260 protein-coding genes, 2 tRNA genes and 1 pseudogene (2 of these 263 only partly in view) are annotated in these 216,449 nt (G+C 62.7%); 123 read left to right on the top strand and 140 right to left on the bottom strand.

Annotated elements, in window-relative coordinates:
• A protein-coding gene (locus P0648_RS14805) for a hypothetical protein (protein ID WP_277504504.1) crosses the window boundary here: on the top strand, positions 1–159 show its final stretch. It extends 276 nt beyond the left edge of the window; only the last 159 of its 435 coding nucleotides appear in the window; its start codon lies off the left edge, out of view; the stop codon is at positions 157–159.
• A gap of 126 nt (positions 160–285) precedes the next feature.
• Positions 286–750 (top strand): ester cyclase, encoded by a 465-nt coding sequence (locus P0648_RS14800; RefSeq protein WP_276246491.1) that lies wholly within the window; start codon positions 286–288, stop codon positions 748–750.
• A 9-nt stretch (positions 751–759) separates the two neighbouring features.
• On the opposite strand, the gene P0648_RS14795 is transcribed toward P0648_RS14800, so the two are convergent.
• Both P0648_RS14795 and P0648_RS14790 read right to left on the bottom strand, forming a co-directional pair.
• Positions 760–1,188 (bottom strand): universal stress protein, encoded by a 429-nt coding sequence (locus tag P0648_RS14795; RefSeq protein WP_276246492.1) that lies wholly within the window; start codon positions 1,186–1,188, stop codon positions 760–762.
• Positions 1,189–1,231: 43 nt separating this feature from the next.
• Positions 1,232–3,022 carry an ATP-binding protein gene (locus P0648_RS14790; RefSeq protein ID WP_276246493.1) on the bottom strand — a complete coding sequence of 597 codons (1,791 nt, stop codon included), beginning with the start codon at positions 3,020–3,022 and terminating at the stop codon, positions 1,232–1,234.
• 79 nt (positions 3,023–3,101) lie between these two features.
• Between P0648_RS14790 and P0648_RS14785 the strand changes: the two genes are divergently transcribed.
• On the top strand, positions 3,102–3,443 hold the full coding sequence (locus P0648_RS14785; RefSeq protein ID WP_277504502.1) for a hypothetical protein: 342 nt from the start codon (positions 3,102–3,104) through the stop codon (positions 3,441–3,443).
• Here the strand turns inward: P0648_RS14785 and P0648_RS14780 are convergent.
• Together P0648_RS14780 and P0648_RS14775 are read right to left on the bottom strand one after the other, a co-directional pair.
• Entirely contained in the window at positions 3,437–4,675 is a 1,239-nt protein-coding gene (locus tag P0648_RS14780) for a DNA double-strand break repair nuclease NurA (RefSeq protein WP_276246495.1), read from the bottom strand. The genes P0648_RS14785 and P0648_RS14780 overlap by 7 nt on opposite strands.
• Before the next feature lie 43 nt (positions 4,676–4,718).
• Positions 4,719–5,633, bottom strand: a complete 915-nt coding sequence (locus tag P0648_RS14775; RefSeq protein ID WP_277504501.1) for a sodium:calcium antiporter — start codon at positions 5,631–5,633, stop codon at positions 4,719–4,721.
• A gap of 95 nt (positions 5,634–5,728) precedes the next feature.
• On the opposite strand from P0648_RS14775, the gene gpmI reads away from it, so the two are divergent.
• Positions 5,729–7,243, top strand: coding sequence for a 2,3-bisphosphoglycerate-independent phosphoglycerate mutase (gene gpmI, locus P0648_RS14770; RefSeq protein WP_276246497.1), 1,515 nt, complete (start codon positions 5,729–5,731; stop codon positions 7,241–7,243).
• On the opposite strand, the gene P0648_RS14765 is transcribed toward gpmI, so the two are convergent.
• The 3 genes from P0648_RS14765 to P0648_RS14755 form a co-directional block, all read right to left on the bottom strand.
• Positions 7,244–8,452, bottom strand: coding sequence for a hypothetical protein (locus P0648_RS14765; RefSeq protein WP_276246498.1), 1,209 nt, complete (start codon positions 8,450–8,452; stop codon positions 7,244–7,246).
• 79 nt (positions 8,453–8,531) lie between these two features.
• The gene (locus tag P0648_RS14760) at positions 8,532–10,061 is read right to left on the bottom strand and encodes an amidohydrolase (protein WP_277504499.1); all 1,530 of its coding nucleotides are present in this window, start codon (positions 10,059–10,061) and stop codon (positions 8,532–8,534) included.
• 37 nt (positions 10,062–10,098) lie between these two features.
• Entirely contained in the window at positions 10,099–10,605 is a 507-nt protein-coding gene (locus P0648_RS14755) for a GNAT family N-acetyltransferase (RefSeq protein ID WP_276246500.1), read from the bottom strand.
• Positions 10,606–10,685: 80 nt separating this feature from the next.
• Between P0648_RS14755 and hmgA the strand changes: the two genes are divergently transcribed.
• Both hmgA and P0648_RS14745 read left to right on the top strand, forming a co-directional pair.
• Entirely contained in the window at positions 10,686–11,897 is a 1,212-nt protein-coding gene (gene hmgA, locus P0648_RS14750) for a hydroxymethylglutaryl-CoA reductase (NADPH) (protein WP_276246501.1), read from the top strand.
• A gap of 112 nt (positions 11,898–12,009) precedes the next feature.
• Complete coding sequence (locus tag P0648_RS14745) at positions 12,010–12,138, top strand: hypothetical protein (protein WP_276246502.1); 129 nt, start codon at positions 12,010–12,012, stop codon at positions 12,136–12,138.
• Here the strand turns inward: P0648_RS14745 and P0648_RS14740 are convergent.
• A complete protein-coding gene (locus tag P0648_RS14740) occupies positions 12,133–12,654 on the bottom strand; it encodes a DUF5817 domain-containing protein (protein WP_276246503.1) in 522 nt (173 codons plus the stop codon). The two genes, P0648_RS14745 and P0648_RS14740, sit on opposite strands and share 6 nt — an antisense overlap.
• 78 nt (positions 12,655–12,732) lie before the next feature.
• Between P0648_RS14740 and P0648_RS14735 the strand changes: the two genes are divergently transcribed.
• Complete coding sequence (locus P0648_RS14735) at positions 12,733–13,074, top strand: cupin domain-containing protein (protein WP_276246504.1); 342 nt, start codon at positions 12,733–12,735, stop codon at positions 13,072–13,074.
• 158 nt (positions 13,075–13,232) lie between these two features.
• On the opposite strand, the gene icd is transcribed toward P0648_RS14735, so the two are convergent.
• The gene (gene icd, locus P0648_RS14730; RefSeq protein ID WP_276246505.1) at positions 13,233–14,486 is read right to left on the bottom strand and encodes an isocitrate dehydrogenase (NADP(+)); all 1,254 of its coding nucleotides are present in this window, start codon (positions 14,484–14,486) and stop codon (positions 13,233–13,235) included.
• 180 nt (positions 14,487–14,666) lie between these two features.
• Here icd and P0648_RS14725 point away from each other — a divergent pair, with 180 nt between their 5' ends.
• Together P0648_RS14725 and map are read left to right on the top strand one after the other, a co-directional pair.
• Positions 14,667–15,560, top strand: a complete 894-nt coding sequence (locus P0648_RS14725) for an isoaspartyl peptidase/L-asparaginase (RefSeq protein WP_277504496.1) — start codon at positions 14,667–14,669, stop codon at positions 15,558–15,560.
• 284 nt (positions 15,561–15,844) lie between these two features.
• Positions 15,845–16,735: a type II methionyl aminopeptidase gene (map, locus tag P0648_RS14720; RefSeq protein WP_276246507.1), complete on the top strand. Its 891-nt coding sequence runs from the start codon at positions 15,845–15,847 to the stop codon at positions 16,733–16,735.
• Positions 16,736–16,792: 57 nt separating this feature from the next.
• On the opposite strand, the gene P0648_RS14715 is transcribed toward map, so the two are convergent.
• On the bottom strand, positions 16,793–16,993 hold the full coding sequence (locus P0648_RS14715) for a hypothetical protein (RefSeq protein ID WP_276246508.1): 201 nt from the start codon (positions 16,991–16,993) through the stop codon (positions 16,793–16,795).
• A 280-nt stretch (positions 16,994–17,273) separates the two neighbouring features.
• Between P0648_RS14715 and P0648_RS14710 the strand changes: the two genes are divergently transcribed.
• On the top strand, positions 17,274–17,816 hold the full coding sequence (locus P0648_RS14710) for an HIT domain-containing protein (RefSeq protein ID WP_277504493.1): 543 nt from the start codon (positions 17,274–17,276) through the stop codon (positions 17,814–17,816).
• A 54-nt stretch (positions 17,817–17,870) separates the two neighbouring features.
• Positions 17,871–18,800 carry a cation diffusion facilitator family transporter gene (locus tag P0648_RS14705; protein ID WP_276246510.1) on the top strand — a complete coding sequence of 310 codons (930 nt, stop codon included), beginning with the start codon at positions 17,871–17,873 and terminating at the stop codon, positions 18,798–18,800.
• 12 nt (positions 18,801–18,812) lie between these two features.
• Here the strand turns inward: P0648_RS14705 and P0648_RS14700 are convergent, their stop codons facing one another.
• Genes P0648_RS14700 through deoC form a run of 3 tightly spaced genes read right to left on the bottom strand, consistent with a single transcriptional unit; the run spans position 18,813 to position 21,971 of the window.
• Positions 18,813–20,066 (bottom strand): tRNA (N(6)-L-threonylcarbamoyladenosine(37)-C(2))-methylthiotransferase, encoded by a 1,254-nt coding sequence (locus tag P0648_RS14700; RefSeq protein ID WP_277504492.1) that lies wholly within the window; start codon positions 20,064–20,066, stop codon positions 18,813–18,815.
• Positions 20,067–20,123: 57 nt separating this feature from the next.
• Positions 20,124–21,272 (bottom strand): thiolase family protein, encoded by a 1,149-nt coding sequence (locus tag P0648_RS14695; RefSeq protein WP_276246512.1) that lies wholly within the window; start codon positions 21,270–21,272, stop codon positions 20,124–20,126.
• Positions 21,273–21,326: 54 nt separating this feature from the next.
• A complete protein-coding gene (gene deoC / locus P0648_RS14690; RefSeq protein WP_277504489.1) occupies positions 21,327–21,971 on the bottom strand; it encodes a deoxyribose-phosphate aldolase in 645 nt (214 codons plus the stop codon).
• A 72-nt stretch (positions 21,972–22,043) separates the two neighbouring features.
• On the opposite strand from deoC, the gene P0648_RS14685 reads away from it, so the two are divergent.
• From P0648_RS14685 to P0648_RS14665, 5 genes are read left to right on the top strand one after another with little or no spacing between them, the layout of a single operon-like run.
• Entirely contained in the window at positions 22,044–23,003 is a 960-nt protein-coding gene (locus P0648_RS14685) for a ribose 1,5-bisphosphate isomerase (protein WP_277504488.1), read from the top strand.
• A gap of 42 nt (positions 23,004–23,045) precedes the next feature.
• Positions 23,046–23,870, top strand: a complete 825-nt coding sequence (locus tag P0648_RS14680; protein ID WP_277504486.1) for a DUF63 family protein — start codon at positions 23,046–23,048, stop codon at positions 23,868–23,870.
• Positions 23,871–23,909: 39 nt separating this feature from the next.
• A complete protein-coding gene (locus P0648_RS14675) occupies positions 23,910–24,785 on the top strand; it encodes a carbohydrate kinase family protein (protein WP_277504485.1) in 876 nt (291 codons plus the stop codon).
• A 39-nt stretch (positions 24,786–24,824) separates the two neighbouring features.
• Entirely contained in the window at positions 24,825–25,550 is a 726-nt protein-coding gene (locus tag P0648_RS14670; RefSeq protein WP_276246518.1) for a nucleoside phosphorylase, read from the top strand.
• Positions 25,551–25,587: 37 nt separating this feature from the next.
• Positions 25,588–27,072: an HPP family protein gene (locus P0648_RS14665; RefSeq protein ID WP_276246519.1), complete on the top strand. Its 1,485-nt coding sequence runs from the start codon at positions 25,588–25,590 to the stop codon at positions 27,070–27,072.
• Here P0648_RS14665 and P0648_RS14660 read toward each other — a convergent pair.
• Complete coding sequence (locus P0648_RS14660) at positions 27,069–28,238, bottom strand: NAD-binding protein (protein ID WP_277504484.1); 1,170 nt, start codon at positions 28,236–28,238, stop codon at positions 27,069–27,071. The two genes, P0648_RS14665 and P0648_RS14660, sit on opposite strands and share 4 nt — an antisense overlap.
• Positions 28,239–28,361: 123 nt before the next feature.
• On the opposite strand from P0648_RS14660, the pseudogene P0648_RS14655 reads away from it, so the two are divergent.
• From P0648_RS14655 to P0648_RS14645, 3 genes and pseudogenes are all read left to right on the top strand, one after another.
• A pseudogene (locus tag P0648_RS14655) lies at positions 28,362–29,608 on the top strand (potassium channel family protein).
• Positions 29,605–30,765 carry a TrkA C-terminal domain-containing protein gene (locus P0648_RS14650; protein WP_276246522.1) on the top strand — a complete coding sequence of 387 codons (1,161 nt, stop codon included), beginning with the start codon at positions 29,605–29,607 and terminating at the stop codon, positions 30,763–30,765. The pseudogene P0648_RS14655 and the gene P0648_RS14650 overlap by 4 nt, the downstream one beginning before the upstream one ends.
• 43 nt (positions 30,766–30,808) lie before the next feature.
• A complete protein-coding gene (locus tag P0648_RS14645; RefSeq protein WP_276246523.1) occupies positions 30,809–31,087 on the top strand; it encodes a ubiquitin-like small modifier protein 1 in 279 nt (92 codons plus the stop codon).
• Here P0648_RS14645 and P0648_RS14640 read toward each other — a convergent pair.
• Together P0648_RS14640 and gatD are read right to left on the bottom strand one after the other, a co-directional pair.
• Positions 31,074–31,979, bottom strand: coding sequence for a GNAT family N-acetyltransferase (locus P0648_RS14640; protein ID WP_277504481.1), 906 nt, complete (start codon positions 31,977–31,979; stop codon positions 31,074–31,076). The two genes, P0648_RS14645 and P0648_RS14640, sit on opposite strands and share 14 nt — an antisense overlap.
• Complete coding sequence (gene gatD / locus P0648_RS14635) at positions 31,970–33,211, bottom strand: Glu-tRNA(Gln) amidotransferase subunit GatD (protein ID WP_276246525.1); 1,242 nt, start codon at positions 33,209–33,211, stop codon at positions 31,970–31,972. Before gatD ends, P0648_RS14640 begins: the two co-directional genes overlap by 10 nt.
• A gap of 86 nt (positions 33,212–33,297) precedes the next feature.
• On the opposite strand from gatD, the gene P0648_RS14630 reads away from it, so the two are divergent.
• Positions 33,298–33,774, top strand: coding sequence for a hypothetical protein (locus P0648_RS14630; protein ID WP_276246526.1), 477 nt, complete (start codon positions 33,298–33,300; stop codon positions 33,772–33,774).
• Here the strand turns inward: P0648_RS14630 and P0648_RS14625 are convergent.
• Positions 33,771–34,433, bottom strand: a complete 663-nt coding sequence (locus P0648_RS14625) for a metalloregulator ArsR/SmtB family transcription factor (RefSeq protein ID WP_276246527.1) — start codon at positions 34,431–34,433, stop codon at positions 33,771–33,773. The genes P0648_RS14630 and P0648_RS14625 overlap by 4 nt on opposite strands.
• Before the next feature lie 615 nt (positions 34,434–35,048).
• Between P0648_RS14625 and P0648_RS14620 the strand changes: the two genes are divergently transcribed.
• Positions 35,049–35,858 (top strand): TrmB family transcriptional regulator, encoded by an 810-nt coding sequence (locus P0648_RS14620; protein WP_277504479.1) that lies wholly within the window; start codon positions 35,049–35,051, stop codon positions 35,856–35,858.
• Between the two features lie 53 nt (positions 35,859–35,911).
• Here the strand turns inward: P0648_RS14620 and P0648_RS14615 are convergent, their stop codons facing one another.
• Positions 35,912–36,532, bottom strand: coding sequence for a DUF1405 domain-containing protein (locus P0648_RS14615; protein WP_276246529.1), 621 nt, complete (start codon positions 36,530–36,532; stop codon positions 35,912–35,914).
• A gap of 116 nt (positions 36,533–36,648) precedes the next feature.
• Here P0648_RS14615 and P0648_RS14610 point away from each other — a divergent pair, with 116 nt between their 5' ends.
• The 5 genes from P0648_RS14610 (at position 36,649) to P0648_RS14590 (ending at position 41,219) form a co-directional block, all read left to right on the top strand.
• A complete protein-coding gene (locus P0648_RS14610; protein ID WP_276248455.1) occupies positions 36,649–36,990 on the top strand; it encodes a DUF5802 family protein in 342 nt (113 codons plus the stop codon).
• Between the two features lie 31 nt (positions 36,991–37,021).
• Complete coding sequence (locus tag P0648_RS14605; RefSeq protein ID WP_276246530.1) at positions 37,022–37,906, top strand: Vms1/Ankzf1 family peptidyl-tRNA hydrolase; 885 nt, start codon at positions 37,022–37,024, stop codon at positions 37,904–37,906.
• A 48-nt stretch (positions 37,907–37,954) separates the two neighbouring features.
• Positions 37,955–38,971, top strand: a complete 1,017-nt coding sequence (locus P0648_RS14600; protein ID WP_276246531.1) for a DUF1611 domain-containing protein — start codon at positions 37,955–37,957, stop codon at positions 38,969–38,971.
• Positions 38,968–40,005: a dipeptide epimerase gene (locus P0648_RS14595; protein ID WP_276246532.1), complete on the top strand. Its 1,038-nt coding sequence runs from the start codon at positions 38,968–38,970 to the stop codon at positions 40,003–40,005. The genes P0648_RS14600 and P0648_RS14595 overlap by 4 nt, the downstream gene beginning before the upstream one ends.
• A gap of 197 nt (positions 40,006–40,202) precedes the next feature.
• A complete protein-coding gene (locus P0648_RS14590; protein WP_276246533.1) occupies positions 40,203–41,219 on the top strand; it encodes an NAD(P)-dependent oxidoreductase in 1,017 nt (338 codons plus the stop codon).
• Between the two features lie 9 nt (positions 41,220–41,228).
• On the opposite strand, the gene P0648_RS14585 is transcribed toward P0648_RS14590, so the two are convergent.
• Complete coding sequence (locus P0648_RS14585) at positions 41,229–43,064, bottom strand: threonine--tRNA ligase (RefSeq protein ID WP_276246534.1); 1,836 nt, start codon at positions 43,062–43,064, stop codon at positions 41,229–41,231.
• A gap of 228 nt (positions 43,065–43,292) precedes the next feature.
• On the opposite strand from P0648_RS14585, the gene thrS reads away from it, so the two are divergent.
• Positions 43,293–45,215 carry a threonine--tRNA ligase gene (thrS, locus tag P0648_RS14580; RefSeq protein WP_276246535.1) on the top strand — a complete coding sequence of 641 codons (1,923 nt, stop codon included), beginning with the start codon at positions 43,293–43,295 and terminating at the stop codon, positions 45,213–45,215.
• Positions 45,216–45,297: 82 nt separating this feature from the next.
• Entirely contained in the window at positions 45,298–45,759 is a 462-nt protein-coding gene (locus P0648_RS14575) for a hypothetical protein (protein WP_276246536.1), read from the top strand.
• Between the two features lie 43 nt (positions 45,760–45,802).
• Here P0648_RS14575 and P0648_RS14570 read toward each other — a convergent pair whose 3' ends face one another.
• Together P0648_RS14570 and P0648_RS14565 are read right to left on the bottom strand one after the other, a co-directional pair.
• Positions 45,803–46,840, bottom strand: a complete 1,038-nt coding sequence (locus tag P0648_RS14570) for a hypothetical protein (RefSeq protein WP_276246537.1) — start codon at positions 46,838–46,840, stop codon at positions 45,803–45,805.
• Positions 46,841–46,885: 45 nt separating this feature from the next.
• The gene (locus P0648_RS14565) at positions 46,886–47,704 is read right to left on the bottom strand and encodes a PspA/IM30 family protein (RefSeq protein ID WP_276246538.1); all 819 of its coding nucleotides are present in this window, start codon (positions 47,702–47,704) and stop codon (positions 46,886–46,888) included.
• A gap of 55 nt (positions 47,705–47,759) precedes the next feature.
• Between P0648_RS14565 and P0648_RS14560 the strand changes: the two genes are divergently transcribed.
• The 4 genes from P0648_RS14560 (at position 47,760) to P0648_RS14545 (ending at position 51,299) form a co-directional block, all read left to right on the top strand.
• The gene (locus P0648_RS14560; protein WP_276246539.1) at positions 47,760–48,356 is read left to right on the top strand and encodes an alpha/beta hydrolase; all 597 of its coding nucleotides are present in this window, start codon (positions 47,760–47,762) and stop codon (positions 48,354–48,356) included.
• 68 nt (positions 48,357–48,424) lie between these two features.
• Complete coding sequence (locus P0648_RS14555; protein WP_276246540.1) at positions 48,425–50,065, top strand: CTP synthase; 1,641 nt, start codon at positions 48,425–48,427, stop codon at positions 50,063–50,065.
• On the top strand, positions 50,065–50,982 hold the full coding sequence (gene guaA / locus P0648_RS14550) for a glutamine-hydrolyzing GMP synthase (RefSeq protein WP_276246541.1): 918 nt from the start codon (positions 50,065–50,067) through the stop codon (positions 50,980–50,982). Before P0648_RS14555 ends, guaA begins: the two co-directional genes overlap by 1 nt.
• Positions 50,982–51,299: a CTP synthetase gene (locus P0648_RS14545; protein ID WP_276246542.1), complete on the top strand. Its 318-nt coding sequence runs from the start codon at positions 50,982–50,984 to the stop codon at positions 51,297–51,299. Before guaA ends, P0648_RS14545 begins: the two co-directional genes overlap by 1 nt.
• A gap of 12 nt (positions 51,300–51,311) precedes the next feature.
• On the opposite strand, the gene P0648_RS14540 is transcribed toward P0648_RS14545, so the two are convergent.
• On the bottom strand, positions 51,312–51,983 hold the full coding sequence (locus tag P0648_RS14540; protein WP_276246543.1) for an MBL fold metallo-hydrolase: 672 nt from the start codon (positions 51,981–51,983) through the stop codon (positions 51,312–51,314).
• 90 nt (positions 51,984–52,073) lie between these two features.
• Between P0648_RS14540 and P0648_RS14535 the strand changes: the two genes are divergently transcribed.
• Positions 52,074–52,523: a pyridoxamine 5'-phosphate oxidase family protein gene (locus tag P0648_RS14535; RefSeq protein ID WP_276246544.1), complete on the top strand. Its 450-nt coding sequence runs from the start codon at positions 52,074–52,076 to the stop codon at positions 52,521–52,523.
• Here P0648_RS14535 and P0648_RS14530 read toward each other — a convergent pair.
• Positions 52,520–53,338, bottom strand: a complete 819-nt coding sequence (locus tag P0648_RS14530; RefSeq protein ID WP_276246545.1) for an aldo/keto reductase — start codon at positions 53,336–53,338, stop codon at positions 52,520–52,522. The two genes, P0648_RS14535 and P0648_RS14530, sit on opposite strands and share 4 nt — an antisense overlap.
• Before the next feature lie 101 nt (positions 53,339–53,439).
• On the opposite strand from P0648_RS14530, the gene P0648_RS14525 reads away from it, so the two are divergent.
• Complete coding sequence (locus P0648_RS14525; protein WP_276246546.1) at positions 53,440–53,757, top strand: cupin domain-containing protein; 318 nt, start codon at positions 53,440–53,442, stop codon at positions 53,755–53,757.
• Here P0648_RS14525 and P0648_RS14520 read toward each other — a convergent pair.
• Together P0648_RS14520 and P0648_RS14515 are read right to left on the bottom strand one after the other, a co-directional pair.
• Positions 53,754–54,452: a 5-formyltetrahydrofolate cyclo-ligase gene (locus tag P0648_RS14520; protein ID WP_276246547.1), complete on the bottom strand. Its 699-nt coding sequence runs from the start codon at positions 54,450–54,452 to the stop codon at positions 53,754–53,756. The genes P0648_RS14525 and P0648_RS14520 overlap by 4 nt on opposite strands.
• Before the next feature lie 45 nt (positions 54,453–54,497).
• On the bottom strand, positions 54,498–54,980 hold the full coding sequence (locus P0648_RS14515; protein ID WP_276246548.1) for an SRPBCC family protein: 483 nt from the start codon (positions 54,978–54,980) through the stop codon (positions 54,498–54,500).
• A gap of 144 nt (positions 54,981–55,124) precedes the next feature.
• Between P0648_RS14515 and P0648_RS14510 the strand changes: the two genes are divergently transcribed.
• Positions 55,125–55,574 (top strand): DUF6884 domain-containing protein, encoded by a 450-nt coding sequence (locus P0648_RS14510; RefSeq protein WP_276246549.1) that lies wholly within the window; start codon positions 55,125–55,127, stop codon positions 55,572–55,574.
• 5 nt (positions 55,575–55,579) lie between these two features.
• Here the strand turns inward: P0648_RS14510 and P0648_RS14505 are convergent, their stop codons facing one another.
• The 3 genes from P0648_RS14505 to P0648_RS14495 all read right to left on the bottom strand — a co-directional run bounded on the left by P0648_RS14505 (position 55,580) and on the right by P0648_RS14495 (position 57,257).
• Positions 55,580–56,224: a molybdenum cofactor biosynthesis protein B gene (locus P0648_RS14505; RefSeq protein ID WP_276246550.1), complete on the bottom strand. Its 645-nt coding sequence runs from the start codon at positions 56,222–56,224 to the stop codon at positions 55,580–55,582.
• A gap of 51 nt (positions 56,225–56,275) precedes the next feature.
• Entirely contained in the window at positions 56,276–56,722 is a 447-nt protein-coding gene (locus P0648_RS14500; RefSeq protein WP_276246551.1) for an ester cyclase, read from the bottom strand.
• Between the two features lie 88 nt (positions 56,723–56,810).
• The gene (locus tag P0648_RS14495; protein ID WP_276246552.1) at positions 56,811–57,257 is read right to left on the bottom strand and encodes an ester cyclase; all 447 of its coding nucleotides are present in this window, start codon (positions 57,255–57,257) and stop codon (positions 56,811–56,813) included.
• Between the two features lie 137 nt (positions 57,258–57,394).
• On the opposite strand from P0648_RS14495, the gene P0648_RS14490 reads away from it, so the two are divergent.
• A complete protein-coding gene (locus P0648_RS14490; RefSeq protein ID WP_276246553.1) occupies positions 57,395–58,438 on the top strand; it encodes a zinc-binding dehydrogenase in 1,044 nt (347 codons plus the stop codon).
• Positions 58,438–58,722, top strand: coding sequence for a hypothetical protein (locus P0648_RS14485; protein WP_276246554.1), 285 nt, complete (start codon positions 58,438–58,440; stop codon positions 58,720–58,722). The genes P0648_RS14490 and P0648_RS14485 overlap by 1 nt, the downstream gene beginning before the upstream one ends.
• On the opposite strand, the gene P0648_RS14480 is transcribed toward P0648_RS14485, so the two are convergent.
• Positions 58,723–60,306 carry an acetolactate synthase large subunit gene (locus tag P0648_RS14480; protein WP_276246555.1) on the bottom strand — a complete coding sequence of 528 codons (1,584 nt, stop codon included), beginning with the start codon at positions 60,304–60,306 and terminating at the stop codon, positions 58,723–58,725.
• A gap of 99 nt (positions 60,307–60,405) precedes the next feature.
• Between P0648_RS14480 and P0648_RS14475 the strand changes: the two genes are divergently transcribed.
• On the top strand, positions 60,406–60,519 hold the full coding sequence (locus tag P0648_RS14475; protein ID WP_276246556.1) for a rubrerythrin-like domain-containing protein: 114 nt from the start codon (positions 60,406–60,408) through the stop codon (positions 60,517–60,519).
• A 31-nt stretch (positions 60,520–60,550) separates the two neighbouring features.
• Here the strand turns inward: P0648_RS14475 and P0648_RS14470 are convergent, their stop codons facing one another.
• The 5 genes from P0648_RS14470 to P0648_RS14450 all read right to left on the bottom strand — a co-directional run bounded on the left by P0648_RS14470 (position 60,551) and on the right by P0648_RS14450 (position 65,508).
• Positions 60,551–61,948: an NAD-dependent succinate-semialdehyde dehydrogenase gene (locus P0648_RS14470; RefSeq protein ID WP_277504463.1), complete on the bottom strand. Its 1,398-nt coding sequence runs from the start codon at positions 61,946–61,948 to the stop codon at positions 60,551–60,553.
• Positions 61,949–62,004: 56 nt separating this feature from the next.
• Positions 62,005–62,706, bottom strand: a complete 702-nt coding sequence (locus tag P0648_RS14465) for an SDR family NAD(P)-dependent oxidoreductase (protein ID WP_276246558.1) — start codon at positions 62,704–62,706, stop codon at positions 62,005–62,007.
• A 172-nt stretch (positions 62,707–62,878) separates the two neighbouring features.
• Entirely contained in the window at positions 62,879–63,472 is a 594-nt protein-coding gene (locus P0648_RS14460) for an NUDIX domain-containing protein (protein ID WP_276246559.1), read from the bottom strand.
• A gap of 23 nt (positions 63,473–63,495) precedes the next feature.
• A complete protein-coding gene (locus tag P0648_RS14455) occupies positions 63,496–64,428 on the bottom strand; it encodes a diacylglycerol kinase family protein (protein ID WP_276246560.1) in 933 nt (310 codons plus the stop codon).
• 183 nt (positions 64,429–64,611) lie between these two features.
• Complete coding sequence (locus P0648_RS14450; protein ID WP_276246561.1) at positions 64,612–65,508, bottom strand: diacylglycerol kinase family protein; 897 nt, start codon at positions 65,506–65,508, stop codon at positions 64,612–64,614.
• Between the two features lie 54 nt (positions 65,509–65,562).
• Here P0648_RS14450 and P0648_RS14445 point away from each other — a divergent pair, with 54 nt between their 5' ends.
• The gene (locus P0648_RS14445; protein WP_276246562.1) at positions 65,563–66,270 is read left to right on the top strand and encodes a CehA/McbA family metallohydrolase; all 708 of its coding nucleotides are present in this window, start codon (positions 65,563–65,565) and stop codon (positions 66,268–66,270) included.
• On the opposite strand, the gene P0648_RS14440 is transcribed toward P0648_RS14445, so the two are convergent.
• The gene (locus tag P0648_RS14440) at positions 66,267–66,680 is read right to left on the bottom strand and encodes an Lrp/AsnC family transcriptional regulator (RefSeq protein WP_276246563.1); all 414 of its coding nucleotides are present in this window, start codon (positions 66,678–66,680) and stop codon (positions 66,267–66,269) included. The two genes, P0648_RS14445 and P0648_RS14440, sit on opposite strands and share 4 nt — an antisense overlap.
• Before the next feature lie 104 nt (positions 66,681–66,784).
• On the opposite strand from P0648_RS14440, the gene carA reads away from it, so the two are divergent.
• Together carA and P0648_RS14430 are read left to right on the top strand one after the other, a co-directional pair.
• Positions 66,785–67,855, top strand: a complete 1,071-nt coding sequence (carA, locus tag P0648_RS14435) for a glutamine-hydrolyzing carbamoyl-phosphate synthase small subunit (RefSeq protein WP_277504460.1) — start codon at positions 66,785–66,787, stop codon at positions 67,853–67,855.
• 105 nt (positions 67,856–67,960) lie between these two features.
• Positions 67,961–68,872, top strand: a complete 912-nt coding sequence (locus P0648_RS14430; RefSeq protein WP_276246565.1) for a prenyltransferase — start codon at positions 67,961–67,963, stop codon at positions 68,870–68,872.
• Here P0648_RS14430 and P0648_RS14425 read toward each other — a convergent pair.
• The 4 genes from P0648_RS14425 to P0648_RS14410 all read right to left on the bottom strand — a co-directional run bounded on the left by P0648_RS14425 (position 68,866) and on the right by P0648_RS14410 (position 73,692).
• Positions 68,866–69,576: a DUF547 domain-containing protein gene (locus tag P0648_RS14425; protein WP_276246566.1), complete on the bottom strand. Its 711-nt coding sequence runs from the start codon at positions 69,574–69,576 to the stop codon at positions 68,866–68,868. The two genes, P0648_RS14430 and P0648_RS14425, sit on opposite strands and share 7 nt — an antisense overlap.
• Positions 69,577–69,616: 40 nt before the next feature.
• A complete protein-coding gene (carB, locus tag P0648_RS14420; RefSeq protein ID WP_276274808.1) occupies positions 69,617–72,703 on the bottom strand; it encodes a carbamoyl-phosphate synthase large subunit in 3,087 nt (1,028 codons plus the stop codon).
• 134 nt (positions 72,704–72,837) lie between these two features.
• The gene (locus tag P0648_RS14415) at positions 72,838–73,065 is read right to left on the bottom strand and encodes a hypothetical protein (protein WP_276246568.1); all 228 of its coding nucleotides are present in this window, start codon (positions 73,063–73,065) and stop codon (positions 72,838–72,840) included.
• Positions 73,066–73,161: 96 nt separating this feature from the next.
• Positions 73,162–73,692, bottom strand: coding sequence for a DUF5815 family protein (locus P0648_RS14410; protein ID WP_276246569.1), 531 nt, complete (start codon positions 73,690–73,692; stop codon positions 73,162–73,164).
• Positions 73,693–73,783: 91 nt separating this feature from the next.
• Here P0648_RS14410 and P0648_RS14405 point away from each other — a divergent pair, with 91 nt between their 5' ends.
• Positions 73,784–74,050, top strand: coding sequence for a hypothetical protein (locus P0648_RS14405; RefSeq protein WP_276246570.1), 267 nt, complete (start codon positions 73,784–73,786; stop codon positions 74,048–74,050).
• Between the two features lie 4 nt (positions 74,051–74,054).
• Here P0648_RS14405 and P0648_RS14400 read toward each other — a convergent pair whose 3' ends face one another.
• The 3 genes from P0648_RS14400 to P0648_RS14390 are packed head-to-tail and all read right to left on the bottom strand — an operon-like array spanning position 74,055 to position 76,000.
• Positions 74,055–74,246, bottom strand: a complete 192-nt coding sequence (locus P0648_RS14400) for a hypothetical protein (RefSeq protein WP_276246571.1) — start codon at positions 74,244–74,246, stop codon at positions 74,055–74,057.
• Positions 74,247–74,284: 38 nt separating this feature from the next.
• Positions 74,285–74,692, bottom strand: a complete 408-nt coding sequence (locus P0648_RS14395; RefSeq protein ID WP_369685662.1) for a hypothetical protein — start codon at positions 74,690–74,692, stop codon at positions 74,285–74,287.
• A gap of 45 nt (positions 74,693–74,737) precedes the next feature.
• Positions 74,738–76,000 carry an NAD(P)/FAD-dependent oxidoreductase gene (locus P0648_RS14390; RefSeq protein WP_276246573.1) on the bottom strand — a complete coding sequence of 421 codons (1,263 nt, stop codon included), beginning with the start codon at positions 75,998–76,000 and terminating at the stop codon, positions 74,738–74,740.
• 121 nt (positions 76,001–76,121) lie between these two features.
• On the opposite strand from P0648_RS14390, the gene P0648_RS14385 reads away from it, so the two are divergent.
• On the top strand, positions 76,122–76,712 hold the full coding sequence (locus P0648_RS14385; RefSeq protein ID WP_276246574.1) for a DUF6149 family protein: 591 nt from the start codon (positions 76,122–76,124) through the stop codon (positions 76,710–76,712).
• Positions 76,713–76,717: 5 nt separating this feature from the next.
• Here the strand turns inward: P0648_RS14385 and P0648_RS14380 are convergent, their stop codons facing one another.
• On the bottom strand, positions 76,718–76,879 hold the full coding sequence (locus tag P0648_RS14380) for a hypothetical protein (RefSeq protein ID WP_277504455.1): 162 nt from the start codon (positions 76,877–76,879) through the stop codon (positions 76,718–76,720).
• Between the two features lie 80 nt (positions 76,880–76,959).
• On the bottom strand, positions 76,960–77,352 hold the full coding sequence (locus tag P0648_RS14375) for a helix-turn-helix transcriptional regulator (protein ID WP_276246576.1): 393 nt from the start codon (positions 77,350–77,352) through the stop codon (positions 76,960–76,962).
• 130 nt (positions 77,353–77,482) lie between these two features.
• Here P0648_RS14375 and P0648_RS14370 point away from each other — a divergent pair, with 130 nt between their 5' ends.
• Positions 77,483–78,250 (top strand): hypothetical protein, encoded by a 768-nt coding sequence (locus P0648_RS14370; protein WP_276246577.1) that lies wholly within the window; start codon positions 77,483–77,485, stop codon positions 78,248–78,250.
• Here P0648_RS14370 and P0648_RS14365 read toward each other — a convergent pair whose 3' ends face one another.
• Positions 78,251–79,561: an NAD(P)/FAD-dependent oxidoreductase gene (locus P0648_RS14365; protein ID WP_276246578.1), complete on the bottom strand. Its 1,311-nt coding sequence runs from the start codon at positions 79,559–79,561 to the stop codon at positions 78,251–78,253.
• Positions 79,562–79,661: 100 nt separating this feature from the next.
• Between P0648_RS14365 and P0648_RS14360 the strand changes: the two genes are divergently transcribed.
• The 3 genes from P0648_RS14360 (at position 79,662) to P0648_RS14350 (ending at position 82,165) form a co-directional block, all read left to right on the top strand.
• On the top strand, positions 79,662–80,540 hold the full coding sequence (locus P0648_RS14360) for a homoserine kinase (protein WP_276246579.1): 879 nt from the start codon (positions 79,662–79,664) through the stop codon (positions 80,538–80,540).
• Positions 80,541–80,640: 100 nt separating this feature from the next.
• Complete coding sequence (locus P0648_RS14355) at positions 80,641–81,063, top strand: SCP2 sterol-binding domain-containing protein (RefSeq protein ID WP_276246580.1); 423 nt, start codon at positions 80,641–80,643, stop codon at positions 81,061–81,063.
• Position 81,064: 1 nt separating this feature from the next.
• Positions 81,065–82,165, top strand: coding sequence for a zinc-binding dehydrogenase (locus P0648_RS14350; protein ID WP_276246581.1), 1,101 nt, complete (start codon positions 81,065–81,067; stop codon positions 82,163–82,165).
• Between the two features lie 42 nt (positions 82,166–82,207).
• On the opposite strand, the gene pdxS is transcribed toward P0648_RS14350, so the two are convergent.
• Entirely contained in the window at positions 82,208–83,116 is a 909-nt protein-coding gene (gene pdxS, locus P0648_RS14345; protein ID WP_276246582.1) for a pyridoxal 5'-phosphate synthase lyase subunit PdxS, read from the bottom strand.
• Between the two features lie 104 nt (positions 83,117–83,220).
• Between pdxS and P0648_RS14340 the strand changes: the two genes are divergently transcribed.
• Both P0648_RS14340 and P0648_RS14335 read left to right on the top strand, forming a co-directional pair.
• Entirely contained in the window at positions 83,221–83,409 is a 189-nt protein-coding gene (locus tag P0648_RS14340) for a hypothetical protein (RefSeq protein ID WP_277504451.1), read from the top strand.
• Between the two features lie 43 nt (positions 83,410–83,452).
• The gene (locus P0648_RS14335; RefSeq protein ID WP_277504450.1) at positions 83,453–84,172 is read left to right on the top strand and encodes a DUF1405 domain-containing protein; all 720 of its coding nucleotides are present in this window, start codon (positions 83,453–83,455) and stop codon (positions 84,170–84,172) included.
• 1 nt (position 84,173) lies between these two features.
• Here P0648_RS14335 and P0648_RS14330 read toward each other — a convergent pair whose 3' ends face one another.
• From P0648_RS14330 to P0648_RS14315, 4 genes are all read right to left on the bottom strand, one after another.
• Positions 84,174–85,085 carry a DUF6293 family protein gene (locus P0648_RS14330; protein WP_276246585.1) on the bottom strand — a complete coding sequence of 304 codons (912 nt, stop codon included), beginning with the start codon at positions 85,083–85,085 and terminating at the stop codon, positions 84,174–84,176.
• Complete coding sequence (locus tag P0648_RS14325; RefSeq protein WP_276246586.1) at positions 85,085–86,548, bottom strand: sodium:solute symporter; 1,464 nt, start codon at positions 86,546–86,548, stop codon at positions 85,085–85,087. Before P0648_RS14325 ends, P0648_RS14330 begins: the two co-directional genes overlap by 1 nt.
• On the bottom strand, positions 86,541–86,759 hold the full coding sequence (locus P0648_RS14320) for a DUF3311 domain-containing protein (protein WP_276246587.1): 219 nt from the start codon (positions 86,757–86,759) through the stop codon (positions 86,541–86,543). Before P0648_RS14320 ends, P0648_RS14325 begins: the two co-directional genes overlap by 8 nt.
• A 79-nt stretch (positions 86,760–86,838) precedes the next feature.
• Positions 86,839–87,186: a tRNA-binding protein gene (locus P0648_RS14315; protein WP_277504447.1), complete on the bottom strand. Its 348-nt coding sequence runs from the start codon at positions 87,184–87,186 to the stop codon at positions 86,839–86,841.
• Between the two features lie 206 nt (positions 87,187–87,392).
• Between P0648_RS14315 and dnaG the strand changes: the two genes are divergently transcribed.
• Complete coding sequence (gene dnaG / locus P0648_RS14310; RefSeq protein WP_277504445.1) at positions 87,393–88,709, top strand: DNA primase DnaG; 1,317 nt, start codon at positions 87,393–87,395, stop codon at positions 88,707–88,709.
• Here dnaG and P0648_RS14305 read toward each other — a convergent pair.
• Positions 88,698–89,108, bottom strand: a complete 411-nt coding sequence (locus P0648_RS14305; protein WP_277504444.1) for an N-acetyltransferase — start codon at positions 89,106–89,108, stop codon at positions 88,698–88,700. The two genes, dnaG and P0648_RS14305, sit on opposite strands and share 12 nt — an antisense overlap.
• Positions 89,105–90,424: a DUF92 domain-containing protein gene (locus P0648_RS14300; RefSeq protein ID WP_277504443.1), complete on the bottom strand. Its 1,320-nt coding sequence runs from the start codon at positions 90,422–90,424 to the stop codon at positions 89,105–89,107. The genes P0648_RS14305 and P0648_RS14300 overlap by 4 nt, the downstream gene beginning before the upstream one ends.
• Positions 90,425–90,590: 166 nt before the next feature.
• On the opposite strand from P0648_RS14300, the gene P0648_RS14295 reads away from it, so the two are divergent.
• The 3 genes from P0648_RS14295 (at position 90,591) to P0648_RS14285 (ending at position 92,163) form a co-directional block, all read left to right on the top strand.
• The gene (locus P0648_RS14295; protein WP_277504442.1) at positions 90,591–91,127 is read left to right on the top strand and encodes a hypothetical protein; all 537 of its coding nucleotides are present in this window, start codon (positions 90,591–90,593) and stop codon (positions 91,125–91,127) included.
• 123 nt (positions 91,128–91,250) lie between these two features.
• Positions 91,251–91,502, top strand: a complete 252-nt coding sequence (locus tag P0648_RS14290; protein ID WP_277504441.1) for a hypothetical protein — start codon at positions 91,251–91,253, stop codon at positions 91,500–91,502.
• A 52-nt stretch (positions 91,503–91,554) separates the two neighbouring features.
• Positions 91,555–92,163, top strand: coding sequence for an undecaprenyl diphosphate synthase family protein (locus P0648_RS14285; protein WP_276246593.1), 609 nt, complete (start codon positions 91,555–91,557; stop codon positions 92,161–92,163).
• Between the two features lie 50 nt (positions 92,164–92,213).
• Here P0648_RS14285 and P0648_RS14280 read toward each other — a convergent pair whose 3' ends face one another.
• Positions 92,214–93,134, bottom strand: a complete 921-nt coding sequence (locus tag P0648_RS14280) for a DMT family transporter (RefSeq protein ID WP_277504438.1) — start codon at positions 93,132–93,134, stop codon at positions 92,214–92,216.
• Between the two features lie 52 nt (positions 93,135–93,186).
• Positions 93,187–94,110 carry a polyprenyl diphosphate synthase gene (uppS, locus tag P0648_RS14275; protein ID WP_277504436.1) on the bottom strand — a complete coding sequence of 308 codons (924 nt, stop codon included), beginning with the start codon at positions 94,108–94,110 and terminating at the stop codon, positions 93,187–93,189.
• 129 nt (positions 94,111–94,239) lie between these two features.
• Between uppS and P0648_RS14270 the strand changes: the two genes are divergently transcribed.
• The 14 genes from P0648_RS14270 to P0648_RS14205 all read left to right on the top strand — a co-directional run bounded on the left by P0648_RS14270 (position 94,240) and on the right by P0648_RS14205 (position 103,539).
• The gene (locus P0648_RS14270) at positions 94,240–94,434 is read left to right on the top strand and encodes a cold-shock protein (protein WP_276246596.1); all 195 of its coding nucleotides are present in this window, start codon (positions 94,240–94,242) and stop codon (positions 94,432–94,434) included.
• 2 nt (positions 94,435–94,436) lie between these two features.
• Complete coding sequence (locus P0648_RS14265) at positions 94,437–94,631, top strand: cold-shock protein (protein ID WP_276246597.1); 195 nt, start codon at positions 94,437–94,439, stop codon at positions 94,629–94,631.
• Between the two features lie 2 nt (positions 94,632–94,633).
• The gene (locus tag P0648_RS14260) at positions 94,634–94,828 is read left to right on the top strand and encodes a cold-shock protein (protein WP_276246598.1); all 195 of its coding nucleotides are present in this window, start codon (positions 94,634–94,636) and stop codon (positions 94,826–94,828) included.
• Between the two features lie 93 nt (positions 94,829–94,921).
• A complete protein-coding gene (locus P0648_RS14255) occupies positions 94,922–95,320 on the top strand; it encodes a DUF5778 family protein (protein WP_276246599.1) in 399 nt (132 codons plus the stop codon).
• Between the two features lie 238 nt (positions 95,321–95,558).
• Positions 95,559–96,050 carry a hypothetical protein gene (locus P0648_RS14250; RefSeq protein ID WP_277504433.1) on the top strand — a complete coding sequence of 164 codons (492 nt, stop codon included), beginning with the start codon at positions 95,559–95,561 and terminating at the stop codon, positions 96,048–96,050.
• 96 nt (positions 96,051–96,146) lie between these two features.
• Positions 96,147–96,851, top strand: a complete 705-nt coding sequence (locus P0648_RS14245) for a hypothetical protein (RefSeq protein WP_277504431.1) — start codon at positions 96,147–96,149, stop codon at positions 96,849–96,851.
• Between the two features lie 207 nt (positions 96,852–97,058).
• Positions 97,059–98,501: a hypothetical protein gene (locus P0648_RS14240; protein WP_277504429.1), complete on the top strand. Its 1,443-nt coding sequence runs from the start codon at positions 97,059–97,061 to the stop codon at positions 98,499–98,501.
• A gap of 47 nt (positions 98,502–98,548) precedes the next feature.
• Positions 98,549–99,604: an Lrp/AsnC family transcriptional regulator gene (locus P0648_RS14235; RefSeq protein ID WP_276246603.1), complete on the top strand. Its 1,056-nt coding sequence runs from the start codon at positions 98,549–98,551 to the stop codon at positions 99,602–99,604.
• Positions 99,601–100,257: a bifunctional precorrin-2 dehydrogenase/sirohydrochlorin ferrochelatase gene (locus P0648_RS14230; protein WP_276246604.1), complete on the top strand. Its 657-nt coding sequence runs from the start codon at positions 99,601–99,603 to the stop codon at positions 100,255–100,257. Before P0648_RS14235 ends, P0648_RS14230 begins: the two co-directional genes overlap by 4 nt.
• Positions 100,250–101,569 (top strand): glutamyl-tRNA reductase, encoded by a 1,320-nt coding sequence (hemA, locus tag P0648_RS14225; RefSeq protein WP_277504428.1) that lies wholly within the window; start codon positions 100,250–100,252, stop codon positions 101,567–101,569. The genes P0648_RS14230 and hemA overlap by 8 nt, the downstream gene beginning before the upstream one ends.
• Before the next feature lie 96 nt (positions 101,570–101,665).
• Entirely contained in the window at positions 101,666–102,100 is a 435-nt protein-coding gene (locus P0648_RS14220; RefSeq protein ID WP_276246606.1) for a CBS domain-containing protein, read from the top strand.
• A 49-nt stretch (positions 102,101–102,149) separates the two neighbouring features.
• The gene (locus P0648_RS14215; RefSeq protein ID WP_276246607.1) at positions 102,150–102,425 is read left to right on the top strand and encodes a 4a-hydroxytetrahydrobiopterin dehydratase; all 276 of its coding nucleotides are present in this window, start codon (positions 102,150–102,152) and stop codon (positions 102,423–102,425) included.
• Positions 102,422–102,793 (top strand): LWR-salt protein, encoded by a 372-nt coding sequence (lwrS, locus tag P0648_RS14210; RefSeq protein WP_277504426.1) that lies wholly within the window; start codon positions 102,422–102,424, stop codon positions 102,791–102,793. Before P0648_RS14215 ends, lwrS begins: the two co-directional genes overlap by 4 nt.
• A 68-nt stretch (positions 102,794–102,861) precedes the next feature.
• A complete protein-coding gene (locus P0648_RS14205) occupies positions 102,862–103,539 on the top strand; it encodes an HAD family hydrolase (protein WP_276246609.1) in 678 nt (225 codons plus the stop codon).
• Here the strand turns inward: P0648_RS14205 and P0648_RS14200 are convergent.
• The 3 genes from P0648_RS14200 to glp all read right to left on the bottom strand — a co-directional run bounded on the left by P0648_RS14200 (position 103,536) and on the right by glp (position 106,931).
• Positions 103,536–103,754 carry a hypothetical protein gene (locus P0648_RS14200; protein WP_276246610.1) on the bottom strand — a complete coding sequence of 73 codons (219 nt, stop codon included), beginning with the start codon at positions 103,752–103,754 and terminating at the stop codon, positions 103,536–103,538. The two genes, P0648_RS14205 and P0648_RS14200, sit on opposite strands and share 4 nt — an antisense overlap.
• Before the next feature lie 79 nt (positions 103,755–103,833).
• Complete coding sequence (locus tag P0648_RS14195) at positions 103,834–105,726, bottom strand: molybdopterin biosynthesis protein (protein ID WP_277504425.1); 1,893 nt, start codon at positions 105,724–105,726, stop codon at positions 103,834–103,836.
• On the bottom strand, positions 105,714–106,931 hold the full coding sequence (gene glp, locus P0648_RS14190; RefSeq protein WP_276246612.1) for a gephyrin-like molybdotransferase Glp: 1,218 nt from the start codon (positions 106,929–106,931) through the stop codon (positions 105,714–105,716). Before glp ends, P0648_RS14195 begins: the two co-directional genes overlap by 13 nt.
• Positions 106,932–107,020: 89 nt before the next feature.
• On the opposite strand from glp, the gene P0648_RS14185 reads away from it, so the two are divergent.
• On the top strand, positions 107,021–107,377 hold the full coding sequence (locus P0648_RS14185) for an Hsp20/alpha crystallin family protein (RefSeq protein ID WP_276246613.1): 357 nt from the start codon (positions 107,021–107,023) through the stop codon (positions 107,375–107,377).
• Between the two features lie 15 nt (positions 107,378–107,392).
• Positions 107,393–109,051 (top strand): AarF/ABC1/UbiB kinase family protein, encoded by a 1,659-nt coding sequence (locus tag P0648_RS14180; protein WP_277504422.1) that lies wholly within the window; start codon positions 107,393–107,395, stop codon positions 109,049–109,051.
• A gap of 130 nt (positions 109,052–109,181) precedes the next feature.
• Here P0648_RS14180 and P0648_RS14175 read toward each other — a convergent pair whose 3' ends face one another.
• On the bottom strand, positions 109,182–109,361 hold the full coding sequence (locus P0648_RS14175) for a PLDc N-terminal domain-containing protein (RefSeq protein WP_276246615.1): 180 nt from the start codon (positions 109,359–109,361) through the stop codon (positions 109,182–109,184).
• A gap of 100 nt (positions 109,362–109,461) precedes the next feature.
• On the opposite strand from P0648_RS14175, the gene P0648_RS14170 reads away from it, so the two are divergent.
• The 6 genes from P0648_RS14170 (at position 109,462) to P0648_RS14145 (ending at position 114,169) form a co-directional block, all read left to right on the top strand.
• Positions 109,462–110,529, top strand: a complete 1,068-nt coding sequence (locus P0648_RS14170; RefSeq protein WP_277504420.1) for an aminotransferase class I/II-fold pyridoxal phosphate-dependent enzyme — start codon at positions 109,462–109,464, stop codon at positions 110,527–110,529.
• A 42-nt stretch (positions 110,530–110,571) separates the two neighbouring features.
• Positions 110,572–110,949 carry a translation initiation factor IF-5A gene (locus P0648_RS14165; protein WP_276246617.1) on the top strand — a complete coding sequence of 126 codons (378 nt, stop codon included), beginning with the start codon at positions 110,572–110,574 and terminating at the stop codon, positions 110,947–110,949.
• Positions 110,949–111,749, top strand: a complete 801-nt coding sequence (gene speB / locus P0648_RS14160) for an agmatinase (protein WP_277504419.1) — start codon at positions 110,949–110,951, stop codon at positions 111,747–111,749. Before P0648_RS14165 ends, speB begins: the two co-directional genes overlap by 1 nt.
• 222 nt (positions 111,750–111,971) lie before the next feature.
• Positions 111,972–112,736: a Nif3-like dinuclear metal center hexameric protein gene (locus tag P0648_RS14155; RefSeq protein WP_277504418.1), complete on the top strand. Its 765-nt coding sequence runs from the start codon at positions 111,972–111,974 to the stop codon at positions 112,734–112,736.
• 63 nt (positions 112,737–112,799) lie between these two features.
• Positions 112,800–113,816 carry a deoxyhypusine synthase gene (locus P0648_RS14150; protein ID WP_277504417.1) on the top strand — a complete coding sequence of 339 codons (1,017 nt, stop codon included), beginning with the start codon at positions 112,800–112,802 and terminating at the stop codon, positions 113,814–113,816.
• Positions 113,817–113,872: 56 nt separating this feature from the next.
• Positions 113,873–114,169, top strand: a complete 297-nt coding sequence (locus P0648_RS14145; RefSeq protein ID WP_277504416.1) for a hypothetical protein — start codon at positions 113,873–113,875, stop codon at positions 114,167–114,169.
• Here P0648_RS14145 and P0648_RS14140 read toward each other — a convergent pair.
• The 4 genes from P0648_RS14140 to P0648_RS14125 form a co-directional block, all read right to left on the bottom strand.
• Positions 114,166–114,621 carry an NUDIX hydrolase gene (locus P0648_RS14140; RefSeq protein ID WP_277504415.1) on the bottom strand — a complete coding sequence of 152 codons (456 nt, stop codon included), beginning with the start codon at positions 114,619–114,621 and terminating at the stop codon, positions 114,166–114,168. The two genes, P0648_RS14145 and P0648_RS14140, sit on opposite strands and share 4 nt — an antisense overlap.
• A gap of 178 nt (positions 114,622–114,799) precedes the next feature.
• Positions 114,800–115,651 carry an alpha/beta fold hydrolase gene (locus P0648_RS14135; RefSeq protein ID WP_277504414.1) on the bottom strand — a complete coding sequence of 284 codons (852 nt, stop codon included), beginning with the start codon at positions 115,649–115,651 and terminating at the stop codon, positions 114,800–114,802.
• A 66-nt stretch (positions 115,652–115,717) separates the two neighbouring features.
• Positions 115,718–115,939, bottom strand: a complete 222-nt coding sequence (locus P0648_RS14130) for a hypothetical protein (protein WP_277504413.1) — start codon at positions 115,937–115,939, stop codon at positions 115,718–115,720.
• A complete protein-coding gene (locus P0648_RS14125) occupies positions 115,936–116,130 on the bottom strand; it encodes a hypothetical protein (protein ID WP_277504412.1) in 195 nt (64 codons plus the stop codon). Before P0648_RS14125 ends, P0648_RS14130 begins: the two co-directional genes overlap by 4 nt.
• A 354-nt stretch (positions 116,131–116,484) precedes the next feature.
• Here P0648_RS14125 and P0648_RS14120 point away from each other — a divergent pair, with 354 nt between their 5' ends.
• From P0648_RS14120 to P0648_RS14105, 4 genes are all read left to right on the top strand, one after another.
• Entirely contained in the window at positions 116,485–117,315 is an 831-nt protein-coding gene (locus tag P0648_RS14120) for a formate/nitrite transporter family protein (protein WP_277504411.1), read from the top strand.
• 247 nt (positions 117,316–117,562) lie between these two features.
• Complete coding sequence (locus tag P0648_RS14115) at positions 117,563–117,760, top strand: cold-shock protein (RefSeq protein WP_276246626.1); 198 nt, start codon at positions 117,563–117,565, stop codon at positions 117,758–117,760.
• Positions 117,761–118,006: 246 nt separating this feature from the next.
• On the top strand, positions 118,007–119,089 hold the full coding sequence (locus P0648_RS14110; RefSeq protein WP_277504410.1) for a sulfite exporter TauE/SafE family protein: 1,083 nt from the start codon (positions 118,007–118,009) through the stop codon (positions 119,087–119,089).
• A gap of 39 nt (positions 119,090–119,128) precedes the next feature.
• Entirely contained in the window at positions 119,129–119,377 is a 249-nt protein-coding gene (locus P0648_RS14105) for a hypothetical protein (protein WP_277504407.1), read from the top strand.
• Positions 119,378–119,442: 65 nt separating this feature from the next.
• Here the strand turns inward: P0648_RS14105 and P0648_RS14100 are convergent, their stop codons facing one another.
• Both P0648_RS14100 and P0648_RS14095 read right to left on the bottom strand, forming a co-directional pair.
• On the bottom strand, positions 119,443–120,291 hold the full coding sequence (locus P0648_RS14100; RefSeq protein ID WP_277504405.1) for a DUF4397 domain-containing protein: 849 nt from the start codon (positions 120,289–120,291) through the stop codon (positions 119,443–119,445).
• A gap of 297 nt (positions 120,292–120,588) precedes the next feature.
• Positions 120,589–122,163: a spermidine synthase gene (locus tag P0648_RS14095; protein ID WP_277504404.1), complete on the bottom strand. Its 1,575-nt coding sequence runs from the start codon at positions 122,161–122,163 to the stop codon at positions 120,589–120,591.
• 143 nt (positions 122,164–122,306) lie between these two features.
• Here P0648_RS14095 and P0648_RS14090 point away from each other — a divergent pair, with 143 nt between their 5' ends.
• The gene (locus tag P0648_RS14090; RefSeq protein WP_276246631.1) at positions 122,307–122,972 is read left to right on the top strand and encodes a helix-turn-helix domain-containing protein; all 666 of its coding nucleotides are present in this window, start codon (positions 122,307–122,309) and stop codon (positions 122,970–122,972) included.
• A gap of 8 nt (positions 122,973–122,980) precedes the next feature.
• Here P0648_RS14090 and P0648_RS14085 read toward each other — a convergent pair whose 3' ends face one another.
• Complete coding sequence (locus P0648_RS14085; RefSeq protein WP_277504401.1) at positions 122,981–124,126, bottom strand: glutamate-cysteine ligase family protein; 1,146 nt, start codon at positions 124,124–124,126, stop codon at positions 122,981–122,983.
• Positions 124,127–124,268: 142 nt separating this feature from the next.
• On the bottom strand, positions 124,269–125,408 hold the full coding sequence (locus P0648_RS14080) for an FAD-binding oxidoreductase (protein ID WP_277504399.1): 1,140 nt from the start codon (positions 125,406–125,408) through the stop codon (positions 124,269–124,271).
• A gap of 470 nt (positions 125,409–125,878) precedes the next feature.
• Between P0648_RS14080 and P0648_RS14075 the strand changes: the two genes are divergently transcribed.
• The 3 genes from P0648_RS14075 (at position 125,879) to P0648_RS14065 (ending at position 129,846) form a co-directional block, all read left to right on the top strand.
• Positions 125,879–127,393, top strand: a complete 1,515-nt coding sequence (locus P0648_RS14075) for a phosphoenolpyruvate carboxykinase (ATP) (protein WP_277504397.1) — start codon at positions 125,879–125,881, stop codon at positions 127,391–127,393.
• Positions 127,394–127,544: 151 nt separating this feature from the next.
• On the top strand, positions 127,545–128,861 hold the full coding sequence (locus tag P0648_RS14070; RefSeq protein WP_276246635.1) for a ferritin-like domain-containing protein: 1,317 nt from the start codon (positions 127,545–127,547) through the stop codon (positions 128,859–128,861).
• Between the two features lie 142 nt (positions 128,862–129,003).
• Positions 129,004–129,846 carry an ion transporter gene (locus tag P0648_RS14065; RefSeq protein ID WP_277504396.1) on the top strand — a complete coding sequence of 281 codons (843 nt, stop codon included), beginning with the start codon at positions 129,004–129,006 and terminating at the stop codon, positions 129,844–129,846.
• A gap of 1 nt (position 129,847) precedes the next feature.
• Here the strand turns inward: P0648_RS14065 and P0648_RS14060 are convergent, their stop codons facing one another.
• The 3 genes from P0648_RS14060 to P0648_RS14050 all read right to left on the bottom strand — a co-directional run bounded on the left by P0648_RS14060 (position 129,848) and on the right by P0648_RS14050 (position 132,814).
• Complete coding sequence (locus P0648_RS14060) at positions 129,848–130,909, bottom strand: hypothetical protein (protein WP_277504395.1); 1,062 nt, start codon at positions 130,907–130,909, stop codon at positions 129,848–129,850.
• Positions 130,910–130,982: 73 nt separating this feature from the next.
• Positions 130,983–131,354, bottom strand: coding sequence for a rhodanese-like domain-containing protein (locus tag P0648_RS14055; protein ID WP_276246638.1), 372 nt, complete (start codon positions 131,352–131,354; stop codon positions 130,983–130,985).
• 62 nt (positions 131,355–131,416) lie between these two features.
• Positions 131,417–132,814, bottom strand: a complete 1,398-nt coding sequence (locus P0648_RS14050) for an FAD-binding oxidoreductase (RefSeq protein ID WP_277504394.1) — start codon at positions 132,812–132,814, stop codon at positions 131,417–131,419.
• 190 nt (positions 132,815–133,004) lie between these two features.
• Between P0648_RS14050 and P0648_RS14045 the strand changes: the two genes are divergently transcribed.
• Complete coding sequence (locus P0648_RS14045; protein ID WP_277504393.1) at positions 133,005–134,468, top strand: Na+/H+ antiporter NhaC family protein; 1,464 nt, start codon at positions 133,005–133,007, stop codon at positions 134,466–134,468.
• Here P0648_RS14045 and P0648_RS14040 read toward each other — a convergent pair.
• Both P0648_RS14040 and P0648_RS14035 read right to left on the bottom strand, forming a co-directional pair.
• Positions 134,465–135,310 (bottom strand): alpha/beta fold hydrolase, encoded by an 846-nt coding sequence (locus P0648_RS14040; protein WP_276246641.1) that lies wholly within the window; start codon positions 135,308–135,310, stop codon positions 134,465–134,467. The two genes, P0648_RS14045 and P0648_RS14040, sit on opposite strands and share 4 nt — an antisense overlap.
• A gap of 50 nt (positions 135,311–135,360) precedes the next feature.
• The gene (locus P0648_RS14035; protein ID WP_276246642.1) at positions 135,361–135,960 is read right to left on the bottom strand and encodes a hypothetical protein; all 600 of its coding nucleotides are present in this window, start codon (positions 135,958–135,960) and stop codon (positions 135,361–135,363) included.
• Positions 135,961–136,089: 129 nt separating this feature from the next.
• Between P0648_RS14035 and P0648_RS14030 the strand changes: the two genes are divergently transcribed.
• From P0648_RS14030 to P0648_RS14020, 3 genes are all read left to right on the top strand, one after another.
• Positions 136,090–136,374 (top strand): hypothetical protein, encoded by a 285-nt coding sequence (locus tag P0648_RS14030; RefSeq protein ID WP_276246643.1) that lies wholly within the window; start codon positions 136,090–136,092, stop codon positions 136,372–136,374.
• A gap of 283 nt (positions 136,375–136,657) precedes the next feature.
• Positions 136,658–136,942 carry a hypothetical protein gene (locus P0648_RS14025; RefSeq protein WP_276246644.1) on the top strand — a complete coding sequence of 95 codons (285 nt, stop codon included), beginning with the start codon at positions 136,658–136,660 and terminating at the stop codon, positions 136,940–136,942.
• 32 nt (positions 136,943–136,974) lie between these two features.
• Entirely contained in the window at positions 136,975–137,457 is a 483-nt protein-coding gene (locus tag P0648_RS14020) for an isoprenylcysteine carboxylmethyltransferase family protein (protein ID WP_276246645.1), read from the top strand.
• Between the two features lies 1 nt (position 137,458).
• Here the strand turns inward: P0648_RS14020 and P0648_RS14015 are convergent, their stop codons facing one another.
• From P0648_RS14015 to P0648_RS14000, 4 genes are all read right to left on the bottom strand, one after another.
• On the bottom strand, positions 137,459–137,893 hold the full coding sequence (locus P0648_RS14015; protein WP_276246646.1) for an ester cyclase: 435 nt from the start codon (positions 137,891–137,893) through the stop codon (positions 137,459–137,461).
• An 86-nt stretch (positions 137,894–137,979) separates the two neighbouring features.
• A complete protein-coding gene (locus P0648_RS14010; RefSeq protein ID WP_276246647.1) occupies positions 137,980–138,531 on the bottom strand; it encodes a carboxymuconolactone decarboxylase family protein in 552 nt (183 codons plus the stop codon).
• A 39-nt stretch (positions 138,532–138,570) separates the two neighbouring features.
• Complete coding sequence (locus tag P0648_RS14005; protein WP_277504389.1) at positions 138,571–139,989, bottom strand: carotenoid oxygenase family protein; 1,419 nt, start codon at positions 139,987–139,989, stop codon at positions 138,571–138,573.
• Between the two features lie 43 nt (positions 139,990–140,032).
• Positions 140,033–141,223, bottom strand: coding sequence for a redox-regulated ATPase YchF (locus tag P0648_RS14000; protein ID WP_277504387.1), 1,191 nt, complete (start codon positions 141,221–141,223; stop codon positions 140,033–140,035).
• Positions 141,224–141,348: 125 nt separating this feature from the next.
• Between P0648_RS14000 and P0648_RS13995 the strand changes: the two genes are divergently transcribed.
• Entirely contained in the window at positions 141,349–141,783 is a 435-nt protein-coding gene (locus P0648_RS13995) for a PaaI family thioesterase (RefSeq protein WP_276246650.1), read from the top strand.
• On the opposite strand, the gene P0648_RS13990 is transcribed toward P0648_RS13995, so the two are convergent.
• Positions 141,784–142,233 (bottom strand): signal peptidase I, encoded by a 450-nt coding sequence (locus P0648_RS13990; RefSeq protein ID WP_277504385.1) that lies wholly within the window; start codon positions 142,231–142,233, stop codon positions 141,784–141,786.
• Between the two features lie 105 nt (positions 142,234–142,338).
• Between P0648_RS13990 and P0648_RS13985 the strand changes: the two genes are divergently transcribed.
• Positions 142,339–142,680, top strand: a complete 342-nt coding sequence (locus P0648_RS13985) for a winged helix-turn-helix domain-containing protein (RefSeq protein ID WP_277504384.1) — start codon at positions 142,339–142,341, stop codon at positions 142,678–142,680.
• Here P0648_RS13985 and P0648_RS13980 read toward each other — a convergent pair whose 3' ends face one another.
• Together P0648_RS13980 and P0648_RS13975 are read right to left on the bottom strand one after the other, a co-directional pair.
• Complete coding sequence (locus P0648_RS13980; RefSeq protein WP_276246653.1) at positions 142,681–143,115, bottom strand: universal stress protein; 435 nt, start codon at positions 143,113–143,115, stop codon at positions 142,681–142,683.
• 41 nt (positions 143,116–143,156) lie between these two features.
• Positions 143,157–143,873, bottom strand: a complete 717-nt coding sequence (locus P0648_RS13975) for a fumarylacetoacetate hydrolase family protein (protein ID WP_276246654.1) — start codon at positions 143,871–143,873, stop codon at positions 143,157–143,159.
• Between the two features lie 99 nt (positions 143,874–143,972).
• On the opposite strand from P0648_RS13975, the gene P0648_RS13970 reads away from it, so the two are divergent.
• Positions 143,973–144,491: a gamma carbonic anhydrase family protein gene (locus P0648_RS13970; RefSeq protein WP_276246655.1), complete on the top strand. Its 519-nt coding sequence runs from the start codon at positions 143,973–143,975 to the stop codon at positions 144,489–144,491.
• A gap of 40 nt (positions 144,492–144,531) precedes the next feature.
• Here P0648_RS13970 and P0648_RS13965 read toward each other — a convergent pair whose 3' ends face one another.
• Both P0648_RS13965 and P0648_RS13960 read right to left on the bottom strand, forming a co-directional pair.
• A complete protein-coding gene (locus P0648_RS13965) occupies positions 144,532–144,978 on the bottom strand; it encodes a pyridoxamine 5'-phosphate oxidase family protein (RefSeq protein ID WP_276246656.1) in 447 nt (148 codons plus the stop codon).
• Positions 144,975–145,691 (bottom strand): SOS response-associated peptidase, encoded by a 717-nt coding sequence (locus tag P0648_RS13960; RefSeq protein WP_276246657.1) that lies wholly within the window; start codon positions 145,689–145,691, stop codon positions 144,975–144,977. The genes P0648_RS13965 and P0648_RS13960 overlap by 4 nt, the downstream gene beginning before the upstream one ends.
• 106 nt (positions 145,692–145,797) lie before the next feature.
• Here P0648_RS13960 and P0648_RS13955 point away from each other — a divergent pair, with 106 nt between their 5' ends.
• From P0648_RS13955 to P0648_RS13940, 4 genes are read left to right on the top strand one after another with little or no spacing between them, the layout of a single operon-like run.
• Positions 145,798–146,499, top strand: coding sequence for a thioredoxin domain-containing protein (locus P0648_RS13955; RefSeq protein WP_277504380.1), 702 nt, complete (start codon positions 145,798–145,800; stop codon positions 146,497–146,499).
• The gene (locus P0648_RS13950; RefSeq protein ID WP_369685079.1) at positions 146,496–147,086 is read left to right on the top strand and encodes a hypothetical protein; all 591 of its coding nucleotides are present in this window, start codon (positions 146,496–146,498) and stop codon (positions 147,084–147,086) included. The genes P0648_RS13955 and P0648_RS13950 overlap by 4 nt, the downstream gene beginning before the upstream one ends.
• 50 nt (positions 147,087–147,136) lie before the next feature.
• Complete coding sequence (locus P0648_RS13945) at positions 147,137–147,520, top strand: hypothetical protein (protein ID WP_276246660.1); 384 nt, start codon at positions 147,137–147,139, stop codon at positions 147,518–147,520.
• Positions 147,521–147,567: 47 nt separating this feature from the next.
• Positions 147,568–148,788: a TIGR00300 family protein gene (locus P0648_RS13940; protein WP_276246661.1), complete on the top strand. Its 1,221-nt coding sequence runs from the start codon at positions 147,568–147,570 to the stop codon at positions 148,786–148,788.
• On the opposite strand, the gene P0648_RS13935 is transcribed toward P0648_RS13940, so the two are convergent.
• Positions 148,785–149,057 (bottom strand): hypothetical protein, encoded by a 273-nt coding sequence (locus P0648_RS13935; RefSeq protein WP_276246662.1) that lies wholly within the window; start codon positions 149,055–149,057, stop codon positions 148,785–148,787. The genes P0648_RS13940 and P0648_RS13935 overlap by 4 nt on opposite strands.
• 38 nt (positions 149,058–149,095) lie before the next feature.
• Complete coding sequence (locus tag P0648_RS13930; RefSeq protein WP_276246663.1) at positions 149,096–149,494, bottom strand: universal stress protein; 399 nt, start codon at positions 149,492–149,494, stop codon at positions 149,096–149,098.
• Between the two features lie 157 nt (positions 149,495–149,651).
• Between P0648_RS13930 and P0648_RS13925 the strand changes: the two genes are divergently transcribed.
• The gene (locus P0648_RS13925) at positions 149,652–150,962 is read left to right on the top strand and encodes a phosphoribosylamine--glycine ligase (protein ID WP_276246664.1); all 1,311 of its coding nucleotides are present in this window, start codon (positions 149,652–149,654) and stop codon (positions 150,960–150,962) included.
• Between the two features lie 362 nt (positions 150,963–151,324).
• Complete coding sequence (locus P0648_RS13920) at positions 151,325–152,275, top strand: phytoene/squalene synthase family protein (protein ID WP_276246665.1); 951 nt, start codon at positions 151,325–151,327, stop codon at positions 152,273–152,275.
• On the opposite strand, the gene cruF is transcribed toward P0648_RS13920, so the two are convergent.
• From cruF to P0648_RS13905, 3 genes are read right to left on the bottom strand one after another with little or no spacing between them, the layout of a single operon-like run.
• Positions 152,276–153,130 carry a bisanhydrobacterioruberin hydratase gene (cruF, locus tag P0648_RS13915; protein WP_276246666.1) on the bottom strand — a complete coding sequence of 285 codons (855 nt, stop codon included), beginning with the start codon at positions 153,128–153,130 and terminating at the stop codon, positions 152,276–152,278. It abuts the gene before it with no gap.
• Positions 153,120–154,016, bottom strand: a complete 897-nt coding sequence (locus tag P0648_RS13910) for a prenyltransferase (protein WP_276246667.1) — start codon at positions 154,014–154,016, stop codon at positions 153,120–153,122. Before P0648_RS13910 ends, cruF begins: the two co-directional genes overlap by 11 nt.
• Complete coding sequence (locus tag P0648_RS13905; protein ID WP_276246668.1) at positions 154,013–155,500, bottom strand: NAD(P)/FAD-dependent oxidoreductase; 1,488 nt, start codon at positions 155,498–155,500, stop codon at positions 154,013–154,015. Before P0648_RS13905 ends, P0648_RS13910 begins: the two co-directional genes overlap by 4 nt.
• Positions 155,501–155,587: 87 nt before the next feature.
• On the opposite strand from P0648_RS13905, the gene P0648_RS13900 reads away from it, so the two are divergent.
• The 3 genes from P0648_RS13900 to P0648_RS13890 all read left to right on the top strand — a co-directional run bounded on the left by P0648_RS13900 (position 155,588) and on the right by P0648_RS13890 (position 158,154).
• A complete protein-coding gene (locus P0648_RS13900; RefSeq protein WP_277504378.1) occupies positions 155,588–156,277 on the top strand; it encodes an SDR family oxidoreductase in 690 nt (229 codons plus the stop codon).
• Positions 156,278–156,316: 39 nt separating this feature from the next.
• Positions 156,317–157,150 (top strand): ZIP family metal transporter, encoded by an 834-nt coding sequence (locus P0648_RS13895; RefSeq protein ID WP_277504377.1) that lies wholly within the window; start codon positions 156,317–156,319, stop codon positions 157,148–157,150.
• Between the two features lie 92 nt (positions 157,151–157,242).
• A complete protein-coding gene (locus P0648_RS13890; protein ID WP_277504376.1) occupies positions 157,243–158,154 on the top strand; it encodes a hypothetical protein in 912 nt (303 codons plus the stop codon).
• Position 158,155: 1 nt separating this feature from the next.
• On the opposite strand, the gene P0648_RS13885 is transcribed toward P0648_RS13890, so the two are convergent.
• The 8 genes from P0648_RS13885 to P0648_RS13850 form a co-directional block, all read right to left on the bottom strand.
• Positions 158,156–158,665, bottom strand: coding sequence for a YkgJ family cysteine cluster protein (locus P0648_RS13885; protein WP_276246672.1), 510 nt, complete (start codon positions 158,663–158,665; stop codon positions 158,156–158,158).
• An 81-nt stretch (positions 158,666–158,746) separates the two neighbouring features.
• Positions 158,747–159,085, bottom strand: a complete 339-nt coding sequence (locus P0648_RS13880) for a CBS domain-containing protein (RefSeq protein ID WP_276246673.1) — start codon at positions 159,083–159,085, stop codon at positions 158,747–158,749.
• 89 nt (positions 159,086–159,174) lie between these two features.
• Positions 159,175–159,495: a transcription factor S gene (locus P0648_RS13875; RefSeq protein ID WP_276246674.1), complete on the bottom strand. Its 321-nt coding sequence runs from the start codon at positions 159,493–159,495 to the stop codon at positions 159,175–159,177.
• A gap of 32 nt (positions 159,496–159,527) precedes the next feature.
• Positions 159,528–159,902, bottom strand: a complete 375-nt coding sequence (locus P0648_RS13870) for a hypothetical protein (protein ID WP_276246675.1) — start codon at positions 159,900–159,902, stop codon at positions 159,528–159,530.
• Complete coding sequence (locus P0648_RS13865) at positions 159,899–160,747, bottom strand: hypothetical protein (protein WP_276246676.1); 849 nt, start codon at positions 160,745–160,747, stop codon at positions 159,899–159,901. Before P0648_RS13865 ends, P0648_RS13870 begins: the two co-directional genes overlap by 4 nt.
• A gap of 44 nt (positions 160,748–160,791) precedes the next feature.
• Positions 160,792–161,628 carry an HTR-like protein gene (locus P0648_RS13860; RefSeq protein WP_276246677.1) on the bottom strand — a complete coding sequence of 279 codons (837 nt, stop codon included), beginning with the start codon at positions 161,626–161,628 and terminating at the stop codon, positions 160,792–160,794.
• A gap of 31 nt (positions 161,629–161,659) precedes the next feature.
• Positions 161,660–162,628 (bottom strand): beta-ribofuranosylaminobenzene 5'-phosphate synthase family protein, encoded by a 969-nt coding sequence (locus P0648_RS13855; RefSeq protein ID WP_276246678.1) that lies wholly within the window; start codon positions 162,626–162,628, stop codon positions 161,660–161,662.
• 51 nt (positions 162,629–162,679) lie between these two features.
• Positions 162,680–163,390 (bottom strand): glycosyltransferase family 2 protein, encoded by a 711-nt coding sequence (locus P0648_RS13850; RefSeq protein WP_276246679.1) that lies wholly within the window; start codon positions 163,388–163,390, stop codon positions 162,680–162,682.
• A gap of 127 nt (positions 163,391–163,517) precedes the next feature.
• Between P0648_RS13850 and ilvD the strand changes: the two genes are divergently transcribed.
• The 3 genes from ilvD to P0648_RS13835 are packed head-to-tail and all read left to right on the top strand — an operon-like array spanning position 163,518 to position 166,744.
• A complete protein-coding gene (gene ilvD / locus P0648_RS13845; RefSeq protein WP_277504373.1) occupies positions 163,518–165,245 on the top strand; it encodes a dihydroxy-acid dehydratase in 1,728 nt (575 codons plus the stop codon).
• 35 nt (positions 165,246–165,280) lie between these two features.
• The gene (locus tag P0648_RS13840; RefSeq protein WP_277504371.1) at positions 165,281–166,252 is read left to right on the top strand and encodes an NAD(P)-dependent oxidoreductase; all 972 of its coding nucleotides are present in this window, start codon (positions 165,281–165,283) and stop codon (positions 166,250–166,252) included.
• Between the two features lie 51 nt (positions 166,253–166,303).
• Entirely contained in the window at positions 166,304–166,744 is a 441-nt protein-coding gene (locus P0648_RS13835; protein ID WP_276246682.1) for a hypothetical protein, read from the top strand.
• 50 nt (positions 166,745–166,794) lie between these two features.
• On the opposite strand, the gene P0648_RS13830 is transcribed toward P0648_RS13835, so the two are convergent.
• The 7 genes from P0648_RS13830 to P0648_RS13800 all read right to left on the bottom strand — a co-directional run bounded on the left by P0648_RS13830 (position 166,795) and on the right by P0648_RS13800 (position 171,064).
• A complete protein-coding gene (locus P0648_RS13830; protein ID WP_276246683.1) occupies positions 166,795–166,977 on the bottom strand; it encodes a hypothetical protein in 183 nt (60 codons plus the stop codon).
• Positions 166,978–166,989: 12 nt separating this feature from the next.
• Positions 166,990–167,193 carry a hypothetical protein gene (locus P0648_RS13825; protein ID WP_277504368.1) on the bottom strand — a complete coding sequence of 68 codons (204 nt, stop codon included), beginning with the start codon at positions 167,191–167,193 and terminating at the stop codon, positions 166,990–166,992.
• Between the two features lie 616 nt (positions 167,194–167,809).
• Positions 167,810–167,882 (bottom strand) — tRNA-Pro (locus P0648_RS13820).
• Between the two features lie 55 nt (positions 167,883–167,937).
• Positions 167,938–168,822, bottom strand: coding sequence for an RNA-guided pseudouridylation complex pseudouridine synthase subunit Cbf5 (locus tag P0648_RS13815; RefSeq protein WP_276246685.1), 885 nt, complete (start codon positions 168,820–168,822; stop codon positions 167,938–167,940).
• On the bottom strand, positions 168,822–169,397 hold the full coding sequence (gene cmk / locus P0648_RS13810; RefSeq protein ID WP_276246686.1) for a (d)CMP kinase: 576 nt from the start codon (positions 169,395–169,397) through the stop codon (positions 168,822–168,824). Before cmk ends, P0648_RS13815 begins: the two co-directional genes overlap by 1 nt.
• Before the next feature lie 36 nt (positions 169,398–169,433).
• Complete coding sequence (locus P0648_RS13805; protein WP_276246687.1) at positions 169,434–170,348, bottom strand: DUF106 domain-containing protein; 915 nt, start codon at positions 170,346–170,348, stop codon at positions 169,434–169,436.
• An 83-nt stretch (positions 170,349–170,431) separates the two neighbouring features.
• Positions 170,432–171,064 carry an adenylate kinase gene (locus P0648_RS13800; protein ID WP_276246688.1) on the bottom strand — a complete coding sequence of 211 codons (633 nt, stop codon included), beginning with the start codon at positions 171,062–171,064 and terminating at the stop codon, positions 170,432–170,434.
• Positions 171,065–171,163: 99 nt separating this feature from the next.
• On the opposite strand from P0648_RS13800, the gene P0648_RS13795 reads away from it, so the two are divergent.
• The 3 genes from P0648_RS13795 to P0648_RS13785 are packed head-to-tail and all read left to right on the top strand — an operon-like array spanning position 171,164 to position 173,860.
• Positions 171,164–171,547 carry a hypothetical protein gene (locus P0648_RS13795; protein WP_277504353.1) on the top strand — a complete coding sequence of 128 codons (384 nt, stop codon included), beginning with the start codon at positions 171,164–171,166 and terminating at the stop codon, positions 171,545–171,547.
• Between the two features lie 42 nt (positions 171,548–171,589).
• Positions 171,590–172,270, top strand: a complete 681-nt coding sequence (locus P0648_RS13790; RefSeq protein ID WP_276246690.1) for a TrkA family potassium uptake protein — start codon at positions 171,590–171,592, stop codon at positions 172,268–172,270.
• Positions 172,271–172,273: 3 nt separating this feature from the next.
• On the top strand, positions 172,274–173,860 hold the full coding sequence (locus P0648_RS13785) for a TrkH family potassium uptake protein (protein ID WP_276246691.1): 1,587 nt from the start codon (positions 172,274–172,276) through the stop codon (positions 173,858–173,860).
• Positions 173,861–173,977: 117 nt separating this feature from the next.
• Here P0648_RS13785 and P0648_RS13780 read toward each other — a convergent pair whose 3' ends face one another.
• Both P0648_RS13780 and trkA read right to left on the bottom strand, forming a co-directional pair.
• Entirely contained in the window at positions 173,978–175,513 is a 1,536-nt protein-coding gene (locus P0648_RS13780) for a TrkH family potassium uptake protein (protein WP_276246692.1), read from the bottom strand.
• The gene (gene trkA, locus P0648_RS13775; RefSeq protein ID WP_276246693.1) at positions 175,510–176,844 is read right to left on the bottom strand and encodes a Trk system potassium transporter TrkA; all 1,335 of its coding nucleotides are present in this window, start codon (positions 176,842–176,844) and stop codon (positions 175,510–175,512) included. The genes P0648_RS13780 and trkA overlap by 4 nt, the downstream gene beginning before the upstream one ends.
• A 232-nt stretch (positions 176,845–177,076) precedes the next feature.
• Between trkA and P0648_RS13770 the strand changes: the two genes are divergently transcribed.
• The 3 genes from P0648_RS13770 to P0648_RS13760 all read left to right on the top strand — a co-directional run bounded on the left by P0648_RS13770 (position 177,077) and on the right by P0648_RS13760 (position 180,284).
• Positions 177,077–177,505 (top strand): universal stress protein, encoded by a 429-nt coding sequence (locus tag P0648_RS13770; RefSeq protein WP_276246694.1) that lies wholly within the window; start codon positions 177,077–177,079, stop codon positions 177,503–177,505.
• Positions 177,502–179,739 (top strand): amino acid permease, encoded by a 2,238-nt coding sequence (locus P0648_RS13765; RefSeq protein WP_277504350.1) that lies wholly within the window; start codon positions 177,502–177,504, stop codon positions 179,737–179,739. Before P0648_RS13770 ends, P0648_RS13765 begins: the two co-directional genes overlap by 4 nt.
• A 62-nt stretch (positions 179,740–179,801) precedes the next feature.
• Entirely contained in the window at positions 179,802–180,284 is a 483-nt protein-coding gene (locus P0648_RS13760; protein ID WP_276246696.1) for a hypothetical protein, read from the top strand.
• Between the two features lie 8 nt (positions 180,285–180,292).
• Here P0648_RS13760 and P0648_RS13755 read toward each other — a convergent pair whose 3' ends face one another.
• Both P0648_RS13755 and P0648_RS13750 read right to left on the bottom strand, forming a co-directional pair.
• Positions 180,293–181,264: a PrsW family intramembrane metalloprotease gene (locus P0648_RS13755; protein ID WP_277504348.1), complete on the bottom strand. Its 972-nt coding sequence runs from the start codon at positions 181,262–181,264 to the stop codon at positions 180,293–180,295.
• A gap of 140 nt (positions 181,265–181,404) precedes the next feature.
• Positions 181,405–181,578 (bottom strand): hypothetical protein, encoded by a 174-nt coding sequence (locus P0648_RS13750; RefSeq protein WP_276246698.1) that lies wholly within the window; start codon positions 181,576–181,578, stop codon positions 181,405–181,407.
• Positions 181,579–181,929: 351 nt separating this feature from the next.
• Here P0648_RS13750 and P0648_RS13745 point away from each other — a divergent pair, with 351 nt between their 5' ends.
• Complete coding sequence (locus P0648_RS13745) at positions 181,930–182,421, top strand: SRPBCC domain-containing protein (RefSeq protein ID WP_276246699.1); 492 nt, start codon at positions 181,930–181,932, stop codon at positions 182,419–182,421.
• 19 nt (positions 182,422–182,440) lie between these two features.
• Here P0648_RS13745 and P0648_RS13740 read toward each other — a convergent pair whose 3' ends face one another.
• The 26 genes from P0648_RS13740 to P0648_RS13615 all read right to left on the bottom strand — a co-directional run bounded on the left by P0648_RS13740 (position 182,441) and on the right by P0648_RS13615 (position 197,045).
• Positions 182,441–182,782: a hypothetical protein gene (locus P0648_RS13740; protein ID WP_276246700.1), complete on the bottom strand. Its 342-nt coding sequence runs from the start codon at positions 182,780–182,782 to the stop codon at positions 182,441–182,443.
• A 130-nt stretch (positions 182,783–182,912) separates the two neighbouring features.
• The gene (gene secY, locus P0648_RS13735; RefSeq protein ID WP_276246701.1) at positions 182,913–184,385 is read right to left on the bottom strand and encodes a preprotein translocase subunit SecY; all 1,473 of its coding nucleotides are present in this window, start codon (positions 184,383–184,385) and stop codon (positions 182,913–182,915) included.
• A 4-nt stretch (positions 184,386–184,389) separates the two neighbouring features.
• The gene (locus P0648_RS13730; RefSeq protein WP_276246702.1) at positions 184,390–184,890 is read right to left on the bottom strand and encodes an uL15m family ribosomal protein; all 501 of its coding nucleotides are present in this window, start codon (positions 184,888–184,890) and stop codon (positions 184,390–184,392) included.
• Positions 184,891–184,892: 2 nt separating this feature from the next.
• Positions 184,893–185,357 (bottom strand): 50S ribosomal protein L30, encoded by a 465-nt coding sequence (rpmD, locus tag P0648_RS13725; RefSeq protein ID WP_276246703.1) that lies wholly within the window; start codon positions 185,355–185,357, stop codon positions 184,893–184,895.
• Positions 185,357–185,995, bottom strand: a complete 639-nt coding sequence (locus P0648_RS13720; RefSeq protein WP_276246704.1) for a 30S ribosomal protein S5 — start codon at positions 185,993–185,995, stop codon at positions 185,357–185,359. Before P0648_RS13720 ends, rpmD begins: the two co-directional genes overlap by 1 nt.
• Positions 185,992–186,546 carry a 50S ribosomal protein L18 gene (locus P0648_RS13715; protein WP_276246705.1) on the bottom strand — a complete coding sequence of 185 codons (555 nt, stop codon included), beginning with the start codon at positions 186,544–186,546 and terminating at the stop codon, positions 185,992–185,994. Before P0648_RS13715 ends, P0648_RS13720 begins: the two co-directional genes overlap by 4 nt.
• Positions 186,546–186,995, bottom strand: a complete 450-nt coding sequence (locus tag P0648_RS13710) for a 50S ribosomal protein L19e (RefSeq protein WP_276246706.1) — start codon at positions 186,993–186,995, stop codon at positions 186,546–186,548. Before P0648_RS13710 ends, P0648_RS13715 begins: the two co-directional genes overlap by 1 nt.
• Positions 186,992–187,705, bottom strand: coding sequence for a 50S ribosomal protein L32e (locus tag P0648_RS13705; protein ID WP_277504345.1), 714 nt, complete (start codon positions 187,703–187,705; stop codon positions 186,992–186,994). Before P0648_RS13705 ends, P0648_RS13710 begins: the two co-directional genes overlap by 4 nt.
• Positions 187,705–188,241, bottom strand: coding sequence for a 50S ribosomal protein L6 (locus P0648_RS13700; protein ID WP_276246708.1), 537 nt, complete (start codon positions 188,239–188,241; stop codon positions 187,705–187,707). The genes P0648_RS13705 and P0648_RS13700 overlap by 1 nt, the downstream gene beginning before the upstream one ends.
• 3 nt (positions 188,242–188,244) lie before the next feature.
• Positions 188,245–188,637 (bottom strand): 30S ribosomal protein S8, encoded by a 393-nt coding sequence (locus P0648_RS13695; protein WP_276246709.1) that lies wholly within the window; start codon positions 188,635–188,637, stop codon positions 188,245–188,247.
• Between the two features lies 1 nt (position 188,638).
• Positions 188,639–188,803 carry a 30S ribosomal protein S14 gene (locus P0648_RS13690; protein ID WP_276246710.1) on the bottom strand — a complete coding sequence of 55 codons (165 nt, stop codon included), beginning with the start codon at positions 188,801–188,803 and terminating at the stop codon, positions 188,639–188,641.
• Positions 188,800–189,318, bottom strand: coding sequence for a 50S ribosomal protein L5 (locus P0648_RS13685; RefSeq protein WP_276246711.1), 519 nt, complete (start codon positions 189,316–189,318; stop codon positions 188,800–188,802). The genes P0648_RS13690 and P0648_RS13685 overlap by 4 nt, the downstream gene beginning before the upstream one ends.
• The gene (locus P0648_RS13680) at positions 189,315–190,013 is read right to left on the bottom strand and encodes a 30S ribosomal protein S4e (RefSeq protein WP_276246712.1); all 699 of its coding nucleotides are present in this window, start codon (positions 190,011–190,013) and stop codon (positions 189,315–189,317) included. Before P0648_RS13680 ends, P0648_RS13685 begins: the two co-directional genes overlap by 4 nt.
• A complete protein-coding gene (gene rplX, locus P0648_RS13675) occupies positions 190,006–190,362 on the bottom strand; it encodes a 50S ribosomal protein L24 (RefSeq protein WP_277504340.1) in 357 nt (118 codons plus the stop codon). The genes P0648_RS13680 and rplX overlap by 8 nt, the downstream gene beginning before the upstream one ends.
• On the bottom strand, positions 190,359–190,757 hold the full coding sequence (locus tag P0648_RS13670) for a 50S ribosomal protein L14 (RefSeq protein ID WP_276246714.1): 399 nt from the start codon (positions 190,755–190,757) through the stop codon (positions 190,359–190,361). Before P0648_RS13670 ends, rplX begins: the two co-directional genes overlap by 4 nt.
• Complete coding sequence (locus tag P0648_RS13665) at positions 190,757–191,083, bottom strand: 30S ribosomal protein S17 (protein WP_276246715.1); 327 nt, start codon at positions 191,081–191,083, stop codon at positions 190,757–190,759. The genes P0648_RS13670 and P0648_RS13665 overlap by 1 nt, the downstream gene beginning before the upstream one ends.
• The gene (locus P0648_RS13660) at positions 191,074–191,415 is read right to left on the bottom strand and encodes a ribonuclease P protein component 1 (RefSeq protein ID WP_276246716.1); all 342 of its coding nucleotides are present in this window, start codon (positions 191,413–191,415) and stop codon (positions 191,074–191,076) included. The genes P0648_RS13665 and P0648_RS13660 overlap by 10 nt, the downstream gene beginning before the upstream one ends.
• Before the next feature lie 4 nt (positions 191,416–191,419).
• Positions 191,420–191,632: a 50S ribosomal protein L29 gene (gene rpmC / locus P0648_RS13655; RefSeq protein ID WP_276246717.1), complete on the bottom strand. Its 213-nt coding sequence runs from the start codon at positions 191,630–191,632 to the stop codon at positions 191,420–191,422.
• Entirely contained in the window at positions 191,632–192,540 is a 909-nt protein-coding gene (locus P0648_RS13650; protein WP_276246718.1) for a 30S ribosomal protein S3, read from the bottom strand. Before P0648_RS13650 ends, rpmC begins: the two co-directional genes overlap by 1 nt.
• Positions 192,540–193,001, bottom strand: coding sequence for a 50S ribosomal protein L22 (locus tag P0648_RS13645; protein ID WP_277504335.1), 462 nt, complete (start codon positions 192,999–193,001; stop codon positions 192,540–192,542). The genes P0648_RS13650 and P0648_RS13645 overlap by 1 nt, the downstream gene beginning before the upstream one ends.
• 3 nt (positions 193,002–193,004) lie before the next feature.
• On the bottom strand, positions 193,005–193,427 hold the full coding sequence (locus P0648_RS13640) for a 30S ribosomal protein S19 (protein ID WP_276246720.1): 423 nt from the start codon (positions 193,425–193,427) through the stop codon (positions 193,005–193,007).
• A complete protein-coding gene (locus P0648_RS13635; RefSeq protein ID WP_276246721.1) occupies positions 193,424–194,149 on the bottom strand; it encodes a 50S ribosomal protein L2 in 726 nt (241 codons plus the stop codon). The genes P0648_RS13640 and P0648_RS13635 overlap by 4 nt, the downstream gene beginning before the upstream one ends.
• A gap of 2 nt (positions 194,150–194,151) precedes the next feature.
• Positions 194,152–194,403, bottom strand: a complete 252-nt coding sequence (locus tag P0648_RS13630; protein ID WP_276246722.1) for a 50S ribosomal protein L23 — start codon at positions 194,401–194,403, stop codon at positions 194,152–194,154.
• Positions 194,400–195,143 carry a 50S ribosomal protein L4 gene (gene rpl4p, locus P0648_RS13625; RefSeq protein WP_277504333.1) on the bottom strand — a complete coding sequence of 248 codons (744 nt, stop codon included), beginning with the start codon at positions 195,141–195,143 and terminating at the stop codon, positions 194,400–194,402. The genes P0648_RS13630 and rpl4p overlap by 4 nt, the downstream gene beginning before the upstream one ends.
• On the bottom strand, positions 195,143–196,156 hold the full coding sequence (locus P0648_RS13620) for a 50S ribosomal protein L3 (RefSeq protein ID WP_277504330.1): 1,014 nt from the start codon (positions 196,154–196,156) through the stop codon (positions 195,143–195,145). The genes rpl4p and P0648_RS13620 overlap by 1 nt, the downstream gene beginning before the upstream one ends.
• Before the next feature lie 4 nt (positions 196,157–196,160).
• Positions 196,161–197,045 carry an RNA methyltransferase gene (locus P0648_RS13615; protein WP_276246725.1) on the bottom strand — a complete coding sequence of 295 codons (885 nt, stop codon included), beginning with the start codon at positions 197,043–197,045 and terminating at the stop codon, positions 196,161–196,163.
• A 228-nt stretch (positions 197,046–197,273) separates the two neighbouring features.
• On the opposite strand from P0648_RS13615, the gene P0648_RS13610 reads away from it, so the two are divergent.
• Positions 197,274–197,344 (top strand) — tRNA-Gly (locus P0648_RS13610).
• Between the two features lie 431 nt (positions 197,345–197,775).
• On the opposite strand, the gene P0648_RS13605 is transcribed toward P0648_RS13610, so the two are convergent.
• Both P0648_RS13605 and P0648_RS13600 read right to left on the bottom strand, forming a co-directional pair.
• On the bottom strand, positions 197,776–198,717 hold the full coding sequence (locus P0648_RS13605) for a mechanosensitive ion channel family protein (protein WP_276246726.1): 942 nt from the start codon (positions 198,715–198,717) through the stop codon (positions 197,776–197,778).
• A gap of 5 nt (positions 198,718–198,722) precedes the next feature.
• Positions 198,723–199,772: a YihY/virulence factor BrkB family protein gene (locus P0648_RS13600; protein ID WP_276246727.1), complete on the bottom strand. Its 1,050-nt coding sequence runs from the start codon at positions 199,770–199,772 to the stop codon at positions 198,723–198,725.
• 78 nt (positions 199,773–199,850) lie between these two features.
• Here P0648_RS13600 and P0648_RS13595 point away from each other — a divergent pair, with 78 nt between their 5' ends.
• The 6 genes from P0648_RS13595 (at position 199,851) to P0648_RS13570 (ending at position 203,237) form a co-directional block, all read left to right on the top strand.
• Positions 199,851–200,162 (top strand): MTH1187 family thiamine-binding protein, encoded by a 312-nt coding sequence (locus tag P0648_RS13595; RefSeq protein WP_276246728.1) that lies wholly within the window; start codon positions 199,851–199,853, stop codon positions 200,160–200,162.
• A 66-nt stretch (positions 200,163–200,228) separates the two neighbouring features.
• A complete protein-coding gene (gene mch / locus P0648_RS13590; protein WP_277504325.1) occupies positions 200,229–201,161 on the top strand; it encodes a methenyltetrahydromethanopterin cyclohydrolase in 933 nt (310 codons plus the stop codon).
• Entirely contained in the window at positions 201,158–201,643 is a 486-nt protein-coding gene (locus P0648_RS13585) for a hypothetical protein (RefSeq protein ID WP_277504323.1), read from the top strand. The genes mch and P0648_RS13585 overlap by 4 nt, the downstream gene beginning before the upstream one ends.
• 33 nt (positions 201,644–201,676) lie before the next feature.
• A complete protein-coding gene (locus P0648_RS13580; protein ID WP_276246731.1) occupies positions 201,677–202,351 on the top strand; it encodes an HAD family hydrolase in 675 nt (224 codons plus the stop codon).
• A gap of 1 nt (position 202,352) precedes the next feature.
• A complete protein-coding gene (locus P0648_RS13575) occupies positions 202,353–202,766 on the top strand; it encodes a GNAT family N-acetyltransferase (RefSeq protein ID WP_277504322.1) in 414 nt (137 codons plus the stop codon).
• 39 nt (positions 202,767–202,805) lie between these two features.
• Positions 202,806–203,237 (top strand): DUF488 family protein, encoded by a 432-nt coding sequence (locus P0648_RS13570; RefSeq protein ID WP_277504320.1) that lies wholly within the window; start codon positions 202,806–202,808, stop codon positions 203,235–203,237.
• Here the strand turns inward: P0648_RS13570 and P0648_RS13565 are convergent, their stop codons facing one another.
• The 4 genes from P0648_RS13565 to P0648_RS13550 form a co-directional block, all read right to left on the bottom strand.
• The gene (locus P0648_RS13565; RefSeq protein WP_276246734.1) at positions 203,238–204,833 is read right to left on the bottom strand and encodes a GTPBP1 family GTP-binding protein; all 1,596 of its coding nucleotides are present in this window, start codon (positions 204,831–204,833) and stop codon (positions 203,238–203,240) included.
• A 93-nt stretch (positions 204,834–204,926) separates the two neighbouring features.
• Positions 204,927–205,595 (bottom strand): phosphoglycolate phosphatase, encoded by a 669-nt coding sequence (locus tag P0648_RS13560; protein ID WP_277504319.1) that lies wholly within the window; start codon positions 205,593–205,595, stop codon positions 204,927–204,929.
• 61 nt (positions 205,596–205,656) lie between these two features.
• The gene (locus P0648_RS13555; RefSeq protein WP_277504318.1) at positions 205,657–207,030 is read right to left on the bottom strand and encodes a twin-arginine translocation signal domain-containing protein; all 1,374 of its coding nucleotides are present in this window, start codon (positions 207,028–207,030) and stop codon (positions 205,657–205,659) included.
• Between the two features lie 86 nt (positions 207,031–207,116).
• Positions 207,117–207,617 (bottom strand): J domain-containing protein, encoded by a 501-nt coding sequence (locus tag P0648_RS13550; RefSeq protein ID WP_276246737.1) that lies wholly within the window; start codon positions 207,615–207,617, stop codon positions 207,117–207,119.
• 76 nt (positions 207,618–207,693) lie between these two features.
• On the opposite strand from P0648_RS13550, the gene P0648_RS13545 reads away from it, so the two are divergent.
• Complete coding sequence (locus P0648_RS13545) at positions 207,694–207,915, top strand: hypothetical protein (RefSeq protein ID WP_277504317.1); 222 nt, start codon at positions 207,694–207,696, stop codon at positions 207,913–207,915.
• Here P0648_RS13545 and pyrF read toward each other — a convergent pair.
• Entirely contained in the window at positions 207,912–208,712 is an 801-nt protein-coding gene (pyrF, locus tag P0648_RS13540) for an orotidine-5'-phosphate decarboxylase (protein ID WP_277504316.1), read from the bottom strand. The genes P0648_RS13545 and pyrF overlap by 4 nt on opposite strands.
• Before the next feature lie 79 nt (positions 208,713–208,791).
• Here pyrF and P0648_RS13535 point away from each other — a divergent pair, with 79 nt between their 5' ends.
• On the top strand, positions 208,792–209,445 hold the full coding sequence (locus P0648_RS13535) for an HAD family hydrolase (RefSeq protein WP_277504315.1): 654 nt from the start codon (positions 208,792–208,794) through the stop codon (positions 209,443–209,445).
• On the opposite strand, the gene P0648_RS13530 is transcribed toward P0648_RS13535, so the two are convergent.
• Together P0648_RS13530 and P0648_RS13525 are read right to left on the bottom strand one after the other, a co-directional pair.
• On the bottom strand, positions 209,446–209,826 hold the full coding sequence (locus P0648_RS13530; protein ID WP_277504314.1) for a hypothetical protein: 381 nt from the start codon (positions 209,824–209,826) through the stop codon (positions 209,446–209,448).
• Between the two features lie 32 nt (positions 209,827–209,858).
• Positions 209,859–210,299: a DUF2240 family protein gene (locus tag P0648_RS13525; protein ID WP_277504313.1), complete on the bottom strand. Its 441-nt coding sequence runs from the start codon at positions 210,297–210,299 to the stop codon at positions 209,859–209,861.
• Positions 210,300–210,430: 131 nt separating this feature from the next.
• Between P0648_RS13525 and P0648_RS13520 the strand changes: the two genes are divergently transcribed.
• Positions 210,431–210,805: a 30S ribosomal protein S8e gene (locus tag P0648_RS13520; RefSeq protein WP_276246743.1), complete on the top strand. Its 375-nt coding sequence runs from the start codon at positions 210,431–210,433 to the stop codon at positions 210,803–210,805.
• 46 nt (positions 210,806–210,851) lie between these two features.
• On the opposite strand, the gene P0648_RS13515 is transcribed toward P0648_RS13520, so the two are convergent.
• Positions 210,852–211,847: a phosphate uptake regulator PhoU gene (locus tag P0648_RS13515; protein WP_276246744.1), complete on the bottom strand. Its 996-nt coding sequence runs from the start codon at positions 211,845–211,847 to the stop codon at positions 210,852–210,854.
• 318 nt (positions 211,848–212,165) lie between these two features.
• Between P0648_RS13515 and P0648_RS13510 the strand changes: the two genes are divergently transcribed.
• The 4 genes from P0648_RS13510 to pstB all read left to right on the top strand — a co-directional run.
• Positions 212,166–213,188, top strand: a complete 1,023-nt coding sequence (locus tag P0648_RS13510) for a PstS family phosphate ABC transporter substrate-binding protein (protein WP_277504312.1) — start codon at positions 212,166–212,168, stop codon at positions 213,186–213,188.
• 85 nt (positions 213,189–213,273) lie between these two features.
• Positions 213,274–214,221 (top strand): phosphate ABC transporter permease subunit PstC, encoded by a 948-nt coding sequence (pstC, locus tag P0648_RS13505; protein ID WP_369685080.1) that lies wholly within the window; start codon positions 213,274–213,276, stop codon positions 214,219–214,221.
• Positions 214,221–215,852: a phosphate ABC transporter permease PstA gene (gene pstA, locus P0648_RS13500; protein ID WP_276246747.1), complete on the top strand. Its 1,632-nt coding sequence runs from the start codon at positions 214,221–214,223 to the stop codon at positions 215,850–215,852. The genes pstC and pstA overlap by 1 nt, the downstream gene beginning before the upstream one ends.
• Positions 215,853–215,854: 2 nt before the next feature.
• Positions 215,855–216,449, top strand: the 5' portion of a protein-coding gene (gene pstB / locus P0648_RS13495; RefSeq protein WP_369685081.1) for a phosphate ABC transporter ATP-binding protein PstB. It continues 281 nt past the right edge of the window; only the first 595 of its 876 coding nucleotides appear in the window; it begins with the start codon at positions 215,855–215,857; its stop codon lies beyond the right edge, outside the window.

Here is a 216,449-nt window from a genome sequence, read left to right as displayed (position 1 = left end):
CGTGGGTTAGACGGCGCAGTCTGGGCAACTGCTCCGCAACCACTCTACTTCTACATCACACTCTGGCCACTCCCACTGCTCGTGTGTTTCCTCCTTGCGAGACTGGAACGAATAGGCCGAGACCGATTGCGTATGCGCCGCGACTCAACTGTGGACTGACTACCCAATCGAGACAGCCCCCGAGACGCTCTTTCCGACCTGAATTACGAATATCGTCTTGGCCGTCGAATCTAGTGGTACGTCTCCGGCAGGGGATTCGTCGCCGAGAGACGAACGAGGGAAAACATGGCAGTTTCAACAGCGGCACAGAACAAGGAACTCGTAGAGCGCACGCTCGACGAATGCTGGAACAAGGGCGACTTCGACGCACTTTCGGACCTCTGCCACGACGATATCCGCGTCCTCGACGACGACGGAAACACGGTGGCGCACGGCCCACAGGAGTTCCAGAAACACGTCGAAGCGTGGCGGACGGCCTTCCCGGACTTCAAGGTCGAAACGAAAGAACTCGTCGCCGAAGACGACACGGTCGTCGTGCGCTTCATGGAAGAAGGCACGTTCAAAGACAAACTCACGCGCGGCGAACTGATGGGGATGGAACCGACCGGCAAGCACTATCGCTCGTCGGGCGTCGCGTTCCACCGTATCAAGGACGGCAAACTCGCCGAGTTCTGGGTCATCGACGACAGCCTCAACTACGCACAACAACTGGGCGTCCTGCCCGACGACCTCTCTTCGGTCGGAAGCTGACCACCTTTTTTAGCGAACGATGGTTACCGGAAGTGGCGACCGCCTGACGACAGATTCAGCAACGCTCCCGAGCAGAATCCGCGACACGCCGGTACGACCGTGACTTCCCATCACGATTTGGTCGAACTCGTTGTCCACAGCGAAATCGACGATTTCGTGTGCGGGCCGTCCCACGACCGTCTCCGTATCTACGCCGCGGTCGTACTCTGCGGCCACGTCGTCGGCTTCGAGGAAGATGTCTTCTGCGATGCCTTCGGCGCGTTTGTACCACTCCTCTGCGTAGCCCGGCAGCGACGCCTGTGGACTGAACCCGGTGTCGATTGGGTTGATGACGTAGAGGACCGTGATGTCCGAACTCGGAAACTCCTTCAACCCAAAGCGGAGCGCGTGGGCGGCTTGTTCAGAGCCATCCATCGGAACCAGCAGACGCTTTCCCATAGTGGCTGATACGGTACCACACCTCAAAAACACTCCTCAGAAATCAGGCCCCGCGACCGTGACGCGTGAGACAGGTCGAGAGGCCGATGAGTTCGACTGGTTCAGAGTTGTCCGGCGAGTAGACGACCATCTGCCCTTTCTCCATGTACGGCACCTTCTTCTCCAGATTCGCGGGGATGTTCACGCTCTTGATGGCGTCCTCGTCACCCAGGTTCAGCACGATCTTCGTGTTCACTTGCTTGAACACGGGTTCGGCGATGTCCTGTGGGTCCTGCGTGATGAGGAAGAGGCCGAGGCGCTCTTTGCGCCCCTGTTTTGCCGCCTCGGTGAACTTGCCGATGACCTTCCGGGCCTGGGCGCTCTCCGCGTCGGCGAGGAAGTTGTGGGCCTCGTCCATCCCGACGACGAGCGGCGTCTCCTTGATGCGGTCGTACTGAGCGTCGTTCGAGAGCTTCTGGTCGATGAGTAGACTGGCCACCGCGAGGACGACGACCTCCGTCGCCCGACTGTTGTTGACGTGATAGGTCGGGACCACCGTCAGGCCGCCGGGGCGGACGAGGCGGTGAATCTGCTCCGTAATCGGTTCTGCGTCCTGGTCGAACACGCTGTCGAAGGCGGGAGAACGCACCCGTCGGTGGACCGCGTCGAACGTGGCCTCGTGGACCCGCCCGCTCTCGTCTAACTGCTCGCGGAGCGCCGTGTCGTCGAGAAAGTCGAGAAAGCCACGATACGTGTGCTCGCCCGCCGTGCGGAAGTAGCGGTCGAGCAGGAAGTCGAGTGCGTTGTACTGGTTGTCGTTGAGGCTGCCGCCGGCCACCAGCCAGCGGTTGCGCCGGACGAGCGAGAACGGGATGGTGAATTCGACTTGCTCTGCGCGGTGGTGGTCTGCGGCGTAGGTGGACCCCTCGACTTTCGGGACGAATGCGATGGTGTCGTCGTGGCCGCCGTGGGCGACGTTCTCGCGCTCACATCGCCGGGCGAACTCCTGCGTCAGTTTTGGGTTGTCGTCGTGCATCTGGGCGTACTCGTCCTGTGGGTCGAACTGGACGACGGCCATGCGACGCTCCTGTGAACTCCCCGCCTCGACGGGGTAGGTACGCTCCTCGCTCAGATACTGGCGCAACACGTTCTTCGCGCTGTGGGTCTTCCCGGACCCGGTCCCTCCGGCGATGAGCGTGTGGCGGAACACGAGCGGGTCGCCCGCCTCGTAGTCGTCTTTGACCCGGTAGTCGATGGTCGGGGGCTGGGCGCTGGTACGTACCTTCTCGCCGCCGACCGAGAGGTGGCCGAGGAAGACGCCTTCTTCGGGGATTTTGAGGCCGGTCTTGATTTCCGTCTGGTCGGTTGCCTCGCCGACGACAGTCTCGGGTTTCGGCACGCGGTCTGCCATCCGGCGTTTCAATTCGCCGTCGTCCTCGTAGAGGATGGCGATGGGTTCGAGCGTCGCCATGAACTTGTAGTCGTGTTCGTCGATGCCAGAAGAGCGCATCGCGCGGCGGGCGTGAATCTCCGTCGCGTCGTCTGTGTGGTACTCCTGGGCGTATTCGAGCGTCGTAATTCGACAGAAGAGGCGTTCGCCGTCCGGATACGAGACGAGGAGGTACTTCCCGATGCGCACGTCAGAGCGATTTGCCGCCGTCACGTAGGCCCTCAGACACGTCTCGTCGCGTTCTTCGCCAATGGAGAGGCCAGCGGACACCGCGAGCGTCCCGATTCCCCGGTCGGGACCCACGCCGTCTACGGAAACGGCTTCGAAGTCGCGCTCTGTGGCCGATGTGGCGTCGACGTCCCCGTCGTCGGGGTCGAAGTCGTTGAAATCGCCGAGGTCAGTCATGGTCCGTACATCGAACCGGTCCCACAAACCCGTTTCCCACCGCGCCTCCCTTTTACGTCTAGAGAACCTAGCATGTTCTATGCTTCTCATTCGCGGGCACGCTGGCGGCACGACGCTGACCGGGACGCTGTACGAGCGCGGTGAGCGTCCGCCAAAATATCGTGGGGCGCCGGACGACGGCGCGCCCTACGTCTGGGTCTGTGACTCCTTCTACGAAGTCGAAAGCGGCGGACAAGTGCAGAAAATCAACGACGAGGAGCGCCGCGTCGCCTTCGAAGCCCCGACGCCCCACGGGTTCGAGACCCGCGAGGAGGCGATTCGCGCCGCCCGCGAACACCTCCGCACCCAGTTCGCCCGCGTTGGGCTCTCCTCTGGAGATGTCGAAATCGAGATTTCGAAAGTCAGACCCGAAGATCAGTAGTCGAGACCCCAGCGCACGTCGTCGTAGGTACGCTCGCGGTCCGCGTCGAAGGTTCGTTCGAGTTTCTGTTTCAGCGACTCCTTTTCCTGACGGTTGATGCGGGCGAGTTCGTCTGCCTTGTCGATGACCTTCGGCGGGCCGCGATTTCGCGCGACCTCGCAGAGCACGTGCATCGTGAGGCGCTCGCGCAAGTCTTCGTCGCGAGTGAACGCGTACGGTGCTTCGACCTTGTAGACGAGGTCCTGTCTCGGGTCGTAGACGATGAAGAACGTCACCTCGTACTGCTCGGGGTCGAGGTTTCGCTCGATGTTGAGTGCGTCGCCCGACGCCGAAAACATCCCGTCGGACCCACCCCGCGAGACGAACCAGTTGGTGAACGTGAGGCAGTCGGTGAGCCGCTCGCCGTCCTCGCGGCGTTCGAGCACTTTCGAGAAGAACGCGGCGTCGTTGACCCACGGAGCCTCTGCCTTCCCCCGGACGGCGTTGGTGATGGCCTTCGTCGAGGAGTTTTTCACGAACCCGATGAGGGGAACCTCGCGATTTGCGAACCGTTCGACGAGTTCGACGTAGTTCGCGACCACGTCGCGGGGTCGTTTGTCCTCGATGAGGAGGTCTCTGAGTTCGGGGTCGCGGTTCTCCCAGTTCAGCAGGCCTTTCGGGTAGATGGGGCCGTCTAAGACGAGCAAGTCAGAGACGACGTCAGATTGCGTCAGGGCGTGTTTGCTCTCTGCGAGGTAGAGGGCGAGTGCGTGAACGACCGCTCCCTCGTAGCGATTGACCCGAGGAACTTGGAACAGGCGGGCGCGACTGTACCCCTCGTCGAACATCGACCACTCCTCGTCGAACCGTCCCGCGGCGTCGTTCGTGTGGACCGTGGCGACCATCGTCCGGGCGCGGTGGAGGTCTAAGTCCGAGGGAACCGCACTCATCGCCGCCTGGGCGACGTCGATGACGAGGCCGTTTTTGAACGTCGTCGGGTTGATGGTTCCCGAGTCGATGCCGTGGCAGGACTCGAACTCGTCGTCACAGAGGGCGACCTGGGCGACGTCGATGCGCTTTCTGGCCACCTCGTCGAGCGGTTCCAAGACTTTCGTGGTGCCGTCCCAGAGGGGGTCTAAGAACTCGTTCCAGACGGTTTCTGCGAACGCCCGGTGGTCGCTCGCGTCCACGTCCTGCTCGATCCGGCGGGCCAGGTCGGCGATGCCGTCGAAGTGAACCGGGTCGAGGGTCATATCCGCTTCATCTGCACCCCGGACGAAAAACACCGGGTATTCGTCACGAGAGCAGGAGGCTCGCCGGGTAGAGGAGCAGGCAGACGATGGCCTCTCGCCGCCCGAGGCCGCGCCGCCAGTACATGAGCGCGAGGACGAGTATCGAGACGACGAGCATGTAGGTGAGCGACGTCGAAATCCCCACCGAGTCCACGCGGACGGTGGCCACGAGCGCGCCGACACCGAGGGAGAACACTGGGTCGGTGATGTTACTTCCCAGCAGAGCCCCGACCGAAATCCCTCCGTCACCGCGGTAGGCGGCGATTCCGGCGACCGTAATCTCCGGGACCGTCGTTCCGAGCCCTGTGAGCAGGCCAATGAGGTACTCGGAGATGCCGACCAGTCGCGCCAGTTCGACGGCGTTCGTGACCATGACCTGTCCGCCGACAACCACGAGGACGAGACCGGCGAGAATCCAGGGCACGGTCTGGCGCGGGGTCTGCCGTTCGACCGTCTCCTCTGCAATCTCCGCCCCGCCGACGTTCGAGTAGAGGATGTAGATGAACTCGACGTACGCGAGCATCATCAACACGCCCTCAGAGAAGGTGAGTTGTCCGTCGTCGACGGCGAGTATCATGATGACCATCGCGAGAACCATTCCGCCGCCGTAGACGAGCACCTCTCGGCGGGTGGCCACGATGGGCGCAATCAGCGCGACGATGCCGATGGCGAGGGTTATCTGGGCGATCTCCGATCCGACGATGTTGCCGACGACGATGTCGCCCGCCCCGAGTCGCGCCCCCACGATGGAGGTGACCATCTCGGGGACGGACGTGCCAATGGAGATGACCGTCACGCCGATGAAAAACGGCGAAACACCATAGTAGAGCGCGAGATTGCTGGCTTCGGCCACCGCCCGCGACGCCCCGTAGACGAGCATCGCGAGGCCGGCGAGAAAGAGGAGAATCTCGATTAGCATCGCTGGCGCCCCACCATGGAGACGTGTACGTCAGGAGACGCGTTATCCCTTCGCCGACCAGAGGGCTATTTAGGTTGGCCCGAAATTCCACGCACATGAACGGGGCGCTCATCATCTTAGACGGCTGGGGAATCGGCGACCACGACCGCCTCGACGCCGTGCGAGGCGCGGACACGCCGAACTTCGACCGACTCAAAGCGACTGGAGCCTACGGCGAACTGACGGTCTCGGGCCGCCGCGTTGGCCTCCCAGACGGTCAGATGGGGAACAGCGAGGTCGGCCACTTGAACATCGGGGCCGGGCGGGTCGTCATGCAGGAGTTTACGAGAATCGAGGACGCCATCGTGGACGGGTCGTTCGCGACGAATGACGCCATCCAGGCCGCGTTCGACCGTGCTGAGGAATCCGGGGGGCGCGTCCACCTCATGGGCCTCGTCTCCGACGGCGGGGTCCACTCCGCGCAGTCGCACCTCCACGCGCTCATCGACATCGCCGCAGCCCGCGGCGTCGAAGCGGTCACCCACGCCTTCACCGACGGCCGGGACACCGCACCGAAGGGTGGCCGCCAGTTCCTTGCCGACCTCGAAACCCACGTCGAACAGGCCGGAACCGGGCACGTCGCCACCGTCACGGGCCGGTACTACGCGATGGACCGCGACCAGAACTGGGAGCGCACCCGCCGGGCCTACGATGCCATCGTCAACCGGGACGCCCCGCACACCGCTGCCTCCGCCGTCCAGGCCGTCGAAGCCTCCTACGAGCGGGGGGACACAGACGAATTTGTCGAACCAACGCTCGTAGAGGGCGGAGCCGCCCTCGAAGCGGGCGATTCGGTCATCTTCTTCAACTTCCGCTCTGACCGGGGCCGGCAACTGACTCGAATGCTCGCGGCCATCCGCCCCGAGTGGGAGTTCGAGACGCACCCACCGGAGACGTATCTCGTCACGATGACGGAGTACGACAAGACCTTCGACGTACCCGTCGCCTTCCCGCCGAACCAGCCAGAAGACACGCTCGGCGAGGTGCTCGCGGCGGCGGGCCTCACCCAATTGCGCATCGCCGAATCTGAAAAATACGCCCACGTCACCTACTTCTTGAACGGCGGGCGTGAGGTCGAATTCGACGGCGAGATTCGGAAAATCATCCAGAGTCCGGACGTGCCGACCTACGACTTGCAGCCGGAGATGAGCGCGAGGGAAGTGACCGACACGGCCATCTCCGTCATCGAGTCCGACGACCCCGACGTGCTCGTGTTGAACTACGCAAACCCGGACATGGTGGGGCATACTGGCGACTACGAGGCGGCGGTCGCAGCGGTCGAAGCCGTAGACGCACAACTCGGTCGCCTCGTCGCCGCCATCCAGCAGGCGGGCGGCCACGTCCTCATCACCGCAGACCACGGCAATGCAGACGACATGGGGACGCCAGACGACCCCGACACGGCGCACACCCTGAACCCAGTGCCGCTCATCTATCTCTCGCCAAATAACACCGACGGTGGCCGTCACGTCGTCGCAGATGGTACGCTCGCGAACGTTGCACCGACCCTGCTCTCGCTCATCGGCGTGGAGAAACCGGCGGCCATGACTGGCGCGTCGTTGCTCGAATAATCACTCGAAGTAGCGTTTCACTCTGGACGCCGTCTCCTGATTTTCCACCATGTGGAGGTCTTCTATCGTCACGTCTCCCGGGTGAGTCCCGAGCAAGTCCTCGATGATGGACGCAAACTGCGCGTCCACCTCCTCGCCCATCCCCTTTGCTTTGGCGCGAACCCAGGCCTCTGACACCCCGTCGAGCAGCACGTCGCGGGGGTTCGGTTCGCCGAGTTCGCCCCGGCCATCGACCCGGTCGATGAGGTCCGCGATGTTCAACACGACGGTGTTGGTCACTTCGGGGTCGTTCGCGTCGATGGCGCTGTCGAGCAACGAGAGCAGTGCCTCCCAGCAGTGGGGTTCGAGGCGGTCGGCGTCCGCGGCAACGCCACAGAAGTAGGCGAGCGACCGAACGCCCTCGACCGCCGGCCGTCTGAGCGAGGCTTTGAGCGCGTTGGTGGTGAGTTCGACCTCCGCGTCCACGATGGCGTGGAGCACGTCGTCCGCGCCGGATTCGACGGCCTGCACCGCGATGCGATTCCAGTAGTCGAACAGCTTGTGGATGCTTCCGGCGGCGGCCACCTGCTCTGCGTCGGCAACGTCGCCGTACTGGGCGAGAATCTGTGCGGTGGCCGACTTGAGGGCGGCGACCGCCTGTAAGGCACCGTAGTGGTCGCGGTTGTCGAGGGAGGTCTGGGCAATCTGGAAGATCTCGAGCGCGGGATTGCGAGCACCGCGTCCCTCCTCACGTCGCCGCGTGGCGAAGGTGCGGTAGCGGTCGAACGAGACGCGGTCGACGAGGTCAGTGAGCACCGGCTCGGGGTCGAGAAAGGAGAGCAACCGCCCCTCCAGTTTGAGCAGGCTGAGAAAGCTGTAGCCAGCGGTTCCGACGCCCGCCGCGACGGCGCTCGCTCGCAGCGCCGGTCCCGAGAGGTGTGGAACCATCCCGAACAGGGCGAGCGCGACGAGAATCGAGGTCCCAAAGCGAACCAGCAGCCGACTGAACACGCGGTCGCGATAGAGGTCTGCAAGCAGCGGCGCACCCCGACTCGACGTTATCTGGACGGACAGCAACGAGACGGAGATGACGATGGCCAGAAACGACGCCTGCATGAGCGCGAGCAGTTCGAACAACCGACTTGTGGCGAGCGTCGGGTAGGCAACCGAGAGCAGGCCCATCCCGACCGCGACCACCCCCGAGACGGCCATTCGATGAATCCGGTCCATACGTTGCGTGGGTCGTGTCCCTGTATAAAACTCCGCCCGCGCGGAACCGAACCAACAGCCAACGCGGTGTCGAATCGCGTTACCGGTCGTCGTACACGACCTCGCCGTCCACAATCGTCATCGTCACGTCGATGTCCTCGATGGCCTCCGGGAACTCCCACGGCGACTCGTCGAGGACGACGAGGTCTGCGCACTTTCCGTTCTCCACGGTTCCCAGTCGGTCCTCGTCGAACCCGGCGTAGGCCGACCCGATGGTGTAGGCGCGGAGGGCCTCGGTAACTGAGAGTCGCTGTGCAGGGTCGGGCGCGTTTACCGCCTGATGGACGCCGAACAGGGGATTCAGCGGCATACAGTCAGAGCCGAAGGCGAAGGGCACGCCAGCCTCGAGGAGGTCTGCGTAGCGGTTCGTCTGTCGGCGTCGTTCCTCGCCGAGTCGCGAGTCGTAGAGGCCGCCCTCGTGGGCCCAGCGCAGGAAGTTCGGCTGGACCGAGGCGACGACGCCGAGGTCGGCGAATCGGTCGATGTGTTCGTCGCTGAGCAGTTCTGCGTGTTCGACGCGGTGGCGTGCACCCCCTGGGTCTTCGGTGAGTTCCTCGTACGCGTTCAGAACGGCCGAAATCGCGTCGTCACCGATGGCGTGGGCGCAAAACTGGAACCCGGCCCGGTTCGCGAGTTTCACGTTCGTCCCGAGTTCCTCTGGTTCGACGACCCACTGGCCGGTCGAATCGCCGTCTGCGTAGGATTCGGAGAGTTTCGCCGTCCGCCCGCCGAAACTGCCGTCGGTGTAGGATTTGATGGCTCCTGTCCGCACCAGGTCTGAACCGTGGTTCGTCCGGAGGCCGGTTTCGATGGCGGCGTCCAGATGGTCAGTCCAGTAGTTGAGTCGGACGCGAAGCGTGAGTTCGTCGGCCAATTCGAGGTCGCGGAACACGCCGGGGGCGGTCGAGTTGCGAACCATGTCGTGGACGCCCGTCACCCCGAGGGCGTTCGCGTGGTGCTGGGCTGCCGTGAGCAGGTCGTGCATCTCCGCCGCGTCGGGTTCCGTCGCCTCGAAAATCACGTCGAGGGCGGATTCGACGACGACGCCGGTCGGTTCACCATCTTCTGCGAGCACGTCTTCGTCTGGCATCGCAGAGAGGAACTGGTCGAGCGCGACGGAGTTGAGCGAGGCGACGTGTAAATCCTCGCGGAAGGCGGCGACGGGGCGGTCGGTGCTGACCTCGTCTAGGTCCTCGCGGGTGAGGTAGCGCGATTCGTCCCACTCGCTTTCGTCGTAACCGTAGCCGAGAATCCACCCTGCATCGCGGGCGGATTCAGAGAGCAGGTCGATGCAGTCTGCGGGACCGTCTGCCTCAGCCAGGTCGGCGTGGACGAGTCGTCGCCCGACCATGTTCAGATGGGTGTGGGCGTCGATAAAGCCAGGGAGGACGACCCGGCCGTCCAGGTCGACGACTTCCGTTTCCGTCCCCGTGAGAAAGTCGAGTTCGTAGGCCCGGTCGACGCGAACGATGCGTCCGTCGCGAATGGCCACCCCGTCTGCCGTTTCGTCGGGGTCCGTGAGCGTGTGTACTGCTCCGTTCGTGAGAATGAGGTCGGCGGCCGCTGTCATACCCAATCCTCAGTGGCCGGGGCGATAAAAAGTCGGGCTAGGCGAGTGCTTTCGCGTAGACGACCACGCTCGGGGTCGCCCCCGTGAACAGGTCCGCCTCTTTGGTGCTCACGCGTTCGAACCCGCGCGCCTCGTAGAACTGCCTCCCTACGTCGTTCTCCTCGAACACTTCGAGGCGCAGCTTCGTCATGCCGCGGTCGGTGAGCGTCGATTCGATGCGGGAGAGCAATTTCGTCCCGACGCCGTCGCCCCAGTGGTCGGGGTGGACGTAAATCGCGTAGAGTTCGCCCTCGCCCATCTCGTCGCTCGGCCCACCAGAGGCAAAGCCGACTACTTCGTCTCCCTCAGCGACGTAGTAGGCCGTCTCCTCGTTCGAAATGTAGCCTTCGAGTTTCTCCGCGTCGTACCACGCCGCGAGCATGGCGTCGACCTCGTCTTGCCCGACGATGTCCACGTACGCGGCCTCGTAGGCCGCGCGGCCAATCCGCTGGATGGCGGGTACGTCTGCCGATTTCACGGGTCGAATCGTCACGTCGGAGGACATAGGCTGTGTGACACGAGCCGACACCAAAAGCCTACGGGAGAAGCGCAATCGTTACGCACTCGGCCCGATATGCAGGAGACATGACCGAGCCCGGAGACCTCGTCGCCCGCGTCCGTGACGGGGAGATTCGACTCCACGAACTCGAACAGCACGCCGACGCGGACACCGCGGCCGCCGCCCGCCGCCAGTACGTAGAAGACGAGACTGGGGCTTCGCTCGCCGCGGTCGGCGACTACGGCTTCGACGCCGAGGACGCGAAATCCGCCATCGAGAACATGGTCGGAGCGATTCAGATTCCTCTCGGCGTCGCCGGCCCCGTCCCCATCCACGGCGGCGCGGCAGACGGCACGTTCTACCTCCCATTAGCCACCACCGAAGGCGCGCTGCTCGCGAGCGTCAATCGCGGGCTTTCTGCCATCCGGACAGCGGGCGGTTCGACCGCTCGCGTCATCAAGTCGAAGATGACCCGCGCCCCCGTGTTTCGCGTCCAGGATGTGGCCGAATCTGTCGAAGTCGTCGAGTGGGTGCGGGCGAACGAAGGGAAACTGAAGGCCGCGGCTGAGGAGACGACGAGCCACGGCGAACTCGTAGACGTCACGCCGTACGTCGTCGGGGACAACGTCTTCCTGCGCTTTGGCTACGACACGAAGGACGCGATGGGGATGAACATGGCCACCATCGCCACTGAGGCTGCCTGCGTCCTCGTCGAAGAAGAGACGCCCGCCTCGCTGGTCGCGCTCTCTGGCAACATGTGTACGGACAAGAAACCGGCCGCCATCAACGCCATCGAGGGGCGGGGGCGAACCGTCGTCGCGGACGTGCGCATCCCCCGCGAACTGGTCGAAGAGCGATTCAAGACCACGCCCGAGGCCATCGCAGAGGTCAACACCCGCAAAAACCTCGTCGGGAGCGCGAAAGCCGGCAGCCTCGGCTTCAACGCTCACGCTGCGAACACGGTGGCCGCGATGTTCCTCGCGACGGGCCAGGACGCAGCACAGGTGGTCGAAGGCTCGAACGCCATCGTCACCGCAGAGGCCCGCGAGGACGAACTGTACGCGAGCATCAGCCTCGCCAGCCTCGAAGTCGGCACCGTCGGCGGCGGGACGAAACTCCCGACGCAGGCGGAGGGCCTCGACATTCTCGGTCTCCGCGGCGGGGGCGACCCACCAGGCGCGAACGCCGACGCACTGGCGGAAGTAATCGCGACTGGTGCCCTCGCTGGCGAACTCTCGCTTCTGTCTGCTCTGGCCTCGAGACACCTGTCTTCGGCACATGCCGAGTTGGGTCGCTGACCAGTTTCACTTTCACTCCGCTTACGGCTCCTGTTTATTGTACCTCTCTCGAAATTGAAAAAATAGCGCCCGTCGGCGAGCACCGGCGGGCGTTCCCACTCGAGGTACAACCATGTCCGACCACACCTGTTCCGACCAGCCGGCGGCATCGCGCGCCTACCGCTTACTGCGTCTCGTGAAGATTCTACTCACGATTATCGCCACCATCGTCACCATCTGGCAGACGATAGGACAGCTATAGCACTCGATAGACGCCCCGACTCTCGCTCACGTCGCCCGCCTGAACGAGTCGCGAAAGCGCCGTCTCGACGTAGCCCCGTGAGACGCCTCGCTGCTCGGCGAATTCGACGACGTCCGCCTCTGTCGGCGCGTCGAGTTCCGCGAGCGCCGCGAGCACGATGTCCTTTTTGCTCATCGACTCACGGGTCGCCGTCGCCTGTTCGCCCGCTTCCGTAATCGCCGTCGCGTCGAGGCCGGAGCCTTCGAGGTACTCCTCGTCAGAGACCATCGCCTCGTCCGTGTACGTCTCCATCTCGGCGAAGGTGTCCACGTTGGCGAAGGCCTCTGCCTCTCCCTGTCGATTCGCGAGCATCTGCGCGCGGTGCTGGCGGGCTTCGTTCGGGTCGTCGGTGGTGATGAACTTCTTCAACTTCTTGTACTGCAGGCGCTTGCCACAGCTCGGACAGTTCGTCGTCTTCGGGCGTCCCTCGACGACTTTCAGCGCGCCACAGTTGCTACAGCCGACGACCGCATACATACGCTTCACCACTCGCCCAGGGCAATTGAATCCACCGCCCGGGCCACGCTTTTGCCCGTCGGAATCGTCTCTCAGCCTATGGAGTCCGTGTCACTCTCCGACAGCGAAATCGTCGAAGCCGTCGATGGCGTCCACCTCGCACAGATGGCTGCAGGCGAGAAGATGAGCATCCAGCACTTCCACATCGAACCCGGCGCGTCCGTCCCGGAACACAGCCACCCCCACGAACAGACGGGCTACGTCACGAAGGGCACGCTCACCTTCCTCGTCGGCGGCGAGGAACGCTCGATTTCAGCCGGCGAGTCCTACGTGATTCCCGGTGACGAACCCCACGGCGCGGAGAATCGCGGCGACGTGCCGGTGGACGGCGTGGATATTTTCAGCCCGCCGCGGCTGGACGTGCCGTGGCTGGAGGGGTGAGATACCGCGAAGCGACTGTTCACTCCTATTCCTTGCCGTCGACTGTCGCCCTCGACTTCGACGCAGCCAGAGCACTGAATCGGACGTACCGTCCCGTACGTCGAAACCGAGGGCTCGCTACGCGTGAAAAATAGAGAGAAAATCGAAGGTCTATCGGCTTACGCCAGGTTCTCTATCTCTTCGACGATGACGTCGGCGAACTCGCTGGTCGCGAGTTTCTTGCCACCTTCGATCTGGCGGTGCAGGTCGTAGGTGACGCGGCCCGTAGAGACGGCCTCTTCGACGGCGTCGCGGACGAGCTGTGCGGCGTCCTTCCAGCCCATGTAGTCGAGCATCAGGCGACCGGAGAGGATGAGCGCGGTCGGGTTGACCTTGTCCATGCCGGCGTACTTTGGTGCGGAGCCGTGGACTGGCTCTGCGAGACAGAGTTTGTCACCGAAGTTCGCACCGGGGGCGATGCCGAGACCGCCAATCTGTGCGCCGGCGGAGTCGGACATGTAGTCGCCGTTCAGGTTCATCGTCGCGACGACGTCGTACTCGTCGGTCCGGGTCAGAATTTGCTGGAGCATGTTGTCTGCGATGCGGTCCTTCACGACGATTTTGTCCGCTGGGCGCTCGCCGTCGTACTCTTCCCAGAGTTCGTCCTCGGTGATGGTGACGTCGCCGAACTCCTCTGCTGCGAGTTCGTAGCCCCAGTCACGGAAGGCACCCTCGGTGAACTTCATGATGTTGCCCTTGTGGACGAGGGTGACCGAGTCGCGGTCGTTCTCGATGGCGTACTCGATTGCTTCGCGGACGAGGCGCTTGGTCCCGAATTCGGTGATTGGCTTGATGCCAATGCCGACGGGGCCGTCGTGGATAATGCCCTCTTTGCCCATCTCGTTCTCGACGAAGTCCTTTACCTGCTGGACCTCGTCGGTGCCCGCTTCCCACTCGATGCCCGCGTAGACGTCCTCCGTGTTCTCACGGAAGGTGACCATGTCCATCTTCTCTGGGTGCTTGACCGGCGACGGAACGCCCTCGATGTAGTAGGTCGGGCGCACGTTCGCGTAGAGGTCGAGCTTCTTGCGGAGCGCGACGTTCAGCGAGCGGAAGCCAGCGCCGACGGGCGTCGTGAGTGGGCCCTTGATGGCGACACGGAATTCCTTGATTGCCTCGACGGTGTCGTCAGGAAGGTTTTCGTCGTACTTCTCGCGAGCACTCTCGCCTGCGTAGACCCGCATCCAGTTGATTTCGCGCCCGGTTGCGTTCGCGGCTGCCTGCAGCACCTTCTGTGCTGCTGGTCCGACGTCGGTCCCAATCCCGTCGCCGTGAATAATCGGGATGATGGGGTTGTCGGGTACCTTGAGTTTGCCGTCCTCGACGGTGATTTTCGCACCGTCTTCCGGAACGTCGACCTTCTCGTAGCTCATAACACTGTAGGCTCAGGTTACCACAGTAAAAGGCCTGCTGTTTGCGGTCCGCGGCGAAAAAGCGAGCAAGGGCGTGGTCAAATCCCCGGTGCGTTTATCAGAATTGGTGGAGCCGCGGTTCGAACCGCGCCAGTCGCCGGACCGATACCACCAAATGGCGCGCCCCACCTGAGAGAACCAATGCACGTCATCGTCCACGGCGGCGCGGGAAGCGCCCCCGACGAACCCGAACTTCGCCAGCAGGTCCTCGACGAAGCGGCAGACGCGGGCGTAGCGACCGCCGACCCCGTTTCTGCAGTCGTCGCGGCCATCAACGTCCTCGAATCGTCGTCCCGGTTCAACGCGGGCGTCGGCGGGGCAGTGCAGTCAGACGGCATCGTCCGCACCGACGCGGGCATCATGACCGACGAGTACGAGGCGGGAGCGGCCGCCGCGATGCCCGGCGTCGAACACGCCGTGGACGTGGCGCGGGTGGTCATGGCAGAGACGCCCCACGTTCTCGTTTCGGGTGTTCACGCGGTAGACCTCGCCGATGCCTTCGACATCGAGACGGACGTGGACCTCTGGACGGAGAACTCGCGGAAAAGGTGGGATACACTCGAAGCCGTCCCCGAACACACGGACCTGCGCGGGCAACTCGACTGGATAACCGACAAATTCGGAGAAGGTAGCGGTGCGGAAATCGAGCCGAACCAGTGGGACCACGACACCGTGGGCGCAGTCGCCGTCCACGAGGGCCGCGTCGCCACGGCCACCTCGACCGGAGGCCGCTGGCTCGCGCTCGCCGGTCGCGTGGGGGACGTTCCGCAAATCGGGAGTGGGTTCTACGTGACGCCCGCTGGCGGCGCGAGTGCTACCGGGGCGGGCGAAGACATCGCGAAAGTCACGCTTACCCGGCGAGCAGTTCAATTGCTCGAAGCGGGACACGAGCCACAGGAGGCGGCGAACTCGGCAATCGACGAACTCGCAGAAGCGACCGCGAGCGAAGCCGGAATCATCGTCCTCGACGCGGACGGCAACGCCGGGAGCGCGTTCAACACCGAGGCGATGCAGGTGAGCCGGGCGAGCAAATAGTCGGTTCAATTCGGAGAAATGTGCTCGACAACGGCGCTTGCTTTCAGCTGAAACTCCGCTGACTGAGACGTTCGACGAACGACGAGAACTATTTTTATTATCGACGAATTCCATACGTTCTTCAATGGCTCAGTTGACCATTGAACGAGGGGAACAGCGGACAGCGTGCCCAGACTGTGGGGGCGCGCTGCTCAACGTGCAGGGGTTGTTGACGTGCCACGACTGTTCGTGGGTCGAGGAACAGTAGTCGCAAACCCTTTGCATCATTCCGGCCAAGTGCCGGTATGAGCGACATCGACCTTTCTTCTGAGAAGTACGAGAAACACCGCGAGGCAGGCAAGATTCTGGCCCAGGTGCGAGACGAGACGGCGGACAAAGTCGACGTCGGCGTCGGCCACCTCGAAGTCGCCGAGTACGCGGAGGACCGTATCCGCGAACTGGGCGGGAAGCCGGCGTTCCCCGTCAACATCAGCATCGACGAGGAGGCCGCCCACGCGACGCCGAAAATCGACGACGAGTCGGTGTTCGGCGAGGAGATGATCAACCTCGACATCGGCGTCCACGTCGATGGCTGGCTCGCGGACACCGCGATTACTGTGGACCTGTCCGGGCACACCGAACTCAAGGAAGCTCCGGAGCAGGCGCTCGAAGCCGCGCTCGACCTCGTCGAGCCCGGGGTCTCGACGGGCGAAATCGGGGCTGAAATCGAGGACGTCATCAAGAGCTACGGGTTCAACCCCGTAGTGAACCTCACGGGTCACGGCCTCGACCACTGGGAGCAACACACCCAGCCAACCATCCCGAACCGCGCCGTCTCGACGGGCGTCGAACTACAGGTCGGTGACGTGGTCGCCATCGAACCGTTCGCAACCGATGGCAGCGGGAAGGTTCACGAAGGAAGTAAAGAACAAATTTTCTCACTCGAACACGAGCGCCCGATTCGCAACCGCCAGGCTCGCGACGCGCTCGAACAGATAACGACCGAGTTCAAGACCCTGCCCTTCGCGACGCGGTGGCTCGACACCGACCGCGCCGAGATGGCGCTGCGCCGCCTGAAGCGCAACGGCATCGTCCACGGCTATCCGGTGTTGAAGGAAGCAGACGGCTATCTCGTCAGTCAGAAGGAACACACGGTCATCGTCACGGAAGATGGGTGCGAGATTACCACTGCGTAATCTCGCCCGGATGGAGGAATGAGGGGGAAGGCCGCGATATCAGCGGGGGAGGCCGTGTTACGCGTTGTTCATCCGCAGACTCGTCTCGTGCCCGCAGTTCAGACACGTGCTCACGCGGTAGGGCTCGCGTGAGAACTTCGCGTTTTCCGGTTTGTCGCTCTCGGTGAGGAGCTTCAGCGCGACTTTGTGGGGAGTTGCGCGACCGCACGCGTCGCAATCTTCGGTCATGTCACCGGGGGTTCGGTTCTGGGTTGACATCGTAGTTCGTACTGTGCTCGGAGGGAGCATAAAAACCCCAATCTGTTGCACGTCGTTTCAGACGGTTTTTCGCCATACGGGGGTCGAATTGGGTGAACGAACGTTTCTAAGCGTTGTAGAGCGTTCACAACCCAATCTAAGCGTGTTTTGGGGGTGATTAAAGAACCTATGGTCGTAATAGTTTTATAGGGGTTGCTTGCGTGTGCAGGTGACACCCAACAACCGCCGTACGGGCGCTGTCTGCCGTAGATTTAACCGTTTTCGCGGAGCACCCTGCGATATGGACCAGCTCTTCGCTCCGTGGCGAATCGAGTGGATCAAACGCCCGGACAAAAACGAGGACGTGGATGGGTGTGTCTTCTGTGACCTCCCGACCCGGGGGAACGCCCGGGAGAATCTGGTCGTCGCGACCACCGACCACTCGTTCGTCCTGCTCAACAACTACCCCTACAATCCGGGTCACGTGATGGTCATTCCGCGAAAACACACTGGCGACTACGGCGACCTCACCGACGACGAACTACTCGACCACGCCCGACTCAAACAGCGTACCTTCGAGGCACTGGAGGTGGCGATGGGCGGGGTCCAGGGATTCAACGCCGGGCTCAACCTTGGCCCCGCCGCTGGCGGGTCAATCGGCGACCACCTCCACACCCACGTCGTCCCCCGGTGGGGTGGCGACACCAACTTCATGCCCATCGTGAGCGACACCAAGGTCATCGTCGAGGCCCTGGACGAAACCTACGACCACCTCCACGACGCCTTCGCCGAACAGGACGGAACCCGGGTCGAGCGGGAGAACGGCCCGGTCGTCATCGAGTAACACGCCACGCAAACGGCGAAGCCACTTTACGCTCCCATCGCCAAACTCGACTCCATGTCCCGCACCGCCGCCGTCCGCCGGGTTGGCCTCGTCGTTCTCGGGGTGAACCTGCTTCTCGTGGTCGCGAAAGCGGCGGTGTGGTACGTCACTGGGTCGCTCGCCGTCGGCTCTGAAGCGGTAAACAGCCTCGCGGATGCCGTCTACTCGGCGGTCGTCCTCGGTGGGCTCTATCTCACGACCCAGCCTCCTGACTTCGAACACCCCCACGGCCACGAGCGCATCGAGCCGTTCGTCTCGCTCGTCATCGCCATCGGCATCTTCGTCGCGGGGGTGCTCATCCTCGCGCGGTCGATTACGACCGTCGCCGCCGGGACCACGAGTCCCCCCGCCGGCCCAGCGGCAATCGCCGTCCTTTCGGGGGCGGCGGTCATCAAATTCGGGCTGTATCGCTACTGCATGGACGTGGGGTCGAAGTACAACTCGCCCGCGGTCACGGCGACGGCGCTCGACAACCGCAACGACATCCTCACCGCGAGCGCTGCACTCGCCGGGGTCATCGGGGCGTCGCTTGGGTACCCGCTGCTCGACCCGCTCGCGGCCGGGCTCGTCTCATTCGGCATCCTCTACACGGGCGTCGAAATCGTCCGTGACAACGTGGCCTACCTCGTCGGCGCGGCCCCGCCTGAGGAGTTACGCATCGAAATCCTCCGGCGCGCGCTCGCCCACCCGCAGGTGTCGGGGGCCCACGACGTCGTCGCCCACTACGTCGGGCCGGAAATCGACGTGAGTCTCCACATCGAGGTCGAAGGTGACCTGACGCTGATGGAGGCACACGACATCGAGACGGCTGTCGTCAATTCGATTCGCGACATCGCACAGGTGGACGACGTGTTCGTCCACATCGACCCGAAGGAACTCGGCGAGTGGAAAGAAGACGACGAGACGAACCGCTTGCTCAGGCGCTTCGACGGCGGAAAATCCTGAATTAATCGGTGCTTACAGCGGCTTCCCGAAGGCGTAGACGGTCTGGTGACCCGTGACTTCGACGTCCACGAAGTCGCCGGGTTCGATGCCGTGTTCGGTGGCGTTCTGGACGATGATTTGCCGGTACGCCGGGTCGCGACACTTCACGGAATCGCCTGTCCCCTCTTCGACGACGAGACAGTCGCGCTGGACCGTGCCGACCATCGCCTCGTAGGCCTCGCCGACGATTTCGTGTTTCGCGGTAGACATCTCCTTCGAGCGTTCCTTCTTCAGGGTTCCACCAAGGCCCTTTAGCTTCGCAGCGTCCGTGCCGGGGCGCTTCGAGAAGCGGGTGATGTTCACCTTCTCGGGGCGCGTCTCGCGCAGGAGCGCCATGCTCATCTGGTGGTCTGCGTCCGTCTCCGTCGGGAACCCGACGATGAAGTCGGTCGAGAGGGTCCAGTAGTCGAGATACTCGTCGAACGTCTTGACGACTTCGACGTACTCTTCGACCTGGTGCTGGCGGCGCATGTCGCCGAGCACGTCGTTCGACCCACTCTGGACGGGGGCGTGGAGGAAGTTGTAGAGCTTGTCGTGCTTTTCGAACACCTCGGCGAGTTCTTCCTGAATGCCGTGGACGCCCTTCGGGTTCGCCATCCCGACACGGACGCGGAAGTCGCCCTCAATCTGGCAGATTTCGTCGAGCAGCGTGTGCAGTTGGCGTTCGCCCTTGTCCCAGCCGTAGACACCTGTGTCCTGGCCGGTGATTCGAATCTCCTTCGCCCCTGCGTGGACGAGCGCGCGGGCCTTGCGGACGTTCTCTTCGACGGAGGGAGAGTCGATTTTGCCCGTCGCGAACTTCGTGATACAGTACGAGCAGTTGCTCATGCAGCCACGGGCGATAGGCAGGATGCCGATGACGCCATCGAGAATCGGTTTCGAGTCGGGCGTCGGCGTCGGACACTCGCCGTTCAAGACGGCCGTTGGAACCTCGTCCCAGTGGAGAATCTGTGCGTCGATGCCGGCGTTTTGGAACTCTTCGCCCTGTGCGAGCGCCATACAGCCCGTGACGATGAGGTCTGCGGTCGTAGACTGGAGTTCCTCCGCCCGCCGAATCATGTTGCGTTCGGTCTTCTCGACGACCGTACAGGTGTTGAGAATCGCGACGTCGGCGTCCTCGGGGCCGTCTGCGCGATAGTGTCCCCCGTCGCGGAGCGCCTGCTCGATGAGGCGGCTCTCGCCCTGATTGGAGGTACACCCGTACGTCTCGATGTGATAGCGGGCCATTCGCTTGCGGACGCTAACGCCCGGGCAGGCAAAAGCGCGACGGATTCGACGGGACGCTCAGACCCGTTCGACGATGGTGGCGATTCCCTGTCCGAAGCCGATACACATCGTACAGAGGCCGTACCGTCCATCTGTCCGCTCCAGTTCGTGAACCAGTTTCGTGATGAGCGCCGCACCAGTCGCGCCGAGCGGGTGGCCGTGGGCGATTGCGCCGCCATTGACGTTCGTCTTGTTCCAGTCTGCACCCGTCTCCTCGAGCCACGCGAGTGCGACGGAGGCGAACGCCTCGTTGACCTCGAACAGGTCGATGTCGTCGATTTCCATGTCCGCCGTTTCGAGAACCTCCTCCGTCGCCGGAATCGGGCCGGTGAGCATGGTGATGGGATCTACGCCCACGACCGTGGATTCGACGATTCGCGCCATTGGCTCCCAGCCGTGTTCTTCGGCGGCTTCCTCGCTCGCGAGCAAGAGCGCACTCGACCCGTCGACGATACCTGAGGAATTCCCGGCGTGAAGCACGCCATTGCCCTCTTCGCGGAAGGAAAGGGGCAGACCACCGAGTGTCTCCTGGTCGGTTCCGGGTCGAGGATGTTCGTCCGTTTCGAGGGTGACCGGCTCCCCGTCGACTTCCGTCTCGACGGGCACGAGTTGGGAGTCGAACCGGCCTTTCTCGTTCGCCTGCCCCCAGCGCTGTTGGGAGGAGACGGCGAGACGGTCTACGTCCTCGCGGGAGAAGCCCCACTGCGCTGCGATACGCTCGGCGCCCTCGCCCTGCGTCGTCAATTCGTCGAAGTGCTGGAAGTAGGTGTCCGTGACCGACTGCCCGTCGCTCCCGAGCGGGACGCGAGTCATGTGTTCGACGCCACCCGCGACGAGCACGTCGTGCATCCCGGACATGATGTTCGCGGCGGCGAAGTTCACGGCCTGCTGGCCGGAGCCACACATGCGGTTCAACTGGACGCCGGGGACGCCGTCACCCCACCCCGCCACCATCGGCGCGAGGCGACCGATGTTCAGTCCCTGTTCGTCGACCGGGGTGACACAGCCGTAGATGACGTCCTCGATTAGTGTCGGGTCGAAGTCGTTGCGCGATTCGAGGGCTTCGAGGGGTTTCGCCGCGAGGTCCTGCGGATGGAGGTCCTTGAGCGACCCGCCGCGCTTGCCGAACGGTGTGCGAACTCCATCGACGATGACAGCGTCTTGCATAGACGTGTCTACGAGCTAATACCTGCAAAACGGTTCGGCCGGATAGAACCGGGATTACATCTGCGACTCGAGGAACGATTCCATGATTGCCACACCAGAAGACGCGCCGATGCGCTCTGCGCCCGCTTCAATCATCGCCTTCGCCTCGTCCCAGTTGCCGACGCCGCCGCTCGCCTTGACGGGGAGGTACTCGGCCATCAGTTCGACGTCGGGGACCGTCGCGCCGCCGTCTGCGAACCCGGTCGAGGTTTTCACGTAGGCCGCGTCTGCCTCTTTCGCCAACTCGCAGGCCTTGTGTTTCTCCTCGTCTGAGAGCAGGGCCGTCTCGATGATGACCTTCACGGGGAGTGGGACGGCGGCGACGACTTCCGCGATGTCGTGGCGGACGGCGTCGTACTCGCCGGCCTTCAGTCGGCCGATGTTGATGACCATGTCGATCTCGTCTGCGCCTGCGTTCCAGGCGTCCTCGGCTTCGTCGCGTTTGGCGGTGGTCGTGTTCTGGCCGTGGGGGAACCCGACGACGGTGGCGAGCGTGAGGTCGGGGGCGTATTCGCTCGCTTCGTCGATGTAGCACGGCGGGATACAGACGTTCATTCCGTACTTCTGGGCGTCGTCGAGGACGGTCCGCACGTCGTCGAAGGTGGTCTCCGGCCCGAGGACCGTGTGGTCGATCATCGAGGCGAGACGGGCTGCGTTCATAACACACCACAATATCTGCCGGATTAAAAAACGCCCCATCGACTTTTCCGCTCGGGGAGCCAAGTATGTGACATGAACGCGCCTGACACACTTCACGCGGAAGTGACGGAGACGGCCACCGCCATCGCGGAGATGGAAATCCGGGGGGCGGCGACCATCGCGGGTGCTGCTGCCCGCGCGCTCGGGGCGCAGGCCGCGGCGAGCACCGCGAGTTCGCCCGAGGAGTTTCGCTCGGAGATGCGCGTCGCTGCCCGCGTCCTCCACGACACCCGACCGACGGCAGTCAGCCTTCCCAACGCCCTCCGGTACGTCCTGAACGACCTTCACGGCGACACGGTCGAAGACCTTCGCGCGACGGTCGACCGCCGCGTTACCGCCTTCCTCGATCAGCTAGCCCACGCCCAGGACGAACTCGGTCGCTTCGGCGGCAACCGCCTCCGGGACGGCGACACCATCATGACTCACTGCCACTCGACGGACGTAGTTGCCTGCGTCCGGGCCGCCGTCGAGGAGGGAAAAGAACTCACCGCGTACGTACGCGAGACCCGACCCCGCAACCAGGGCCATATCACGGCCCACGAACTCACCGAACTCGGCGTGGACGTGACGCTCATCGTGGACAACGCTGCGCGCCACTACCTGAACGAGGTAGACCACGTCCTCGTCGGCGCGGACAGCATCGCCGCAGATGGGTCGGTCATCAACAAAATCGGCACCAGCGGCCTCGCCGTGAACGCCCGCGACATGGGCACGCAGGTGATGGTCGCCGCCCAGACCATCAAACTCCACCCGGCGACGATGACGGGACACACCGTCGAAATCGAGGAGCGCGACGCGGGCGAGGTCATCTCCGAAGCCGACCGCGCCGAGATTGGGACCATCCGCGTCGAGAATCCGGCGTTCGACGTGACCCCGCCGCGGTATGTTGACGCCATCGTCACCGAACGCGGCCAGTTCCCACCCGAGAGCATCGTCATCCTCATGCGCGAACTGTTCGGCGAGCGCGTGACGAACCCGTGGGAATCGCCCTGAGAGACCGCAACGGGTTTACTCCTTCCGGCCGCGATTTTCGCTATGGTACTTCCGGACGGCTTTTCGATTCCACCGCTCCCCGTACTCGTGGTTCTCTTCGTCGCCCTTCTCGCCGTCGCGGGCGCGCTCTACCGACGAAAACCGCCGGTTACGCGGAAGGTCGTCGTCGCGTTCGCCCCGTGGATGGTCGTGGGGTCGAGTCTCTACGTCCTCTACCAGATAGAGGGCCTCCCGCAGGCGATTGCACCGTTTTTCAGTTCTCCGACCGTCTACGGTTCGACGTTCGTCATCGCCGGGGCTATCTGGGCGCTCGTGGCGGGGCGACCTGCAGACGAGTGGTCGCTGCGTGCTGCACCCGGCCTCCTCGCCGCAACTGGACTCCTCGGCGTCGTCCTCGTCGCGGGCGCGACCCTCGCCATCGGCAGTTCATCAGGACTCATGCTGTTCTGGCCGGCAGTGGGTCTCGTCGTCTCCGTTATCCTCGCGACGCTTGTCTGGGCCGGCGTGCGCGTCGGTCTTCCCGACATCACGAAGACGACGGGAAGCGCGGGCGCACTCGTCGTCTTCGCCCACACGCTCGACGGGGTTTCGACCGCCGTCGGCATCGACGCACTCAACTTCGGCGAGCAGACGCCACTGTCGCGGGCCATCATCGAGTTCGCCGCCGCGTTACCAACCGCCGAGGTGCTCGGAACCGTTTGGTTGTTCGTCCTCGTGAAAATCGCCCTCGCGACCGTCGTCGTCACCTTCCTCGCCGAATCGGTGCGCGACCGACCCCGTGAGGGTTACCTCCTGCTCGCGCTGGTCGCCGCCGTGGGCCTCGGTCCCGGCGCGCACAACCTGTTGCTGTTCACCGTCCTCGGGTGAGCAGACTTTTTTGTGACGGCCCCCGAACTGAGGCTGGAAATGCCTCGCGTCATCTGTGCCGGTCACGTAAACTGGGACCTGACATTGCGCGTAGACCGCCTCCCCGAACCCGACGGCGAGGCCCTCATCGAGTCCCAACTCAGGGCCGGCGGCGGCAGCGCGGCGAACACGGCTGTCGCGCTCACCGGGCTCGGCACCGACGTGGGCCTCATCGGCAGCGTCGGCACCGACGAGAACGGGCGTGACGCACGCGAGGAACTCACCAACGCAGGCCTCGACCTCTCACACCTGCTTACTGTGGCGGGCGAAACCGCGGTCAAGTACCTCATCGTGGACCCGACGGGCGAGGTGATGGTGCTCGGAAACAAGGGGGCGAACGAAGCCGTCACACCCGACGACGTAGACCCCGAGTACGTCCGAAGCGCCGACCACATCCACCTCACGAGCCAGCGCCCCGACACGGCCGCCCACATCGCCCAACTCGCCGCCGAGGCAGGCATCCCGGTCAGTTTCGACCCCGGTCGCCGCGTGGTCGACCGCGACTTCTCGGCCACGCTCCCGCACGTTGATTACCTCCTGCTCAACCGATACGAAGCCGAGCAAGCCGAGGACAAGTTCGACCTCGACACCCCAGACCGCGTCGTCGTCACCAAGTTCGGTGCGGGCGGGGCACAACTCATCACGGACGGTAAACTCGCCTCTCACGCCGGGTTCGACGTCGAAACCACCGATTCGACTGGGGCGGGTGATGCGTTCGCTGCGGGGTTCATCCACGCACAACTTGCGGGTAAACTACTTCCTGCGTCACTCGAATTCGCTGCGGCGTGTGGCGCACTCGCCAGCCAACAGTCCGGGGCGCGCACCTCGCTCTCTCCAGCGCGCGTCCGAGCGTTCCTCGCCGACCACGAGGCGTGAATCCGCCGTATTTTTGCCGTCGCCTCGTGAACTGCGACTATGGCAAAACAGCCCCACCTCCTCGTCTCCGAAGGCGACGTCCACGACATCGCGCTCATCCCCGGCGACCCGGGCCGCGTAGACCGCATCGCGAGCCAGTGTGAGAACGTCGAACTCGTCGCCGAGAACCGCGAGTACAAGGTCGTAAACGCCGAGTTCGAGGGCCGAGAACTCACCATCTGCTCGACAGGGATTGGCTGTCCATCCGCCGCCATTGCCGTCGAGGAACTCTCTCGCGTCGGCGTCGAGACGTTCATCCGCGTCGGCACTACCGGCGCACTCCAGCGCGGCATCGAAATCGGCGACATGATCGTCGCGACCGGGGCGGCGAAAAACGAGGGCACCTCCAAACGCTACGAGGACGTCGAATTCCCCGCCGTCCCCGACTTCGACGTGCTCTCGGAACTCGTGAACGCCGCCGAGGCAAACGACGAAGACGTTCACGTCGGCCCAATCGCCTCCGACGACGCGTTCTACGCGGAAACCGACGAGTTCGTCGAGGCGTGGGAAGCCGCGAACCTCCTCTCCGTCGAGATGGAAGCTGCGGCCGTATTCACGCTCGCCCGTCGCAAGGGCCTTCGCGCCGGCGCAATCTGCACCGTCGACGGCAACCTCGTCGAGGGCACCCAGAAGGGCGAAACCGAGGGTGAGGAACTCCCCGACAAGGCGAAGAACAACGTCGAGCGCGCTATCCGCATCGCGCTCACGGCGACCACCTCCCTGTAAGGAAACGCCTTTCTCACTCACTTTCGAACGTGCGGCCATGCGCTCTCAGGTGCGCCGCCGCCTCTCCACCTACTACGCTCGCCTCCAGCGCCTCGAACGCCGCCAGATGCGCGACCTCAGGCGCTGGATGGAGGGCACCCGAAACCTAATTCATCTGACGGTTATCATTCTCGTCCCGCTGCTCATCGCTCTCGTCACCGCCATCTCGAACTCGGTCGCCCAACTATCCTTCCTGCTGTTTCCGCCACTCGCCGCCGGGACCTACACCCTCTTTGCCGACCCCGAAGGCAAGTATTCGAAACCCGGGAAGTTCGTCGCCGGACTCACCATCGGCGCGCTCTGTGGCTGGGTCGCCCTCGAGATCGCGGTACTCGGCTTTCTCGAAATGCCGCCGACCGGGCGCTCCGTCAGCGCGACGAGCGCCGCCATCGGCATCTTCCTCACTGGCGTCGCGACGTGGGTGTTCGACATCGAGGAACCCTCCGCGTTTTCAACCGCCCTACTCGCGCTGGTCACCGGCTCCACACAGCTCGATTACGTCATCTCCGTCGCCCTCTCGAGTTCGCTCGTCGCGCTCGTGTTCGTCTTCTGGAAAGAGCAGTTCTACCACCGCCGCGCCCGCTATCTCTACCAATCGACGAAGGGTGACGACCACGTCCTCGTCCCGATGCGCGGAGAGGCACAGGTCGCCACCGCGATGTTCGGAGCCCGCCTCGCCGCCGCCCACGACGCCGGAAAGGTGGTGTTGCTCGATATCGTGGACGACGCAGCCCTCGCCGAGGCGGAAGCCCAACTCGTCGACGAACGCGACGTGACCGCGCTCACAGAGGAGGCAGACGAGGAATCCATCGCAGAACAGGCCGAGACGAAAGCCGCTTCCGAGGCCGCGACGCGCCTCGAAGCCCGCGCCAATCGTCTCAAGACGAAAGTCGGCGTGCCCGTCGAAGTCGTGGTCGCGGTGGACGGCAACACCCCCGCCCAGACGGTCATCCAGACCGCTCGGTCCACCAACTGCGACCTCATCGTCTCGCCGTACGAAGAACGTCACGGGGCGCTCTCGCCGTTCATCCGGACCCTGTTTCGCAGCGAGGTGGACGTGGCGGTTCACCGTTCGAGCGGTGGGCGGTCGCGCTGGCGACGCATTCTCGTTCCCATCCGCAGCCCGAGCGACGTGGGCCACGCCATGATCGACTTCGCGCTGCGGCTCACCGGGCGGACGGGACGGGTGAGCGTGGCCCACTGCATCACCGCCCGCGAGCAGCGCCGGGAGGCTGAGAATATGCTCGCTGACCTCGTCGACGCCTTCGAGGGGAATCTGGAGACGCGCGTCTCGCGGTCGAAGATAGAGGATTTCCTCACGGCGAACGCCAGTCAGTACGACCTCGTCTTCCTCGGGGCGAGCACCGACCGGTCTGCGGCCTCACGGCTCATCTCCCCGCCGACGTTCGAGCGGATTCAGGACCTCGACTGCGACGTGGCCATCGTCGATCGGGGTAAACACCCGCTCCCGACGTTCGATTAGACGTTATTGTTCTTTTCGTCTACGTCGAGGATGCGGTCTGCGAACGCCTCCATGCCCCGCTGACCGAGGGCGGACTGGACGAGCAGGTGGCCGCCGATGACCGCCGGACTGATGACGGTGTCCGCACCGGCGCGTTTCAGTTTCTGGATGTTCTCGCGTTCGGTGGCGGCGGCGACGATGTTGATGTCGGGATTCAACTGCCGCGCGGTGAGAATCGAGAGGGCGTCCTCCGCGTCGGAGTTGGTCGCCGCGACCACCGCCTTCGCGCGGTCGATGCCGACGCGTTCGAGGACGGGTTCGTCGGAAGGTTCACCGGTCAACACCTTGTAGCCCCGGTCTGAGAGGTCTGTGGTGTGTTCCTTGTCCGGGACGACGACCACGAACTCGGAGGTCGTCTGCAGTTCTTCTAAAATCGGTTCGGTCAGTTCGCCGTAGCCGAGGACGACGACGTGGTTTTCGAGGGTTGCGAGTTGTGATTCGCTCATGATACCAAGTGCTCGTGAGAAGCGCGCTTCGATGGCGGGGCCGAGGACGGACCCGAGGGCGATTGCGAAACTGGCGGTGCCGATGACGATGACCGTCATGCCGAACAGACGGGCGACGGGCGTCGCGGGGGAGGCGTCACCGTAGCCGACCGTGCTCGCGGTTACCAGGGTGAAGTAGAAGGCATCGACGAGGTTGTTGATGCCGGTGAACTGCTCGCGCAGGGCGAACGTCCCGACGGTGCCGTAAATCTGCGCCCCGACGATGGCGGCGACCGCCCCGAGTTGGGTCGTCGAAAGCGAAATTTCCTGGGTGAATCGCTTTCGGTGAAGCCCGACGACGGGGAGTGCGAGCAACGAGAGCGCCACCAGCGGCAGCGACAGCGAGTTCGACTGGAGGAGGCCCTGTGCGGCAGTAAGCGGCAGCAGCACCATCGTCAATATCCACCCGGCTTCGAGCCCCCGCCTGAGGCCGAGCACGCCGACGAGCAGGAGGAATCCGGTCAGTGCGCCCGTGAACCCGGCCGTCTCCTGGACAGCGTCGGGGACGTAGGGACTGAGCGGTCCCGGCACGACCGTCGGCGTCGCGATGTTCGCCACGCCAGTCGCGAAGGAGAGCAACGCCACTGACAGTGTCAACAGGATGGCGATGCGGGTGCTGAACCAGGCGCGCCTCCGTTCCATACACGTGTCTGGTTCCGTGATAGTATATAAACCTCCCACTTCCCATACTCGTTGGCGGCGGTACAACCACTCGTTACTCGCGGGTTCCGGTACTGGTAAAGTCCCTCCGTGTGTGGGTCAATTATGGTTCAGTCGTTTCCGATTCAGGTGCTTCTCGGCATCTATCTCGGACTTTTGACGGGGATAATCCCCGGCCTCATCGCGTTCACGCTGGGGTTCGTCTTCAAGTATTTTACCGGGGTGACGCTACCCGGGTTCGGTGTGGTGACCCTCGGAGTCGCCATCGCGGGCATCAACGGCGGCCTGCTCGGCCTCATCGACCCTACCATCGGGAGTTCGCCCACGCTCCTCGTCGCCGCCATCGTGGTGATGATGGTGACGCTTTACACCCACTCAATCGGCGACAAACTCGGCGCTGAATTCCCAAAGCGACTCTCACTCAAACGCCTTCGCGAGCAGAAACTCTCCCAGGACGTGTTGAACCGGGTCGGGGTTCGCGGCGAGATTCAGATAGACATCGTCGGCCCAGTCGGCGACATGGAGGGCTATCCGCCGCTCTCGACCGACCTGCGGACGGCGATTCAGGAGTCGAAACTCTCCTTTCCCCACGACCTCCCGCTCTCTGAACTCGAAGCGCGCATCGCAGACCGACTCAAGAACGACCACGACCTCGCCGACGTGGCGGTGACGGTCGATTCACAGGCGAAAGCGAGCGTCAACGCCGCCCCGCCGAGTGGCAGCCTCTCTCGGCGCGTCCCGAAGGGAACCCGGGCGGTATCGCTCGATGCCCTCGTTCCGACCGGCATCGCCCGTGGGGACGAGGTAGAACTCAGGACGACCGCCGGGACAGTCACGGGACCGGTCGTCTCCGCGCAGTCCACCGAAGGCGGTGAGCCGGCGAAACCGGCCGCCGAGGTCACCGACGGCGGCGAAGACGCCGCGACGCCCGCACCGGCCCCCACGCGCCGACGACGACCGGCGGCGACGGACGAATCACCGTCGCAGTGGAGCGTGCAGCGGCGAAGCAACTCCTCGGCGTAGCGTCCGGGCGCGTCGTGACGAACGCCCGAGGGACGCGCAGAGAGTACGAACTCGTCTCGCTGTTGCGCCGGGCGGGCAAACGCTTCCAGAAAATCAGCGTCCGTGCGGCCGGCGAACTCGACGGCCACACCCTCGGCGACGTCGGGGTACGAACTAATTACGACGTGGCCGTCCTCGCCGTGAAACGTTCGACGAAGGCCGAGACGAACGGGTCTGCTCGCGGCTGGGTGTTCGCGCCGCGGGGTGAAACCATGCTCGCGGCCGGTGACGAACTGTTCGTCGTCGGGACGCGCGACGCGCTCGCGTCGTTCAAGGAGGTGGCGGCGTGACGCTCGTCGAAAATCTCCTTCAGTCGGTCCTTGCATCTGCGGTTTCGGTCGTCGGGATGGGACTGCTCGGCCTCGCCGGTGCGCTGGCGCTCGCGTTCGTCTACCGCTGGTACTCCCGCCAGAAGTCCCCGCGAAGCGTCGCCATCCTCGTTGGCCTCTCTGCGGTCTCGCTGTGGCTAAACACTGACTTCGCGCTCAAGCAGGTCATCACCGACGGTAACCTCGCTGACCTCCAGACGAACGCCATCGTCACCATCGCTTCGTTCATCGCCGGTGGCATCGGAGCCTCTATCGGCCATCAGATCGGCGACGACCTCGCGGTTCGATTCTTCGCCATCTCGGGAGTCAAGGACCTGAACCGCGAGATGAGCCAACTCGTTCAATCAGTTGGGCGGACGATTACGGTCACGCTCCCCGAGGAGATTCACGACATCGAGGGGTACGACCCGGCCGACGACGCGACCAAGGAGAAACTCTCGGGTATCTCGCTCGTGTTTCCGCGGAAACTCACCGTTGGCGAACTCAAGAGTCGCCTCGTCTCCCGGCTCAAAGAGGACTACAGCGTCGGCCACGTGGACATCGAACTGGACGAGAGCGGCACCGTCACCTTCCTCGCAATCGGGAGTCGGGCCGCCGGCCTCGGGCCGACGCTTCCCCCGGGAAAAGTCGCCCTCGCCATCCACGCAGACCCCGCCCACGGCGCGAGCGCGGGCGACCTCGTGCAAGTGTGGAAGCCGGGACCGGAACCCGAACTCGTGACCGCGGCGGAACTGCGCGCTCGCGTCGAAGACATCGTCACGCTCGTCGTCGATGCGGGCGACGCAGATCTCCTCTCTGCGGAGGAGCAGTACCGCCTCATCACGCTCCCCTCCGAACCGCTCCCCGACCGCGAGTTTGCCTCGCTGCTTCGGGCCGCGGACGAGACCATGGGGGCGATTGCCGTCCACGAGTCGAGTGCCCTCGTCGGCACGATGCTCGGCGACCTCGACTCGACCATCGTCGCCATCAAACCCCAGTCAGGCGGCGTGAGCGCGATTCCGTCGCGCAGCCACGTCCTCGAAGCGGGTGACACTATCTACGTCATCGCCCGCCCGGAGGAACTGCGGCGGCTCGAAGCCGTCACCGGCCCATCGAAACAGCAGACGCCGGCCGAGTGAATTCCGGCGAGGCTTTTTCTTCTCGCGGGAGAGACCCACAGACATGCAGTGGAAACTCTTCGCGAATCTCGCGGAAGCGGCTGGCGAGAAAGAGCCGCCAGTCGATGCACAACCGGGTGACACCCTCGGTGACGCGCTCTCCGCCCTCGTCTCTCAATACCCAGCGCTCCGGGACGAACTCTTAGACGAGGAGGGCAACCTCTACGACCACATCCGCGTCCTCAGAAACGGGCGCAGCCCATTCGTGAAAAACGACGGCCTCGATACCGTGTTAGAAGAAGGCGACGAACTCGCCCTGTTCCCCCCGGTCAGTGGCGGGTAGTCAGGTCGGCTTCGAGGACGAAGTCGGGTTCTTTGTGGATTTGCACCCGAGCGGCGGCCGCATCGCTCACGTAGCGAACCGTTTCGGGGACGAGGACGCGCGTGCGGTCTACCCCCTGCGCGGCAGCGTCGGCACTGAGCGCGGCGAACAGTGACCGCGCCGCATCGACGTCATCCCACGCACCGACGCCGTATTCGGCGTAGGTGTGGGTCTCTCCGTCGTCGTTGGTGTGCTCGTAGGTTCGATTCCGGTAGGCCATGGCGACCGTGCCCTCGTCTTGGACGGCGAAGACGGCATCCTCCTCGAGGGTTCTGAGTTTGTCGAGCGTGAGCTCCGAGAGGGCCCACGACTCGTTGAAATCGAGGCTGAGTCCGGCGAGGTGCGTGCGAGCAGCCGAGCGATTCCAGTAGCTCCACGCGGCTTCTGCGTCGTGGGTGACGGTCATGGTTGGCGTGGCGTCCGCGTCGGGTTCTGGTTTCACGAAGCGGAACTCGGTCGCCGGTTCGAAGCCGACGGCCCGCGACTGGCCAAGTCCACCCATATTCCACGAGTACACCATGTTGCGGGCGACGGTCGCGCCCCGCTCTGCGGCCCAGTCGAAGAACGCCTCGGAGAGCCGTCGGGCGATTCCCTGCCCGCGGAACGCCGGATTGACGCGCATCCCCTGCCCCCAGGCTTCGTGGTCAGAGAGCATGACCCCCTGCGTGAGGCCAGCGATGTCGGCGCCAGCATCGACGACGAACGTCCGTCGGGTGTCACTCTCTGCTTCGACCCAGCGCTCGATGACCCACGGGATGTGGTCGTCGACGCCGTGGTCGTCCCACGTTTCCTGTGTAAACGCGACGATTGGGTCGACGTCAGACTCGCGTATTGGTCTGACCGTCAGTTCCATGGGACCGACCGCTCGGTTATCTCGCCGGCGAGCGGCGTCTGCATCGTCCCGACGACGTCGTCGGTATTCGCGAGCGCCCACATCAGCTTGACCTTGGCCGTGCCGGGGAGCATGTCCTCGCCCTCGACGACGCCCGCGTCGAGCAGGTCGCGGCCGGTGTCGTACACCCGGTCGCAGACGCGCCCGGAGAGACACTGGCTGGTCATGACGACGACGGTTCCGTCCTCGACGAGGTCGCGGATGTGCGGAATCCAGTCGGTGTGGACGTGGCCGAGGCCGGTTCCCTCGATGACGACGCCCGCTTTCCCCTCCAGGACGTCGAGGAACGCCGGGTCCATCCCCGGGGTGAATTTGACTAGTTCCACGTCGGTTTCGATGTCCGGGGCGATGGCGAGGTCGCGCTCGCCGCGTTTCGTGTAGTCGCGTCGGAAGGTGAGTTCCTCCGTGTCGTAGTCGATTTCGCCGAGGGGCTTCGCCCCGATGGTCTGGAAGGCGTCGCGCCGGGAGGTGTGGTTCTTCCGGACGCGCGTGCCCTCGTGGAGCGCGCAGGTGGTGTCGCTCTCGGTGGCGTGCATGCAGACGAGCACCTCCGCGCAGTCGCTTTTCGCGGCTTCGACCGCACAAACAGCATTCATCACGTTGTCGGAGGACGGCCGGTCAGCAGAGCGCTGACTGCCGGTGAAGACGATGGGGACGGGCGTCTCTATCATGAAGGACATCGCGCTCGCGGTGAACTGCATCGTGTCGGTGCCGTGCATAACCACGACGCCGTCCGCGCCGTTCTCGATTTCCTCGTAGATGGCGTGGGCGAGGTCCTGCCAGACATCGGACGTCATGTTCTCAGAGAGGATGTTCGCGACGACGCGCCCGCGGTAGTTCGCCCGCCCGGCGAGGTCGGGAACTGCGCGAAGCACGTCTTCTGCGTCGAACTGAGCGGTTACCGCGCCGGTGCGGTAGTCCACCGTAGAGGCGATGGTGCCGCCGGTCGAGATGAGGGCGATGGTCGGGAGGTCCTCGTCGAATTCGACTTCCGACACCTCGCTCGTCTCGCCGGGCTCGATCTGATAGACGTCAGATTCGAGCACTTCGACCTCGGCGTTGTCGCGGGCGATACCGACGTTGTAGCCGCCGTCTAGCTTGACGACGAGCGTCTCCTGGGTGGTCGACGGCAGCAGCACACCTTCGTAGGTCTGCTCGCCGCGTTCGACGCGGACGCGGTCCCCTGGGTTCATACGCCTCGCTACCGCGTGACTGGACTTGAACCCTGCCATCTTTCTCCCACCAAACACCCATATTCGCCCGCCACGAACCACCAGTCATGGCAGAGCGTACAGAAGAACTCACGCGGACGCGCACGACGCGCGAATCGGCTGCGTCGGCCCCGGACACCACGAGTGAGGAATCGAGCGGCGGCCTCGTCTCTCGACTGCGTCCCCGCCGCCCGCGACTGTCGCGGCTCTTCGACCCGAAATTCTTCCTGCTCGCCCTCGTGGCGACGCTCGTCGGTCTGTTCGCCGGCGGATTTACGCCGCTTGGCCCGATTGGCAGCCTCGCGGGCCTCGGCGTCGCTGCGTTCCTCCTCGGCATGCTGGCCGACGAACGGCGTTACCTCGAGGTCGGGGCCGCGGGCGCACTCGCCTCCGGCGTGAGCGCGTTGCTCACCAATCTGTTTCTGTCGGCCGCCGGGTTTGGCGTCCCCATCGCACTTTTCGGCGCGAGCGCGGGACTCGGCATCGCAGTCGTCGGGTTCTACGTCGCCCGTGACCTGAAAAAGGGGTTCTCGAAGGAGCTTTAGCCGGCTATCTTCCAGACGTCGTTCTCGACGTACACTAGCCCGCGGTCTGCCATCTGATAGAGTGCGTCTTCGACAATTGGGTAGGGCGCTTCGACGACGGTGGCCACCTTCGCGGTGGTGTCTGCGCCGCCCGCCATCGCCCGCAAGATGTCGGTGAACAGCCGGGCGTTCGCGTCGCCAACGTACTCGGAGAGACGGTCCATCACCTCGGTGAGGCGGCCCTGCACCCACCGCTGGGCCATCGACAGCTCGCTTTCGAGCTGTTCTAAGTTGTTGAGTTCCGCGGCCACGTCCGCGAGCGAGGCCTCGCCGTTCGTGCTCGTCGTCTTCACGTTGAGCGTGAGGTGGCGACAGGTCGTCTTCATGTCGAGGCTCGAACTGGCGGGATAGGCACTCTTCGTGCCGAAACTGTACGGCGAGACGTTGACCTCGAGCCGGAGATTTCGCGCGATGTGGAAGTACTTCCGGCGCTGGTCGTCGGTTCGACTCTCGACGAGTCCCGCGTCTTCGAGTTTCCGGAGGTGGTCGATGACTGCCTTCGGGCTGACGCCGAGGTACTCACTAATCTCGGTGACGTAGCACGGCTTGCGTGCGAGCAATCGCAGGATGCGCCGGCGATTTTCGTTTCCGAGTAAGTCGAGTAAGGCAGCCGAATCCATTAGCTTCCCTTTAGCAGTCTGTGGGCAAAAGGATACCTCACTGGAAACGAGCGTCAATTGACGAGTTTACGTTGTAACCCGTCTCTTATCCATCCAGTATGAAACCACGGTACACGCCGTGTCACCCTACTGAGAAACGACGTGGCGTGTACCGAGAAGTGGCTCCGGCCCCCCATCGCAAAGTGGATACCCCACGCTCGACAACCTGTCGAGTCGCGTACCTGTGACCTGGTACGCAATACATAGAGACGGGCTGTCAGGGTAAGACTTTGTTTCACCCGATTACGGATTTTACGTAATGTCGTGACAGCTGTAGCGTTGGGACTCGCCTCTCAAAATCGCTAAAATGGGGGAGGGGGGAGGGAGTTGCTCAGATATCGGTACGGCGGCTGGGGGTTGGGCCTCCCAGCCACGTACCACCTTGGTATTCTCTTCGGGGGGTAAAGAACATTGTGTGATTTTCTGGGTGAATCCCTCCAATCAAAACATCTCGTGTTGATTTTCGCGGTAACTCGAACCCATCTGAAAACCGGACAAAATCACCCTCCTCTTATTGCAGTCGGTCCTATATGTTATATAGAAGCCTGGCCGTGTGGTCAGGCAATGGTCGGGCCCATGACCGAAAGCACGAATCCAAATACAGCCGTCGACCTGTTACAACAACTCGGACTGAAAGAGTACGAAGCTCGCTGTTTCGTTGCCCTCACACAGTTACCGACTGGCACCGCGAAAGAAATCAGTGAACTCGCTGATATTCCTCGCACGCGCGTCTACGACGCCATCAGAGTCTTAGAGGCAGAGGGACTGGTCAGCGTTCAACACGGCAGTCCGCGACAGTTTCGTGCCGTCTCTGTTTCCGAAGCAGCGGAGACGCTTAGATTGCAGTATCTCGACCGAATCGAATCGCTCGAACGGACGCTCAACAATCTCAGCAAGCCGGAAGCCAATTCTGATACCGAATCTGCGGAGGTGTGGACGCTCAACAGTCGGCATGCCATCGAATCTCGGACGCTCGAACTCATCGACGAAGCAGAATCCGAAATCGTCCTCGTCCTCGCGGACGATGCGATGCTCTCTGACCCACTTTTCGAGCGCCTCAAATCGGCAAAAGACCGCGGCATCGACGTCATCGTCAGCGGCTTTTCTCCGTCGGTTATCTCGAGGCTCTCCGACGAATTGACGATGATTAGCGTGTTCGAGTCGGAGCTCGACTGGCTTACGGGACAGCACGTAGCCGGTGAGGCGGCGGTCGGTCGCCTCCTTCTCACCGACAAATCGAACCTCTTCGTCAGCTCCATTCAGGGAGACATGAGTCAAACTGGGAACACGACCGAGGAACACGCTGTGTTCGCGAGCGGACTCACCAACGGACTGGTCGTAATCGCGCGCCGACTCATCTCGACGGGACGAAACTCGCTGGACTAGTCGCACATCGTATCCATCTGTCACACCGTCGTTTCTTGCGACTCCCCACGTCGTCACCGGGCCGTGGCGTCGTATCGGTCGAACGCTCGCGAGGCAAGCCAGACCGTTCCGACCGAGAGCAGGACGGTCACGAGGGGCAGGACGATGCCAGGCTCGTAGCGAAGCGGCGGGTAGAGTCCGAGCCCGTAGTCGATGTAATCGTTGACGAGGAGTGCGCCGAGCGCGGCCAGAAGCGCCCCGCGAGTCGTCTTTCCGTAGTGGGGGATGAGGTAGGCTTCGCCGACGAAACCGAGGTGGGTGAGGATGATGCCGAAGTAGGCCCACACTTCCGGGAAGTACAGCGAGAAGCCAAGATTTAGCGCGATGGCCGTCCAGATGCCGTACTTGACGAGCCAGACGAACGCGAAGGTGTGGAGGTAGGCGAGCGCGAGATTCTGTGGTGCGTCGTCGAGTCGCCGCCCGAGGTTCGGGACGAGCACCACGAGCGAGAGCGTCGCGAGGAACACGGCGGTCGGCGAGTCGGTGTAAAACGGCCAGAGGAACGTCGAGACGCCGGGCATCGTTTCGACGTAGAACCGGATGCCGACGAGGATGGCCACCGCGTTGGCGAAGACGAGCCACGTCAGGCTGGGAGCGTTTTCGAGATAGTAGCGGGCGTAGCGCTCCGGAATCATAGTCTGGCCTCCGGGCCGCGGAATGAAAGGCGTGTCGTGTGCCGTGTTTGCACGTCGACATAAATCTGCTGGCAAACGCTTATCACCAAAATTGTGCTATGTTACCATGTACCAAAATGTTCGAGCGATTCTCAAGTGGCTACTACGTCGGCCAGTTGTACGTCGAACCGTACGACGGTGACGTGGCGCTGATGCACCAGTCCCAACACGAGCGAGTGAACGAACAGGTCTACGCGACGGCGGGAGTCGCCCGCGCGGACTACCCGCTCGTGATGAAACTCGGTCATTGCCACTTCTCGGTCCACGCCGACGCGGGCGTGCCGGAGTACTCGCTGTTCGTCCCCGAGTCGCTCAATCGGGCGGTGGGACTCGAAAATCCACCCGAACGCCGGGAGGTCTGGCTTGCCCGGGCCAATCGCGCCCAGCAGTTGCTCCGCATCGCGGGCGCAGTCGCCTGATTTTAAGAGGCTCCCCCGCTTTGTTCGACCGATGTTCGACGACCTGCTCGGCCGCACGGAACTCAAATCACGCATCGAGGAACTCGAAGAGGAAAAACGCCACCTCGAACGCCAACTCGAGGCCGAGCAGGACCGCCGCGCCGACGCTGTGAGCGCCCGCCAGACCGCAGAAGAGCGGGTCAACCGCCTCGAAGACCGTATCGCGAGCCTCGAAGGCCGCCTCGACCAACCCGACGAAGAGCGATCGCTCGCCGTCCGCCGCGAGGAGCGACTTCGCGGCGACCGCCTCGAGGAGGTGCTCTCACGGCTTGAATCCGTGCGGACAGGTCCCGAAGGGGCGCTTTCTGCGGTCGTCACGGAATCGGTTCCCGAAGACGTATCCGACCTGCTCGACGACCGGGCGGCGCTGGTCTCGCAAGCCGTACCCTGTGTCTTCTTCGGCGACGACGCGGGTCTCGTGAGCGTCGTCCTCGAACCGCCGCTGGTCCCCGACGAACGGACGACGTGGGACGACCACTTCGCGTTCGACCGGGCGTGGTTCGAACCGACCGGGACGTTCGCCTTCGCGCTCGTCCGCTCCGACCTGTTCGCCCTCGGGGAGTACGACGGCCGCGAGCGCGTCTCCCTCACCGGGTTCGAAACCGACGTGAAGAGCAACCACTCGAAAGGTGGCTTCTCGCAGGGCCGATTCGAGCGCATCCGCGAGGGACAAATCGCAGACCACGTCCAACGCTGTCTCGACGCGGTCGAGCGAATCGACGCAGACCGCCTCATCGTCGTCGGCGAGCGCACCGTCCTCGGGAAATTCAAAGAGCACGCCGACGCGACCCGGACGGTGGACGCGACGGGCGACCCCGAAACCGCACTGGACGATGCGTTTCGGGACTTCTTCACGACGCGCCTGTCAACCATCTGAGTCTCCGCCTCCGCGAGAATTAAGGGACCCCTCACCAGACGTGTGGGTATGGATATCGCGCTACTCGCACACGAAAAGTTTCCTGACGACGCGAAGACCGCACTGGGCATCCTTCGCTACTCCGACGACAACGTGGTCGCCGTCTTAGACCGGGATAGCCCGGGCACCCGCGTCCACGACACCACTCCCGACGTACAGGACGCACCCGTCGTCGCGAGCATCGACGACGTGGAGGCCGACTACGACGCTCTCGTCATCGGCATCGCCCCAATCGGCGGCGGGTTCGACGACTCGTGGCGCGACGACGTTCGCACGGCACTCAAAGCGGGCAAAGACGTGATTTCTGGGCTCCACTACTTCCTCGAAGAGGACGAGGAGTTCGCTCGACTCGCGGAGGAAAACGGCGCAGAACTCTGGGACGTGCGCAAACCTCACGACGGCCTTTCGGTCGCCAAGGGCATCGCGGACTCCGTGGATGCCGAAGTCATCCTCACGGTCGGCACGGACTGCTCGGTGGGCAAGATGACCGTCTCGCTCGAACTCGCTCGTCGCGCACAGGAACGGGGCATCGACGCCGAGTTCATTCCGACCGGGCAGACCGGCATCATGATCGAAGGCTGGGGCAACCCAATCGACCGGGTCATCTCTGATTTCACCGCGGGCGCGGTTGAGGAGATGATTTTAGAGAAGGGCAATGACCACGACTACCTGTTCGTCGAAGGGCAGGGCACCATCATCCACCCCGCCTACTCCGCGGTCACCTGTGGCATCCTCCACGGGTCGATGGCGGACAAACTCATCCTCTGTCACGCCTCCGGGCGCGAGGCAATCCACGGCTACGAGTCGTTCGCCCTCCCTGACTTCCAGACGTACAAGAATCTCTACGAAGACCTCGCTCGGCCCGTCCACCAGACCGAAGTCGTCGCCGGGGCACTCAACACGCGCTCCATCAAAGACGACGAGGAGGCGGCGTCGGCGGTCGAGGCCTACGCAGACGCCATCGACGCGCCGGCACAGGACCCGGTCCGATTCGACCCAGACACCATCCTGGACGAAGTGCTATGAGCCTCGACGCCTCCTTCGAACGCGTCGCGCTGCCGCTCGAAAACCCGTTCACCATCGCCCGCGGGACCCAGGAGGTCGCGGAGAACGTCATCGTCCGTATCGAGGACGACGAGGGCACCGTCGGCGTCGGCGGGGCCGCCCCGTCGGAGCACTACGGTGAGACGGCCGCGACGGTCGAAGCCGTCATGCCGGACCTGCTCGCGGTGGTCGAAGAAGTCGGCGACCCACACGCCCTCGACGAAATCGAGCGGAAGATGCAGGCGCGAGTGAACCGCAACCCGGCGGCCCGCGTCGCCGTGAGCATCGCGCTCCACGACCTCGTGGCAAAACGTGTGGACCTCCCGCTCTATCGCTACTGGGGACTCGACGCAGACCAGGCCCCGGACACGTCGTTCACTATCGGTATCGACACGAAGGAGACGATGTACGAAAAGACGCGCGACGCCGTCGAAGCCGGGTACGAAATCCTCAAAATCAAGGTCGGCACCGACCGCGACGAGGAGATAATCGAGACGGTTCGCGAGGCAGCCCCTGACGCGACGATTCGCGTGGACGCGAACGAGGGCTGGACGCCACGGAAAGCAGTGGAAATGTGCCACCTCCTCGCCGAGTACGACGTCGAGTTCGTCGAACAACCGGTCCCCGCGGAAGACCCCGAGGGCCTAAAGTTCGTCTACGAACGCTCGCCGCTGCCCATCGCCGCCGACGAGTCGTGTATCACGCTCGCGGACATCCCACAAATCGCAGACCGCGTGGACATCGCGAACCTGAAGCTGATGAAGTGTGGCAGCCTCCGCGAGGCACTGCGGATGATTCACACCGCGCGGGCCCACGGCCTCGAAGTCATGCTTGGGTGTATGATCGAATCGAACGCCTCCATCGCGGCGGCGGCGCACCTCGCTCCGTTGCTCGACTATGTTGACATAGACGGGTCGCTGCTGCTCGCCGAGGACGAATATGACGGCATTCCGATGCCAGCAGGCGTCCTCGAATTCGACCCCGCCCTGCCCGGAACCGGCGCTCGTCGGTCGTAACCCCTCGCGTTCATCTTACGTTGGTTACAATTCCCGCAAGTCATTCCACGACGCTGTCATCACTCCTGTAACTTGTTGATAATGTCATGTCCTGTGAGTAACACTGGTTATAGTTTGCTTATAGGCCGCCTTCCTGAACATTTCAGGCAATGTGAGAAATGTGTGAGTTTTTATATATGCGTCCCGAATGAGCGGGTATGCACGTCTTCATGGCTGGGGCAACCGGTGTTCTCGGTCGGAGACTGGTTGCCGAACTCGCCCGGGAGGGCCACGAGGTGTACGGCCTGAGCCGTTCTCCTCGAGGTGACGAACTGGTCCGCGCTGCGGGCGGAGAGCCATGCCGCGGCGACGTTCTCGACTACGAGTCGCTGTGTATGGCCGCCGCAGGGGCGGACGTCATCGTGAACGCCGCGACGGCCGCGCCGAAAACGCGTGACCCGACCTCGGAAGACTGGGCCAGAAACGACGAGGTACGACGCCAGGGCACGCAAAATTTGACCGCCCTCGCGAGTCGGGTCGGCGCAGACCAGTACGTCCACCAGAGCATCGTCTGGGTGGCGAGACGCGAAGACGGCGGGCCGTTTTCCGAGGAGGACGACTGGAATCCCACACCGCACACGCAGGCGGAAGCGGACGCAGAACGTCTCGCGATCGACGCTCGCATGGCGTTTGGCTACGACGTGACGATTCTTCGCTGTGGATGGCTGTACGCCCCGGAAGCGACCCACACGCAACTCATCGCGCAGGGTTTGCTCGCCGGTGAGATGCCCATCATCGGTAGCGGGCTGTTCGGACGCGGGGACGCCCACCTGTCGTGTCTGCACGCGGAGGACGCTGCCCGCGCGTTCACGACCGTCATCGACCGCCGAACCGACGGCCTCTGGCACGTCGTCGACGACGAAGCCGTTACCACCGCGAACTACCTGATGGAGTTCGCCCGCCTGCTCGGCGCGTCGAAGCCACGGCGGGTGCCGGCGTGGCTGGCGAAATACACCACCGGCACGGATGCAGCACGCTTTTTCAGCCACTCGATGCAGACCACGAACGAACCATTTTGCGAGGAAACCGGCTGGCGGCCCCACTACGGTTCCTACCGCGACGGGCTCTCGCAGGTCGTCCGCGACTGGGAGCAAGACGGGACGCTCAACGAGCGCCACGGAAGCGCCGAGTGGGCGGGCGAGAAAGCGGAGAGCGTCCTCTGGCGGACCGCCTGAATCGCCCGCCTACGCGCCGGTAAAGTGCGGATGACCGCTGACGTGCGCCGGGAGATAGCGAGGCCGCCGGGGACGCTCGCCGATTTCGTCGTCGACCAGTTCGTGAAGCTCGTCGAACGACAGTGACACCTCGTCGCTCGACTCCCGGCGGTTGACCTTGAACGCGCCAGCTTCGAGTTCGCGGTCACCGACGACGACGTAGTAGGGGACCCAGTCGCGTTCTGCCTTCGCGATGCGCTTTCCGACCGTCTCGGAACGCTCGTCTACGTCCGCCCGAATCTTCGCTTCGGCGAGTCGCGCGACCAGGTCGTCGCAGTAGTCCACGTGGTCATCGCTCACCGGGATGAACCGAACCTGGGTCGGCGAAAGCCACGTCGGCAGACGCGGTACGTCCTGGGTCGCCGCGTGTTCGAGCAGTGCAGCCATCACCCGTTCGATGCTGCCACTCGGCGAGTAATGCAGGATGTTCGGGTGGTGGGTCTGTTGGCCGTCGCTGTACTCGATGCCGAACCGCGCTGCGCTCTCGACGTCAATTTGCACCGTCGGGTTCTCGATGGGGCGGCCGAGGCCGTCGATGACGGCGAAGTCGATTTTCGCAGACCAGTAGTGGTGACGCTCGGGGAGCAGTTCGAGAAGGACGGGTTTTCCCAGATCAGCGACGACCGATTCGACCCACTCGCGGTTTTCGTCGTAGAACTCGCGGGTCATGCGGAACGCGCCCTCGTAGGAAACGCCCAAATCGCCGCCCGTCGCGTAGCCAAGTTTCGCCTGCTTTTCGAACTCGACTTTCGCCTGTTCGATGTCCTTCGTCGCGGTGTGCATGTCGGGCATGGTGAACGCCCGCTGGCGTTTGAGGCCCATCACCTCGCCGCGCTGTTCGCGCCGGAAGGAGTAGGTGCTCAGCTCGTAGATTCGCAGGGGGAGGTCGTTCGCCGAGATGTGCATGTCGCGCATGATGGAGAACTGGCCGAAGCAGGCGGCGAATCTGAGCATCATACGCCGGTCGCCGGACTCGAAGCGGTACTGTCGCTCGCCGAACTTCTCTGCGTGCTCGCTAATCGAGCGTGCGCCCAAATCGTACATGATGGGCGTCTCGACGGGCATCCCGCCGTAGTCGATGACGAGGTCGGAAACGTACTGCATGAGCGAGTCACGGACGAGTTTGCCCCGCGGGTACCAACGGAGGTTCCCCACGTCTGAGAGTTCGTCGTAGCCGACGAACTCCTTCTCACCCATCAGTGCGAAGTGCGGCGGTTCCTGGCCTTTACTCGCGGTGACGCCCTCGACTTCCGCGGCGATGAGCGCCTGGAAGTCCTCGCTGAACTGGGCTTTCGATTCGACCGGGTCGAGCAGGTCGCCGTCGGGCGTGCAGACGTACCACTCGCTCGGTTCGCGCTCCTCGGCCGCTTTTTCCTCGTCGCGGTGGGCACTGACGTGGCGCGAGAGTTCGGAGAGCGGGTGGCCCTTACAGGAGATTTCGAACGCCTTGTACCACCCGAACGGTGCGCGAAGCAGTTCGTAGTCGTCTTTCAGTTCGGCTTCGAGTTCGCGCATGACGCGCTTTGCGACGTCCGGTGGCGCGAGGTCGTCGCTCAGGTGGGCGTAGGGATACAACACCACCTTGTTTGCGTTCAGTTGGCTCGTGACGTCGCGGAGTTCGGCCGCGGCGTTTTCGACGACGCCGGAGACGCTCTCTGCGTCCCCCGATTCGACGCTGATGAAGACGGTGACGCAGTCGTCCATGCGCCCCTCCATGGCGACGCCGTCGGTTTCTGCGATGTCTCTGCCGGCCTCCTTCTTCGCTTCGAAGGAGAGATGGTCTGCGTGGATAAACAGGAGTTTCATTCGATTTGTTGGGTTGGATACGTGGATGTGGAAAGTCGTGGCAAACGGCAAGCCAGCGGCACGGCTACTTAGAAGGAGGCGAGTCCACGTGTTGTCCCGAACAACACACTCATAGCTAAGCAGACTTGACCCCACCAGATAAACCTGTCGTGGACTGACACGTACTCACACGGCCGATTGCGTCCGCGTCTCAACACACTTATTTTCCGTCTCTTTCTTACCTCGGCCATGAGCGAAATCGTCGTCACGTTGCCCGACGGTTCCGAACTCCACATGGAGTCGGGGTCGACCGTCGAAGACGTGGCATTCGAAATCGGACCCGGACTCGGCCGAGACACGGTCGCTGGCGTCGTAGACGGTGACCTCGTGGACAAGGACACCTCCCTGACCACGGACTGCCGCCTCGTCATCGTCACCCCACAGAGTGACGAGTATCTCACCGTCCTCCGCCACACCGGTGCGCACGTCTTCGCACAGGCCCTCCAGCGCCTCCACCCCGAAGCCAAACTCACGATTGGCCCGTGGACCGACGACGGTTTCTACTACGACATCACTGGCGTCGATTTAGACAGCGACGACTTGCGCGCAATCGAGGCCGAAGCCGAGAACATCATCGCAGAAGACCTCGATGTCGAACGCGTCGAACTCTCCCGCGAGGAGGCACTCGAGCTGTACGCGGACAACCCGTACAAACGCGACATCCTCGAAACCGAAGCGGCGGGCGACGACACACTCTCCTTCTACGAGCAGGGCGAGTTCAAAGACCTCTGTAAGGGCCCTCACGTCGAATCGACCGGCGAAATCGGCGCGTTCAAACTCTTAAACATCTCTTCGGCCTACTGGCGCGGCGACGAAGAAAACGATACCCTCACTCGCGTCTACGGGACGGCATTCAAATCTGAGAAGGACTTGGAAAAATTCTTAGAACAGCGCGAGGAGGCCAAAGAGCGCGACCACCGCAAACTCGGCCGTGAACTCGACCTCTTCTCGATTCCCGAAGTCACCGGCCCCGGCCTCCCGCTGTACCACCCGAACGGGAAGAAAATCCTCCAGCAGCTCGAAGGCTACGGCCAGTCGCTGAACGAGAACTTCGGCTACGACTACGTCGAGACGCCCCACCTGTTCCGGACGGAACTCTGGAAGCAGTCCGGTCACTACGACAACTACGTAGACGACATGTTCCTCCTCGACGTCAACGACGAGGAGTACGGCCTGAAGCCGATGAACTGCCCCGGCCACGCGACCATCTTCAAGCAGGGGTCGTGGAGTTACCGCGACCTCCCAGTTCGTTACGCAGAGAACGGGAAGGTCTATCGCAAGGAACAGCGCGGCGAACTCTCCGGGCTCTCCCGGGTCTGGGCGTTCACCATCGACGACGGCCACCTGTTCGTCCGCCCCGACCAGATTAAATCGGAAGTCGAAGACACGATGGACCTCATCTTCGAGGTGCTCGAAACGTTCGACTTAGATTACAAAGTCGCCCTCGCCACTCGCCCCGAGAAATCCGTCGGCAGCGACGAAATCTGGGAGCAAGCCGAGACGCAACTGAAGACCGTCCTCGACGACTCGGCCATCGACTACCGCCTCGAAGACGGCGATGGCGCGTTCTACGGGCCGAAAATCGACTTCTCGTTCGAGGACGCCCTCGGCCGGGTCTGGGACGGGCCGACGGTCCAACTCGACTTCAACATGCCGGAGCGCTTCGACCTCACCTACACCGGCGAGGACAACGAGGACCACCGCCCGGTGATGATTCACCGCGCCCTCTACGGCTCCTTCGAGCGCTTCTTCATGGTGCTCATCGAGCACTACAACGGCAAGTTCCCAACGTGGCTCGCCCCAGAGCAGGTGCGCATCCTGCCCGTGAGCGACGACAACATCCCGTACGCGAAGGAACTCAAACACCGACTGGGCGACTTCCGTGTCACCATCGAGGACCGCTCGTGGACGGTCGGTCGGAAGATTCAGCAGGCCCACACCGACCGCGTGCCCTACCAGATTATCGTCGGCGGCGAAGAGGAAGCAGACCGCACCATCTCCGTGCGCGACCGAAAAGAGCGCGACCGCAACGACGTGCAGTTAGCCGACTTCAAGGCGCATCTCGAATCCGAACAGGAAGAGAAGCGGCTGGAACCGGATTTCCTCGAGTAAATCAGCCCAGTCGCAGGCACGTTTATCCTGTTTCCCCCCGAACCTCCACTTGTCTGGCGACCCCGCCACGACGTGTATTGCGTTGCAATTTCCAACCGTAACAGGGTCAAATCTAGAAGGGAAGGAGTACCACCTGCCGCGGGACTTCGAGGGGGAGTTGAACCTCGTGTTCGTCGCCTTCCGCCGCGACCAGCAGGCTGACGTGGACTCCTGGGTACCGTTCGTCGAAGATTTATGCGCCACCCACGACGGGTTTCAGTACTACGAACTGCCCGTCCTGAGCCGCAGTTACCGGCTCGTCCGCCCGTTCATCGACGGCGGGATGCGCGCGAACATCGAGGACGTGAACACACGCGAACGCACGATTACGGCGTACATCGACAAACGGCCGTTCCGCTGGGAACTGGAAATTCTCTCGGAACACGCGATGCACGCCTTCCTCGTCACACGGGACGGGGAGGTCAGGTGGCACGCGCCCGGGCCGCTCACGGCCGGAAAGGCGGACGAACTCGAAAATCTGCTTCGAGAACCGGTCGCCGCCTGAGCCTGCGGGTCTGTTGCTGGGGTTCGGACGCCAACCGACCCGCTCAGTCGCCACCCGTTTTGTGACTCCCCTCCGTGTCCCGGAGGATGAACGAGCCAATCGAGAGCGTGTGCTTCGCCACCGTCGCGATGCGCATGACGAACGCGAGCAGGATGACGAACGGGACGATGGAGATGGCGGAGGCCGCGCTCACGACCCAGACGAGGTTGTCGAGGCCGAGGAACGTGCCCATCACGGAACTCGAATCGAGGTAGATGATGGACACCGTGGCGACGATGAGCGCCGGGATTGCGGAGTACATCATCGCCCGAGAGAGGTTGATGAGTTCCCACTGGAAGTAGAGCGTCTTGAAGTGCTCACGGGCAGGTCCGAAGAAGGTGAGGGCGTCGCGGAGTTTCTGGAGGGCTTCTGAGGCCTCGTCGTTGAGTTTGTCACCGTACTGGTTCTGGATGCGCCGCGCCTCGTACACCTTCCACGAGTAGTTGTAGTCGAGTGCCGCAGAGAGGACGTCGAAGGTGCCGAACTGGGCCTCGTCGAGCTCTTCTGTGACCTCGTCTGCGTTGCCGGTGACGCTGTCTGTAAATCGAGTGATGTGGTCGCGTTCGTCGTCATTCACGTTCCCGTCGAGGGCGTCTTTGAGCTCCGCTGCGTGCTTTCCAGAGAATTCGATGATGGTCTTGAGAAAGCGCGAGGGTTCTGCGGGGCTGACCTGCACGCCGAGGGCTTCCTCCACGTCGGTCTGGAACTGCATCGCGCCCTCCATGCGGTCTCGCTGGTCGCCGATGGGGCCGAGTTCCTGTGAGAGGACGAGTTGGTTCAGCGTCACCACCAGCGTCACGCCGGTGATGATGGCGGTGACGAACGCCTGAAACAGCGTCTCAGTCGGGTCCTTGCTCGACATCGTCTTTCGAATCAGGGTGGGGTCGAGCGCCCCGAGAATGACGAGTGTCACGAAAAAGGCGACTAACAGCAGTCCGGCGACGAGCCAACGGTTTGCGCCCATGAGAAACCAGAGTTTCACACGGCTTTCCGGGACACGACCCCGCATCGTGTCACTCGGCTCGTCAGTTCCATTGCTCATGCAACGAGGAATACTGGCGCGGCAAAAGGGTTGGTGGCTACCCGGTTAGTTTTCTTCTTCTTTGATGTCTTCGAGTTCGGCTTCGACTTCGGGATCCGTCGTCTCCGCTTCTGTCTCCGCTTCCGTCTCTGCGTCCATCTCGGTTTCCGATTCCGCCTTCGGCGTGGACTTGCCGGCTTCGGCCTTTAGCGTCTCCAGTTCGGCCTCGACTTCGTTGTCTGTCGAGAGCGATTCGAGTTCGCGGTCGATGGAGTCCTTGTCGGAGAGTGCGTCCTCGAACGCGCCGGTCTCTTCGAGTTCGTCGAGCGCCTCAGCCCGGGCCTCCATGTCGTCGGTACGTTCGCGGGCGCGGTCGATGGCCCGTGAAACGTCCTCCATCTCCTTGCCTGCGCCGGTCATCGCCTCGGAGACGCGGGTGCTCGCCTCTGCGGCCTCGTAGCGAGCCTTGATGGTCTCCTTCTGGGTGCGGAACTCCTCGATGCGGTTCTGGAGTTCGTTCTTCTTCGAGACGAGGTTGTCCTGGGTGTTCTGCAGATTGGCGATTTGGCCCTCCAGTTCCTCAATCTGGGTCATCTTCTGTTTTTTCTTCTCCAGGGCCTGCCGCGCGAGGTCGTCGCGATCCTGGTTGACCGCCTCGCGTGCCTGTCGGTTGTGCTTCTCTACGTTCTCCTCCAATCGACGCTTCTGGATTTCGAGGCGCTTTTTCTGCGTCGTGAGGTCTGCGATGCCGCGTTTTACGTCCTGTAGCTCGTCGCGCATCTGCTCGTAAGAGTAATCGAGCGTCTCAGTCGGGTCCTCCACCCGATTGAGCAGCGCGTTGATTTTAGACCGGATGACGTACGACATGCGCGCGAAGATTCCCATGGGTGCTATTGGCCATGCGCGGCCTTAAAAACTCTCACCACACTAACACTCAATAATGACAGGCGAACCCGTACTCATCCCTGGCGCCAGAGACGTTCGCGCGACTCACGACACCGTCCCCGACGCGACGAGCGTCGTCGTCGCGTGCCCGCCACACCCCCAGCAGGGCGGCAAACGAACCGACTCACGGCTCACCGCCGTCTCCGAGGAACTCGCCGCTCAGGGTATCGCAACGCTCCGATTCGACTACGGCGCGTGGGACGAAGGCCGCGGCGAGCGCGAGGACGCCCGTAACGCCGTCGCGTGGGCGCAGGACCACTACGAACACGTTGGTCTCTTTGGCTTCTCCTTTGGCGGCGCGATTGCCCTGTTGACCGCGGCGGGTCGCGATGACCTCGCGGCCGTGAGCGCGCTCGCACCCGCCGGTGCGCTCCCTGCGGGCCTCGACGTGGCGGCGTCGCTCTCCGACATCGCAGCCCCCACGCAAGTGGTGTTCGCCTCGCGTGACACGACGGCGAACTGGGAGCCAGTCGTCGAGCGGGCGCGCGAACTCGACTTCCGCGTCGACGAGATGAGCGCCGACCACTTTTTCATCGGGCAGAAACAGAAGGTCGCCGCGCTCGTCTGCGACTTTCTTGTTGCACACCTGTAGTGTGGGAAGCCGTCTCGGTGGCTCGGACGCTCCGAAATGGTTTTGAAGAACGATTGCGGACAGACAGTATGCCGACGGAACCCGAAACGGATTACGACCCGACTCTCGGGAACAAGTTCATTTTCGTTACCGGGGGTGTGATGTCCGGACTCGGGAAGGGTATCACCGCCGCCAGCACCGGCCGACTTCTCTCGAACGCTGGGTTCGACGTGACCGCGGTCAAAATCGACCCGTATCTCAACGTCGACGCGGGGACGATGAATCCCTACCAGCACGGCGAGGTGTACGTCTTGGAAGACGGTGGCGAAGTGGACCTGGACCTGGGTAACTACGAACGTTTCCTCGATATCGACATGACGTTCGACCACAACATCACCACCGGGAAGACCTACAAACACGTCATCGAGAAGGAGCGCGCCGGGGACTACCTCGGGAAGACGGTCCAGATCATCCCGCACATCACCGACGACATCAAGCGCCGCATCCGCGAGGCCGCAGAGGGCCACGACATCTGTATCGTCGAAGTGGGCGGCACGATTGGCGACATCGAGGGCATGCCATATCTCGAAGCCCTCCGCCAGTTCGTCCACGAGGAAGAAGAGGAGGACGTTCTGCTCACGCACGTCACGCTCGTCCCGTACTCGAAAAACGGCGAGCAGAAGACGAAACCGACCCAGCACAGCGTCAAAGAACTGCGCTCGATTGGCCTCCAGCCAGACATCCTCGTCGGGCGCTGTGAGACGAAACTCGAACCGGCGACCAAGGAAAAAATCGCGCTCTTCTGTGACGTTCCGACGGAGGCCGTCTTCTCTAACGCCGACGTCGAGGACATCTACCACGTCCCGCTGATGGTCGAAGAGGAAGGACTCGACGAGTACGTGATGGAGCACCTCGCCATCGCGGACCAGGCCATTCCGAAGGGCGAGCGCAAAAACGAGTGGCGCGACCTCGTGACTCAGGAGACCTCCGGGTCGGTCAAAATCGCGCTCGTCGGGAAGTACGCACTGGAAGACGCCTACATCTCGATTCACGAATCGCTCAAACACGCCGGCCTCGACCAGGGCGTCGACGTGGACATCCTCTGGGTCGATTCAGACGAGATGGCGGAGGACCACATGGAACGACTGCACGACGCGGACGGCATCGTCGTCCCCGGCGGCTTTGGCTCCCGCGGAACGCAGGGCAAAATCAAGGCCATTCGCTACGCCCGCGAACACGACATTCCGTTCCTCGGTCTCTGTCTCGGGTTCCAACTCGCCGTCATCGAGTACGCCCGCAACGTCCTCGGACTCGACGGCGCAGACTCGACGGAGATGGAACCGGAGACGCCACACCCGGTCATCGACCTGTTGCCCGAACAGTACGACTTAGAGGACCTCGGCGGCACGATGCGCCTCGGCGCACACGAGACTCAAATCACGCCGAACACCCTCGCGAGCGAGGTGTACGGCGGGACGTCGTGTGTCGAACGCCACCGCCACCGCTACGAGGTGAACCCGAACTACATCGACCAGCTCGAAGCCGACGACCTGACGTTCTCAGGCAAGGCGAACAACCGGATGGAGATTCTCGAACTCGCGGGTCATCCATACTTCTTCGGGACGCAGTTCCACCCCGAGTTCAAGTCCCGTCCCGGTCGGGCGAGTCCGCCGTTCGTCGGACTCGTGAAGGCAGTTCTCGCTGAGCAGGAATCGGAGGTCGAAATCTGATGGTAAACGTAGACGAATTCATCCCGGAAGCAGAGGCAGAGATTCGAGACGAAGTCGGCGACGGTCACGCCATCATCGCCCTCTCGGGCGGTGTGGACTCCTCGGTCGCCGCGACGCTCGCCCACCGCGCCGTTGGCGGCCAACTCACCCCGGTGTACGTGGACACTGGGCTGATGCGCAAAGGTGAGACCGAGCAGATTCGCGAGACGTTCTCGTTCATGGAGAACCTTCGCGTCGTCGAGGCACAGGACCGCTTCCTCGACGCGCTCTCCGGCGTCACCGACCCCGAGGAGAAGCGCGAAATCATCGGTGCGCAGTTCATCCGCGAGTTCGAGACGGTCGCCAAAGAGGAAGAAGCAGACTTCCTCGTTCAGGGGACCATCTACCCGGACCGCATCGAATCCGACGGCGAAATCAAGTCCCACCACAACGTCGGCGGCCTCCCGGACGTGGTCGATTTCGACGGCATCGTCGAACCCGTCCGCGACCTCTACAAGGACGAAGTCCGCGAGGTGGCCCGCGAGCTCGGTCTCGAATCGGTCATCGCAGAGCGAATGCCGTTCCCCGGCCCCGGCCTCGCCGTGCGCGTCATCGGCGAAGTCACCCGCGAGAAGGTCGAAGTCGCCCGTGAATCGACGTTCATCGTCGAAGAAGAACTCGAAGCCTACGAACCGTGGCAGGCGCTCGCCGCGGTCATCGGCAAGGCGACGGGTGTCAAAGGAGACAACCGCGTTCACGGCTGGATTGTGGCCGTGCGCTCGGTCGAGAGCCGTGACGGCATGACTGCCCGCGCTCAGGAACTCGACTGGGAGACGCTCCAGCGCATCCAGTCGCGTATCACGGGGTCGCTCGACAACGTCTCGCGCGTGGTCTACGACGTAACCCACAAACCGCCTGCGACCATCGAGTACGAATAATGAATGCAATCGTCGTCGGTGCCGACGAGTACGCACTCGGTGACGCCCTCGAATCGATGGGCGTCTCCGTCACCTACGTCGAAGGGTTCGCGAACCGCCCCGCGCTCGAAGACGCGGGTATCGTCGACTGTGACCTGTTCGTCCTCACGGACGTCTCACAGGCCACGTCGATTCCGGTCGCAAAGGACATCAACGACCAACTCCGGGTCGTCGTCTACGCGGACGATTCGGTCCCCGAGTTCGTCCGCGGTCGGTCTGCGCTCATCATCGACCCGGACCTGCTCTCCCCGGAGACGGTCGCAGAAGAACTCGTCTGAGCGAATTCCCGTTTACAGCGTCGCAGCGAGTCTGTCCAATCGCTTCGCCCCGTCTTTGAGAAATGGCACGCCGTGGCCCATGGCAGCGACGTCGAACTGGGGCGCGCGGTGGGCGAGCGCCTTGATGCTTCGTTCTACTTCCACATCGTCGTAGCTGAGCAGGTATGGCGACGGTTCGAGACGGCCGTGTCGTTCGACGACGAGGTCGCCGAGGAAGGCGGTAGAGAGCGTCTCGCTCACGTAGGCGACGTGGCCGGGGGTGTGCCCCGGCGTGTGGTAGGCGGTGAAACTCCCGAGTTCGTCGCCATCTGCGACGAGTTCCACCTCCGGGACCTCCTTGAGCACGGGGGAGGCGAGGCGCTGGAGGGCCGCTTTGCGATTTCGCCATCGTGGCCGTTGCTCGCCGCGCAGGAAGGGGGCGTCGCCCTCCCCGATGTAGATGGGGGCGTCGAGGTCGACGAGGCGGCCGAGCGTCCCGACGTGGTCCATGTCGTAGTGGGTGAGCAACACGCGGTCGATCTCCCGCATCGCATAGCCCGTGGCCGCCACTTCCTTGCGGAGGGTCTTTGCGTCCCACGGATTGCCCGTGTCGATGAGCGTGAGGGCGTCGCCGTCGGCGACGAGGTAGGCGTTCACGCCGCGGAGGTCGAACCACCAGCACTGCTGTGTGAGTCGATTTGCCATTAGTGTTCTCGACGCGCTCCACCGCCGAGGGCGTTTCGCCCGACGGGTCGGTTTATTCCGTCCGAGCGCGAATACGGAGTGGGGAGTAGCATGTCATCTGAAGAATTCATCGAACAGGGTGGGACGATGACCGACACTGAGATTGACTTTTTCCTGCGCAGCCAGGGCTACGGTGTCCTCTCGCTGGCCGCCGGCGACGAGGCTTACGGCGTGCCCGTCTCGTTTGGGTACGACGGCGACCACCTGTACTTCATGTTCCTGCAACTGGGGCCGGAATCGCAGAAACTTTCGTACGCGTCGCGGACGCACACGGCGAGTTTCCTCGCCTATCAGGTCAACTCGAAATTCGACTGGCAGAGCGCAATCGTCACCGGGACGCTCCGAGAGATCCGTGACGACGAGGTGACCCACGCTCGCGACACGATGGAGCAAAACGCCTGGCATCCGAGCCTGTTCTCCGAGGCCGACCCGATGGGCGGCCCCTACGGGTACGTCCTCGACATCGAGTCGAAATCCGGACGGAAGGGGCAGGACGCCTAACCCGCGAGGAACCCACGCAGGGTTCCGGAAACCGTCTTCGCCGTGGAGGGGCGGCCAATGCGTTCCATCTCGTGGTCGGTGAGTTTGAAGTCGAATACCTCGAGGTTATCCTTCAGGTGAGGATACGACGACGCCTTCGGAATGGCGACGACGTTGTCCTGCTGGATGAGCCACCGCAGGGCGACCTGTGCCGCCGATTTCTTGTAGCGAAGCCCGATGCCAGAGAGCGTGCTGTCGGTGAGCAGGCCCCCGTGCAGGAACGGGCTGTACGCCGTCAGCACGACGTCGTGAATCTGGCAGTACTCGACCAGCGCCTGTTTTCGGTCGAACGGCGTGTAGCGCACCTGATTCGTCAGGATGGGTTCGAGCGATTCGTCACGGGCGGCCATGAGCTGGGCCTGACTGAAGTTGCTCACTCCGATGTGGTGGACGACGCCCTCTTCCACGAGGTCGTTCATCGCGTCGAGGGTTTCGCGCAGGGGAACCAGCGGGTTCGGCCGGTGGATGAGCAAGCAGTCTACGTACTCGGTATTCAACCGGGCGAGGCTCGCGTAGGTCGATTCTTTCACCTTCTGCTCACTCAGATTCGTCGGCGAGAGTTTCGTGACGAGGAAGACGTCCTCGCGGTCCACGGTCGAATTGTTGATGGCCGCGCCAACCTGTCGCTCGTTTCGGTAGTTCTGTGCAGTGTCCATGTGCCGATAGCCGAGGTCCAGCGCCGTCTCGACCACCCGACGGCAGGCGGTTCCGCGCAGTTGCCACGTTCCAAGCCCAATCTTCGGGACCGCTGCCCCCTGTGCCACCACGTATTCCATGTCCTGAGACACGCTGCCCACGGACGTAACCGCTTTTTCGTCCAAACGGAGTGTCACGCACACGCGAACGAACTAAGAACCGTCCGGCCCTTGCGTCGGGTATGTCACTCGACCGATTCACGAAACCCGAACCCGACGTGGGCGAAGTCCAGACCGAGGAACTCGTCGTCTCCGACGACGCGCTCGTCAAACTGTTCGCCCTCGGCCCCGGTGCGGAACTGAAACCACACCCACACGATTCGTCCTCGAACGTCTTTCACATTCTCGAAGGCACGATAACCGTGATTCAGGACGACGAAGAAGAGGAAATCGAGGCTCCCGGAGTCGTTTTCCACGACCGGGGCGTTCTCCACGGCGCGCGAAACGAGACGGACGAACCAGTCTACTTCACGGCCACGCTCGCGCCGTTCCCGAGCTAACGGAATCGCTGGAGGACGGGAATCTCTTCAATGCGGTCTGCAGAGAGCAGGCCCCAGTCGATACCCGCGGGTTTCCGCCCGTGCTCGGGGCGAATCTCCCGCTCAGGAGTCACGATGAGGTCCATGGACACGTCGTGGGCACCGACTTCGACGGCCTCGTCGACGATTTGGCGTTCGTGAACCGTCGTGACGACGGGCGTGTCGTCGTCCACGAGTCCGAGTTCGCGGAGGATGGCGTACTCCAGGTCGCTGTACCCCTCGCCCTTCCCGATTCGTGCGCCCGTCTCGGTGACGGCGACGCTTCCGGAGACGATGAGGCCGATACCGTCGATTTCGTCGGGGCTGACCTGCGTGCCGTACTCGTCCATGTGCGAGATGGCGGCGGCGCGGTCGGTATCCTCGATGGTCGCCGGATCGAGGCGGACGAAACACTGCTCGTCGCGCAGGCGCGGGACGGCCATGTAGACGAGTTTCCCCTCGGCGAGTGCCCGCCGCCGGACGGGGAGCTGTGGTGAGTCGGGGTTCGCCTTGATGACCGTCGCGTCCTGCCACTCGGAGGTTTCAGCGAGTCGGTCTGCCGCCTCGCGTGCGCCGTCGAAGTTCGGAATCCGCCCGTGTGGCGGAAACGGAAATCGAGCGATTCCCTCTGCTTCGAGGGCGTCCCAGACGCGCTCGCGGAGGGCCTGTTTGTCCATGCACGTCTTTCCGCCGTCACCGCAAAAACAGTTGGCAGTCGGCGGTCAAGGCGCGTCCGTCGTCGTTTCCGCCTCGTATCCCTGCTCAGCCATCCGCTTCAGATTCGCGAGCGTGTCGGCTAAACCGCGTTTCATCGACCGATTGACGAACAGGGCTTCGACGATGCGCCCGACTGGGCGAATCCGGGGCAGGAATTCGTATTCGATGGACTGGTGGACGCGGGTGGCATCACCGACTGGTTCGAAAGTGGCCGTAAGCACCGGTTGCATCACGCCGAGGTCGCCTTCGTGGACCTGTCGGGTCGGCCGGTCGAACGCGGTTATCACCCACTCGCTTTCGTCTTTTATCGGGCCGACACCACCGTACTCGCGGTAGATGGTCCCCTTACCGACGGGGCCGTCACTGACGTAGGTGACTCGGTCTGTGAACGCCGCGGACAGTTCCGCATAGCGGTCCACGTCACTGTATACCTCCCAGACGTACGCAGGCGGGGCCTGAACAGTCGTCGATGCTTCTACCCGTGCCATAGTAAATAGTACGTTGGGGCAGACGATATCGTTTGTGAGGTATTCACACGCAATGTAGTAGAATCGGCTGAAATATCTCCGGAGAGTGACTGTTTGGGCAGTCACAGGCTAGATTTTTACTACTCGCTCCCGATGGATTAAAACATGGCATCCATTGCGATTGTCCATGGGGGTGCAGCACAGCGGGGTGGGACTCGGTCTGCGTGCGACCAGTATACGGCAGACCACTTTCAGACGTGCCGCGAGTACGCAGAGGCAACCTGCGACTCGTGGGTCATTGTCTCGGCGAAACACGGGGTTATCCACCCGAACAGGCAGATACAGAGCTACGACGTCACCCGCGCGGATTTCGACCCGTTCGAGGAGATGCAGTGGGTAAAGCGCATCCAGCGTCAACTCGGTGACGTGCTGTTCGACCAGTACACCAGTCCGCAGTTCTCGCGCGTCGTCGTGTTGACCGACGACTACCACACCGCGGCACTCGACCCGGTGTTCAAACAGGCGACGGGTCGCGGAGTCGCCGTCGAAAAACCGTTCGAAGGTCGCTACGACGAACCGGTAGAATCGGTGCTCAAACAGCCGGTTCCCCGGTAGCGAACCTACGCGTCTCTTTTTGCGAGGCCAGCGAGGTGGCCCACTTCCGGGACGATGACTTCGTTCGCGCCGAGACATGCGGCGTTCTCGCTTCCTGGCAGGGCGAACACGGGGACTCCGTCGGCGATACCTGCGGCTGCGCGGGTTCCGACGACGCGGGTGCCGATCTCGTCGAACGAGAGCCGTCGGAACAGTTCGCCGAAGCCAGGGAGTTCCTTCTCCATCAGCGGCGAGATAGCCTCGATTGTCACGTCGTCGGGCGTCACACCAGTCCCGCCGGTGGTCACCACGACGTTCACGTCGTCGCGGCCGACGAGGCGGTCTACGGTCTGTTGAATCCCATCGAAGTTGTCGTCGATGAGTTCGCGGGTGGCGACGGTGTGCCCTGCGCCTTCGAACGCCTCGGCTATCGCGTCACCCGCGGGGTCGTCGTCGAGCGACCGAGTGGTGGACACGGTGACGATGGCGACGCCGACCGTCTCTACGTCGTGGTGGTGGTGACCGTGTTTGTGGTCGTCATGGCCGTGCGTGTGGGCGTCGTGTCCATGTTCGTGGTCGTCGTGACCGTGCTCGTGGTCGTGGCCGTGTCCGTCGTGGTGTGATTCGTAGTCGTGTCCGTGTCCCGTGTCGGCGTTCTTCTGCTCGGCCATGGCTGGGTCTACTCGTCTCGGTACAAAAACTATCGGGGCAAAAAGTGGCGATTAGCTCCCCGTCTCGTCCGGGATGGCGCCCATCTGGCGCATCATCCCCAGCACGTCGAAGTTGGTCCAGACCTCTGTGACCTGTCCGTCTACGATACGGTCGATTTCGATACCCGTTACCTCGACGTGGTTGCCGGAGGCCGGAACGCCGGCGAGCTCGCCGTCGTGGGTACCGACTGCCTTCCAGCGCGTGGCCACCATGTCCCCTTCGGAGACGATGTCTTCGATGGTCACATTGAGGTCGGAGAACGCCTCACGGTACTGTTTTACGTTCTTTGTGAACCCTTCGCGTCCGTGAATCGATTCCGGTTCTGTCGGATTGTGTTCGACGTACGATTCTGCGATAATCTCGTCGACGACGCTGTAATCACCCGTGTTCAGCGTGTTCCACAGTTTTTGGACAATCTCTTCGTTCGATGCCGCTGGGCGCGTTGCTTTGCTTGCCATTTCCCTCACCCAGTACATGCTAGGTCGTTTCAGGCGATAGACTCGTATGCGTGATTCTGTGGACGTCAAAAAAGGCTGAACTTCTCCGTCAGCTCCCCATCTCGTCTGGAAGTGCCCCCATCTGTTGGAGCATGCCGAGACTGTCGAACTGGTTCCACGCCTCGACGACCTTGCCGTCCTCGAAGCGGTCGATTTCGATGCCCGAAATTTCGACGGGCTTGTTCGTCGGCGCGATTCCGCGCAGGTCACCCGTGTGCTTCGCGTTGAGGCGCCATCGAAGGGCTACTTCGTCGCCTGCGGCGAAGATGTCCTCGATCGTCAGGTCGATGTCGGAGAACGCTGCTCGCATCTCCTCTATGTTCGCGCGGAAGCCGTCGCGGCCGCGAATCGGTTCTGACTCGAAGGCGCTGTGTTCGACGTAGTCGTCTGCGACGTACTGGTCTACGAGGCTGTAATCGCCGTACGTTCCCGTTTCCCAGAGTGCTCGCACGATGTCGGCGTTCGATTCGAGTGGGCGTGTCGCTTTACTTGCCATTTCCTTCACCCAGAGAAACGTATGCGTCGTCAGGAAATATCGTGGTATGCTATCCCACGATGACTGTCCGTAGACCCGACCTGTCATCGCTTTCCGCAGACCGTACTGTTTTGCCCCCCCGCGTGCCTTGCTGTCACATGAAGGCGGTACACTTCGACGAACACGGCGACCGCGACGTACTGCAGTATGGCGAACTCCCGGACCCCGACCCGGCCCGCGACGAAGTCATCGTAGAAATGCGGGCAGGTGCACTCAACTTCCTCGACGTGTGGACACGACGGGGCCTTCCCGGCCTCGACCTCGAGATGCCCCACATCCCCGGCAGCGACGGCGCGGGCATCGTTCATGCGGTGGGCGAGGACGTGGCCAGATTCGAACCGGGCGACCGCGTCGCGGTCACGGCGGGTCTCTCCTGTGGCGTCTGTGAGTTCTGTCGCGATGGCGACCCCTCGCTGTGTGAGGACTTTGGCGTCCTCGGCGAGCACACCCGTGGCGTCCACAGCGAACTCGCCGCCGTGCCCGCGGAGAATCTCGTCCCCGTCCCCGAACACGTCTCGTGGGAAGTCGCGGCGGCCGCCCCGCTCGTCTTCCAGACAGCGTGGCGAATGCTCATCACGCGCGCCGAACTCGAACCCGGCGAGAAAGTGCTCGTACTCGGGGCCAGCGGCGGGGTGGGTCACGCCGCGATTCAGATTGCGAAATACGCCGGTGCGGAGGTGTTCGCCACCGCTTCCAGTTCCCAGAAACTCGAACTCGCCGCAGAGTGTGGCGCAGACCACGTCCTCAACTACGAGGAGACGGACTACGCAAGCGAAATCTACGAACTCACCGACAAGCGTGGCGTGGACGTCATCGTCGACCACGTCGGCGGCCCGACGTGGCAGGATTCGATAAAGAGCCTCGCGAAAAACGGCCGCCTCGTCACCTGTGGAGCCACCCTCGGACGCCACCCGCAGACGGACTTAAATCGCATCTTCTGGAACCAACTGCAGATTCTCGGGTCGTCGATGGGGACGCCCGGGGAAGCCGACGACGTACTCCCGCTCGTCTGGGACGGCACCTTCCGCCCGCACATCCGCGAGGTGCTGCCGATGAGTGAGGTCAAACGCGCCCACGAGATGCTCGAAAATCGCGATGGATTTGGGAAGGTTGTAGTCGTTCCGGACTCCCAGTACAATTGATGGCCGACGACCGCTACGTCCACGACCCAGCGGCGTTCGACAGCGAGGACGAAACCGCCAGCCAGCAGGCCGAAGACAGGGATTTCAGCTGGCGAGGCTGGATTCTCGTGGGCGTCGTCGTCGTCTCGTTTCTCGTCATTCCGGGGCTGATTCTCCTCTTACCAGCGGCCGAAGACTTCGTCGTGAGCCTCGGCCTCTCCTACCGCGACACCTACCTGTTTCTCCCGCTCATCCCGGCGTTCCTGCTCGGGACGCTCGCCGTCTGGGCGACGACTCGTCCCTGACTACCGGGAGTAAGGCACTTCCACGAGTGCCATATCGTCGGACGGAACCACTCGTTCGAGTGTCTCTTCGAGTTCGTCCCACGTCGCCGGTCGATAGGCGTCGATGCCGAAACTCTCCGCGAACCTGACGAAGTCGGGATTCGTGAGGTGCGTGCCGAAGGAATTGCCCGTGTGTTCTCGCTGTTTTCGCGAGATGAGGCCGTAGTCGTTGTCGTTGAACAGCAGTATCGTAAACCCACAGTCGAGTCGCGTCGCTGTCTCGATTTCTGCGGCGTTCATCAGGAAGCCGCCGTCGCCCGTCGCGGCGACGACGTTCGAATCGACGGCGAGGTCTGCTGCTACCGCGCCGGGAACGGCGATGCCCATGGTCGCGAGGCCGTTCGAGATGATGGTCGTGTTCGGTTCGTAGGCGGGGAAGTTCTGTGCGATGACCATCTTGTGGTGGCCCACGTCCGAGATGAGCACGTCCGCCGGGTCCATCGCTTCGCGGAGGTACGGGAGGGCTCCCGCCACGCTGAACCCGTCGTCTGCGGCTGGTTTCGTGAGCACCTCGTCGATGATTGCCGCCCGTTCTGCTGCGTACCAGTCGTCGTCCGTCGAACAGGTGTCGAGATGGTCTCCGAGCGCGCGCAGGCCGGCTGTGATGTCACAGACGAGTTCTACGTCCGGATTGTAGTGTTCGTACACCTCCGCCGGTTCGTGGTCGAGGTGGACCACCGCCTTGTCGAGACTGTGATTCCACTTCTCCGGGTCGTGTTCCGCGATGTCGTAGCCGATGGCGAGGATGGCGTCCGCCCGCTCGATGACGGCGTGGGCCTCGTCGTTCGACCCCGAGTCGAGGGTCATGAGCGAGTGGTCGTCGTCGTCAGAAATCGCCCCCTTCCCCATGTAGGTGGCGACGACTGGAGCGTTCGTCTTGGCGACGATTTGCTGGAGGACGTCCCCGGCGTGCGTGCGCACGGCTCCGTTGCCGGCGAGAATGAGCGGTCTGTCGGCTCCACAGAGCAGTTCAGCCGCGCGCTCGACAGATGCTGCGTCCGGGTCGGGCCGCCGGATTCGCTCGCGCTGTTCGAGGGGCGTCGCATCCGTGGCCTCCCCCGCGACGTCCTCGGGGAACTCGAGGTGGGTCGCGCCGGGTTTCTGATACTCGGCGAGTTTGAACGCCTTGCGAACCGACTCGTTCACGATTTCTGGTTCACCTATCTGCGTGTTCCACTTCACGACGGGTTCGAACATGTGAACGATGTCGAGCGCCTGATGACTCTCCTTGTGGAGGCGCTCGCGCCCGCCCTGCCCCGTAATCGCGACGAGCGGACTCTTATCGAGGTGGGCGTCTGCGACCCCCGTGAGGAGGTTCGTCGCCCCCGGGCCGAGCGTCCCCATGCAGACGCCCGCGTGGCCGGTTAGTCGGCCGTGGACGTCGGCCATGAACGCTGCGCCCTGTTCGTGGCGCACTGGGATGAACTCGATCGACGAATCCGCGAGCGAGAACAGGACGTCTTCGAGTTCTTCCCCCGGCAGGCCGAACACGTACTCCACACCCTCTACCGCGAGACACTCGACGAGCAAGTCGGAGGCCTTCATGAGTCGTTATTCACATCACTGCGCCATCATTCCACCGGCTGGGAGAGTCTGCCCGTAGTCTACGAATAATTATTACCTCAAACTGAGTTATGTTACCACATGGCACAAACATTTGAGTGTATGGACTGTGGTCACCGCATGGAGGCCACCACACGCACGCCGTGTCCCGAGTGTGGCGGCGTCATGCAGAACCTCGCGGTTCGCCGCGAGTAAATTTTGGTCGGTTTCCCGACCGCTTTTTCGACTATTCGGAGAGTGAAATCTCCGCGTCGCCGTCTGCGTCCTGAATCCACATCGTCTTGCGGTTGACGAATTCGAGGATGCCGTCCCGCGAGAGTTCGCGCCCGTAGCCGGAGTCTTTGACGCCGCCGAAGGGGATACGCGGGTCGGATTTTACGAGTTCGTTCACGAAGACGCACCCGGCCTCGATGCGGTGGCCAACGCGTTCGCCGCGTTCGAGGTCACTCGTCCAGACGCTCGCGCCGAGACCGAGGTTCGTGTCGTTGGCCACGCGAATGGCTTCTGCCTCGTCTCCGACTTTGAATACAGACGCGACGGGGCCGAACACCTCTTCCTCGGCCGCGGGCGACCCGTCGGGCACGTCGGTCAACACCGTCGGTGGGTAGTAGAAGCCGTCACGGTCCATCGGCTCACCGCCGAGTTCGACGGTCGCCCCGGCCTCGACGCTCTCTGTGACCTGCTCGTGGAGGTCCTCCATGAGTCCCTCACGCGCCTGCGGGCCGATGTCGGTATCCTCGTCCATCGGGTCGCCGATGGTGAGCGATTCGAGTTCCGCTTTGAATTTCTCCATGAACTCGTCGTAGACGGCTTCGTGAACGATGAACCGTTTCGCCGCGATACACGACTGTCCCGAGTTGATGGTACGCGCACGCGCGCCGACCTTCGCGGCGGTGTCCACGTCCGCGTCGTCGAGGACGACGAACGGGTCGCTCCCGCCGAGTTCGAGCACTGTCTTCTTCAAATTCTTGCCCGCGTTCTCGGCCACCGACCGGCCGGCGGCCTCGCTCCCGGTGAGCGTGACGGCCGTGATTCGCTCGTCTGCGATGATGTCCGCGACCTGGTCCGACCCGACGAGCAGCGTCTGGAAGACGCCCTCGGGGTAGCCTGCCTTGCGGAACACGTTCTCAATGGCCTGTGCGCATTCGGGGACGTTCGAGGCGTGTTTGAGCAGCCCGACGTTCCCGCTGGTCAGGTGCGGGGCGGCAAACCGGAACACCTGCCAGAACGGGAAGTTCCACGGCATCACTGCGAGGACCGCCCCGAGCGGCTCGTAGGAGACTTTCGACCGGGCGTGGGGTTCGCTGCCGATGACTTCGTCCTGGAGGTGTTCGCCCGCGTGTTCTGCGTAGTAGTCACAGACCCACGCGCACTTTTCGACCTCGGAGATGGCGGCCGTAATCGGTTTGCCCATCTCCCGGGTCATCATCTCTGCGTACTCCTGTTTGTTCTCCCGGAGCACCTCCGCGGCGTTTGCGAGCAACTGCTGGCGTTCGAGGATGGGGACGTCACGCCAGTCGTCGAACGCTTCCTGCGCGTTGTCGAGGGCTTCGTCGACCACGTCGTCCGTGTCCTCGGAAATCGGTTCGAGTGCTTCGCCAGTGGCCGGGTTGACGCGCTGCATACGTCACGATAGGGCAAACAGACGGGTAACTTTGATGGCGAACGAAGGTTCCGAAACTACCAGTCGATGACTCGACGCGACCGCCAGAACCGCCCAGAGGGGCCGCCGGGGGCGAACCGCGCCAGCCACGCCGGGGTGTCTGCGCCCTCCGCGACGCTGCGCGAGGCCCCCGGCCCGCCCATGTCGGTGCGCACCCATCCGGGACAGACGGCGTTGGCCATCAACCCGCGACGGTTGTACTCGCCGTGGAGGTACGCTGAGAGCCCGTTAATCCCGGCTTTCGAGATGCGGTACGGGCCATATCCACCAGACATGCCCTCGCCGAGTGCGCCCATCCCAGACGAGACGTTGACGATGCGCGGCCCCTCGGTTTCGAGCAACAGTGGGAGCGTGGCGCGAGCGACCAGCACAGCACCCCGAAGGTTCACCGAGAGCGTCTCGTCGATGGTCTCAATCGACTGCTCGTGAAGCGGCCTTCCCGTTCCAACCACGCCGGCGTTGTTCACGAGAATATCGAGTTTCCCGTGCTCGTCTCGAATTCGCTCTGCAGCCGCCTGAATCTGGTCGTCTGCGGTCACGTCGAGCAGAATTGGGTGCTGGTCTGGCGCATCTACGTCGGCCACGTCCCGCGCCCCGGCGTAGACGGTCGCGTCGTGACTTGCGAGCACCGCCGCTACCTCCTCGCCGATGCCGCGGCTCGCCCCCGTCACGAGTGCGACCTGTCCGTCGAGTGAATCGTAGAGTTCGACGCCGTCCATGGCTGTGAGAGGCGCGGAAGCGAGAAAAGGCTGTGGCGGAGGCGGCGCTGTTGAATGTTAGTAAACGTCGATTGCAGAACCGTCTTCGTGCGAGCACGGAGTGCTCGCAACCCTTTTTCGGGCGCGTTTTTCGCGCGAGCGTTTATGGCTCGCGCCCAAAAAGGTGCAGGTGCTAGTTGAAGTCCCGCCGCATCGCAATCTCGAACCACGGGCAGAGACGGAGCTGGCGGTAGAATCGTGGGTTCTCGTGCAGGTACTCGTAGGGGACCCACATCAGGCCGGCCACTTCCTCGTCGTTCACGTCGAGGCTTTTGTCTTGGAGGGTGCACTTGAGCACCGAGCAGACTTCCCATTCGAGACCCTCGTTCTCGTAGTAGCGTTTGTATTCGAACTTGTCCGTGACCCGGAGGTCGTCGTACTGGTCGGGCGTGATGCCGAGTTCCTCTTCTAAGCGTTCGCGGGTGGCTTCTTCCTGGGTCTGGCCCTCGACGGGGTGGGAGGCGACGGTGCCGTCCCAGTAGGTGTCCCAGAGGCGCTTGTTGAAGGCGCGCTGTGCGAGCAGAATGTTGCCGTCGCCGTCGAAGACGAGCGCGGTGAACGCGCGGTGTCGGATGCCGTCGCCGGTGTGAGCATCGAGACGGTTTACGAGTTCGAGTTCGGTGTCGTCCTCGTCCACTGCGATAACGTCCTGCATCGCGTTTTTGTGGAGTTCACCCGTAGACTCGCCCTCCGCCTCAGATTCGGCCGCAGATTTCGTCGTACTCATGCTGATACAGACAACGACCCCTTTCAAACACCCTTCGGATTCGGTCGGGTGCCCCACTCCTCCGGGTTGGGGTCGTAGGTCGGCCCGACGTGGAATCGCATCTCGCCACGGCGACTGCGCGCGGACAGTTTGTTCAGTTTCAGCATCTCTCCGTCCAGACTGAAGTGGACCGGGTCGCCCTCGTGGGTCAGGCGCAGTTGGGGAACTTTGATGCGCGTCAGATGGGAGGCTCCGCGCTGGAGCAGGCGGTCTGCGGCCCCGCGGGTCAGGTAATTCAGCGTCGGCGCGCGCTTGATGATGACGACGTTCATCAGGCCGTCTTCCATGTTTGCCTGTTTGACCTGCTCGCCGGGGAACCGCCGGCCGTTGCCGATGAGAATCATGATTGCTTCCCCCGACCAGAGCACGTCGCCGCCCTCGCTCGCTCGCACGTCGATTTTCAGGCCGTCGAAACTCTGGGTCTTCTCCAGCGTGTTCAGGACGTACGCCATCACGCCGAGGCGTCGCTTCTGCTGGGGCGTGGTCGCGGCGCTCGCCTCCGCCGTGACGCCGGCGACACAGGAGTTAATGAACGGGCGCTCCTCCGCCCACCCGAGGTCGAGGCTGCGGACGTTCTTGCTATCCAGCACCTCGAAGGCGTGCGGGACGCTCTTGATGCCGATGTTGTCCGCAAAATCGTTCCCTGTCCCTGCTGGAACCACTCCCATCTCCACGTCGGAGAGGGCGTTCGCTTCGTCTACCCCTCGAACCACTTCGTTCAGCGTGCCGTCCCCGCCGCAGGCGACGACCATGTCGGCCTCCTCTGCGGCCTCCTTTGCGAGGGTGTGTGTCTCACCTTTCTTCGTGCTGTTCCACACCTCGTACCCCCGTTGCTCCCCGATTTCTGCGGCGCGTTTGCTGCGCTTTCGGTCGCCGCTGTTGGGGTTTCGGACGATGATTCGCCGCGCGTCGCTCATGGGCAGACATTGGACGCGGAGGTGATAGGTTTACTCCCGGAATCGCCGGACGATTCGGTACGCGACGTAGCAAAGTGAGAGGGTGACGGCCAGTGCGAGAATTGCGATGAACTTCATTTTGGGGGCAATTGCGAGGGTGACCATACGCGCACCTCGTCGTCGGTAAAAAAACCGAATTCCGTCCTACGCGTCTTCTGGAACCGGTTTGTACCCCTCGCCGACGAACACCGAGAGCGCCTGTGGCAGCGTCTCGATTGTCAGGCGGTCGGTTTCGAGCATCTCGCCATCCAGACTGAAGTGGCCAGTCCCATCTAGCACTGAGACCGTGAGCGATTTCGTCTTCAGGCGGTGGATGTGGTCTGTCTCGCCGCCGAAGAAGCGCGAAATCGCCGCCTCGCCCATCAGTTCGGCCGTCGGTCGTTCCTCGGCTATCGTCACGTCGAGCAGGCCGTCTTCGACGTTCGCCTGCGTCCCCCCGCTCGCGGGGAACCGGCGGGCGTTCCCGATGAGTGCGACGACCGCTTCGCCCGCCCACGAGTCGGCTACTTCGTGGTCTGTCTCGATGACGAGGCGCATTCCCTCGAACGAGTTGATCGTCTGGAACGTCGTGAACACGTAGGCGAGGACGCCGTACTTCGCTTTCATCTCGGGTGTGGTGTTCGCGCTCGCTTCGGCGGTCAGGCCGAATACGCAGGAGTTCACGAACGGGCGGCCGTTCGCGAGGGCGAGGTCGATTTTGCGGGCCTCGCCGCGCTCGATCACGTCGAAGGCGGTTTCGATATCCGTAATCCCAATTTGCCCGGCGAAGTTGTTCCCCGTCCCACAGGGAATCACGGCGAGTGTGGTGTCTTCGAGGGCGTCGGCTTCGTAGAGGCCGGCGACGACTTCGTTGACCGAACCGTCGCCGCCGCAGGCAGCGACGATTTCTGCGTCGGGGCCGAGCGTGCGGGCGAATTCTTTGGTGTCGCCTTCCTCATCAGTTTCGTAGAGATCGAAGCCGTGCTGGTCGGCGAGTTTTCGGATTTGGGCGACGTGGTTCCCACTCCCGCTGTTCGGGTTGCAGATAAGTACGCGGGACATTGACCGCTATCACGCGCCAGAAGACAAAAGGGCTGTTGGCCCTACGAGAAAGGTGTGTACGCCATCGACCTCCACTCTCATACCCGATTCTTTCACGGTCATCGTAATCTCGGCGATGCCTTCGACCCGATTGGGGTTCGCCTGCTCACGAAGGCGGCCTCGATGCGAGGGCTCGACGCGGTGGCGACGACGAACCACGACTACTACACGCCGTTCGACACGGGGTCGGTGGACATCCTCCCTGGTATCGAAGTCTCTTCTTCTCAGGGACATATCCTTGTCGTCGGGCCAGACCCGCCGATGGAGACGATTCCCGGGGAACTCACACCCGAGCAGGTCGTCGATATCGCCCACGAACGCGGCTGTGCGGCCATCATCGCCCACCCCTACCGCAACAGCACGGTCCGTGACGTGAAAGCGGACTTCGACGCCATCGAAATCAATGGCAAACATCCCCGAACCCACGAGTGGGTGCGTCGCCTCGCGCGCAAACGTGATCTCCCGCTGGTCGGTGGCTCGGACGCACACTATCCTATCGAAGTTGGCCGCGCGTACACGAAAGTCGATGTGGAAGAACCGACGCCAGAGAACATCGTCGCGGCCATTCGTGATGGCCGGGTCGAACCCCACGTCTCTATCAATTTCATCAACCGACTCGCCCACCGAGGGTACAAACTCACGCACGGCGCGAAGGGCTGGATGACGCCCCCCGACGCTTCCTCGCCCGGCATCGGCGACCCGCCACAGGAATCCGACAACTAGCCGAGGCGCTCGTCGAGAATCAGTCTCGTTTTCGTCCGCACGACTTCGTCCATCTCGCGGGCCTGTGTGATGAGTTCGTTTACCCCCTGCGTGTCTGCGGCGTCCACGATGAGGACGATGTCCTCCTCGCCGGACACCTGCCAGACGAAGTCGACCTCCTCCCATTCGGCCATCTTGTCCGTCACCGTGCGCGTGTCCACGTCCACGGCAACGCGCACCTCAATCATGGCCTTGATGTTCCCCGTCCGGGTGGTGACGGTGAATCGCTCTATCACCCCGTCTGCGAGCATCCGCTCGACCCGATTTCTGACGGTTCCTTCGGAGGTACCCACCTTCGAGGCGATCTCCGTGTAGGGCGTCCGGGCGTCGTGTCGCAGGATGCTCAGTATCTCTCGGTCAAGCGCGTCCATCGTGAGATTAGCACCTACACCGTGGCAACACTTGACGATTACGAAATTCGTAGCGATTCTACGAAAGTAACACTTATGGTGGGGGCTTTCGTACGCATCTCGTAATGTCGGACGCCTACGTGGCACTGGAGGGCGGTCGCGTCGTTGAGGCGCGGTCGCGTGCTCCTGGACAAGCCCGCGGGGAACTGGTTTTCACAACAGCCTATACCGGTTACGAGGAGAGCCTCACGGACCCCTCTTACGAGGAACAGGTCCTGACGTTCTCGTACCCACTCATCGGTAACTATGGCGTCCGAGCGGAGCGATTCGAGTCCGACCGGGTCCACCCTCGCGCCGTCGTCGCCCGTGAGTTGACCGACGACGTCGCCGAGTGGCTCGCCACCGAAGGCGTGCCCGCGGTGGACCACATCGACACACGCGACCTCGTCATCACTATCCGTGAAGGCGGGGCAATCAAGTGTGGCATCTCCGCCGGACCCGACGCCTCCCCGGAGAAAGCACTCGAAGCACTCGACGAGTGCAAGGGGATGAGCGAACACACTGACATCGGCGCGCAGGTGAGCGTTACCGAACCGAAAGTCGTGAACGCAGACGGCGACGGCCCCTCGGTCGCACTCGTCGACTGTGGCGCGAAGGGGAGCATCATCGACTCGCTCGCAGAACGCGACGCGAAAGTCACGGTGCTGCCCTACGACGCGACGCCGGAAGACGTGACCGCGGTGGACCCGGACATCCTGTTCATCTCGAACGGGCCGGGCGACCCGGCGAACTTCACGGACGCCCAGGCGCTCGTCACCGAGTTCGTGGCCGACCTGCCAATCGCCGGCATCTGCCTCGGCCAGCAGGTCGTCGCGGGCGCGCTCGGCGGCACGACCGAGAAGATGGCCTTCGGCCACCGCGGCGTGAACCAGCCGGTGCTCGACCTCGAGACGAAGCAGGTCGTCATGACCACGCAGAACCACGGCTACACGGTCGCAGACCCCGGTGACACCCTAGACGTGACGCAGATTAACGTGAACGACGACACGCCTGAGGGACTCGAAAACGAGGAACTCGACATCCTCACCCGGCAGTATCACCCAGAGGCCCACCCTGGCCCACACGACACGCTCGGCTTCTTCGACGACGTGCTCGCGATGGCGAAGTCAACACGTCGCCTCGTCACCTGCGACTGAGCTGAACATTCTTTCCGTTTTTCGCCGTACTGAGTGCCAACACTCTCGAATTTTGGAGATTCCGAGATTCGAAGGCGATATTTACCCGTACACAGTTCCCCCGATATGGACCGCGCTCCGTCTACCATCGCGTGGGCCGTCCTCGCGATGAGCCGTCCCTCCCACCTCTTGCTCGTGGCGTGGGTGTACGCCCTCGGCGTAGCCATCGCGTACGCGAGCGGCGCGGCGTACGACCCGCGCACGCTCGTCGCTGGCCTCGCCGCCCTCCTCCCCGCCGCCGCGAGCATCCACTACGTAAACGAGTACGCAGACCACGAGACGGATGCGCTGACGACGCGTACCCCGTTCTCGGGCGGAAGCGGAGCGCTTCCGAGAACTGGCCTCACGCCGAAGCTCGCGTTGTCTCTCGCCCTCGGGACGCTCCTCGTCGGCGTGGTGGTCACTGGCTACCTCTACACCGAGGAGTTCCTCTCGCGGCCCGCCGTCGGCCTGCTCGCTCTCGGGGCCCTCCTCGGGTGGGCGTACTCGCTCCCGCCGGTCGCGCTCGCGTGGCGCGGCCTCGGCGAACTCGACACCGCCGTCGTGGGCGGCCTCGTGCTCCCGCAGTACGGCGTCGCCGTCGCCGCGGGTGGCCTGAGCCGCACGGCGCTGCTCGCCACGGTCCCGTTTTCCATCCTCGTCTTCGTAAACCTGCTCGCCGTCATGTGGCCCGACCGCGAGGCGGACGCCGAGGTCGGCAAGCGCACGCTCGCCACGCGCCTCTCACCGCGGTGGCTGCGACGCCTCTATCTCGGCGGCGTGCTCGCGACGTTCGTGGCGCTCGCGGCGTTCACGGGCGGCGTCCTCCCGCGACCCGTCGCGCTCGCAAGTTACGCCATCGTTCCGCTGCTCGCCTGGGGGGCTAGCACGTACACGAAAACGGAAAATCCACTCCCGACGGTGCTCGCGATGGTGGTCCTCGCCGTCGCCCAGGGCCTCGCCTGGTTCCACGTCGCGGGCTTCTACCTCATCTACTGAGACTGTTCTGAGAAGTTGTTGCGCGCCATCGTCCAGTCCCAGTCGCTGTACTGCAACCGGGGCCGGTCGGTTCTCGGAACGACGCCGAATTTGTGCAGGAGGTCGTAGATGCCCGCCTTTCCGCCGAAGTCGCCGCGAAACCACAGCATGACGCGCGGGATGCGGGCGAAGCCCTTCTCTGGGTAGTGGCGGACCTCCATTTCGAGGGAGTGAGCCGTCGCCCGGTCCAGCGCTTCGTCTACTGTTTCGGGGTCGTAGCTTCGTATCGGCGGACAACTCTTCGCCCCACAATTCAACGCGAAGTGGATTCGCGGGTCGCGTGCGTCGAGTCGGTGTCGTTTCTCGAAGCCACTCGCAAACGGGTTGGGAATGTATCCGAGACCGTACTTCGTCTGTGAGCGCCGGAGAATCCCGTGTTCGACGTCGTCCAGGGTGAGGCTTTCGCCAGCCACGCAGAACGTCTCGGTGCCGAAGAACGCCCTTCGATTTTCGAAGGTCGCTGGCGTTTCTCGAAGCCAGCACTGGACGATGGCGTTGTAGACGTTCAGCCAGAATGCGAGTTTGTGGTCGTCGTCGGCTAGGCGCTCGTCCAGCGTGGTTCCAGAGAGCGCACAGAGGGCCTCGCGGTATCGACCGCGGGCGTCGCCACTCTTTACGGCTTCGAGAAACTGCTGTGAGAGGACGATGGGGTCCGTGGCGACCATCACTGCCCGTAGGTCGCCGGGCCTTTTCTACGTTGGGCAGTTATTCGCCCCAGTTGCGCACCTGCTTTGGGCGCTTCTCGACGGCGTCTACGTCGAGTGGGTCGTCGCGGGCCGCGAGCGCTTCGAGCACGGCGTTCGCGCTCTCTGCGGTGGAGTAGTACGGCACGTCTTCGGTGACGGCCTGCTGGAGCGTCGCCACGTCGTCTGAGATGACGAGGTCGACCTCGCCGTTGCGAATCGCGGCAGGCGCGTCGTCGAACTCGGCCACGTCGTAGAAGGCGTCGAAGCCGTCTACGTCGAGGTCACAGACGACGGTCCCGCTCTCGGGGAGTTCCTGTCCGGCGGCGGACTGGGCCTTCTCGTAGGCCTTCGGGAACGAGCGCGCAGAGCCCATCACTTCGCCGGTCGATTTCATCTCCGGACCGAGCCGTGGGTCGCTTCCTTCGAGGCGGTCGAATGGGAGGACGACCTCTTTCACGCTCACGTGCTCTGGCACCTGCTCTTCGACGCCGAGTTCCGGGAGCGAGCTCCCGGCCATCACCTTCGCCGCGAGCTTCGCGATTGGGACGCCCGTCGCCTTCGAGACGAACGGGACGGTGCGCGAAGAGCGTGGGTTCGCTTCGAGGACGTACACCTCGCCGTCTTTGACGGCCAACTGGACGTTGAGCAGGCCTATCGTTTCGAGAGCGCGCGCAATGTCCGTCGTCACCTCGCGGACGCGCTTCAGGAGGTCGGTATCGAGCGAGCGCGGCGGAATCATACACGCGGAGTCGCCGGAGTGGACTCCCGCCGTCTCGATGTGTTCCATGATGCCGCCGATGAGGACGTTTTCGCCGTCTGCGACGGCGTCCACGTCGAGTTCCACTGCGCCATCGAGGAACTGGTCTACGAGAATCGGCTGGTCCGGACTCACGCGGACGGCCTCCTCGATGTAGGTCTTCAGTTCCTCGTCGTCGTAGACGATTTCCATCGCGCGGCCGCCGAGCACGTAGCTCGGACGGACGAGCACCGGATAGCCCAGGTCGCGAGCGAGGTCGAGCGCCTCCGCCTCAGAGCGCGCCGTGCCACCCTCTGGCTGGGCGATGTCGAGGTCGTCCATGAGCGCGTTGAAGCGGTCGCGGTTCTCCGCTAAGTCCATCGCGTCGATGGAGGTGCCGAGAATCTGACAGTCTAAGCCACGACGTTCGAGTTCTTCCTCCAGTGGGTGACCGACGTTGACGGAGGTCTGGCCACCGAATTGGACCATCACGCCGTCCGCGTTGGTGCGTTCGACGATATCCGCAATCTCCTCTGCGGTAATCGGTTCGAAGAACAGGCCGTCAGAGGTGTCGTAGTCCGTGCTCACCGTCTCCGGGTTGTTGTTCACGACGTGGGCGTCGATACCCATCTCGCGCAGCGCGCGGACGGCGTGAACCGCACAGTAGTCGAACTCGACGCCCTGCCCGATGCGGATGGGGCCGCCGCCGACCACGACGACGCTCTCTACGTCCTCGTCTACTTGCACCTCGTTGTGGCGCATCGAACTGATTGGGTCGCGAGCGGAGTAGTAGTACGGCGTGCTCGCGGCGAACTCACCCGCGCAGGTGTCCACCTGTTTGTAGGTGCGTTCTGGGGCGACGGTTTCGACTTCGTCTACGCCGACACCCGCAATCTGTGCGACCTGTGCGTTCGTGTAGCCGGCCTGTGCGGCCTTCGCGAAGTCGCCATTCTGGGCGGCGACGGTGGCCTCTGCGATGCGTTCGAAGCGTTCTACGTACCACTCGCGGATGCCCGTGAATTCACAGATTTGCTCGGTTGTGTAGCCCCGCTCGAACGCCTCGAAGATGGCGAACGGGCGGTCGGGAGACGGGGCGATGAGGTAGTCGGTTTCGAGTTCGTCGTCTGAAACCTCGGCCCAGTCTGCGCTCGGTTCGTACTCGGTCGAGCGAAGCGCCTTGAGGAAGCTCTCCTCGAAGGTGCGCCCGATGGCCATTGCCTCGCCCGTCGACTTCATCGCCGTGCTGAGCGTGAAGTCCACCTCGGGGAACTTGTCCTTGGGCCAGCGCGGAATCTTCGTGACGACGTAGTCGATTGCCGGTTCGAAGGCGGCAGTCGTCTCGCCGGTGATTTCGTTCTCGATTTCGTGGAGGCGCTTGCCGAGGGCGACCTTCGCGGTCACGCGGGCAATCGGGTAGCCCGTTGCCTTCGAGGCGAGCGCGGAGGAGCGCGAGACGCGCGGGTTCACTTCGACGACGCGGTACTCCCCGCCGGGCGTGCCGTCGTCGTGCCACGCGAACTGGATATTACAGCCACCCTGAATGCCGAGTTCGCGGATGACGTCCAGGGCCGCGGTGCGCATCTCCTGGTGGCCTTCGTCGGGGATGACCTGACTCGGGGTGACGACGATGGACTCGCCGGTGTGGATGCCCATCGGGTCTAAGTTCTCCATGTTACAGATGATGATACAGGAGTCGTCCGCGTCGCGCATCACTTCGTATTCGAGTTCGATCCAGCCGGCGATAGACTCGGTAATGAGCACCTCGTTGTTGCGCGAGAGGCGCAGGCCCTTGCGCGTGCGCTCTCTCAGTTCGTCCATCTCGGAGACGACGCCCGACCCGCTCCCACCGAGGGTGTAGGTCGTGCGCATGATGACGGGGAGGCCCCCGACCGCATCGACGGCGGCTTCGAGTTGGTCGATGTCGTCGATGGTCTCAGAGCGCGGCACTGGTTGCCCAATCGACTCCATGCGCTGTCTGAACAGGTCGCGGTCCTCGGTCGCGTAAATCGTGTCGAGGGGTGTCCCCATGATTTCGACGTCGTACTCCTCTAAGACGCCTTCCTCTGCGAGTTCTGCGGTGACGTTGAGTCCGGTCTGTCCGCCAAGCCCGGCGATGACGCCGTCGGGGCGCTCCTTGCGGATAATCTCGGTGATGGCGTCAGTGGTAATCGGTTCTAAGTACACTGCGTCTGCCATCTCCGGGTCGGTCATGATGGTTGCCGGGTTGGAGTTAACCAGAACAACTCGGGCTCCTTCTTCCTGTAGCGCGCGACAGGCCTGTGCGCCGGAGTAGTCGAACTCCGCTGCCTGTCCAATCTGAATTGGCCCACTCCCGATCAAAAGAATCGTCCGGTCGGCTCCGTCGGTCATTGGTTATTCGGGCCAAGTCCGTACATCGTAATAAGTCCGACGATAAATTACGAATCCCGAAGCCAAATTTCGAATTTCGAACTATACGGTTGCGATGGTCGCCACTCTCCGTGTTCCGCCGTCTCAGGGTTCATTCAGGCGAGATCCGAGAGGCGATAGCGATAGGGCTGGCCCTCGATGACCTCGATGTCACCTCGCTGGGCGCGCCGGCCGAGCACCGTCGCGACCCTGTGGGCACTCTCTATTTCTTCGCCGTGGTCCGCGAGTATCGCACAAATTTCCTTCGCCGTCAGTGGTCCCTCAGGCTCCACCTCAGCCAGCACTGCGCGAATTCGCTCGAAGTCACCCCCCTCTGGTTGCATACGTCAGAATACGGGTTCTTCATACAAAATTGCTAGTCACACCGGTAGTGAAACCGATACGACTTATCATCTGTCAAAAATAGGGGGAAATAAACGTCAAACCGGCTGGTCGGTCGCCGAGTGGAAGTCGCGTTGGCTGCGATACTCCTCGACAAATTCGGCCACGTCGAACGAGAGCATCTGTTCTTCGAACTCGCTCATCGCAGAATCGTCTTCTGCGTGGCTCACGGCGTGTTCCATGAGTTCGATGATGAGTTCGACCACGATTTCGTGGAGGCGTCTGTCGTCGAAGTGGCTCACCCAGAGCATCGAACAGCCCAACTGGCCGTCGTTCGAGACGTCCTTGCTCACGACCTTCTTGGGGAACTCCTCTTTGACGATGCCCATCATGTGGAGCGTGCCGAACTCCGCCCCGGAGGCGGTGTCGATGGTCTCCTGTAGGACCGCTTCGAGGAACTCGGGGACGAATCGACCAAGCGGGTGGACGTCCATCACGATGGCGTGAACCTCGCCGCAGTCGCAGGTAAACTCACGCATCCCCATGTCGAATTGGCGAACGTCCACCGACTCGCCACAGGCGAGCGTGAGGCTGGCGTCCCGGCTTCCGGGCACGCGCGGTTCTGACATGGGCGTTCGTTGGACTTTGGGACTTTTAAACGCCGCGGGTGCGAGTTGCCTCACCCGAAACTATTTGTTTGCTGATAGCATCGACCACGGCATGCTCGGGGTGCGCAACCTGGTTGCGAAAACGACACACCGATGCTCGCTCTTTCTGGACGAACACTGGGCGTTCAAGTACTACGTCGTCCCAATCGTGCTGATGGCGAGTGTCCTGTTCGCCCTCGCGCTGGGTGCATCCAGGCTCACCTCGGCTCAGAGTCTCGAACTAGTGGCCGCGTTTCTGGTCGTCTGCTTCGCTGTCGCGGCAAGCGGGGTGCTTCTCGAAAAGGGACTTTCCTGGGTCGGAACGCGAAGACAACGATGACGACTCACGAACCGGCGTAAAAGCGCACCAGCCCGCACGCGGGGCAGACGTAACAACCGACGTACTTTCCTTTTAACTGGAGGACGTTGCCGAGGATGCCACCGTCCGTGTCCACGCGGATGCCGTCACCCTCGTAACTCGTTCTGTGCTCCGACTTCTCCATCGCCACGTCGCAGTCGGGATAGGTGCGAGCCATCGCCTTCGACTTTCGAAATCGCGGGAATACGTCTTCTGTCAGGGCCAGTCGTCGCGGACTGGTTCTTCTGTCTCCGCTTCCGGCTCGTCTTTCGCGAGCGGCCACCCGGCGGCCTCTGCGGCATCTTCGACGTGGAGGAACTCCCACTCTAAGCTCTCGGCGAGTGCTCGGTCCTCGTCGTTCGTGCCGACGAAGACGTGGCGCGGGGTGTCGAACTGGCGTTTTACGTTCTCCAGACTCTCTTCTTTCCCGCGTGGTCCCGAGAAGAAGTCCTGGCGGATGCGGTTCTTGCGCGTGAAATTCGTCACGACGTACGTCGGTTTCTCGGAGACGACGCCCACGTACTTGCTCCAGGTCCGAGCGTCGGCGAACGCCTCCGATGGCGCAGCGAGCTCTTTCAAGGCTTCGAGCTCGAACGCGAGTGTCATCTCACCGTCGGTACTCATATTCTGCATTCAGACAGCGCGGGCGAAAACGGCTTCGGTTGGGTACTACTGTTCGGTCGGCGTCGCGAGTTTTTCTGGGTCGAACATCTTCTCCATGAGGATGTCCTTCTGGTCTGCGACGACGGCCTGCTCGCGGATGAGTTTCTTGTACTTGCCCTGCGGCGAGAGGTCGCCGATGAGGACGCCGCCGACGATTTTGCCGTCCTTGAACGCGAGACGCCGCCACTCGGTGTCCGAGTACTTCATCTCGGCTTCGTCGTCGCCGAGCGTCGGGTGGCCAAAGGAGAGGAACGGGAAGTCGAAGTGGGTAATCGAGTACGAGGAGACCCAGCGGAACTCTTCGAGTTCGTCCTCGCTCGGTTCGCCCTCCGCCTCCATGACCATGTTCTTCCCGGCGACCATGCCCTGCTGTTTCGCACTGCCCCACGCGCCGTTCTGGGCGTACTCCTCTAAAATCACGTCGTAGAAGCGCGTGATGTCCCCGGCGGCGTACACGTCCGGGTCCTCGGTGCGCATGTACTGGTCGACGACGATACCGTCGTTGAGTTCGAGACCGGATTCTAAGAGGAGTTCCGTGTTGAAGTCGAGGCCGATGGCGATGCCGACGAAGTCGCTCTCGTAGCGCTCGCCGTTCGGGTCGATGGTGGCGACGACCTTGCCGTCGTCGTCGGTTTCGAAGCGGTCGACGCCGGACTGGAAGACGGGGGTCACGCCGCGTTCGTCGAGCGCGTCGTGGATGATTTCTGCACCCTGCTCCGAGAGGGCGTAGCGCCACCAGGCGTTCCCGCGCATGAGGTAGTTCGCGTCGACGCCCTGGGCCGCACAGATGGCCGCGAGGTCGATGCCAAGCAGACCGGCCCCGATGACGGCGCCTGTCTCCGCAGTCTCCGCGTGCTCGCGGATGTTGCGGGCGTCCTGGAAGGTCCAGAAGTGGTGGATGCCCTCGGCATCGGAGTTCTCGACGGGGAGTTGCGTGGGGGTGCCGCCCGTCGCGAGGAGGAGTTTGCCGTACTCGATGGTCTCGCCTTCGTGGGTAACGAGTTCTTTCGCCTCGCGGTCGATTTTGGTGACGAGCGTGTTGAGTTTGAGCGTGATATCGCGCTCGTCGTACCAGGTCTCGTCGTGGATCGAGATGGGGGCTTCGGGCAGTTTGCCCTTCGCGAACTCTTTGGTCAGAATGCGGTTATACAGCGCCTCACCCTCATCAGTGACGACGATGATTTCCGCATCCGGTTTTTCCTGCCGGATTGTCTCGGCTGCGGAACTACCCGCAATCCCGTCGCCGATGATGACGTACGCCTCGGTCATGGCAGGAAGGTTCGTTTCGGGGGTTAATGTGAATTGCTATCTTCGTGACCTGCCAATGCGGTCACAGGCGAGCGCGTGTGCGGGCGAGAGATTTTAACTGACCAGTCCTAACCCCTTCCCGATGAAACTCCGTCAGAACGTTCGCCACTTCGCCGCGAAGCAGGCGCTAACCATGCCCGTCGTCGGTGAGGTCGTGTCGGGGAAACTCGTCGACCTGCACACGGGCATCTTCCTGAAGAAAGCAGATGAGGCGCACCGCGAGGCGCGTCGCGACCACTTGGATGCCTTCTTCGACGCGACGATGGACTCCTACGTCGCCGGGTTGAACGCTGGGTTCCCCGAGGCCGAGGCCCGGGAAATCACGCACATCCAGGCCAACTTCGACTTCTTTAACCACGGCTGGACCGAAATGATGGAGATTCCCGGGGACGAACTCGAAGCCCACTACCGGCGCTACGAGACGTTCTTCAAGCAGTACGACATCACCATCGACGACCCGCTCGGCGAGTTCGCCCCGCCAACAGGTGTCCCCGAGGCCCCGAAGACCCTCTCGAAACTCGAAACCGCCGAGTACGAGATCGCCATCGCTGGCTTCGCAGACGACGTGTACGTAGAGGATGGAGCGGGCGAACTCAGAAAGGGTGGCGATACCGAGGAACCTGCTGACGTAGACGTGAGCGACGCCCCGGGGATGCGCGGGCGAGACGAGTAATCGGCTCAGGCCCGTTCTTTTTCTGCGATTTGCTGGAGCGCCGAGGCAATCTGCTCGAACGCGCGGATGAACCGAATCGCGAGGTAAATCCACAACACACCGAGGATGACCATCGCCCCGAGGAGCAGTTGCTGGGCGATGAGGACGAGGAGGGACCGTTCTTCCATACTGTTGATTACTCAACTGGTGTCGATAAAACTACCGTGGCGAGTCAGCCATCTGCTGTCGCGAGCGCTTCGAGCCGGTCTTATTCGGTGGGGTCGTGGCCCGTCACGTTTCGATAATCTGCATCCAGTTCCTGCTGTCCCAGGTGCGTGATTTTGTAGAAGGTCTGGCGGCCGTCTGCGCCCTCGGGCGCACCGGTCCGCGAGATGAGCCCGACGTCGACGAGTTCGCCGAGGTGGTGGCTCAGGTCGAAACTGCTGTCGGCGACAGCCACTTGAATCTCTTTTCGTGCCATCTCGCCGCGCTCTCCGAGCAGAAATAGGATGGCGTACCGGCGGGTGTCCCCGAGCGCTGCCTTCCTCGCGACGTGGTCTGCGAGCGTCCCGATGCTGTCGTCGAACAGTCGTTTGTCCACGTACTGTTCGAGGTCGTGCCCCTCAGTCTCGGCCGGACTGTCTTCGTCTATCGCGGCCATGATTACCTGACACTACGTGGAACTCGTATAAGTGTGTACCGACTACAAAGAATATTTTCTTTATTTATCTTCTACATATAGCTGTTCTCGCCCTGCGGTTATTTTACCCGTCACAGAGATTCCGTGAATAATGTTCGACGGGCAGACGACCTTCCGGTACGACGGGCGCCCAATCGCCGATATCCTCGCAGAGCAGGCGCCCACACCCCCACAGTTCGGTGCGCACAACGATTTCACCGTGTACGTCATGGGGCCGTACACTGCATTCGACGCGACGTACGCCTACGACGACGCGGACAAACTCCGAACGCCGTTTCAGGCAGACCCACTGTTCGACCCGGACGAACACGTAACCGACGACGGAACCGGCGATATGGAACAGGCGCTCCGCGATTTCTGTGCGGAACTCCGCGAGCACCACAACTGCCGTGCGTTCATCGCGACAGACATCGATATTCCGACTCACCAGCAGGCTGCGGCGCGAAATCGAGCGCGTGAGCCCGGAACCTCCCGCGTCGAGGGCATGGACCCGCTCGCCCAGTCGGTCGCCTTCGCGGCCCACAGCGACGCCGTCATCTTTCTGTTCACCGCTGGCGGTCTGACCACCGGCGTCGGAACCGAGACGGGCGGCATCCTCGGAGAGTTTCACCTGCGTCGCGGAAACAGCGCACTCACGCACAAACCGGGCCAGCGAATCAGCGTCTACCGACACGCTGCGTTCACCAGCGCGACGGTGACGGAACTCCCGCAAGGCTACGACGTTCGATACGACACGTTCGAGGAGAAAGCTGGCCTCCACGACAAGGTGCGAAACTGGCTGGATAGCCTCTCTCGTGAAGCCCGCGACACGAACCTCCCGGTGTTCGTCACGGGCGACACCTACGCGCCGGACAGCTAATCAGCGCTTGCTCGCAATCGCGTCGGCGGCCTCGTAGCCGGCGACGATACCGCCGTTCAACGACCGTTCTGGGTACTGCGCCTTCGAAGCCATGCCGGCGTAGTAGATGCCCTCGGCCACCTCGTCTCCGAGGTCGTAGGGCACGACCATGTCGAGGTAGCCGCGTTCGTACACGGGTGCTGTCCGCGGGTTTCGTGCGGTCTTTATCCAGTTCACCGAGTCGCGGTCGAAGTCGGGGAACAGGTCTTCTAACCCGGAGAGCCAGATTTCCTCAACTTCCGCGTCGCTCGCCTGCCAGAGACGCTCGCTTGGCTCCTGAATGTACATCGGCGCGTAGAGGATGTGTTCGCCGCCGTAGCGCTCGGGCGGGATGTAGTTCGTGTGTTCGATGAGCGCGCCAAAGGGCGCGTCGTCCGCGATGTTGAGCCAGTAGGTGTCGGTGAGCGGTTCGTCCATCGAGATGACCGAACAGACCGTCCCCTGGAAGTCGATGTCGCACTCGTAGCCCGTGAGGTCCTCTAAGACGTTCGGCATCGAGGCGACGACGACCGAATCGACCTCGTGGTCGGTCGCTCCGTCTTCAGTCTCGACGGTAATCGAGCGTACTTGTTCGTCGAAATCGACGGTCGTCACGCGCGCGCCGGTCGTGATGTTCTCGCGACCCACCTCGTCTACGAGGGCGTCGAGTAGTTGCCCGAAGCCACCGATGAGGTAGCCGAGTGGTTCGCCCCGGAGCAGGTCGCGCTCGCCGCGGAACTTGATGCGCCCGAGCAGCCACGCCGCGGAGACGTCCTCTTTTTTGCTCCCGAACTTGGCGTCGAGCAGCGGTTCGAAGAAGTTCTCGTAGACGCCGCGGGTGGTGTGCTCGATGAGGAAATCCTTGATGGGCACATCCTCGAAATCTTCGAGCTTCTCGTAGGTGTCGAACTTCGGGATGCCGCCGCGCATGTCGATTTCCATCGTGAGCATCGTCAGCCGGAACTTGTCGTAGACGCTCATGTGTGGATAGGCGGCGATTTCCCAGGGCTTGTCGAGCGGGTGGATGACGCCGTCTACGTAGTAGGCGTTCTTGCCGATGGGCCACTCCAGGTTCTCGTCGAGGCCGAGTTCCTCGATGAGGTCGATGATGGTCCGTTCAGAGGCAGAGAGATGGTGGTAGAACTTTTCGATGCGGTCGCCGCGCGTCTCGTAGACGGCGGCGAGTCCGCCAACGTCGTCACTGGCCTCGAAAACGTGCACGTCGTGGCCGTGGTTCTGGAGGCGATACGCCGCTGCGAGTCCGGCGATACCGCCGCCGACGACCCCTATCATGCCCGGAGGTTTTGAACCGGCAACAATGTACGTTTTGGCTTCCTGTCAGGCGAAACGATGCTCCGCCAATTATAAACAGACTCTCACACAACCCTGTGCCATGCTTACCGTGCGGGCGCCTGCGACGAGTGCGAATCTGGGGAGTGGCTTCGACGTGTTTGGGGTGGCGCTCGAACGGCCCGCGGACATCGTCCGCGTCGAAAAGGCCGACCGAACGACCATCGAGGTGACGGGTACTGGGGCGCAGTACATCCCCGAAGACCCGAACAAGAACACGGTCGGGGCCGTCGCCAGAGCACTCGACGCACCTGCCCACATTCAAATAGACAAGGGAGTCCGTCCGGCCTCCGGACTCGGCTCCTCTGCCGCGAGCGCCGCGGCCGCCGCCGTCGCGCTCAACGAACTCTACGACCGGGGACTCACCCGCGAGGAACTCGTCCCCATCGCCGCGAAGGGGGAAGCCGTCGTCTCCGGGGACGCCCACGACGACAATGTCGCGCCCTCGATTCTCGGTGGATTCACCATCGCGACGCCGGACGGTATCGCGCAGATTGACGCCTCCATCCCGCTCGTGGCGTGCCTGCCCGACATCGTCGTCTCTACGCGCGACGCCCGCCGGGTCGTCCCCGAGCAGGCGTCGGTCTCCCAGCTCATCGATACCGTTGGCAAGGCCGCCACCCTGACCGCGGGGATGGCGCGAAACGACCCGGTCCTCGTGGGGCGGGGCATGCACGACACCGTCGTCACCCCGGCGCGCGCAGAACTCATTACGGGCTACGACACCGTCCGTGACTTGGCGCTCGAAACCGGTGCCACGGGCGTTACCGTGAGCGGGGCGGGTCCGACGATTATCGCCGCCTGCCACGAGGGCGACCAGCGCCCCATCGCCAACGCGATGCTCGACGGGTTCGCCGACGTAGGCGTTGACGCCCGGGCCTACCAGACGCGCATCGGGCAAGGCGCGACGCTGTTCCCGTGAGACACTCTTAAAACACGGCGGTATTCCGGGCCAATGTTTAGGTGTCAATCGGTCTGAGTGTGAGACGTTGTCGCATCACGCGACGGAGACCGTTTCACCAATGGCAATCGAATTTCCGAGCGACCGATGGATCAGCGAGTGGGAGGACCGACTGCAGAACAACGAAGAATACGCGAAAGCCAGTCAGGGCTGGGGTGTGGGATTCAACGGCGACTTCATCTTCCATCTGAAACCCGACGATAGACTGCCCGACGACCGCTACTTCTTCATCGGCTTAGAAGACGGCGACGTGTACGACTGCCGTCAGGTAGAGAATCCGGAGGCCATCGACTACGGGTTCGCCTATCGGGGCGACTACACCGACTGGGTGCGCCTGACACAGGGCGAGGTGGGAGCCATCGACGGCCTGATGAGCGGCGTGTTCAACCTCGATGGGGACATGCAGAAGGTGCTCCAGTACAGCGACGCTGCAGTCTCGATGGTCGAGACGGCGAGCGAAATCGACACGGACTACAAGTACTGAGATGTTCGGGAAAGTCGTCGTCAAGGGAGACGAACGGGAGGTGGACATCGTCGAAATCGACGAACGTCCCGACGTCGAAAAGGGGGCCGTCCTCACCGAAGTCGTCCAGACGAACGTCTGCGGCTCGGAACTGCACTTCTGGCGCGAGGAGTTCCCCGTGCCGTCGGGCGCGGTGTTCGGCCACGAAGCTGTCCTCGAAATCACCGAACTCGGCGACGACGTAACCTCAGATTCTGCAGGCAACCGCCTCTCCGAGGGCGACCTCGTCGTCCCCGTCTACTTCCAGCAGTGCGGAGAGTGTCGGGCCTGCTCGAACGGCCAGTTCTACGCCTGCGACCTGATTCGCTCGACCGGCGAGTGGATGCAACCCCACCACATCGCGCCGCACTTCCGGGGGACGTTCGCGACGCACTACTACATCCACCCGGACCAGTACTTCTACAAAGTGCCCGAGGGCGTGCCAAACGAGGTCGCGGCGAGCGCGAACTGCGCGCTCAGCCAGATTCTCTTTAGTGTGGACCACGCTGGCGGCATCACCGCAGGCGAGGAGGTCATCATCCAGGGAGCCGGCGGTCTCGGCCTCCACGCCATCGCCGTCGCCAAAGAGAACGGCGCAACCGTCACGGTTCTCGAAGGCGCGGAAAATCGCCTCGAACAGGCCGAGAACTTCGGTGCGGACAACGTCATCGACATCACGGACTTCGAATCGCCCGGCGAGCGCATCCGCCGCGCACAGGAAGTGACCGGTGGCGGTGCGGACCTCGCCATCGAGGTCGCCGGCTTCCCCGAGGTGTTCGACGAGGGGACGCGCATGATTCGCTCCGGCGGGCGGTACCTCGAAATCGGGAACATCTCGCCGAACCTGTCTGGCGAGTTCACGCCCGCGAACCTCACGCTGAACCGCATCACGACGTACTCGGTGCTGTTCTACCAGCCGTGGTACTTAAAGCGCGCACTGGAGTTCCTCGACGCCCACATCGACGACTACCCCTACGAGTCGTTGCTCGACGCGGAGTTCTGCCTCGCAGATGCCCAGCAGGCCTTAGAAAAGAGCGACCAACAGGCTGTCACCCGCGCGACGCTCGTCCCCGAACGGGACTGAGCGATCGCTTTTCACGAGCGAAACCGAGAGAATTCGAGGGGCTTAGACGCCGCGACCCTGCAGCTTCTTCTCTTCGGGGAGGTCGACGTTCGCCTCGCCTTTCATGCCCTTGCCGATGTTCGACGAAATCTCGGCGAGTTTCTCGGGGTTGTCCCAGTTGTTGACCGCCTCGACGATTGCCTCGCCCATGACCGGCGGGTTCTCTGCGCCGAAAATCCCGCTGCCGACGAAGATGCCGTCACAGCCGTGGTGCATCATGAGCGCCGCGTCTGCGGGCGTCGCGATGCCACCGGCGGCGAAGTTCACCACAGGAAGCCGACCCATCTCGGCCGTCTCGTGGACGAGTTCGGCTGGGGCGCTGATTTCGCGGGCGTAGGCCTCGCGCTCTTCGAAGGTCATACCTTCGAGTTCGCGAATCGCGCCGCGAATGGCGCGCTGGTGTTTGACGGCCTGATTCACGTCGCCCGTGCCGGCCTCGCCCTTCGTGCGAATCATCGCCGCGCCCTCGTTGATGCGCCGGAGCGCCTCGCCAAGGTCACGTGCGCCACAGACGAACGGCGAGGTGAAGTTGCGCTTGTCGATGTGGTAGGCGTCGTCCGCGGGCGTCAGGACCTCGGACTCGTCGATCATGTCCACGCCGATGGCTTCGAGAATCTGCGCCTCGGTCGTGTGGCCGATGCGGGCCTTGCCCATGACCGGAATCGAGACTTCCTCGATGATTTCTTTGACCTTCGCCGGGTCGGCCATGCGCGAGACGCCCCCGCGTTTGCGGATGTCTGCGGGGACGGCTTCGAGCGCCATGACGGCGACCGCGCCAGCGTCTTCCGCGATGCGGGCCTGCTCCGCGTTGACGACGTCCATGATGACGCCGCCTTTCTGCATCTTCGCGAATCCGCGCTTCACCAGTTCGGTGCCGCGCTTCAGTTCCTCAAGATTGGTCTCCTCAGGCATACGCGACCCTAGCGGTTGGGAGGGTTAATGCGTACCGATTGTGGTAGCCGGGCGCACGAGGAGACAGTGTCCACATTTATATCACGATACACGCTGGCTACAGTATGTCTCGAACGTGCCCGGACTGCGACGTCGCGATGGAGTCGGTCGAGTACGACACCGACGTGAACGGTGATATGATTCGCATCCGCGAAGGTGGCGGCGTATTGGGAAAATTCGGCTACAAAGGTGCGACGAACGTCAACGCGTATCTGTGCCCAGACTGTAGTCGCGTCCTCTGGTATGCGGAGTAACCTTCAGTAGCGTTTTTGCCCCACCCGCCCCTCTCTGCCGACAATGGCCTCCGAAACCGGGCGCGGATTGCTCTCTCGACTCTTCTCCAAGCCGGTTCCTGAACCCGATGACCTGCCGTGGTACGTTGCGCCCCTCCCTAAATGGCTCGAAGACTTCGGCCTGCGCATCGCGTGGCTCATCGTCTTCGTCAACCTCGCAGGGACGGCCTTCGGCTTCTACTACTACCTGTTCCAATTCTCCATCGAACCGGTGGTGATGTGGCCTCTGGTTCCTGATAGCCCCGTCGCCACGCTCTTCATCGCCCTCGCGCTCGGGGCGTGGCTCCTCGGCAGACAGAACGACTATCTCTCAGCATTGGCCTTCTTCGGGTGTCTGAAACTCGGTGCGTGGACGCCGTTCGTCCTCGGCGTGTTCATGACCGAGTTCGACTACCTCCACTGGGCGATGTACAACTTCCTCTTCTGGAGTCACCTCGCGATGGTCGTCCAGGGCTTCCTCCTGCACCGCATCACGGACTTCCCGGTGAAGGCCGTCGCCGTCGCCGCCGGGTGGTACCTCCTCAACGACGTCGTGGATTACTTCGTGCCCATCGTCGGGAATCCCCACCACACGCTGCTCCCGCCCGCGGTGGAGCCAATCGTAGACGGCGTCGTGACCCACGCGAGTCCGGGCCACGAAATCGCCGCCGCGGGGGCGATTACCCTCACGGTGCTCGCGACGTTCCTCGCGCTCGCCACCCGCGTCAAAAAACTGGAAAACTAACTTACCGGTCTGCGTGGGCGCGAACCCACAGGCTTCCGATTCGAGAGAGCTTCGTCCGGTAGGATTTCCCTTCTTCACGTTGCTCGATGTAGCCTTTCCCGCCCGGTCCGAGGCGGTCGACCGTGTAAATCACCCGCGAGCGGAAGCTGTCCGAATACTCCTCGCCCAAATCGGCGGCGAGCGCCTGGGCCAGTTCGCTCACGCTCTCGAACTCGCCGTCCTCTCCGAGTTTGAACAGGATGACCTCCTCGAACGGTTTCACGCTCGAAAACGAGGCCACCGGTAGTTCAACGATGTGACTGCCCTCTACGGGTTTCGCGCCGATGGTCGTCCCGCGCTCGTCGAACTCCGAGAGGAGCGACTGCGCTTCCGACAGCCACGAGGAGACGCGCTCGTCCTGGTCGTCGGTCTGGAGTTCCGAGACGAGGTCGGTGCCCCGGCGCAGGGTTTCTGCCAGTTCCGTCTCCAGGTACTTCTCCGGGGCGGTGTAGTAGGTGTGGATGCGTTCGCGGTCCTCCTGGCGCTCGACCATCACGGAGTGGGCGGCCATCGCGAAGGCGAAACTCACGGTCCGGGGCATCGCAGAGAGGTTCACCCAGACCTCGTTGCCGGCGTCGAGTTCGTCGTTTACGAGTTCGTAGGCCTGTTCGAAGGCGGTGTCGTAGTCGTAGACGTTCTCGATGACCAGTCGTTCGGTTTCCGCGCCGAGCAGGTTCGCGAAGTCGCGTTCGAGTTTCTCGGCGAGGCGTCTGCTGTACTCGACGTTCGCCTCGCTGCCCACCGCGCCTTCGAGGAGAATCACGCGGTCCACCGAGTGCTGGTCGCGCACGAGCGGCGCGATGAGTCGGTCGTAGTCGAAGCCGACGGGGACGACGTGCGTCTGGTCGTGAGTAGTCGATTCAGTGCGCGCCATCAGTCAGCGCGAACCTCCTCGAAGTAGACTGCTCGATTTTCGCTCGCCGCGGGGGCCGTGACGAGCGAGATGCCGACCGTCAGGATGAGGCCAATCGCCATACCGTACAGTGACGAGTCCCAGGTCATTATCGTTCGGGGAACCTGCACGAGGAACACCGAGAACAGATAAAATCCCTGTGCACCGATGATTCCCGCGAGCATCCCCCATTTGGTCGTTCGCGCCCAGTAGAGCGCGACGATGACCGGGAGTGCGAGTTGAGCGAAGCCGCCGAATGCAGTTGCGCCGATTTCGATGAGCGTTCCGGGTGCGAAGAGACTCGCGACGAACGAGACGATGGCGAACACGGCGACGCCGATCCGTGCGACCGTGTCCTCGCGACGGGCGCTGCTGACCACCTGTCGGTAGATGTCCCGGGTGAGGTACGACGACCCCGAGAGGAGCATGGAGTCAGAGGAACTCATCATCGCGGCCATTGCCCCGGCGATGACGAGCGCCGCGAACCACGCGGGCGTCGTATCACGCAGGAGCACCGAGAGGACGTTGCCGTTTTCGGGCACGGTGAGGTTCAGGCCCGCCGCCCACGACCCGAGCATGAACGCGGGGACGAACAGCAGGACGACGAGCAGCGGCCAGAGCGCGAACGTGCGCTTCAGGACTTTCTTCGACCCGGCGACGAAGAATCGCTGGTTCACCTGCGGGAACATCGTCACGCCGAAGGCGATGCTCACGGCGGTGCCGATGATGTACTGGGGTGAGTAGAGGCCCCCGCCGAGTGAGAGAAAGTCTGGCCGTGCCGCGCCCATCTGCGCGGTAGCGGCACTCGGGCCACCGAGCGAACTGAGAATCCAGAGGACAGCCGCCCAAACCATGACCAGCATGAACGCACCCTGGAGGGTGTCGGTCCACGCGACGCCGCGCATTCCGGAGGCGACGACGTAGGCGATCATGAACAGCGTGATGCCGCCGGCACCGACCCAGTAGGGAATCGCCCCATCGCTCAGGGCGACGAGGGCGGAGCCCGCACCCATCTGCTGGAGCATCACGTAGGGGAACAGCCAGAAGATGCTGATTGCGGCGACGAGAATGCGGAGCGATTTCGAGCCAAAGCGATGGCCGAGCATCTCCCCGAGTGTCACGTAGCCGTGGGCCTTTCCGACGACCCACTGTTTGTAGCCGACGACGTACCAGAGAATCCCGAACAGGACGCCGTCCATCACCCCCATGACCAGAATCCACTCGGGGCCGGCGCTAAAGGAGATGTTCGGGCCGCCGAAGAAGGTGAACGCAGAGAGGAGTGTCGCGAACGTCGTAAACAGGAGAACGACGGTGCCAAACGTCCTGCTCGCGAGGTAGTAATCTTCGGCCGTCCTGTCCGTGAGGCGGTAGGCGACGAGCCCGATGATGAGCGTGAGCAGCAGGTAGCCGCCGATGATACCGAGTTGCAGGGCGACGTCAGCCACTGGTGACCCCCTCGACGCCGAGGCCCCACGCCCGCTGGGCGAAGACGTAGAACGCGCCTGCGGTCACGAACATCCAGCCGACGTGCCACCATATCCAGAGTGGCAAGCCAAACGCGACCCGCGAGTCCCCCCAGAGGAACCACGGAACCGAGAGCGCCACCAGCACGAGCGCCACGGCAATCCAGAGAATGTACTTCCATGTACCGGGCATTATCACTGGTTAATACCTTCTACTAGTATCTAAACATTGCTAAATGTGACCAAAATTGCGGTTTGAAGAAATTTTCCCTTCAATACACGCGGGTTCCGTTCGGCACCTCGCGTTCGGGTCGCAGGTGGACGACGGTGCCCGACTCGTCGTCTACGCCGGTGACGAGACACTGACTCTCGAACCCGGCAATGTTGACGGTTCCGAGATTGACCACGGCGACCACTTGCTTGCCGAGCAGGTCGTCAGGGTCGTAGTTCTCGGTCAGGCCGGCTGCGGACTGGCGGACGGTCCCACCGAAATCGATGCGGAGTTTGTACACGTCCTTTCTGGCCTCCGGAAACGGCGCGACGTCCACGACTTCGCCGATTCGCATCTCCACGTCTGAGAGAAACTGTTCGGGGTCGATGTCGGCTTCTTCGATACCCATATCCCCGTGTCTCACGGGCCGAGAAGGTGTAGTTTCGGGTGGACGCAAACGGCGCGCGAACCGCCGCAAAAACCGGACGAGAGCGCCCACGCGATACCGCCGACGACAAGGTATATGAATCGCGCGTGGCGAATCTTTATTTGTGTCCATGAACGCACTCATGGCCTCATCATCATCCAGCCCCGCACAGGGGCAGTTCATCACTCATGGAGGATTCAGCAAAATACCTCATTCACGCAGACATCACCGCCGACGGGGTGGTCGAACGGAGTGACGTCGTCGGGGCCATCTTCGGCCAGACCGAGGGACTCCTCGGCGACGATTTAGACCTCCGCGACCTCCAGAACTCATCGAAGGTCGGTCGGATAGACGTCAGTATCGACTCAGAACGGGGCAACTCGTTCGGCAACATCACCATCGCGAGCAGTCTCGACAAGGTGGAGACGGCCATCCTCGCCGCGGCGCTCGAAACCATCGACCGTGTCGGCCCGTGTCGTTCGACCGTCGAGGTGGCGAACATCGAAGACGTTCGCGCCGCGAAACGCCGCCGCGTCGTCGACCGTGCGAAGGACCTCATCGTGAGTGCCTTCGACGACAGCGTCCTCTCCAGTGAGGAACTGATAGAGGAAGTCCGCCGGTCGATTCGCGTCGAGGACATCACCGAGTACGAGGGCCTCCCTGCTGGCCCACGAGTCGAAGACAGCGACGCCATCATCGTCGTCGAGGGCCGCGCAGACGTGCTCACGCTGCTTAAATACGGCATCAAGAACGCCATCGCCGTCGAGGGGACGAACGTCCCCGAGGCGGTTGCAAAACTCACGAAGCGAAAGACGGTCACGGCCTTCTTGGACGGCGACCGCGGGGGCGAACTCATCCTGAAGGAACTGTCCCAGGTCGGCGACCTGGATTTCGTCGCGTTCGCGCCCTCCGGCCTCTCGGTCGAGGATTTGGACCGCCACGAGGTCATGGCCGCACTCCGCGAGAAGGTTCCCTACGACGAGGTGACGAACGCGGCGGCCGCCCGCGAGGCCATTGCCGCAACCGACGGAAGCGCCCGTCCCGCACCACCCGAGGCAGGCGGAACAGTTCTCGAAGAACTGGACGTCGCCGTCGAATCGGACGCCGAGGCGGACGAGTCGGAACAGGAAGCCTCCGAAGACGTCGCCGAAACTGACGAGACAAGCGACGGCGAGGCGAGCGACGACGCGGACGAACCGCGCCCCGAACCGGAGACACTGCTCGGTCACGTCAAGGCCGTCATCGGCGACGAGACGGGGCTCGTGCGCTTGCTTGACGACGACTTCAAATCGGTGGCCGACGCCCCCGCGGCGAACGCCTTTGACCTGCTCAAGGACGCAGACGTGCCGCCACACGCGGTCGTTCTGGACGGCGAACTCGGCCAGAAAGTGCTCGACGTGGCCGCCCAGCGCGGCGTCGAGCAAATCGTCACAAAAAGTGAAGGCGAGTTCGTGAAGAAACCGGCGGCCGTGCGGATTCGAACCGCAGACCAGTTACTCGCCTGAGTCGCGGACGAGCAACAGGCCGTCACCGCTTTTATAGTAGTCTTCGAGGCGTTCTTCGACCGCGAAGCTGTGGCTGTCGTAGAATTTCTGCGCCCCCTCGTCGGATTCCTGAACCGTCAGTTCGAGCCGGCCATTCGTCCGGTCGAGAACAGCAGCGAGTAAAGCGGTTCCGTAGCCGTTTCGTCGCGCCGTTGGTTCGACAGCCAGTTCCGCCAGATACGTCGCCTCCGAGCTCGATATCGCCACGGCGTAGCCGACGGGTGCTGGGTCTTCTGCGACGAGAATGAGCGGACCGCCTGCGTCGGCAGTCGAGAGCAGGTCCGGCCAGGGTTCGTCGAGCGACGCTTGCTGAATCGCTCGCAGCGTGGGCAGGTCACTCTTCGTCGCCTCACGAATCATAGCCCGACCAGGCCGGTTGCGAGGGCGAGGCCTACGCCGACGAGGGCGGCGGCGAGCGTCGCGAGGAAATTCACGCCCTGATTCGTGAGGCGGGTGCCCTCGAGCGTCGCCCCGAGCAGGCTATCGACGGTCATGCCCGCCACGCCCGCGAAGACGACGATGCCAGCGCCAAGCGTGCCGACGGTTTCGAACAGCAACAGGGCGATGACGGCGATGAGCGCGGCCCCGCCAACGCCGGCGACTTCCCCCTGCCACGTCACGCCGCCGTCGGTACCGGCGGGGACGGGTTCGAGCGTCGTGATGAGCCGTGGCGTGTCGTAGAGGCCACCGATTTCACTGGAGAGGGTGTCGCTCATCGCGGCGGCAAGCGACCCCGCGAACGCGTAGAGGAACAGTTCCGGGTCGAGCGTCGTGAGCGCAGGACTCGCCGTGTAGCCGACGACGGCGGCGATGGCCACCGCAGCGTTCGCGAGGACGTTCCCGCTGCCGCGCGCGCCGTCGTTGTCCTCTGCGATGCCGCGCTGTTGTTTTTCGGCGTAGCGGAACTTCGTCGAGAGGCCGCCGAGGCCGAAGAAGGCGATCAGCATGGCGAACCAGCCGTAGCCGCCGAGGACGATGGTGAGGAGGCTGAGGAGCACGCCGGTGAGCATTCCCGGGATGGATGCGGTCTGGAGGGCGTAGGAGACGTAGCCGAGGATGACCGTGATGACGAGCGCGAGGAGCACCTGCTGGCTCGATACCTCGATGCCGAGGTCGACGAACAGCCAGAGCAGGAAGCCGATGGTGAGCATCACGAGCGGGTCGTCGCGCTCGAAGAGGACCGCCCGCAGGAGCGCTCCGAGCAGCGCTCCGCTCGCGGCGAGGAACGCGGCCAGCGGGAGAGACGTGGGTGCGATGTTCACTATAGAAAGGGCGAGCATGCTCGCCACGCCAGCGAGGAAGCCACCCGTCGAGAAGCCAACGGTCGCGAGAAACGGCTCGTCGCTCCCCTGCCGGACGAGCTCCTGGGCGAGGTTGCCGAAGGCGAGAATCTGCACGCTCGAGATGAACACGGAGACGGGAAGCTGGAAGATGGACGCGAGGATGGCGAGACCGGCGGCCGCGAGCGAGAAGGCCGCGAGCCCGTAGAGACGCTTGTCCTGGTGGTCGCCCGGTCTGGCGAACAACTCGAACAGCGGCCCCTCGTCTACGACGAACAGCGCGAGGACGGCGACGGCGACGAACGGAATCGCCGCGGCCCGTCCCAGAACCGGCGCGGAGAGCGAAAGCATTCCAACGAGTGCGAATGCGCCGGCCCGTCGGACGGTCGAAGTCACGTCTCCGTTTTTCCTGCGTCGGTTATTTAACCTTCCTGAAGCAGTGTCGATACCGAGCCGCCGCCTTCGGTCTATTGTTATCGTACAGCATGACGTACTCACCGAGGGGGAATCGTGATGCGACTCGAACCGAATCCATCAATCGACACGGCCGCCGTCGAAGCATTTGCCAGTCTCGGCAACGAGACGCGCGTGGCGAATCTTATACGCCCTCTGGGAGGCACGAACCGCGGACGGGTTGGCCGACGACCCGCTTTCGTTTGCCGACCTCAGACGCCGCGTCGGGATGCGCGACGGCTCGCAGTTCAACTACCACCTGCAGAAACTCGTTGGCCGGTTCGTCTTTCACGACGACGCAGGGTACGTACTCACCAGACGCGGTGAACGGATCATGGGAACAGTCCTCGCCGGAACGATGACGGAGTCGGTCACGTTCGACGCAGAACCCATCTCAGACCCGTGTCCCCTCTGTGGGGGAGCCGTCGTCCTCCACTATGGCAACGAGGCGAGTCCGGACAAGTTCACGGTTTGCTGTACCGCCTGTGAGGGTGCGTGGGCCAATCCTGGACTCCCTCCCGGCCTCCTGATGATCGTCGACCCGTTGTTGCCGGTCGGCATTCTGGACCGGACGCCAGCGGAGATGTACGAGGCCCAGTACACGGCGACGCAGTTGCACATCGCGTCGCTCGTCGAGGGCAACTGACCGACCTGTACGGGTCCGGTCACGGCGACGCCATGGCTGTGCCCCGTCCACGAGGTCGCTCCGGGCACCGTCTGTGATACCTGTGGGACGATTTTCCCGCTTCGCTTCTGTAACGTCTGTTCTGTGTGCAAACACGATTTTCTCACGGCAGCGGACCGCCACCTGATTGCCCACCCTATCGTCGCTGCGTTCTACTACGACCACGGCGTCGATTTCGTTGGCCACGGCTGGCTCAGCGTGCAGGCAGAGACGATCGTCGAACAGACGGTCCTCACCGAAGACTCGCTCTCCGTCCGGTTCGTCGCGGAAATCGACGGCGACCGCCTCGAAATGACGCTCGACTGTGCGGGACCGACCACCACCGTCTACGTCTGACCGCTCGCCCCATCCGTGAGGTTTACCCCACCCGGCCCAGAACCTGCGAGCAATGGGTCTCTACGACCGGTACCTCGCCATGCGCATCCGCCGCCACGACGCGGCCGTCCCCGAACGGGTGGCCGTCGTCCTCACGGAGCGCGACCTCTTAGAGCGCGGGGCCTACCGGACGCTCGAATCGTTCCTCGAGTGGGCGTTCGAACTCGGCGCAGAGCGCGTCATGGTCTACATCAGCGTGCTCGACCCCGCCGCGGTGCCGTCGCTCCGGCGTGCCTTCACGCAGGTCGAAAGTCCGCGCCCGCTCGCGGTTCGGAGTCGTGACGACACGGAACGTGCCGACACGCCGGTGCAGGTGAGCATCGGGCTTGGTGGCAAACACGAGTTCGCGAAGGCCGTCCGCGCCGCAAGCGAGGACGTGGCCGCGGGAACGCTCGACCCCGAAGACATCGACGAGGCGGTCATCGAAGACCACCTCGTCTTCCCGACCGACCCCGACCTCGTCGTTAAAACCGGGGCCGAACGGCTCTCTGATTTCATGATCTGGCAATCGGTCTACTCGGAACTCTACTTCACGGATGTAAACTGGCGAGACTTCCGCCGCCGAGACTACCTGCGTGCGGTACTCGATTACCAGAATCGCCAGCGGCGATTCGGACGATAGTCCGCACCTCGTGGTGAGCGAAGCGAGAGACGGTGGTTCGCTTTTCCTCGTCAACTCTGTACTGTTTCACGCCGCGTCCCGCGGACCAGGTCGGCTATCGCCTCGCGTTTGAGCACGAGGAAGCCGGCGAAAACGACGAGGAAGCCAAGGACTGTGAGCATCGTAATCTCCTCGCCGAGCACGACCACTCCCACAATCGTCGCGACGACGGGGACGAGGTAGGCGACGAGCGACGTTTCGAGTGCGCCGCGGACTTCGAGCAGCGTGAAGTAGATGAAGAAGGCGACGGCGGTTGCGAAGATACCGAGGTAGGCAACGGCGGCGGCGGCCTCGACCGTCTCTGGCAGCGAGAACGGCTCGCCGATGAGGGTGCTAATCGCGTGAAGGATGAGGCCGCCGAGGAGCATCGACCACCCCGAGAGGGCAGCTTTGTCGAGCGTCGGTTTGGCCCGCTGGACGAGCACGCCGCCGAGGGCAACCCCGGAGACTTGCAGGAAGATGAGGAGTCGGCCGACCACGCTCGACCCGAGCAGGTTCGACGGGTCCGGCCGGACGATGAGCACCACGCCGACGAATCCGAGGAGGATGCCGACCGCACCGACCGGCGAGACGCGTTCTTCCGGCAACAGGCCGAGCGCCCAGAGCGAGGTCATGATGGGAACGAGGCTCTGCATGATGGCGGCCACGCCGCTCGGCACTGTCTGCTGGCCGATGAAGAGGAAGGCGTTCGCGGCGACGAGAAACAGGCCGCCGCCCGCGATGGCGGAGAGGTTCGCCCGGCCCGTCGGTCGCCAATCAGTTTTCGCGACCAGCGCGAAGCCGAGCAAGAGGACGGCGGCTACGTCGTAGCGAAACGCCGCGAACACCACGGGTTCGAGCGTTTTCAGGCCGACGGTGATGGCGAGAAACGACAGACCCCAGAGGGTTGCGAGGAGGGCGAAGAGGGAGACGGTTCCGAAACGGTGGTTCACGGTGGGGTGGACGGCCGCCGGACAATTATCCCTCTCGGTCGCGGTCAGTCTTTCAGTCGGCCTGCGTCTCGCGACCGTCGTCTACGTCCATGCCCTCCAGTTCGCCACTCGGTAACTGGTCGCGAAAACGGTCGATGATGCGCTTTGCTTCGTCTAACTCCGTCCCGCCGAATGACTTGACGAGCGCGACGGCGCGCTGGGCGCGGGTGCGTCGCCAACTCGCTTCGCGGGCCTCGTAGGTGCGAATCGAGCGCAAGAAGTCGATTTTCGAGAACTCCGGCCAGTAGGGCGTACAGAAGAACACGGCCGCCTCGTTGCCGTTTGCGTGCCAGGGCAAGAAGTTGCTCGTGCGCTCGTCGCCGCCCGTGCGGATGATGAGGTCCACGTCACGGGCGGGACCGTCGTAGATGCGCTCTTCCAGGGTCTCGACCGTGATGTCCGCCGGCGCGAGGGTTCCTGAGTGGACCGACCGCGCCACGCCTCGGCAGGCTTCGAGGAGCTCCGCCCGGCCGCCGTAGGCGAGCGCGATGTTCAGGCGGAGGCGGTCGTAGTCTTTCGTCCGCTCGTGGGCGTATTCGATGGCCTCCTGAACACGTGGGGGGAGCATCTCGAGTTGGCCGATAGCGCGGATGCGCACCTCGCCCTCGTGGACGCGGTCTGCGTCGGCGAACTCGGTGAGTTTCTCGCAGATGAGGTCGAAGAGGTACTCGCGTTGCTCTGGCGGTCGGTTGAAATTCTCTGTCGAAAAGGTGTACAGGGTGAGCTCCTCGATGCCGAGGTCGTCACACCAGTAAAGTAGGTTCTCGGTGGTCTTCGCCCCCTGCCGGTGGCCGTCGTTCGCTTCCTCGCCGTGTTCTGAGGCGTAGCGTCGGTTGCCGTCTTGAATCACGGCGACGTGCGTCGGCGCACCCGAGATTTCGCGTAACAGCAGTCGCTCGTACGTCCGCTGGAGTTGGGTCCGGACCCACGTTCGCATTCATCTGACCATCTGGCTCCGGCTGTATCAGTCTTGCGTCACCCACGTTAGCAAGGCGGACGTTCACTCGCTGCTGTATATAACTGGGCAAGCAGGTATTTACGTGTGGGCCATCAACAGGCGGTTGCAATGGCAAAAGGTACGGTTGACTTTTTCAACGATACCGGCGGTTACGGTTTCATCAAGTCTGACGACTCTGATGAAGACGTGTTCTTCCACATGGAAGACGTAGGAGGTCCTGACCTAGAAGAGGGTCAGGAAGTCGAATTCGAAATCGAGCAGGCGGACAAAGGTCCCCGAGCGAAGAACCTGGAGCGGCTCTGACCATGGCGAAAGGTACGGTTGATTTCTTCAACGATACTGGCGGCTACGGTTTCATCAAGACAGAAGACTCCGACGACGACGTGTTCTTCCACATGGAAGACATCGGCGGCCCCGACCTCGAGGAGGGGCAGGAAGTCGAATTCGAGATTGTGCAGGCCGACAAAGGCCCACGCGCGAAAAACCTGGAGCGCCTGTAATCATGGCGAAAGGGAAAGTCGACTTCTTCAACGACACCGGCGGCTACGGTTTCATCAAGACCGACGAGTCCGACGACGACGTGTTCTTCCACATGGAAGACGTCGGCGGTCCTGACTTAGAAGAAGGGACCGAAGTCGAGTTCGATATCGTGCAGGCGGACAAGGGTCCGCGTGCGAAGAACGTAAAGCGGCTGTAAGGCGCTTTCGAGCGACTCACACCAACATTTTCTGCGACTCAGCAGGCGAGGAGCGACCGTGACGTGTAAGCCTCCCCAGTGCGGACAGCGGGTATGAGCGACGTACTCGACGAGGACCTCTACCAACGCACGAAGGCACTGCTCGAACCGGGCGACATCGAACTTAACGGTGCGGTCGTCCACACGGGGCTCACCAGCGCAGCAGATATCGAGATGCACCAGGCGACCCTCGACGTCGGCGACATCATCGCGAAATATGCCGGCCACGAGGGCGACACCTACGTTTACTCGGGCAATGATAACCCGAAGTTCTCCTCGAACCAGCACCAGGGGCTGACCATCGACGGCGACGAGTTCGTCTGGGAGTGCCAGCAACTGCTTCGCAACGGCACCTTCCACATCGTCATCTACTACGAGGCGGCCCACGACCACGAGGCTATTCTCGACGAGATCCGCGACCTCGGCTTCGAGGTTACGGGCGTTCAGGGCTGACGGACGACCCAATACGTACCTTCTGCACGCCATTTTCCCCAAAGCTATTCATTCACGAAAATAACAGTGTAGTGACGATAGTCACCACAGTGCGAACCCGCCTCTGGGCGCGGAGGCAATAAGATGGGTTCCACGAAGGGGGAAGCCGGCACAGGCGGACGTTCTGGGGTACGTACTGGTCACGGCAATGGTCGTTTCACTGGTCACGTTTTTGTTGGTGACGGCGTCGGGTGGCATCGTGAGCGTTCAGCGGTCTGCGGACACCAGTCGGGCGGAGACGGCCCTTGGCGTGCTCGACATGCGTGCGAGCTCGGTGTCGCTTGGCGACTCGGACCTCCAGACGGTCCGCTTTGGCAATACGGGTGACGGCTCGCTTTCGGTAAACGAGACGGAGGGGTCGCTCAAAGTCTTCCACTCCGACCTCGAAAATCGTTCGACTGAGATTTACAACGGGTCGCTCGGCGCGCTGGTTTACGAGAACCATGGCACCGAAATCGCCTACCAGGGCGGCGGCGTCTGGCGACACGACCCGAACGACAAGGCGCGCGTCGTCTCGCCGCCGGAAGCTCACTACCGCGAGGCGACGCTCGTCATGCTCGTCGTTCGCCTGACCGGCAACGGGTCACTGTCGGGCAAGAACGCCCAACTCCAGGCCACCCGCGGCGAACCGCTCAAGCGTATCTTTCCGAACACGAATCCGAGCAAACGCCTCGCCAACGGCGACCCCTGAACGAATCCCGGGTCTGCGGGACGTGTCGAAGTCATCGTCCAGTCGCGCTACTACGAGGGCTGGGCGCAGTACTTCGAAGCCCGAACCACGGGAACGGTGACTCTCGACCACGAGACGCAGACGACCACGCTCGACCTCATCGTGCCCTTCGACATGGGCTACTTCAATATGCCGGCAAACAAGCCCCTTCGCCCGCGTGCGCTCGGCCCGGACCACCCGCTCGACGAGTTCAACATCACGCAATATCCCGACCAGACCGGATTTAGCAACTTCAAGTGGTCGTTCGTCGGGATTGCTGACGAACGGGAAATCGAAATCCACCTGCGCGAAAGCGGGAACGTCCGCAAGGTTGGTTCCTGCTGGGAGAAGGACATCTCCGTCACTATCACGTACGAAAACGGCTCCAGCTTCGAAGGCTGGCACGCGGAAGACGCGTTCCAGACGACGTGTTACGATTCGAACGGCGACGGAACGAAAGACAGTCCCCGGGTCGACGTAGACCTCGGGTCGATGACCAAGCAGATGGTGTACATCGACACGAAATCGAGGTCGCTGTCGATTGCCAACCTCGTCGATGGCACCCACCAACCGGCCTCGCAGGCGTACAACGGCGGAGCTGACACTGCGATTGGCGACGTACTGAGCCACTATCTCGGCGAGATGGGTCCCGCCTCTACGTCCACGACAAGAGCGCGGACACGGTCGAAGAGGAGCAGTCCTACGGGACCATCCACTACGACCAGCGCAGCTACACGCTGTACTACCTCCACGTCTCAGAGAACGCGGTTCACGTCGAAGTGAGCTAAGACGCGCTCCTCGAAGGGCCGCCCATCGTTCGAGGCGATTTTAGCCTAGTAGCAATCGATTACCGCTAGCCTGCGGCCGTATCTCTGACGGCGAAATTTCCATCCTAACCACGATAGAACCACCATAAATCGAGAACATTCTACATAAATCAGCTTTTAACAATGACCTTCTCGGCCATAGGTATGTCTGGGGAAGTTACCTATGGGAAAAAGAGGGGGGACGGGAGCCCAGCAGCGGGCTCAGTCAGAGATTCTGGGACTGGCGCTCGTCATAACGATGTCAATCGCGCTGGTGACGTTCATGGTCGTCACGGCGTCCGGGGGCATCGTGAGCGTTCAGCGCACGGTGGATACGAACAAAGCAGAGACGGCGCTCGGCGTCCTCGACATGCGTGCGAGTGCCGTCTCATTCGGCGAATCCGACTTACAGACGGTCAGCTTCGGGAACACCGGCGGTGGGTCGCTGTACGTGGACGATACCGAGGGGTCGATTACCATCATCCACACCGACTTAGACGGCGACGAGACGGTACTCTACTCCGGCACGCTCGGTGCACTCATCTACGAGAACGATGGCACAGAAATTGCCTACCAGGGCGGCGGTGTCTGGCGACTCGACGCAGACGGTCAGGCACGCGTCGTCTCCGCACCCGAGTTCCACTACCGCGACGCTACCCTCACGTTGCCAGTCGTGCGCGTGACGGGTGACGGCTCAGTTTCCGGGCAGAACGCACAAATTCAGGCCACACACGGGTCGAGCAAGCGTATCTTCCCGAATGTGGCTAAACTGCCTGAGTCTGGTGACCTGTGGGAGAATCCCGGTTCTGAAGGTACAGTGAAGATTGTCGTCCAGTCGCGCTACTACGAGGGCTGGGCGCAATACTTCGAGATGCGCACCACGGGGAAGGTGACGCCCAATGAGGAAGCGCAGACAGTCACGCTCGACCTGACAGTGCCCTATGATATGGGATTCTTCAATATGCCAGCAGAGGGACAACCCCTCAAACTCCGGGCACTAGAGGAAGAGAACCCACTCGAATCGTTCAGCATCACGTTGTATCCGGATCAAACCGCGTTCAGCAACTTTAAGTGGTCCTTCACCGCCACCTCCGAGAACGGTGAGGAGATGGAGATTCACCTCCGGGACGGTGGCCCGGTGAACGTCATCGAGAATCCGCTCTCACAGTGCAAGGAACGATGGGTTTCCGTCACCATCATCTACAAGGACGGCTCTACCTATCAGGGCTGGTTCAAGGACAAAGCGTTCGCTTCGACCTGCCTCGACCTCGATGGAGACGGCACTGCTGACACGGCACGACTTGACGTCGATTTAGGCACGCTTGCGATGGACATGTCCTACGAATCAAAGAGCACGCTCAAGTCTGTCGACAATCTACTCGGCGGGTCGGTGAACCAGCTCGATTCGACCTTAGCCTTTAACAACGGACAGAACGCGCCGATGGGTGCTGTCCTCAGCCACTATCTAGCGAAGATGGGTCCCGACGTTGACCTCATAGTTTCAGATAAGAATGCGGATACGGTGGACGAAATGCCCTCACACGGCGTCATCCACTACGACCAGCGTAACTACACGCTGTACTACCTGCACATCTCCGACAACGAGGTCGTCATCGACGTGCAGTAAGCGGCGCAAACGAGGTTCTTATGCCTCGTGACTCCTGATACCCAGGTATGACAGAGGCGGACCTGAGTCCGACTGACCGCGCCATCGTCAACGCCTTCCAGGGCGGTTTCCCGGTGACTGAACGGCCCTTCGAACCGGCCGCCGCGGCCCTCCGGGAGCGCGGTATCGACATTTCTGCTGGCGAACTTCTCTCTCGTGTTCAGACGCTCGACGAGCAAGGGGTCCTCACCCGGTTCGGGGCGCTCATCAACGCCGAAGCCATCGGTGGGACGGCCACGCTCGTCGCGATGCACGCGCCGCCCGAACGGTACGACGAGGTGGCAGAGCAAGTCAATACCTTCCGCGAAGTCGCCCACAACTACGAGCGTGAGCACCCCCATCTCAACATGTGGTTCGTCGTCTCCGTGGGCCATCCGGACCGCGTCGACGAGGTACTCGGCGAAATCGAGGAGACGACCGGGCAGCGAACGTACAACCTCCCGAAACAGCAGGAGTTCCGCGTCGAAGCCAAATTCCTCCTCGACGGTCCCATCTCGGAGGGTGACGTGGACCTCTCGCATCTCGGTCCCGACGTGACACCGACCGAGCGCACTACCCTCACGCCCGCGGAGCGCGACCTCGTGCTCGAAATCCAGGGTGGATTGCCCATCACCGCCACGCCCTACGCCGACGTCGCCGCCGCGATTGGGCAGGAGACGGAGTGGGTCGTCGCCACCATCAAGCGGTTCAACGTCGAAGGAAAGGTCCGTCGGGTGGGCGTCATCCCGAACCACTACGCCCTCGGCTACACCGAGAATGGGATGACCGTCTGGAACGTCCCCGACGAGTTGCTGGACGAGGTCGGGCCGGCCATCGCGAGCCTCGATTTCGTCACTCACTGCTACGAACGGCCCCGCCACGAGGGGATCTGGCCGTACAACTTCTTCGCGATGACCCACGGTCGAACCGAGGCCGAGAGTCAGGAACACATCGAAATGGTCAAAGAACGCATGCACGAGTACTGGGACGTCGGCGACGACGACTGGGATACCCTGTTCTCGACCCGCATTCTGAAGAAGACGGGCATCCGCATGACGGAACGCGCAAACGCAAACACCGAATGATACCACTGTTTCACGACTTCCACGGCGAGACGGTCCTCGTGTTCGGCGGCGGTGCCGTCGGCGCACGGAAAGCCCGCCGTTTCGCCCGTGAGGCGACCGTGGTCGTCGTGAGCCCGGACTTTTCGGCCGGTTCCTACGGCGGCGCGGCGAAAGTTCGCGCCGCACCGACACTGGCCGCGGTCGGCGGCTGGCTCGACCGCATCGACCCCATCCTCGTCGTCGCGGCGACCGACGAACCCGCGCTCAACGCCGCCATCGAGGACGCCGCCCGCGAGCGGCGCATCCTCGTCAATCGCACCGACGTTTCCGGCGAGCGGGAGGCGGGCAGTGTGGTGGTTCCGGCGACTGTCGACGACGACCCCGTCACAGTGGCAATCTCGACGGGAGCATCGAGTCCAGCACTCGCGAAGTACTTGCGAGAACGCATCGAGGCAGACGTCGAAGGAGCAGGCGAAATGGCCGAACTGACCGCGACGTTGCGCCTCGAACTCCAGTCGGCCAAGGTCGCCCCGGCGGCCCGTCGGGACGCCATCCGCGCAGTCGTCAATTCTGACCGCGTTTGGAAGGCTTTAGGTAGTGGGAAGGCAAAGGCCCGCAACGAGGCACAGACCGTGATAGACGAGACTCTCGTTGGTGGTGATTCTGATGCGTGAGGCCGGCGTCATTTCGGGCGTGAGCGTTTCCCACAAGGACGCCTGCGTCGAGACGATTGAGGCGGCTTGCGCACCGGACCAGCAGATAGGTGTCGAGACGCTGCTCGCACAGGAGGGCGTCAAAGAGGCGTTCGTCCTCCAGACGTGTAACCGCGCAGAGGCCTACGTCGTCACGGCAACGCCAGAACTCGGTCGGCGCGTCCTCGCGGACTATCTCGCAGACGTCCCCGAGGAGGCAATCACGGAACGAACCCACGAGGCCAGCCTTCGCCACCTCATGCGCGTAGCGGCCGGCCTCGAATCGCTCGTCATCGGCGAAGACCAGATTCTCGGCCAGCTCCGCACCGCGTATCTCGACGCCCGCGGGGTCGGCGCGCTCGGCCGCCTGCTCGACGACGGGATTGCGAAGGCCATCCACGTCGGCGAACGCGCCCGTACCGAGACCGAAATCAACGAGGGAACCGTCTCGCTCGCGAGTGCGGCAACCTCACTCGCCGCTCGCGAGATGGACCTCACGAACGCGACGGCGCTCGTCATCGGCGCGGGCGAGATGGGGTCGCTCGCGGCTACTTCGCTCGCCGACACCGTTTCTCGACTCTACGTCGCGAACCGGACGCTGCCGCGTGCACAGGCCATCGTCGACGTCATCGAGGCGGAGGCGACCGCCATCTCGCTCGCCGACGTCCCGGCAGTCGTCCCCGACGTGGACCTCGTGGTCACGGCCACGGGCAGTCCAACGCCGATTCTCGATGGCAACACGCTGTCGAGAGCGGGCGAGTTGCTCGTCATCGACCTCGCCCAGCCCCGCGACGTCGCAAAGCGCGTCGAAGGGCTCGACAACGTCACCCTCTGGGACTTAGACCGACTCGAATCGATAACCGACGAGGCCCACGAACAGCGCAAAGAGGCGGCAGAACGGGTCGCAGAGATGATCGACCGCGAGTTCGAACACCTGCTCACCCAGTACAAGCGAAAGCGCGCAGACCGCGTCATCGCGGCGATGTACGAGAGCGCAGACCGCCTGAAGGCGCGCGAACTCGCCACGGCGTTCTCCCAACTCGAAGCGAATGGCGACCTGAACGAAGACCAGCGTGCGGTCGTCGAATCGCTCGCCGATTCGCTCGTCGGGCAGTTGCTCTCCGCGCCGACACGGAGTCTTCGCGACGCGGCGGAGGAAGACGACTGGACGACCATCAACACCGCCTTGCAGTTGTTCGACCCGGATTTCGGGTCTGAACCACCCGCGTTCGTGAAGGCGCTCAGCGAGGCAGACCGCCCGAACTCCGCCGCGACCAGCGCCGAAGACGACTGATTCTCGGAGTATCCCGGCGTGCTGAACTAGGTATTTGCGCTCACGAGACGTATCTTCGGATAACCGTTTTCCCGGAAAACCGGAGACGGGGGGAACATGACACTGAGAGATATCGCGCGACCACGAGAGGAACTCGTCTCCGCGTCGCCAGACACACCAGTTACCGAACTCGCAACCCAGATGCGCGAACGCACCGTCGGCAGCGTCGTCATCGAGGAAGCCGGAAAGCCAATCGGTATCGTCACGGACCGCGACCTCGCGATGAAAATCGTCGCGACGGGTAAAGACCCGCTGAACATGACCGCCGCGGACGTGATGAACGGGAACACCGTCACCGTAGACATCGACGCGGGCGTCTTCGACGTCTGCCAGACGATGCGCGAACACGCGGTGCGCCGGCTTCCGGTGATGGAGAACAACCAACTGACCGGCATCATCACGCTGGACGATATCATCGTCCTGCTCGAAGACGAACTCCACGACCTCTCTGAGGTCATCCGGTCTGAATCGCCGCCGTATGCGCTCCCCTGAGCCTCAGGTGGCGACAACGATTATTTCAATCGAGTGAATAGTGGTAGCCATGGCAGACTTGCTCTCAGAGGACGAACTCGAATCGCGACTCCCGAGCGGCTGGGAGAAAGATGGCGACGAAATCACGCGAACCTACGAGTTCGACGACTACTTGGACGGAGTCGAGTTCGTGAACGAAATCGCGGAAATCGCCGACGAGGAGTTCCACCACCCGGAAATCATCATCGGTTACAAGGAGGTGGAAGTGCGCCTCACGAGCCACGAAGAGGGCGGCATCACCGAGAAGGATACCCACCTCGCGGGACGATTCAACGACGTGCAGTGACCGACGCACACTACGCCTTCTCGGTTCGGGTTCGCCCCCGTATCGGTCGACCGGACCTGCGACTTTCGCCCGCGGAATTCGAGCTGCAACTGTCGAAAACGGCCTCCCAGCCGGGTGACGACGGCTGGCTGTTCTTTCGCGACTACCTCTGGCGGGGCAATCTGAACGACGAGGAGTACTTCCGGCGCGAACTCGAATCGGCGCTCGATATGCGGGTGACGAGCGTCTCCTTTAGCGGCCTGCGGACGTCTCCGGAGTATCTGGAGGCGCTGAAGAGCGAGATTCGTGCGCACCTGGACCTGTTCAACGCTGAAACGGTCGAAGAAGTGCTGAACAAGTATCTCGGCAGTTCGATTCAGGTCGAGTAGACGCGAGCGTCCTGATTGACCAGTGGGGCGGAAAGGCACTTAGCAGTCGGTGTCGTACCTCTTGGTGAATGGTTGGGGCTGACTACGACTTTTGGCTCTTCGATTTAGACGGAACGCTCATCGACGTCGACTGGGGGTACACCCGCGAGGTGTTCGACCGGGTCGGCGACCGGATGGGCCGTCCGTTCACCGACCGGGAGGCCGAAATCCTCTGGCACGGCCTCGGCGGCAAGCGCGACGATAGGCTCGTCGAATGGGGCATCGACCCCAACGAATTCTGGCCCGCGTTCCACGCCGTAGAAGACCCACAGGCCCGCGCCGAGGCGACCTATCTCCACGACGACGCCACGTTCGTCGCGGACCTCACGACGCCCGTCGGCATCGTCACCCACTGCCAGCCGTTTTTGACTGGGCCGGTTCTCGCGCATCTCGGCATCGGCGACTGGTTCGACACCGTCGTCTGTTGTAGCGACGACCTCGGCTGGAAACCGGACCCCGGCCCAGTCACCCACGCGATGTCGCAGCTCGATGTCGAAACCAGCGCACGCGGTGTGCTCGCTGGTGACGGGTCGAACGACATCGGCGCGGCGTGGAACGCCGGCCTCGACGGGATTCACGTCGAACGCCACGACCCGCACCGACGGGGAGAGTGCGTCCTCGGCGACTATCGCGTCGCGTCGTTCGACGAACTCTGGCGACTCGTAAAAGCAACGGCTGACCGGACTGCGACCGAAGCGACTGATTAGTCGTAGGTGTCCTGGGGGTCTTCCATGCGCGCTTCCATCACTGTCTCTTCGACCGACGAGACCTGCGTCTCGACTCGCAGGTCGTGACCACATTCAGGACAGGGTAGCGCCAGCGTCACCACGAGGGCGTCGCTGTCGTCTCGCTGTTCGATTGCTAATACCTCTGCATCTGATGGGTACAGGAACTCTGCGTCGAGTGGATGGGAGCAACTCATGGGACACCACCGGAAACCGGTGTCTGGTATAACGCCCCACGCATGGTTATACACTTCGGCGACCCAGCAGGGCGAATCGCTATGCCGTTTCGAAGCCGGGGAGGTCTGCGAACACGGCGTCACCGTCCTCGATGGCCGTTTCGAGCGCCGCGACCCCTGGTTTCGAAACTCGATCCGGATTCGCGAACACGCGAACCTGTTCGGTTCCGAGCGAGACGAATCCGAGGTCCAGTTTTTCCGCGGTCGCACGAAGACCGAGTCCCACGTCGGCACGCCCGTCGGCGACCTTCCGGGCCGGACTCTCGTGGGCTTTCACGGTGAGGTCGAACCCGGAAATTGCGCTCACGAGGTCGTGGCGCGTCTGGCCGCGCTCCTCGGCGAGTGTGGCGAGGGCGTCGGTAAACGAAGTTCTTAGGCCGGCGGCCGTTCCGCGGTTGATGAATCGCAGGTCGCGGTCCACGAGGTCTGCGAGACCGGCCACGTTTTCGGGGTTGCCCGCCTGCACCACCAGCCCCCACTCGCGGGTCCAGCCGCCGAGTTCCACAGTGTCGAACTCCGGCTCGCCGCCCGTCGTCGTCACCGCAACGTCGGCGATGCCGTTTCGCAGGCGGCGGAGCCCCTCTCTGCTCCCCACGGACAGATAGCGCGGCCGTTCGATGCGGTCGAGCAATCGCGAGAGTGCAGGGTCGTCCTCGCCGACGCCGAACACGGTTGGCGGCCTGACGTCGGGCGAGAAGAGGTCCACCTCGACTTCTTCGCCAGCGTCGAGAAATGCCGTGTCCGGGTGGACGACGACGACGCCGTCTGCCTCCACGAGGCTCGTCGTCGCGCCGCTGCCCTTGTCAACTGGGTAGACGAGCAAGTCGCCTGCCCCGTCTTCGACGAGGCCGACCGGCATGAGGCGCATTCGACCCTCGCCGTAGCGCTCGCGGACGGCCATCTTCCCCCGAGCGGTCGCGGCGGCGGGGGCCTGAACTCCCGCCGCATCACGAATCGCCGGCGCGACGAACGTCTGGAAGATGGTGAGCGCGGAGACGGGATACCCCGGCAAGCCGATGTACGCGGACTCTTCGAGTCGCCCGACGAGCATCGGTTTCCCGGGTTTCACGGCGACGCCGTGTAACAACAACTCGCCTTGTTCCTCGACGACGCGGTAGATGACGTCCACCGCGGAGGCGCTCGTCGAACCCGACGAGAGGACGAGGTCGCACTCGGTGGCGGCTTTCGTCAGCAGTCGCTCCATCTCGTCGTAGTCGTCACCGGCATGGGGGTAGAGAACCGCCTCGCCGCCCGCGTCTTCGACGCCCGCCGCGACGGTGTAGCTGTTCACGTCGAAAATCTGCCCGGCGGCGCTGTTGAGCGATTGGCCGGGGCGAACCAGTTCGTCTCCCGTCGAGATGATGCCGACGCGGGGTTTCGCCCGAACTGGCACCGACTCCACGCCGAGTGCAGAGAGCAGCCCAATTTCTCGGGGCGTAATTCGAGTTCCCGGGCCGAGAGCACGCTCACCCGCGGCGATGTCCGCCCCTGCGAGCATCACGCTGTCGCCGGGGGCCACCGCGGTTCGCATCTCGATTTTCCCGTCGCGTTCGTCGGTTCGCTCGACGATGACCACCGCATCCGCACCCGATGGCATCACCGCCCCGGTCGAAATTTCAGCACACTCACCCTCTGCGATTTCGACGTCCGGTTCGACCCCTGCGTGGACAGCCCCGACGAGGTCGAGGACGGCGGGGTCCGCTTCGTCCGCGCCGAAGGTGTCCCGCGCTCGCACGGCGTAGCCATCCATGCTTGCCCGGTCGAAGCCGGGGACGTCCATCCCCGCGTCGATGCGTTCTGCGAGAACGCGACCACGGGCTTCGGCCAGCGGCACCGATTCTGACCCGCCACCGAGGTTCAGCGACGCGATTGCTTCACGGGCTTCCTCTGGCGACGCGAGGTCACGAAACTCCTTGCGGCTCACGCCGACCACTCCCAGTTCTGGACCGCGACAGTCTCACCTTCGGCGATTCCTTCGCTCGATTCTGGCACTTCGACCCAGCCGTCTGCCAGCGCGACGCTCGAGAGGACGCCAGAGCCACTCGCTCGCGTCGGCGTCGCAACCGGTTCCGACTCGTCGTCGGTGAGCCGAACGCGGACGAACGTCCGGTCGCCGACGTCGCTTCGAATCTTCCGCGAGAGGCGCGCCTCGACCGTCGGGAACTCCTCGAGGGGCATCCTACCCGCCCATTTGAGCGCGGGGCGAAGGAACTGGACGGCGTTGATGATGCACGCGACGGGATAGCCAGGAAGCATGATGATTGGCGTGTCTTCGACCACGCCCATCGCGACGGGGTGGCCGGGTTTGAGCGCGACACCGTGGACGAACACGTCGCCCATGTCGGCGACGACGTCCGGAATCAGGTCGCGCTCGCCGACGGAGGACCCGCCCGTCGTGACGACGATATCTGCGTCGAGATTCCCCGCTACGGCTTCGCGGAGCGCGGTTTCGTCGTCGGTGACGATTTCCTGATAGTCGGCGTCACCGCCCCATCGTTCGACCAGCCGAGACACCGTGAGACCGTTCGTCTCGACGACCTCGCCCGGTTTCGGGTCCGCCTCGACGAGTTCTTCGCCGGTCGGAATCACGGTCACTCGGGGCGGTTCGTACACCGAAACCGTGGCAACGCCGGTCGATTTCAACAGGCCGAGGTCGGAGGGTCGGAGTCGATGTCCGGCGTCGTACAACTGCTGGCCCGCTTCGACGTCTTCGCCCTCCGGGGCGACGTTCTCGCCCTCCGCAACCGCGTCGAACACTTCGAGGTCGTCACCGACACGGTCTACGTGTTCGACCATGACGACGGCGTCCGCACCTGGGGGTAGTTCGCTCCCGGTGTGGACGCGGACGCCGCTTCCGGGTGCGACCTCGCCGGTTGCCACGCGAAGTACGTTCGGCGACCGGTCGGAGGCGCCGAAGGTGTCCGCTGCCCGGACGGCGAACCCGTCCATCGCGGCCCTCCGGTAATGGGGGACGTTGCGGTTGCTGGTAATCGGTTCTGCGAGAACGCGCCCGTCTGCGTCTTCGAGGGGCACGGCGCCAGTTCGACCGTGGGGGGAGACTGCGTCCCGGAGTCGGTCGCGGGCCGCATCGACGCGGGTCAGTTGCTTGAACCCCGCGTCACGAAGTTGGTCGCTCATGGCACGTCCCTACGACGCGGCCGACAAAAAACACCCGGACGGATTCCCCTACCGGGGGCTTTTTCGCTCCGGCGTCCGTACCCATGCGTATGTCAGCGCTGCGCGAAGCCCTGCGTGACCTCCCGGACGCAGTGTTCGCAGACCTCCTCGAGAGCGACGACTCGTACCTCCTCGTTATCGACTTCCCCGGTGTCACCAAAGAGACCGTGGACGTTCGCGTCGAAGACGGCCGCCTTCACATCGAGGCGCGGCGCGAGAAAGACCTACCGACGGAGTATCGCTACCTCAAGGAAGACCGCTCTATGTTCCTCGACGTGGACCTCCCACTCCCACCGAAGGTGACCGGCACGGACGCAGAAGGAGCCGTTTCGCGAGGCGTCCTCGAAATCACCCTCCCGAAGCGAAGTGCCGCTCCCGGGACCAGCATCCCAATCAGTGACGAGTAGGGGGTCGCACAGTCTGTGAACCTCCGCCCGTACAGACGGTTTTTCACCGTCGCCAGACAGTTCTTGCCGCTTCTCATCGCGTACGCCCGGGACCGCCGCCGATTCCTGCTGTTCGGCGGTCGGCGGACGGTCACGCCAGAGATTCGCCGCCGCAGAGCGCGGGCACTGCTTGACGCCATGCTCACGCTCGGGCCGACGTTCATCAAACTCGGCCAGTTGCTCTCGACGCGCCCGGACATCCTGCCGCCGGAGTACATCGACGAGTTCACGAAACTCCAGGACAGCGTGCCACCGGCCCCGTGGCCTGAGGCAAAACAGGTCATCGAAGACGAACTCGGGCCGCTCGAAGCGTGGTTCGACAAGTTCGACACCGACGCGATAAGCGGTGCAAGTCTCGGGCAGGTGTACTACGCCGAAATCGACGGCCAATCCGTCGCGGTGAAGGTGCGCCGGCCCGGCATCGAGGAGCTCGTGGAAGCGGACCTCTGGGTCATCCGCTGGAGTCTGCCGTTGCTCATGCGCTTTATCGGCACCGCTCGGGCGTTCTCGCTCGAAAACCTCGCCGACGAGTTCGCGAAGACCATTCGCGAGGAGATGGACTACGGTCGGGAAGGGCGGATGCTCACCGAGATTCGCGGGAACTTTGCGGACGAAGACCGCATCGCGATTCCCCGCGTCATCGAATCACACTCGGACGCTCGCGTCCTCACGATGGAGTACGTGAGCGGGACGAAGATAAGCGACATCGAGGATATCGACGCGATGAACGTAGACCGCTCGGAACTCGCAGAGACGCTCCAGCGAATCTACCTCCAGATGATCATCGATGACGGTGTGTTTCACGCTGACCCGCACCCGGGGAACCTCGCGGTGCGTCCGGACGGCACCATCGTCTTCTACGACTTCGGGATGAGCGGTCGCGTCGATTCGTTCGTCCAGGACAAAATCGTCGAGTTCTACATCGCCGTGGCGAACCAGGACATCGAGGGGATTCTCGATTCACTCATCGAGATGGGTACGCTGAGCCCGGAAGCCGACCGGCGGGTGATGGGCGACGTGATGGAACTCGCGATTGCGGACGCTCGCGGTGAGAATATCGAGCAATATCGCGTCCAGCAAATCGTGAGCCAGGTCGAAGATACAATCTACGAGTTCCCGCTTCGGCTGCCGTCGAACCTCGCGCTGGTGTTGCGCGTGGCGACGGTCGTCGAAGGCGTCTGCGTGACGCTCGACCCGGATTTCGACTTCATCGCGGTCGCGACCCAGTACCTCACCGAACAGGGGTATCGCGAAGCAGGCGTAAAGCAGTTCATCGAAGACCGCGGCGACGAGGTGCGCAAGGCGGCTCAATCGACGCTGCGCAGCCCGCCGAAACTTGAGCGTGCGCTCGACCGAATCAACCGCGACGATTTCTACGTTCGGGCAGACATCGAGGACTCGAACGGACACCTGACGAGACTCGCGAAGCGAATCGTCCTCGGGATGTTGCTTTCGGTCGGTCTCATCATGACGTCAATTTTCTACGCGTTCGGGACGCTCGAAGCGACGCTTCTGGCGGGTGGGTTCTCGCTCGTGATAGCCGGCTGGCTCTATCTCTCGTTTCGCAAGCGCCGGGGAATTCGTGCGACGCCGCAGTTCACGCGGCAGAATCTCCGCCAGCGGCGGGGGAAGTAGGGGCGAATAGACGGCACGGTGGGGCGCGAAGCGGTGGCCGTACTCCCGCAGGCCGCTTCGCGGCGAGGTGTCAACGCATGGGGTCGGTGGCTGCGTTTCCGTATAAAAATGTGTGCGTGGTGGGGGACGACTATCGCCGGCCGATGAGGAAGTACAGGAATAGTCCGATGACACCGCCGAGAAAGACGACGACGGTCCACAGAAGTGTTCCCTTCGAACGCCGGTATTCGGCGTCCTGAAAGACCCACAGGGTCACCCCGAGCCAGACGACGAGGTAGAGCAGTCCGACGGTGACTGTGGTGTCGACCATGATTCTACTACGCTGACCAGTTTGATGAGAGTTGCTGGCTGGGCGATTTTGTTGGGTGTAAGCCACGGTACTTTTCTTCGGTTCGGGCAAAGCAGTGGGTATGGAAATCGACCCGTTCGGCCTCGAACGCTGGTTCGCGAAGTACGAACACGAGGCCGACATCATGCTGGCAGAGAGCGGGATTCGGTCGCTTCCGGCGACGCGCTTCGACACCGACCCCGACGAACTTGGTTACGTCATCCCCACGAACGGCGACCCCGATCTCCGCGAGCAGCTGGCGGCACGATACGGGCGGACTACCGACGAAGTCATCTTCACCTGTGGCGCACAGGAGGCAAACTTCCTCGTCTTCCTCGCGCTGCTCGGTCAGGGCGGCCACACGGTGACCGTCACGCCGACGTACCAGTCGCTGCACGCGATTCCAGACGCCTTCGGGGAAGTGACGACGGTACAACTCGAAACCCCCGAGTGGGACCTCGATGTCGACGCCGTCGCGGACGCGATTACCGACGACACGCGCCTGCTCGTCGTCAACAACCCGAACAACCCGACCGGGAAATATCACGACGAAGCGACGCTGTCCGCGCTCTACGACCTCGCCGTCGAACACGACGCCTACCTGCTCGTAGACGAGGTGTACCGACTGCTCGCAGACGACCCTCACCCGCCGGCAGCGAGTCTCGGTCGGCGGGCCATCAGCACGGCGAGTCTCTCGAAGGCGTACGGCCTCGCTGGCCTGCGCTTTGGCTGGATTGTCGGGCCGCCCGAAGTCGTCCAGGCGGCCTGGCACTGGAAAGATTACACGACCATCTCGCCTTCCCAGTTCGGCCAGCACATCGCCCGCCAGGCGTTCAAGCAGGAGGACGAACTGCTCGCCGAGAGTCGCGCGGTGCGACAGACGAATCACGACATCGTCGCCGAATTCATCGCGGAGACGGGCCTCTCGTGGTACGACCCCATCGGCGTGAACGCCTTCATCGAGATCCCAGACTCGTTTTCGAGTGGCAAGGAGTTCTGCCGGGCGGTGTTGAACGAGGAGAGTGTTGTACTCGCACCCGGTGAGTTCTTCGGCTATCCAGAGCGGTTCCGCCTCGGCTTTGGACTTCCGACCGAAGAATTGGTCGAGGGTCTCTCACGCGTCAAAACCTGTCTCCAGCGTCACGAATAGCGTTCCAAACCGTTTATACAGTCTCGTGGAAAAAGCAGACACATGGCGAAGCAGCAAGGCGAGGTCCGCGACCTCCAGGAAGGTAGCTACGTAATGATCAACGACGTGCCGTGTCTCATCACCGCGTACAGCACGGCCAAACCCGGCAAACACGGCAGTGCGAAAGCCCGTGTCGAGGGCAAGGGCGTCTTCGACGGGAAAAAGCGCAGCTTCTCCCAGCCTGTCGACGCGAAAATCTGGATTCCAATCATCGAGCGCAAGCAGGGCCAGGTCGTGAGCGTCGAGAGCTCCGACGTCGCACAGGTCATGGACTTAGACACCTACGAGACCTTCTCCATCAAGGTCCCCGGCGACAAGACTCTGACTCCGGAAGACGAAATCGAGTACCTCGAGATGGACGCCCAGCGTAAGATTATCTGATGTTTCCTGGCGCGCTGGCTTCTCGCACAGACGCTTCCTACGTCATCCTCGGCGCGCCGCTCGACATTTCTACGTCTTTTCAACCCGGGACTCGCTTTGGGCCCGACCGTATTCGACAATACGCAGAGAATTTTGACGACTACGACCACCGGACGGACTCCCATTTCACCGACCTCGGCGTGGCAGACGACGGCGACCTCCACGCGTGGGACGACGCGGCCGACTATCTCGACTTTCTGCAGGGCATGGTCACCGACATTCGGCGCGACGAGGCGCTTCCCATTCTCGTCGGCGGCGAGCACACGGTGACGGTGGCTGGCGTCAGAGCGACGACCCCCGATACGTTCGTCTGTCTCGACGCGCACCTCGACCTCCGCGAGGAGTACGCCGGCAACCCGCTGAGCCACGCGACGGTCACGCGCCACGCGCTCGACGTCGCAGATGAGGCCATCATCCTCGGCGCACGCACCGGAAATAAGGCCGAGTGGGAGCGCGCTGCGCAGGGCGACGTGACTGTCGTCCCGCCGGAGGACGTCGCAGACTGGACGTTCGACGGCGACGGGTCGGTCTACCTGAGCGTGGATATCGATGCCGCCGATCCCGGGTTCGCGCCCGGGACGGGGACGATGGAACCCTACGGACTCACGCCGCGGGAAATGCGCGACGTGATCAGGCAAGTTGCACCCACCGCTATCGGATTCGACGTGGTGGAAGTCAACGACAGAGACGACGGGCAGGCGGCGACGCTCGGCGCGAAACTCCTCAGAGAATTCGTCTTTTCACACGCGGCGCAATCGTAGAAAGCGAATTCGGGCCGGTTATGACCCGGGGGTCACCCGGCGCACGAGTCCTTTTCCAGTTCGGACAATCCGATTCTTTGTTCGTCGAGGCAATCGACGCCAAACGAATGCGGCTTTGCGGAATTTACCCATAGGGAATCAACTCCGTTGTCCGTCCCGCAGAAAGCGGGTACGCTGTCTGTTATCGCCGTCTTTCTTAACGCTGGTGGCTAACGTGAGACTATGCAACTCAGCGAACTCGTCTCTCGATACGACGACCGCCTCCGAACGGCCGACTACGCCGCCTTCGACGCGAGCGCCAACGGTTTGCAGGTCGGGCCGGAAGACAAGGAAGTCACGACGGTGGCTTTCGGCGTGGACGCCGCCGTTTCGACCATCGAGGCCGCCGCACGAGCAGACGCGGACGTGTTCGTCGTCCACCACGGGCTCTCGTGGGGTGGCTTCGACCGCGTGACCGGCTCCACATACGAACGAATCCGCCTCCTCGTCGAGAACGACATCGCACTCTACGTCTCTCACCTTCCGCTCGACGGGCACGAGGAACTCGGCAACGCCGCCGGTATCGCCGACGTGCTCGAACTCGAAAACTGCGAGCGATTCGGCGCGGAGGCCACCGAGTATATCGGCGTTCGCGGAACCGCGCCAGAACCGTTCTCCGTGACCGACCTCCGCGAGGAACTCGTCGGCCTCGACAACGGTGGCCAGCGCGTGCAGGTACTCGAACACGGCCCCGCGGAAATCGAGGACATCGGCATCATCACCGGCAGCGGGACGGACTGGATTCCGGAGGCAGAAGCGACGGGCGTGGACGCACTCATCACGGGCGAGGGGAAACAGCAGGCGTATCACAACTCGAAAGAAGCGGGTATTCACGTCTTCCTCGCGGGCCACTACGCCACCGAAACCTTTGGCGTCCGTGCCCTCCAGCAACTCGCAGAGGAGTGGGGACTGGAGACGACCTTCATCGGAGAACCGACCGGACTCTGAGCCGGGTTGGTCGCCCGCTCCAGACCGCGCCCTTCAAACCTTCGTAACCCACAATCTGTGGCAATGAGCGACGACGCAGACCACGAACTCCCGCCCCGCGAGGAGTTCCACCACGACCCAATCGGACACACCGACGTGTGGGCCGGCATGACCGTTGGCGACCTCGTCTCCGAGTACGGCAAGGCAGGCATTGGCGCGGCGGACCTCCACGAAGCGGTGGACATCTACGCCGAGATGATCGGCGACGACGACGTGACCAACTTTTTCGGCCTCGCCGGGGCGATGGTCCCGACGGGGATGCGAAAAATCGTCGCCGACCTCATCCGCGACGGCCACATCGACGTACTCGTGACGACCGGCGCGAACCTCACCCACGACGCCATCGAGGCAATCGGCGGCAAGCACCACCACGGCCGCGAACACGACGGCGAATCCTCTCCTCGCGAGTTCGACGAAAAGCTCCGCGACGAGTGGGTCGACCGCATCTACAACGTCTACCTCCCGCAAGAGCACTTCACCGCGTTCGAGGGTCACCTGCGCGCTGAGGTGTTCCCGAACGTAGACGAGACGGTCACCATCCAGCAACTCACCGAGGAACTCGGCCGAGCGAACGCCGTGGTCAACGAGCGTGAGGGTATCGAGGAGGACGCTGGCATCGCCGCGGCCGCCTACGAAAATGACGTGCCAATCTACGTTCCCGCAATTCAGGACTCGGTCCTCGGCCTACAGGCGTGGATGTACTCGCAGATCAACGACTTCAGTCTCGACGCGCTCTCCGACATGACCGGCCTCACGGACATCGCGTTCGACGCCGAGAAGGCGGCTGCGATGGTCGTCGGCGGCGGCGTCCCGAAGAATTTCGTCCTCCAGACGATGCTCGTGGTGCCAGAAGCCTACAACTACGCCGTCCAGCTCACGATGGACCCACCGAACACGGGTGGCCTCTCCGGGGCGACGCTCGACGAAGCGCGGTCATGGGGCAAGTTGGAGAAGGCGGCGCGGAACGTTTCGGTGTATGCAGACGCCACAATCACACTGCCGCTGGTGGTTGCAGGGGCGCGTAAACGGATTTCGGAGTAAGCCGACCGCGAGTGACGGTTAGTCGAATTCGTCTCTTTCCCGGCGGTTTGGCGCGTATGTTGCATTCACGCCCGCCCGAGTTGGAGTTTTCACTCGTCTACGCAGCGTTCGCCACACCTGAGCCACTCCGCGAGTACGCGGCGAAGGTTTCGACCGGGGCCCTGCTCGGCATCGGGTTCAGCGTCCTCTTGACCATCGTCGCCGTCGGCTTCGTCATGTCACTCTGGTTGCAGGCTATGGGGTTCCCGATGGCTCCGCCCGTGCCAAATCTGCAGGTCCCGAGTTTCGTCGGACACGCGGTCTACGGCGTCGTCCTCGGGGCGCTGTACCCGCTGCTCGCGGCGAAGTTCTAAGCCCCATCGCATCGCTCATTCTTTGCGACATCCACCACCGCTTCCGGATAGAGCGTTCTGTCACCCGACTCGAAATCGGCGAGCTGTAGCCACCGAACCTCGAACTCCTCGTCTAATTCCTCCTCGTAGCCGGTCATCGACTCGGCTTCGTACACCTCGTCGTCCGCGAGGTCGCCCTCGTACAGCAGGACGATTTCGTGGCCCTGCTCGCCGTCAAAGGTAAACCGATTCTCGATGTGTGAGAGGAACTCGACCGTTTCGAGTTCGACGCCGAGTTCTTCTTCGAACTCCCGGCACACCGTCTCCTCGCTGGACTCGCCGAACTGCATTCCCCCGCCGAGTGGTCGCCAGAACACCTCGTCGCTTTCGGGGTCGTATCCTCGACCCACCAGTATCTCGTCGTTCCGTCGGACGAGGCCGAGCACCACCGGGCGAATGTCGCGCCAACTCATGGCCTCTCGGTTTGCCCGACGGCGCGAAAAACGTTCTGCCAGAGGAAAACTGACTTGCCCACCGGTGGGTAACTGTCGGGTGGCCTGTGACGAGGCACCGACTCCGAACCGACCTAGGCAGTCGGTGATGTGGAGCCCTATGAGTGCCGAGGCCTGCTTTCTATGCTCCCAGCCACGCCTACACCGAGTGCTGTGCCAGAAACGACCGAAGCAACTCGTTGAACTCGTCCGGTCGTTCGAGCGACGGAAGATGAGCGACGTCGGCCATCGTCGCTGCGCGAATGGCGGGTACGTCTGCTTCGAGGATATCGGCAATCAGGTTCATATCTGGCCGGTCGAGTGCCCCGTTGACGAGCAAGACGGGGGCTTGCAACTCGCTGAGGCGCTCTATCGCAGGTGGGGAGAGTGGTTCTTCAGTGGCGTCGTCGGTGTCCTGTTCGTAGCTCTGGAGGAGCATCGCGTGGACGAGCGCCCTGACGTCGGGGTCGATTGTGTCGAGCGTGCGCGTCGGTCCGGCGACCCACAGCTCGCTTTCGACGAGTGCGGCGCGTTCTGCGTCGCCGTTCTCGAACGCTGCCGTGGCGGTTTGCCAGCCGTCGTACGTCGCGTCATCGGTGAACGTGTACCCGCTGAGCGCTGGAGCGACGAGCGTGAGGATCTCGACCCGGGTCGGGTGTTCGAGCGCGAAATCGAGTGCCGTCGCTCCTCCCATCGACGCGCCGACGAGGTGCGCCGACTCGATGTCGAGCGCGTCGAGCAGTTGTCCAAGGTCACGGTAGTGTGCGTACGGTTCGGGCGGAAGCTTGGAGTCGCCGAAGCCACGGAGGTCGTAGGCGACGACTCGGTACTGGTCTGCGAATGCGTCGAATTGTGGGTGCCACATTCGACTGTCGGCGATGCCGGCGTGGACGAACACCAGCGGTGTGCCATCACCGGCGGTCTGGTACGCCAGCGAGGTCCCCTCAATTTCGACGAACCCTGTCTCGACATCGTGGCTGCGTTTTGGAGCGGTGGACCCTTCAGGAGGCATAATAACATAGATGGATGACACGAAGTTAGTCGTTGTTGCTCTCGGCTGTTGTGGCGAACGGAGCGGCTACGGTCTGCTCGGAATCCCGGCCTCTGCGTCCGATTCCTTCACGTACGATTCGATAGCGAGCAGCCCACCGAGGATGACGCTGATGAGCGCGACGGTCCCGACGGCGACGATTGCGATGGAGAGACCGGTGCCCGTAAACTGTGCCGAGAACACGAACAGGGAGATGGTAGACACTACCCCAACCATCGTGTAAATCCGGACGAGGGGACGCCAGTTCATAGCGAGTAGAGGAGGTGGGCGAGCCAGAGCCCGGACATGACACCGAAGGCGAGCGCCGCGATGAGCTGGGCGGTCGCCTGCGGGACGGGAAGCACGAGCGTCGAGACGAACAGTATCCCTGCGAGCACCATCGCGCCGTAAACCAGTCGTCGCTTCGTCTGTATCGTTTCGGGAACGGTTGCGGTTGCCATTACGCCACCTGCCACTGCATCACGCTGTCTCCGACGAGCTACTTGCTCGAAACGTGTCGATTCATACTTCAACATACGCGCTTTGAGCCCAAATCGACGGTTCCCGACTGGTGAAGGTGTCGCGGCTCTCGCCGCCGTCTGCGGTGTGAATCGTCTCACGCCCGTACTCGGGGTGATACAGCGTGCCTCCCGTGTTTGTAACTCTCGATGAACGGAACCTCGGCGGCGCTCAGAGTGGTCGAGGGAGTGGTCTGAAGCGGGCGGCCACCATTTACGAAGCGTTCAGGCGCTCGGATTGGACAGCCGTCGGGGCCCGTAGGCTCTTACACCTGGCTCCAAAATGGCCATTCAGTCATGAGCACTGATGGGGAGGGAGAGCCATCGGGGGCGTCGCTGTCATACGAAAACGTCCTCGACCGCGAGATGGAAAACGCGCTAAAGGAGTTGAGTCGGCCGACCGAGGGATTGTTCCTCTCGGGACTCGCCGCCGGACTCAACGTCAGTTTCGGGGCGCTGTTCATGGGCATGGTATTGACGTTCTCGCCGTCGTTTCCCTCCCCGCTGGTCAAACATCTCCTGCTCGCGGGCGCATCGGCGGTTGGCTTCCTCTTCGTCATCCTCGGGCAGACCGAACTGTTCACCGCCCACACGACGCTCGCCGTATTGCCCGTCCTCGACGGTCGGTCGTCGCTTGCGGACCTCGGGCACCTGTGGGGCGTCGTGTACGTCGCGAACCTCGTTGGATGTGGACTCTTCGCGGCGCTCATCGCCGTGCTCGGCCCGTCGCTCGGCATCGTCACGCCTGCGGCGTTCGCCAGCATCGCCGATTCGCTGCTCGGCCTTCCGTGGTGGACCGTCCTCCTGAGTGGCGTTGTCGCCGGGTGGCTCATGGGCCTCGTGACGTGGCTCGTCGCCGCGAGTCGAGACACCATCAGCCGGATTGTCATCGTTCTCGTCGTCACCACGACCATCGGGTTCGGGCCGTTCCATCACGCGCTGCTTGGGACGACCGAACTCCTCTCCGCGATGTTCCTCGGAACCGGGGTAACCGCTGTGCAGTACGGCACCGTACTCTTCTGGACGACGCTCGGCAACGTCCTCGGAGGGAGCGTATTCGTCGCCGGCCTCAATTACGGGCACGCCGCCCGGGCTGGCAAGGACGTGTCTGTAACCACAGACGCGTGACGGCAACGGTGTCATCGCTGGTTTCGCCACGGACCGGTTCGAATACTATCACTATACTGGAAATTTGGGATACGACAGAACCACCCGGTTGATGTGACTATTCAGTCGCTCTTGCCACGTAGAACCTGTCTTTCAAAAACAAATGGGTGAGAAGCTGTGGAATTGAAATTCATTTGCGCGGAAAAATCGAATTTTTGCGGACGAATGCACAACCCTTATCCGTACACTCCAATTTTGTGTAGATGCAATGGTAAACGGTAAAGTTGATTTCTTCAACGACACTGGCGGCTACGGTTTCATCGCGACTGACGAATCTGACGACGACGTATTCTTCCACATGGAAGACGTTGGCGGCGAGGACCTCACGGAAGGCACCGAGATCGAGTTCGACATCGAACAGGCCCCGAAAGGCCCTCGCGCGAAGAACGTCACCCGCGTCAACTAACTTTTCCGCATAGTCGCCCACAGGCGACGACGCGAATTTTCAGTTTATTACATACTCATAGCGTGAGCACTCGCCCCGCCAGCGTGGACACCGCGTCAACCCGTCCCCGGTAGCGTGCATACTCCGCTCGGTTCTCAATAATTGTTTATTCGAATGTTGCCGGTTCAACCCGTCAGACGGCGAAATCTGCCACTTCTCGATGAAAAATTCTTTTAGGGACGAACCACTGCCACCCGAGCACACCAAATGACCGCGGCTTCACCTGCAAGTCAAATCCAGCGGACATTCCTCAAGTACCAACACGTATTCGTTTTCGCCGCGCCGGTTCTGTTCGTTCTCGGGGTATTCTTTGCCGCTCCGACGCCGACGGGGACTGACAGTGCCTACTGGCTCGAATACTGGTGGTTGTTCCCCTTCTTCCTGCTCGGAGCGACCATCGTCAACACCGTCGGCATCAGTGGTTCCGCCATGTTCGTGCCGTTTCTCATCTTCCTGTTCCCGGTGTTCGCGTTCAACCTGGAACCCGAGACTATCGTGAAAATCGGGCTCATCAGCGAGTCGTTCGGCCTGTCGAGTTCGGCCATCGCGTTCATCCAGTACGGCCTCGTCGACCGCCGATTAGCCCTCACGCTGGTCGGTGGCTCGATTCCGTTCGTCATCGGTGGGGCGCTCTTGTCGTTCGTCATCCCCGAGCCAATCTTCCAGTTCCTGCTCGGCCTCGCGCTTATCGCCGCGTCGGCGCTCCTGTTCAAAGCCGACTTGGGCCACGAGGATTCAGAGAGCACGGACAGTGGTGCTGACCCCGCGGTCACCGACGGCGGCCAGTCGCTCCCCGACGACGACGACAAACTCGGCCCGGCGGGCGTCGACGTAAATAACGGCACCGTCACGCGCGTCGACAAGGACGGGAACGCCTACCGCTACTCCCGTTCGGGATACGGCGAACGCTTCGCAAACTACAGCGTCGGCGGCGTGTTCCAGGGACTCGCTGGGTTCGGCATCGGCGAACTGGGCATCATCTCGATGCTTCGGTCGAACGTGCCCGTCAAGGTCGCCATCGGGACGAACCACATCGTCGTCGCACTCACGGCGGTGCTCGCCTCGCTCGTCCACGTCTTCGGCGGCGGCCTCGTCGGTGGTCACGAGATGGACCTCGCCTCTACACCGTGGAACATGGTCGTCTGGACGGTTCCGGCGACGGTGACTGGCGGACAGATTGCCCCGTACGTCGCTTCCAGCCTCGATACGGGCGCCATCAAGAAGGGCGTCGGCATGTTGTTCGCCATCATCGCGGTGGCACTGTTCGGCATCTCGGCCGGCGGCCTGTAACCCCGAGACGCCTTCTCGCTCGAACGCGTACCGCACGACGTGAACCACGACCGGATTCACGCGAAACGACCCGCCCACGACGCAGCGAGATTCACTCCCGGCACCATCGAACACCTCGAAACGCGCGACGACCACTGCGTCGTCACCGTCGCAGACGAGTCGGGGACGACCCACGACCTCTGGGTCACGCTCGCGGTCCGCGACCTGTTTCTCAGTCGTCTCGACCTCGCAGAAGACGACTCACCCATCGGAAAGACCGTCTGGTTCCGAAAACACGGCGGGTCGTAATCAGCAGAGGTTAGGCGGCGCTAGCGCTCACCTGTCGTGACCAAAAAATCGAGTTCGAGGTTCACCTAACTCGCAGGCGAGTCGGGATCTTCAGGCCCTTCTCCGTCGTCGTCAGACGGCTCTTCACCGGGGAGGACGACCGTCACGGTGGCGTCCTCGATGAGGAGGACCTCGAACGGTGCGTCACCGGTTGCCGAATCGGGGTCGAGGTATCCAACGGCGAGCGCGGAGTAGGCGACGCCGCTTTCGAGGGTCACGTCGACAGAGGTGACCACGGTGCCGTTGTTATCGTCGGATGCGGCCCGGATGTCCACAGTGTAGTTGCCGGCAGGCACGGTCAGGTACTCCGTCCCGTTGCCAAAGCTCACGTTGTCAGCGAGGACGATGGTCGTGTTATTGACCGTCGTCGTCACGTCCACGGCTGGCGCGTCGGGCGACAGGTGGATGACGCTCAGCGCCGACTCGTTTTCGGCGGGCGTGTAGGCGTCATCTTCGAACACCTTCGGGGCGAAGGCCGTGCTCTCGTTCGTTCCGAGCGCACTCACCTCACCGGTCGCGATGACCGTGTTGATGCTCCGTGCGTCAAGGGTGAGCGTTCCGTTGAACACCTCCGCTTCGCGGTCACCGGCTGCGGTAATCGTCACGTTGTACGACCCCGCGGCGAGCGTCAGATAATCGCTTACGGTCGAGAAGGACACGTTCTCGAGAACGCTCTCGTTCTCTACGTAGACGTCAACGCTCGGCGCGTCGGGCGAGGCGTGAATCACGCGAAGGTAAGTTCGTTCCTGTGTCGGGATTTCGTCTCCCGCTGTCGGCTCTTCCTGGGCGAACGCCCCGCCAATGGTGGCGACGCTCCCAATGACGGTGAGCGCGAGCAGTACGGCGAGTACTGCTCGATAGGTAGTTTGCAACATGCCAGCAATATAGTGGCAGTTTCGTGGCTTTGTTATGAATCGCCGCTTTCGCGGGAAACCGGCCTCTCTCGCGCCGAAAAATCAGTCAGAGTAGCGGTATTTCACGACTGACAACTCGGCGCACACAGACAGTCAGCCGGATTGAATTCGACCGGATACGGCGCTTTCACGTGAATTCTTCGCTTACTCGCTCAGCAATCACAGAGTATTCGGTGAAACTGCCAGTTTCTCCGATTTTTCACCGACAACTGGCGGTCTGACCCGTGTGACTATCAGGTCTGCCACACTGGTCCGTGCTCACCCGGCGAGTGCAGCTGGCGCGACCGTCGTGCGATTGTCGGCCTCCTGGACCACGTATCGCTGGCCGATAAGCGGGTCGAGCAGGTCGTCGACCGGTGCGCGGTCGTCGCGCAGCACGGGCACGTTCTCGACGTTTTCGCTGTTGCGATAGGTCCGGAGTTCGCTGCTGAGGTCGATACCGATGTCACGGTTTGTGTTCCGGGCGAGCAACTCCTCCTGGGTGAGCACCGTCGCGTTCTTCGTGGCCACCACCTCGATGTTCTGGATGACCGTGGCGTCTACCGTTGGAAAACTGTACACCTGCGGAAACACCTGCGCCATCGTCTTGTACTCGGCGCGGTAGAACTGCGAGGCCGCTCCCTGTGGCGCGGAGATGATGTTCGCAAAGAGCACACCGTCATCTGAGAGCCGGCTTTCGGCCAGTCGCATGAACTCCTCGGTGGTCAACTGGAAGGGAACTTTGTCCATCTTGTAGGCGTCGAGGATGATGAGGTCGTACGTTTCGTCCGTCTGCTGGAGGAACTGACGGCCGTCCATGTTGTGGATGCGAAGGCGGTCCGATTCTTCGACCGCGAAGTACTCTTTTGCCACCGAGATGACCTCGGGGTCGATTTCCACCACGTCCACGGTCACGTCGTAGTCCTCGACGAACCGTTTCGGTCCGGTGAATCCACCGCCGCCGATGAACAGCACGCGGTCTACGTCGTCAGTCATGAGCAGCGGAAGGTGAAAATAGCGCGTGTAGGTGAACACGTGTCGAGAGGGATTGTCGAGGTCCATCGCGCTGTGTCGCTGGCCGTCGAGGTACAGCGTGCGCGTGCCGCCGAGGTCGATGACCTGGAGTTCCTGGTAGGGCGTCTGCGTCTCGTAGACGATGCGTCCCTCGATGCTGACCCCTGCTGCGCCGCTGCCGACAGCGGCGACGAGTAAGAGCGCCACCGCCGCGCTCCCGAGTGCCTGGTCGGTCGTGATGCCGGGGCGGGCGACGAGGACGGCCGCGCCGACGGCGATGAGGCCTAGGACGAGGCCAATCTGGTCGATGCTCAACTCTGGAATGAGGATGAACGTCGTCCCGAACGCCCCGACGATGCTGCCGACCGTCCCGACCGCGTAGACGCGGCCAGAGGCCGCACCCGTGCTCTCCGTCTCAGAGAGTTCGGCGGCGTAGGGGCTCACGAACCCGAGCAGGTAGGTCGGCGGCCCGAACAGGAGAACCACGGCGGGCAGCGACGCGAATCGGCTGGGGAGTGGAAACGCCCCTGCTGCACGCAACAGTACCTCGCCGGCGAAAATCAGGACGGCGACGTACAACGCGGTGCCGAGCAGGAGACGGACGAGGCGTCTGGTCGAGGCGCGTTTTGCCGCGAGGCGGCCGCCGCGGTAGTAGCCGAGACTGAGCGCCGCGAGAAAGACGCCGATGATACTCCCCCAGGTGAAAATGCTGCTTCCGTACTGTGGGGCAATCATCCGGCCGGCGAGGATTTCCAGTCCCATACTGGTCATCCCCGAGGCGAACACGGCCAGTTCCGGCTTTGGGGGTAACGCGGGCAGGCGGGCGGTGCGGGTGGCCATTGCCCTCTCCTACGCGCACCGCGACATTAAAGGGTGCACGCGAAGTGACAGGTCGCCCTCGAAACGAGTCGTCACGGGTGTCAGTCATTTTCGGTGGCAGGTGAGCAGTTACGCATAAACGCATTGAGCGAATCAAAGGGGATATGACCGTCATCGTACGCGGGTCCATCCCCGCAGATGAATTCGCCCTGAACCACGTCCTGTGTTCCTATCCGGATGTGGAGTTCGACATCGAACGCGTGGTGAAAAGCGGGGAAGACGCCGTCATGCCACTCGTCTGGGTCCGAGGGACAGACCGTGAGGACTTCGAGCAACTGTTGGAGGAAGACGAGACGGTCAATTCGGTCTCACTGCTCGCCGACCTCGGCGACGAGTACCTCTATCGCATGGAGTGGGTGGACCAGGTAATCTTGCTCCTCGATATGCTCACCAGTTCGAAAGCGACGATTCTCGACGCTTACGGCCGCAACGACCGCTGGACCCTTCGGGTGATGTACCCCGACCGCGAGCGATTTTCAGACAACTACGACTTCGCCGAAGACGTGGGCGTCACCTTCGAAATCGAATCCATCCGCGAACTCGACGAGGAACCCGCCGGCCGGTTCGGTCTCACGAAGAGCCAGTACGAGACGCTCATCACCGCCGTTGAACACGGCTACTTCGAGGTTCCACGCGACAGTTCGTTAGAAGACCTCGCCGAAAAATTCGACGTGTCTCACCAGGCGCTTTCAGAGCGCCTCCGCAGGGGCATGAAAGCACTCGTCGAAGACGCGCTCGTCATCGGGCACGTCGACGAAGACGAAGAATAGGTCGCGAGTCAGACGTTACCGTCTGCGTCCGCGACTTGCCGCGTGTGCCCGGCCATCAAGTTGCCGTCGCCGCCCGCACGGGGTGGTGCAGGGGTCGCCAGCAGTTCTACGTCTGCCCGGAGCCGGTCTGCGTACTGACGGCGAATCGTTCGCGCTTCTGACTCTTTAAGCGTGCCCGGCCCGCGCAATTCCTGGGAAATCGGCTCGTAAGCCGACGGGTCGAAGCCCATCGCTTCCAGGTAGTTGCACACCATCCCCGAATCGAGCCCCCACCGAATCGCCTGCTGGCTGACGGACTGCAACTGTTCGAACGTGGGGACGCCGATGCGGTCGAACTGGACGCCCGTCGTGCCAATTTCGAGTGGCTTCGTCTCCGTCTGGGTGACGACGTCGCGCACGTCCATGGCCAGTTGAACCGCCTGGCTCGGCAGCGTCGAGTCGGGTGCCCGCCACTCGACGGTCGGCTGTTCGTGACGCAGACGGACCGGGTTCAACACGGTGTTCTCTGCGCTGAAGTGTTCACAGACGTCTTCCTCTGCCACACCGCGCTCTGCAGCGAGGGTTTTGAACGCCTCGTAGGCATCCTCGGTCTGCTCGTTCCAGGCCTCGACGCTGTCTGCGTACCCGCGCAGGTCGCAGTAGCGTTCGAAGTCCGATCCGCACTTCTTGCGGTAAGCAGCGGCCCGCGAAGAGTCCACCTCCCGCTCGCCGCAGTAGTACGGCGAGGAACTCACGAGCGCGAGTGCGGGGTCGAGCGCCGTAAGCAGGTTGAGTTGCCGACAGACGTTCTCTTTCTCGAAGTGAATGTGCGTGCCGGCGCAGTTTTTCGCGCTCTTGACGCCGTCTTCGTAGATGTCCTCGAAGAGATGCCCGCGTCCCTTCTTCGCCGGCACCGTTGCGTCGGTGAGCGGCGTCCCGAGTGGGACGAGTTGCTTTTCGAGCGTGTCCGCGTACTGAATCGTTTTCCGAAGCGTGTCCTGTAAATCTCGTCGGAGTGCAGTCGCTGTTTCGTGCGGGTCTGTCCGCACCTCGATCAGTGGCCCGACGAACTCGGGTTCCACCTTGTCATGCGCGTCAGTGAGATCGTGGCCGTTACAGAGTCGTCCGTCGTCGTCGACGACCCAGAACTCGATCTCGATTCCTGTATTCATCATAGTGGACCGGCGTGACTGCATCCCACCCCGGTCTTTCCACCTTTCTTCCCATCCCCTCTCACTCTCCTGCTTGCAGGTGCAGTCTGTTTGTATCGGGGTCGATAACTCATCAAAAAACCACAGTGAACCGACCCGTCGGTTCTCAGTCCCAGTGGCTCAGATACTCGAAATCCGCGGTCCGGTCGTCGAACCGACCGAGTCTGAACGGTTCCATCGGGAACGGGGCATCCTCACCCGTCACGAGACTCCGTACTGCACGACCGGTCACCGGCGAGAGCATGACCCCTCTGCCGTGCAGGCCAGTGACGAACACGAGACCCTCCGGGACCTCGTCGGGCGCGTCGATGATTGGAAGTCCATCCGGCGAAGCACAATCGGCAGTCGGACAGCAGTCTTCCCGTCGGATGTCGCCCGCTTCGACCCCCGCGAGCAGCGGCGCGACGCGCTCCATCACGAGGTCACGAAACGATTCCTCGACGCCCATCTGCGTTTCCTCGGGGTCAGAGAGGAGGTGCTCGTTCCCGCCGATGAGCACGTCGCCGCGGGGTGTGGGCCGCCAGTAGACGCGCATTGTGGGTTCGGACCCGAGCGGTGCGTCCGCCGGCAACGGCGTGTCTGGTTCGACGACGACGGCGTTCCAGCGAAGCGGTCTGACCGGGAGTTCGACGTACTCAGCGAGCAGGTCGCGCGTCTTCCAGCCGGTTGCGTAGACGACGTGGTCGGCGTCCACGGGGCCGTACTCGGTTTCGACGCCGACGACGCGGCCGTCTTCGACCCGCAGGTCGGTCACCGCGTGGTCGCGGAACACGGCCGCACCGGCCTGCTCTGCGGCCCACTTGAGCGTCATCGTGTAGTCGAGGGCGTCGAGGTAGCCGGTTCCCTCGTAGGCGAGCGCCCCGCCGTAGGCCGAGAGGTCCCCGAAGGCGTCAGGGTAGCGTGCCAGGAGCTCGTCCTTTGGGAGGAATTTACCGCCCGTCGGGGCCTGTTCGGTGTATCGCGCCGCGTCTTCTTCGGGGACGAGGCGGACGGTTTCCTGTTCGGTGAACGAGAAGATGCCCTGACCGTCTAACTCCCGAAACTGCGAGAGGGCGAACGACGCCCATTCGTCTGGAAACGGTTCGAGCGAGAGAGAAATCATCCCAGACGCCCGCGAGGACGTATCGGCTGCAACGCCACCTTTGTCGAACACCAACACGTCGTGGTCCGGGGCCAGCTCCCGGGCGATTGCGAGGCCGGAAACGCCCGCCCCGACGACCACGACGCGAGATTCATCGCTTGGCATGCGTGGACACAGGACAACCCAGAATAAAACGCTACGGGATGTCGATTCCTCACTCGACGGCGATGGTTTCGTCGCTCACGACGACACGGTCGGCCGAGGATGAGGGGTTCCCACTGCCCCGGCGAGGACGGTCAGGACGGCGAGGAGGACGGGGACGATTCGGCGGGACATATAATGGGAGTTCGGAAACCAACGAATTAGTTGCTTTACAAACATTAGTCCCGCACCATGGCGAAAATATAGACTCGAATCTGAGTGCAATTTGTCTTCGAATTATCTCCGTCGAACCACAAACGAACGTCCAGCAACGGCAGCGGATTGTAGGCGTTTCGACGGTTGTTCACCCACCTTCTGTGTCGCGCGTGACAACACTCGAAAAACTCGCCAACGGGTGTTACACACTCTCTACCGCGAGAAATCGGCCGTGAATGTTGTATAGTTATACCCCCCACTCCCCGTTAGTGAACACAATGACTGACCTGGCTACAACAGTCCAGTCGCTCAAAACAGCGCTCCCGAATCCGCAAACAGCAGACAACGTCATCTACAATCCCTCCCTCGAGGAACTCCGCGAACTCGCTCGCGGACACGAGACGACGACTGAGTTCGGGTCGCCATCCTACGTGAGCGAAGAACGTTCGCGCAACGCGGACAAGACCAAGAACGCAGTCGATTCTGACTTCGACGACAAGGATTACGCCTACCTCGAGTCCGCGTTCGAGTACGCCGCAGCAGAAGAGATAATTTGCGTCGACCGCCAGATGGGTCGCCACGAAGACCACTCCTACCGCTGCCGACTGTTCGTCCAGAAGGAGTTCGCCCGCATCGGGCTCGCGTGGGCGAAACTGTTCGAACCCGTTACTGACGACGCAGAACCCGACTTCGTCACCGTCCAGATTCCAGAGTGGGACGAAATCGCGGTCCGCATCCTTCCAGACGAGGGACTCACAGCAGTCCTCGGCAGCGATTACACCGGCGAGGCGAAGAAGTCCTTCCTCCGCCTGCACATGTACTACGCGAAGCAAGCAGGCGGCCTCGGCCTCCACGCCGGCAGCAAGCGCGTCACCCTCAAAGACGCAGACGGCGACCTGAAGAACGTCGGGCAGGCGTTCCTCGGACTCTCTGCGACGGGCAAATCCACGCTCACCGCCCACGGCCTCTGGCTGGACGGTGACGAGGAAGCCTCAATGCTCCAGGACGACGTGTGTGCCCTCCTTCCGGACGGCACCATCGCGGGCAGCGAAGGAAACGGCCTCTACGTGAAGACCATCGGCTTAGACCGCGAGGAACAGCCGACGATGTACGACGCTGTGACTCACGAATCGGCCGTCCTCGAAAACGTGGACGTCGCCGAAGACGGCACCGTCGATTTCGACTCCGACCTCCACACGAGTAACGGCCGGGCCATCATCGTCCGCGACCAGCTCGCCTCCGCAGACGAAGACATCGACTTGGACGAGGTAGACCAGGTGTTCTTCATCACGCGCAACCCCGTGATGCCGCCAGTCGCCAAACTCACGCCCGAAGAGGCCGCCGTCGCGTTCATGCTCGGCGAATCCATCCAGACGAGTGCGGGCGATCCATCCGCCGCCGGTGAATCCATCCGCGTCGTTGGCACCAACCCGTTCATCATGGGTTCGAAAGGCGAGGAGGGCAATCGCTTCCGCGACCTCGTCTCCGACCTCGGCGTCGAATGCTACGTCCTCAACACCGGCCACCTCGGCGCGAAGGCAAAGGACATCGGCGTCACCGAATCCGTCACCATTCTCCGCGAAATCGCTCGCGGAACCGTCGATTGGCAGGAAGACGAGCAGACCGGCCTCACTATTCCGGCGAACGTCCCCGGCATCGACATCACCGAGTTCTACGTCCCGGACCACGTCGAGGACTTCGACCAGCAGCAAATCGACCTCCGCGGCGAGCGCCTCGCCCACCTGACGCAGTTCGAGGACTTAGACAGCGAGATTCTCGACGCCGTCTACTGAAGGCAGTTTTTCTCGTTTTCGTCGAATCGACCAGCCAGCGACGCGGATAGCGGCCAATTTCGAACGAATTTGGGTGAGACTGATGCGCCACTGCTGTCGCAGTTCGGCAAACGCTCTTGTGTCGATTTGCGCTCGAAACAGGTACCGCATCATGAGCAACACTGATACGACACCTGGCCGTCGCGGGCTTCGCTCGCGTAGAACCGTCCTCGGAATCATCGCGAGTATCGGCGGCGTGGCCCTCGCCGGCTGTACCGGCGGCACCTCCGGCGGCGACGGCATGACCACGACCGAAGACGGCACCACGACGACCACCGAAGGTGGAATGCAAACTACCGAAGACGGGTCGATGGACGAGAACCCGGACGTGGCCATCCTGAACTACGCGCTTACGCTCGAACACTTGGAGAACGCGTTCTACCGCGACGGATTGGCCGAGTTCTCTACCGACGAACTCATGCAGGCCGACGCGCTGAGCAAGTTCAGCGAAACCGTCCGCATGCAGGTTCCCGAGTACCTGAAAGCCGCCGGCGAGCACGAGGCGGCCCACGTCTCCGCGCTCGGTGACACCATCGAACAGCTCGGCGGGACGCCCGTCGAAGAAGCCGACTACGACTTCGGCTACGAGACGCCTTCCGAGTTCCTCGCGGTGGGGAAGGCACTCGAAAACACCGGCGTCGCCGCTTACGCCGGCGCGGCCCCGTCCATCGTCAACAACGACGTGCTGACCGCCGCGCTTGGCATCCACAGCGTCGAAGCGCGTCACGCGAGTTTCCTCAACCTCGTGAACTCCTCGTCCCCGTTCCCGAAGGCGGTAGACGAGGCCCAGACGATGGAGGAAGTGCTCGAAATCGCCAGCCAGTTCGTCACGGAGAACCCGAACGACAGCGCCGCACTGGAGCGCCACGACTCGATGGCGACGCCACAGCGCAAGGAAGACGACGGCACGAGCGACGTGGACATTCTGAACTACGCGCTCACCTTAGAACACCTGGAAGCCGTGTTCTACCGCGAGGGGCTGGAGACCTTCAGCGCCGACGAACTCCGCAACGCCGACGTTCTCTCCGACTACGACGAGCACCTCCGCATGACCGTCCCCGACCGTCTCGCAGCCATTGGCGACCACGAGGCGGCCCACGTGACGGCAATCGCTGACACCGTAGAACAACTCGGTGGGACACCAGTCGAGGAGGCGACCTACGACTTCGGCTACGAGACGGCCTCCGAGTTCCTCGCGGTGGGGAAGGCACTCGAAAACACCGGCGTCGCGGCCTACGCTGGCGCGGCGACCTCCGTCTCGAACGACGACGTGTTCGCGGCCGCCGCGGGCATTCACAGCGTCGAGGCCCGCCACGCGAGTTTCCTGAACGAACTCAACGTGTCGAACCCGTTCCCGATGGCCGTCGACGAACCGATGACTATGGACGAGGTGGTGGAGATAGCCGGACAGTTTATCGTAGAGGAGTAATCCTCTCGGTTGGCGATTCCTGTGTGCCATCCCCGGTGACGTGGCCTTTCTTCGCCACGTCACCACCCTTTTCTCTCGGCTTTCGCCCTGGTGGTCTCCGTCAGGGATATGCTATTTATCCGTCGAGTAAATACAGCGTACAATGACCGGTCACGCCGGGATCGATGGACGCACCTCCAGAGAGGTGGTACGCTTCTACCTGCGCGACCACCGGACGCCCGTCGGGAAGACCATCGACATTGCGCTGCTCGCGCTCATCTTCGCCTTCATCGCATTGTTTATCGTCGAAACCTACGCCTGGGCGACTCCTTACCTGCCCATCCTCTTTCAGCTCGAAGTCGCTATCGCGCTCGTGTTCTTCGCCGAGTATCTGCTTCGTATCTACGGCGCTCGCGACCGGCTCGCGGAAGTCACCGACCCGTACACCGTGGTCGACTTGCTCGCGATTCTGCCGACGCTCCTGTTGTTCGTCGTGCCCTCGGTCGAATCCACCGTCCTCAACATCGGCTACCTGCGGGCGCTGCGAGTGATTCGCGTGCTTCGCTTCTACCGTTTTACCAAAGACGAGGAGTTCTTCTTCGGAACCGTCTCCGACTCCGCCCTCCGAGCGATGAAACTCGGTCTCACCGTTCTGACGCTCTTTTTCGTCGCCGCCGGACTGTTCTACAGTTTCGAACAGGCGACGAACCCGACGGTAAACAACTTCGGCGACGCGTTCTACTTCGTCGTCGTCACGCTCACGACGGTTGGGTTCGGCGACATCACGCCCGTCACCCGCGCCGGGCGCTGGGTGACGGTTTCTGCCATCGTCGTCGGCATCATCCTCATCCCGTGGCAGGCGGGCCGCATCGTCAAAGAGTGGGCGCACAGAGACCAGGTGAACGTCGTCTGCCGGAACTGCGGACTGGCCTACCACGACAGAGACGCCTCCCACTGCAAGGCGTGTGGGAACGTTATCTACCAGCAGTACGACTCTCGCGAGTGAGTCACCGCGCCAGCACGAGCGACCGCTCTATCGATCCGAGCGAGAAGGGTAGGCTGTCCCACGAGTCGCCGTAATCGGCGGAGAACCACACCTTCCCGTCTGCCGCTCCAGCGACGACGAGTCCCGGTTCGCCGGGGAGCGTACAGAGGGCGTACGGCATCGCGGCGAACGGCCGGGGCAATCCGCCGCCAAGTCGCACCCACGGCCCGTCACCGCGCCAGCGATAGATGTAGGCTCTCGCCCGTCCTTCGCGGTGGGCGGCGAACGCTCCCGTAGAGGCCGACAGATACCACGTGTCCGGGTCTTCGGGGTCCGCTGCGACGGCCCAGCCGTACGACCGGTCGAGGCCGTGTGTGGGGGCAATCCACGTCGCCCCGCCGTCCTGACTCGTCGCGCCGCCACGTCCACGCAGGCCCGCCCCACCCTCGTAGAGCCTCGTTCCGTCGGTCGTGTGGAACGTAAGGGTGTGGCAGTCGCGTATCGCCCCCTCGCAGTGGCCCGACCACGTCTCACCGCCATCCGTACTCCGGACGACGGCACCGAATTCGATACCCGCCACGACGAGGTCCGGGTCGGTCGGCGAGAGTGCAATCGCCTGCACGTAGGGTGAAAGCGGCAATTCGGCGGGCGAGAACCAGAGGCGCTTCCCGGGAATCGAGTTGAACCCCGTCAACTCGGTCCACGTTAGGCCGCCATCGACCGACTTGAACATGCCCGCGGGTTTCACTCCTGCGTAGATTGTCGCGGAGTCGTGGGGACTCACGGCCAGCGATTTCACGACCCTGCCCGCGAGACCCAGGTCGTCCCAGGTCACCCCGCCATCGACCGATTGGAACACGCCCTCGCCCTGTGTTCCGGCGTAGCTGATGGCGGGCGTTGTCGGGTCCACGGCGAGACAGCGCACGTCCACGTGCGAGAGCGGGAGCGTGACTGTCCACTCGCCGTCGGCGAAACTGGCTCTCGCAATCCCCGCAGCCGTGGTAGCGAGAAACGTCGTTGCGAGGAGCGATTCAGGAACTGTGATGCCGCCAGCGCGTGGCGGACTCCGGGTCTTGATTGCCATTCCCCATCCCTGCTAGACAGAGGATGTCGCGGGCGAAAAGTCTACGTCTCGAACAGGGACACCGAACTCTCCGTCAGGGGAGCAACTTGTTCACGGCTGATTTCAGACGATACCCGAGCGAGTTCGACTGGTAGCCACGCCATCCTCGCCAGCCGCCTTCGAGTGTCTTCGCCTCGTATCCCTCGGCTTCGAGGACCTTCGTCGCTCGTTTCGCGACGATACCAGCTTTGCACACGGTGACCACGTCTCTGTCCGCCGGAATCGCACCCAATCGGTCTTCGAGTGTGGCCGTGTTCCCCCTGCGCAGGTCGTCGTAGACGGGAATGTTTTGACTGCCGTCGATGTGTCCGGCGTGAAAGTTCGACTCGGGCCGAATGTCGAGGACGAACAGCTGCTCACCGCGTTCCAGCCGCGCGGCCAATTCGGCGGGACGAACCTTGCTCATCACCCACAATTCCGCACCCAGCCGCAAAAACGGTGTTGTCCGAAGAATCCGCAGCCTGCCGGTCAGGCCGTCGGCTTCACGTTCTGGTTCACCCGGAACAGGTTGTGCGGGTCGTAGGCCTGCTTTAACTCGGCGAGTCGCTCGTAGTTCGCGCCGTAGGCGAGTCGCTCTTCGCCCGAATCCTCGCTGATGAAGTTCACGTAGACGCCCTCCTGGGCGTTCGGTGATTGGGCGTCGTAGTACTCCCTCGCCCACGCCTTGCACGTGTCGTCGAGAGCCGGGTCGTCCCACCGGGTGTGGACGTTCATGATGTAGGTCGCATCCCGGTGTGGATAGGCCGTTGCCTCCGCTGGCACCCGTGCCATCTCACCGCCGACGTGGCCGAAGAAAATTTCCGACATCGGCGACGGCAGGTTGTCCGCGTACTGGATGGCGATGTCGATGACTTCGTCGGTCATGTCGGCGAAGTTGTGCGACTTCCAGTAGTTGCGAAGCCCGGGCTCAAGCAGTGGGTCGACAAGCTGTTGGAAGGCTTCGTACGGCACCGGTCCGACGCCGTCGCCGAGTGGCGTGGCTATCTCTCGAAGCGGTGCAACGAGTTTCTCACCTTCCGCCGGGTCACCGGCGTAGAAGGGGATGACGATGAGGACGTCTTTGCCGACGTCCTCCTCGGCGAGGAACGGCAGCGGCGGCGCTTTTCTGAGGACCACCCACGTCGAAAGCTCGTCGGGGGCGGTCTGGTTGAACTCGCGGACGAACTGGAGGACTGTCGTCCTGTCCGCCGTGTCGTATACGATTGGTCCGCCAAAGATCTCCGGACCGACTTCGTGGAGATCGTATTCGAAGGAGGTGACGATGCCGAAGTTGCCACTTCCCCCGCGAATCCCCCAGAACAGGTCGGGGTGTTCGGTTTCACTGACGTGCAGAAGCGTCCCGGCGGAGGTCACTATATCGACCGACTGCAGGTTATCGATCGTCATCCCGTACTTCCGGCTCAACCACCCGAACCCGCCGCCGAGCGTCAGCCCCGCGACGCCGGTCGTCGAGTTGATGCCGAGCGGTGTCGCGAGTCCGAACGCCTGCGCCTCGTGGTCGAAGTCGGCGAGTGTGGCTCCCGCCTCGACCCGGGCGGTCTTCGCCTCCGGGTCGACGCGAATTGCCTTCATCTGCGAGAGGTCGATGACCACTCCATCGTCACACAGAGCCGTGCCGGCGATGTTGTGCCCGCCGCCTCTGACCGAGACCAGCAGGTTATGCTCGCGGGCGAAGTTGACCGCCGCGATGACGTCTGCGACTCCCGAACACTGAGCGATAAGCCCCGGTCGCTTGTCTATCGCCGCGTTCCAAATTGCACGCGCCTCGTCGTACCCCGGGTCCTCGGGCTCGAAGAGTTCTCCGCGGAACGCAAGCTTGAGTGCCGCTATCGCGCCCTCGTCTATGCGCATTTCACGAACTGCCATAGCACCTAGAATTTCGATAAGCCGGGAGAAATAGTGTGTTTACTGTTAGCACGATATTCACGACCGCTGTTCGATTCACGCGAGAAGTTGAGCGGGCACAGGACAGCGTTTCGTGAGAGGTGCCACCACGAAACATGCTCGATACGAATAATCCAAAGGCGTTTTATGCACCAGTTGCATACGACCGGTGATGAGTTCACAGTCGTTCACGCCGCTCGGGTACGATGATATCGACCCCGACCGGCGACCGTCGCTCGCGATTGCGTTGTTGCCAGTGCTCGCCGTGCTGGTCTTCCTCGGCATCGGTTCTGCGGTGTTACAGCTTTCACCGCACGTCCCATTGCTCTGGAGCATCATCTTCGTCGGGGCGCTCGCGCGCTTCCACCTCGGTTTTCGCTGGGACACCCTCGCAGAGGGGCTGACTCGCGGCCTGCTCATGGGCAAACAGGCGCTGTTCATCATCTTCATCATCTACGCCGTCATCGCGACGTGGGTGAGCGCGGGGACGATTCCTGCGCTGATGTACTTCGGTCTCGACCTGCTCACGCCGGTCATCTTCCTCCCGGTCACCGCCATCCTCGCCGGGGTCGTGGCCTTCTCCATCGGCTCGTCGTGGACGACGGTCGGAACGCTTGGCGTCGCGTTCGTCGGTATCGGGTCCGGCCTCGGCGTCCCCGCACCGATGACCGTCGGCGCGATTCTATCCGGCGCCTACGCCGGTGACAAGCAATCACCGCTCTCTGACACGACGAACCTCGCCGCAGGCGTCACGAACACGAACCTCTACGACCACATCCGAGCGATGCGAAACAGCACGCTCGTCGCCTTCTCGCTCGCGCTCGTCGGCTACGCGGTTCTCGGACTTCGGGGAAGTGGTTCAATTCCGGCCGGTCAGGTCGCAGAGATTCAGGGCGCGCTCGCCGGTACCTACTCGCTCAGCCCGCTCGTGGTCCTGCCTCTACTCGTCACCTTCGGCCTCGCTCTCAAGCGGTATCCGGCGATTCCGACGCTCATCGCCGGCGTCCTCGCTGGCGTGTTCACCACCATCGTCGTGCAGGGCGCGTCGTTCACGGGTGCGTGGACGGTGTTCATGAACGGGACCGCGCCCGAGACGGGCAGCGAACTCGTAAACGGACTGCTCGCCACTGGCGGGCTAACTGGCTCTGCGTGGACGATTACTGTCGTCGTCGCCGCCCTCTCGCTCGGCGGCCTGCTCGAACGCACTGGCGTCCTCGCGGTGCTCGCCTACCATCTCTCGAAGGGCGTCGCGAGCGTCGGCGGCCTCGTCGCCGGGACGGGTGCGGCGGCCATCGTGACGAACTTGCTCACCTCCCAGCAGTATATGAGCATCGTGGTCCCGGGGCTTACCCTCCGCGACGTGTACGACGAGTACGGCCTCGACAGCGACGACCTCTCGCGCGCCATCGAAGCCGCCGGCACGCCGACGGGGGCGCTCATCCCGTGGCACGCCGGTGCACTGTTCATGGCGGAGGCGACGGGCGTCCCGACACTCGCTGGAAGCTTCGGGCTCGCCGGCTACGCGCCGTACTACTTCTTCGGATTCCTCTCGCCGCTCGTCCTGTTCGCCATCGCGGCGACGGGATGGAGCCTGCACCCGGGGACGAAATCCACCACTGCACAGCCTGCTGATTAGTCCCGGAAGAACTGGCGAATCGGCCGAATCTGTTCGGGCGTGTTCAGCGACGGGGCGTGCCCACACTCGATTTCGAGCGCCGCCGCCGCCGGTTTTCGTTCCTGCATCTCCTCGAACGTGTCTTTCGCGAGAATGTCAGAGGTCTCTCCGCGGAGGATGAACAGGTCGGCTTCGATGGCGTCCCACAAGTCCCACGGGTCGCCCTCCGGTGTCGCGGTCAACATCGGCTCGACGATACGCGGGTCGTAGGCAGGCGTGAACGCGCCGTTTTCGAGCCGTCTGCTCGACGTTTTGGTGAACCGCCGCCACTCTGCGTCGGTCATCGCGCTGTACGTCGCATACGTCTCTCGGTAGTAGGCTTCCAGTTCGGTAAAGCGCGCAAAAGAGGGCGGGTTGGTGAGGTACTCGATAATTCGGTCGAGGCCTTCGTCTGCGCCGTCGTCTTCGGCGGGGGCCGGACTCACGTCGTTCACCACCATGTGGGTGATGCGCTCTGCGAGCGGGCCGGCCGCGAGCGCGATGCCGAGGATGCCGCCCATCGACGTGCCGACCCAGCGCATCGTGTCGATGTCGAGCGCCTCGCAGAAGGCGACCAGCATCTCGGTCATTGATTCCGGGCCGTAGGTCGTATCCTCTTCAGCCCACTCGCTCAGGCCGCGTCCGGGCATGTCGGGACAAAGTACCCAGTAGTCGTCTTCGAGGTGTCGTGCGAGTGGGTCGAAGTCCCGGCCGACCCGCGAGAGACCGTGGACGCAGACGACGGGCGGGTCGTCCGTGTCTCCCCACGCGGAGTAGTGTAGTTCGGTGTCGGCGACAGTGACGAACTCGTCAGTTCGGGGCATGCGTGGGGGTTCGTCACACGGGGTCAAATGCCTGCGGGTGACCGTACTCGTCAGTTCTTCTCTGCTGCGTCGGACGCTTCGGGCGACTCGTCTGTCGCCTCCGTTGCCTTCTCGGCCTCTCGTATCGCCTTCTTCGCCGCCCGTTTCGCTTCCGAGGCATCGACTGCGGCCTCGTCCGCCTTCTGATTGGCCGCGTTCGCAAGCTCTTCGAGCTCCGTCGCCCGCGCCGCTGCCTCGTCCGCTTTCGTAATCGCCTTCGCGGCTTCGAGCGTCGATTCCTGGGCGACTTCGAGGGCGTCCGCCGCGGTCTCCTCCGCTCGTACCGCAGTGTCGAAGGCCTCTTCTGCAACTTGCTCGTCCCCCGTCACGCCAGTCGCGTCGCCCACGCGCTCCGCGGCAGAGTTCGCGGCTTTAGCCACCCGCTCCCACCAGACGAAGAGGGCAATCGCGAGGAAGAACATCACCGTCCAGCCGACCAGCTGGCGGACGTCGCTCGGCCCGAGGACGATGTTGATGACTTTCTCTACGATTTTCGCCGCCCCGGCACCCACCAGCACCGCCCCGAGCAACTGCCGGCTGAAGATTTCGTCCAGCCGTCGGCGGACGATTGGTTCGCCCACCCCCGGCAAGTAATCACGGAGTTGCGTCACATCTGAATTTGGTCCAACCCGTAGAAATACCTGTGGCTGGTGTGGACTGTTCGCGTTTCACGAGTGTCTGTCATTTGGCGAACGCCGTATTTCTCCTCGTTCGACGTACTTCCCTGTGGTGACACCAACATGGCACACATGCTCATTCACCACCGGGTGAAAGATTATCCGACGTGGAAGAAAGTGTTCGACGAACACGCAGAAACCCGAAAGCAGGCGGGAGAGCGGTCACACGAACTGTTCTGTAGCGGCGAAGACCAGAACGACATCACGATTCTGATGGACTTCGAATCGGAAGACGGCGCCCGGTCGTTCGCTGAATCCGACGACCTCCGCCAAACGATGGAACGCGCTGGCGTGGTCGGGAAACCCGAAATCACCTACCTCGACCACATGGAACACTATGCGTCGTAAACACGCGCACACCCGGGTTTTATGACAAAATTCAGAGGCGTAGTGGTCACGACTACACAGCACTCGAACTTTGGACTATTCCCTGATAATCCGGCGACACTGGGGGTCAATTTGGGTCTAACTCGGGCTCATTTCGGGAGTAGTCTCGGAATATCTACATTAAGTCGATGGGCGTCTGGTGTCCCTAGAGGCAAACGACAATGCAACGACTCGACAAACTGACCGTGATTCTCGTCGCGGGCATGTTCCTCGTCGCAGGGGCGGGCCGAGATTGGAGACGGTCTTGCGCCTCAAACTCTTCCTCACGACGTTCAACGTCGTCCTGTTGTTCGTCCTCGCGAAGGGGTACGTCTCCATCTACCGCGCGCTTCCGAACTCCTTCACTCGGAGTCTCGTCCTGTTTAGGGTCGCACTCCTGTTCTACGCCCTCGCGGCGAACCCGGCAGTGCACATCCTTCTCGGCTACCCGCAAGCGGGACTAGGAACGCTTCTCGGACCGTTCACCAATCTCTCTGACCTCTTTGCCGCCATCGCCATCGTCGCGTTGTTGTATCAGAGCTATAAGTAGGCATTTTATCCCACCCTTGCCTAGTGGGTCGTATGCATCCGTTGGCCCGGTCTGCACTGTTTACGCTCGTTGGGCCGGGGACGGTCGCCGTGCTCGTTCCGTACATCATCCTCACCGGATTCCCCCCACTCTTTCTGCTGGCGCTCGGCCCGTTCCGGTATCTCGGTATCTCTCTCCTGCTCGTCGGTATCGGCATCTACGCGACCACTGTCGGCCTCTTTGCCGTCGCTGGTGGCACGCCCGCGCCCATCGACGAACCCGCCTCACTCGTCTCCGTCGGCCTCTACCAACTGGTCCGCAACCCGATGTACGTGGGTATCCTCTCCATCATCTTCGGCGAGGCGCTGTTCTTCGAATCCGGGTTACTGGCCGTCTATGGAATCGTCGTCTGGTTGCTGTTTCACGTCTTCATCGTGGCCTACGAGGAACCCCACTTGCGCAAGAAGTTCGGTACCGACTACGAGCACTACGTCGAGTCGACGCCGCGCTGGTTCCCACGACTCCCCCGGCAGTGACTCACTCGACAGGCTCAGAGACGAGGCCGAGTTGCCGATACAGGTGGAGGTAATCGGCCTGCACCCACATCTCGGCGAGTTTGCCGTCGGCAAATCGCTCTACGGTAATGCCGGACATCTCGGTCTCGCCACCGGTCGGTGACGGTCCCCCGCGGACCATGTCGTTGGCAGTATACACTGTCCACCGAGTTACGACCGTATCGCCGGCCGCGAACCGCTCGTGAACGTCGTACCTGCTGGTTCCGAGCGCCGCGCCGAAATACGACCGAAGACCGTCCGCGCCCACGAGTTCCCCGTCGTGCCCACCGAAACCGTGGCCCCGAAAGTCCGGGGCGACGAGGTCGTCCAAGATGTCGATACCGCCCATCAGGTACTCGTCGAAAAACCGTTCGCTGAGGGCGAGGTGCCGTTGTTCCGGTGCTGTGCTGCGTGTCATCGTCAACCTCCGAGTCAACCGACTCGATAACCGTGTGTAGGAATGGCATGGAGAAAATCGTCGTTCATCGGTTGCCGGACTATCCGTCAGTTTGGTCGTTCCAGATTTGCGAGGTCCCAGCCGACGAACTCGTCTTCGGGTTCGACTGAAAGTGCTGCGATGGTCCGGGAGAGGGCGAAGTACTCGCCGGCCAGCATCGCAACGCCCACGACGGTTCGGTCGTCTACGTGCTCGCGCAACCGGTCGTGAACCGCGTCGTCCACTGACTCGTGGACGTACGCGGTCACGTAGTCGACCAGTGCGGCGTCAAGGGGTGCGAGCTCTGCCACCGCGCCCGAACTGATTGCGAGGATGGTCTCTTCGGCCAGCCCGGCGTCGAGTGCGACGGAAACGTGCTGGTGCCACTCGTACTCGCAGTCCGTGGCTCGGGCGACGGTCAGTATGACGAGTTCGACCGCGCGTATGTCGATGCCCGCCTCGGCCCAGAGCGTTCCTGCGGATTTGGTCAGGGTTGCCAGCGCAGGCGGGTTGTTCGCGATGGCGCGAAACACGTTCAGCGGACCGAGATTCGTCTCCTCGACAAGCGCGTCCACTGCTGGGTCGGGATCGGAAAAATCAACGTATGGGACACGTGGCATATCCCTCTCTCGGGAGCGACGAAGATAACGGTTCGCGCGTCACCAGACGCGGTCGAAAAACTGACCGTGGAAGTCAAAGGGGAGGACGTGCGGGAGTTCTGCTCTCGCAACCTCGGTGAACGTCTCGCCGTCGAGGACGAGCAGCGAAGACGCTTCGCGGTCTGCGTCGAGAATCACGGACAGGACGACGCCGTCGTCCTCTCGCGCTGGGGCCGGTGCGGGTACGAACACCGGTTCGCCACAGAACGTCGCCGACTCGCTCCAGCGCGTCCCGGTCCGTTCTTCGATGTCGGCCTTGACGAGGTAGTTAGAGAACGTGCCTCCCTCGACGAGACTCCCCTGCCCGTAGACGTACCGGTAGGGTTGCCTGCGGACGTGCGGGGAGATGGTCGGCAGTTCCATCGGCGTCTCGCATAGCGACTCGCTCTCGATACGCCCCGTGTCGCCCTCGGTGAGGGGAACTGTGTAGCGACGGAGTTCGCCGACGAGTCCCTCGTACTTGCCGCTCGCGAGGCGTTCGAGATAGAGGCCCTGGATGACACGCGGGTCCGGGTACGCTACTAGGTCGATGACGAGGTAATCGTCGCGCTGGAACGCGTTCACGTGGTGGAACACGAAGAAGGCGTCCGTCTCGGGCGTCGCGACCATCGCCTCGCGTTCGCGGTCTACGATGATGAACGTCGTCTTCTCCGCCGCGTCCCACGAGAAGTGGTCGATGAATCCGTCGTCGCCCGGTTTGAGGAAGCTGAGTGGGTTCACGGTGAACGGCACCTCGGTGAGCACCGCGTACCGGTCGGTGAGCGCGAAACTGTGCGTGTACGCCGGTCTCGGGGTTTCGATGGTGGCGACGACTTCGCGGGTCGCAGTCCCGTCCGGGAGTCGGTAGATGGTGTAGGTGTTTCGCCGTCCGAACTTCGTGAGCAGGCCAACGGTCTCCGCGCGCGCTGCGTCGTGGTGGACGTGCGCCGTAGAGAGGTGCCCGGTGAGGTCGTCGTCGAACGTGAAGTGTCCGACCGTTTCGAGCGTTCCCGGTTCGAACTCGACGACGTTCGGAACCTCGGTGAGCGCGACGAACCGGGTGCCAAACTGCGCGACGGTGACGTTCGCGTTGTCGGTGGCTTCGGGGAAGACGAACGACTTGAGTTTTTTGAGCAGTCCCTGCGACCCCGCGGTGCCGAACGTCCCCAGTCTGAGGTCGCCGTTCATGCGAGTTTGGTATGTCTCAGACCGCAGGAACCGATTGGAGTAGGACACGTCGCCACCGTGGATGGCGAACTTTCGCACCATTCCGAGCCCGTCGAACCAGTGGTTCACGCGCCCGTTGCCGACCTCGAAGTGGGCGGGGCCGTTTCGGAGCAGGGTCCCCGAAAGCCACTGCGGGAGGTCGCCCTCGACCGGGAGTGGGTGTGCTGTTATCTCTTCTGTGAGCGTCGAAAATCCCCGCCCGTGGCCGTCCATGCAACCCTTCGGCCCGGAGGCGAGATAAGGATGACTCGCCGGGTCAGTTCGTCGAGACGATTTCGATGACGTCGCGGTGTGAGAGGTCGCGGTCCGCGCCGACCTGCCGCTTCGACCGGCAGTCGATGGCGTGGAGGAAGCCGTCGCCGATGTCCGTGTGGAGGTGGTAGGCGAACCCCTCTGCGGTTGCGTACTCGGGCAGTAAGAAGCAATCGCGGAACTTGCCCTTCTCGTCCCACTTGCCGTTTGCCGTGCCCGGGAAGATGGCCTTCACGCCGAGTTCGTCGAACAGCGCCGCTTCGAGCGCCTGCTGGACGCCCGTCCCGCCGTGGGCCTGCATGAACTCCCGAATCTGCTCTAACCCCTGTTGTTGTTCTGCGGAGAGGTCTGCGAGAATTTCAAAGTCTTCGTCGCCGGGTCGATAGTCGACGACGCCCTGTTCGTCTGCCTTCTTGAGCGCCTTCTCTGCGTGGGCACTCGCCGGGATGATGGTCAGGTGTTCATAATCGGGGTCGGCCGTGACTTCCTCGTAGTTCGCCTGCCCCTCTGGGGTGTCCATCTTGTTGGCCGCGATGATGATGGGCTTGGTCACCTTGCGAATCTCACGGGCGAGTCGTTCGCGGTCTGCCTCGTCCCACTCGTCGGGGTCGAGTTCGAGGTCACAGCGGAGGATGACCTGCTTCAGTTCGTCCTTGTTGGTCCGAAACGCGGACATCTGTTCTGCGAGTTCGACCTCGATTTTCAGCTCCTCGGCCTGGTACTTTCCGTTGTAGCGCTCGATGCCCTTCTCTAGAATCTCCAGATACCACATGTCGAGTTCGTTCTCCAAGAACTCGATGTCGTCGCGGGGGTCGTGACCCTCCGTCTGTTCGCCCTCGGCGTCGGTCTTGCCCGAGAAATCGACGATGTGGATGAGCACGTCGGCTTCGTTCAGGTCGGTGAGGAACTGGTTGCCGAGGCCCTTGCCCTCGTGTGCGCCCGGAATCAGGCCCGCCACGTCCACGAGTTTCGTCGGGACGAAGCGCATCCCGTGGTCGCAGTAGCCGGTCGTCGGGGTACACTCCTCGTCGAATTCGGGGGCCGCACACTCAACGCGAGCGTAGGCTTCTCCCACGCTCGGGTCGATGGTCGTAAACGGATACGCCCCCTCCGGCACATCGTTCATCGTGGCCGCATTGAAGAAACTCGACTTGCCGACAGACGGCTTGCCGACAAGGCCGATTTTGTAACTCATTGGCGATTTTAGCCCGAACGACAGGTAAAGCGTTTTGTTCCCAAAACGCCGTGTGGGGCGGTGACACGGCCACGCTGCATGCCGAAACCCTGTGAGTTATGGTGGCACATCGCTCCATTCCTCCCATGCCCAACACCGCCCACTTTCGCAAACTCGAGGAGATGTACGCAGATGCACCCTGCAACGAGTACTACGAACCCGAAATCACCATCGAGGAGGGGCGTGCCACGCTCACGATGCCGGTAAAGGAAGACCAGTTCCACGCCGCCAACGCCGTCCACGGTTCGACCTACTTCAAGGCGCTCGACGACGCCGCGTTCTTCGCCGCGAACTCGCTCGTCGAAGACGTGTTCGTCCTCACCTCGCAGTTCAATCTCTATCTCACCAAACCCATCACCGAGGGCTGGATGGAGGCCGAAGGCGAAGTCGTCCACCAGAGCGGGAGTCAACTCATCGCCGACGCGGTGGTCAGAGACAGCGACGGTGACGTCATCGCCCGCGGCACGGGGAACTTCATCAGGAGTCGTATCGAACTGGACGAGGACGTGGGCTATCGCTGATTAGGACTCGACGTAGCGCCACGCGCCGAGAACAGTCGCGCCCGCCAGCAGCGGCAGGTCGGCCAGTTGCAACAGCGCGCCGAGTCGCGGGACGACCAACGGCGACCCATCGACGGTGAGGACTTCGCCGACGATGGCGTCTCGCTGAACCGGCGGCTCGCCCCGTTCCTGGTCGGTGGCGTGGTTCGCGTCGCCCTTGGTGACGAATCCGGCGGCCGTCTCGCCGACGACGCGGTGGGTGACCAGTTCGTCCTCGCGGGTCGCCTCGTAGACGACGATGTCGCCGCGTTCGACGGCTGTCGGCGGAACGACGACGAAGCCGTCGCCCGTGGCAATTGCGGGTTCCATGCTTCCAGAATAGACGTAGGTGACTTGCACGGGCGCACTCGCAGGGGCGAGCACGCCGACTGTGAGGCAGGCGACACACAGCGCCACCAGGGCGAAACGCATTGTCCAGAGTCTGCGAGCAGAGATTCATAATAACCGGACAGTGTTCTCTATCCCGGAAAAAGGCTAAGGGCAGAAGCACGGTACGTCGTCCTACGAGGCGAATTTGTGACCGTTGACACCGATAGCGAAAACGTACTCGACGTGTTTGGCGATGCCTATGCTCGGTCGATTCTCACTGCACTGTCCGGCACGCCGCGCTCTGCGAAGGAGCTGTGTGAGTGCTGTGACCTCTCCCCACCGACCGTCTACCGGCGGCTTCGCACGCTCGAAGCACACAGACTCGTCCGCGCTCGAACGCGGGTCGCGGCCGACGGCAACCACTTTCAGGTGTTTGAGACGGCGTTTACCACCGCCCACATCACGCTGCGAGACGGCACCCTCTCTGCGCGACTCGTCGACGCAGCGGCCGATTCGACGCCACAGCCGATTCCGTCGCAGGAAGACTGACTACTCCTCCGGTTTGCGCACCACGAGCACGGGCACGTCAGCCTCGCGGACGATGCGGTCGGTGACGCTCCCGAGCAGCAGTCTGGACAGTCCCGACCGGCCGTGGGTCCCCATCACGACGAGGTCGATGTCGTTTTCCTCGATGTAGGTGAGGATGCCGTCGCGGGGGTCGTCCCGAACCATGGTCGTCACCGTGGTCACGCCGGCGTCCTCTGCGCGGACCTCGACGTCTTCTAAAAGCTTCGCGCCTCTGGCTTCGAGTTCTTCCAGAAATCGCTCTACGTTCAGTTCCTCTAAGAGGTCGAGTCCGGTAAACTCGACGGCGTAGAGCACGTGCAGACTCGCTCCGTACGTCTTCGCCAGGTCGATTGCGTTCTCGACCGCGCGTTCTGTCCCCTCGCTGCCGTCAGTCGGCAGTAAAATGTGTTCGTACATGCGCCACCCTGCCTACCTGTTGGTTGGCGACGGTAATGAATCTATGACGGAGACACGGTGTTCCGGAGCGTGCCGATGCCCTCGTACCAGATTTCGATTTCGTCGCCCGGTTCGAGCAGGCCGGGGTTCGCCGGACTGCCAAAGGAGATGATATCGCCGGGTTTGAACGTAAACCGCTCGGAGAGAAACGCGATGACCTCGATGGGGTCGAACAGCATGTTCTCGGTGTGGTCCTTCTGGCGCTGCTCGCCGTTTATCGTCGTCTCCATCGCCAGATTCGAGGGGTCTACGTCGGTGGCGATGACCGGCCCGAGCGGGGCAGAGCCGTCGAACGCCTTTCGCGCCGTCCGGCGGGGCTGGTCGAGTGCGTCCAGGTCGTTCATGATGGTATAGCCGCGGACGACGTCGGGCACTTCCGCCGGCGTCAGGTCGTGGCACTGCTCGCCGATGACCGCGGCCAGCTCGCCGGCGTAGGTCAGTTCCTCGGTGAACGTGGGGTACTCGATGGGTTGGTCGGGATGGTGCAACGAGACGGCCGGTTTGATGAAGAAATCAGGTTCGTCCGGAATCTCGTAGGACATCTGCTCTATCTTCTTCCCGAAGTTTCGGCCGACACAGTAGAACGTCGAGGGGTCGCTCGGCGCGAGGAGCGTGGCGTTCTCACCCACCTCGTAAGCCGTTTCGTTGTGGATGACGACACCGTCTTCGTACTCGCCGGTAATCACGCCGTCCGGCGTGCGAACGCGGGCCAGATGCATGGACGAGGTGTCTCAGCACATTCGCATACGTGTTGTGCTTGCGGTGGTACTGACCGACGTGTGCGTATTGTTATCATGTTGGCGAACGTACACCCGGCCATGAGTGACCGTCGTCACTACGAATTCGAGGGGATGCGCCCGAACATTCACGAACAGGCACACGTGAGTCGCGAATCGACGCTCATCGGGGACGTGACGGTCGAGGCAGACGCGAGCGTCTGGCCGGGGGTCGTGTTGCGCGGGGACATCGGTCCCGTCCGCGTCGGAAAGCAATCGCACGTCGGAGACAACGCGATGATTCACGCCTCGAACGTCGGCAACCGCGTGATGGTCGGCCACGGGGCGGTCATCAACGAGGCGAGCGTCGAGGACGGGGCGCTCGTCGGCTTCAACGCCGTGTTGAACGCAGGTGTCGTCGTCGGGAAAAAGAGCATCGTCGCCTCGGGGTCCGTGGTTCCGGAGGACTACCACATCCCCGCCGAATCGTTCGTCCGCGGGGTACCGGCCATCGTGACGCCACTCTCTGAGACCACCATCGACCCAGAAACCATCTTCACCGACTACTCGTCCGGTGAGTACACGAATCTCGCAGAACGCTACACCGACCTGTTCGACTGACCAGCAACCGGTCCGACTGACCACCGACCAGTCGTCCCGACTAGCCGGTTCGTCGGCCAGTCAGTTCTCTAATTTCGAGTTCGAACAGTGCCGGTTCCAGTTCCTCGGTGGCTTCCCCGAAGATTCGAATCGGGATGAACGCCTCATTGACCGTCGCGTCGTCGTACGTCGCTCGCTCCGCACCCGTGAGTTCGCGTAGCGACCCGCGGGCGATGATGCTCCAGGAGTCATCGGGTGGGTCGTAGTCGTAGCAGGTGAGACACGCCTGCGTCGTCGTCTCGATGAAGGCCATCTTCTCGCTTCCCTGGTGTCGCCCGAGACGAATGATAATTCGCTCGCCGTCGTAGTGGAACGCGACCGGAATCGCGTAGGCTTCACCGCCTCGCGAGAGCGCGAGGACGCCCGTCTCGGTCGATTTCAGCATCCGGTCTACGTCCCGTTCGCTCATCCCCTCCGTGAACGTGTATTCGATGTGGTCAATCGTCATGCGGCGAGGTCGACCTCCTCTACAATCTCCGGGCGGTCGTTGCTCGGATTGTTGACGACCGTCGAGACGGGGTACGCCCGCAGGTCGCTGTCGTCGGGATACGGACGGAGCAGGTCGTAGACCTCCTCGGGGTCGCCGGTAAGCCACGCGTCTTCGGCCTCGGGTTCGAGGATGACGGCCATCCGGTTGTGCAGCGGTTCGATGAGGTCGTTTGGCTCCGTCGTGATGATGGTGAAACTCTCGATCGGCTCGACCCGGGCATCGGGTTTGTCACCGCCACCGAAGTCGCCGAGACCGGTCTGTTTCTGCGGCGGTGTCCACCGTTCCCAGAGGCCCGCCATCGCGAACGGGCGGTCGTCTTCGAACGAGACGCGGTAGGGCTGTTTTCCCGAGTCGGTCTTCGCCCACTCGTAGAACCCGTCGGCGAGAACGAGACAGCGGCGCTGTTCGTACGCTTCGGCAAAACTGCGTTTCTCGCGGACGGTCTCGGCCCGCGCATTGATGCGCTTGTTCCCCACCTTCGCGTCGTCTGCCCACGAGGGAATCAACCCCCAGCGGAGGGTGCGGATAGTGTCTCGGGAGGTGTTCTGAATCACGGGCAGGTTCTGGGAGGGGGCCGCGTTGTATCGCGGCCGAAACGAGCGTTCGAACCGCGCGTCGAACCGCTCCTCGACCTCTTCAGGCGGCGTAAACAGGCTGTAGCGCCCACACATACCGAACAAAACGCGTCGCAGTCGGTTAAACGCTCCCCGCGAATTTTGGTGTGAGTTTGGTGCAATTCCGAAAAACGATGATACGTCCACGGGTCGAACGAGAGCTATGCATCGACGGAGATTTCTCGCCGGAGCGGCCCTCACGGGCGTTTCCGCGTTCGCTGGGTGCGTGGGTGGTGTCGGAGACGCCGGAATGGAGGGTACTGGCCCGACCACTGGGAAAGATGGCGGCTCGACTTCGGCGTCCGAGGAGCCCCAGTACCGGGCACTCGACGCCCTCGACGCCCAGCCCGTGCTCGGGTCGCTCGACCGCGACCGCCTCATCGTCGCCTACGAGGACCCGTCGTGTCCCACGTGCAGGCGCTTCGAGCAGAACACGCTTCCGGAACTCACGTCGAAACACATCGACACTGGCGTGGTCGCCTTCGTCTACCGCGGATTTCCGGTCATCTACCCGTGGGGGAAACCGGCGACGCAGGCCATGGAGGCCACGTTCGCCCGCGACGAAGACGCGTTCTGGGCGCTGACCGACCACTACTACGCAGAACAGCCGTCGTTCACCACTGACAACGTCTTAGCGAAGACCGAGGCGTTTCTCAGTGCTGAGACGGACCTCGATGCGGCGGCCATCGTTCAGGACGCCCGCGACAAGGCCTACGACGACGCGGTGCAGACGGACCTCGATACCGGGAAGGCCGCGGGCGCGTCGGCCACGCCGACGTTCTTCCTGTTCGTCGACGGCGAGTTCCAGACGACGGTTCGCGGCGCACAGGACCTCCGGGTGTTCGAAAGCGCCCTCCAGCTATGAGCCGAATCCGCCTGCCGACGCGTGGACGTGACTGGCGTCTCATGGCCCGTACTGCCCGACTGGTCGTCACCATTCCCACGTACACCATCGTCGCGCTGGTGGGAGCGTTTCTCGGCCTCACGCTGTTCGTCTTCTCGCTGAACCCGGACCTCGTGGGCTTCGCGCTGTTCTCGGGTAGCCTCACGCTCTCCGCCCAACTGTCGTTGCTCTCGGGACTCTACCCCTTCGTGAGTGAGTCGTTCGACCTGCTCACCGGTTCCCTCCTCGTCGGTATCGCGCTGTTGTTCGGCGTGGACATCGCGATGGTCACCTACCACCTGCGCGAACACGACCTGTCGGTTCGCACCGGGAGCACCGGCGTCGCCGGCCTCATCCTCGGCACGCTCGGGGCTGGCTGTGCCGCCTGCGGGTCCGTCCTCATCGTCGGCATCCTCTCGCTGTTTGGCATCTCCGTTTCGCTCACGTTCCTGCCGCTCGACGGCCTCGAATTCGCGCTGCTCGCGTTCGTGACGCTCTTGCTCTCGATTTACTGGATTGCAGAAGGCATGCGCGGCGGCGAGATAAATGGCTGTCCGGTCGATTTCTGAGCCAATACTATATAGGTGATTGCGAACGAATTGCACGGGTAAGAGGGGACATGAGTACGGACATTCCGGATTTCGAGATTCCACAGCGCCCGCGCCGGGAGTACCCCCGCGACGGCGGGGTCGTCTTCGCCGGACAGACCATCTTCACGCTGTCGCCCACGCCAGAACAGTCAGACACGGCGCTCGAATCGCTGGTCGTGGGTGTATTAGAGGACGACCCGTACACATTCGGCGACTGGTTCGACTTGCCGATGCCGCTGTTTCTGGTGTACGACCGCGAGACGGGCGACGTGTTCCGCGTCGCGGTGCGCGGCGGTGCCATCGAATTTCACGTTTTGCCCGCCACGGAACCGGAGGGACTACGGGCACTCTACCAGCGCCTCGACGCGGTGAGCGACTGTGCGTGGGCGGTTGCCTGTCGATTGGCTGACTGAGAGCTAATCCCACAACCGTCTTATCACCCCGTCTCTCACATCTTTCCATGAGCGTCTCGAGTGAAGTCGAACTCGAAGGCCACATCATCGACTCCGGGATGATGCAGGCCTGTTTCGGCATCATCATGGACTTCGACGGCTGGTTCAACGTAGAGGAGTTCAACATCGGCCGACAGAAGACAGACGAATCGTACGCCCGACTCACCGTTTCGGCCGAAACCGACGAGGAACTCCACCGCATCCTCCACGAACTTCACCAGATGGGGGCGAACCCCTCCGACGTGCGTGACGTGGAACTCGAACCCGCACCCCGCGACCAGGTCGTCCCCATCGGGTTCTATTCGACGACCAACCACCCGACGTGGATTCGCTACGAGGGTGAATGGCTCGAAGTCGAAGACATCGAAATGGACTGCGCCGTGGTCGTAGACGAGGACGAACCACGCGCCTACACGAAGGTGTTGAACGGCATCGACGAGGGCGACCTCGTGGTGACCGGCGAATCCGGTATCAAAGTAAAACCTCCAGAACGGCCCCGTGAGTCTGGTGGCGCGTTCGGCTTCATGCAGGGTGGCATCTCCTCTGAGCGCCCCTCGAAGACCACTATCTCGAACGTCGCAGACGCGATGCAGAAGACGAAAGACGAGGGTGGGAAGATTCTCGCCGTCTGTGGCCCCGCACTGCTCCATTCCGGGGCCGGGCCGGCACTCGCCCGTCTCGTCCGCGAGGGGTACATCGACGGTATCTCAGCCGGCAACGGCTTCGCCGTCCACGACCTGGAGCGCGACCTCTACGGCACCTCGCTCGGGATGGACGTCGAAACGCTCGAACACCCGCGCAAGGGTCACAAACACCACATCTACACCATCTCCGAAATCATCCGCGTCGGCGGCATCAAGGAGGCCGTCGCGGAGGGCCTCATCGACTCCGGTGTGATGTACGAGTGTGTCGCGAACGACGTGCCCTACGTCCTCGCCGGGTCGATTCGCGACGACGGGCCGCTTCCCGACACCATCACCGACTCCATCGAGGCCCAGAACGCCATCCGTGAGCAGGCTCGGGACGCCGACATGGTGCTCATGCTCTCGACGCTGCTGCATTCGGTCGCCGTCGGGAACTGCCTCCCCTCCACGACGAAGGTGGTCTGCGTGGACATCAGTCCGGCGACGGTCACGCAACTGCTCGACCGTGGCAGCGCACAGGCGATCGGGATGGTGACCGACATCGGGACGTTCGTCCCGATTCTCGCAGAAGAGTTACTCGACTAAATTCCGCTGACCGTCGACCGATAGGCCTTGATTTCTTCGTGGGCCTGCTCGATGGCGGCTTTCTGTTCTGCATCGACGCTGGCTTTTATCTCGTGCAGGGCATTTTCGATACGCGCCAGCCGCCCGTGGTCCGGGCCGCGGGTCTGTGTGGCGAACTTCCCGACCTGTTCTGCGAGGCCGGCCAGTCGCTCGCTCACTGCCTCGTCGTCTACGTCCTCGGCGATTCCTGCCAGTTGTTCGCTCGCCGTTTTGAGATGCTCTCGGCTCATAATCGATAGTTTGGAAGAGGGGAACAAAAAAGCGTGCCTTACTCGGAGAGGGGCACCGCGACGACGGGGCGTTCCGAACTCAGGAGGATGTCCTGTGCGTTCGACCCGAAGACGACCTTTCCGGTCGGACTGCGCTTGCGGATGCCGATGACGATTTCGTTTACGTCCTTGTCCGCAGCGAATTTCTGGATGTCTTCTGCGGCCGTGTTGCCCCGGACGAGCTGGTGGGTCTCGACCGTCACGCTGTCGCTGAGGGTGTCCTCTACGTACTCGATGGCGTCGCGTCCGGCGAACACGTCTTTGTCGTCGGTGTCGTCACCACCGACTAGCGAGTTGACGACGTACACCACGTCGCCGTCTGTTGCCCGGGTTTCGAGATACTCGACGAGCGATTCGCTCGTTTTGACGTCGTTGGTGGCGACGAGAAATCGAACCATGACAGGAAATTGGGGGTAGAGATTATAAAGGTGTCCGACCGGGTATCTCCCCGTCTCAGCCACACATGCCCGTCGGTACCACCCTTCGACGCCGACTCCCTCCGTCGAACCCGCGCTCTGAGGGAATTATTTATCGCTGGCCCGAGTCGGGTGGCGTATGGACTCGAAGAAGTTCCTCTTTTGTTCGCTCGATGCGGCCCTCATCGGAGACACCGCCTGGCAGGTCGCCCAGGAGGGCCACGACGTAAAGTACTACATCGAAACCGAGGAAGACCGCGAAATTGCAGACGGCTTCGTCGAGAAGACCGACGACTGGCGGGCAGAAATCGACTGGGCCGACGTCATCATCTTCGACGACATCTGGGTCGGTTCAGACGTGGGAACCGGAGAACTCGCCCAGGAACTGCGCGAGCAGGGCAAGGCCGTCGTCGGCGGGACGCCGAACACAGACCGCCTCGAAGCCGACCGGGGCTACGCGATGGAGATTCTCAAAGAACACGACGTGAACACCATCCAGCATCGTGAATTTTCGGATTTCGACGCCGGAATCGAGTACATCCACGAGAATCCCGGCCCGTACGTCATCAAACCGCTCGGCGAGGTGCAGAACGTCAAACGACTGCTCTACGTGGGCCGCGAAGACGACGGCAGCGACGTCGTGGACGTGCTTCGCGCCTACAAGAAGGCGTGGGGCCACCGCATGAAGGGCTTTCAGCTACAACGACGGGTCTCGGGCGTCGAAATCGCCGTCTGTGGCTTCTTTAACGGGAACAAATTCATCGAACCGATCAACTTCAACTTCGAGCACAAGAAACTCTTTCCAGGCAACATCGGCCCCTCGACCGGCGAGATGGGGACGTCGATGTTCTGGACTGCGCGCAACAAACTGTTCCGCGAGACGCTCGGCCGCCTCGAAGAGTGGCTCGCTGAGGAGGGCTACGTCGGGAGCATCGACATCAACTGCATCGTCAACAGTTCAGGCATCTACCCGCTCGAGTTCACGCCGCGCTTTGGCTACCCGACCATCGTCCTGCAAGAGGAATCGTTCAAGACGCCGACCGGTGAGTTCTTCTACAAACTCGCACACGGCGAGGACCCCGAACTGAAGGTCCACAACGGCTACCAGATTGCCGTTCGCATCTGCGTGCCGCCGTTCCCGTTCGACGACGACAAGACGTTCGACGAGAACTCGCGCAACGCGGCCATCGTCTTCGAGACCGACGACCGCGACGGCATCCACATCGAGGACACGAAGAAGGTAAACGGCCAGTGGCGCGTCGCGGGCACCTCGGGTATCGCCATCATCGCCACCGGCAAGGGACCGACGATGCAGAAGGCCCAGGAGAAAGCCTACGACCGCATCGAGAACATCATTATTCCGAATCTATACTACCGTGACGACATCGGCGAACGCTGGATCGAGGGCGACAACGACCGCCTGCTCGCGTGGGGCTACCTCGGACCCTGAACGGCCCTCCACTACGTCGCGCCGGTAGCGAAGAATTGCACGAGGGCCTGGCCACCTTCGATGAGTCCGACGGGGGAAGCCGCTGACGACCAGTTTCGCAGTGTCGCCGCCGATACTACGCCAGCGGTCGTCGGGATACGGTTCGAGAGAAACCACACTCAATAGTTCCAGGAAACATTCCATTAATGTGAGGGGGTCGTTCGTTTTGTCCCCACGGGTCACTCGAAAATCCCAGCAGTAAGCGTTCCGCGCTCTGTCGAGACTGCCGCTGGTTCACTGACGTGCCCAACTGGTTGGGGTATTTTCGCAGACCGCGCAAACCCCTATTACTGCACCAATCGTCAATTCAGTTATCGTTCCGCATGGTACACCGTGAGTCCCTCGCCAAAAGTAAGGCCATCCACCGCCGGACTGGCAAGACGTTCTACTACGCGACGAAGCTACTGCCAAAGCGCATTCGTCACGCCACCTACGTCCTGTACGCCTTCTTCCGCATTGCGGACGAAGTCGTGGACAGTGCGAACGACCTGAGTCCCGCCGCCCAGCGCGAGCGCCTCGAAACCCTCCGCGATGAGGCACTCGGTCGCAAGCCGACCGAAGAACCTGTGTTGCTCGCCTTCCGGGACCTCTGTGACGAGTACGACATCCCGGACGAGGAAGTCGTGGCGTTCGTCGACGCCATGCTCGCAGACATCGAGAAAGACCGGTACGAAACGTACGAGGAACTCGAAGGTTACATGCGCGGGTCGGCCGCGGCGGTCGGCCGGATGATGACCTGCGTGATGCAACCGGACGAACCAGAGCGGGCACTACCACACGCGACCAAACTCGGTGAGGCGTTCCAACTCACCAATTTCCTGCGCGACGTGGGCGAGGACGTCGTCGACCGCGACCGCATTTACCTCCCGCTCTCTACCCTCGAATCGTTCGGCGTGACCGAACAGCAAATCGAGGAACTCGAGTTCACTGATGGACTTGAGAAGGCTATGTCCTTCGAACTGAATCGTGCGGAGGAACTCTACCGCGAGGGCGTGGCGGGGATTCGCTACCTGCCCGAGGACAGCCAGTTCGCCATCCTCCTCTCGGCGATTCTCTACGCGGACCACCACCGCCTCATTCGCGCACAGGGGATGGACACGCTCTCGAAGACACCGTCTATCAGCGCCGCCCGCAAACTCCGCCTCATCGCCGAGACGCGCTGGGCGTGGCTCTGGAACTCTGACCCCGAGGCAGTCTTCGAGAAGGTGAGCGTCGCGGGAACCACGACCAGCAGACCGCCGGAACCGACCGGGACGCCGACGCAGGCCCGGTAATCAGCTACTTTTCGTCCACCGATTGAACGCAGGTGGCCCGACCACGAAGTCGAAGCGGTCGAGTCGCATCAAGACCACTGCGAACCCGACCGCGAGCGCCGCGGGAATCCAGTTACCGAAGTAGCCGTTTATGACGCCCCAGAGAATGGCGAAGCTCACGAGATCGTCGAGCATGAACGAACATCTGTCGAGACGTGCGCGGACGCCAGCGGCGTCGAAGCCCAGGTCGACGAGCGTCATTGCCACCGTTGCGGAGAACACCCAGCCGAGGTAGTTAGAGACGGGCACGTCGTAGTACGCACCGCCGTCTGCATATGCCCAGAAGCCGAGGTCCACTGCGGCGGGGTCCAACACGAGGTCCATCACGAGCACGAGGGCAATGCCGGTGAGCACGCGGCGAAGCCGCGAGGTGGCACGCGGGCCGAGCAGGAGCAACCCGAGCAGATAGCCGTTGAGCAGCAAGGGGAAGTAGAAGATGGGCAGGGCGAGGGGGACCTCTCCGAACAGCATCGGACCGAGGGCGAGTTGGTAGGAGAACTCGCCGTAGGGAAGGCCGGTTCGCACGCCGACCAGTTCGATTGCGTAGGTGAACGTCGCGAGCGCGAGCAGTGCGGTGGCCGCCCGGCGCGTTACGAGCGGCATGAGACCGGCGATGAGCGGCAGGCGCATGACGAACGTCGCCGCGACGAGCAAGAACGGGTTCAGGGCGAGTTCCGACGGGACGTATCCCTCGCTGCCGAGAATCAGGAGCACGGTTCCAACGAGGGGAAAGACGACGGCGATGGTGAAACGGTTGTGGTGGACCAGCGAATCGAGGCGGTCGGAGACGGTCCGGCGGGGCTGCTCAGAAGCCATTTACGAACCTCCAGAGGCCGCCGAAGGTCAAGACCATGCCGACGACGGTGTTGACCGCCGGATACCACCAGTACGCCTCCTCAACGCCCACGTCCGACGCGACGATGCCGAAGACGAGCAGCGGGTAGACGACGAGCAGTGCGCCGAGCAGGGGGTGGACGAGGGCGAAGGCGACGGCTGCCGCGAACCAGCAGGCCGCACAGTAGACGTAGGTCCGCCGAGCGCCGAGTGCGGTCGCAGTCGTGCGAATCCCGGCGGACCGGTCCGGTTCGATGTCTGGAATTGCAGAGAACGTGTGCATTCCCATCGTCCAGAGCCACCCGCCGACGATGGCGAGCGTCGGTGGCAGTTCACCCGCGAGAGTGACGTACGCGATGACCGCCGGCAGGATGTAGAGGCCGTTCGAGACGGAGTCGAGCAGCGGCGTCGTCTTGAACCGGAACGGTGGCGCACTGTACTCTATCGCGAGGAAGTAGTAGACGGCAAACACCCCGAGAGCGACCGCCGGCAGGAATGGCACGAATGCGAGGCCGAGCAACCCGGAGACGAGGATGACCGCGAGCGCGGTTCGGTTCCCCGAATAGCGAACCTCTTTGTCCGCTTTCTTCGGGTTCTCCGTGTCCACGTCGCGGTCGAAGATGTCGTTTACGCCGTACAGAAAGACGTTCGCCGGGACGAGGAAGTACAGAAAGAGGGCGATTGCGACCGGTGAGAGCAACGCGCCGAGTGAGTCCGCGCCGTAGGCCGCCCCCACGATGACCGGGCCGGCGAGGTAGAACCAGAAGCGTGGCCGCGACAGGCGAAGCAGGTAGCCACTCAGCGTGCTTTCTGTTGGAAGGAGGCCAGCGAGTACGGTTGTCGCTCCCGAGAACGTGGGTGTCCTCATAACGTCGAATCGTGGATGACGGCGTTCGCGGCGTGCTCGCCGCTGATGAGGCACATCGGAACGCCGATGCCGGGGGTGGTGAACGACCCGGTGAAGTAGAGGCCGTCTACCTTCTTCGAACGGTGTGGCGGTCGCAGCAGGGCCGTCTGTCGGAGGGTGTGAGCGAGGCCGAGGGCCGACCCCTGCGTGCTGTTGTAACGCGTCGCGAAGTCGCGCACGCAGAACGATTTCTCGAAGACGATGCGTTCGTGGAGGTCCACGCCGGTGTTCTTCGCGATGTCGTCGAGAATCTTCGCCCGGTACTGGCGGCGAAGTTTCGGCGTGTCGGTGAGGCCCGCCGCGATGGGCACGAGCGCGAAGAGGTTGCTGTGGCCCTCCGGGGCGACGGTGTCGTCGGTTTTCGAGGGGACACAGAGGTAGTACGCCGGATTGTCGGGCCACGCGGGTCGGTCGAAAATTTGCTCGAAGTGCGGGTCCCAGTCTTCGGGGAGGACGAGCGTGTGGTGGGCCAATTCGTCTACGTCGCCTTCGACGCCGAGGTAGAGCAAGAACGCGGAGGGGGCGTACGTGCGCTCGTTCCAGTACTCCTTCGAGTACTGGCGTTCGTGTTTCGGCAGGAGGTCCTGTTCGGTGTGGGCGTAGTCCGCGTCAGAGACCACGAGGTCGGGGTGGTACTCGCCCTGTGTCGTCTCGACGAGGAATCCCTCGCGGCGTCGGGTGACCTCGGTCACTTCGCAGTCGGTGACGAATTTGACGCCGAGTTCTTCTGCGAGTTCGACCATGCCGTCTATCACGGCCCCGATGCCGCTCTCTGGGTAGTACACGCCGAGGTTGAAATCGACGTGGCTCATCATGTTGTAGAGCGCGGGCGTGTTCTTCGGCGACCCCCCGAGGAACACGAGCGTGTACTGCATAATCTGCTGGAGTTTCGGGTTCTCGAAGTAGTCCTCGACGTGGCCCTGCATCGACCCGATGAGGTTGAGGCCGATTGGCGCGGCTTTCAGCACCGAGGGGTCCACCCAGTCGCGCAGGCGTGGGCGGTCCTTGTAGACGAACTCGTTCATCGCCACCTCGTAGTTGCGTTCGCTCTCTTCGAGGTACGCTTCGAGTTTCGCGCCCGCGCCTTCCTCGTAGGACTCGAACACCTCTTTTACCTGCTCGTGGTCGGGCGTGATGTCTATCTTGTCGCCGTCTTTGAAGAAAATCCGGTAGTGGGGGTCGAGGCGCTCCAGTTCGTAGTACTCGGAGGGAAGTTTGCCAAAGTGCCGGAAGAACCGCTCGAAGACGTCGGGCATGAGATACCACGAGGGTCCCATATCGAAGCGAAAACCGTCTGCTTCGAGGCGGCTTGCACGCCCGCCGAGTTGCTCGTTTTTCTCCAGAACGGTGACCGAAAAGTCGGCGTCAGCGAGATAGCACGCAGTCGAGAGGCCGCCGACACCCCCACCGATGACGACGACAGATTGTCGCGAGGAAGGACTCATGGGATAATCTACATGTCCTACCACCATAAGGAAGGCCCCCAACGAGACAGGGAAATCGCCTTTATCTTCGGGTTCACAAGAATCGGTATGAAGGAGTACACCGTGGTCGTCACCGGGGCAACCCGTGGCATCGGGGGTGCTGTCGCCCGGACATTTGCAGCCGAGGGAGCACACGTCGTCTGCTGTGGCCGGGATGCAGACGCGCTCGCCGAACTCGCCACCGACCTCGACGGCCTCGAAGGCGACGTCACCACCCACCGGGCCGACGTGCGCGACGAGTTCGACGTGGAATTCCTGATGGAGACTGCGGCGCGCATAACCGGCGACATCGACCTCGTGGTGGCGAACGCCGGCGTCTACCACGGCGACCCCGGTCACACGCCACTGGCCGAGGAGTCCTACGCCGCCTTCGACGACCATCTCCGGACGAACGCTCGCGGCGTGTTCACCACCGTCGTCGAAGCCCTCCCGTATCTCGCTCCCGAGGCTCGAATCCTCGTTCCCTCCGGTTCTGTCGCCCGGGAGTTCAAACCCGGCTACGGAACCTACGCCATCTCGAAGTCGACGGCCGAGGCCCTCGTCCACGGCTTCGCCGCCGAACTCGACCACCCCATCGGCATCGTCGACCCCGGCGTGGTCGAAACGGATCTGACGGGTACGGGCCGCGACCCCGCTGACGTGGCTCCGATGTTCCGCTGGGTGGCCCTCGAATGCCCACCCGAAGACCTGAACGGGCAGGTCGTCGACCTCACGGTCTGGAAACAGGCCACTCGGTGAACCGACGCATTTATTAATTCAACTCTCTGCGTTAACAACATGTCTCAGTCAGCCACGCGTCCCCTCGTCGGGTACGCAGGCGTTCTCGCGTTCGTCGTTCTCTCCGGGCTTGCGGTCACCGCGGGGCTCTGGAAGGTCCTCACCATCGGCTGGGTGGCCTTCGTCGCCATGGCCGGCGCGGCGATTCCGGGCAAGCGCGCCGCCGCCTCGAAACACGCCGGTCGCCTCGTGTGGGGCTACGGCCTCGCCGCGGGGGCGATGGTCACGAGTGCTGCCGTCTTCTTGCTTCCGCAGGCGTTTGGTTTCGACCCAAAAATCGGCGGATTCGGCGTCGCTGCGGGCATCCTCCTCGGCTTCGCCTCCCACACCGTCGGCCACCGCCTCGCCCACTACGACCTGCCGTTCGACGCGACGACGGCCCACCTGACGGCCCACTCGCTCACCGCAGGACTCATCATCGGCGTCGTCTACGCCGCACTTCCGGAACTGGGACTCCTGCTCGGCCTCGCTATCGTCTCGCACAAGGGGCCTGCTGGCTACGCCGCCGCCCGCCGCCTCGCTACGAACGGCAAGTCCACCTCCGTCATCCTGCTCCCCGCCGCGGGCGTCGGCATCACGGCCATCCTCTCTGGCCTCGTTGCCCTGCCCGAATCTGCGACCCTCAATGCCGCAGTCTTCGGCTTTGCCGCCGGTATCTTCCTCCACATCGCGATGGACTTCCTGCCCCGGTGTGAGGTCGGCGGGGAAGTCGGCGAAGTCGCGAAACTCACCGACGACGCCCACGCGCTGCTCGACCGGTTGCGGATTCACGCCGTCGTAAGCACCTCCATCGGGGCATTCGCGGTGTTCGGCGCGTGGCTCGTCGTTGCATAACGCTCCCGACTCCATTCTTTCTCGAGGCGGATTTCATCACGGATAATCAGACATACGTGCAACGTTAAATACTTAGAATACTAACATGTTGTTTGTCCTTCCAGTCGCTGTCACCCCGCGCACTCCAGCGAGTCCTCGTTGAACTCGGTCTCGTTGGCGCGATGTTGGGCGTGGTCTACCTCTGGCGTCAGGGATTGCGGGCGATAGCACAATCACACACTTCGGTGCTTGGCTCCGTACCAGTGGTCGGTGGCTTTGCCTCTGGGTTCATCTTCCTCGCGGGACTCATCGTGTTCATCGCGGCGTATGCGTCGATTCGAGACGTTCCGATAGCGTTCAAACTCCCCGACCGAACCAACTGCTCTGCGCTCGTGGTCGCTGGATTTGTCCCGCTTGCGCTCGTCGCCTGCACCAAACTCGTCGGCGTGCACACCGGCGTTCCGTACGGAACACTCACCAAGACCTCGTACGCCACGGATGCGGCGCTTGCACCGATACTGCTGATACTCGGGTTAGCGGTGGTAATTGGCGTCCCAACGCTCGTCTTGATTTGTCAGGTGCTCGTGCAGGGAACGCTCCGGCAGGTGTTCGACGGAACGGCGACCGTCATCCTCACCGCCGTGCTCACCGGAGTTGCGATGATGAGTACGACCGGCGGTTTTGCGCTGGCTCCCGACCTCGGCAAACTCGTCGGGACGTTGCTGTTCGTGCTCGCATTCGGCGTTGCGCTGTACGCCACAGCGCGCACGCAGCGCACCTTGATTCGCTACCTGGCGTATCTGCCGCTCGTGTTTCTCGCCGTAGTCGTCCTCGTTCCGGGCATCAACGCGACCGACTCTGTCGCGGAAGGGTTGTTCACGCTCACGCACCTCGCGGTGTTCGCTATCGCCGCCTACACCTACGAATGGAGCGACTCACTCCTCCCCCCGGCGGTCGCATACCTGAGCCTCACGCTCGCTAATTACGCGGTCGTCCTTGGGTTCGAAACCAGACTCCTGTTCTAACTCAAAGTTCTTTCAGCGTGTCCGGATCGTCAAGCTCCCAGAGCACCTGCGGGAGGAAGGCGTCTAAATTGTCGATGACCTTCCGCTCGCTCACGTCAAGACCCTCGCAGTGTTCGTGGGCCGACTCCCTGACGGAGACGTGAATGTCGCCGTCCTCGACGGTCACCTGGAGCGGAAACACAGAACACCGTGCAGGTTTCCAATCGTGTTCTAAATGCAGCGAACAGAGGCCGTCGTCGCGCAGGAAAAAGCAGGCCTGTCCCTCCTCGTTTACGTGTTCGTCGCGGTCTTTCTGCTCGCGCTTGACGAAGTTCTCCCCGCGGAACGTCGTCGTCGTTTCGTTCAGGTCGGCGTGTTTCGCGAGTTCGAAGAAGTCGGGTTCGTAGAGCAGGACGCCGTGGGTGCAACACCACGTACACTCCTCTACGCACTCGAAGGTGATGTCCGGGTCGAAGTCCACGACGGCCTCACAGCCCGGATGTACCTCTACTCGTCGCTCGGCTGTGCTCACGTTCGGGGTTCGGACACTCGCGGGGAAATCCCTTTCGCACTCGGCGATACCTCGTCGGGAATCGGCGCGCACACGGCGACGTTACGAGAGGTAGGCGGTGACGTCCGTCGAAGAGACCATCCCGATGTAGTCGTCCTCGACGACCGGGAGGTGCTTGATGCCGTACGTCGTCATCATCGCCGCGACTTCCTCCATGTAGAGGTCCGGGGTTGCGGTCTCTACGTTCTTCGTCATCACGTCGGTCACGCGCAGCGAGTTGATATCGCGACCCTCAGCGACCGCGTCGAGAATGTCTGTGCTGCTGATAATTCCGCGCTGAGTGGTCTGGACGACCAGCGCGCTGATGTCTCGCTTGCGCATCAGTTGGGCGGCCTCCATCACCGTCGCGTCCTTCGAAATCGTCTCTAATGGCGTCGACATTACATCTCGGACGGTCGCTCGCTGTTTCGAACTCATGCCTCTACAGAGGCAGAGCGACGGTATGGTGTTTTTGTCTGAAAACGATGACGTTAACTGTACCCTCGCCACCGATGACCACACTCCATGCACTTGAAAAAGCGCGTCGGCGGTTCGTCCGCAGACCCGGTCTGCTTGATGGTGTACCACGCCCGGTCGTGCCCGCACTTCTCGCAGGTCTCCTTGGCCGTTGGCTTCCCCTCGTCCGCCGCCTCCTCGCTCGTCTCGATGACGTCGTCGAAGGTCTGCTTCTCGGTGCTGACGAAGTTCTTCGCGGCCTCCTCGTCCTTTGGGACGCGAGCGCCACAACCCTTGCACACCATCTCGCTGCCGTCTGCGTGCATCATCGAGCCACACTCGTCGCAGAATTGCATGGACGGGCGTTGTCGCTCGCCGTAAAAAAGCGTTAGCGGTCGGCTTCGAGCTCGCGACGTTCCTCGACGATGGGGCAGTCGCGCACCCGAAAGTGACGCATATCGACTTGCTCTAGGATGGTCGTCCCTTCGTGGGTACAGCCGACTCCCGGCGGCGCGGTAAAGTGCTCACACCGCTCGCAGAAGCTCTGTTTCGGGACGACGGCCTCCTGGGGCTCACCCGGTTCATTTGTAATCGTGAACTCCGGGCCGGTGTCGAGTTCGTCCCACAGGTCTGCCTCCTCGGTCTGAGCGACCTCGACGTTGGTGAACATCTCCCCGTCGAGTTCCGCAAACGGGTCCTGTTCTTCGTGGGACGTTTCTGCGGCGAGTTGGTCGAACACGTCCTCGTCGGCGTCGTCGCTCATCGTTCGTCACCGCCGTCAGTGGTCGCCTCGCCGACGACCGCAGAGAGCACGTCGAGTTCGCTCTCCTCCTCTAGAGGCGCTTCGAGTTCCGGATGGGTGTTGACCAATCGCGGCGACCGGATGAGCCAGGAACCGGGTTCGACGTCAGTAAAGAGATAGCCACAGCCGGGACATGTGGGGTCGCTGAGGAGCGCGATATCGACGGGTGCGCCACACCCGGCGCACTTCGCCTTCCGCACGTCGTGTTCGAGGGCACGCTCTCGCAGGGCTGCGAGCATTTTGGTGCGCTCTGCGGAGACGGCCTCGCTCCGCAGTTGTCTGCGCACGTCGAGCGTGACCCGGGCGACGGTTTCGAGTTTGGATTCGAGGTCGTCGAGGCGTTCCTCCACCGCGGCGCTCACTTCTGCCCGGTCGCGCCGTACCTCGTCGACCGTCGCTTCGACCTGCGCGAGTTCGTCGTGCAGGTCACCGATGGCTCGTTCGAGTGACGCGAACTCCTCGTGGGTGTGGTCGCGGGCCGCTTTCGTGTCGACCTCTTTTTTCACCTGAATGACCCGCCCGCGAAGGTCCTCGATGTACGAATCTACTTTGTCCGAAAGTGCGCCGAGGTCGCGAGAGAAGTCGGCAGAAAGCGACGACTCCACGGCTTCGAGTCGCTGCTCGTCTACCGCATCTGCGGTCTCTCTCACTGCCAGTCCAGTCTCGTCAGTAACTCGATACGCTGCCACCAGCTGGACCAACAGCTCTTCACGCGTCACACCAAGCGCACTCGATTTCTCAGAGAGCCACTCGTCGAGCGCAACTGGTACGCTCACAGACAGGTCTCTCGACTCCTCACCCTCCATTCGTTACACCTTTTCGAACAATCACCTTAAACGTTCCTTCCACTTTACCGGATTTTCCGCACGTCGCTAATGTCGAATCCAGCATCGCCGATGTCCGTCTCGAAGCGAACGATGTCTTCGGCCTCGATGCGCGGCAGCACCCCACGGAACTGCTTTACGAACATCGTCCGCGCCCGACTGGACCCGCCGGTTTCCCAGGTGAATTCCATCGTCCCGTCGGTCGCTTCGACCAGTTGCTCGTGCGACTGGGAGTCGATGGTCTGGGGATTGATAGAGAGGAGAATCAGCCCCTGCCAGCGGTAGGCTGCCTTCTGAAGGCCTTTCAAGATGAGCGTGACGTCGGCCCAGGGGCGCTCCTCGGTGACGACGTTTACGAGGTCGGTAAGCGAGTCGATGACGACCAGATTGCCGGTGGCCACCTGGTCGAGACAGTTAGACAGCGCCGTAAGCACGCCTTCCGTGTCGTGTGACGCCCCGAGGTCGTCGATGGTCAGCGCCTGTTCTGCGTACCACTCGCGGGGGACTTGACTCTCGTTGAAGTACTCGTCCGAGAGGTCGTGGAATGTGATTGCGTCGACGCTCCCGTTTACGATTTCTTCGTCTATCGTCAGCCCGATTTCGCGGGTGAGCTGGGCTTCGTCCGCGGTGAACGAGAGATAGTGTACTTCTGCCGGGGACGCCGCCTCGGCTTGCAAGTCGCCGTAGTAGAGTTCGAACTGGTCGGGGTCGCCGTGTGCGAGTGCGTTCATGACCGCGCTCGTGTACATGAACTCACGCGCCCCCGCCCCCGCTTCGCCCGACAGCAGGACGACGCTCCCGGCCGGTGCGCCACCGTTGATGATGGTGTCCAGTCGCGGGATGCCAAAGGGGATTCGCTTCATACCGGGCAAATGCAGGCCTTCCGCTTACGTGTTACTCTGTCTCAACGGTCGCTCCCGCGTTCCGCCCCGCACTCACGACCACGGACCCACCCACGCCGACGCTGTCTAATATCTCTCGGGCCGCCGCTCGGGCTGCCGGGGCGTGTGCGCGGTCGGTCACGCCGAACACGGCCGGCCCCCACGACGATTGGCCCGCGCCTGAGACTGCCCCGCTCACCGTCAATCGGTTCACGATTTCACCGAGCGGCGGACGGAACACGCCGCCCTGCTCATCTGCGTACCACGCGCCGTTGAGCCGGCTGATGGTCGCCACGGCCGCCCCGAAGGTGCGCCAGTCGCCTTCTGCCATCGCGGGGAGCACGCGTCGGGCGACGACTGCCGCGATGTCGTCTGCGATGCCCGGGTCCGCGTCCTCGACGACGGTTCGGATGCTGTCGTCCTCGTTCGCCCCGCTGCGCCCCGAGGGCAGGTCGGGTATCACGACGACGAATCGCCAGTCTGCCGGAATTTCGTGGTGGGCGGCCACCGCGGGCACGTCCCACTCGCCGTCCGCCGGGCGGTCTGTGGTGAACCGTTCGGTCGGATGGCCCGCATCGAGGACGAACCCGCCCGATTCGAAGCCGGCGACGCCGATGCCGCTTCGCCCACCTCTGCCGAGGCGAGGGGCGACGTCTCTAACTGAAACAGCTTGCCCGTTTGCCGCGGCGACGGCCTGCAGCGTGGCGAGCGCCAGTTGCGTTCCGCTTCCGAGGCCGACGTGGCGAGGCAGTTCCTCGTGGACGATCACGCGTGCGCCTAGCACGCCGAGAACCGCCGCCGCCTCCCTCGCGTAGCGAGTCGCAACCGGGTGGTCACAGACCACGTCGTCTGCGGCGTGGGCTTCGACGACCACGCGTGGCTCTGAAAGCGTGACGCCGACGCCGCCGTAGAGGCGGGCGTGGGCGAGCGAGAGATTCTGAAAGCCAAAGTGGAGACGCCCCCCAGTCGTGACTCGCACCATACCCGTCACGTGGAGACGGTATCGTATCGGGGTTTCGGCAGTGGCAACTCCCTACTTGAAATAGCCGTCGTCGGGGCGACGCCCGAGGACGAAGTAATCGAGGTAGCCCCGAGCGTAGATGAGAAATAGGCCAAGGTATCCCTGGTCCGATTGCCGGCGTGTCGAGGTGTACACCGGACACTCCTTGTCGTAGACGACGCGGCCGTATTGCTTCATTCGCAGGGAGAGTTCCGTGTCCTCCATGAACGGAATCTCCTCGTCGAACCCGTCGGCGTCGAGAAACGCGCTCCGGCGGTACGAACAGTTGTTGCCCGATTGCTGGACGAAACCCACGGGCCACGCCGCCCGATACCAGTAATCGGTGAGTAGTTTGAACAGCACGCGATGTTTCGTGCTGTCCTCCGTCGGGCGCAGGGGGCCGCCGACGCCAACCACGTCGTCGTCCGTGTAGTGACGGCGGTGTTTCGCCACCCAGTGGTTCGGGACCACGGTGTCGGCGTCGGTGAAACAGACGACCGGCGCGTCCGCCGCGCGTGCGCCCTGATTGCGGGCCGCGCTCGGCCCGTCTTCTTCCTCGTCGGGAAGGACGCGGTCTACAGCAGGATGCTCGGTGGCGATGTCGTCGGTTCCATCGTCGCCGCCGACCACGACGATGACCTCGGCGTCTTGCCCGTCGAGGGAATCGAGCGTGCGACCGATTGAATCGGCTTCCTCGTAGGCGGCGATGACGACGGCTGCGGCCGGCCAGTCGGCGACTTTCATCACCCCTCACTCCCGCGTGCGCCGGCAAAGGTTTTCTGTTGTTTTCCGATATGACAGCAACTTCCGATAATACAGCAACATCTGTTCACGTGCGGCCTTTTAAGCATCCGCGTGGCTACCTCCGGGTATGAGCCAACAGCACACCGAAAAGCGGGAGAAGGCGGCGGGCCTTCCCTCTCGCGACGTGACAGAAGGGCCAGAACGCGCCCCGCACCGAGCGATGTTCCGGGCGATGGGGTTCGACGACGAGGACCTCGCCTCGCCGATGATCGGCGTCGCGAACCCCGCGGCCGACATCACCCCGTGTAACGTGCACTTAGATGATGTCGCCGCCTCAGCTATCGAAGGCGTCGACGAAGCGGGCGGGATGCCAATCGAATTCGGCACCATCACCATCTCAGACGCCATCTCGATGGGCACCGAGGGGATGAAGGCGTCGCTCATCTCGCGGGAAGTCATCGCCGACAGCGTCGAACTCGTCGCCTTCGGCGAGCGTCTGGACGGCCTCGTGACCGTCGCTGGCTGTGATAAGAACCTGCCGGGAATGATGATGGCGGCAATCCGCACGGACCTGCCGAGCGTCTTCCTCTACGGCGGTTCGATTATGCCCGGCCAGCACAACGGCCGCGACGTGACCATCGTGCAGGTGTTCGAGGGCGTCGGCGCGTACGCAAGCGGCGACATGAGCGCGGAAGAACTGGACGACTTAGAACGCCACGCCTGCCCCGGCGCGGGGTCCTGCGGCGGGATGTTCACGGCGAACACGATGGCCTCCATCAGCGAAGCCATCGGCCTCGCTCCCCTCGGAAGCGCGAGCGCTCCAGCAGAACACGACAAACGCTACGACGTGGCCCGCCGCGCCGGCGAACTCGCCGTCGAAGTCATCCGCGAGGAACGTCGCCCCTCCGACATTCTCACCCGGGAATCCTTCGAGAACGCCATCGCCGTCCAGACGGCGATTGGCGGTTCGACGAATGGGGTGCTCCACCTGCTGGCGATGGCCGCAGAAGCGGGCATCGACCTCTCCATCGACGACTTCGACGAAATTTCCCGACGCACGCCGAAAATCGCCGACCTCCAACCTGGCGGCACGAGCGTCATGAACGACCTCCACGAGATTGGGGGCGTCCCGGTGGTCATCCGTCGCCTGTTGGAAGCGGGTCTCATCCATGGTGACGCCATGACCGTCACCGGCCGCACCATCGCCGAGGAATTGGAACAGCTCGACCTGCCCGCAGACGAGGACATCGAGGCCGATTTCCTCTACACCGTCGAAGAACCAAAGCAGGCAGAGGGAGCCATCAAGATTCTCAAGGGCAATCTCGCTCCCGACGGAGCCGTCCTCAAAGTGACTGGCGACGACAAGTTCCACCACGAGGGCCCTGCGCGTATCTTCGAAAACGAAGAAGACGCGATGGCCTACGTCCAGGAGGGCCACATCGAGTCGGGCGACGTCATCGTCATCAGAAACGAGGGGCCGCGCGGCGGCCCTGGCATGCGTGAGATGCTCGGCGTCACCGCCGCCGTCGTCGGCGCGGGCCACGAAGACGACGTCGCCCTCCTCACTGACGGTCGGTTCTCGGGCGGGACGCGCGGCCCCATGATTGGCCACGTCGCCCCCGAGGCGTTCGTCGGCGGGCCAATCGCGGCACTCGAAGACGGCGACATCGTCACGGTGGACATCCCCGAACGAACCCTCGAAGTGGACCTTACGGACGCGGAACTCGCCGCCCGCCTCGACGACTGGGAGGCCCCCGCGCCCGCCTACGATTCTGGCGTCCTCGCGAAGTACGGCCAACTGTTCGACTCGGCGGCCAACGGTGCGGTCACCAATCCCGGCGCGAAGCGCGACTAAGCGTCCTTTTTCTTCCCGGTTGACGTAGGTCTCCCATGCGCGTGCTCATCGCTGGCGCGACAGGTGTTCTCGGTCGCCGTCTCGTCGCAGACTGCGTGGAGCGCGGCCACGAGGTCATAGGCCTCGCCCGCGACCGGGACGGGGCGTGGAGTGTCAGACGTGCCGGTGGAACGGCGCGATACGGCGACGTGCTCGACCGGGAGTCGCTGTCCGCCGCCGCGCCGGGTGCGGATGTCGTCATCAACGCCGCGACGGCCATTCCAACCTCTGCGCGACCACGACGCGCCGAGTGGCGGCTCAACGACCGCGTCCGACGCGAGGGAACCCGAAATCTCACTGAGGTCGCCGTCGAAGCTGGCGTTTCCCAGTTCATCCAGCAGAGCATCGTCTGGGTCGCCCGCCAACCGGACGGGAGCGACTTCGACGAGGACTCGACGCCACACCCCGACCGCACGACGGCGTCCGCCCTCGACGCAGAACACATCGTGACCGCGGCGGGGACGACCCACGGGTTCGACACCACGCTGTTGCGTTGTGGCTGGTTCTATTCTGCGGACAGTGCCCAGACACAGGCCATCGCCCGTGGCTTGCTCGCCCGACGGATGCTGATTATCGGCCGCGGCGACGCCCGAATGAGCCACATTCACGTCGCAGACGCGAGTACCGCGTTCGTCACCGCGATGGAAACCGGCGTCGCGGGACGCTATCACATCGTAGACGACGCGCCCGTCAGCATGGCCCACTACCTCGGGACGTTCGCCCTCGCCCTCGGCGCACCTGAACCACGACACATCCCGCCGCTGCTCGGCCGACTGGTCGCCGGCGGCGACGTCGTGCGCTTTCTCACCCAACCGATGCCAACCAGCGCGACCCGATTCCACGACGCAACTGGGTGGACGCCTCGATATCCCACGATAACCGAGGGCCTGCCCGCCGTCTGCGAGGAGTGGCGCGGCGCTGGCGTCGTGGTCGAAACCGACACCGGCACCGCCTGGGCCGCCGCCTGACCCGACGACCAGACCGGAACCATTTGGACGCCCCGGTGCCATGACTCCAGTATGTCACTCATCGATACGACAATGGCCGTCTTTCACATGCTCTTCGCCGGCCTCTGGGTCGGCGGGACGCTCTTCTTCGTCGGCATCGTCCTCCCCGCCGCTCGCGCCGGACAGATGAGCACCGACGGCCTGAAGTGGATCGCCGGCCGCTTCACCACGATTACCACCGCGTCGATTCTCCTCTTGCTCATCACCGGCGGCCACCTCGCCGGCACCTTCTACACCTTCGAGGGTCTTGCCACGACAGGACGGGGCCACCTCGTCGTCTCGATGGTCGTCCTCTGGCTGATTCTCGCCGGCCTCCTCCAGGTCGGCCTCCGCCGCCTCCGCCGGGAACTCGGCAGCGTGACCGCCAAGGTGGCCGTCGAACAGAACCTCCCGCTGTTCTTCACCGCCGGTATCGTCGCGTTCGCACTGCTCGTCGTCGCTGGATTACTCTAAACTGCTGAAAAACGAACCGCGTCGTCGAAACCGCGTGGCCGCTTCCCAGATTAGCTCTGGAACGGCTCGCCGTCGCGGTGGTTGTCCGGATTCTCCGCTTTCTCGGCTTCCTGCTCGCGCTGTTGGTCCTCGCGTTCGAGCTTCTCCTGCTTTCGCTCTTTTTCGTGCTCTTTGCGGGCTTCACGCTGCTTCTCTTCTGCTTCTGCCTTCGTTTCGGATTTGTCGTCGGACATAGTTTTCTGGTATCAGACCACAGGTCGTTTGCGACGGTACAGTCGCACCAGTGCTTCACCGGCTAGCCCCACCGCACTCCACCGCATGGAGAGCGTGGCCGCACCGATGAGCATAGCGGCGACTTTCGGTTCCCCCCGGTTAAACGCCATGGCCGCCTCGACCAGCATCGAAACCGTGCTGAGTCGCTTGGCGCTGTTCGAGTTAAGGAATTTCATCAACCCCATACCCATGCTTACGTCAGTCTCACTTATTTTCTCTTGGGCCGTGAAAGTGGTAATTCCGGGCCGGAGAAGCGTTCTTGCTTGCGAGTGCAAGTTCCGAGACAGTCTCGCTTGCTGGTGCAAGGTGGGTGAAACTGCGTCTTCATTTTTGCTCGCGTGGAATCCAGTCGCTCCCTATCCTGCGCTCGCTAACGCTCGCGTGAAACGCTGAGATGAATCTCAGCTCCATCCACCAATCAGTCGCTCCTTCGTTTGCTTCGCTCCGCTCAGCAAACCACCGTCACTCCCGAAGGTCGTGACGAAATCCGCACTCACTCTGTTCGTGCGGACCGCTGTTGCTCACTGCGTTCGCAACATGCCTTGCGCTCGCTACCGCTCGCGCAAGACGCCAAGGCTCGTTCCACAAATCAGCTGGCGCTCGAAAGTGAGCGCCAGCAGAATTAATGTGGGACCGCCGTTGCTCCCTCCGGTCGCAACGTGCTTCACGCTCATTGACGCTCGCGTGAAACGCTGAGATGAATCTCAAGCTTCATCCACTAATCAGTCGCTCACGCCGTGACTCGCACACGCTACGCGGTGCTCGTCGGAGTTATTCGCGACAGAAGTTAGGTGGGACCGCTGAGATTCGAACTCAGGTCCTACGGACCCCATCCGCAGAGGATACCAGGCTACCCCACGGTCCCGCATATCGGCAGATGAGAGAGTGGGCATTAAGCCCTTCGCTTCGGTCGAATTCTCTCAGACGAGCACACGCTCTAAGGAGACCACACAGCCGCGCTCACGAGACGGCGCACCGACCAGTCTGCCGAGGCAGACCACCGCACCATCGGGCGTGTAGCAGGCCACGAGTGGTCGGTCCGCCTCGTCGCCGTCTGCGACGCCCTCGACGGAGATGACGCCGGGGGCGTACACCTGTGCGCCGTTTGCGACCTGTTCGGCCGCACTCGGGGCGATGGTGATTTTCGGAAGGTGCGTGAGGGCGCGTTCTGCGGGCAGGACGATGTCACCGAGCCAACTTTCGTCGCCTTGTTTGGCGAATTCGAGGGCGTCGGCGAAGTCGTGGAGGGTGACCATCGTCGAATCGTCGAACGGCGTCGTGGCCGTCCGTCGGAGGTGGCCCATGTGCCCGCCCGTCCCGAGCGCGAGGCCGATGTCGTGACACAGCTTCCGGATGTACGTCCCACTCTCGCAACTGATGCGGAGCAGGGCTTGGCGGTCGGTCACTTCGAGCACGTCGATGTCGTAGATTTCCCGGACGCGGAGTTTGCGCCGGACGGCACTCTTTCGCGGCGGTTTCTGGAAAATCGGGCCGACGAACTCTTCAACGGTGGTTTCGAGGTCCGCGGGAGCGCGGCCGTGAAGTTCCAGGACGGCGACGTACTCCTTTTCGCCCTCCAGAAACACCTGCGCCATCCGGGTGGCGTCGCCGAGCAGAATCGGGAGACAGCCCGTAACCTTCGGGTCGAGCGTCCCGGAGTGGGCGGCCTGTTCGACTCCGGCCAGGTCGCGGACCCAACCGGTCACCTGGTGGGCGGAGGGGCCGGGCTGTTTGTCGAGGTTGATGACCCCGAACTGGAGTCGGTCGAGCGGGCGTCTGTCCTCGGGTGGGCCGCGTTCGTCCATTAGAACGTGTAGTCGATGGTTATCTCGACCGTCCCCTCGTCCTCCTCTGCCGTGTACTCCTCTGCGGCAGTTCGGACGATGGCGAGCGCGCTCTCGGGACTCCAGCGCGCCGTGTTGACGTTCAGGTCGTAGATTGAGAGGTTGTTGATGTCGATGCCGTAGTACTCCTGGTAGCGCTGGGCCTCGCTGCTCGACCGGGCACGCGTCTCCTTTCGCGCCTGCTCTACGGTCTTGCCTTCGCGGTCTGCGATCCGCGCGGCTCTGACGTGAAGGGGTGCGTCAAGCCAGAGTCTGAGGTCCGCGTACTCGCCAGCGAGCCAGCCTGCGAGGCGGGATTCGAGGACGACGTTGTCGCTATCTCGCGCGATGTCGCGGAGTTTGCGGTCTAAGTCGCGGTCGATTTGCTCGTCTTCTTCTGCGAGTTTGTTCAGTTCGAGCGGTGTCAGGCCGCGTTCGTCGGCGAGGGAGCGAAAGAGGTCGCCACCGCTGATGTGCTCGTAGCCGAGGGCCTCGGCGAGCGCCTTCGCGGTGGTACTCTTGCCGCTTCCGGCGGGTCCGGAGACGGTGATTAGCATATACACCCTCCGTCCGAGAGCGTAAAAAGAAGTTCGTTACGTCGGCGTCGTCTGGATGTTGAGCGACTTGCGGATAATCTGGGTGAAGCTCACAGAGCAGACGAAGTACCAGAGAATCCACGCCTGCAGTGGGCCGAGGACCCCCTCTTGCCAGCCGACGGTCCCGATGAGCGGGAGCGTAATCTCGGCGGGCGTAATTGAGCCAGGAGCCGTGAGCAGCTTCCAGTACATCCAGAGGAACACCGGGATGGTCAGGAGCATAATCCAGACCATCGGGCGGAACTGCTCTTTAAACATGCCGAGGTTGTCGCCCATGGCGTCCATCTGCTCTTGCTGGATGCGTTCGAGCTCGGCGTCGTCGCCGCGCTCCTGGGCGGCCTTGCGCCGTTCCTGAATCTCCTTCATCGCGGCCTGGTATTCGCCCATCTTGTCCATGTCCATCAGGTTCGCTTGCAGGAGCGTTGAGTAGAGACCGGTAAACAGGGCGAGCACCATCACGACGACGTAGAAGGGCAGCATCGATTCGAGTGGGCCGAGCAGGGCGTTCATCGTCTCGCCGATGATGTCCCGGACCGGGCCGTAGGAGTAGCCCGCGAACAGGCCCACGGTGAGCAGTGCCGCCGCCTTGTCGTACTGCGACCAGCTCGAATCGGTGTCGCTGTCCGTCTTCGACGACTTCTTCGACCGACTTCGCGTCCCGCCGGTCGAATCGTCGAGCGCCTTCCGAACCTCGTCAGGGTTGTTGACGACGAAGCCTTCGCCGTCACCCTCCACGAGGATGCCCTTCTCGATGAGCCGACCCCACTCGCCGCTCGTAATCTCGCCTTTGACGTCGCCCCAGGTGACGGAGCCATCGCCGTTCTCGGCGGTTTCGAGGACGACTTCGAGTGCGTCGGCCATCGACCCGTCTTGTTTGACGAGTGTGGTGACTTTTTCCGCTGTCCGTGCCATTGACCTCTCTTGGCACTAGCCGTTAATCAACCTTTTACTCTCCGTGCGAGGGCGTAGGGACCGAAAACCAGCAGAAAAGTCGCTTACTGAGCGTTCTCGATGGCCGCGTTCAGGTCCGCCCAGACCTCGTCGGGCGTCCCTTCGCCGTCGATTTCGACGAGCTGTCCGCGCTTGCGGTAGAATTCGATGACCGGTTCCGTGTTCTCACGGAAGACGCGGAGCCGCTCGCGGACGGTCTCTTCGGTGTCGTCGTCGCGCTGGATGAGGTCTCCACCGCACTCGTCACAGACCCCCTCGACTTCTGGCTGGTTGAACTTCACGTGGAAGTTCGTCCCACACTCGCTGCAGACGCGGCGGCCGGTGAGGCGTTCGACGAGTTCCTCTTCGTCTACCTTGAGGTAGGCGACGAGGTCCAAGTCGGTCATGTCGTCGAGTTCTTCGGCCTGGTCTACGTTGCGTGGGTAGCCGTCGAGGACGTAGCCGTCTGCGCTCGTGAGCGCCTCTTCGACGATGGCGTTGACAACGGGGTCGGGGACGAGTTCGCCGGCTTCCATGAACGAGCGGGGCGTCCCGTACTCAGTCTCCATGTCCTTGTTGGCGCGCAGGGCGTCACCAGTCGTGACGTGCTCGACGTCGTACGCCTCGACGATGCGACTGCTCTGTGTGCCTTTACCAGCGCCGGGTGCGCCGAGCAGCAGGATGTGCGGCTGACTCATAGCCGACGATTTGGGGCCAGCCCTAAAAGGCGTATGGAAACGGGCGAAGGTTCGCCCGTGGCCGTCCCGTTTTTACCACTCCGAGACGAATTCGTCCGCATGACGCGATTCGCCGCCGACACGGCTAGCGGGCGACGGGACCTCTTCGTCGATGCAATCGCTGCCCACCAGACACGCGACAGCGCCTTTTTGACCATCGAAGCCGCGATAACGGGCGACGAACTCACGCCTTGGTTGCAGTACGCAGACGGCACGCTCAACCTCGACTGTACCGAGGACGAACTCGACCGACTGAAATCCCTCCTCGAATCGTACGACGCGTTTACTATCGACGACCTCACCCGCCCGGAGGACGCAGAAGGGGCAAACGTCCGTATCGCGGCTCGTATCGACCCCGAGCGCGTTGCGGAGTTCGTAGACGACGCCTTCTGTACCGTCTACGAACAGCCGGACGACTACACGGCCTGGGTCACGCAAATCTAGGAACGTCACACTTTCAATAGCCAACGGAGAACCCCAGTTCACATGTACATCGTCATCGTCGGTGCCGGTTCTATCGGCCTTCCACTCATCGAGATTGCGACGGCTGGCGGAAACGAGGTGGTCGTCGTCGAACGCGACGAGGCGAAGGCGGAACTCGTGGCCGCGGAGTACGACTGTCTCGTCATCCACGACGACGCCACGGTCAAGGACACGCTCGAAGATGCGGGCGCGGCTCGCGCAGACGCCTTCATCTGCACGACCGACCAGGACGCAGTCAACATCATGGTGAGCCTTCTCGCGAAGGAACTCGAGGTTCCTGCAATCGTCTCTGTCGTCCACAACCCAGAGCACATGAACATCTTCAAGCAGATCGGCGTGAACACGATGGAGAATCCACAGCGACTCATCGCCGAGTACCTCTATCGGGCGGTCAAACGCCCGGCTATCGTGGATTACATGCACGTCGGCGAGCAGGCGGAGGTGTTCGAAATCTCTGTGACCGAAGACGCTCGAATCGCCGGAAAAACCCTTCAAGAAGCGGCCGGCGAGGGGCTCATCTCCGACGATATCCTCATCGTTGCAGTAGAGCGAAACGGCGACGGGGAACCGATTACACCTCGCGGCAAGACGCGAATCGAAGCGGGCGACCTGCTCATCGTCTACTCCGGCGCTGGCGCGACGCCCGACGTGACGGACATCTTCGGCCACTTTGAGGACCACTAAGCGATGGCGACACGGACGCGCGAGGGAGTTTTCCCGACCGACCTCGCCATCATCTTCCGCGACGTCGGCGCGCTCCTGTTGATGGAAGCCGCGCTACTCGCCCTCTCTGCGGGCGTCGCCCTCGCGTTCACCGAGTTCTACGTCGCCGGCGCGTTCGTTCTCGCTGCCGGGCTCACGGCGGGCGTCGGCGGCCTCGCCCGCAAATCGTTCGACGATGCGCCAGCCCCGCGCATGAAACACGGCATGGTCATCGCCGCCGCTGGCTGGTTCTCGACGGCACTCTTTGGGGCGCTGCCGTTCCTGTTTGCCGCCTATCTGGTTCCGCCGGCCGTCGCCGCGGCGTACGTCCCGGCGGGGGTCGACTACGGGTCCAGTCTGTTCTACTTCCGGTCGCCGCTGCACGCCTTCTTCGAATCGATGAGCGGGTGGACGGGCAGCGGTCTCACGATGGCGGTTCACGAACCGACCATGCCGCGGGCGTTGCTCTGGTGGCGCTCGCTCATGCAGTGGGTCGGTGGCGTAGGCGTCATCGTCCTCACCGTCTCCATCCTCGCCCGGCCCGGCAGCGGCAGTTATGCGCTTTACCAGAGCGAGACACGCGAGGAGAAGATTCACCCGAGCGTCGTCTCCACGGTGCGCACCGTCTGGAAAATGTTCCTCGGCTACACGCTACTCTCGATTGCGGCGCTTTTCGCGGCCATCCGCGCGTCTGCCTACGGCGCGACACTTCCGACGAGCGAAGTACTCTGGCAGGCAATCAACCACGCCATGACGGCACTCTCGACGGGCGGGTTCTCCGTCACGGACAACTCGATTGCCACCTACAACTCGCCGCTCATCGAAGTCGTCCTCCTCCCGGTGATGACGATTGGAGCCATCGCATTTCCTATCCACTACATCGTACTTCGAGACCGCGACCCACGCCATTTCTTCGACGACCTCCAGACTCGCTGGTTGTTCATCCTCTTTGGTCTCGGCGTCGTCGCGCTCACGCTCCAGAATCTGGCGACGCTCGCGCCTGCGCTCTCGTTTCGCGATTCGACGTTCCAGTTCATCAGCGCCCTCACCTGTACTGGGTTCCAGTCTGCCCCCATCGGGACGTGGACCGCTGGCGGGAAGGTCATTCTCTCGGGGGCGATGACGATGGGCGGCGCGGCGGGCAGCACCGTCGGCGGCATCAAAATCATCCGTGGATACACCATCGGCCGGGGCATCCGCTGGCAGTTCAAGCGCGTGTTCCTGCCGGAAAACGCCGTCATCACGCTCAAGATGGACGGTCGCACGCTCAATCGAACCGAGATGGAACGCGAGTTCGCGGAGGCCGCCATCGTCACCATCCTGTGGCTCATCCTCCTCATCGTCGGGAGCGTCCTGCTCGCTAACCTCGCCGGCCCCGACTTCAGCTACGCCGACGCGCTGTTCGAGGTGGCGAGCGCACAGGGTAACGTCGGGCTTTCGACGGGCATCACGACGCCTTCGATGCCTTCGCTGGCAGAGGGAATGCTCATCCTCAACATGTGGGTGGGTCGCCTCGAAATCATCCCGATTCTCGTGTTCGCACGGGCGGCCATCTATGGTCTCAATCCCTGACGTGTGGCCAAAGAGGTTTTTGCCACGACCTTCATAGCGCCCACCGCGCCTCACCGCGAGGCGCCTCATGGAGTCCAACTGGGGGGTTGGACTGGGTTGGTCCCCACTTTTTCGTTTTCACCGCCGCCAGTACGCCGACGTGAGCAACACCAGCACGGGGAAGATTTCCAGTCTGCCCACCCACATCAGGAACACCATTAGCAGTTTGCTCTCCTGGGTGAACACGAGGTAATTGTTCATCGGCCCGACTGCACCGAATCCCGGCCCGACGTTCCCGAGCGTCGCGGCGACGGCGCTCATCACTTCGAGCACGGAGAGCGAGGACTGGACGCGCGTCATGTCCACGAGGACGAACAACACACCCAGGAAGAAGATGAGCACGTAGAGCAGCGTGAAGGCGTAGATGCCGCGGATGGCCCGTTCGTCCACCGCCAGACCGCCGAGTCTGACCGGCGAGATTGCCTCCGGGTGAACGGTCGTGAACAGCTCGCGGCGCAGCGATTTGAGGATGACGAGCCAGCGGACGATTTTCACGGCCCCACCGGTGGACCCTGCACTGCCGCCGATGAACATGGCGAACAGCAGGAGGTACTGTGCCGGGGCGCTCCACGAGTTGAAGTCCATGGAGGCATACCCGGTGGTGGTCACAATAGACACGACCTGAAACGTCGCGTGTCGCAGCGAGTCTTCGGCCTCAGTGATGATTGGCGGCACCTGTCCGGTGATGGTTTCGATGCCAGCACCCGTGAACAGCAGCCCCGCAACCATCGCCGAGAGGACGCCCATGACGCCGAGGTAGGCGCGAAACTCGCTGTCGGTGACGAGACGCTTTGGTTGCCCTGTAAGGACGTGCCAGAACAGCGCGAAGTTGGTCCCCGCGACGACCATGAACGGGATGATGACCCACTGGACGGCCGCAGAGAAGGCCTCGATGCTGCGCGCCTCAGGTGAGAACCCACCCGTTGGCAACGTGGTGAGCGCGTGGGCGACGGCGTTGTAGATGTGCATATTCGGCGCTAACCCGCCCAGGTGGAGGCCGTAGAGCAACAGTATTTCGAGGATGGTGAAGCCGAGATAGGCCCCCCAGAGTGCCCGCGCCGTCTCCGCAATGCGCGGCGTCAGCTTTTCGAGTCCCGGTCCGGGGGCCTCCGCATCCATGAGCTGTGCGCCACCGACCGAGAGTTCGGGGAGAATCGCCACGGCGAGGACGACGATACCCATCCCACCGAGCCACTGGGTGAGCTGTCGCCAGATGAGCACGGCTCGCGAGTGGATGGTGAAATCACCCATCACCGTCGCGCCCGTCGTCGTGAAGCCGCTCATCGACTCGAACAGCGCGTTGACCGGGTTCGCGAGCATGGACGCCGTGCCGTACCCCGAAATGATGTACGGAATCGTCCCAATGACGGCCACGCCGAACCACGTCAGCGCGACCATCAGGAATCCCTCGCGGAAGCCGAGTTCGTCGTCGCGTTCGACCCGTTCCAGTGCGGTTCCGACGACGAGGGTGATGGCGATGGTGATGACGAACGTCTCGATGTCTACGCCATCTACGAGTGCGACGAACAGCGGCAACAGCAGCGCAACCGAGAGGTACTTGATGACCGTCCCGGTGAGACTGACGCTCGTCCGCCAGTGCACTCGCACGTTCATACGTTGGCGGTCACGGCATCGATTGCGTCGTGGTCGACGAACATCACGACGTGGTCGTTCACTTCGATGACGGTGTCACCGCGTGGAGTGATCATCTGGTTGCCCCGGGTGACCGCGCCAATAACGACACCCTCTGGAAGTTCCTTGACTGACTCCTGAATCGGCCGGTTCGCGAGGATGCTGTCTGCGTTGATTTCGAATTCGAGAACCTCCGCACGGTCGGATTCGATGAGTGCGACGTTCTCTGCCTGCTCGTCGCGAGTAAAGCGCGTAATCTCCTCTGCGGTCGCCTCCCGGGGGTTCACGGCCACGTCCACGCCGACGGCCTCGAACAGGTCTACGTACTCGCCCGCATCGACGATGGCGACGGTGCGCTTCGCCCCGAGGCGCTTTGCGAGCAACGAGGCGAGCAAATTCCGCTCGTCTGAGTCGAGTCCGGCGATGACGATGTCTGCCTGCCCCACCATCTCACGCGTGAGGAATTCGATATCTGTCGGGTCAGACTCCATCACGGTGGTGTTCGGGAGTTTCTCTGCGAGGTCACGAGCGCGTGCTTCTCGGTCCTCGATGAGCCGTGGGTGGAATCCGCGGGCTTCGAGCAGGCGGGCGGTCTGGAAGGCGATTTCACTGCCGCCGATGATGACCACGTCCTGTCCGTTGCCCCCCTGTCCGGGGGCGAGTTCCATCGCGAACCCGCGGACGCTATCGGGGCTGCCGATGACGATAACCTGGTCACCGTTTTCGATGACCGTTTCCCCGCGGGGGATGACCACGTCGTCACCGCGGAGGATTGCGGCGAAGGTGAGCGAATCGAAGCGGTCCGCGTCCCGAATCGTCTGTCCCGCGACGGGACTCTGTTCGTTCACCCCGAACTGCGCCATGAGGACGTTCCCGCCGGCGAAGGCGTCTACGTCCTGGGTCGCGGGAAGGCCCACGACGCGGACGATGCTCTCCGCGGTCAGGAGGTCTGTACAGACGAGGAAATCGACGCCGAACGCGCCCTGCTTGTTCTGCCAGGTCGTGAGATACTTCGTGTTCTTGACCCGGGCGATGGTGAACGCGTCGCTGATCGTCTTTACCGTCCCACACGTCACGATGTTCGTTTCGTCGTCGTCCGTGCTGGCGATGACCATGTCGGTCTGTTCGATATTCGCCTCTCGCAGGGTCGAGAGGTCGGCTCCGTCACCCTCGATGGCGAGCACGTCGAGTGAGTACGTGAGCGCCTCCACGCGGTCGCGGTCGATATCGATGACGACGACTTCGTGGCTGTCTGCGAGGCTCGCAGCGATGCTCGAACCGACCTCTCCGGCCCCGACGACGATTACTCGCATCGACACCCCTCACGAGCGAGACTCTTCATGCTTGTCGTATTTCGTTGGCGCAGGTAAGTTCATTTCTATTCCTCAGGGTCGCTCACCGTGCAAATTGCTCACGAAGTGACCGCCGACACCGACCAGTTAAGTTCGAGTAGTCTGTCTGCTCCTATCATGAACCAATCGCTCGCCAGCAACGGGTCACTCGACAATCAGGTAATCGAACGAACACAGACAGGGGGGTTCGTCGATGGGTAAGTCCATCTTCGAGTGCGTCGTCGTCCCGGTCGCTGACGAGGACGATGCGCGGACGACCTGTTTGGCACTCGCTCCGTATCTGGACGCCGAGAGTCGCGTCGTCGCACTCCACGTCATCGAAAAAGCCGGTGGCGCACCCGACAAGGCCTCGGTCGAACAGCGCCAGGAAGGCGCGACGAAGATTTTCGACGTCGTCCAGGACACCCTCGCGGATGCCACCGTCGAAACCGATCTGCGCTACGGCACGGACATTGCGGACACGATTTTCGCTGCCGCCGCCGACGTCGACGCCAGTTCAATCGCGTTCTCGCCACGGGGTGGCAGCCGGTGGGTTCGACTCCTCACCGGTGACGTCGCACTGTCGCTCGTGACCGAAACCGACCGGCCGGTGGTCGTCTTGCCGGACGCGCCTGACGAATGAGCGACGAAGAACTCGCGAAAGACCTCGGCCCGCTCGCCGCGCTGACCATCGGCGTGGGGACGATGATTGGGGCCGGCATCTTCGTGCTGCCCGGCGTGGCCGTCGAGTCTGCCGGGCCACTCGCAGCAGGCGCGTTCGTCCTCGGCGGCGGTATCGCCCTGCTCACGGCGCTCTCGGCTAGCGAACTCGGCACCGCCATGCCGAAAGCCGGCGGGGCGTACTACTACGTCAACCACGCACTCGGCCCCCTCTTTGGCAGCGTCGCTGGCTGGGCGAACTGGATGGGACTGGCCTTCGCCTCCGCGTTCTACATGTTCGGCTTCGGCCAGTACGTCGCCGTGTTCGTAGACGTTCCCTCGTTTACCATCGGGCCACTGGCGCTCACGTCGGCGAAGATTATCGCCCTCGTCGGAGCGGCGCTGTTCACGCTCATCAACTACGTCGGCGCGAAGGAGACGGGTCGTCTCCAGAACATCATCGTCATCACGCTCGTCGCCATCCTCACCGTGTTCACCCTCTTTGGCGCACTTCAGGCAGACCTCTCTTCGCTTCGACCGTTCGCCCCCGACGGCTACGGGGCGCTCCTGCCGGTGACGGGCATCATCTTCGTCTCCTACCTCGGATTCGTCCAGATTACGTCGGTCGCAGAGGAAATCAAAGACCCCGGACGCAACCTCCCTCGCGCAGTCATCGGGAGCGTCCTCCTCGTGACCGCCATCTACGCGCTCGTCCTGCTCGTCGTGCTTGCCGCCGTGCCGAACAGCGTGGTCGCGGGCAACGACACGGCGGTCGTGGACGTGGCGCGAATCCTCCTCGGCCCAATCGGCGCAATCGCCCTCCTCTTTGGCGGGTTGCTCGCCACCGCGTCGAGCGCGAACGCCTCGATTCTCGCGTCCTCGCGCATCAACTTCGCCATGGGGCGAGACAAGATCGTCTCCGAGGAACTGAACACGATTCACCCGCGCTTTGGGACGCCCTATCGGGCCATCGGCCTCACGGGCGCGTTCATCTTGCTGTTCATCCTCTTTGGCGACCTAGAGACGCTCTCGACGGCCGGGAGTACGCTCCACCTCATCATCTACGGCCTGCTCAATATCGCGCTCATCGTGATGCGCGAGGCGAATCCAGCGGACTACCAGCCGGATTACCGGGTTCCGTTCTACCCGATTGTCCCGATTCTCGGGGCGGTCATCTCGTTCGCACTCGTGGCGTTCATCGAACCGTTCGTCGTCGTTCTCAGCCTCGGGTTCGTCGCCTTCGCCGCCCTCTGGTACATCTTCTACGCCCGGTCGCGGACGGAAAAACAGGGCATCTTGAGCCAGTACATCCTGAACCGGTCCGACGTGATGCCGGAACCCGCCGTCTCCGCCGCCGGCGCAGTCCAGCCCGACGGCGGCTCCTACCGCGTCATGGTTCCCCTCGCGAACCCGAAAAGCGAGAAGGACCTCATCACCCTCGGGAGCGCGATTGCGAAACAGAACGGTGGCACCGTAGACGCCATCCACATCATCACGGTTCCCGACCAGACAGCGCTCGCAGGCGCAGCGGCCTACAAGGACCAGTTGGACGCAGAATCCTCCACGCTGCTCGAACGCGCTCGGGAAGACGCGACCACGTTTGGCGTAGACGTAGACACCCACACCATCCTCTCGCATCGCTCGTTCGAGGAAATCTTCGACGCCGCGAAAACGCACGAGGCCGACCTCGTCGTCATGGGCTGGGGCGAGGACGCCCACGGCTCTCCCGGCCGCGCGGAGGGTGCTCTCGACGAACTGACCGAGGACATCCCGTGTGACTTCCTCGTGCTCAAAGACCGCGGCCTCGACCCCTCGAAGCTCCTCGTGCCGACCGCCGGCGGGCCCGACTCGGACCTGTCTGCGGCCGTCGCGAAACTGCTCCGCGTAGAGTACGGCTCGGAAATCACGCTCTTGCACGCCGTCGATAGCCCCGAAGAGGAATCGGAGGGACGGGCCTTCCTCGAAGGCTGGGCGGCAGACCACGACCTCACGGACGCCTCGCTGCGCATCGACACCTCCGGCAACGTAGAGCGGGCAATCGAGACGGCGGCCGAAGACTCGACGCTCGTCATAATCGGCGCGACCGAACGCGGCCTCCTCACGCGCCTGCTCCGTGGGTCGCTCGTCCTCGACGTGGTGGACGACATCTCGTGTTCGGTGTTGCTCGCAGAGAAGGCTCGCAGCCGAACGCTGAAAGAGCGCCTGTTCGGTCGCTGACCCGTTCACCCCTTTTAGTCTGCGGATAATAACGGTTGCTCGCCCCAGAGCAACTACCAACGATGGGCATTACCCAGAAGTCCCTCTACCTCGTCGGCGCGCTGCTGTTCGTCTCCGGCATCGCCGTCGCGACGGGCATCGCACCGTTCTCGCCTGACGTCGGTCCCTCGATGAACCAACTCCCCGACGGTAATCAGTCGGACGCCCCGAACACGGCAACCCAGACGCAGTCCCCGTCGGCCACCACCGAACCGACCGAGACTGACTCGACACCAGAGGCTACAGCGACGACCGAGACGACGACGCCGGAACCGACGACCGAAACCGACGCTGGCGATGAAACCACGACCGAGGATGAGGCCGATTCGGACGACGAACAGGAGACTGACGACGAAGAGAGCGACGACTCTGACGACGGAATCATCGTCATCAGCGACGACGATGACACAGAGACGACGGACGGCCCCGGCAACTCAGAGAACAGCAACGGGCAGAAAAACGGGAAAGACAAAAACAACGACCTTCTTTCGGGCGTCTTCGGCTAACGCCCGCGTCAGTCGTCCGTCGCTACTGCCTGTTTCTGCGTGGTCGCCTCCCGGTGGCGGTGTTTGTACCGCGCCAGCTTCCGGTACAGCAAGTAGCCAAAGACCCCATCGTAGAGGATGACGAAACCGATAAACGCGACGCCGCCCCCGAACGGAAGCACGGTCACGAGGGTGTTGTACGTCGCGTGAATCACGGTGGCGATGAGCAGGCCCTTCACGACGATGGGGCCGCGATTCTCGGGGTTGAATTTGGCGAGGCCGAGGTAGTAGCCCGCGAACGCAGAGTAGATGACGTGGCCTGGCCCGGCGAACGCCCGCGAGGTGGCCGTTTGTAGTGCGACCTGTAACTGGGACGCTGCACCGGAATTCTGGGCTGCGGTGAGCACCTCACGGGTAATGTACAGCGAGTTTTCGATGGTAGCGAAGCCGAGGCCCGCGACTGCGCCGTACACCGCACCATCGACCACCGCGTCGAACTCGCTCGTGTTGAAGGCGTGGACGCGAACGGCGAGTATCTTCACCGTCTCCTCGATTGGGCCGACGACGAGGAAGAAAAACAAGATGGTTCCGACGAGCGGAATCAGCCCGAAGGCCAGCTTGAGCGCGGAGTTCACCACGGCGGCGAAACTCGCAAACAGGACGCCGAGCAGGAACGTAATGGCGAGCGTTTCCCACGGTTCGCGCATCGTCACGTCCTCGTACCAGATGAACGCCGCGAGCGCGAACGCCGGCACCACCGAGATGACCGTGAGCACGCCGAGCGTCGGACTGGTCGCGATGGCGTATCCAGTCAATCCGAGTTGCCCGAGGAACACGAGCAGGGCGAGCGCGACGAGAAAGCGCCCCTTGTTGTTGGTAATCGCCCCGTGGATGGCAGTTGCGAGTCTGTCCACCGGCGACCTGACCTCCCAGCGAGTGACGTCGTAGAGGTCGTCATCGCCGTCGTAACCGTCTTCTACCGGGTCGGTCGGCTGGCTCATGCAACACGCGGGGGCAAGGACTCGTCTTACAAAGGAATTACTGCCGAGTTTGTGCGCCAGCAGGGTTCGCGAAAACGAAGCTTTCGCTCACTTCCGATGCGGCAAAGCCGCATCGGCGTTCGCAACGGCTACGCCGTTGCTCACTCCCACTCCTCGTCGACGACCGGATTGAAAAATTCGTAGAAGAAATCGTACGCCTTGCCCATGAGCAAGGCGAGCACTATCACGCCAGCCCAGATGACGGCCGCCGCAACGAGGTCTCCCAGCCCCGTCTCGACACCGGTCCCCCCGAGACCGGTTTGGAAAATCCACATGTGTGAACAATTGGCGTACGACGTACTTCAACCTCTCGCCGAGTCATGAGGACGCGATAGTCTGAATTTGTTGAAAAATTTTCACTATCTCTGCTATCGAATGTCATGTGGGTACTACGGTACCCAGTAAGAGTATGGGAGACAGAACGATATTACACGTTTGCAGACACTGCGGTGCCGTCTTCGCGACGTCGTCTACGACGTCGCCACGAACGTGCGCCGTCTGTGGAGACGCGGCCAACTTCTCGCTATTCGCGCCAGAACCATTCGGCCCGATGCCAGTAGCACGTCCACGCGCACCTCGAGTGCGTTGAGAGCACAGTTTACACGCACTGCTGACCTACTTCATTTATGCACCTACGAACCACCGGGCGCGAGCGAGTTATCCACGCGACGGTGACCGTTCCGGCGAGCCGTGACGCAGTCTGGGACGCCTGGACGACCGAGGCTGGACTTCGGAGTTTCTTCGCGCCCGACTGCACCGTCGAACTCGAACCGATGGGAGCCTACGAGCTGTTCTTTGACCTCGACGCAGACGAGGGCCTTCGCGGTGGCGAGGGCAACGTCGTTCTCGCAATCGAACCGAAGCGCATGCTGAGTTTCACCTGGAACGCACCGCCGAGGCTCCCGTCGGTTCGTGACCAGCGCACGAGCGTCGTCGTCCGATTCCGTGACCTCCCGAACGACCGCACGCAGGTCACCCTGACGCACAGTGGCTGGGGCGAGGGACCAAACTGGACGAAAGCCTACGACTACTTCGTCGAAGCGTGGTCTGAGACGGTGTTGCCACGGCTCAAAAAGCGATTCGTAAGCGGGCCAGTGGATTGGAACGCGCGTCGGTAAAAACAGGACGGGGTTTGAGTTACTCCTCGGGCGCAGACACAGCCTCGTTCGGGAAGCACTCTGCGAGGTCGTTGAGCATGTTGATGGTCTCCTTGCGCGTTCCCGGGTCGATGTCGTCTAAGGTCTCTACGTCTTCGAGCGCCTGTTCGAGCAGTGGAAGGCTCAGTCGCTGGTCTAAGTGGGCCACCGGGAGGTACAGGTCGTCGAACGACTCCGGTGGAATTCCCGACGTCGAAAGCAGGAAGTAGTCGTCTAAGTCAGCGAGGTCGTCGGTCTCGAAGTCGTCGGCACTCAACGCACGATTCGGTGCCGCCTTGGTTACCCCTCGAATCGACGGGACGTGCAGCGTATAGTCCGTCATGGCAAACCCACCCGGCGGAAGCGTAAAAGCGATTTTGGCAGGCAAAGTGGTATGCCCCACCGTTCGCCAGTTCAAGAGCAGGCGCTGTCGCTCGCTGCGCGAAAGACGAGAGAAATGTAGAGAGGGTGCGTTAGTCGCCGCCGCCGAACATCTGGCGCATCATCGGGTGCATCTCCATGAGCTGTTCCTCAGCGATCTCCTCGTACAGTTTGTACGTGATGGAGACCGTGAGCAGCAGCCCCGTTCCGGAGACGGCACCGATGGTGCCGAGCATGTTCGCCATGACGGCGAGCAGGCCCACGAGGGCACCACCGATGATGGTGACCTGCGGGATGTAGCGTTCTAAGACCTTCTCCATGACGCCAGGACTCTGACGGAAGCCGGGAATCTGCATTCCCGAGCGCTGAATCTGTCGCGCCGTCGCTTCCGGCCCCATGTCGGTGGTCTCCACCCAGAAGATGGCGAAGATTGCGCCACCGATGACCATGAAGGTCAGGTCGATGAGCACGCGGATGATGATCATCCACGGCTCCGCGGTCGTCTGCCCGAGCCACCACATCCACTGTCCAGGAGACTGGATGGGGGCCAGGTAGTAGAACAACCCGCTTACGGGTTGTCCCTGGGCGTACGTCCCGACCCAGCCGGGCATTCCGGCCCACTGGGCTTCGAGGATGCGCCCGAGGAACTGGATGTTCGCCTGCAGCGCGCGGACGAGAATCATGGGCAGGACGCTCGCGTAGATGAGCTTCACGGGGAAGCGACCCCGTGCACCCTTCACCCGGGAGTGGGAGAGGGGAATCTCCACGCGGACGCTCTCTGCGTACACGACCACGATGAAGATGAGCAGGGTCGTGATGAGCGCGAGAATCTGCCCTTCACCCATGAACAGGACCTGAAGGCCCTGTGGCGTCAGGAGGCTCGGAACGTCCACACTGCCGGTCAGCATGCCGAACCAGGTGGCGAAGAGGCCAGCCTCGTTCGACCCGATTCCGGGGACGGCGAAGAAGCCACCCACGAGACTCTGGCTGACACCGGCAATGATGAACAGGCCAATCCCTGACCCGACGCCCCACTTCGAGACGACCTCGTCCATGAACAGGATGAGGATACCGCCGACGAAGATTTGGGCGAAGATGAGCCACTTTACGCCACTCAGTCCAATTCCGAGATTCTGGGCGACCTGTGGGTCTGCGGGGAGGAAGTCTCCGGCGAAGACCATCGGGAGGCCGGTCAGACAGATCATCACCACCACCAGGAACTTCTGGAGGCCCTGATAGAGGATCTGGTCTCTCGGGTTGTTCGTATCGAGGCCCAAGAGGTCTGCGCCGCCGAGTAGCTGCAGCACAATGCTTGCGGTGACGATTGGACCGATACCGAGCTGCAGGATTGTCCCCTGACCACCCGCGAGGATGGAGCGGAACTGCCCGAACACGTCTGACTGCCCGGAGCCGAGTCCGTACAGGAACACGTTCGTCAGGAAGAAATACAACACCAGAATGCCGGCTGTCCAGCCGAGCTTGCGCCGGAATGGGACGTGTCCCTCCGGCCGACGGACTGACGGCATTCGGGTGAGCACCGGTTCAGCAGCCTCCTTCCAGCCCATTTGTCTACTCCGCGTCCTCGTCTTCGTCTTCGTCGTCTGCTTCGAGTTCAGCCTGGCGCTCTTCGCCGCGCTCACTGAGGATGGCGTCGCCGCCTTCGCCCTCGATGAGCTCGCGTGCGCTCTCGCTGAAGTCGTCAGCCGTTACGACGAGCTGGTTACGAATCTGGCTGCCACCGAGGACTTTGACGACGTCTACATCGTAGCCGTCCTCGACGATGTCGCGGACGTCCAGTTTGAAGCCGTTGTCTGTCTCTTCGGCGAGGCCGTCTGCGGCGTAAACGGCCGCGTTCTCGTCTAACGTCTGCACGTCGATGGTGCTGACGTCCTCACGGACGGCTGGTGGACGGGTGAACCCGTGCTTGCCAAGCGGTTCGTAGTTGTGGAACTCGTGTTTTGCGCGCCCCGCGCGACCACGGCCACCACGGTTACCGGCACCGCGCCGGTTCTTGTGGGTACCGCCGCCGTGAGTGCGAGAGCCACGCTGGCGTCGTTTCTTACTGGTCATGATTATCGCATCGCCTCGAGGAGCTGGTCGATCTCCTCTGTCGTGTGCTTACCGAGTTCGCCACCCTCTTTAGTGACGTGCTTGATGCCCTTGTGACCCTTGCGCGGTGGGTGCAGGCGAAGCACTGGAGAGAGGCCCTGCTCGCGGAGCGTCGTCTCGTCTGCGTAGATGGCGTCCGCGAGGGCTTCGATACTGTCGTAGTCGGTGTTCTCGGACACCCAGTCGTCGTCGACCGTCGCCTTGCCTTCGAGTGGCTCTGCGCGGGTGCGAATGAGCGTCTCGACGACCTCCTGGCTTGGGATGCCGTGGGCAACGTAGTCGTTGACCTTGGTGACCATGCCGCGGTAGGTCTCCGTCTCGGGGACGAAGGTTGCGTGGTTGACTTTGTGGATGTTGAGCATGGAGAGCGTGTCGCGGACGCTCTGTTCCATGTTCACTTCACCGCGAATCTGGACGAGTGCTCGCATTATTCGATCACCTCACGCTGTTCGCGGGCGTGCTGGGGCACGCGTGCCTCAGCCGTGTTGCGAAGCGCGTTGAAGGTTGCTTTCGCGAAGTTGACCGTCGTGCGGGTGTTCCCCGACGAGCGGGTCCAGATGTCTTCGATACCGGCGAGTTCGAGCACCGAACGGACGGTTTCCCCGCCCGCGAGTCCGAGCCCGCGTGGTGCGGGCTGGAGCTCGACCTCGACGCTGCCTGCCTTGCCGGACGTGCGGAGTGCGACGGTGTGGGGTCGCCCACAGCCACATTCCCACGACCCGCAGCCACGCGAGACGTCGATGATGTTCAGTTTTGCGCGCTCGATTGCCTTCTGGATGGAGCCACCGACCTGGTCGTCTCGTCCCTGGGCGTAGCCAACGTAACCGTCGCGGTTACCGATGGCGACGACCGAGCGGAACTTGACACGTCGGCCGGAGTCGGTCATGCGCTGGACCATGTTGATGTCCAGGACGTCGTCTTCGAGCCCCGGGAGGAGCTGGTCGACGATCTGGGGTTCCTTGAGCGGAAGCCCCGAGCTGAGGGCGTCTTCCATCGTGGTGATGTCGCCCTCTGCGACCTTCCGGCCGAGTCGGGTTCGTGGCTCCCAGCCGTTGTTGTTGCTCATAATTCGTTCTCCATTCGTTCACGCACTTCGTCGAAGTGCTCGGGGAGTTCGGTCGCGTCGAACTCGCCGCTGTAGAGTGGTTCGTCGAGCGATGCTGCGTACTCGGCAATGTGCTCGCCGCGGGTGCGAGACCAGTCTGCGAGGACGCTCTCGTTGTGCGGGATGTCGAGTCCCGCGTCGATTGCGCCTTCCTGAACTGCGAACACTTTGTTGCCGGGGGTTGCCGTGTTAAGGCCGATGTCGAGCACTGCCTCTTCGAGGCCTGCCTCGAGCGCGCGCTTGCCGGCGAGGAAGCCGGTCAGGTACGCGGCGGGCAGGTTACCAGTCGGGGCTTTCCAGCCGAAATCGGCGAGGTCGGCGGACGTCGCACTCGCGAGTGTTACGTCGCCTTCGTCTCCAGCCGTGATCAGCTGCGCCCTGATGTGCTGGTTGCTCTTGCGAGCGACCAGACGAGGCTTGCCGGATTTCAACAGGCGCAACCTCTGATGGTAGTCCGTTCGGACCTCGCGGCGGCGCCGCATCGGAACCTTGTATCGTGGTCCGTTAGCCATTATTCGTCACCGTACTGTTGTTCGATGTAGTTGAGCAGGTACTGGACACTGCGGAACTCGCCACCGCTTGCCTTGTTGTAGAGCGAGCGGTACTGCGTGCGGTCGAGTTCACCCTCGTCGCGGAGTTCCTTGAGCTTCTTTCGCTGTGCGCGAATGCGGCTCGTCCAGTCCTTTTTCTTGTTCTGTCGTGCGCCAGCCTTCCCTTTGCGGGAACCGGGGCCTTTGCGGTGGCCGTAGGCGCGCTTCTCGTTGCGCTTTCGGGCACGGCCACGCGAGTTGCCTCGCTTGTCCTTCGCCTTGATAGACCCGTCCGCGACGAGTTCGCGGATGTCCTCGCGCGTGATTGCCTCTGCAATCTCGGCGGACGCTTCTGGGTCCATCCAGACTTTGTTCTTCCCGACGTCCAGGACGTCGGCAGCGAGTCGTCGCTGTGCTTTCAGGTCGCTCATTCGTCTGTCACCTCAACTTCGACGTAGGTTGGGTTGAGCACGCGAATGCCGCGGTCCTCCGCTTCCTCCTCGATGCGCTCGCGCTTGCGAGCACCGACCGTGGAGGCGATGCGGGCCGCCTGCGTGTCACCGTCGACGCCGTCTAAGTCGTCGACGTTGAAGACGCGGACTTCTTCGAAGCCGCTCGGGTGCCGCCCTCGAATCGATTTCGGGGTGCGGTAGCCGGCTTCGACCATCGGGCCCTTGCCCTTGATGCCGCGTCGCTGCTTCGAGAGGCCGCCGCGTGGCTTGCGCCACGAGGTCGGCGTCCGCTTTTTCTTGTGATAGTCCTGGCGGTTGAACTGCGGTTTGTTCACGCGAGCACGCTTCTGCAGGAGGCGTGCTTCCTCGTCGTCGAGGTCGGGGGTCTTGTTGACCAGTCCGCGTGGTTGCAGTTCGGTCTCGACGTCTTCGGCGCCGGCCTCCTCGGCCTCCGCGTCTTCGTCTTCGACTTCGGCGTCCGTCTCTTCTGAGACTTCGAGCCCGCCAACGTCCGCTTTGATACGGGCGGCGAGCGCGTTGCCGATGCCGTCGACCTCGGCGAGGTCAGCCTGGGAGGCACGGGCTACGTCTTCGACCGTCTCGTAGCCTGCTTCGCGGAGTGCCTCGGCTTTTGCCTCGCCGACACCGCTAATGTCGGTCAGTTCATTTGGTGCGTCTTCGTCTGCCATCAGGCGTCACCTCGCTGTGGTTTTTCGATGATGTAGACGCCGTCCTGGAACACCCGAGTGTCCTTGCCTTTGACGCGGGTGAGCTGTTCGATGTCCGCTGCGGTCTGGCCGACGTGTTCCTTGTCGGGACCGGAGAGGGTCACCTCTTCGCCGTCAACCTGGACTTCCGTGTCGCCGTGGATGGTGGTCCGTCGCGGGGACTTCTCACCGAGGAAGTTCTGGATGACGACGTCGTCACCTTCGACGCGAACCTGCATTGGGAAGTGAGAGTAGAAGACTTCCATCTTATACTCCCAGCCCGCGGTCACGCCGTGGAACATGTTCTCGATGTGACTCGAGAACGTCCCGATGGTGGCGTTCGTCTTGGCTTTCTCTACGTCACTCTCGACGACGAGGACGTCGTCCTCGACCGTGATGGTGACGTTCGGGTACCAGAAGCGGCGCGTTACCGATCCTTCTGGGCCGCTAATTGTGACGTCGAAGCGATCTACTTCGGCCGTCACGTCGTCCGGAATTTCGAGTTCTACTCGTGCCATGGTTCAGTACACGTACGCGATGATCTGGCCACCGATGCCCTGTTCGCGGGCCTCGTAATGGCTCATGATCCCGTGGCTGGTGGTCACGACGAGGGTCCCGTAGTCACGGGCCGGGAGGAATCGCTTCTCCCATTTCTCGAAGTCGTCTGCACCCGCCGAGTAGCGGGGCTTGACCGAACCACATTCGTTTATCGCGCCTTTCAGTTCGACCTCGAATCGACCGGCTTTGCCGTCTTCGACGAACTCGAAGCCGTTGATGTACCCGCGGTCGTAGAAGACCTCAAGCACGCTGCCGATGATGTTCGAGGCGGGCTCAACTGTCTGGGTCAGATGACCGACACTCTCTGCATTGTCGATGCCCGAGAGTGCGCTGCTGAGTGGGTCGTTGTCCGCCATGTTACTTGTATTTCTTGAAGCCCATGCTTCGGGCAATCTCACGGAAGCACTGCCGGCAGAGCCAGATATCGTACTTGCTCACCAGGCCCTGCTTGCGACCGCATCGCTGGCACTGGTGGAGCTGGCCCGTTCGCTTCGTGGCGTGCTCGCCGAGTTCCTCGCTCATTTGTTCACCTCCACATCGTACGTCGATTCGAGGTACGCGATGGCGTCCTCGGCCGTCAGTCTGTGACCTGACGGAATCTGTCGGTTCACCTTGTCGCGCTTTGCGACGCGGTAGCCGGGACGGACGAGGTTGACGGTGACGTCAAGCCCGTAAATCCCGATGTTCGGGTCGTACTCCTGGCTCGGGAACTCGGTGTGTTCCGCGACCCCGAAGCTGAAGTTCCCGTTGTCGTCGAACTGGGTTTTCTTGAGGTCGACCAGCTTGAGCGCCGTCGTGAGGAACTCCGCTGCTTCGTCGTGGCGGAGCGTCACTTTCGCCCCGATTGGGTCACCCTCGCGGATGCCGAAGTCGGGGACCGTGCGCTTTGCGAGCGTCCGAACGCTCTCTTGGCCGGTCACGCTCTCTAAGATGTCCTCCGCGTTGGCGAGCTCGCGCCCACCGCGGCCGACGCCCATGTGGACGACGACCTTCTCGACGCGAGGCTGTCGCATCTCGTGGAATTCAGCTTCGCTCATTCGTCATCACCCGTGAAGTTCTCGTCGATGACGACGAGGTAGTCTTCGAGCGTTTCGAACGAGCCGTCTTCCTGTTCGACGACGACGTGGTTCGGAGCCGACGACGGCGAAATCTCGATGGACGCGAGCGTCCCGATTTCGCCAGCGTGCTGGCCCTTCGTCGCGGTCACGAGCGCACCCTCTTCGTAGACGAAGTGGACGACGACTTCCCCGTCGCTGTCGACGACGAGCGAGTCCTTCGTGCTGTAGCCAGGGTCCTCGTCGAAGAGGAGCGTCTGGCCGTTGTGCAGTGCGAGCTGCGTCTTGCCGCCCTGCACGGTGCGCTTGCCGGTAATCTTCCCGAGCTTCGAGTCGGCTGCGTCCGCGGAAATCGCGGACAGTGCGAGACGGCCACCCTCGTCTGGGAAGACGCGGTAGTACTCGTCGCGCTCGGTGAACGACAGGATGTCGAACATACCGATTGGCCGGCGTTCGTCGGTTACGTGCGTTCCATTTACCAGCACCGTGCCCTGGTTGAGCGCGTAGCGTGCTTCCTTCTTCGAGTCGACGTAGCCGAGCACGTCGCGAAGGATGATGAGCAGCGGCACGCCCTCTTCGCCGTGGGGGCCTGCGCCCGCTTTCACGGTGAAGACGGCGGTCTTGCGCTCGACCGGCCAGGACTTTGGCACTGAGAGTCGCTTCTGGTGTTTACTCATTGTCTGCCTCCAGGCGCGTCTCGCGCACGTCGTCTTCCAGGTTCAGCTCGGTCACGCGGACGTTGCTGGTGTCGAGTGCACGGGGGACCTCTTCGCCGTCTGCCTTCTCGATGGTGACACCCTCGACGTGGATGACGGCCTTCTTCAGGTCCACCTTGATGACTTCGCCTTCTTCGCCGGCGAAATCACCGCGCATGACCTCGACGATGTCGCCCACGTTGACGCGGACGTTTCGCTTGCCGTACTCCTCGCGGAGGTCGTCCGAGAGGGTCGCACGGACCTGGCGCTGACGCTCGTGCAGCGGTGCGCGCGCGGTCTGGTTTCGCTGTTTGGTTGGTTGTCGAGTCATACTATCATCGTAGCTGTGGAAGCGATGCTTCCGAAGCGTTCTGCGACCTCACGCCCGATTGGACCCTTGATTTCGGTCCCGCGTGGGTCTTCGTTCTCATCGACGATGACGGCGGCATTATCCTGGAACTTGACTCGCTGTCCGTCGGGACGGCGAATCGGTTTCCGCTGGCGGATAATGACGGCCTCGAGGACCTGCCGGCGCATTTCCGGGGTCCCCTTCGTCACGGAGACGGTCACCTTGTCCGCGAGCCCCGCTTTGGGGTGGCGGTTGATGGTGCCGGAGTAGCCGGCAACGCTGATGACCTTGAGTTCGCGTGCGCCCGTGTTGTCGGCACACGTGATAATCGAACCCTTCTCGAGTCCTTGCGTGATGTCAGCTTTGAGTGCTTTCATCAGGCATCGCCTCCTGTTGTCTCGACCACGACGTGTGCTTTCGTCTTCGAAAGCGGTCGTGTCTCTGCGATACGAACCGTGTCGCCGACCTCCAGACCCAGGCACTCAGGTGCGTGGGCCGGGATGCGCGAGCGTCGCTTCATGTACCGGTCGTATTTCGGTACTTTCACGTCGTACTCGCGTTCGACGATCACGGTTTTATCCATATCCGTCGAAGCTACTTTGCCTTCGAGGAGCTGGCCGCGCACGGACAGCGTGCCGTGGAACGGACAGTTCTCGTCAGCGCAGGTAGCTTCCGGTTCTGGTACGTTCAGTCCTAACGCCATTTGGAATCTCCTGTAGTTTCTGTGCGTAGAGCAGGGTGTGAGAGCAGTCGGGCCCCATCCACCGTAACGTAAGCCGCATCCTCGCCTGCTGGTTTGGATGCGGTCCCGGCCTCCTTGCGGTCGGCCGCAGCTTCATCTATGGGTCCGAATTCGAGTATCGAGGCCTGCTTGGGCACGTGCGTAACCCGAGACCCCACCTCGATGCGGAGCATCTGGGTGGTCTCACCGACGACACGCCCCGCTATCCCGACGAGGTCGGGGTTGGCGGCGGCAGCGACCCGCACGTGCAGGCCGATGAGTTCGTGTCGTGGGAGTGTCTCGGGTGTCAGCATTTCGTTATTCCTCGTCGAAGTCGCCTTCTTCCGCCTGAATCGTCTTGATTCGGGCGATCGTTCGGCGAAGTTCTGAAGTTCGACCGGGGTTCTCAGGCGCGCCACCGGCGGCCTGAATCGCGCGGTCGTTCAGCAGTTCGGTTTCGAGTTCTTCGAGTTCCGCCTCGCGCTCTGCGGGCGTCATGTCGCGAATCTCGTCTGTGTAGAGGATTGCCATTATGCTTCATCCTCCTCGTCTTCGTCGTCGGCTTCCATCTCGGAGAGCAGTTCCTCTGCTTCCTCCTCGACGGCTTCGTCGAGTTCTTCTTCGTCTTCGGCGGCTGCCTCCTCACCGTCTGGCGAGGTTGGGGCTTTGCCTTCTTCGTGCTCGACGTTCTCTTCGACGATTTCTTCCTCGGCGACCTCTGCGGCCTCCGCAGGCGTCTCGGCTTCGTCTTCGGGTTCCGCTTCCTCATCCTCGTCGGACTCGGCGAGCAGGTCCTCGACACCCTCGTCGTCGGTTTCGACTTCCGGCGCGTCTTCGACGTCGACGTCGTCGTAGATTTCGAAGTCGTCAGGCAGCTGGGCCTCTGGCGGGATGATTTTCACCGTCACGCCGATGGTCCCGAGCTTCATGACTGCGGTTGCCTGACCCTCGTCGACGATGGCCTCGGCGGGTTCACCGTTGTGCTTGATGTAGCCACGGTTGAACTTCTCCACGCGCGAGCGTGCGCCGGTGACCTTTCCGGACAGGACGATTTCGGCGCCGAGTGCGCCGGCGTCCATGATGCGGTCGATGGTCGTGTGACCGGCTTTCCGGAAGTACCAGCCGCGTTCGAGCGCGTTGGCGAGGCGGTCTGCGACGATCTGCGCGTTCAGGTCAGGTTCTTCGACTTCCTGGACGTCGATCTGTGGGTCTTCTAAGTTGAAGCGGTCTTCGAGCTGGCGGGTGACCTTTCGGATGTTCTTCCCGCCTTTCCCGATGACCATCCCGGGCTTCTCGGCCTTGAGGATGATCTGGGTGCCCATTGGCGTCTTGGCGACTTCCATGCCGCCGTAGCCGGCGCGAGCGAGTTCTTCGCCGAAGAACTCGTCGATCTGGGTGCGCTGGAGACCGTCTTCGATGAACTGGTGTTCGTCTGCCATCAGTTCTCGACCTCCTGGACGATGATTTCGACGTCAACCTGTGGGGTGTTCCACGAGGTGGCGCGGCCCATGGCACGCGGTTTGCGGCCTGGCACTTCGCCAACCTTGTGGGCGGCGATGTGGATAATCTCCATCGTGTCGCCGTCGAAGCCCTGGTTGCTTGCGTTCGCGGAGACGTTTTCGAGCAGGTCGAGGAAAGCCTTCGAGGCCTTCTCTGGGTAGCGACCTGCGTCCCAACCGTCGATGTCCGACCGGTGGCCGACGCCCGAATTGTGGGACTTAAACGGCACCGAGCGCTTGCCTTCGACGACCTGTGCGAGGTAGTCTTTGGCTGCGCCGACGGTCATGCCCTTGATTTCGCGGGCAATCTCCTTGCTGTGCTTGTGACTCATGTGACGCTCCCGAAGCATCGCTTTCGCCGTGGTGTCCGGGTCCGCGTCCACGCTGTAGCTGATTCCCATGGTTTACTTGAGGGGCACGAACTTCGAGGAACGGGTTGCCCCGATACCAGCCTGTCCGTGGGTAACCGACTTGCGCGTGAGCTGGAACTCGCCCAGATAGTGGCCGATCATCTCCGGCTCGATACGCACGCGCTCGAACGACTGTCCCGTGTAGACGGAGAACGTCTTGCCGACGAACGCCGGCAGGACAGGCATGTTGCGCAGGTGCGTTCGAATCGGGTTGTCGGCCGACTCTTGCGCGTCTCGGCTCGCCGCCTTCTCCATGAGCTTCTCCTGCTCGATGGACAGGCCGCGTTTGATACTTCGCCGCATCCGTGCGGGGAGCAGTTCCGCAACTTCTTCGAGCTCCATGTCCTGCAGCTCGTCGAGCGTGTGACCGCGGTAGGTGAACTCACCCTCACGGCCGGTACGGTAGTCAGAACTCATTTGGAACCTCGCTTTCTGCCAGTGCGTTTGGAGGCGATGTCACCGACCTTGCGGCCAGGTGGTGCATTCCGGGAGACGGACTTCGGTCGTCCCGGGTGCTGGCGGCCACCGCCACCGAATGGGTGGTCGACGGCGTTCATCGCAACACCACGGACGCGCGGCCACTTCGAGCCGCGTGCCTTCATCTTGTGGTACTTCTTCCCGGCTTTGACGACCGGTTTCTCGGTCCGGCCACCACCAGCGACCACGCCAATCGTGGCGCGACACTGTGGGTCCAGACGCTTGATTTCGCCACTTGGCAGTTTGACGACTGCGTTCTGGCGGTTGTGGGTGATGAGCAGCGCGCTCACGCCGGATGCGCGAGCGAACTTGCCACCGTCACCAGGCTGGCGCTCTACGTTGCACACCGGAATCCCCTCGGGGACTTCGGCGAGCGGGAGCGTGTTGCCCGGCTTGATTTCGGCACTGATGCCGACCTGGACGGTGTCGCCCACACCGACGCCTTCGGCGACGAGGATGAGACGCTGGTCGCCGTCTTCGAATTCGACGGCGGCGACCGGTGCGCTCCGTGCTGGGTCGTGTTCGATGTCGACGACCGTGCCGGAGATGACGTCTTTGTCCTCGGTTTTGCGGTGCGAGAGTTCTGCCTTGTATCGGTGCGACGGGGCCCGGAACGTGGGCGTGCCGCGACCGCGTCGTTGACCAAGAATTCTGCGTCCCATGGTTAGAACACCCCAATTCGAGAGGCGACTTCCTGGGCGTCGTCGTCCTCAGACAGCGACACCGTGGCCTTCTTCGTGCCGTCTGGGGTTACCTGCGTGTTGACGGAGGTGACGGACACGTCGAAGCGCGTTGAAATCTCCTCTTTGATTTCGTCTTTGCTTGCGTCGAGGTCGACGATGAACTGGAGCTTGTTGTCGAAGTCCATGGCGTTCATCGCTTTCTCCGTCACGTACGGGTACTTGATGAGGCTCATCGGTTTGCGACCTCCTCGAGCGCGCTTTCGGTCCAGATGGTGAGGCGGCCGGCCTGCGTGCCGGGTGCCAGGTCCTCTGCGGACAGGTTCGCCGCGGTTGCGACGTCGACACCGGCGAGGTTGCGGGCTGCCTTCGATGGCTCACCAGCCGTGACGAAGAGGATGGACTTTGGACGGCGGTACTTGCGACCGCGCATCTTCCCTTTGCCTGCGCGAACCTTGCGGTTGTCAGCGCGTTCGATGTCGGCGTCGACACCGAGGGCTTCGAGGAGTGAGACGACTTCCTTCGTCTTCACGAGGTCCTCGAACTCGTCTGCGACGACGAGTGGGAGCGCGACATCCTCGTCGAACTTGTGACCGCGCTCGGTCACGAGTTCTTTGTCGGTCGTCGCAGCGATGGCGCTGCGGACGGCGAGTTTGCGCTCTTTCTTGTTGATGCTCAGCGAGCGGTCCTTCTCGGGTTTCGGTGGGTGCGCTGGGCGACCACCGACGGCCTGTGGCACGCGACGCCCGACGCCGTTCTGGCGCGGAACGTGAGCCATGCCACGGCCACTCCCCATCGATTCTGCGGGCGTTCTCAGCCCGGCGTATGGGTCGGACCCGTAGTCCTGTTTCCGGTTTGCCTGGGCGGCGAGGACAGCGCGCTTGATGAGGTCGGGACGGAACTCCGTCTCGAACACCTCGGGAAGGTCAAGCGAACCGGCCTCAGAGCCGTCCAGACTGCGAATTGTTGCCTTCATTATCCTTGGTTCGATGCGGTGGAGACGTAGCGCACCTCAGGGTCGAGGCGCGGTCGGTCGTTCGGTCGGATGGCCGGTCGGAAGCGCAGGAGGCGCTTGTCCGGGCCCGGAAGCGAGCCCTTGACGAGCGCGTATGGGCCGTCGACTTCGCCGTAGCCGACGAAACCGCCGTCGACGCTGGCATCGTCGCCGTCACCGAGCGCGATGAGCCGTTTGTTCAGCTCGGTGCGCTGGTGGTACCCCATCTGACCCTGCTGTGGAACGGTCGAGCGAACGCGGCTCGGGTTCCATGGGCCGAGGTTACCGATGCGACGCCGCCATCCCTGGCGGGCGTGCTTGCCCTTGCGTTTCTGGACGCCCCAGCGCTTGACGGGACCCTGGGTACCCTTACCCTTGGTCACACCGCCAACGTCGAGGTACTCACCGGCGCGGAAGACGTCCGACATCTCGTGGACGCCGCCCTCGGCGATGAGCTCGAGTCCGTACTCGACGCGCTCTTCCATGGAGCCTCCGCCGATGCGGGATTCCATGACGTCGGGGCGCTTCTTCGGAATGCTCTTGATGTCGGAGGGGACCGTGTGCGTGATGACACGCAGGTCCGCAATCGTTCCGGCCTCAAGGGCTTCCTGCAGCTCTTCTTTGGCACTTTCATCTTGCTCGCTTGGGACGTCCAGGACGCGGGAGAGTTCCGGGTGGAACTCGTCGGTCCAGACCTCCGTCAGCGGACGCTTTCCGTACGGCGTTTGTTCGTAGGCTCGGAGCGCGACGGCGCGCATTGGCGGCGTCTCCACGATGGTGACGGGGACGGTTTCCTCCATCCCGTTGCGAGGCGATTCTGCCTCGTCGTTAATCATCACCACGTGGGTCATGCCGGCTTTGTAACCTGCGAAGCCCTGCAGTGCGGGCTGGCCGTCGTCGGATGGCCATGAGCCGAACCGCGGGACTTCACTGGCCGCGCGTTTCCGCGGCCCGTAGCCCAGCGAACCTTTGCGTGGTCTGCTTGGTTGTGGCATCGTATCACTCTTTGAGTGTCAGGCAGGCAAGCACGGCGAACAGAGCCTCTTCCGTTCGCACGGTCTTGCTACCTTGATTCGGGATCGCATTGAGCCAAAGGTCGAACCGGCTGGGGGCGCCTGGTTCGACACGCGGCGTAGCCGCGTCTGTGTCCCAGATCCCGCTCCGATGAGCGGCGATCTCAGCTTCCTCAACGCCGAGTATTTCCACAAGCCCTCTATCGGGCGACCCAAATACGATGGTCGCGCCATCTGTTTGGATGCGTCCGGCCAGCGCCCCGAGTCGCCCCACGGAGAGTTCCTCCCCGTGGCGCGAGGTTGCAATTCGGAGCCCGGCGTCCTCACGGCCGAGAGCTTCTGGGAGGTCCATGCGTTCGACGGCAAACCCGGGTGGGGCTTGGTCGACGATTTTCGCACGGACCGGACGTCGCGAAGAGATCCTGATGGTCACGCGCTCCCCCACATCGGGCGTCTCCATCGATGGAGGCACGATGAGGGAGATCGGGTGTTGCAGGCCGCAATTGACCCGAACGCGCCCGTCAGGTCCGACCTCGGTCACGATTCCCTGTCTTATCGACTCCGAATCGTCTGATTCGGAGCCGGTCTGTGTCGCGGTGCGAAGCGGGGGGAGAATGCCCGCATACTGCAACTCGTCTCGTTTCCCCCACGCCTCCTTGCGGAGGTAGGGGGGCGTTGCGGCGTACCGCAACACGGTCTCGACGAAGTCGCCTCCCCATCGATTCTCCCCTGCTTCGTCGGGGAAGATGGACACACGGTCCACGTTGAATATCGTGGCCGCGCGGGCGACGTAGCCGATTTTTCGAGTTGCCTCGCGTTTGTCCTCAGCCTCTCTGACGAGAGACGAGGGGACGAGGATGCTGACAGTCATACTGTCCGCATTCGCGCCTCGACACTAGACTGTGCCGATTGTACCGTATCCTGTGTTAAAAAGGCCTCGCTTCGTCTGTGGGCTTGTGAGGGCCTGACACTCACGTTTGTGAGACTTTCGAGGGGTCCGTGGTTCGCCCCGCCCTCACACGATTTCGTACCCGATTCGCAACTCTTTTATTCCATCCTCCTCCTCTATTCGAATGCAGTTGAACGCCCCAACAGGCACGCGCTGATAGTGTAGTGGTATCACGTGACCTTGCCATGGTCACAACCTGGGTTCAAATCCCAGTCAGCGCACTTCTACCGAGAACAAAACCGTGAGCGACGCAAGCGTCGCTCACACGTTCGTTCGAGGATGCAGGCGGTACACTGGTGATTTGAATCAGGGAGCGAGAGGTGAGCGAAGCGAACGGGAGCGACCGTGGTTCAAATCCCGAAGTGGTCTGCGACCGCTACGATGTTCGCGAAAACTCCGTTTTCGCTCACCTCCAATGCAGAGAAGCCGCATCGAGGCTCGCAATTCCGAAGGAATTGCTCACTTCCCGGCGAACAAGTTCGCCGACGTTCGTGAAAGCGCTGCTTTCACTCACTCCTAGTCAGCGCACTTCTTCAAATTCAAATCCCTCCCAACGAACCCTCACGCGTGAGCGTATTCGCTCGCGCGAGTCAAGATAACAATAAAGAGCCACGTCAGCCGAAGAAAAGCCCCACCCCGGGAAAAAGTCGCCTCAGTCGTCGTCGGCTTCCAGTGCGACTTCCTGTGGAATGCCGTCCACGGTCACGCCGCCGGTGAGTTGGCGGTACGGGTACGGCATGTCGATGCCTTCCTCGTCGAACCGTTCTTTGACGGCCTGGACGTATTCGGACCGCGTTTTCACGAAGTCGGCGCGGTTCGGGTTCTTAATCCAGAATCGGGACTGGAGACCGACGGCACTGTCGCCGAGTTCCGTGACGCGGACCGTCGTGCCGGGGTCGTCGAGGATGCTTTCGATTTTCTCGGCTTCTTCGATGATGATGTCCGTCGCCTGGTTAATGTCGTCCTCGTAGCCGATGCCGAAGACGAACTTCTGGCGGAGGGTGTCGAAGGCGACGGGGTTAATCAGTGGGTTGTTCGCGAGGTCGGCGTTCGGGACGGTGATGAGCTGGTTGTCGAACGTCTTGACGCGGGTGACGCGCAGGTCGATGTCCTGGACGCGACCGGCGTAGCCCTCCCACTCAATCCAGTCGCCGATTTCGAACGGCCGGTCTTTCAGGATGAACAGTCCGGCGACGAAGTTGCTGAGTAGGTCCTGTGCGGCGAACCCGAAGGCCAGCGCGAGCGCACCGCCGAGGGTGGCGAAGGCGGCGAGGAATGCGCCGAACCCGGCCACTGTGAACGCCACGGCGAGCGCGAAAAAGAGGGTGAGGACGCCGACCACCTTTTCCGCGAGGTTCGCGATGGTGTCGTCGAAGCCGCGTCTGTCCATCGCCCGGTTGGCGAGTGGCGCGAGGATGAATCTGCCGATGAGGTAGACGACGACGAACGCGAGGATGAACGCCGCTACTTTCCCGAACAGTTCGGTATATTCGGCGAATAATTCTCCTACTGTCGGAAACCCTGCTTGCAGTAGCATGAACGTGTATCCGTCGGCAAGGACGGAGACGGTAAAGTAGTTCCGGCCAGTTGTCACGTGGCTCAATCTTCGCGCGGCGACCACCATACTTCGACGCCGACGGTTCCGTCGCCGAGGTGGAGCGGCGAGCGTTCGGTGTCGGTCGTCACCGTGAGCGGCCGCGGGAAGGTGATTTGCTCGCCATCGACGGTGACGGTAATCTCCTCTACGTCCTCGCGTTCGAGGAGTTCCTCCAGTTCGGAGAGGCGTTCGGTGAGGGTCGAACGTTCGATATCCGACTGTTTTGCGAGTGGTTCAATGCCCCCGATGACGGGCTGGATGTTCACGTCTTTGCTCCGATTCGAGAGGACGGCGTTGATTGCCGCCCCGACGAGGATGACGAGACCGCTGAAGTAGAGCCACGTCAGGAGGATGATGATGCCCGCGACGACGCCGCCTTCGCCGTCGGTTCGGAACTCGGTGTAGAAGCGAAACAGCGTCTCGAACAGCGCGAGGCCGACGGCGGCAAAGGTGACGCCGGGCAAGACTTCTCGCACGGAGACGTCCGTGTCGGGGAAGATGTAGAACATGGGGAAGAAGGCGAGCGAGAGGCCGACGACGAGGATTCCTCGCTGGACGACCCACCGAACTGCGGGTGACCCAAACTCTGGCAGACTCGTCTCGACCCACCCGCCGACGAGCAGGGCGACGGCCACCGCTGCGAGGACGATGAGACCGTCGCTGAGCGAGTCAAAGAAGGTGTTCTCGGCCTCCGTCTCGTAGATGTCCGAGAAGGCGGTGTCGAGGCCGCGGAAGATGCGCAAGGTCCCCCAGATGAGCACGACGAGACCGAGGATGGAAACGCTCGTCGAAGCGCCTCCGGTCTGGAGTTCCTCGACGAGAATGTTTCCCGCGTTTTCGGTCAACACGGCTTGCATCAACCGCAGGAATCCGTCCTGAAGCGTCTGGTTACCGACCGTCGAGATGACGGCGGTGACGAGCAAGAGGAGCGGGAGCAGGGAGACGAAGGCGTGGTAGGCGATAGAGCCCGCCATAAACGTAATATTCTCCGTCCGAATCTCGTGGACGACGGCGCGGGCCACGGTGACCGGCCGGTCGAGGCGCGCGTTCATATCCACTACACGTCACCATCCCGGAAAAACACGACGGCGAGGACAACGACTTTGCCGCCTGCCCGAGGGGTTGTCACTATGACCGTCGTTGCACTTCTCAGCGTCGCACCCGTCAAAGAAGGAAGTATGGCGAGCGAAGTCGCCAAAGCCGTCGCCGCCCTCGACGACTTCGACGTCGAATACGAGACGAATCCGATGGGGACCGTCATCGAAACCGAGGACGTAGACGAACTGTTCGCTGCCGTCAAGGCGGCCCACAAGGCGGTTTCGGGCGACCGCGTGAGCACGTTCCTGAAGATAGACGACAAGCGGACGAAGACCCAGTCCGCCCGCGACAAAGTCGCTGCCGTAGAGCGTGAACTCGGCCACGACGCCCGCAGCGACCGGTAGCCGCGGGCCGCTCGCCGCAGTCTCGAACTGATAAACGGTTTATCCGGCCAGTCGTAACCTGTCTGCATGGAGAGTCTCAATCGGATGACCTTAGAGCTCGTAGACGAGGCGCTCGACTTCGCCGACGAACTGGCGATCGAGGCGTTCGAACTCGACAACGAGGCGACGGTCATCGACTTCGGCGTCGAGGCGCTCGGCGGCATCGAAGCCGGCCTGTTGCTCACGGAGATACAGACCGCGGGCCTCGCGACCGTCCAGACCCGGATGGACGAGGTCGCCGGCGCACCGATGCCCCACGTCGAACTGTCTACCGACCACCCGGCGTTCGCCCTGCTCTGCTCGCAAAAGGCAGGCTGGGAACTCGCCGTCGACGACTTCGAGGGCCTCGGCAGCGGCCCCGCCCGTGCGCTCGTCGCAGAGGAAGACGAGTTTAGCCGGATTGGCTACCGCGACGACTTCGACTTCGCGACCCTCGCCGTCGAATCCAATACGCTCCCGACTGAGGCCGTCGCAGAACAGGTCGCGGAGATGGCCGACGTCCCGACCAACGCCGTCTTCCTGCCGGCTTTCTCGACAGCGAGCATCACCGGCAGCGTCAGTATCGCCGCCCGTGCCGCGGAACTCGCCGCGTTCCGGCTGTCTGAACTCGGCTACGATCCGCTCTCTATCCTCTCGGTGAGCGCGAGCGCGCCGGTCGCGCCCGTCGCCGGGTCCGAGGAGGGGGCCATCGCCCGCACGAACGACGCGCTGGCCTACGGCGGCCGGGTCCACCTCGTCGTCGAAGACGAGTTCGACCGCTTCGACGAGATTGTCTCGACCGCGACCGACGAGTTCGGGACGCCTTTCGCGGAAATCTTCGAATCGGTGGACTGGGACTTCTACGAGGTTCCAGAGTCGCTGTTCGCCCCGGCACAGGTCACGGTTGACGTAGTCGGCGGGCCGACCCACGTCTTCGGGGACACTCACGACGACCTGCTCGCGGAGAGTTTCGAACTGTGAAGTTCAAGGTCGTCCCCGTGCCCCCGGAGTCGCTTGACTTCGTCGAGACCGCTCACCGCGCCGTACCGCTCGTCGCCGGGTCGGTGGACGACTGCTGTGCGCGGATGATGGCGAAGGCGAACGTCCCAGCACGCGACCAGGCCCGCGAGTGGCTCACCTTCCTGCAGGCACTCGGCCTTGCCAAGGAGGGTGACTCCGGCTTCTCCCGCGTCCGCAAGGACTACGACACGGAGACGCTCGCCGCCGCCTTCCGCGAGCGCGTCTTCGGCGCGGACGAACTGATCACCCTCCTCGAAGACGCAGACGGCGTGCTCACCCCACTCGAGGCGTTCGACCGCTTCGAGGACACCGTCCCGAACTGGGAGCGTCACCGCCACCCGGAAACCTGGGAAGACATCTGGGCGGAACGCGTCCGCCGACTGCTCGAATGGGCCGTCCTCCTCGACCTCGCCTCCTGGGCGGACGGTGGCTACCGAGCCTGAGCCTTTTACCTGTTGAGCGCGTTCGACAGAATGATGACTGCAGTCGACACGATTCTCTTCGATATCGACGACACCCTCTGTACCTATCGACGGTCTGCGGCCGAGATTCTCGACCACTCCTTCGACTCGACCGGCATCGACCCGTTCTTCACGGTCCAGGACTACTTCGCTCGCTTCCACGAGTTCACGGAAGCCGACACCATCGACGAACTGCGCGCGAACTGCTTCGCCGCCATCGCGACCGACGGTGGCTACGACGCCGACGTTGGTCGAAACGTCGCGGAGGCCTTTGCCGCCGAGCGCGACCACGGCGACGTGGTGTTTCTGCCGGGCGCACAGGAAGCCCTGGAGGCGCTGGCAGACCACCGCCTCGGCATCGTGACCAACGGGAGTCCGGACATGCAGACGCCGAAAATCGAGAGCCTCGGCATCGGCGACCACTTCGACGTGGTCGTCCACGCCGGGTACGACGGCCCTGCGAAACCGTCGCCCGACCCCTTTTATACGGCCTTAGACGCGCTCGATTCCGCTCCGGAACGGGCCGTCCACGTCGGCAACTCGCTCGAAGCGGACATTCCCGGCGCGCAGGCGGCGGGCGTCGGCGCAATCTGGGTGCCAGACCACACCGACGCGACACCGACCGACTACCAGCCGGATTACACGGTCGAGACGCTCCACGACCTTATCGACAGGCCATGGTCTGCCTGAGATGGCAGCACCCGTCTCCATCTGCGAACGTCTCCCCTCGGTAGACGAATTTCTCGCGCTCCGCGAAGCCGCGGACATGGCTCCGCGCTCTCGGGAAGCGGTCGAACGAGGCCTCCCCAACTCGGTGTTCGGCGTCGTCGCCGTCCACGACGAGACTGATGAAGTGGTCGGCATGGGACGCATCGTCGGCGACGACGGGTCGGTCTACCACATCTGCGATATGGCCGTCCAACCGGAGTTACAGGAGCAGGGCATCGGGTCGCGAATCATGGACGCGCTGATGGCATACATCGAAGAAACCGCCCCACCGAAGGCATACGTCAACCTCATGGCCGACGTGGACGGCTTCTACGAACGCTGGGGGTTCGAACGCACGGCCCCCGCCTCGAAGGGGATGTATCGGCGAACCGAATAGACGCGAGCTTTTTGGGACTCCTCGGTGAATGCTCAGGTCATGGCTCCCGCGGGAACTCTCTCCGATACGTACCTCGCCGCCATCCAGCACGACCTCGCGGAGCTTCCGCCCGAGTCCACGCTGGTCGGCGTCGTCAGAAAGCCGACGCGCTGGTTTTCCGGCGCGGTCGATGAGAACATCCCCGAACTCGGCCCGCCCGACGCACTGCTTTCGGAAACCAAAATCCGACAGGAGGACATGAAGATGCAGGGCTTCTGTGACGAGGAGGCGCACAACGCGGCGTGGGAGGACTGTGATTTCGAGGCGAACTACCGCGAACACCTCCAGTCGGGGGAGGCACAGGAGGCGATGGCTCGGCTGAGTGAACGTCTCGACGCGGGGGAAAACCTCGCGCTCGTCTGTTTCGAGAATACCCAAAAGAAGCGGTGTCACCGGACGATTCTCCGCGAAGAACTCGACGCGATTCGGTGATTACTCGACGACCTTCGTGACCGTCCCGACGCCCTTGCTCCGGCCCTCACGGAAGACGAATCGCTGGCCGACTTCGACGTGATACGGACGGAACTTGAAGCGGACGCGAGTCTTCCCGGTGTCGCCGGGGAGCAACTGCCCCTCGTTTGGCGTGAACGTCACCGTCTCGCTGATGGTCTCTAGGTGGATGACTGGTTCGTAGCCGTCGCCGATGCGCGTCGGGTGATTGAGCACCATCACCTCGGCTTCGAACTCGCGGACGGCGGTCGGGGCGGCGTCCCGTCGGACGAGCACCATCCCGCGCTGGATGTCTCCTTCTTTGACCCCCTTGAGCGCGATGCCGACGATTCGCCCGGCCTTCGCGTGGTCGACGCGATGGTAGTGCATCTCGATAGAGCGCACCTCCACCTCTCGATACGTTCCGTCTGCCATCGGCCCGAGCAGCAACTCGTCGCCCGCATCGACCGTCCCCGACCGGATGGTTCCCGAGGCGACGGGGCCGACGCCGACGACGTTGTACGAGCGGTCTACGTACATCGAGAAGTCACCCTCGCCGAAGGCTGTCTTCGGCAACTGTTCGAACATCCGGTCTAACAGGTCGAGGCCGGCCATCGTCACGGAACTCGTCCGCAGAATTGGGATGACCTGCGGGTTTATCTCCTCGATTGCGGCCTCGACGCCGTGGCGCGACACCGAGAGCGGCGTCTTTCCGGCCATGCGGAGCATTCGCTCGATTTCGTGTTCGACCTCGACGACGCGCTCGTCGCTCACGGCGTCGGCTTTCGTGATGGCGACGATGGTCGGGAGGTCCATCGCGAGCAGGACGCCGAGGTGTTCTTTCGTCGTCTTCGTGGGGCCGTCGTCCGCGGCGACGACGAGCAGGCCGTAGTCGAGTTTCTGCCCGACGAGGCCACGAATCGTCGTCCGGAGCCACGGTTCGTGCCCGACCGTGTCCACGAAGGAGACGAGGCGGTCTGCTCGCTCGACGATTTGGGCGCGTTCCTCCTTTCTGAACGGGTTGTGCATTCGGAGCGGCCCCTCGTCGGTGAAGCCGTAGACGCCGTAGGAGAGGTCAGCAGAGAGGCCGCGTTCGACTTCGTGTGGCTGGACGTCCAGATAGGCACGCGTGCCACCCTCGCCGTCGTCCGACTGGCCGGTGACGAGCGACCCGACGAGCGTGCTCTTGCCGTGGTCTACGTGGCCTGCCGTGCCGACAACGATGTGTTCGTCGTCGGTTTCGAGAACTGCGCCTTCGAGGATTGTGGCGACGCCGACGATGCCGCCGTTTATTCCCCAGGTCTGTACCGTCTCGATGTGCGCGCCTGCCTCTTCTGCCAGAAACGAGAGGACGTCCATCGACTCCGCGAATGCGTCGGGTTCTAAGCCCGCCAGCCCGCCGTCGTCGGTGACGCCAACGACGTACAGCGCCTCGCCGTCCCCCGAGAGGACGCGGTGGCGCAGTTGCGCCGCGAGGCTTTCGAGCCGGCCACCTGCCAGATGCAGGTCCTTGCTGAGCCGTTCTTTGAACTCGACGTTCCCATCCTCCTGTTCACCGCGTTTGAGCGCGCTTTCGAGGATGGCCCGGTCGGGGCTCATGCCCTCAGTTAGTTCACCGTCGAAGAAAAGTGTTGTCAGGTGTGTTAACAATAGTCATTCAAACCGATACCCGAGACACTGGCTTACACCCAGTTACGCGAGAATCTGGTCGATGGCTTCGAGAAAACCGTCGCCGTAGGCCCCGTCGGTGACCGAATCGGCCGCGGCCTTCGCCTTCTCGTCAGCGTTGGCCATGGCGAACGACCGGCCCACGACCTCGAACGTGGACACGTCGTTCTCAGAATCGCCGATTGCGACGAAGTCCTCGGGGTCGAGGCCGAGGTGGGCCGCCGCGACGGTGAGCGCCTTCCCCTTGCTCATCTCGGTGTCCTTTACGTGGTAGGCAAAGCCCGTATCGACCACTTCGAGGCCGTGTCGTTCGGCGATTTCGTAGAGTGGTTCTTTCGGCGAGTCGAGTGAGACGGCGACTTCCGTCTCCCGCCAGCGGTTGACGAAGTCCGGCTTCCCCCAGCCGAGGTCGTAGCCGGCTTCGACGTACTCGTCTGCGACGGCCTGTGCGCCCTCGCGGTCGCCGAGGTGTTCGAGCAAGCCTTCTGCGGCAACCACACCGCCGTTTTCGGCGATGACGCGAATCGGAATCCCGATGAAATCACAGAGGCCGACGGGGTACGGCAGGGCCTTCCCGGTCGCGATGACGACGGGGGCGTCCCACCCGCGAATGACGGGAAACACCCGTTCGTCGAGAGACCGGTCTGCGCGACTCAGCGTGCCGTCGATGTCGAGGACGAGCGGCGGAACCATACCGAAAACTGTGTGCCCAGCGGCTTACAGGTTTCCGCTTTCGCCGAAAAAGAAGCGGTGCTCAGTTCGCGCGGAAGGTACCGAGCGTCTCGAAGCTCGAGCCCTGTGGGCCGGTCCAGAGGACGGTGAGTTCCGTCCCTGCGCTCACGGCGTACTTCGTGGTGTGGGAGTCGCCCGCCTTGATGGCGCTACCCGAGGGCATCCAGAACTCGAACTGGTCGTAGCCCTCATCGTCTACGTACTCGAGATAGAGCACGTCGGTCACGTGGTCGCCACCCTGGTGGGTGACGGTGACCGTCCCGTCGGTGTTCTGTTCGTAACTAAACGAGACGGCCGGGACTTCCACGTCGCTTCCACTGGAGCCGTCGACGTAGCTGCCGCCGGAGCCGCCCATGAAGCCACCGTCGGTCTCCTCTAAGTCTTCCCAGAGCGATTTGGTGTCCACGTCCGTGGTCACGACGACTGCCCGTCCGTCCTTGCTCACGGTGATTTCCGCGGTGTTCTCCTCGAACTCCTCGGATTCCTCTTTCATGCGCTCGATGAGGGCTTCGACGTTTTCGGCGCTCGCGGCCTCTTCTTCGTCGTAGACGAGGACTATTTTGTTCTCGGTCGTCTCGCCGTTGATGGTCGCACCCCAGCCCATCGCCTCTAAGTCGTCGAGAACGGCCTTGATTTCCTTTTCCTCGTCTGGGACCCAGTCCTTGAGGAGGCTGACTTCGAGGTTGAGACCGATGGCCATCGTCGCGTCGCCGAGTTCCATCATCAGCGTCTTCGCGTTGTCGTTCGCGTCGTAGTACCGCTCTACGTCGCCCGCGTCGGACTGGACCATCTGCTTGATAGTCGTCTCTGCGCGCACGTCAGCGTCGAGGAGCATGCCGAGCAACAGGTTCTCGTCGCCGACGGCGAGGGTGCCGGACATGACTGCCTCAGACTCGCCGGACATCCCGTAGCCGTAGGGCGTCTCGTAACTGTAGAGCGTGTACCCCTCGTAGGTGGACTTTGCGAGTTCCTCACCCGAGTTTTCCATCTCGGCTTCGATTTCGTCGACGATGGCCTTGCCGTCGAACTTACCCGAGACGACCATCGACATGCCTCCGCGGCTGAAGTCGGTCTCCGCGTATCCGATTGCGGTGACGTGCTGCATCGCCTTGACGTCGACCGAGTCGATTTCGTTGTCGAGTTCTTCGAGTCCCTCGAACAGCTCTGGTGGAAGCTGTTCTTCGTTCTCGTAGAAACTCTGGACGTTGAGCGAGGCGAACAGGTGGTTATCGACGTTGAGGACTGCCTCTGGGTCGTATAACCACGTCGAATAGGATGGCGGACCTCCCGCATTCCCCCCAATGTCTTCGAGTTGCGTGCAACCTGCTAGAGAACCAATGGACGCGAGTGCGAATGTAGCTCCCCCGGCTTTCAAAAAGTTTCGTCGCGATGCCATACATGTCATTCATCTTCAGTTATTATATATTTATTCATTCTCCAAAAATTATATATATGGAATAGTAATGTGCGAGACTATTTAGCTTAATTTTTAGAGAGGCGTTCGTACGCGGCGGTCACCCGTTTGAACGCCTCTTCGCTGCCGCGCTCGGTGTCGGGATGGGTCTCCTTTACGCGTTTTCGGTAGGCCTGTTTCACGCTTGCTTCGTCTGCACCGGGTTCGAGGCCGAGCACACGGTAGGCGTCTGCGAGCGACTGTTGGTTGCGCGACGGCGGCCGTCCCACGCGCCCGCGGGTTTGCGCCCCCTGTCTTCTACCCTGTCTCGGTCCCTGCCACTGCTGGCGCGGGCCGGCACCGAAGCCACCGCGCTCCTGGCGCGGGGGGCGTCGCGCCGCGTTGGCCTGTCGGTGGACCTGCTCCTGGAGTTTCCCGGACGCGTGGAACCAGAGCAGATACGTCGTCGCACCGAACAGCGCCGCCGCCACGAGCATCGCGGGCGAGAAGACGAAACTGAGCACCAGAAACAGCACCGTCATGCCCGCGAAGACGGAGACGAGTCCGATGAGGAGCCGCGACTGTGTCACGCCTATGCATTCGGCCTACACGACCCTAAAGTTCTCGCCCATCACAGTCAAGTGGCGGGCTGTGGTAGGTTTACACATGTCCGTCTCCGGTACCTGCCAGATCTGTGGGGAGCGCGAAATCACGGACGACTGTGGCCGTTGTGGTCGACTCGTCTGTGACGTCCACTTCGACGAGTCGCTCGGGTACTGCACCGAGTGCGCCACGGAGGTTCGCGGCACGAAAGAACCGACGCCACAGCGTCAGCCTGACGACGACGACGATATCTTCCCGGACGAAGTCGAGAGACACCAGAGTTAGGGACGATATCGGTTCAACCGCTTTTTCAGCCGCTTTGCCGCCTCACCGGCGGCTTTGTCGAACGTTTCGCCCTCGCCAGCGAAGATAATACCCCGCGAGGAGTTTACGAGGCCGACGCCGTCTGCGAGGCCGAACTCGACCGCCGCCTCGGCGTCACCACCCTGTGCGCCCACGCCGGGGACGAGAAACGGAATGTCCGGAACCTGCTCGCGGACGGTTTCGAGTTCCTCCGGCGTCGTCGCCCCCACCACGAGGCCGACGTTTCCATTGGCGTTCCAGAGGTCGGCGAGGGCGGCCACGCGCTCGTAGAGTTTCTCGCCAGAGTCGAGCGTGAGGTTCTGTAAATCTGCTCCGCCGGGGTTCGAGGTGCGACAGAGGACGAACACGCCCTTTTCTGCCTGCGAGAGGAACGGTTCGAGCGTGTCGCGGCCCATGTAGGGGTTTACCGTGATGGCGTCTGCGTCGTCTAAGAGCTTCGCGTACTTTCGGGCAGTGTTCCCGATGTCGCCGCGTTTCGCGTCCAAGAGGACGGGGACGTCCTTCCCGTGTGCGTACGCGATGGTCTCTTTGAGTGCCAACCACCCGTCGCGGTCCTCGTAGAACGCCGCGTTCGGCTTATACGCGACGGCGTGTTCGTGCGTCGCGTCGATGATGCGCCGGTTGAACGCCCACCGGGGCAGGTCGTACTCCTGAAGGTGGTCGGGGATGCGGTCTGCGTCCGCGTCGAGTCCCACGCACACGACGCTGTCCTTGGATTCGATGCCCCGGGCAACCCAGTCGAAGAAGGCCTCGGTCATAGAATAGGGTCGTTCGGGGGGCTTTACCAGTGTATCCCTTCGCGGCAGATTCAACTGTGTGGCCCGCTTTCACTCGTATATGATACGCGCGGTCGGGTTCGACCTCGACTATACCCTCGCCGTTCCGGAACGCGACCGACAGACGCTGCTTCACGAGGCCGCAGCGGCCGTCGATGCTCCCCAACTCTCTCGGCAGGCCTATCTGGACGCCCACCGACGCAACCTCTCGAACGAGACGCGCGAACCCATCTTCGCAGACCTCCTCGCCGACCACGAAACGCAGGTTTCGCCCGCCGACCTCTCTGCGGCCTACCGGAACGCAATCAATAACGCGCTCGTCCCGGTGTCGGGTGCGAAGCGGCTGGTCGATACCCTCCGGAAATCCTACCGCGTCGGTCTCCTCACCGACGGCCCCATCGTCGCCCAGCAGGCGAAACTGGAACGGCTCGGCTGGCAGAACCTCTTCGACGCGACGATCATCAGCGGGGCGCTTCCCGCTGGCAAACCCGACGGGCGCGCCTTCCGCGCGCTGCTCGCTGAACTCGACGCGGAACCGGCGGAGACCGTCTACATCGGTGACCATCCCGACCTCGACGTGCAGGGCGCGAAGGATATGGCAATGTACGCGGTCCACGTCGTCGGCCCCGACGAGGAGCCATCTCCCGTCGCAGACGCGGTCATCGACCGCGCCGACCTGGTCGAGACGCTGCCGAAAGTGCTGAAATCGTTCTAATCAGGCCTCGACGGCCGCGGCGAACACGTCGAGAATCCATTTGACTTGCGCCCCGTCCTCGATGAAAACCAGTGCTTTCGGCGGTTCGGTCGCCTTCGGGCGCACGCGAAGGTTCGCTTCGTCCGCACTCGCCACAACCGCGTCCAGTCCAACCTCGAATTCGACGTGTGCCCGGTCGGGGTGGACGAACACCCGGGCGATGCGCTCGCCGTCGCGTTCGACGTCGTACGCCCGGGCGAGGTCCGAGAGCGGTCGCAGGTCGGCTGCGGCTACTGCGTTCGTCACCACGAGCGGGCCGAGGGGGCCCTGTTCGTGCCCCTCCAGTTCCGAGGCGAGCAACTGCGCGAGGCGGATGCCGTCTGTCTCGCGTTCTTTGACCATGGTTCGTCCACGTCGCGGGGCGGTTTATGCCTTCAGAGTTCTCCCAGCGCCGCCTTCGCTTCCGCGTCCACGGCGACGCCTCGGCGGTGGGCGAAGAGGACGGCCGCCGTCTCGATTGTCACGCCCAGCTCCCGCTGGAGTTCGTTGACCGCGGCGACGGCTTCCTGTTTACTGTGACCGTCCGCGATGAGGCGGTCTAATATCTTCTCGAAGGTAGACCGCTCTTGAAGGAGACTCGCGTCGGGGGCGAAGTTATCGGGAATCGTCACGTCGTCCGGGTCGAACTCACAGATGAGCGTGCCGTCGTCACGGCTGAGCAGGCCCTGGCTCACGGCGATGTCCACGAGCCGTTTCGCCTGGTCAGGAGAGAACCAGTCGCGGTCGAGCGAGAGGGCGACGACGAACTCGCTCTCTGCGAGTTTGCGCTTTCCTTTCGTGCGAAACGGTGCGGCGGCGGCTACCCGGAGACTCATCGTTTGTGACGACTTTCACGCGCCGGCGTAAGTTTGCCGGTGTCCACCGGTCGCGCGGGCCAAACGCGGGCCAGGCGAGCGTAGCGGTGCGAGTCGTGCGATTCAAGTACTCCGTTTGCCATTGATTGGATATGAAAGACCAGGGACGCTCCATGCGCAAACGCACGGGTGGGCGACGTCGCCCGTTCCGTAACAAGAAAAAGCACGAACTCGGCCGCCAGCCGACCGAGACGCACGTCGGCGAGCCGAAGTTCCGCGTGGTCGAAGGCCGCGGGAACACCGAAAAGCTTCGCGCCATCGCGACGAACGCCGTCACCATCGCGAAGGGCGACGGCTCCTCCGTCTCCGCGACCATCCAGAACGTCAAAGAAAACAACTCCGACCCGAACTACGCCCGTCGTAACATCATCACGAAGGGCGCAATCCTCGTCACGAACGAGGGCGAAGTCCGCGTCACCTCCCGTCCCGGTCAGGACGGACAGGTAAACGGCGTCATCGTCGAATAACCGCTCGAATTTCTCTTCACTTTCCGTTCGTCGAGCGACAGCCCTCTTACGGGCGCGGGGCCGCCTTCTGCAACGCCGTCTCCGCGATATTGCCGCCGTAGTCGGCACTCCGCGAAAGTGAGTCGACGATGAGGCCGAGCAACTGGGCGCGTTGTGGGTTCAGGTCGCGGATGAGGTTGTCCACGTTTCGGGTCTGCTCGTCGATGTCGCCGATTTGCTCGCTCGCGTCGTTCGCGAGGCGGGTGGCGCGTTCTGGGTCCTCTTCGAGGAGTGCGTCCATCGCCATCTCGACGATGGTCGCCGCGTCCTCGTAGAGCGTCTGAATCGCGCTCGCGGACTCCTCGGGAATCTCACCGAGTTCGAGCGTGATGTTCGCGATTTTCGAGGCGTGGTCCGCGATGCGTTCGAGCTGTCGGGCGCTCGAATGGTAATCGAACGTCGTCTCCCGGGGGAGGCCGATTTCCGTGGCGGCCGTCGGATTTCGCAGTGCAGAGCGGAAGACGCGAGAAATCATGAACCAGAGGCGGTCGACGTCGTCGTCACGCTCCATCACGTCGCGGGCGAGGTCGTCGTCGTTTTCGACGAGGGCGACGACGGCGTCTTTGAGCATCGTGAGGGCCACGAGCCGCATACGCGTGATGGCGTTTAGCACCGAGAGCTCTGCAGAGTCGAGGAGGTCCTGGAGAACCACGCGGTCTGCTGTCTCCTCTATCACTTCGAGGCCGACGAGTCCCTGCGTGGCCTGCCGGATGGCCCGGCGCTGTTCTGCCGTGACCCGAGAGGTTTCGAGCGTGATGATGTCGAACCCGCTTACGTACATCGTGACGATGGCGCGCATGAGTTCGTCGCCTTTGAGTCCGACGATGTCGAGGGTTCCCTCGATGTGGGTCGAGTCGTCGTTCGGCGTGAGAACCAGCGAATCGTCTTCTTTGAAGAACGCAACTTCGCTGCCGGCTTTGATTCCATTGTCCGTCGCCCACGACTTGGGAAGCGAGACGGTGAATGTCGAGCCTCCTGTGATTTGCACCTTCCGCGTTTCCATATACACCCTCTTATCCATCCCGGTGCACAATAAATCGTCCTATCTCTACATATCTCAACGAATTTCTCCTTTCATCTCTCCGATACTCGAATACTGGCAGATAATTCAATCCGTGTAATAGTTGTAATTTGATTCTACGGAGAGTTTTCGGTCAGAACCTGAGGCTTGGCGATATTTGTAACCCACCCACGGTGACCGTAAACATTCTAAAACCCGTGAGTACCACGGTGACTGTATTCTTTGTTGAATTGTCTCATAATGAGTACTATATAGAAATCATAGGAGGGTATTTATTCCTCTCTCTGGTTTTCACAGGTGATGGCAGACAAACCTGACTTCGTTTCGCGTCGCAAATTTATCACCGCTACAGCAGGCGTCGGCGCACTGAGCATCGCAGGGTGTGTCAGTGAAGGTGGTTCCGGCGACGGGCAGAACAACAACGGCGACAACAACACGAGCGAAGGCGGCAACGGGGAACTCTCGGGTACGGTCGAAATTGCGGGTTCCTCCACTGTCTTCCCGCTCGCAGAGGCAGTCTCCGTCGAGTTCCGCAAAGAGCACCCGAACGTCGAGTTCAACATCCGCTCGACCGGGTCCGGTGGCGGCTTCAGCGACTTCTTCTGTCAGGACAAGACGCACTTCAACAACGCGTCCCGTCCGATGAAAGACAGCGAGAAGCAGCTCTGTGAAGACGCCGGTGTCGAGTGGCTCGAGTTGAACGTCGCGACTGACGCCCTCACCGTCGTCGTCCACAACGATGCCGACTGGGTCGACTGCGTGACCATCGAGGAACTCAAACAGATTTGGGAGCCAAACGGCGCGACCAAGTGGAGCGACATCCGCTCTGAGTGGCCAGACAAGGAGTTCGAACTCTACGGCGCAGCATCCACCTCCGGTACGTTCGACTACTTCACCGAGGCCGTCATCGGCGAAGAAGGCTCCCACCGTCAGGACTACACCGCGACCGAGAAAGACCGCTCCATCGTCCAGGGTGTCTCCGGCAGCCAGTACGCGATGGGTTACTTCGGCTTCTCGTACTACTACAACAACCCAGACACGGTGAAGGCGCTCAAAATCGACAACGGCGACGGCTGCATCGAGCCATCGCTTGAAACGGCCAAGGGTGGCGAATACACGCCGCTCGCCCGTCCGCTGTTCACCTACCCGAAAAAGAGCGCGCTCAAAGAGCCACACGTCGCCGAGTTCGCGAAGTTCTTCGTCGAGCAGAGCGCGAACCAGGAAATCGTCGCGAACCAGGTCGGCTACGTCCCGAACACCGAAGAGGACATGCAGAAACAACTCGACAAGCTGACCGCCGCAATCGAAGAAGTCCAGGGCTAAGCGCACCCGTTCGAAACGAAGCGCTTTTTTTGAAACCCCAAAAATTACCTCCACGTAAATGAGCACTGATTATCAAGCATCCGATATGACCACGCGTGTCGCGAATTCGCCGAGAGAGCGGCTAATTCGGTGGTTCTTCTTCGCGTGTGCGGCCGTATCGGTGTTGACCACGCTCGGAATCATCCTCGCGCTCGTGGGCGACGCGGCGAGGTTCTTCCGGGTTACGGGCACGACGCTGATGGGCATCGCACCGGAACAGACCGTTACGTTCACGCAGTTCTTCCTCGGTGAAACGTGGGCACCGGCGATTAGGCCGGTTCAGTTCGGTGTGCTTCCGCTCATCGCCGGCACACTCACCGTGATGGTTGGGTCCGCACTCGTCGCCCTTCCGCTCGGACTCGCCACGGCAATTTACCTGAGCGAGTACGCGAGCTCGTCCGTTCGCTCGGTGCTCAAACCGCTCCTCGAAGTGCTTGCCGGGGTCCCAACCGTCGTCTACGGGATTTTTGCACTCATCTACATCACCCCCGCGCTCAAGACGTTCATCCCGCAACTCGGCACGTTCAACGCGCTCTCTGCGTCGCTCATGGTCGGTATCATGATTATCCCGATGGTCTCTTCTATCAGCGAAGACGCGATGAGCGCGGTGCCAGACTCGCTCCGACAGGCCGGATACGGCCTCGGAGCCACCAAGTTCGACGTCTCGACTGGCATCGTCATCCCGGCGGCAATTTCGGGTATCGCCTCCTCGTTCATTCTCGCTCTGTCTCGCGCAATCGGGGAGACGATGATTGTGGTCGTCGCCGCGGGTGCGACGCCAAAACTCGTGAATCCGCTCCTGCCGAACGCCTACCTCGAATCGATTCAGACGATGACTGCAGCCATGATTCAACTCGGCGTCGGCGACATCGCGGCCCAGGGACCGGCCTACCGCAGCCTGTTCGCGATTGGCCTCACCCTGTTCGTCATCACGCTCGCTATGAACTTCGTCAGTAACCTCATCGCACAACACTACCGGGAGAGCTACGAATAATGGCGACACAGACTGGCACCCAGCAACAGACGGACTTCGGGCAAGTGAGCCGCACGAAGGGCATCATCTTCAAAAACGCGCTGCTCGCTTCGGCCCTCATCGGTATCGTCTCGCTCGCCACGCTGCTCGTGTACGTCACCTTAGACGCGGTTCGACCGGAAACCGCGAGTACGGGTTGGTCTATCACCTACCTCGCGTACGTCCTCGTCGCGCTCGGGACGGTTGGCTACTTCTCGCTTCGAAACAGAGAGGGGCTTCAGGTCGGATTTTCCACCACCGGCCTCCCAATCGCCGGCGTCATGCTCGGCGCGGCGATTCTCGTCATCTTCGTGGACGTGTTGGACGACGACGTGTGGTTCTACCACATGGTCGGCTTCGCTCTCGCTGGCGCACTCGTCTACGCTCACCGAAAGCTTCGCTCGTCGTCGAGCGCTTACGAGCGCCTGCTCGTTGGCCTCGTCGTGTTCGGCTATGTGATGCTCGGCATTCCGGGATACTTCTACAGCGTTCCAGAAATTCTGCTCATCTTCGTACCATTCGAACCCGTCCGATGGTTCTCCCTACTCTCGACGTTCAGCGTCGCGGCGGCGATTCTCACGGGCCGATACATGGCTGGGAAGTACGACAGCCAACGAACGGGACTCATCGCCGGCGCGCTCGTGTTCGGGGCCTCGCTCGTGAGCACCTTCGCGTTCATGTTCGCCGGTCTCGACCCGAGCATCGGGACGATTTTCGCACTCACCGTCGGCGTGCCGACGGCGCTCTACGTCGAACACCTGTACAGCGATCCTGAATCCGTCGGGTCGCGGTCTGGACTGCTCATCCCCGTCGTCGTCCTCGCCGGTCTGCTCGTGGTCGAAACCCTCGTCGGCGTGCTCGGCTTCGCCGGTCCGGAGGCGTGGATCGACTGGCAGTTCCTCACGAGCCTGCCCCATCCCGAAGCCGAGCAGGCAGGGATTTACCCAGCGCTCGTCGGCTCCGTGATGCTAATGGCCGTCGTCGTCGTTCTCGCGTTCCCAATCGGCGTCGGCGCGGCAGTGTACTTAGAAGAGTACGCCCCGGACAACCGCTACACGCGGTTCATCCAGCTCAACATCGCGAACCTCGCCGGCGTTCCGTCGGTCGTGTACGGCCTGCTCGGACTCGGCCTGTTCATCAACTTCCTGAACATGGGTATCGGGTCCGTGCTCGTCGGCGGGATTACGCTGTCACTGCTCATCCTGCCAATCGTCATCATCTCCTCGCAGGAAGCGATTCGCGCCGTGCCAGACTCGCTTCGGCAGGCGTCCTACGGGATGGGCGCGACGAAGTGGCAGACCATCCGCGAGGTCGTCCTCCCTCGGTCGATTCCGGGCATCCTCACCGGGACGATTCTCGCCATCGGTCGCGCACTCGGCGAAACCGCGCCGCTCATCATGATTGCCGCTCCGACGGTCACCTACTCGGTTCCGGCGAAGCTCTCTGACGCGGCCAGCGCGATGCCGCTCATGATCTTCAACTGGGCGGACCGGCCACAGGACGACTTCCAGTATGGTGTGCTCGCGGCGGGCGTCGTGACGGTGCTCGTCGTCCTCCTGACGATGAACTCCATCGCGATTGTGCTCCGCAACAGGTATCAGAGCGAGAACTAACCATGTCACAAGAGAATATGACTTCGAACGAAGAGGTAGAGACAGACGACCCAACCAACGACGAGATGTTGCTCGAAACAGACGTCACTGCCGGTCTCTCGGGCGACGCCTCCTCGTTGAGTACGGGTCGCGCAGTCGTCGAAGCACGCGACATCAACGTGTTTTACCACGACGACCAGGCACTACAGAACATCGACCTCGCCATCCCCGAAAAGCAGGTCACGGCGCTCATCGGCCCCTCGGGCTGTGGGAAGTCCACCTTCCTGCGCTGTATCAACCGCATGAACGACCTCATCGACGCCGCGCGCGTCGAGGGCGAACTCCTGCTCGAGGGCAAGAACGTCTACGACGACGACGTGGACCCCGTGGCGCTCCGTCGCCGCGTCGGCATGGTGTTCCAGCACCCGAACCCGTTCCCGAAGAGCATCTACGACAACGTCGCCTACGGGCTGAAGATTCAGGGCAAGACCGACAACATGGACGAGAAGGTCGAAAACGCCCTCAAAGCCGCGGCCCTCTGGGACGAGGTCAAAGACCGCCTCGACGAATCCGGGCTCGAACTCTCGGGTGGCCAACAACAGCGCCTCTGTATCGCCC

Source organism: Haladaptatus sp. DYSN1, assembly GCF_029489995.1.
Lineage (GTDB): Archaea > Halobacteriota > Halobacteria > Halobacteriales > Halococcaceae > QDMS2.
This window is presented reverse-complemented; position numbering and strand designations above follow the sequence as displayed.

Coding starts and splice junctions, on each gene's coding strand:
- P0648_RS14570 (WP_276246537.1), bottom strand. CDS start 46,840: ATGAGCAATGGAACTGACGAGCCGAGTGACACGATGCGGGGTCGTGTC.
- hmgA (WP_276246501.1), top strand. CDS start 10,686: ATGACCGAGCCCGGAGACCTCGTCGCCCGCGTCCGTGACGGGGAGATT.
- icd (WP_276246505.1), bottom strand. CDS start 14,486: ATGAGCTACGAGAAGGTCGACGTTCCGGAAGACGGTGCGAAAATCACC.
- P0648_RS13860 (WP_276246677.1), bottom strand. CDS start 161,628: ATGAAGCGAATCCCCTTTGGCATCCCGCGACTGGACACCATCATCAAC.
- P0648_RS13880 (WP_276246673.1), bottom strand. CDS start 159,085: ATGTCGACGCCATTAGAGACGATTTCGAAGGACGCGACGGTGATGGAG.
- P0648_RS14220 (WP_276246606.1), top strand. CDS start 101,666: ATGACACTGAGAGATATCGCGCGACCACGAGAGGAACTCGTCTCCGCG.
- P0648_RS14085 (WP_277504401.1), bottom strand. CDS start 124,126: ATGATGAATACAGGAATCGAGATCGAGTTCTGGGTCGTCGACGACGAC.
- P0648_RS13665 (WP_276246715.1), bottom strand. CDS start 191,083: ATGGCGTTAGGACTGAACGTACCAGAACCGGAAGCTACCTGCGCTGAC.
- P0648_RS14485 (WP_276246554.1), top strand. CDS start 58,438: ATGGCCGACGACCGCTACGTCCACGACCCAGCGGCGTTCGACAGCGAG.
- P0648_RS13710 (WP_276246706.1), bottom strand. CDS start 186,995: ATGAGCGACCTGAAAGCACAGCGACGACTCGCTGCCGACGTCCTGGAC.
- P0648_RS14525 (WP_276246546.1), top strand. CDS start 53,440: ATGTCACTCGACCGATTCACGAAACCCGAACCCGACGTGGGCGAAGTC.
- P0648_RS13835 (WP_276246682.1), top strand. CDS start 166,304: ATGTCACTCATCGATACGACAATGGCCGTCTTTCACATGCTCTTCGCC.
- P0648_RS14185 (WP_276246613.1), top strand. CDS start 107,021: ATGTCAGCGCTGCGCGAAGCCCTGCGTGACCTCCCGGACGCAGTGTTC.
- P0648_RS14005 (WP_277504389.1), bottom strand. CDS start 139,989: ATGGACGGCCACGGGCGGGGATTTTCGACGCTCACAGAAGAGATAACA.
- P0648_RS13645 (WP_277504335.1), bottom strand. CDS start 193,001: ATGGGAATCAGCTACAGCGTGGACGCGGACCCGGACACCACGGCGAAA.
- P0648_RS14115 (WP_276246626.1), top strand. CDS start 117,563: ATGGTAAACGGTAAAGTTGATTTCTTCAACGACACTGGCGGCTACGGT.
- P0648_RS14395 (WP_369685662.1), bottom strand. CDS start 74,692: ATGAGTACCGACGGTGAGATGACACTCGCGTTCGAGCTCGAAGCCTTG.
- P0648_RS14760 (WP_277504499.1), bottom strand. CDS start 10,061: ATGACAGCGGCCGCCGACCTCATTCTCACGAACGGAGCAGTACACACG.
- P0648_RS14585 (WP_276246534.1), bottom strand. CDS start 43,064: ATGAAACTCCTGTTTATCCACGCAGACCATCTCTCCTTCGAAGCGAAG.
- pstA (WP_276246747.1), top strand. CDS start 214,221: ATGGCGACACAGACTGGCACCCAGCAACAGACGGACTTCGGGCAAGTG.
- P0648_RS14590 (WP_276246533.1), top strand. CDS start 40,203: ATGCACGTCTTCATGGCTGGGGCAACCGGTGTTCTCGGTCGGAGACTG.
- P0648_RS13730 (WP_276246702.1), bottom strand. CDS start 184,890: ATGACCAGTAAGAAACGACGCCAGCGTGGCTCTCGCACTCACGGCGGC.
- P0648_RS14755 (WP_276246500.1), bottom strand. CDS start 10,605: ATGTCCTCCGACGTGACGATTCGACCCGTGAAATCGGCAGACGTACCC.
- P0648_RS14170 (WP_277504420.1), top strand. CDS start 109,462: ATGGAAATCGACCCGTTCGGCCTCGAACGCTGGTTCGCGAAGTACGAA.
- P0648_RS14175 (WP_276246615.1), bottom strand. CDS start 109,361: ATGGTCGACACCACAGTCACCGTCGGACTGCTCTACCTCGTCGTCTGG.
- P0648_RS14505 (WP_276246550.1), bottom strand. CDS start 56,224: ATGGCCGAGCAGAAGAACGCCGACACGGGACACGGACACGACTACGAA.
- P0648_RS13595 (WP_276246728.1), top strand. CDS start 199,851: ATGACCGTCGTTGCACTTCTCAGCGTCGCACCCGTCAAAGAAGGAAGT.
- P0648_RS14615 (WP_276246529.1), bottom strand. CDS start 36,532: ATGATTCCGGAGCGCTACGCCCGCTACTATCTCGAAAACGCTCCCAGC.
- P0648_RS13840 (WP_277504371.1), top strand. CDS start 165,281: ATGCGCGTGCTCATCGCTGGCGCGACAGGTGTTCTCGGTCGCCGTCTC.
- P0648_RS13800 (WP_276246688.1), bottom strand. CDS start 171,064: ATGAGTCAGCCGCACATCCTGCTGCTCGGCGCACCCGGCGCTGGTAAA.
- P0648_RS14015 (WP_276246646.1), bottom strand. CDS start 137,893: ATGACACGCAGCACAGCACCGGAACAACGGCACCTCGCCCTCAGCGAA.
- P0648_RS14045 (WP_277504393.1), top strand. CDS start 133,005: ATGAGTTCACAGTCGTTCACGCCGCTCGGGTACGATGATATCGACCCC.
- P0648_RS13780 (WP_276246692.1), bottom strand. CDS start 175,513: ATGAACGTGCGAGTGCACTGGCGGACGAGCGTCAGTCTCACCGGGACG.
- P0648_RS14330 (WP_276246585.1), bottom strand. CDS start 85,085: ATGGCGCGCACTGAATCGACTACTCACGACCAGACGCACGTCGTCCCC.
- P0648_RS14380 (WP_277504455.1), bottom strand. CDS start 76,879: ATGGAAGAACGGTCCCTCCTCGTCCTCATCGCCCAGCAACTGCTCCTC.
- P0648_RS14415 (WP_276246568.1), bottom strand. CDS start 73,065: ATGCAACCAGAGGGGGGTGACTTCGAGCGAATTCGCGCAGTGCTGGCT.
- P0648_RS14240 (WP_277504429.1), top strand. CDS start 97,059: ATGGGAAAAAGAGGGGGGACGGGAGCCCAGCAGCGGGCTCAGTCAGAG.
- P0648_RS14670 (WP_276246518.1), top strand. CDS start 24,825: ATGGCAAAACAGCCCCACCTCCTCGTCTCCGAAGGCGACGTCCACGAC.
- P0648_RS14215 (WP_276246607.1), top strand. CDS start 102,150: ATGGCAGACTTGCTCTCAGAGGACGAACTCGAATCGCGACTCCCGAGC.
- P0648_RS14605 (WP_276246530.1), top strand. CDS start 37,022: ATGTTCGACGACCTGCTCGGCCGCACGGAACTCAAATCACGCATCGAG.
- P0648_RS13525 (WP_277504313.1), bottom strand. CDS start 210,299: ATGAGTCTCCGGGTAGCCGCCGCCGCACCGTTTCGCACGAAAGGAAAG.
- P0648_RS13700 (WP_276246708.1), bottom strand. CDS start 188,241: ATGGCACGAGTAGAACTCGAAATTCCGGACGACGTGACGGCCGAAGTA.
- P0648_RS13620 (WP_277504330.1), bottom strand. CDS start 196,156: ATGCCACAACCAAGCAGACCACGCAAAGGTTCGCTGGGCTACGGGCCG.
- P0648_RS14540 (WP_276246543.1), bottom strand. CDS start 51,983: ATGGCAAATCGACTCACACAGCAGTGCTGGTGGTTCGACCTCCGCGGC.
- P0648_RS13875 (WP_276246674.1), bottom strand. CDS start 159,495: ATGCAATTCTGCGACGAGTGTGGCTCGATGATGCACGCAGACGGCAGC.
- P0648_RS13850 (WP_276246679.1), bottom strand. CDS start 163,390: ATGAAAGTCGCCGACTGGCCGGCCGCAGCCGTCGTCATCGCCGCCTAC.
- P0648_RS14685 (WP_277504488.1), top strand. CDS start 22,044: ATGAACGCGCCTGACACACTTCACGCGGAAGTGACGGAGACGGCCACC.
- P0648_RS13520 (WP_276246743.1), top strand. CDS start 210,431: ATGAAAGACCAGGGACGCTCCATGCGCAAACGCACGGGTGGGCGACGT.
- P0648_RS14665 (WP_276246519.1), top strand. CDS start 25,588: ATGCGCTCTCAGGTGCGCCGCCGCCTCTCCACCTACTACGCTCGCCTC.
- speB (WP_277504419.1), top strand. CDS start 110,949: ATGTTTCCTGGCGCGCTGGCTTCTCGCACAGACGCTTCCTACGTCATC.
- P0648_RS13760 (WP_276246696.1), top strand. CDS start 179,802: ATGGGCATTACCCAGAAGTCCCTCTACCTCGTCGGCGCGCTGCTGTTC.
- P0648_RS14125 (WP_277504412.1), bottom strand. CDS start 116,130: ATGGCAACCGCAACCGTTCCCGAAACGATACAGACGAAGCGACGACTG.
- P0648_RS14150 (WP_277504417.1), top strand. CDS start 112,800: ATGAGCGACGACGCAGACCACGAACTCCCGCCCCGCGAGGAGTTCCAC.
- P0648_RS14610 (WP_276248455.1), top strand. CDS start 36,649: ATGTTCGAGCGATTCTCAAGTGGCTACTACGTCGGCCAGTTGTACGTC.
- P0648_RS13765 (WP_277504350.1), top strand. CDS start 177,502: ATGAGCGACGAAGAACTCGCGAAAGACCTCGGCCCGCTCGCCGCGCTG.
- P0648_RS13575 (WP_277504322.1), top strand. CDS start 202,353: ATGGCAGCACCCGTCTCCATCTGCGAACGTCTCCCCTCGGTAGACGAA.
- P0648_RS14785 (WP_277504502.1), top strand. CDS start 3,102: ATGCTTCTCATTCGCGGGCACGCTGGCGGCACGACGCTGACCGGGACG.
- P0648_RS13755 (WP_277504348.1), bottom strand. CDS start 181,264: ATGAGCCAGCCGACCGACCCGGTAGAAGACGGTTACGACGGCGATGAC.
- P0648_RS14040 (WP_276246641.1), bottom strand. CDS start 135,310: ATGCCCCGAACTGACGAGTTCGTCACTGTCGCCGACACCGAACTACAC.
- P0648_RS13660 (WP_276246716.1), bottom strand. CDS start 191,415: ATGCTGACACCCGAGACACTCCCACGACACGAACTCATCGGCCTGCAC.
- P0648_RS13555 (WP_277504318.1), bottom strand. CDS start 207,030: ATGGCATCGCGACGAAACTTTTTGAAAGCCGGGGGAGCTACATTCGCA.
- P0648_RS13995 (WP_276246650.1), top strand. CDS start 141,349: ATGCCCAACACCGCCCACTTTCGCAAACTCGAGGAGATGTACGCAGAT.
- P0648_RS13770 (WP_276246694.1), top strand. CDS start 177,077: ATGGGTAAGTCCATCTTCGAGTGCGTCGTCGTCCCGGTCGCTGACGAG.
- P0648_RS14070 (WP_276246635.1), top strand. CDS start 127,545: ATGAGCAACACTGATACGACACCTGGCCGTCGCGGGCTTCGCTCGCGT.
- P0648_RS13975 (WP_276246654.1), bottom strand. CDS start 143,873: ATGCATCTGGCCCGCGTTCGCACGCCGGACGGCGTGATTACCGGCGAG.
- P0648_RS14065 (WP_277504396.1), top strand. CDS start 129,004: ATGACCGGTCACGCCGGGATCGATGGACGCACCTCCAGAGAGGTGGTA.
- P0648_RS14130 (WP_277504413.1), bottom strand. CDS start 115,939: ATGAACTGGCGTCCCCTCGTCCGGATTTACACGATGGTTGGGGTAGTG.
- P0648_RS14790 (WP_276246493.1), bottom strand. CDS start 3,022: ATGACTGACCTCGGCGATTTCAACGACTTCGACCCCGACGACGGGGAC.
- P0648_RS14365 (WP_276246578.1), bottom strand. CDS start 79,561: ATGATAGGGGTCGTCGGCGGCGGTATCGCCGGACTCGCAGCGGCGTAT.
- P0648_RS14405 (WP_276246570.1), top strand. CDS start 73,784: ATGCTCGGGGTGCGCAACCTGGTTGCGAAAACGACACACCGATGCTCG.
- P0648_RS13705 (WP_277504345.1), bottom strand. CDS start 187,705: ATGGCAGACGAAGACGCACCAAATGAACTGACCGACATTAGCGGTGTC.
- P0648_RS13865 (WP_276246676.1), bottom strand. CDS start 160,747: ATGGAGGGTGAGGAGTCGAGAGACCTGTCTGTGAGCGTACCAGTTGCG.
- P0648_RS13815 (WP_276246685.1), bottom strand. CDS start 168,822: ATGGACGAACGCGGCCCACCCGAGGACAGACGCCCGCTCGACCGACTC.
- P0648_RS14495 (WP_276246552.1), bottom strand. CDS start 57,257: ATGGCAAGTAAAGCGACACGCCCACTCGAATCGAACGCCGACATCGTG.
- P0648_RS14095 (WP_277504404.1), bottom strand. CDS start 122,163: ATGGCCACCCGCACCGCCCGCCTGCCCGCGTTACCCCCAAAGCCGGAA.
- P0648_RS13560 (WP_277504319.1), bottom strand. CDS start 205,595: ATGGTTCCGCCGCTCGTCCTCGACATCGACGGCACGCTGAGTCGCGCA.
- P0648_RS14155 (WP_277504418.1), top strand. CDS start 111,972: ATGCAACTCAGCGAACTCGTCTCTCGATACGACGACCGCCTCCGAACG.
- P0648_RS14270 (WP_276246596.1), top strand. CDS start 94,240: ATGGCAAAAGGTACGGTTGACTTTTTCAACGATACCGGCGGTTACGGT.
- P0648_RS14235 (WP_276246603.1), top strand. CDS start 98,549: ATGACAGAGGCGGACCTGAGTCCGACTGACCGCGCCATCGTCAACGCC.
- P0648_RS14520 (WP_276246547.1), bottom strand. CDS start 54,452: ATGGACAAACAGGCCCTCCGCGAGCGCGTCTGGGACGCCCTCGAAGCA.
- P0648_RS14700 (WP_277504492.1), bottom strand. CDS start 20,066: ATGGCCCGCTATCACATCGAGACGTACGGGTGTACCTCCAATCAGGGC.
- secY (WP_276246701.1), bottom strand. CDS start 184,385: ATGGGCTGGAAGGAGGCTGCTGAACCGGTGCTCACCCGAATGCCGTCA.
- P0648_RS14515 (WP_276246548.1), bottom strand. CDS start 54,980: ATGGCACGGGTAGAAGCATCGACGACTGTTCAGGCCCCGCCTGCGTAC.
- P0648_RS13805 (WP_276246687.1), bottom strand. CDS start 170,348: ATGGCACGGACAGCGGAAAAAGTCACCACACTCGTCAAACAAGACGGG.
- rplX (WP_277504340.1), bottom strand. CDS start 190,362: ATGACTCGACAACCAACCAAACAGCGAAACCAGACCGCGCGCGCACCG.
- P0648_RS14620 (WP_277504479.1), top strand. CDS start 35,049: ATGACCGAAAGCACGAATCCAAATACAGCCGTCGACCTGTTACAACAA.
- P0648_RS14340 (WP_277504451.1), top strand. CDS start 83,221: ATGTCTCGAACGTGCCCGGACTGCGACGTCGCGATGGAGTCGGTCGAG.
- ilvD (WP_277504373.1), top strand. CDS start 163,518: ATGAGCCAACAGCACACCGAAAAGCGGGAGAAGGCGGCGGGCCTTCCC.
- deoC (WP_277504489.1), bottom strand. CDS start 21,971: ATGAACGCAGCCCGTCTCGCCTCGATGATCGACCACACGGTCCTCGGG.
- P0648_RS13950 (WP_369685079.1), top strand. CDS start 146,496: ATGAGCCGAATCCGCCTGCCGACGCGTGGACGTGACTGGCGTCTCATG.
- P0648_RS14475 (WP_276246556.1), top strand. CDS start 60,406: ATGGCACAAACATTTGAGTGTATGGACTGTGGTCACCGCATGGAGGCC.
- P0648_RS14470 (WP_277504463.1), bottom strand. CDS start 61,948: ATGCAGCGCGTCAACCCGGCCACTGGCGAAGCACTCGAACCGATTTCC.
- P0648_RS13720 (WP_276246704.1), bottom strand. CDS start 185,995: ATGAGCAACAACAACGGCTGGGAGCCACGAACCCGACTCGGCCGGAAG.
- P0648_RS14320 (WP_276246587.1), bottom strand. CDS start 86,759: ATGCCCGGTACATGGAAGTACATTCTCTGGATTGCCGTGGCGCTCGTG.
- P0648_RS14740 (WP_276246503.1), bottom strand. CDS start 12,654: ATGTATGCGGTCGTCGGCTGTAGCAACTGTGGCGCGCTGAAAGTCGTC.
- P0648_RS14205 (WP_276246609.1), top strand. CDS start 102,862: ATGGTTGGGGCTGACTACGACTTTTGGCTCTTCGATTTAGACGGAACG.
- P0648_RS14460 (WP_276246559.1), bottom strand. CDS start 63,472: ATGAGTACGACGAAATCTGCGGCCGAATCTGAGGCGGAGGGCGAGTCT.
- P0648_RS14765 (WP_276246498.1), bottom strand. CDS start 8,452: ATGGACCGGATTCATCGAATGGCCGTCTCGGGGGTGGTCGCGGTCGGG.
- P0648_RS14775 (WP_277504501.1), bottom strand. CDS start 5,633: ATGCTAATCGAGATTCTCCTCTTTCTCGCCGGCCTCGCGATGCTCGTC.
- P0648_RS14560 (WP_276246539.1), top strand. CDS start 47,760: ATGACAGGCGAACCCGTACTCATCCCTGGCGCCAGAGACGTTCGCGCG.
- dnaG (WP_277504445.1), top strand. CDS start 87,393: ATGGAGGATTCAGCAAAATACCTCATTCACGCAGACATCACCGCCGAC.
- P0648_RS14360 (WP_276246579.1), top strand. CDS start 79,662: ATGCTTACCGTGCGGGCGCCTGCGACGAGTGCGAATCTGGGGAGTGGC.
- P0648_RS14425 (WP_276246566.1), bottom strand. CDS start 69,576: ATGGTCGCCACGGACCCCATCGTCCTCTCACAGCAGTTTCTCGAAGCC.
- P0648_RS14710 (WP_277504493.1), top strand. CDS start 17,274: ATGGACCAGCTCTTCGCTCCGTGGCGAATCGAGTGGATCAAACGCCCG.
- P0648_RS13960 (WP_276246657.1), bottom strand. CDS start 145,691: ATGTGTGGGCGCTACAGCCTGTTTACGCCGCCTGAAGAGGTCGAGGAG.
- P0648_RS13955 (WP_277504380.1), top strand. CDS start 145,798: ATGCATCGACGGAGATTTCTCGCCGGAGCGGCCCTCACGGGCGTTTCC.
- P0648_RS13940 (WP_276246661.1), top strand. CDS start 147,568: ATGAGCGTCTCGAGTGAAGTCGAACTCGAAGGCCACATCATCGACTCC.
- P0648_RS14725 (WP_277504496.1), top strand. CDS start 14,667: ATGCACGTCATCGTCCACGGCGGCGCGGGAAGCGCCCCCGACGAACCC.
- P0648_RS13545 (WP_277504317.1), top strand. CDS start 207,694: ATGTCCGTCTCCGGTACCTGCCAGATCTGTGGGGAGCGCGAAATCACG.
- rpmC (WP_276246717.1), bottom strand. CDS start 191,632: ATGGCAATCCTCTACACAGACGAGATTCGCGACATGACGCCCGCAGAG.
- cmk (WP_276246686.1), bottom strand. CDS start 169,397: ATGCTAATCACCGTCTCCGGACCCGCCGGAAGCGGCAAGAGTACCACC.
- P0648_RS13990 (WP_277504385.1), bottom strand. CDS start 142,233: ATGCGTTTCGCCCTGGTGGCGCTGTGTGTCGCCTGCCTCACAGTCGGC.
- P0648_RS13600 (WP_276246727.1), bottom strand. CDS start 199,772: ATGAACGCGCGCCTCGACCGGCCGGTCACCGTGGCCCGCGCCGTCGTC.
- P0648_RS14660 (WP_277504484.1), bottom strand. CDS start 28,238: ATGGAACGGAGGCGCGCCTGGTTCAGCACCCGCATCGCCATCCTGTTG.
- mch (WP_277504325.1), top strand. CDS start 200,229: ATGGAGAGTCTCAATCGGATGACCTTAGAGCTCGTAGACGAGGCGCTC.
- P0648_RS14705 (WP_276246510.1), top strand. CDS start 17,871: ATGTCCCGCACCGCCGCCGTCCGCCGGGTTGGCCTCGTCGTTCTCGGG.
- P0648_RS14490 (WP_276246553.1), top strand. CDS start 57,395: ATGAAGGCGGTACACTTCGACGAACACGGCGACCGCGACGTACTGCAG.
- P0648_RS13870 (WP_276246675.1), bottom strand. CDS start 159,902: ATGAGCGACGACGCCGACGAGGACGTGTTCGACCAACTCGCCGCAGAA.
- P0648_RS13930 (WP_276246663.1), bottom strand. CDS start 149,494: ATGGTTCGATTTCTCGTCGCCACCAACGACGTCAAAACGAGCGAATCG.
- P0648_RS14350 (WP_276246581.1), top strand. CDS start 81,065: ATGTTCGGGAAAGTCGTCGTCAAGGGAGACGAACGGGAGGTGGACATC.
- P0648_RS13515 (WP_276246744.1), bottom strand. CDS start 211,847: ATGGAAACGCGGAAGGTGCAAATCACAGGAGGCTCGACATTCACCGTC.
- P0648_RS14335 (WP_277504450.1), top strand. CDS start 83,453: ATGGCCTCCGAAACCGGGCGCGGATTGCTCTCTCGACTCTTCTCCAAG.
- gatD (WP_276246525.1), bottom strand. CDS start 33,211: ATGAACCCAGGGGACCGCGTCCGCGTCGAACGCGGCGAGCAGACCTAC.
- glp (WP_276246612.1), bottom strand. CDS start 106,931: ATGAGCGACCAACTTCGTGACGCGGGGTTCAAGCAACTGACCCGCGTC.
- P0648_RS14080 (WP_277504399.1), bottom strand. CDS start 125,408: ATGCCAAGCGATGAATCTCGCGTCGTGGTCGTCGGGGCGGGCGTTTCC.
- P0648_RS14535 (WP_276246544.1), top strand. CDS start 52,074: ATGTCATCTGAAGAATTCATCGAACAGGGTGGGACGATGACCGACACT.
- P0648_RS13530 (WP_277504314.1), bottom strand. CDS start 209,826: ATGGTCAAAGAACGCGAGACAGACGGCATCCGCCTCGCGCAGTTGCTC.
- P0648_RS13695 (WP_276246709.1), bottom strand. CDS start 188,637: ATGGCGGACAACGACCCACTCAGCAGCGCACTCTCGGGCATCGACAAT.
- P0648_RS14675 (WP_277504485.1), top strand. CDS start 23,910: ATGCCTCGCGTCATCTGTGCCGGTCACGTAAACTGGGACCTGACATTG.
- P0648_RS14355 (WP_276246580.1), top strand. CDS start 80,641: ATGGCAATCGAATTTCCGAGCGACCGATGGATCAGCGAGTGGGAGGAC.
- P0648_RS13925 (WP_276246664.1), top strand. CDS start 149,652: ATGGACTCGAAGAAGTTCCTCTTTTGTTCGCTCGATGCGGCCCTCATC.
- gpmI (WP_276246497.1), top strand. CDS start 5,729: ATGAACGGGGCGCTCATCATCTTAGACGGCTGGGGAATCGGCGACCAC.
- P0648_RS13640 (WP_276246720.1), bottom strand. CDS start 193,427: ATGAGTTCTGACTACCGTACCGGCCGTGAGGGTGAGTTCACCTACCGC.
- P0648_RS14555 (WP_276246540.1), top strand. CDS start 48,425: ATGCCGACGGAACCCGAAACGGATTACGACCCGACTCTCGGGAACAAG.
- P0648_RS14680 (WP_277504486.1), top strand. CDS start 23,046: ATGGTACTTCCGGACGGCTTTTCGATTCCACCGCTCCCCGTACTCGTG.
- P0648_RS14375 (WP_276246576.1), bottom strand. CDS start 77,352: ATGGCCGCGATAGACGAAGACAGTCCGGCCGAGACTGAGGGGCACGAC.
- carA (WP_277504460.1), top strand. CDS start 66,785: ATGTCGGACGCCTACGTGGCACTGGAGGGCGGTCGCGTCGTTGAGGCG.
- P0648_RS14265 (WP_276246597.1), top strand. CDS start 94,437: ATGGCGAAAGGTACGGTTGATTTCTTCAACGATACTGGCGGCTACGGT.
- P0648_RS14390 (WP_276246573.1), bottom strand. CDS start 76,000: ATGACCGAGGCGTACGTCATCATCGGCGACGGGATTGCGGGTAGTTCC.
- P0648_RS14440 (WP_276246563.1), bottom strand. CDS start 66,680: ATGGACGCGCTTGACCGAGAGATACTGAGCATCCTGCGACACGACGCC.
- P0648_RS14385 (WP_276246574.1), top strand. CDS start 76,122: ATGAAACTCCGTCAGAACGTTCGCCACTTCGCCGCGAAGCAGGCGCTA.
- P0648_RS14735 (WP_276246504.1), top strand. CDS start 12,733: ATGGAGTCCGTGTCACTCTCCGACAGCGAAATCGTCGAAGCCGTCGAT.
- P0648_RS14370 (WP_276246577.1), top strand. CDS start 77,483: ATGTTCGACGGGCAGACGACCTTCCGGTACGACGGGCGCCCAATCGCC.
- P0648_RS13630 (WP_276246722.1), bottom strand. CDS start 194,403: ATGAGCCTCATCAAGTACCCGTACGTGACGGAGAAAGCGATGAACGCC.
- P0648_RS14640 (WP_277504481.1), bottom strand. CDS start 31,979: ATGGAACTGACGGTCAGACCAATACGCGAGTCTGACGTCGACCCAATC.
- P0648_RS14075 (WP_277504397.1), top strand. CDS start 125,879: ATGACTGACCTGGCTACAACAGTCCAGTCGCTCAAAACAGCGCTCCCG.
- P0648_RS14465 (WP_276246558.1), bottom strand. CDS start 62,706: ATGGACGGCGTCGAACTCTACGATTCACTCGACGGACAGGTCGCACTC.
- P0648_RS14315 (WP_277504447.1), bottom strand. CDS start 87,186: ATGGGTATCGAAGAAGCCGACATCGACCCCGAACAGTTTCTCTCAGAC.
- P0648_RS14200 (WP_276246610.1), bottom strand. CDS start 103,754: ATGAGTTGCTCCCATCCACTCGACGCAGAGTTCCTGTACCCATCAGAT.
- P0648_RS13680 (WP_276246712.1), bottom strand. CDS start 190,013: ATGAGTAAACACCAGAAGCGACTCTCAGTGCCAAAGTCCTGGCCGGTC.
- P0648_RS14090 (WP_276246631.1), top strand. CDS start 122,307: ATGACCGTCATCGTACGCGGGTCCATCCCCGCAGATGAATTCGCCCTG.
- thrS (WP_276246535.1), top strand. CDS start 43,293: ATGAGCGAAATCGTCGTCACGTTGCCCGACGGTTCCGAACTCCACATG.
- P0648_RS14500 (WP_276246551.1), bottom strand. CDS start 56,722: ATGGCAAGCAAAGCAACGCGCCCAGCGGCATCGAACGAAGAGATTGTC.
- P0648_RS13650 (WP_276246718.1), bottom strand. CDS start 192,540: ATGGCAGACGAACACCAGTTCATCGAAGACGGTCTCCAGCGCACCCAG.
- P0648_RS14255 (WP_276246599.1), top strand. CDS start 94,922: ATGAGCGACGTACTCGACGAGGACCTCTACCAACGCACGAAGGCACTG.
- P0648_RS13945 (WP_276246660.1), top strand. CDS start 147,137: ATGAGTACGGACATTCCGGATTTCGAGATTCCACAGCGCCCGCGCCGG.
- P0648_RS14625 (WP_276246527.1), bottom strand. CDS start 34,433: ATGGATTCGGCTGCCTTACTCGACTTACTCGGAAACGAAAATCGCCGG.
- P0648_RS13790 (WP_276246690.1), top strand. CDS start 171,590: ATGTACATCGTCATCGTCGGTGCCGGTTCTATCGGCCTTCCACTCATC.
- P0648_RS13980 (WP_276246653.1), bottom strand. CDS start 143,115: ATGTACGAACACATTTTACTGCCGACTGACGGCAGCGAGGGGACAGAA.
- P0648_RS13935 (WP_276246662.1), bottom strand. CDS start 149,057: ATGAGCCGAGAGCATCTCAAAACGGCGAGCGAACAACTGGCAGGAATC.
- rpl4p (WP_277504333.1), bottom strand. CDS start 195,143: ATGAAGGCAACAATTCGCAGTCTGGACGGCTCTGAGGCCGGTTCGCTT.
- P0648_RS13565 (WP_276246734.1), bottom strand. CDS start 204,833: ATGAGCCCCGACCGGGCCATCCTCGAAAGCGCGCTCAAACGCGGTGAA.
- P0648_RS13895 (WP_277504377.1), top strand. CDS start 156,317: ATGTCTCAGTCAGCCACGCGTCCCCTCGTCGGGTACGCAGGCGTTCTC.
- P0648_RS14800 (WP_276246491.1), top strand. CDS start 286: ATGGCAGTTTCAACAGCGGCACAGAACAAGGAACTCGTAGAGCGCACG.
- rpmD (WP_276246703.1), bottom strand. CDS start 185,357: ATGCGAGCACTCGTCCAGATTCGCGGTGAAGTGAACATGGAACAGAGC.
- P0648_RS14565 (WP_276246538.1), bottom strand. CDS start 47,704: ATGGGAATCTTCGCGCGCATGTCGTACGTCATCCGGTCTAAAATCAAC.
- P0648_RS14050 (WP_277504394.1), bottom strand. CDS start 132,814: ATGGCAGTTCGTGAAATGCGCATAGACGAGGGCGCGATAGCGGCACTC.
- P0648_RS14140 (WP_277504415.1), bottom strand. CDS start 114,621: ATGAGTTGGCGCGACATTCGCCCGGTGGTGCTCGGCCTCGTCCGACGG.
- P0648_RS14400 (WP_276246571.1), bottom strand. CDS start 74,246: ATGGCTCGCACCTATCCCGACTGCGACGTGGCGATGGAGAAGTCGGAG.
- P0648_RS14510 (WP_276246549.1), top strand. CDS start 55,125: ATGGCATCCATTGCGATTGTCCATGGGGGTGCAGCACAGCGGGGTGGG.
- P0648_RS14305 (WP_277504444.1), bottom strand. CDS start 89,108: ATGATTCGTGAGGCGACGAAGAGTGACCTGCCCACGCTGCGAGCGATT.
- P0648_RS13670 (WP_276246714.1), bottom strand. CDS start 190,757: ATGAAAGCACTCAAAGCTGACATCACGCAAGGACTCGAGAAGGGTTCG.
- P0648_RS14430 (WP_276246565.1), top strand. CDS start 67,961: ATGGACCGCGCTCCGTCTACCATCGCGTGGGCCGTCCTCGCGATGAGC.
- P0648_RS14120 (WP_277504411.1), top strand. CDS start 116,485: ATGAGCACTGATGGGGAGGGAGAGCCATCGGGGGCGTCGCTGTCATAC.
- P0648_RS13920 (WP_276246665.1), top strand. CDS start 151,325: ATGGTACACCGTGAGTCCCTCGCCAAAAGTAAGGCCATCCACCGCCGG.
- P0648_RS14795 (WP_276246492.1), bottom strand. CDS start 1,188: ATGGGAAAGCGTCTGCTGGTTCCGATGGATGGCTCTGAACAAGCCGCC.
- cruF (WP_276246666.1), bottom strand. CDS start 153,130: ATGGCTTCTGAGCAGCCCCGCCGGACCGTCTCCGACCGCCTCGATTCG.
- P0648_RS14000 (WP_277504387.1), bottom strand. CDS start 141,223: ATGAGTTACAAAATCGGCCTTGTCGGCAAGCCGTCTGTCGGCAAGTCG.
- P0648_RS14165 (WP_276246617.1), top strand. CDS start 110,572: ATGGCGAAGCAGCAAGGCGAGGTCCGCGACCTCCAGGAAGGTAGCTAC.
- hemA (WP_277504428.1), top strand. CDS start 100,250: ATGCGTGAGGCCGGCGTCATTTCGGGCGTGAGCGTTTCCCACAAGGAC.
- P0648_RS13685 (WP_276246711.1), bottom strand. CDS start 189,318: ATGAGCGAAGCTGAATTCCACGAGATGCGACAGCCTCGCGTCGAGAAG.
- P0648_RS14060 (WP_277504395.1), bottom strand. CDS start 130,909: ATGGCAATCAAGACCCGGAGTCCGCCACGCGCTGGCGGCATCACAGTT.
- P0648_RS14645 (WP_276246523.1), top strand. CDS start 30,809: ATGCAGTGGAAACTCTTCGCGAATCTCGCGGAAGCGGCTGGCGAGAAA.
- P0648_RS13715 (WP_276246705.1), bottom strand. CDS start 186,546: ATGGCTAACGGACCACGATACAAGGTTCCGATGCGGCGCCGCCGCGAG.
- P0648_RS14600 (WP_276246531.1), top strand. CDS start 37,955: ATGGATATCGCGCTACTCGCACACGAAAAGTTTCCTGACGACGCGAAG.
- P0648_RS13535 (WP_277504315.1), top strand. CDS start 208,792: ATGATACGCGCGGTCGGGTTCGACCTCGACTATACCCTCGCCGTTCCG.
- P0648_RS13615 (WP_276246725.1), bottom strand. CDS start 197,045: ATGACTGTCAGCATCCTCGTCCCCTCGTCTCTCGTCAGAGAGGCTGAG.
- P0648_RS14745 (WP_276246502.1), top strand. CDS start 12,010: ATGTCCGACCACACCTGTTCCGACCAGCCGGCGGCATCGCGCGCCTAC.
- P0648_RS13795 (WP_277504353.1), top strand. CDS start 171,164: ATGACGCGATTCGCCGCCGACACGGCTAGCGGGCGACGGGACCTCTTC.
- P0648_RS13830 (WP_276246683.1), bottom strand. CDS start 166,977: ATGTCCGACGACAAATCCGAAACGAAGGCAGAAGCAGAAGAGAAGCAG.
- pstC (WP_369685080.1), top strand. CDS start 213,274: ATGACCACGCGTGTCGCGAATTCGCCGAGAGAGCGGCTAATTCGGTGG.
- uppS (WP_277504436.1), bottom strand. CDS start 94,110: ATGCGAACGTGGGTCCGGACCCAACTCCAGCGGACGTACGAGCGACTG.
- P0648_RS14020 (WP_276246645.1), top strand. CDS start 136,975: ATGCATCCGTTGGCCCGGTCTGCACTGTTTACGCTCGTTGGGCCGGGG.
- P0648_RS14230 (WP_276246604.1), top strand. CDS start 99,601: ATGATACCACTGTTTCACGACTTCCACGGCGAGACGGTCCTCGTGTTC.
- P0648_RS13580 (WP_276246731.1), top strand. CDS start 201,677: ATGACTGCAGTCGACACGATTCTCTTCGATATCGACGACACCCTCTGT.
- P0648_RS14010 (WP_276246647.1), bottom strand. CDS start 138,531: ATGCCACGTGTCCCATACGTTGATTTTTCCGATCCCGACCCAGCAGTG.
- P0648_RS13740 (WP_276246700.1), bottom strand. CDS start 182,782: ATGACGGACTATACGCTGCACGTCCCGTCGATTCGAGGGGTAACCAAG.
- P0648_RS14530 (WP_276246545.1), bottom strand. CDS start 53,338: ATGGAATACGTGGTGGCACAGGGGGCAGCGGTCCCGAAGATTGGGCTT.
- P0648_RS13970 (WP_276246655.1), top strand. CDS start 143,973: ATGAGTGACCGTCGTCACTACGAATTCGAGGGGATGCGCCCGAACATT.
- map (WP_276246507.1), top strand. CDS start 15,845: ATGAGCGACATCGACCTTTCTTCTGAGAAGTACGAGAAACACCGCGAG.
- P0648_RS14780 (WP_276246495.1), bottom strand. CDS start 4,675: ATGACCCTCGACCCGGTTCACTTCGACGGCATCGCCGACCTGGCCCGC.
- P0648_RS13570 (WP_277504320.1), top strand. CDS start 202,806: ATGGCTCCCGCGGGAACTCTCTCCGATACGTACCTCGCCGCCATCCAG.
- P0648_RS14595 (WP_276246532.1), top strand. CDS start 38,968: ATGAGCCTCGACGCCTCCTTCGAACGCGTCGCGCTGCCGCTCGAAAAC.
- P0648_RS14110 (WP_277504410.1), top strand. CDS start 118,007: ATGACCGCGGCTTCACCTGCAAGTCAAATCCAGCGGACATTCCTCAAG.
- P0648_RS13965 (WP_276246656.1), bottom strand. CDS start 144,978: ATGACGATTGACCACATCGAATACACGTTCACGGAGGGGATGAGCGAA.
- P0648_RS13910 (WP_276246667.1), bottom strand. CDS start 154,016: ATGAGGACACCCACGTTCTCGGGAGCGACAACCGTACTCGCTGGCCTC.
- P0648_RS14450 (WP_276246561.1), bottom strand. CDS start 65,508: ATGTCCCGCGTACTTATCTGCAACCCGAACAGCGGGAGTGGGAACCAC.
- P0648_RS13900 (WP_277504378.1), top strand. CDS start 155,588: ATGAAGGAGTACACCGTGGTCGTCACCGGGGCAACCCGTGGCATCGGG.
- P0648_RS14410 (WP_276246569.1), bottom strand. CDS start 73,692: ATGTCAGAACCGCGCGTGCCCGGAAGCCGGGACGCCAGCCTCACGCTC.
- P0648_RS14695 (WP_276246512.1), bottom strand. CDS start 21,272: ATGCAAGACGCTGTCATCGTCGATGGAGTTCGCACACCGTTCGGCAAG.
- P0648_RS14480 (WP_276246555.1), bottom strand. CDS start 60,306: ATGAAGGCCTCCGACTTGCTCGTCGAGTGTCTCGCGGTAGAGGGTGTG.
- P0648_RS14260 (WP_276246598.1), top strand. CDS start 94,634: ATGGCGAAAGGGAAAGTCGACTTCTTCAACGACACCGGCGGCTACGGT.
- P0648_RS13745 (WP_276246699.1), top strand. CDS start 181,930: ATGCACCTACGAACCACCGGGCGCGAGCGAGTTATCCACGCGACGGTG.
- P0648_RS14145 (WP_277504416.1), top strand. CDS start 113,873: ATGTTGCATTCACGCCCGCCCGAGTTGGAGTTTTCACTCGTCTACGCA.
- P0648_RS13635 (WP_276246721.1), bottom strand. CDS start 194,149: ATGGGACGCAGAATTCTTGGTCAACGACGCGGTCGCGGCACGCCCACG.
- P0648_RS13690 (WP_276246710.1), bottom strand. CDS start 188,803: ATGAGCGAGGAACTCGGCGAGCACGCCACGAAGCGAACGGGCCAGCTC.
- P0648_RS13825 (WP_277504368.1), bottom strand. CDS start 167,193: ATGAAATTCCTTAACTCGAACAGCGCCAAGCGACTCAGCACGGTTTCG.
- P0648_RS14030 (WP_276246643.1), top strand. CDS start 136,090: ATGGCACACATGCTCATTCACCACCGGGTGAAAGATTATCCGACGTGG.
- P0648_RS14545 (WP_276246542.1), top strand. CDS start 50,982: ATGAATGCAATCGTCGTCGGTGCCGACGAGTACGCACTCGGTGACGCC.
- P0648_RS14055 (WP_276246638.1), bottom strand. CDS start 131,354: ATGAGCAAGGTTCGTCCCGCCGAATTGGCCGCGCGGCTGGAACGCGGT.
- P0648_RS14135 (WP_277504414.1), bottom strand. CDS start 115,651: ATGCCTCCTGAAGGGTCCACCGCTCCAAAACGCAGCCACGATGTCGAG.
- P0648_RS13750 (WP_276246698.1), bottom strand. CDS start 181,578: ATGTGGATTTTCCAAACCGGTCTCGGGGGGACCGGTGTCGAGACGGGG.
- P0648_RS13510 (WP_277504312.1), top strand. CDS start 212,166: ATGGCAGACAAACCTGACTTCGTTTCGCGTCGCAAATTTATCACCGCT.
- carB (WP_276274808.1), bottom strand. CDS start 72,703: ATGACCGACGGAGCCGACCGGACGATTCTTTTGATCGGGAGTGGGCCA.
- P0648_RS14100 (WP_277504405.1), bottom strand. CDS start 120,291: ATGTTGCAAACTACCTATCGAGCAGTACTCGCCGTACTGCTCGCGCTC.
- P0648_RS14285 (WP_276246593.1), top strand. CDS start 91,555: ATGGGTCTCTACGACCGGTACCTCGCCATGCGCATCCGCCGCCACGAC.
- P0648_RS13855 (WP_276246678.1), bottom strand. CDS start 162,628: ATGGTGCGAGTCACGACTGGGGGGCGTCTCCACTTTGGCTTTCAGAAT.
- P0648_RS14455 (WP_276246560.1), bottom strand. CDS start 64,428: ATGAGCGACGCGCGGCGAATCATCGTCCGAAACCCCAACAGCGGCGAC.
- trkA (WP_276246693.1), bottom strand. CDS start 176,844: ATGCGAGTAATCGTCGTCGGGGCCGGAGAGGTCGGTTCGAGCATCGCT.
- pyrF (WP_277504316.1), bottom strand. CDS start 208,712: ATGACCGAGGCCTTCTTCGACTGGGTTGCCCGGGGCATCGAATCCAAG.
- pdxS (WP_276246582.1), bottom strand. CDS start 83,116: ATGCCTGAGGAGACCAATCTTGAGGAACTGAAGCGCGGCACCGAACTG.
- guaA (WP_276246541.1), top strand. CDS start 50,065: ATGGTAAACGTAGACGAATTCATCCCGGAAGCAGAGGCAGAGATTCGA.
- P0648_RS14715 (WP_276246508.1), bottom strand. CDS start 16,993: ATGTCAACCCAGAACCGAACCCCCGGTGACATGACCGAAGATTGCGAC.
- P0648_RS13905 (WP_276246668.1), bottom strand. CDS start 155,500: ATGAGTCCTTCCTCGCGACAATCTGTCGTCGTCATCGGTGGGGGTGTC.
- P0648_RS14630 (WP_276246526.1), top strand. CDS start 33,298: ATGGCAGAGCGTACAGAAGAACTCACGCGGACGCGCACGACGCGCGAA.
- P0648_RS13785 (WP_276246691.1), top strand. CDS start 172,274: ATGGCGACACGGACGCGCGAGGGAGTTTTCCCGACCGACCTCGCCATC.